Source organism: Pseudomonas sp. GW823-FHT06E10 (assembly GCF_058794995.1).
Window position 1 is genome coordinate 1 of sequence record NZ_JBXAHJ010000008.1, and the last position, 227,858, is coordinate 227,858.

The 227,858-nt window shown below is 59.5% G+C and carries 209 protein-coding genes (1 of these 209 running past the window's edge); 87 read left to right on the forward strand and 122 right to left on the reverse strand.

The window, feature by feature from the left end; translation table 11 throughout:
- The first annotated feature begins 225 nt into the window (after positions 1-225).
- Positions 226-1,113, forward strand: a complete 888-nt coding sequence (gene rhtA / locus AC1Q6Y_RS14595; RefSeq protein ID WP_057713888.1) for a threonine/homoserine exporter RhtA — start codon at positions 226-228, stop codon at positions 1,111-1,113.
- Positions 1,114-1,282: 169 nt separating this feature from the next.
- The gene (locus AC1Q6Y_RS14600; RefSeq protein WP_057713887.1) at positions 1,283-1,564 is read left to right on the forward strand and encodes a hypothetical protein; all 282 of its coding nucleotides are present in this window, start codon (positions 1,283-1,285) and stop codon (positions 1,562-1,564) included.
- A 14-nt stretch (positions 1,565-1,578) separates the two neighbouring features.
- Here AC1Q6Y_RS14600 and AC1Q6Y_RS14605 read toward each other — a convergent pair whose 3' ends face one another.
- Entirely contained in the window at positions 1,579-2,139 is a 561-nt protein-coding gene (locus AC1Q6Y_RS14605; RefSeq protein ID WP_057713886.1) for a TetR/AcrR family transcriptional regulator, read from the reverse strand.
- Positions 2,140-2,232: 93 nt separating this feature from the next.
- On the opposite strand from AC1Q6Y_RS14605, the gene AC1Q6Y_RS14610 reads away from it, so the two are divergent.
- Together AC1Q6Y_RS14610 and AC1Q6Y_RS14615 are read left to right on the forward strand one after the other, a co-directional pair.
- Positions 2,233-2,961 carry an SDR family oxidoreductase gene (locus tag AC1Q6Y_RS14610; protein WP_057713885.1) on the forward strand — a complete coding sequence of 243 codons (729 nt, stop codon included), beginning with the start codon at positions 2,233-2,235 and terminating at the stop codon, positions 2,959-2,961.
- A gap of 38 nt (positions 2,962-2,999) precedes the next feature.
- Positions 3,000-3,590, forward strand: a complete 591-nt coding sequence (locus AC1Q6Y_RS14615) for a 2-hydroxychromene-2-carboxylate isomerase (RefSeq protein ID WP_057713884.1) — start codon at positions 3,000-3,002, stop codon at positions 3,588-3,590.
- A 108-nt stretch (positions 3,591-3,698) separates the two neighbouring features.
- Here the strand turns inward: AC1Q6Y_RS14615 and AC1Q6Y_RS14620 are convergent, their stop codons facing one another.
- From AC1Q6Y_RS14620 to AC1Q6Y_RS14640, 5 genes are all read right to left on the reverse strand, one after another.
- Entirely contained in the window at positions 3,699-5,507 is a 1,809-nt protein-coding gene (locus tag AC1Q6Y_RS14620; RefSeq protein ID WP_223532716.1) for an aminopeptidase P family protein, read from the reverse strand.
- 65 nt (positions 5,508-5,572) lie between these two features.
- Positions 5,573-6,730, reverse strand: a complete 1,158-nt coding sequence (locus AC1Q6Y_RS14625; protein WP_492624727.1) for a cysteine desulfurase family protein — start codon at positions 6,728-6,730, stop codon at positions 5,573-5,575.
- 206 nt (positions 6,731-6,936) lie between these two features.
- Positions 6,937-7,551, reverse strand: coding sequence for a LysE family translocator (locus tag AC1Q6Y_RS14630; RefSeq protein ID WP_090456994.1), 615 nt, complete (start codon positions 7,549-7,551; stop codon positions 6,937-6,939).
- 101 nt (positions 7,552-7,652) lie between these two features.
- On the reverse strand, positions 7,653-7,922 hold the full coding sequence (locus AC1Q6Y_RS14635; protein WP_057713880.1) for a hypothetical protein: 270 nt from the start codon (positions 7,920-7,922) through the stop codon (positions 7,653-7,655).
- A 117-nt stretch (positions 7,923-8,039) separates the two neighbouring features.
- Complete coding sequence (locus AC1Q6Y_RS14640; RefSeq protein WP_223532720.1) at positions 8,040-8,411, reverse strand: antibiotic biosynthesis monooxygenase; 372 nt, start codon at positions 8,409-8,411, stop codon at positions 8,040-8,042.
- Between the two features lie 96 nt (positions 8,412-8,507).
- Here AC1Q6Y_RS14640 and soxR point away from each other — a divergent pair, with 96 nt between their 5' ends.
- The 10 genes from soxR (at position 8,508) to AC1Q6Y_RS14690 (ending at position 16,083) form a co-directional block, all read left to right on the forward strand.
- Positions 8,508-8,963 carry a redox-sensitive transcriptional activator SoxR gene (soxR, locus tag AC1Q6Y_RS14645; RefSeq protein ID WP_090456997.1) on the forward strand — a complete coding sequence of 152 codons (456 nt, stop codon included), beginning with the start codon at positions 8,508-8,510 and terminating at the stop codon, positions 8,961-8,963.
- Between the two features lie 126 nt (positions 8,964-9,089).
- A complete protein-coding gene (locus tag AC1Q6Y_RS14650; RefSeq protein ID WP_057713877.1) occupies positions 9,090-9,548 on the forward strand; it encodes a VOC family protein in 459 nt (152 codons plus the stop codon).
- 289 nt (positions 9,549-9,837) lie between these two features.
- Entirely contained in the window at positions 9,838-11,040 is a 1,203-nt protein-coding gene (locus AC1Q6Y_RS14655; protein ID WP_492624728.1) for a PepSY-associated TM helix domain-containing protein, read from the forward strand.
- Positions 11,037-11,579, forward strand: coding sequence for a PA2404 family protein (locus tag AC1Q6Y_RS14660; protein ID WP_492624729.1), 543 nt, complete (start codon positions 11,037-11,039; stop codon positions 11,577-11,579). Before AC1Q6Y_RS14655 ends, AC1Q6Y_RS14660 begins: the two co-directional genes overlap by 4 nt.
- Positions 11,576-11,905, forward strand: coding sequence for a hypothetical protein (locus tag AC1Q6Y_RS14665; RefSeq protein ID WP_492624730.1), 330 nt, complete (start codon positions 11,576-11,578; stop codon positions 11,903-11,905). Before AC1Q6Y_RS14660 ends, AC1Q6Y_RS14665 begins: the two co-directional genes overlap by 4 nt.
- On the forward strand, positions 11,902-12,477 hold the full coding sequence (locus tag AC1Q6Y_RS14670) for a DUF6162 family protein (RefSeq protein ID WP_090457002.1): 576 nt from the start codon (positions 11,902-11,904) through the stop codon (positions 12,475-12,477). Before AC1Q6Y_RS14665 ends, AC1Q6Y_RS14670 begins: the two co-directional genes overlap by 4 nt.
- A 35-nt stretch (positions 12,478-12,512) precedes the next feature.
- A complete protein-coding gene (locus tag AC1Q6Y_RS14675; protein ID WP_090457004.1) occupies positions 12,513-13,439 on the forward strand; it encodes a metal ABC transporter substrate-binding protein in 927 nt (308 codons plus the stop codon).
- A gap of 83 nt (positions 13,440-13,522) precedes the next feature.
- Entirely contained in the window at positions 13,523-14,281 is a 759-nt protein-coding gene (locus AC1Q6Y_RS14680; RefSeq protein ID WP_492624793.1) for a metal ABC transporter ATP-binding protein, read from the forward strand.
- A complete protein-coding gene (locus tag AC1Q6Y_RS14685) occupies positions 14,281-15,180 on the forward strand; it encodes a metal ABC transporter permease (RefSeq protein WP_003226663.1) in 900 nt (299 codons plus the stop codon). Before AC1Q6Y_RS14680 ends, AC1Q6Y_RS14685 begins: the two co-directional genes overlap by 1 nt.
- Complete coding sequence (locus tag AC1Q6Y_RS14690) at positions 15,181-16,083, forward strand: metal ABC transporter substrate-binding protein (protein WP_492624731.1); 903 nt, start codon at positions 15,181-15,183, stop codon at positions 16,081-16,083. It abuts the gene before it with no gap.
- A 185-nt stretch (positions 16,084-16,268) separates the two neighbouring features.
- Here the strand turns inward: AC1Q6Y_RS14690 and AC1Q6Y_RS14695 are convergent, their stop codons facing one another.
- The 4 genes from AC1Q6Y_RS14695 to AC1Q6Y_RS14710 form a co-directional block, all read right to left on the reverse strand.
- Complete coding sequence (locus AC1Q6Y_RS14695) at positions 16,269-16,496, reverse strand: MbtH family protein (protein ID WP_057713869.1); 228 nt, start codon at positions 16,494-16,496, stop codon at positions 16,269-16,271.
- A gap of 81 nt (positions 16,497-16,577) precedes the next feature.
- A complete protein-coding gene (locus tag AC1Q6Y_RS14700) occupies positions 16,578-17,978 on the reverse strand; it encodes an aspartate aminotransferase family protein (protein WP_492624732.1) in 1,401 nt (466 codons plus the stop codon).
- A 187-nt stretch (positions 17,979-18,165) separates the two neighbouring features.
- Positions 18,166-19,491 carry an ATP-binding protein gene (locus AC1Q6Y_RS14705; RefSeq protein WP_492624733.1) on the reverse strand — a complete coding sequence of 442 codons (1,326 nt, stop codon included), beginning with the start codon at positions 19,489-19,491 and terminating at the stop codon, positions 18,166-18,168.
- Positions 19,488-20,168: a response regulator gene (locus AC1Q6Y_RS14710; RefSeq protein ID WP_057713866.1), complete on the reverse strand. Its 681-nt coding sequence runs from the start codon at positions 20,166-20,168 to the stop codon at positions 19,488-19,490. Before AC1Q6Y_RS14710 ends, AC1Q6Y_RS14705 begins: the two co-directional genes overlap by 4 nt.
- 294 nt (positions 20,169-20,462) lie before the next feature.
- On the opposite strand from AC1Q6Y_RS14710, the gene AC1Q6Y_RS14715 reads away from it, so the two are divergent.
- The 4 genes from AC1Q6Y_RS14715 to dsbG all read left to right on the forward strand — a co-directional run bounded on the left by AC1Q6Y_RS14715 (position 20,463) and on the right by dsbG (position 24,648).
- A complete protein-coding gene (locus AC1Q6Y_RS14715; protein WP_057713865.1) occupies positions 20,463-21,155 on the forward strand; it encodes a hypothetical protein in 693 nt (230 codons plus the stop codon).
- A gap of 159 nt (positions 21,156-21,314) precedes the next feature.
- Entirely contained in the window at positions 21,315-23,051 is a 1,737-nt protein-coding gene (gene dsbD / locus AC1Q6Y_RS14720; RefSeq protein ID WP_492624734.1) for a protein-disulfide reductase DsbD, read from the forward strand.
- The gene (locus AC1Q6Y_RS14725) at positions 23,051-23,905 is read left to right on the forward strand and encodes a TlpA disulfide reductase family protein (RefSeq protein ID WP_223532737.1); all 855 of its coding nucleotides are present in this window, start codon (positions 23,051-23,053) and stop codon (positions 23,903-23,905) included. Before dsbD ends, AC1Q6Y_RS14725 begins: the two co-directional genes overlap by 1 nt.
- Positions 23,881-24,648 carry a thiol:disulfide interchange protein DsbG gene (gene dsbG, locus AC1Q6Y_RS14730; protein ID WP_057713862.1) on the forward strand — a complete coding sequence of 256 codons (768 nt, stop codon included), beginning with the start codon at positions 23,881-23,883 and terminating at the stop codon, positions 24,646-24,648. The genes AC1Q6Y_RS14725 and dsbG overlap by 25 nt, the downstream gene beginning before the upstream one ends.
- Positions 24,649-24,742: 94 nt before the next feature.
- On the opposite strand, the gene AC1Q6Y_RS14735 is transcribed toward dsbG, so the two are convergent.
- Both AC1Q6Y_RS14735 and AC1Q6Y_RS14740 read right to left on the reverse strand, forming a co-directional pair.
- A complete protein-coding gene (locus AC1Q6Y_RS14735) occupies positions 24,743-25,555 on the reverse strand; it encodes an alpha/beta fold hydrolase (RefSeq protein ID WP_492624735.1) in 813 nt (270 codons plus the stop codon).
- 205 nt (positions 25,556-25,760) lie between these two features.
- Positions 25,761-38,759, reverse strand: a complete 12,999-nt coding sequence (locus AC1Q6Y_RS14740) for a non-ribosomal peptide synthetase (RefSeq protein WP_492624736.1) — start codon at positions 38,757-38,759, stop codon at positions 25,761-25,763.
- A gap of 377 nt (positions 38,760-39,136) precedes the next feature.
- Here AC1Q6Y_RS14740 and AC1Q6Y_RS14745 point away from each other — a divergent pair, with 377 nt between their 5' ends.
- The gene (locus AC1Q6Y_RS14745; RefSeq protein WP_057713859.1) at positions 39,137-39,685 is read left to right on the forward strand and encodes an RNA polymerase factor sigma-70; all 549 of its coding nucleotides are present in this window, start codon (positions 39,137-39,139) and stop codon (positions 39,683-39,685) included.
- Between the two features lie 131 nt (positions 39,686-39,816).
- Here the strand turns inward: AC1Q6Y_RS14745 and AC1Q6Y_RS14750 are convergent, their stop codons facing one another.
- From AC1Q6Y_RS14750 to AC1Q6Y_RS14760, 3 genes are all read right to left on the reverse strand, one after another.
- On the reverse strand, positions 39,817-40,830 hold the full coding sequence (locus tag AC1Q6Y_RS14750; RefSeq protein WP_492624737.1) for a GNAT family N-acetyltransferase: 1,014 nt from the start codon (positions 40,828-40,830) through the stop codon (positions 39,817-39,819).
- A gap of 75 nt (positions 40,831-40,905) precedes the next feature.
- Complete coding sequence (locus tag AC1Q6Y_RS14755) at positions 40,906-41,724, reverse strand: substrate-binding periplasmic protein (protein ID WP_349734900.1); 819 nt, start codon at positions 41,722-41,724, stop codon at positions 40,906-40,908.
- A gap of 94 nt (positions 41,725-41,818) precedes the next feature.
- Complete coding sequence (locus AC1Q6Y_RS14760; protein ID WP_218494478.1) at positions 41,819-42,445, reverse strand: TetR/AcrR family transcriptional regulator; 627 nt, start codon at positions 42,443-42,445, stop codon at positions 41,819-41,821.
- A gap of 178 nt (positions 42,446-42,623) precedes the next feature.
- On the opposite strand from AC1Q6Y_RS14760, the gene AC1Q6Y_RS14765 reads away from it, so the two are divergent.
- From AC1Q6Y_RS14765 to ppnP, 8 genes are all read left to right on the forward strand, one after another.
- The gene (locus AC1Q6Y_RS14765) at positions 42,624-44,426 is read left to right on the forward strand and encodes an acyclic terpene utilization AtuA family protein (protein WP_492624738.1); all 1,803 of its coding nucleotides are present in this window, start codon (positions 42,624-42,626) and stop codon (positions 44,424-44,426) included.
- A gap of 12 nt (positions 44,427-44,438) precedes the next feature.
- Positions 44,439-45,308, forward strand: a complete 870-nt coding sequence (locus AC1Q6Y_RS14770) for an SDR family oxidoreductase (RefSeq protein WP_057713854.1) — start codon at positions 44,439-44,441, stop codon at positions 45,306-45,308.
- Positions 45,309-45,311: 3 nt separating this feature from the next.
- Positions 45,312-46,928: a geranyl-CoA carboxylase subunit beta gene (atuC, locus tag AC1Q6Y_RS14775; RefSeq protein ID WP_057713853.1), complete on the forward strand. Its 1,617-nt coding sequence runs from the start codon at positions 45,312-45,314 to the stop codon at positions 46,926-46,928.
- Between the two features lie 25 nt (positions 46,929-46,953).
- Positions 46,954-48,111, forward strand: coding sequence for a citronellyl-CoA dehydrogenase (gene atuD, locus AC1Q6Y_RS14780; RefSeq protein ID WP_057713852.1), 1,158 nt, complete (start codon positions 46,954-46,956; stop codon positions 48,109-48,111).
- Positions 48,108-48,905: an enoyl-CoA hydratase/isomerase family protein gene (locus AC1Q6Y_RS14785; protein WP_090457028.1), complete on the forward strand. Its 798-nt coding sequence runs from the start codon at positions 48,108-48,110 to the stop codon at positions 48,903-48,905. Before atuD ends, AC1Q6Y_RS14785 begins: the two co-directional genes overlap by 4 nt.
- 119 nt (positions 48,906-49,024) lie before the next feature.
- Entirely contained in the window at positions 49,025-50,986 is a 1,962-nt protein-coding gene (locus AC1Q6Y_RS14790; protein ID WP_492624739.1) for an acetyl/propionyl/methylcrotonyl-CoA carboxylase subunit alpha, read from the forward strand.
- A 70-nt stretch (positions 50,987-51,056) separates the two neighbouring features.
- Positions 51,057-51,599 carry a 3'-5' exonuclease gene (locus AC1Q6Y_RS14795; protein WP_057713849.1) on the forward strand — a complete coding sequence of 181 codons (543 nt, stop codon included), beginning with the start codon at positions 51,057-51,059 and terminating at the stop codon, positions 51,597-51,599.
- Positions 51,600-51,668: 69 nt separating this feature from the next.
- Complete coding sequence (ppnP, locus tag AC1Q6Y_RS14800; RefSeq protein WP_007940055.1) at positions 51,669-51,953, forward strand: pyrimidine/purine nucleoside phosphorylase; 285 nt, start codon at positions 51,669-51,671, stop codon at positions 51,951-51,953.
- A 71-nt stretch (positions 51,954-52,024) separates the two neighbouring features.
- Here ppnP and AC1Q6Y_RS14805 read toward each other — a convergent pair whose 3' ends face one another.
- Positions 52,025-52,831, reverse strand: a complete 807-nt coding sequence (locus AC1Q6Y_RS14805) for an MOSC domain-containing protein (protein WP_407514922.1) — start codon at positions 52,829-52,831, stop codon at positions 52,025-52,027.
- A 192-nt stretch (positions 52,832-53,023) separates the two neighbouring features.
- Positions 53,024-53,959 (reverse strand): chemotaxis protein CheV, encoded by a 936-nt coding sequence (locus AC1Q6Y_RS14810; RefSeq protein ID WP_007973464.1) that lies wholly within the window; start codon positions 53,957-53,959, stop codon positions 53,024-53,026.
- Positions 53,960-54,422: 463 nt separating this feature from the next.
- Between AC1Q6Y_RS14810 and AC1Q6Y_RS14815 the strand changes: the two genes are divergently transcribed.
- From AC1Q6Y_RS14815 to AC1Q6Y_RS14825, 3 genes are all read left to right on the forward strand, one after another.
- Positions 54,423-54,893, forward strand: coding sequence for a hypothetical protein (locus tag AC1Q6Y_RS14815; RefSeq protein WP_057713847.1), 471 nt, complete (start codon positions 54,423-54,425; stop codon positions 54,891-54,893).
- A 398-nt stretch (positions 54,894-55,291) separates the two neighbouring features.
- Positions 55,292-56,185: a sensor histidine kinase gene (locus AC1Q6Y_RS14820; protein WP_057713846.1), complete on the forward strand. Its 894-nt coding sequence runs from the start codon at positions 55,292-55,294 to the stop codon at positions 56,183-56,185.
- The gene (locus AC1Q6Y_RS14825; protein WP_057713845.1) at positions 56,182-56,841 is read left to right on the forward strand and encodes a response regulator transcription factor; all 660 of its coding nucleotides are present in this window, start codon (positions 56,182-56,184) and stop codon (positions 56,839-56,841) included. The genes AC1Q6Y_RS14820 and AC1Q6Y_RS14825 overlap by 4 nt, the downstream gene beginning before the upstream one ends.
- Here the strand turns inward: AC1Q6Y_RS14825 and yegS are convergent.
- Positions 56,825-57,742 carry a lipid kinase YegS gene (gene yegS / locus AC1Q6Y_RS14830; RefSeq protein WP_492624740.1) on the reverse strand — a complete coding sequence of 306 codons (918 nt, stop codon included), beginning with the start codon at positions 57,740-57,742 and terminating at the stop codon, positions 56,825-56,827. The two genes, AC1Q6Y_RS14825 and yegS, sit on opposite strands and share 17 nt — an antisense overlap.
- Positions 57,743-57,950: 208 nt before the next feature.
- Here yegS and AC1Q6Y_RS14835 point away from each other — a divergent pair, with 208 nt between their 5' ends.
- Positions 57,951-58,265 (forward strand): hypothetical protein, encoded by a 315-nt coding sequence (locus AC1Q6Y_RS14835; RefSeq protein WP_224795438.1) that lies wholly within the window; start codon positions 57,951-57,953, stop codon positions 58,263-58,265.
- Positions 58,266-58,328: 63 nt separating this feature from the next.
- Here the strand turns inward: AC1Q6Y_RS14835 and AC1Q6Y_RS14840 are convergent, their stop codons facing one another.
- The gene (locus AC1Q6Y_RS14840) at positions 58,329-59,555 is read right to left on the reverse strand and encodes a molybdopterin molybdotransferase MoeA (protein WP_090457036.1); all 1,227 of its coding nucleotides are present in this window, start codon (positions 59,553-59,555) and stop codon (positions 58,329-58,331) included.
- The gene (gene moaB, locus AC1Q6Y_RS14845) at positions 59,539-60,078 is read right to left on the reverse strand and encodes a molybdenum cofactor biosynthesis protein B (RefSeq protein WP_057713842.1); all 540 of its coding nucleotides are present in this window, start codon (positions 60,076-60,078) and stop codon (positions 59,539-59,541) included. The genes AC1Q6Y_RS14840 and moaB overlap by 17 nt, the downstream gene beginning before the upstream one ends.
- Positions 60,079-60,159: 81 nt before the next feature.
- Between moaB and mobA the strand changes: the two genes are divergently transcribed.
- Both mobA and AC1Q6Y_RS14855 read left to right on the forward strand, forming a co-directional pair.
- Positions 60,160-60,762, forward strand: coding sequence for a molybdenum cofactor guanylyltransferase MobA (gene mobA, locus AC1Q6Y_RS14850; protein WP_492624741.1), 603 nt, complete (start codon positions 60,160-60,162; stop codon positions 60,760-60,762).
- Between the two features lie 77 nt (positions 60,763-60,839).
- Entirely contained in the window at positions 60,840-61,061 is a 222-nt protein-coding gene (locus AC1Q6Y_RS14855; protein ID WP_007994800.1) for a YgdI/YgdR family lipoprotein, read from the forward strand.
- Between the two features lie 84 nt (positions 61,062-61,145).
- Here the strand turns inward: AC1Q6Y_RS14855 and AC1Q6Y_RS14860 are convergent, their stop codons facing one another.
- The 4 genes from AC1Q6Y_RS14860 to AC1Q6Y_RS14875 all read right to left on the reverse strand — a co-directional run bounded on the left by AC1Q6Y_RS14860 (position 61,146) and on the right by AC1Q6Y_RS14875 (position 64,204).
- Positions 61,146-62,036: a pseudouridine synthase gene (locus AC1Q6Y_RS14860; RefSeq protein ID WP_407514918.1), complete on the reverse strand. Its 891-nt coding sequence runs from the start codon at positions 62,034-62,036 to the stop codon at positions 61,146-61,148.
- A gap of 127 nt (positions 62,037-62,163) precedes the next feature.
- Complete coding sequence (locus AC1Q6Y_RS14865) at positions 62,164-62,481, reverse strand: transcriptional regulator (protein WP_090457046.1); 318 nt, start codon at positions 62,479-62,481, stop codon at positions 62,164-62,166.
- Positions 62,482-62,653: 172 nt separating this feature from the next.
- Positions 62,654-62,890 carry a glutaredoxin family protein gene (locus AC1Q6Y_RS14870; protein WP_057713838.1) on the reverse strand — a complete coding sequence of 79 codons (237 nt, stop codon included), beginning with the start codon at positions 62,888-62,890 and terminating at the stop codon, positions 62,654-62,656.
- 105 nt (positions 62,891-62,995) lie between these two features.
- Entirely contained in the window at positions 62,996-64,204 is a 1,209-nt protein-coding gene (locus tag AC1Q6Y_RS14875; RefSeq protein ID WP_150812302.1) for an ammonium transporter, read from the reverse strand.
- 329 nt (positions 64,205-64,533) lie between these two features.
- Between AC1Q6Y_RS14875 and AC1Q6Y_RS14880 the strand changes: the two genes are divergently transcribed.
- From AC1Q6Y_RS14880 to AC1Q6Y_RS14915, 8 genes are all read left to right on the forward strand, one after another.
- Positions 64,534-64,848 (forward strand): ElaB/YgaM/YqjD family protein, encoded by a 315-nt coding sequence (locus AC1Q6Y_RS14880; RefSeq protein ID WP_057713836.1) that lies wholly within the window; start codon positions 64,534-64,536, stop codon positions 64,846-64,848.
- 1 nt (position 64,849) lies between these two features.
- Positions 64,850-65,239 (forward strand): phage holin family protein, encoded by a 390-nt coding sequence (locus AC1Q6Y_RS14885; RefSeq protein ID WP_057713835.1) that lies wholly within the window; start codon positions 64,850-64,852, stop codon positions 65,237-65,239.
- Positions 65,236-65,580, forward strand: coding sequence for a hypothetical protein (locus AC1Q6Y_RS14890; RefSeq protein ID WP_492624742.1), 345 nt, complete (start codon positions 65,236-65,238; stop codon positions 65,578-65,580). The genes AC1Q6Y_RS14885 and AC1Q6Y_RS14890 overlap by 4 nt, the downstream gene beginning before the upstream one ends.
- A 216-nt stretch (positions 65,581-65,796) precedes the next feature.
- A complete protein-coding gene (locus AC1Q6Y_RS14895; RefSeq protein WP_492624743.1) occupies positions 65,797-67,125 on the forward strand; it encodes a deoxyguanosinetriphosphate triphosphohydrolase in 1,329 nt (442 codons plus the stop codon).
- 178 nt (positions 67,126-67,303) lie between these two features.
- Positions 67,304-67,696 (forward strand): response regulator, encoded by a 393-nt coding sequence (locus AC1Q6Y_RS14900; RefSeq protein ID WP_057713832.1) that lies wholly within the window; start codon positions 67,304-67,306, stop codon positions 67,694-67,696.
- Between the two features lie 245 nt (positions 67,697-67,941).
- Positions 67,942-68,568 carry a response regulator transcription factor gene (locus AC1Q6Y_RS14905; RefSeq protein ID WP_057713831.1) on the forward strand — a complete coding sequence of 209 codons (627 nt, stop codon included), beginning with the start codon at positions 67,942-67,944 and terminating at the stop codon, positions 68,566-68,568.
- A gap of 8 nt (positions 68,569-68,576) precedes the next feature.
- A complete protein-coding gene (locus AC1Q6Y_RS14910; RefSeq protein WP_492624744.1) occupies positions 68,577-72,218 on the forward strand; it encodes a transporter substrate-binding domain-containing protein in 3,642 nt (1,213 codons plus the stop codon).
- Between the two features lie 49 nt (positions 72,219-72,267).
- Complete coding sequence (locus tag AC1Q6Y_RS14915; RefSeq protein ID WP_492624745.1) at positions 72,268-75,213, forward strand: HD domain-containing phosphohydrolase; 2,946 nt, start codon at positions 72,268-72,270, stop codon at positions 75,211-75,213.
- Here AC1Q6Y_RS14915 and AC1Q6Y_RS14920 read toward each other — a convergent pair whose 3' ends face one another.
- Both AC1Q6Y_RS14920 and AC1Q6Y_RS14925 read right to left on the reverse strand, forming a co-directional pair.
- Positions 75,214-75,696 (reverse strand): GAF domain-containing protein, encoded by a 483-nt coding sequence (locus AC1Q6Y_RS14920; protein WP_057713828.1) that lies wholly within the window; start codon positions 75,694-75,696, stop codon positions 75,214-75,216.
- Positions 75,693-76,583: an ATP-binding protein gene (locus tag AC1Q6Y_RS14925; RefSeq protein WP_057713827.1), complete on the reverse strand. Its 891-nt coding sequence runs from the start codon at positions 76,581-76,583 to the stop codon at positions 75,693-75,695. The genes AC1Q6Y_RS14920 and AC1Q6Y_RS14925 overlap by 4 nt, the downstream gene beginning before the upstream one ends.
- A 123-nt stretch (positions 76,584-76,706) precedes the next feature.
- Between AC1Q6Y_RS14925 and AC1Q6Y_RS14930 the strand changes: the two genes are divergently transcribed.
- Entirely contained in the window at positions 76,707-79,070 is a 2,364-nt protein-coding gene (locus AC1Q6Y_RS14930) for a hybrid sensor histidine kinase/response regulator (protein ID WP_349734923.1), read from the forward strand.
- On the opposite strand, the gene AC1Q6Y_RS14935 is transcribed toward AC1Q6Y_RS14930, so the two are convergent.
- From AC1Q6Y_RS14935 to msrB, 3 genes are all read right to left on the reverse strand, one after another.
- Positions 79,054-79,515 carry a MarR family winged helix-turn-helix transcriptional regulator gene (locus tag AC1Q6Y_RS14935; RefSeq protein ID WP_057713825.1) on the reverse strand — a complete coding sequence of 154 codons (462 nt, stop codon included), beginning with the start codon at positions 79,513-79,515 and terminating at the stop codon, positions 79,054-79,056. The two genes, AC1Q6Y_RS14930 and AC1Q6Y_RS14935, sit on opposite strands and share 17 nt — an antisense overlap.
- Entirely contained in the window at positions 79,512-79,997 is a 486-nt protein-coding gene (locus AC1Q6Y_RS14940) for a glutathione peroxidase (protein ID WP_056727098.1), read from the reverse strand. The genes AC1Q6Y_RS14935 and AC1Q6Y_RS14940 overlap by 4 nt, the downstream gene beginning before the upstream one ends.
- Before the next feature lie 195 nt (positions 79,998-80,192).
- Entirely contained in the window at positions 80,193-80,588 is a 396-nt protein-coding gene (gene msrB / locus AC1Q6Y_RS14945; protein ID WP_057716578.1) for a peptide-methionine (R)-S-oxide reductase MsrB, read from the reverse strand.
- A 226-nt stretch (positions 80,589-80,814) separates the two neighbouring features.
- Here msrB and AC1Q6Y_RS14950 point away from each other — a divergent pair, with 226 nt between their 5' ends.
- A complete protein-coding gene (locus AC1Q6Y_RS14950) occupies positions 80,815-82,026 on the forward strand; it encodes a pyridoxal phosphate-dependent aminotransferase (RefSeq protein ID WP_007973513.1) in 1,212 nt (403 codons plus the stop codon).
- A 316-nt stretch (positions 82,027-82,342) separates the two neighbouring features.
- Positions 82,343-83,233 (forward strand): protease HtpX, encoded by an 891-nt coding sequence (htpX, locus tag AC1Q6Y_RS14955; protein ID WP_007973520.1) that lies wholly within the window; start codon positions 82,343-82,345, stop codon positions 83,231-83,233.
- A 181-nt stretch (positions 83,234-83,414) separates the two neighbouring features.
- Here htpX and AC1Q6Y_RS14960 read toward each other — a convergent pair whose 3' ends face one another.
- Entirely contained in the window at positions 83,415-84,071 is a 657-nt protein-coding gene (locus tag AC1Q6Y_RS14960) for a thiopurine S-methyltransferase (RefSeq protein WP_492624794.1), read from the reverse strand.
- A gap of 102 nt (positions 84,072-84,173) precedes the next feature.
- Between AC1Q6Y_RS14960 and AC1Q6Y_RS14965 the strand changes: the two genes are divergently transcribed.
- Entirely contained in the window at positions 84,174-84,941 is a 768-nt protein-coding gene (locus AC1Q6Y_RS14965) for a DODA-type extradiol aromatic ring-opening family dioxygenase (RefSeq protein ID WP_223502456.1), read from the forward strand.
- A gap of 196 nt (positions 84,942-85,137) precedes the next feature.
- Here the strand turns inward: AC1Q6Y_RS14965 and AC1Q6Y_RS14970 are convergent, their stop codons facing one another.
- Positions 85,138-86,811 (reverse strand): DEAD/DEAH box helicase, encoded by a 1,674-nt coding sequence (locus AC1Q6Y_RS14970; RefSeq protein WP_007973525.1) that lies wholly within the window; start codon positions 86,809-86,811, stop codon positions 85,138-85,140.
- A 423-nt stretch (positions 86,812-87,234) separates the two neighbouring features.
- On the opposite strand from AC1Q6Y_RS14970, the gene AC1Q6Y_RS14975 reads away from it, so the two are divergent.
- The gene (locus AC1Q6Y_RS14975) at positions 87,235-88,026 is read left to right on the forward strand and encodes a crotonase/enoyl-CoA hydratase family protein (RefSeq protein WP_090457063.1); all 792 of its coding nucleotides are present in this window, start codon (positions 87,235-87,237) and stop codon (positions 88,024-88,026) included.
- 106 nt (positions 88,027-88,132) lie between these two features.
- Here the strand turns inward: AC1Q6Y_RS14975 and AC1Q6Y_RS14980 are convergent, their stop codons facing one another.
- A complete protein-coding gene (locus tag AC1Q6Y_RS14980) occupies positions 88,133-88,888 on the reverse strand; it encodes a spermidine synthase (RefSeq protein WP_057713821.1) in 756 nt (251 codons plus the stop codon).
- Between the two features lie 150 nt (positions 88,889-89,038).
- Here AC1Q6Y_RS14980 and AC1Q6Y_RS14985 point away from each other — a divergent pair, with 150 nt between their 5' ends.
- Positions 89,039-90,385, forward strand: coding sequence for a class II 3-deoxy-7-phosphoheptulonate synthase (locus AC1Q6Y_RS14985; RefSeq protein WP_150759484.1), 1,347 nt, complete (start codon positions 89,039-89,041; stop codon positions 90,383-90,385).
- A 97-nt stretch (positions 90,386-90,482) separates the two neighbouring features.
- Here AC1Q6Y_RS14985 and AC1Q6Y_RS14990 read toward each other — a convergent pair whose 3' ends face one another.
- Both AC1Q6Y_RS14990 and AC1Q6Y_RS14995 read right to left on the reverse strand, forming a co-directional pair.
- Positions 90,483-91,712 carry a winged helix-turn-helix domain-containing protein gene (locus tag AC1Q6Y_RS14990; protein ID WP_492624746.1) on the reverse strand — a complete coding sequence of 410 codons (1,230 nt, stop codon included), beginning with the start codon at positions 91,710-91,712 and terminating at the stop codon, positions 90,483-90,485.
- Positions 91,713-91,776: 64 nt separating this feature from the next.
- Positions 91,777-91,992 carry a DUF1127 domain-containing protein gene (locus AC1Q6Y_RS14995; protein ID WP_008049076.1) on the reverse strand — a complete coding sequence of 72 codons (216 nt, stop codon included), beginning with the start codon at positions 91,990-91,992 and terminating at the stop codon, positions 91,777-91,779.
- A 95-nt stretch (positions 91,993-92,087) separates the two neighbouring features.
- Here AC1Q6Y_RS14995 and AC1Q6Y_RS15000 point away from each other — a divergent pair, with 95 nt between their 5' ends.
- Complete coding sequence (locus AC1Q6Y_RS15000) at positions 92,088-92,942, forward strand: LysR substrate-binding domain-containing protein (RefSeq protein WP_057713818.1); 855 nt, start codon at positions 92,088-92,090, stop codon at positions 92,940-92,942.
- On the opposite strand, the gene AC1Q6Y_RS15005 is transcribed toward AC1Q6Y_RS15000, so the two are convergent.
- Positions 92,932-93,681: a sulfite exporter TauE/SafE family protein gene (locus AC1Q6Y_RS15005; RefSeq protein WP_057713817.1), complete on the reverse strand. Its 750-nt coding sequence runs from the start codon at positions 93,679-93,681 to the stop codon at positions 92,932-92,934. The two genes, AC1Q6Y_RS15000 and AC1Q6Y_RS15005, sit on opposite strands and share 11 nt — an antisense overlap.
- Before the next feature lie 111 nt (positions 93,682-93,792).
- On the opposite strand from AC1Q6Y_RS15005, the gene AC1Q6Y_RS15010 reads away from it, so the two are divergent.
- The 4 genes from AC1Q6Y_RS15010 to AC1Q6Y_RS15025 all read left to right on the forward strand — a co-directional run bounded on the left by AC1Q6Y_RS15010 (position 93,793) and on the right by AC1Q6Y_RS15025 (position 97,110).
- Positions 93,793-94,749 carry a LysR family transcriptional regulator gene (locus tag AC1Q6Y_RS15010; RefSeq protein ID WP_057716577.1) on the forward strand — a complete coding sequence of 319 codons (957 nt, stop codon included), beginning with the start codon at positions 93,793-93,795 and terminating at the stop codon, positions 94,747-94,749.
- 67 nt (positions 94,750-94,816) lie between these two features.
- Positions 94,817-95,278, forward strand: a complete 462-nt coding sequence (locus AC1Q6Y_RS15015; RefSeq protein ID WP_492624747.1) for a MarR family winged helix-turn-helix transcriptional regulator — start codon at positions 94,817-94,819, stop codon at positions 95,276-95,278.
- A gap of 361 nt (positions 95,279-95,639) precedes the next feature.
- The gene (locus AC1Q6Y_RS15020; RefSeq protein WP_046031808.1) at positions 95,640-96,059 is read left to right on the forward strand and encodes an organic hydroperoxide resistance protein; all 420 of its coding nucleotides are present in this window, start codon (positions 95,640-95,642) and stop codon (positions 96,057-96,059) included.
- A 34-nt stretch (positions 96,060-96,093) separates the two neighbouring features.
- The gene (locus AC1Q6Y_RS15025) at positions 96,094-97,110 is read left to right on the forward strand and encodes an alpha/beta hydrolase (RefSeq protein ID WP_492624748.1); all 1,017 of its coding nucleotides are present in this window, start codon (positions 96,094-96,096) and stop codon (positions 97,108-97,110) included.
- A gap of 178 nt (positions 97,111-97,288) precedes the next feature.
- Here AC1Q6Y_RS15025 and AC1Q6Y_RS15030 read toward each other — a convergent pair whose 3' ends face one another.
- Both AC1Q6Y_RS15030 and earP read right to left on the reverse strand, forming a co-directional pair.
- The gene (locus AC1Q6Y_RS15030; protein WP_007943632.1) at positions 97,289-97,858 is read right to left on the reverse strand and encodes an elongation factor P; all 570 of its coding nucleotides are present in this window, start codon (positions 97,856-97,858) and stop codon (positions 97,289-97,291) included.
- Positions 97,859-97,906: 48 nt separating this feature from the next.
- Positions 97,907-99,049, reverse strand: a complete 1,143-nt coding sequence (gene earP / locus AC1Q6Y_RS15035; RefSeq protein ID WP_492624749.1) for an elongation factor P maturation arginine rhamnosyltransferase EarP — start codon at positions 99,047-99,049, stop codon at positions 97,907-97,909.
- A 124-nt stretch (positions 99,050-99,173) separates the two neighbouring features.
- Here earP and AC1Q6Y_RS15040 point away from each other — a divergent pair, with 124 nt between their 5' ends.
- Together AC1Q6Y_RS15040 and AC1Q6Y_RS15045 are read left to right on the forward strand one after the other, a co-directional pair.
- Complete coding sequence (locus tag AC1Q6Y_RS15040) at positions 99,174-99,584, forward strand: hypothetical protein (RefSeq protein ID WP_492624750.1); 411 nt, start codon at positions 99,174-99,176, stop codon at positions 99,582-99,584.
- A 2-nt stretch (positions 99,585-99,586) separates the two neighbouring features.
- The gene (locus AC1Q6Y_RS15045; protein WP_218494456.1) at positions 99,587-100,069 is read left to right on the forward strand and encodes a GreA/GreB family elongation factor; all 483 of its coding nucleotides are present in this window, start codon (positions 99,587-99,589) and stop codon (positions 100,067-100,069) included.
- Between the two features lie 16 nt (positions 100,070-100,085).
- On the opposite strand, the gene cysB is transcribed toward AC1Q6Y_RS15045, so the two are convergent.
- From cysB to AC1Q6Y_RS15070, 5 genes are all read right to left on the reverse strand, one after another.
- Positions 100,086-101,060: an HTH-type transcriptional regulator CysB gene (gene cysB / locus AC1Q6Y_RS15050; protein WP_015094029.1), complete on the reverse strand. Its 975-nt coding sequence runs from the start codon at positions 101,058-101,060 to the stop codon at positions 100,086-100,088.
- A gap of 113 nt (positions 101,061-101,173) precedes the next feature.
- A complete protein-coding gene (locus tag AC1Q6Y_RS15055) occupies positions 101,174-101,677 on the reverse strand; it encodes a universal stress protein (protein WP_056727114.1) in 504 nt (167 codons plus the stop codon).
- A 95-nt stretch (positions 101,678-101,772) separates the two neighbouring features.
- Positions 101,773-102,678: a 5'-nucleotidase gene (locus AC1Q6Y_RS15060; protein WP_046043378.1), complete on the reverse strand. Its 906-nt coding sequence runs from the start codon at positions 102,676-102,678 to the stop codon at positions 101,773-101,775.
- Between the two features lie 25 nt (positions 102,679-102,703).
- Entirely contained in the window at positions 102,704-103,657 is a 954-nt protein-coding gene (locus tag AC1Q6Y_RS15065) for a putative 2-dehydropantoate 2-reductase (RefSeq protein WP_492624751.1), read from the reverse strand.
- The gene (locus tag AC1Q6Y_RS15070; RefSeq protein WP_057713808.1) at positions 103,654-104,040 is read right to left on the reverse strand and encodes a thioredoxin family protein; all 387 of its coding nucleotides are present in this window, start codon (positions 104,038-104,040) and stop codon (positions 103,654-103,656) included. Before AC1Q6Y_RS15070 ends, AC1Q6Y_RS15065 begins: the two co-directional genes overlap by 4 nt.
- Between AC1Q6Y_RS15070 and AC1Q6Y_RS15075 the strand changes: the two genes are divergently transcribed.
- Entirely contained in the window at positions 104,039-104,482 is a 444-nt protein-coding gene (locus tag AC1Q6Y_RS15075; protein ID WP_079246728.1) for a PilZ domain-containing protein, read from the forward strand. The genes AC1Q6Y_RS15070 and AC1Q6Y_RS15075 overlap by 2 nt on opposite strands.
- A 187-nt stretch (positions 104,483-104,669) precedes the next feature.
- Positions 104,670-105,746 (forward strand): 3-deoxy-7-phosphoheptulonate synthase, encoded by a 1,077-nt coding sequence (locus AC1Q6Y_RS15080; RefSeq protein ID WP_007973561.1) that lies wholly within the window; start codon positions 104,670-104,672, stop codon positions 105,744-105,746.
- 86 nt (positions 105,747-105,832) lie between these two features.
- Here AC1Q6Y_RS15080 and AC1Q6Y_RS15085 read toward each other — a convergent pair whose 3' ends face one another.
- Complete coding sequence (locus AC1Q6Y_RS15085) at positions 105,833-106,120, reverse strand: GNAT family N-acetyltransferase (protein ID WP_007973562.1); 288 nt, start codon at positions 106,118-106,120, stop codon at positions 105,833-105,835.
- A gap of 640 nt (positions 106,121-106,760) precedes the next feature.
- Here AC1Q6Y_RS15085 and oprI point away from each other — a divergent pair.
- Positions 106,761-107,012, forward strand: coding sequence for an outer membrane lipoprotei OprI (oprI, locus tag AC1Q6Y_RS15090; RefSeq protein WP_003199355.1), 252 nt, complete (start codon positions 106,761-106,763; stop codon positions 107,010-107,012).
- Between the two features lie 123 nt (positions 107,013-107,135).
- Here oprI and AC1Q6Y_RS15095 read toward each other — a convergent pair whose 3' ends face one another.
- The 3 genes from AC1Q6Y_RS15095 to AC1Q6Y_RS15105 form a co-directional block, all read right to left on the reverse strand.
- Positions 107,136-108,110 (reverse strand): L,D-transpeptidase family protein, encoded by a 975-nt coding sequence (locus AC1Q6Y_RS15095; RefSeq protein WP_057713807.1) that lies wholly within the window; start codon positions 108,108-108,110, stop codon positions 107,136-107,138.
- 641 nt (positions 108,111-108,751) lie between these two features.
- A complete protein-coding gene (locus AC1Q6Y_RS15100) occupies positions 108,752-109,045 on the reverse strand; it encodes a hypothetical protein (RefSeq protein ID WP_003226812.1) in 294 nt (97 codons plus the stop codon).
- A gap of 56 nt (positions 109,046-109,101) precedes the next feature.
- Positions 109,102-109,707, reverse strand: coding sequence for an arylesterase (locus tag AC1Q6Y_RS15105; protein ID WP_489339025.1), 606 nt, complete (start codon positions 109,705-109,707; stop codon positions 109,102-109,104).
- A 10-nt stretch (positions 109,708-109,717) separates the two neighbouring features.
- Here AC1Q6Y_RS15105 and AC1Q6Y_RS15110 point away from each other — a divergent pair, with 10 nt between their 5' ends.
- Genes AC1Q6Y_RS15110 through greB form a run of 3 tightly spaced genes read left to right on the forward strand, consistent with a single transcriptional unit; the run spans position 109,718 to position 113,437 of the window.
- Complete coding sequence (locus AC1Q6Y_RS15110) at positions 109,718-110,401, forward strand: ABC transporter ATP-binding protein (protein WP_046043370.1); 684 nt, start codon at positions 109,718-109,720, stop codon at positions 110,399-110,401.
- The gene (locus tag AC1Q6Y_RS15115; RefSeq protein WP_492624752.1) at positions 110,401-112,905 is read left to right on the forward strand and encodes an ABC transporter permease; all 2,505 of its coding nucleotides are present in this window, start codon (positions 110,401-110,403) and stop codon (positions 112,903-112,905) included. The genes AC1Q6Y_RS15110 and AC1Q6Y_RS15115 overlap by 1 nt, the downstream gene beginning before the upstream one ends.
- A gap of 34 nt (positions 112,906-112,939) precedes the next feature.
- Positions 112,940-113,437 carry a transcription elongation factor GreB gene (gene greB, locus AC1Q6Y_RS15120; RefSeq protein ID WP_057713804.1) on the forward strand — a complete coding sequence of 166 codons (498 nt, stop codon included), beginning with the start codon at positions 112,940-112,942 and terminating at the stop codon, positions 113,435-113,437.
- Positions 113,438-113,440: 3 nt separating this feature from the next.
- On the opposite strand, the gene AC1Q6Y_RS15125 is transcribed toward greB, so the two are convergent.
- The 3 genes from AC1Q6Y_RS15125 to AC1Q6Y_RS15135 all read right to left on the reverse strand — a co-directional run bounded on the left by AC1Q6Y_RS15125 (position 113,441) and on the right by AC1Q6Y_RS15135 (position 115,956).
- Positions 113,441-113,749: a hypothetical protein gene (locus AC1Q6Y_RS15125; RefSeq protein WP_057713803.1), complete on the reverse strand. Its 309-nt coding sequence runs from the start codon at positions 113,747-113,749 to the stop codon at positions 113,441-113,443.
- Positions 113,750-113,996: 247 nt separating this feature from the next.
- Entirely contained in the window at positions 113,997-114,431 is a 435-nt protein-coding gene (locus tag AC1Q6Y_RS15130) for a DoxX family protein (protein WP_090457085.1), read from the reverse strand.
- 103 nt (positions 114,432-114,534) lie between these two features.
- A complete protein-coding gene (locus AC1Q6Y_RS15135; protein WP_057713801.1) occupies positions 114,535-115,956 on the reverse strand; it encodes an MltF family protein in 1,422 nt (473 codons plus the stop codon).
- Positions 115,957-116,193: 237 nt separating this feature from the next.
- On the opposite strand from AC1Q6Y_RS15135, the gene AC1Q6Y_RS15140 reads away from it, so the two are divergent.
- From AC1Q6Y_RS15140 to AC1Q6Y_RS15150, 3 genes are all read left to right on the forward strand, one after another.
- Positions 116,194-117,000 (forward strand): TatD family hydrolase, encoded by an 807-nt coding sequence (locus tag AC1Q6Y_RS15140; protein ID WP_057713800.1) that lies wholly within the window; start codon positions 116,194-116,196, stop codon positions 116,998-117,000.
- 113 nt (positions 117,001-117,113) lie between these two features.
- Positions 117,114-118,595: a methyl-accepting chemotaxis protein gene (locus AC1Q6Y_RS15145; RefSeq protein ID WP_492624753.1), complete on the forward strand. Its 1,482-nt coding sequence runs from the start codon at positions 117,114-117,116 to the stop codon at positions 118,593-118,595.
- Positions 118,596-118,816: 221 nt separating this feature from the next.
- Positions 118,817-119,182: a DUF962 domain-containing protein gene (locus tag AC1Q6Y_RS15150; RefSeq protein ID WP_057713798.1), complete on the forward strand. Its 366-nt coding sequence runs from the start codon at positions 118,817-118,819 to the stop codon at positions 119,180-119,182.
- Here AC1Q6Y_RS15150 and AC1Q6Y_RS15155 read toward each other — a convergent pair whose 3' ends face one another.
- The 3 genes from AC1Q6Y_RS15155 to AC1Q6Y_RS15165 all read right to left on the reverse strand — a co-directional run bounded on the left by AC1Q6Y_RS15155 (position 119,183) and on the right by AC1Q6Y_RS15165 (position 121,342).
- Complete coding sequence (locus AC1Q6Y_RS15155; RefSeq protein WP_407514892.1) at positions 119,183-119,980, reverse strand: acyl-CoA thioesterase; 798 nt, start codon at positions 119,978-119,980, stop codon at positions 119,183-119,185.
- A gap of 231 nt (positions 119,981-120,211) precedes the next feature.
- Positions 120,212-120,970 (reverse strand): CHAD domain-containing protein, encoded by a 759-nt coding sequence (locus AC1Q6Y_RS15160; protein WP_223502445.1) that lies wholly within the window; start codon positions 120,968-120,970, stop codon positions 120,212-120,214.
- A 93-nt stretch (positions 120,971-121,063) separates the two neighbouring features.
- Positions 121,064-121,342 carry a hypothetical protein gene (locus AC1Q6Y_RS15165; protein ID WP_034150181.1) on the reverse strand — a complete coding sequence of 93 codons (279 nt, stop codon included), beginning with the start codon at positions 121,340-121,342 and terminating at the stop codon, positions 121,064-121,066.
- Between the two features lie 221 nt (positions 121,343-121,563).
- Here AC1Q6Y_RS15165 and AC1Q6Y_RS15170 point away from each other — a divergent pair, with 221 nt between their 5' ends.
- Positions 121,564-122,601, forward strand: a complete 1,038-nt coding sequence (locus tag AC1Q6Y_RS15170) for a patatin-like phospholipase family protein (protein WP_057713795.1) — start codon at positions 121,564-121,566, stop codon at positions 122,599-122,601.
- 152 nt (positions 122,602-122,753) lie between these two features.
- Here AC1Q6Y_RS15170 and AC1Q6Y_RS15175 read toward each other — a convergent pair whose 3' ends face one another.
- From AC1Q6Y_RS15175 to kdpF, 6 genes are all read right to left on the reverse strand, one after another.
- Complete coding sequence (locus tag AC1Q6Y_RS15175; RefSeq protein WP_159390290.1) at positions 122,754-123,452, reverse strand: response regulator; 699 nt, start codon at positions 123,450-123,452, stop codon at positions 122,754-122,756.
- Between the two features lie 48 nt (positions 123,453-123,500).
- Positions 123,501-126,152 (reverse strand): DUF4118 domain-containing protein, encoded by a 2,652-nt coding sequence (locus AC1Q6Y_RS15180; RefSeq protein WP_492624754.1) that lies wholly within the window; start codon positions 126,150-126,152, stop codon positions 123,501-123,503.
- 129 nt (positions 126,153-126,281) lie between these two features.
- Positions 126,282-126,827 carry a potassium-transporting ATPase subunit KdpC gene (gene kdpC / locus AC1Q6Y_RS15185; RefSeq protein ID WP_492624755.1) on the reverse strand — a complete coding sequence of 182 codons (546 nt, stop codon included), beginning with the start codon at positions 126,825-126,827 and terminating at the stop codon, positions 126,282-126,284.
- 143 nt (positions 126,828-126,970) lie between these two features.
- A complete protein-coding gene (kdpB, locus tag AC1Q6Y_RS15190; RefSeq protein ID WP_492624756.1) occupies positions 126,971-129,028 on the reverse strand; it encodes a potassium-transporting ATPase subunit KdpB in 2,058 nt (685 codons plus the stop codon).
- A gap of 10 nt (positions 129,029-129,038) precedes the next feature.
- Positions 129,039-130,748 (reverse strand): potassium-transporting ATPase subunit KdpA, encoded by a 1,710-nt coding sequence (gene kdpA, locus AC1Q6Y_RS15195; protein WP_349734964.1) that lies wholly within the window; start codon positions 130,746-130,748, stop codon positions 129,039-129,041.
- A gap of 8 nt (positions 130,749-130,756) precedes the next feature.
- Entirely contained in the window at positions 130,757-130,846 is a 90-nt protein-coding gene (kdpF, locus tag AC1Q6Y_RS15200; RefSeq protein WP_079246727.1) for a K(+)-transporting ATPase subunit F, read from the reverse strand.
- A 344-nt stretch (positions 130,847-131,190) separates the two neighbouring features.
- Between kdpF and rfbB the strand changes: the two genes are divergently transcribed.
- The 6 genes from rfbB (at position 131,191) to AC1Q6Y_RS15230 (ending at position 136,717) form a co-directional block, all read left to right on the forward strand.
- Entirely contained in the window at positions 131,191-132,273 is a 1,083-nt protein-coding gene (gene rfbB, locus AC1Q6Y_RS15205) for a dTDP-glucose 4,6-dehydratase (RefSeq protein WP_057716576.1), read from the forward strand.
- Complete coding sequence (gene rfbA / locus AC1Q6Y_RS15210) at positions 132,270-133,145, forward strand: glucose-1-phosphate thymidylyltransferase RfbA (RefSeq protein WP_057713789.1); 876 nt, start codon at positions 132,270-132,272, stop codon at positions 133,143-133,145. Before rfbB ends, rfbA begins: the two co-directional genes overlap by 4 nt.
- A 46-nt stretch (positions 133,146-133,191) precedes the next feature.
- Positions 133,192-134,061, forward strand: coding sequence for a dTDP-4-dehydrorhamnose reductase (gene rfbD / locus AC1Q6Y_RS15215; protein WP_492624757.1), 870 nt, complete (start codon positions 133,192-133,194; stop codon positions 134,059-134,061).
- Between the two features lie 258 nt (positions 134,062-134,319).
- Complete coding sequence (gene eat, locus AC1Q6Y_RS15220; protein ID WP_102671961.1) at positions 134,320-135,684, forward strand: ethanolamine permease; 1,365 nt, start codon at positions 134,320-134,322, stop codon at positions 135,682-135,684.
- Between the two features lie 141 nt (positions 135,685-135,825).
- On the forward strand, positions 135,826-135,993 hold the full coding sequence (locus tag AC1Q6Y_RS15225) for a DUF2897 family protein (RefSeq protein ID WP_079246726.1): 168 nt from the start codon (positions 135,826-135,828) through the stop codon (positions 135,991-135,993).
- 166 nt (positions 135,994-136,159) lie between these two features.
- Complete coding sequence (locus AC1Q6Y_RS15230) at positions 136,160-136,717, forward strand: TetR/AcrR family transcriptional regulator (protein WP_057713786.1); 558 nt, start codon at positions 136,160-136,162, stop codon at positions 136,715-136,717.
- On the opposite strand, the gene fabF is transcribed toward AC1Q6Y_RS15230, so the two are convergent.
- Complete coding sequence (gene fabF, locus AC1Q6Y_RS15235; RefSeq protein ID WP_057713785.1) at positions 136,714-137,988, reverse strand: beta-ketoacyl-ACP synthase II; 1,275 nt, start codon at positions 137,986-137,988, stop codon at positions 136,714-136,716. The genes AC1Q6Y_RS15230 and fabF overlap by 4 nt on opposite strands.
- A gap of 31 nt (positions 137,989-138,019) precedes the next feature.
- Entirely contained in the window at positions 138,020-138,814 is a 795-nt protein-coding gene (locus AC1Q6Y_RS15240; RefSeq protein WP_057713784.1) for an SDR family NAD(P)-dependent oxidoreductase, read from the reverse strand.
- Positions 138,815-139,209: 395 nt separating this feature from the next.
- Here AC1Q6Y_RS15240 and AC1Q6Y_RS15245 point away from each other — a divergent pair, with 395 nt between their 5' ends.
- On the forward strand, positions 139,210-140,490 hold the full coding sequence (locus tag AC1Q6Y_RS15245; protein ID WP_492624758.1) for a Wzz/FepE/Etk N-terminal domain-containing protein: 1,281 nt from the start codon (positions 139,210-139,212) through the stop codon (positions 140,488-140,490).
- A gap of 70 nt (positions 140,491-140,560) precedes the next feature.
- Here AC1Q6Y_RS15245 and AC1Q6Y_RS15250 read toward each other — a convergent pair whose 3' ends face one another.
- The 23 genes from AC1Q6Y_RS15250 to mtnA form a co-directional block, all read right to left on the reverse strand.
- Entirely contained in the window at positions 140,561-140,890 is a 330-nt protein-coding gene (locus tag AC1Q6Y_RS15250; RefSeq protein ID WP_057713782.1) for a ComEA family DNA-binding protein, read from the reverse strand.
- 112 nt (positions 140,891-141,002) lie between these two features.
- Positions 141,003-142,997 carry a polysaccharide biosynthesis protein gene (locus tag AC1Q6Y_RS15255; protein WP_057716575.1) on the reverse strand — a complete coding sequence of 665 codons (1,995 nt, stop codon included), beginning with the start codon at positions 142,995-142,997 and terminating at the stop codon, positions 141,003-141,005.
- Positions 142,998-143,080: 83 nt separating this feature from the next.
- On the reverse strand, positions 143,081-144,112 hold the full coding sequence (locus AC1Q6Y_RS15260) for an MraY family glycosyltransferase (protein ID WP_492624759.1): 1,032 nt from the start codon (positions 144,110-144,112) through the stop codon (positions 143,081-143,083).
- Entirely contained in the window at positions 144,109-145,074 is a 966-nt protein-coding gene (locus AC1Q6Y_RS15265) for a UDP-glucose 4-epimerase family protein (protein WP_057713780.1), read from the reverse strand. The genes AC1Q6Y_RS15260 and AC1Q6Y_RS15265 overlap by 4 nt, the downstream gene beginning before the upstream one ends.
- Before the next feature lie 3 nt (positions 145,075-145,077).
- Entirely contained in the window at positions 145,078-146,331 is a 1,254-nt protein-coding gene (locus tag AC1Q6Y_RS15270; protein WP_057713779.1) for a glycosyltransferase family 4 protein, read from the reverse strand.
- Between the two features lie 14 nt (positions 146,332-146,345).
- Positions 146,346-147,476, reverse strand: a complete 1,131-nt coding sequence (wecB, locus tag AC1Q6Y_RS15275) for a non-hydrolyzing UDP-N-acetylglucosamine 2-epimerase (protein ID WP_057713778.1) — start codon at positions 147,474-147,476, stop codon at positions 146,346-146,348.
- Positions 147,477-147,914: 438 nt separating this feature from the next.
- On the reverse strand, positions 147,915-149,033 hold the full coding sequence (gene wbjC, locus AC1Q6Y_RS15280) for a UDP-2-acetamido-2,6-beta-L-arabino-hexul-4-ose reductase (protein ID WP_413425562.1): 1,119 nt from the start codon (positions 149,031-149,033) through the stop codon (positions 147,915-147,917).
- 3 nt (positions 149,034-149,036) lie between these two features.
- Positions 149,037-150,074, reverse strand: coding sequence for a polysaccharide biosynthesis protein (locus AC1Q6Y_RS15285; RefSeq protein ID WP_057713776.1), 1,038 nt, complete (start codon positions 150,072-150,074; stop codon positions 149,037-149,039).
- Between the two features lie 13 nt (positions 150,075-150,087).
- Positions 150,088-151,290: a glycosyltransferase family 4 protein gene (locus tag AC1Q6Y_RS15290; protein WP_413425560.1), complete on the reverse strand. Its 1,203-nt coding sequence runs from the start codon at positions 151,288-151,290 to the stop codon at positions 150,088-150,090.
- A complete protein-coding gene (locus tag AC1Q6Y_RS15295) occupies positions 151,290-152,462 on the reverse strand; it encodes an EpsG family protein (RefSeq protein WP_492624760.1) in 1,173 nt (390 codons plus the stop codon). Before AC1Q6Y_RS15295 ends, AC1Q6Y_RS15290 begins: the two co-directional genes overlap by 1 nt.
- Positions 152,449-153,708, reverse strand: coding sequence for an oligosaccharide flippase family protein (locus AC1Q6Y_RS15300; RefSeq protein WP_407514865.1), 1,260 nt, complete (start codon positions 153,706-153,708; stop codon positions 152,449-152,451). Before AC1Q6Y_RS15300 ends, AC1Q6Y_RS15295 begins: the two co-directional genes overlap by 14 nt.
- Before the next feature lie 427 nt (positions 153,709-154,135).
- Positions 154,136-155,206, reverse strand: coding sequence for an LPS O-antigen chain length determinant protein WzzB (locus AC1Q6Y_RS15305; protein ID WP_492624761.1), 1,071 nt, complete (start codon positions 155,204-155,206; stop codon positions 154,136-154,138).
- A gap of 121 nt (positions 155,207-155,327) precedes the next feature.
- Positions 155,328-155,516 (reverse strand): LapA family protein, encoded by a 189-nt coding sequence (locus AC1Q6Y_RS15310; RefSeq protein ID WP_057716573.1) that lies wholly within the window; start codon positions 155,514-155,516, stop codon positions 155,328-155,330.
- 50 nt (positions 155,517-155,566) lie between these two features.
- Positions 155,567-155,863, reverse strand: a complete 297-nt coding sequence (ihfB, locus tag AC1Q6Y_RS15315; RefSeq protein WP_046042607.1) for an integration host factor subunit beta — start codon at positions 155,861-155,863, stop codon at positions 155,567-155,569.
- A gap of 149 nt (positions 155,864-156,012) precedes the next feature.
- A complete protein-coding gene (locus tag AC1Q6Y_RS15320; protein WP_492624762.1) occupies positions 156,013-156,297 on the reverse strand; it encodes a hypothetical protein in 285 nt (94 codons plus the stop codon).
- Between the two features lie 210 nt (positions 156,298-156,507).
- Positions 156,508-158,199, reverse strand: a complete 1,692-nt coding sequence (rpsA, locus tag AC1Q6Y_RS15325) for a 30S ribosomal protein S1 (protein ID WP_007973639.1) — start codon at positions 158,197-158,199, stop codon at positions 156,508-156,510.
- A gap of 120 nt (positions 158,200-158,319) precedes the next feature.
- Positions 158,320-159,009, reverse strand: a complete 690-nt coding sequence (gene cmk, locus AC1Q6Y_RS15330) for a (d)CMP kinase (protein ID WP_007973641.1) — start codon at positions 159,007-159,009, stop codon at positions 158,320-158,322.
- On the reverse strand, positions 159,006-161,213 hold the full coding sequence (locus AC1Q6Y_RS15335) for a bifunctional prephenate dehydrogenase/3-phosphoshikimate 1-carboxyvinyltransferase (protein WP_235863965.1): 2,208 nt from the start codon (positions 161,211-161,213) through the stop codon (positions 159,006-159,008). The genes cmk and AC1Q6Y_RS15335 overlap by 4 nt, the downstream gene beginning before the upstream one ends.
- 28 nt (positions 161,214-161,241) lie before the next feature.
- Positions 161,242-162,354, reverse strand: a complete 1,113-nt coding sequence (gene hisC, locus AC1Q6Y_RS15340; protein WP_057713771.1) for a histidinol-phosphate transaminase — start codon at positions 162,352-162,354, stop codon at positions 161,242-161,244.
- Positions 162,355-162,367: 13 nt separating this feature from the next.
- Positions 162,368-163,462, reverse strand: a complete 1,095-nt coding sequence (gene pheA / locus AC1Q6Y_RS15345) for a prephenate dehydratase (RefSeq protein ID WP_007939916.1) — start codon at positions 163,460-163,462, stop codon at positions 162,368-162,370.
- Complete coding sequence (gene serC, locus AC1Q6Y_RS15350) at positions 163,462-164,547, reverse strand: 3-phosphoserine/phosphohydroxythreonine transaminase (protein ID WP_492624763.1); 1,086 nt, start codon at positions 164,545-164,547, stop codon at positions 163,462-163,464. Before serC ends, pheA begins: the two co-directional genes overlap by 1 nt.
- A gap of 201 nt (positions 164,548-164,748) precedes the next feature.
- Complete coding sequence (gene gyrA, locus AC1Q6Y_RS15355; RefSeq protein WP_492624764.1) at positions 164,749-167,403, reverse strand: DNA gyrase subunit A; 2,655 nt, start codon at positions 167,401-167,403, stop codon at positions 164,749-164,751.
- 425 nt (positions 167,404-167,828) lie between these two features.
- Complete coding sequence (gene mtnA, locus AC1Q6Y_RS15360; protein ID WP_057713768.1) at positions 167,829-168,905, reverse strand: S-methyl-5-thioribose-1-phosphate isomerase; 1,077 nt, start codon at positions 168,903-168,905, stop codon at positions 167,829-167,831.
- A gap of 108 nt (positions 168,906-169,013) precedes the next feature.
- Here mtnA and AC1Q6Y_RS15365 point away from each other — a divergent pair, with 108 nt between their 5' ends.
- The 5 genes from AC1Q6Y_RS15365 (at position 169,014) to AC1Q6Y_RS15385 (ending at position 173,997) form a co-directional block, all read left to right on the forward strand.
- Positions 169,014-170,348 carry a TRZ/ATZ family hydrolase gene (locus AC1Q6Y_RS15365; protein ID WP_090457151.1) on the forward strand — a complete coding sequence of 445 codons (1,335 nt, stop codon included), beginning with the start codon at positions 169,014-169,016 and terminating at the stop codon, positions 170,346-170,348.
- A gap of 58 nt (positions 170,349-170,406) precedes the next feature.
- A complete protein-coding gene (gene ubiG / locus AC1Q6Y_RS15370) occupies positions 170,407-171,105 on the forward strand; it encodes a bifunctional 2-polyprenyl-6-hydroxyphenol methylase/3-demethylubiquinol 3-O-methyltransferase UbiG (protein WP_057713766.1) in 699 nt (232 codons plus the stop codon).
- 4 nt (positions 171,106-171,109) lie between these two features.
- Positions 171,110-171,781 (forward strand): N-acetylmuramic acid 6-phosphate phosphatase MupP, encoded by a 672-nt coding sequence (gene mupP / locus AC1Q6Y_RS15375; RefSeq protein ID WP_057713765.1) that lies wholly within the window; start codon positions 171,110-171,112, stop codon positions 171,779-171,781.
- Between the two features lie 171 nt (positions 171,782-171,952).
- On the forward strand, positions 171,953-172,693 hold the full coding sequence (locus AC1Q6Y_RS15380) for a YciK family oxidoreductase (RefSeq protein ID WP_007999919.1): 741 nt from the start codon (positions 171,953-171,955) through the stop codon (positions 172,691-172,693).
- Between the two features lie 377 nt (positions 172,694-173,070).
- Positions 173,071-173,997, forward strand: a complete 927-nt coding sequence (locus tag AC1Q6Y_RS15385; RefSeq protein WP_057713764.1) for a GGDEF domain-containing protein — start codon at positions 173,071-173,073, stop codon at positions 173,995-173,997.
- Between the two features lie 138 nt (positions 173,998-174,135).
- Here AC1Q6Y_RS15385 and AC1Q6Y_RS15390 read toward each other — a convergent pair whose 3' ends face one another.
- The 7 genes from AC1Q6Y_RS15390 to AC1Q6Y_RS15420 all read right to left on the reverse strand — a co-directional run bounded on the left by AC1Q6Y_RS15390 (position 174,136) and on the right by AC1Q6Y_RS15420 (position 181,951).
- Positions 174,136-174,897, reverse strand: a complete 762-nt coding sequence (locus tag AC1Q6Y_RS15390; RefSeq protein WP_219733187.1) for an iron-containing redox enzyme family protein — start codon at positions 174,895-174,897, stop codon at positions 174,136-174,138.
- Between the two features lie 76 nt (positions 174,898-174,973).
- Positions 174,974-177,433: an EAL domain-containing protein gene (locus AC1Q6Y_RS15395; RefSeq protein ID WP_090457153.1), complete on the reverse strand. Its 2,460-nt coding sequence runs from the start codon at positions 177,431-177,433 to the stop codon at positions 174,974-174,976.
- Between the two features lie 188 nt (positions 177,434-177,621).
- On the reverse strand, positions 177,622-179,439 hold the full coding sequence (locus AC1Q6Y_RS15400) for an ABC transporter ATP-binding protein (protein ID WP_492624765.1): 1,818 nt from the start codon (positions 179,437-179,439) through the stop codon (positions 177,622-177,624).
- Positions 179,432-180,067 (reverse strand): DsbA family protein, encoded by a 636-nt coding sequence (locus tag AC1Q6Y_RS15405; RefSeq protein WP_057713760.1) that lies wholly within the window; start codon positions 180,065-180,067, stop codon positions 179,432-179,434. The genes AC1Q6Y_RS15400 and AC1Q6Y_RS15405 overlap by 8 nt, the downstream gene beginning before the upstream one ends.
- A 3-nt stretch (positions 180,068-180,070) precedes the next feature.
- Positions 180,071-181,012: an oxygen-dependent tRNA uridine(34) hydroxylase TrhO gene (gene trhO, locus AC1Q6Y_RS15410; RefSeq protein ID WP_090457157.1), complete on the reverse strand. Its 942-nt coding sequence runs from the start codon at positions 181,010-181,012 to the stop codon at positions 180,071-180,073.
- 102 nt (positions 181,013-181,114) lie between these two features.
- The gene (locus AC1Q6Y_RS15415; protein WP_056727175.1) at positions 181,115-181,414 is read right to left on the reverse strand and encodes a BolA family protein; all 300 of its coding nucleotides are present in this window, start codon (positions 181,412-181,414) and stop codon (positions 181,115-181,117) included.
- A 12-nt stretch (positions 181,415-181,426) separates the two neighbouring features.
- Complete coding sequence (locus AC1Q6Y_RS15420; RefSeq protein WP_007997268.1) at positions 181,427-181,951, reverse strand: DUF2059 domain-containing protein; 525 nt, start codon at positions 181,949-181,951, stop codon at positions 181,427-181,429.
- Between the two features lie 191 nt (positions 181,952-182,142).
- On the opposite strand from AC1Q6Y_RS15420, the gene AC1Q6Y_RS15425 reads away from it, so the two are divergent.
- A complete protein-coding gene (locus AC1Q6Y_RS15425; protein ID WP_492624766.1) occupies positions 182,143-183,537 on the forward strand; it encodes a class II fumarate hydratase in 1,395 nt (464 codons plus the stop codon).
- Positions 183,538-183,667: 130 nt separating this feature from the next.
- Here the strand turns inward: AC1Q6Y_RS15425 and AC1Q6Y_RS15430 are convergent, their stop codons facing one another.
- From AC1Q6Y_RS15430 to pap, 3 genes are all read right to left on the reverse strand, one after another.
- A complete protein-coding gene (locus AC1Q6Y_RS15430; protein ID WP_057713756.1) occupies positions 183,668-184,627 on the reverse strand; it encodes a DMT family transporter in 960 nt (319 codons plus the stop codon).
- A 262-nt stretch (positions 184,628-184,889) separates the two neighbouring features.
- A complete protein-coding gene (locus AC1Q6Y_RS15435; RefSeq protein ID WP_492624767.1) occupies positions 184,890-186,074 on the reverse strand; it encodes a thiolase family protein in 1,185 nt (394 codons plus the stop codon).
- A 102-nt stretch (positions 186,075-186,176) separates the two neighbouring features.
- Entirely contained in the window at positions 186,177-187,697 is a 1,521-nt protein-coding gene (gene pap / locus AC1Q6Y_RS15440) for a polyphosphate:AMP phosphotransferase (protein WP_154863392.1), read from the reverse strand.
- A gap of 207 nt (positions 187,698-187,904) precedes the next feature.
- Here pap and mnmC point away from each other — a divergent pair, with 207 nt between their 5' ends.
- The 5 genes from mnmC (at position 187,905) to AC1Q6Y_RS15465 (ending at position 195,354) form a co-directional block, all read left to right on the forward strand.
- A complete protein-coding gene (gene mnmC, locus AC1Q6Y_RS15445; protein WP_492624768.1) occupies positions 187,905-189,884 on the forward strand; it encodes a bifunctional tRNA (5-methylaminomethyl-2-thiouridine)(34)-methyltransferase MnmC2/FAD-dependent 5-carboxymethylaminomethyl-2-thiouridine(34) oxidoreductase MnmC1 in 1,980 nt (659 codons plus the stop codon).
- Positions 189,885-190,054: 170 nt separating this feature from the next.
- Positions 190,055-191,827 carry an N-acetylglutaminylglutamine amidotransferase gene (locus AC1Q6Y_RS15450; RefSeq protein WP_407514846.1) on the forward strand — a complete coding sequence of 591 codons (1,773 nt, stop codon included), beginning with the start codon at positions 190,055-190,057 and terminating at the stop codon, positions 191,825-191,827.
- Positions 191,828-191,830: 3 nt separating this feature from the next.
- Positions 191,831-193,579, forward strand: coding sequence for an N-acetylglutaminylglutamine synthetase (ngg, locus tag AC1Q6Y_RS15455; protein WP_492624769.1), 1,749 nt, complete (start codon positions 191,831-191,833; stop codon positions 193,577-193,579).
- A 156-nt stretch (positions 193,580-193,735) separates the two neighbouring features.
- A complete protein-coding gene (locus AC1Q6Y_RS15460; protein ID WP_492624770.1) occupies positions 193,736-194,926 on the forward strand; it encodes an osmoprotectant NAGGN system M42 family peptidase in 1,191 nt (396 codons plus the stop codon).
- Positions 194,927-195,126: 200 nt separating this feature from the next.
- Entirely contained in the window at positions 195,127-195,354 is a 228-nt protein-coding gene (locus tag AC1Q6Y_RS15465) for a YheU family protein (RefSeq protein ID WP_056727184.1), read from the forward strand.
- 5 nt (positions 195,355-195,359) lie between these two features.
- Here AC1Q6Y_RS15465 and csrA read toward each other — a convergent pair whose 3' ends face one another.
- From csrA to AC1Q6Y_RS15480, 3 genes are all read right to left on the reverse strand, one after another.
- A complete protein-coding gene (gene csrA / locus AC1Q6Y_RS15470; RefSeq protein ID WP_057713749.1) occupies positions 195,360-195,545 on the reverse strand; it encodes a carbon storage regulator CsrA in 186 nt (61 codons plus the stop codon).
- Between the two features lie 154 nt (positions 195,546-195,699).
- Entirely contained in the window at positions 195,700-196,032 is a 333-nt protein-coding gene (locus AC1Q6Y_RS15475) for a YnfA family protein (RefSeq protein WP_057713748.1), read from the reverse strand.
- A gap of 64 nt (positions 196,033-196,096) precedes the next feature.
- Positions 196,097-196,912: an SDR family oxidoreductase gene (locus tag AC1Q6Y_RS15480; protein ID WP_492624771.1), complete on the reverse strand. Its 816-nt coding sequence runs from the start codon at positions 196,910-196,912 to the stop codon at positions 196,097-196,099.
- 277 nt (positions 196,913-197,189) lie between these two features.
- On the opposite strand from AC1Q6Y_RS15480, the gene AC1Q6Y_RS15485 reads away from it, so the two are divergent.
- Positions 197,190-197,348: a DUF3309 family protein gene (locus AC1Q6Y_RS15485; RefSeq protein ID WP_172435350.1), complete on the forward strand. Its 159-nt coding sequence runs from the start codon at positions 197,190-197,192 to the stop codon at positions 197,346-197,348.
- 57 nt (positions 197,349-197,405) lie between these two features.
- Here the strand turns inward: AC1Q6Y_RS15485 and AC1Q6Y_RS15490 are convergent, their stop codons facing one another.
- The 10 genes from AC1Q6Y_RS15490 to AC1Q6Y_RS15535 all read right to left on the reverse strand — a co-directional run bounded on the left by AC1Q6Y_RS15490 (position 197,406) and on the right by AC1Q6Y_RS15535 (position 207,000).
- Positions 197,406-199,499, reverse strand: a complete 2,094-nt coding sequence (locus AC1Q6Y_RS15490; RefSeq protein ID WP_057713746.1) for an LTA synthase family protein — start codon at positions 199,497-199,499, stop codon at positions 197,406-197,408.
- Between the two features lie 337 nt (positions 199,500-199,836).
- On the reverse strand, positions 199,837-200,442 hold the full coding sequence (locus AC1Q6Y_RS15495; protein ID WP_489339049.1) for an START domain-containing protein: 606 nt from the start codon (positions 200,440-200,442) through the stop codon (positions 199,837-199,839).
- Between the two features lie 41 nt (positions 200,443-200,483).
- Positions 200,484-200,738, reverse strand: a complete 255-nt coding sequence (locus AC1Q6Y_RS15500; protein ID WP_046037440.1) for a YkgJ family cysteine cluster protein — start codon at positions 200,736-200,738, stop codon at positions 200,484-200,486.
- 166 nt (positions 200,739-200,904) lie between these two features.
- Positions 200,905-201,384, reverse strand: coding sequence for a translation initiation factor 2 (locus tag AC1Q6Y_RS15505; RefSeq protein WP_150812227.1), 480 nt, complete (start codon positions 201,382-201,384; stop codon positions 200,905-200,907).
- 80 nt (positions 201,385-201,464) lie between these two features.
- On the reverse strand, positions 201,465-202,904 hold the full coding sequence (locus AC1Q6Y_RS15510; RefSeq protein WP_007973699.1) for an aminotransferase-like domain-containing protein: 1,440 nt from the start codon (positions 202,902-202,904) through the stop codon (positions 201,465-201,467).
- Positions 202,905-203,105: 201 nt separating this feature from the next.
- Positions 203,106-203,918 carry an OmpA family protein gene (locus AC1Q6Y_RS15515; protein ID WP_057713742.1) on the reverse strand — a complete coding sequence of 271 codons (813 nt, stop codon included), beginning with the start codon at positions 203,916-203,918 and terminating at the stop codon, positions 203,106-203,108.
- On the reverse strand, positions 203,915-204,271 hold the full coding sequence (locus AC1Q6Y_RS15520) for a DUF4398 domain-containing protein (RefSeq protein ID WP_056727192.1): 357 nt from the start codon (positions 204,269-204,271) through the stop codon (positions 203,915-203,917). The genes AC1Q6Y_RS15515 and AC1Q6Y_RS15520 overlap by 4 nt, the downstream gene beginning before the upstream one ends.
- A gap of 9 nt (positions 204,272-204,280) precedes the next feature.
- Positions 204,281-205,120: a substrate-binding periplasmic protein gene (locus AC1Q6Y_RS15525; protein ID WP_492624772.1), complete on the reverse strand. Its 840-nt coding sequence runs from the start codon at positions 205,118-205,120 to the stop codon at positions 204,281-204,283.
- 198 nt (positions 205,121-205,318) lie between these two features.
- Positions 205,319-206,248: an electron transfer flavoprotein subunit alpha/FixB family protein gene (locus AC1Q6Y_RS15530; protein ID WP_492624773.1), complete on the reverse strand. Its 930-nt coding sequence runs from the start codon at positions 206,246-206,248 to the stop codon at positions 205,319-205,321.
- 2 nt (positions 206,249-206,250) lie between these two features.
- A complete protein-coding gene (locus AC1Q6Y_RS15535) occupies positions 206,251-207,000 on the reverse strand; it encodes an electron transfer flavoprotein subunit beta/FixA family protein (protein ID WP_015093946.1) in 750 nt (249 codons plus the stop codon).
- 548 nt (positions 207,001-207,548) lie between these two features.
- On the opposite strand from AC1Q6Y_RS15535, the gene AC1Q6Y_RS15540 reads away from it, so the two are divergent.
- Entirely contained in the window at positions 207,549-209,213 is a 1,665-nt protein-coding gene (locus AC1Q6Y_RS15540) for an electron transfer flavoprotein-ubiquinone oxidoreductase (RefSeq protein WP_057713739.1), read from the forward strand.
- 97 nt (positions 209,214-209,310) lie between these two features.
- On the opposite strand, the gene AC1Q6Y_RS15545 is transcribed toward AC1Q6Y_RS15540, so the two are convergent.
- Positions 209,311-210,201 carry an AraC family transcriptional regulator gene (locus AC1Q6Y_RS15545; protein ID WP_057713738.1) on the reverse strand — a complete coding sequence of 297 codons (891 nt, stop codon included), beginning with the start codon at positions 210,199-210,201 and terminating at the stop codon, positions 209,311-209,313.
- Positions 210,202-210,403: 202 nt separating this feature from the next.
- Between AC1Q6Y_RS15545 and AC1Q6Y_RS15550 the strand changes: the two genes are divergently transcribed.
- Positions 210,404-211,456 (forward strand): NAD(P)-dependent alcohol dehydrogenase, encoded by a 1,053-nt coding sequence (locus AC1Q6Y_RS15550; RefSeq protein WP_492624774.1) that lies wholly within the window; start codon positions 210,404-210,406, stop codon positions 211,454-211,456.
- On the opposite strand, the gene AC1Q6Y_RS15555 is transcribed toward AC1Q6Y_RS15550, so the two are convergent.
- From AC1Q6Y_RS15555 to AC1Q6Y_RS15580, 6 genes are all read right to left on the reverse strand, one after another.
- The gene (locus AC1Q6Y_RS15555) at positions 211,453-212,256 is read right to left on the reverse strand and encodes an IclR family transcriptional regulator (protein ID WP_150812222.1); all 804 of its coding nucleotides are present in this window, start codon (positions 212,254-212,256) and stop codon (positions 211,453-211,455) included. The two genes, AC1Q6Y_RS15550 and AC1Q6Y_RS15555, sit on opposite strands and share 4 nt — an antisense overlap.
- A gap of 60 nt (positions 212,257-212,316) precedes the next feature.
- The gene (locus tag AC1Q6Y_RS15560; RefSeq protein ID WP_057713735.1) at positions 212,317-213,627 is read right to left on the reverse strand and encodes an MFS transporter; all 1,311 of its coding nucleotides are present in this window, start codon (positions 213,625-213,627) and stop codon (positions 212,317-212,319) included.
- A gap of 171 nt (positions 213,628-213,798) precedes the next feature.
- Positions 213,799-214,947: a galactonate dehydratase gene (gene dgoD, locus AC1Q6Y_RS15565; protein ID WP_102671668.1), complete on the reverse strand. Its 1,149-nt coding sequence runs from the start codon at positions 214,945-214,947 to the stop codon at positions 213,799-213,801.
- A gap of 48 nt (positions 214,948-214,995) precedes the next feature.
- Positions 214,996-215,616 carry a 2-dehydro-3-deoxy-6-phosphogalactonate aldolase gene (locus tag AC1Q6Y_RS15570; RefSeq protein ID WP_057713734.1) on the reverse strand — a complete coding sequence of 207 codons (621 nt, stop codon included), beginning with the start codon at positions 215,614-215,616 and terminating at the stop codon, positions 214,996-214,998.
- A 19-nt stretch (positions 215,617-215,635) separates the two neighbouring features.
- Complete coding sequence (locus AC1Q6Y_RS15575; RefSeq protein ID WP_492624775.1) at positions 215,636-216,628, reverse strand: 2-dehydro-3-deoxygalactonokinase; 993 nt, start codon at positions 216,626-216,628, stop codon at positions 215,636-215,638.
- Positions 216,629-216,773: 145 nt separating this feature from the next.
- Positions 216,774-217,256 carry a GNAT family N-acetyltransferase gene (locus tag AC1Q6Y_RS15580; protein ID WP_057713732.1) on the reverse strand — a complete coding sequence of 161 codons (483 nt, stop codon included), beginning with the start codon at positions 217,254-217,256 and terminating at the stop codon, positions 216,774-216,776.
- A gap of 293 nt (positions 217,257-217,549) precedes the next feature.
- On the opposite strand from AC1Q6Y_RS15580, the gene AC1Q6Y_RS15585 reads away from it, so the two are divergent.
- Together AC1Q6Y_RS15585 and AC1Q6Y_RS15590 are read left to right on the forward strand one after the other, a co-directional pair.
- Positions 217,550-218,755: an MFS transporter gene (locus AC1Q6Y_RS15585; RefSeq protein ID WP_492624776.1), complete on the forward strand. Its 1,206-nt coding sequence runs from the start codon at positions 217,550-217,552 to the stop codon at positions 218,753-218,755.
- Between the two features lie 81 nt (positions 218,756-218,836).
- Positions 218,837-219,160: a hypothetical protein gene (locus AC1Q6Y_RS15590; protein WP_492624777.1), complete on the forward strand. Its 324-nt coding sequence runs from the start codon at positions 218,837-218,839 to the stop codon at positions 219,158-219,160.
- Positions 219,161-219,211: 51 nt separating this feature from the next.
- Here the strand turns inward: AC1Q6Y_RS15590 and araH are convergent, their stop codons facing one another.
- The 9 genes from araH to AC1Q6Y_RS15635 all read right to left on the reverse strand — a co-directional run.
- Positions 219,212-220,180, reverse strand: a complete 969-nt coding sequence (gene araH, locus AC1Q6Y_RS15595; protein WP_056727447.1) for an L-arabinose ABC transporter permease AraH — start codon at positions 220,178-220,180, stop codon at positions 219,212-219,214.
- Between the two features lie 12 nt (positions 220,181-220,192).
- Positions 220,193-221,737: an L-arabinose ABC transporter ATP-binding protein AraG gene (gene araG / locus AC1Q6Y_RS15600; RefSeq protein ID WP_492624778.1), complete on the reverse strand. Its 1,545-nt coding sequence runs from the start codon at positions 221,735-221,737 to the stop codon at positions 220,193-220,195.
- A gap of 64 nt (positions 221,738-221,801) precedes the next feature.
- Positions 221,802-222,806, reverse strand: a complete 1,005-nt coding sequence (locus tag AC1Q6Y_RS15605) for a substrate-binding domain-containing protein (RefSeq protein ID WP_090457187.1) — start codon at positions 222,804-222,806, stop codon at positions 221,802-221,804.
- Between the two features lie 142 nt (positions 222,807-222,948).
- Positions 222,949-223,767 carry an SDR family oxidoreductase gene (locus AC1Q6Y_RS15610; RefSeq protein ID WP_492624779.1) on the reverse strand — a complete coding sequence of 273 codons (819 nt, stop codon included), beginning with the start codon at positions 223,765-223,767 and terminating at the stop codon, positions 222,949-222,951.
- Between the two features lie 273 nt (positions 223,768-224,040).
- Complete coding sequence (locus AC1Q6Y_RS15615; RefSeq protein ID WP_492624780.1) at positions 224,041-224,916, reverse strand: SMP-30/gluconolactonase/LRE family protein; 876 nt, start codon at positions 224,914-224,916, stop codon at positions 224,041-224,043.
- A gap of 127 nt (positions 224,917-225,043) precedes the next feature.
- Entirely contained in the window at positions 225,044-225,760 is a 717-nt protein-coding gene (locus AC1Q6Y_RS15620) for a FadR/GntR family transcriptional regulator (protein ID WP_057713725.1), read from the reverse strand.
- A 125-nt stretch (positions 225,761-225,885) separates the two neighbouring features.
- Complete coding sequence (locus AC1Q6Y_RS15625; protein ID WP_492624781.1) at positions 225,886-226,446, reverse strand: DUF1285 domain-containing protein; 561 nt, start codon at positions 226,444-226,446, stop codon at positions 225,886-225,888.
- Between the two features lie 16 nt (positions 226,447-226,462).
- Entirely contained in the window at positions 226,463-227,071 is a 609-nt protein-coding gene (locus AC1Q6Y_RS15630) for a DUF4823 domain-containing protein (RefSeq protein ID WP_057713723.1), read from the reverse strand.
- 168 nt (positions 227,072-227,239) lie between these two features.
- A protein-coding gene (locus tag AC1Q6Y_RS15635) for a GTP 3',8-cyclase MoaA (protein WP_407514819.1) crosses the window boundary here: on the reverse strand, positions 227,240-227,858 show its 3' portion. The gene runs 350 nt beyond the window's last position; 619 of the gene's 969 nt are visible here — the last part of the coding sequence; its start codon lies off the right edge, out of view — the gene reads right to left on this strand; its stop codon occupies positions 227,240-227,242.

Consider the following 227,858-nt stretch of genomic DNA (forward strand, 5'->3'; position numbering starts at 1 on the left):
AAACTGCGTAACTCTTTGTTTACCAAGGAGTTTTCCGTTTCGACTGCGCCGGAAGTGGGGCGAATTATAGACACCTGAAATCTGCCGTCAAGCATTGATTTAGGTTTTCTATCGACATGTGCAAAAACACTGCTTATATATAGACGCGCCTGCAAGGAATGCGCAGTATATTGCCCAACACAAATAGAAACGCCCTGATTCCTATATTTCGGACGATGCCACGTAATGAATGACCAGCCTCGCAGCCTAGCCTCTACCCTGTTCTCGGTTGGGCTGCTGCTCATAGCCATGGCATCGATCCAGTCCGGAGCCTCCCTGGCCAAAAGCATGTTCTCCGTTGTCGGTCCTCAGGGGACGACAACATTACGACTGATTTTTGCCAGTGTGATCATGATGCTGATACTGCGTCCATGGCGGGCAAAATTCACTGCAAAGTCCCTGCGCACTGTCATCGTCTACGGAATGGCGCTGGGCGGCATGAACTTCCTCTTCTATATGTCGTTGCAAACCGTCCCGCTGGGCATCGCGGTGGCGCTTGAATTCACCGGCCCACTGGCGGTGGCGATCTACGCCTCGCGTCGCGCGATCGACTTTTTGTGGATTGCCCTGGCTGCCGCAGGCTTACTGTTACTGATACCGACGGGAGAAACGACCACCGGCATCGATCTTGTAGGCGCCGGTTATGCCTTGGGCGCAGGGGTCTGCTGGGCACTGTACATTTTGTTCGGTCAAAAAGCCGGGGCCGACAATGGCGTGCAAACCGCCGCGCTGGGGGTAATGATCGCTGCGCTCTTCGTAGCCCCCATCGGTATTGTCCATGCAGGCTCAGCTCTGCTGAGCCCGTCATTGATCCCTATAGCCCTTGGCGTCGCCATCCTGTCCACAGCCCTCCCCTACACCCTGGAGATGGTCGCGCTGACCCGCATGCCGGCCAGAACCTTCGGCACACTGATGAGTATCGAGCCAGCCTTCGGCGCGCTATCTGGCTTGCTGTTCCTTCATGAATACCTCTCGCTGTCACAATGGATGGCAATCATGTGCATCATTCTGGCATCCGTCGGTGCCACCATGACCATGAGCACTAGCACCAGACCAGCCGTAGCGGCGGATTGAAAGCAGATATGAAACGGCTCTGGTATTTGCCGCTCAATTAGGCCATGTTTAGCCCCGCACCCCAGTGTCATGACATGGACCATTTCAGATAGGGATATCGGTACGCGTCAAGCGAAAGTGAAAGCGGCCAAACCCGGGCACAAGATCCGGGGACGCTATAAGGACAGTAATGAAACGATTTTTGATGCTGATCGCCGTACTTGCAATTGCGGGCTGCGCAGCGACTTCGGAAACACAGATCAAGCACGGTAAGAAAGGGCTGCACATCAACTGTTCCGGACTGTCTTCGTCCTGGGACAAGTGCTACGCCAGCGCCGCCAATTCCTGCGCCCCCAAGGGATACAAGGTCATTGCCAAGTCGGGAGATGCAGTGGAAGAGCCCGGCGATTACCCGTTTGGCCTCAATCCTGCGGGCTATACCAGCCGCAGCATGATTGTCATCTGCAAATAGGCAGGGCCGTCGGGTCAGGTTCTCGGGCTTGCGATCTGACGGCCAATTTCCTCGTAGCTGGAGTTCAGCACTGTGCGCTGGATATCCGGACTAGCCAGCATGCGCGCTACGACCAGCGCGCCAATACATTGCGACAGAATCGCCCACGCCAGGCTGTCGCTTTGCAGAATACCCGCCCAACTTTCCTGAAGCCGACAAATCCAGTGCTCTGCCTGTTGACGGACAGTCAGGTCGGAACGGGCAATTTCTGCCCCCAATGCCGGCAATGCACAACCGGTTTCCGGATTCTCGACGTGAGACATACTCAGGTACTGCTTCAAGCAGCGTTCAAGCTTGTCACGGTCCTTTCCCTCCCCCAGTCGCGCCAGGCTTTGCCCCAACTCACGCTCGACAATGCTGGCGAACAACTCGTCTTTCGACGAGAAATGGCTATAGAAGGCGCCGCCACTCAAGCCAATCGCTTTCATCAGGCCGTCCACGCCCACCGTTGAAAATCCGGACTTCTTGGCCGATACCGCACTGCTTTCCAGCAGCCTTTGCCTGGTTTCCAGCTTGTGACTGGCCGAATAACGCATTGCCTTTCTCCCTAGCTTGCTCGCCTTGACGTCTGTCGAATCATAGCATAACGTTCGTTTAGTTAACGATCGTTTACCAAAAGGGATCTACCCATGAATAACAAGAAGGTCGTTCTTATCGTCGGTGCAGGTGATGCCACGGGTGGCGCCATTGCCAAGCGTTTTGCCCGGGAAGGTTTTGTCACCTGCGTTACCCGCCGCAGTGCGGACAAGCTCCAGCCATTGGTGGATGCCATAAAGGCCGATGGTGGCGAGGCCCACGGTTTCGCCTGCGACGCCCGCAAGGAAGACGACGTGGTCGCACTGGTCGAGCAGATAGAAAGCGAGATCGGCCCTATCGAGGCATTCGTGTTCAACATCGGCGCGAACGTGCCGTGCAGCATTCTCGAAGAAACCGCCCGCAAGTATTTCAAGATCTGGGAAATGGCCTGTTTTTCCGGTTTTCTCAATGCGCGTGAAGTGGCCAAACGCATGGCCAAGCGCCAGCGGGGCACGATCCTGTTCACCGGCGCCACTGCAGGCCTGCGTGGCGCAGCCGGCTTCGCCGCATTTGCCGGTGCCAAGCACGGTATTCGTGCGCTGGCGCAAAGCATGGCCCGAGAGCTCGGCCCCATGAACATTCACGTTGCCCATGTCGTCGTCGACGGCGCCATCGATACCGATTTCATCCGCGACAGCTTCCCCGAGAAATACGCGACCAAGGATCAGGACGGCATCCTTAACCCCGAACACATTGCCGAGAATTACTGGTACCTGCACAGCCAGCCCCGCGACGCCTGGACTTTCGAACTGGACCTGCGTCCCTGGAGCGAACGCTGGTAATTCCCCCCACACACAACAATAAGACGAGCGCCTTGAACATGAGCAAAACCGTGGAGTTCTACTTCGACCTCGGCAGCCCCGCCACCTATCTGGCCTACACCCAGCTACCGAAGATCTGCGCGCAAACCGACACCCGGTTGATCTACATTCCGCTCTTGTTGGGCGGAGTGTTCAAAGCCACCGGTAACGCCTCTCCGGCGACTGTCCCGGCCAAAGGCCGCTACATGTTTGAGGATCTGGACCGCTACGCCAAACGCTACGGCGTGCCTCTGAAATTCAATCCCCACTTCCCGATCAACACCTTGATGCTCATGCGCGCCGTAACAGGCATGCAGTTGCGCCACCCTGAACGCTTTGCAGCTTTCATCGATTGCCTGTTCAAGGCCATATGGGTCGAGGGTCGCAGCCTGGATGAACCGGCAACCGTCGCGGCAGTGCTCAGCGAAAACGCTTTCGATCCGCAAGAGGTGCTGGCCCTGACCGCCGATGAAGAAGTAAAAGCCCTGCTCAAGGACAACACCGAAAAAGCCGTACAGCGAGGCGTATTCGGAGCCCCAAGCATGTTTGTCGACAATCAGTTGTACTTCGGCCAGGATCGACTGGACTTCGTGCTCGAAGCCTTGAGCTGAATCTCGACCACCAACCGCCCCTTCGCCGCCCTATGGCTCAGGCGCTGGATAAAGCGCCTGAGCTGCACATAAACAAACAGCTACGCCGGAACCAATAGCAGCTCCCGATCAGATAGCCGCCGTGCGGGTATTGAGCCACTCCAGCGCGGCACCTTCGACCAACGGACTCAAGCGCTCGCGCACTTCGGCGTGGTAAGCGTTGAACCACTGCTTCTCGTCCTCGGACAACAGCGAAGTTTCCAGGCAGCGCGTGTCGATCGGGCACAGGGTCAGTGTTTCGAACTTGAGGAACTCGCCGAATTCGCTTTTGCCCGCCTCACGGTTCATCGCCAGGTTTTCGATACGCACACCCCAACGACCCGGACGATAGGTGCCCGGTTCAATGGACGTGATCATGCCGGGTTGCATCGCGGTTTGCGGGGCAGGCGCGGCCTGATAAGCAATGACTTGCGGACCTTCGTGGACGTTCAGGAAGTAACCGACGCCATGACCGGTGCCGTGACCGTAGTCGACACTTTCCGCCCAGATGGGCGCACGGGCGATGGCATCGAGCAGCGGCGACAGAATGCCTTTCGGGAACTGGGCGCGGGACAAGGCAATCACCCCCTTGAGCACTCGGGTGCAATCGCGTTTTTGCTCATCGGTCGGTGTGCCCACAGCAACCATGCGCGTGATGTCGGTGGTGCCGCCCAGATACTGGCCGCCGGAGTCGATCAGCAGCAGGCCGTCCCCTTCGATCACCGCGTGTTCTTCTTCGGTGGCATGGTAGTGCGGCATCGCGCCATTGGCGTTGAACGCGGCAATGGTGTTGAAACTCAGAGACACATAATCCGGACGGCGTTCACGGGCCGCGGTGAGTTTTTCGTCGATGGTCAGTTCGGTGATGCGCTCGCGCCCCAGCGCCGAGTCCAGCCAGGCAAAGAATTCGCACAGTGCTGCGCCGTCCTGTTCCATGGCCTGCCGGATGTGTTCGGCATCGGCCAGGCTTTTTTGCGATTTGGCCAGGGTGGTCGGGTTCAGGCCTTCGATCAGTTTCACCCCGCTGTCGAGGTTGTCCAGCAAGCCCGCCGTGACCCGCGCCGGATCGACTTGCAGGCTCGCGCCGCTCGGTACGGCACGCAATGCAGTAGCGACTTCGCTGTAATCGCGCAAGGTCACCCCGTCCCGTTCGAGGATGGCGCGCAGTTCGGCGCTGACTTTGCTCAAGGCGACAAACAGCGTGGCCTGTTGCTGATTGATCAAGGCGAAGGAAACAAACACCGGGTTGAACGACACGTCGCCGCCACGCAGGTTGAACAGCCAGGCGATATCATCCAGGGTGGCGATGAAATGCCAGTCGGCACCCCGCGCCTGCAGGGTTTCACGCAGTTTGGCGAGTTTTTCGCCACGGCTGACGGTCGCCTGTGGTGGCAAGTGCTGATAGATCGGTTCGTTCGGCAGGCCGGGGCGGTCGCTCCAGACGCCGCTCAGCAGGTCGATGTCGGTGCGCAGGCGAGCGCCACGCTCTTCCAGTTTACCGCCCAGGGTCCGTGCCGAAGCCACGGCCATGACCGCGCCATCGACCGCGACAACACCACCCTCGGGGGTTTGCTCGGCCAGCCATTCCAGTGGTCCGGGTTGACCCGGTTGCAGCTTGACCAGGTCAATGCCGCTGCCGTTGAGTTCCTTGGTCGCCTGCTCCCAGTAACGGCTGTCGGCCCAGACACCTGCAAAATCCGGAGTCACGATCAGGGTGCCGACCGAACCATGGAAACCCGACAACCACTGGCGCCCCTGCCAGTAGCCCGGCAGGTATTCGGACAGGTGCGGATCGGCCGACGGCACCAGCAAGGCGTGAATGCCCTCCCGGCTCATCAGTTCGCGGGTTTGCGCCAGGCGCTGGGGCACCGATCCATTGATCGAAAGCTGCGTATTCATCGTGTCTCCTGCTAACCACTTCATCATTATTGTTGAGTGCCGATCAATGTCGGCGCTTCGTCGCCCTATTGCCAGAATGCCGGAGCACTGGCGCAGGCTGCCTTGATCAGTTGAACCGCCTGGTCGATGTCCTGCTCGGTGGTGAAACGCCCGAGGCTCAAGCGGATGGTGCGACCGGCCGAGCGGGCATCGTGCCCCAGGGCCAGCAGTACATGGGATGGGGTATTGCTCGCGGAATTGCAGGCCGAGGTCGCGGAAAACGCGATCGAGGCCAGCAATGCCGCCGGGTTGAACTCGCCTTCGTCGAAGGTCAGGCTCAGGGTATGGGGAATGCGCCGGGTCGGGCTGCCGTTGAGACGCACGCCGGGAACGCTCTGCAATTGCTCGAGCAAGCGCTCACGCAAACGCACGATGGTGGCTTTCTCTTCATCGAACGCAGCCGCCGCCAGTGCAAAGGCCGCGCCCATGGCCGCGATCTGATGGGTCGCCAGCGTGCCGGAACGCAAACCGCCCTCATGCCCGCCGCCATGGATCTGCGCCTGCAAACGCTGTTGTGCACGCGGACCGACGTACAACGCGCCGATGCCCTTGGGGCCGTAGAGCTTGTGCGCGGAAAACGACATCAGGTCCACCGGCCACAGTGCGAGGTCGATCGCCACTTTGCCCGCGCCCTGTGCGGCGTCGACATGGAACAACGCCCCGCGATCACGCACGATCTGACCGATGGCGGGAATGTCGTTGAGGGTGCCCAGTTCGTTGTTGACCAGCATCAGCGACACCAGGTAGGTGTCTTCGCGCATGGCTTCGCTGACCGCCTGCGCGGTGATCAGGCCCTCGGCGTCCGGCACCAGGTAGGTCACCGCGACACCGGCATCCTCCAGTTGCCTGGCGGTATCGAGAATGGCCTTGTGTTCGATCTGACTGGTGATGATATGGCCACCGCCAATGCGGCGGGCTTGGGCCACGCCTTTGAGCGCGAGGTTGTTGGATTCGGTGGCGCCGGAGGTCCAGACGATCTGCCCGGGTGTCGCGCCGACCAGTTCGGCGACCTGGCGTCGCGCCTGTTCGACTGATTGCCGGGCCTGCTGGCCGAAGACGTGGGAACTGGAAGCAGGGTTGCCGAAATTGCCGGTAAAGCCCAGACACTCGATCATCACCTTGATGACCCGCTCATCCACCGGCGTGGTGGCGGCGTAATCGAAATACAACGGACGTTTATTCATAAAAGACTCGCAGAGCGTGTTCCGGGATCAGGAAGCTCGTGACTGCAAACGGCAAAGCGCAGCCTTGTGAGCTGCGCGCGGTTTTCAGAACGTTACCAATACCTGATCGGATGCCGTTAAAGAAGAATTACTTCATTTAAAAGTGCGTAGGAACGCTCCTGAAAAGTCAGCTTAACAGGCATCGGGCAACCGGTTGAAGCAATGCGTCAGCTAAAGCTTTCGAGTATCAGCGGATACAGCGAACCCACAAGCAGCGCGGCCATGCCCCAATTGAACAGGCGCAGCCAGCGGCGATCCTTCAGAACATTGCGCAACAGCGTGCCGCAAGCGGCCCAGACACCCACGCTCGGCAGGTTGATGATCGCAAAGACGGCCGCGATCACGATCACATTCGTGAAGTATCCCTGCATCGGCGTGTAAGTGCTGATAGCGCCAATGGCCATGATCCAGGCCTTGGGATTGACCCACTGGAACGCGGCGGCACCCAGATAGCTGATCGGTTTCGCCTCGCCCTGCTGGCTCTCCGACATTGGCCCGGAATGGGCGATTTTCCACGCCAGATACAGCAAATACGCCGCCCCCACATAACGCAGCACGGTGTAGAGCAAAGGGTAGGTCTGGAACACCGCGCCAAGGCCAAAGCCGACCGCCACCACCAGTATGAAGAAGCCACAAGTGATGCCGAGCATGTGCGGAATCGTGCGGTTGAAGCCGAAGTTCACCCCGGAGGCCAGCAACATGGTGTTGTTCGGGCCGGGCGTGATCGAGGTGACGAGGGCAAACAGGGCGAAGCCCAGCAGCAGGTCGAGTGAGAGCGTCATGGGTGGCAGTCCGTCAGGGTCGGTCAGGTGTTGACCCTATCGCACACCTTCGGCGAAACCCATGGACAGTTACGCGAAACTTGGAGCAGTACAGTTTCGCCTCAGCTCGGACGACCGTGAAGCTGTACAGATCGCCCGACGTTCATTTCACCCTGGTTGTCGAAACCGAACGACTTTTGCGGCTGACCGAGCAGCTCGGCTTTTTTCGCGTGGTACTCGTCGAAGGACAATCCGCGGCGGTTCAGCGCTTCCAGCGCCAGTTCCTTGCTTTCTTCAGCCGTGTAAGGCCGAAGCTCAGGGGAAACATGGCTGGCACATCCGGCGAGTACGGAGACGGCGAGCATCAGCAAAGTGGCGATCATCGGTTTCATTTCTGGCGTCCTGGCAACTGGGTTCGAGGCAATGAACACAGGCTACCCGCGCCTCCCGGGCAGCAGAAATCAACGCTTTCAATAGTGGCTATCAAGAAATGGCGATCATTGCCCTTGTCAGCGCCAGCCCACCAGGCTGCAGTGCAATGCATTGTCGTGGCTGCGCTCCAGGCTGTGCAGGACCTGGAACGAGCCGAAGGTCACGGCCTTCGCCTGATGGGCGCGGATCAACTGCCAGAAATCCTCTTCGCCGTTTTCAAAGGACCGGAACGCAGCCTCCCCGGCTTCGCGGGTTTGCCATTGCAGATAATTGAGTACCCGCCGGCCATCATCGCTGGCCTGGATGCTGGCACTGAGAAAGCCGCGGTGCTGCCGGGCCAGATGTTCGGTCTGTGCCGACAATGCCAATACCAGCGCGGGTTGTTGATGCGGCTCGATCTGGAACTCGATCAGTTGGGTAAAGCTGCGATTCTTCTCTGAGGCTTGCATGAAATGTCCCCCACTCACATGTAAGGCGAATCTTGCGATCCAAAGGTGTGCAGGGTAAAACCTCAAGTTAACTAGAGGTCAAGAGGCAATTTTTAAATGATCACCCCGGAAAACCTGCACAAGGAACTTACCGTCGGCCAAGTCGCGGCGCGCAGCGGTGTGGCGGTCACGGCGCTGCACTTCTATGAGTCCAAGGGGCTGATCAAGAGCAACCGCAATCAGGGCAACCAGCGCCGCTATCCCAGGGAAGTGCTGCGACGGGTGGCCTTGATCAAGGTTGCCCAGCGCCTGGGAATTCCTTTGGCGGAAATCGGCGAAGCCCTCAAGTCACTGCCCGACAACCGGGCGCCGACGGCGGCGGACTGGAAAATGCTGTCGGCGCAATGGAGCCGGGAACTGGATGAGCGCATCAACCAACTGACCCTGCTGCGCGATCGCCTCAACGGCTGCATTGGTTGTGGTTGCCTGTCGATGGAGGCTTGTCCATTGCGCAACGCAGGCGATGTGCTGGGAGAGCGCGGGCCGGGAGCGCACTGGTTGGAGCCAACTTGATGGCACTTAAATGGCGCTGCTGCTCGTCGGGCACTCGGTGAGGCGAAAGAGGCTGGCCTATATTTATTCGGTCGTACAACGGCACAGGTACTTTCCATTCACAAAACAACAACAGGGAGTTCCATCATGAGCGTCAAACCCATTCCAGAGGGGTATCACAGCGTCACCCCCTATCTGGGCATCAACAAAGCCGCCGAAGCCATCGCCTTCTACAAAAAAGCCTTTGGCGCCATTGAAATCATGCGCCTGGACATGCCCGATGGCGGTGTCGGCCACGCGGAACTGCGCATCGGCGATTGCCCGATCATGCTGGGCACACCATGCGATCAAGGACCGTTGAGCAACCCGGACAATTCGCCGTCCGTGGGTCTGCACTTGTACGTGACGGATGTCGACAAGTCCTACAAACAGGCGATCGATGCCGGCGCAACCGTTGTATCGGAGGTCAAGGATCAGTTTTACGGCGACCGTTCAGGGACCTTGAAAGATCCCTACGGGCACCTGTGGTTCCTGGCCACGCACAAGGAAGACCTGACTCAGGAACAGATCGAGCAACGGGCCAAGGAGATGTTTGCCCAGGGTTGAAATCCCTGGTGATGGAGCGGGCCTCTTCGCGAGCAGGCTCGCTCCCACAAGGGTCCCGTCTTCAGCAGTACCGCCGACATGCCAATCACTTGCGCAAGCAAGCCCGCCCGCGACCTGTCGACAATGAGAAACATTTTCTTTCATTTCCCCTTTCGGGATTTCCCCTGCTCATCCGTCCTACTTAGATGCAGTCCTTTCGCGTAGGCAAAAGCCACGACCGGACCTTCTGGGCGCTCATCCCTGCGAAGCCCGCAGCCGAGCTGCCTCTCATCCAGGCAAGACCTCCAACATGTCAAAGAAGTCCCGTTCAAAAATCTGGTTCCTGGTCCATAGCTGGCTGGCATTGCCGATCTGGTTTTTCGTGCTGATCGTCTGTGTAACCGGAACCCTGGCCGTCATCAGTCAGGAGATCGTCTGGCTGGCCAACCCGCCAATGCGCGCCAGTCAGCCCTCGGACGACGCCCCGCTACTCAGTTATCAGCAGGTCATCGAGGCCATCAACAAGGCCGAACCGCAGACCGTGGTGCAGAGCATCAGCCGCCCCGACGAGTCGCATTTTGCCCTGGATGTCGAAGTCAGCTACCCCGACGGGCGCTCGGTGGTGATTTATGTCAATCCGTACAGCGGCGTGATCCAGGGTGTCGCGCCGGAGTTCAACTTCCGCGCCTTCACCCGGGCGCTGCACGGCTGGTGGCTGGTGCCGTTCACCAACGGTTACAGCTGGGGCTGGTACCTGGTGTCGTTTCTCGGCTTGCCGCTACTGGCGTCACTGGTCACGGGGCTGGTGGTCTACAAACGCTTCTGGAAAGGCTTTTTTCGGCCAACCCTGCGTATTCGCCACGGCGCGCGGATTTTCTGGGGCGACTTTCACCGCTTGAGCGGCATCTGGTCGATCTGGTTCATCGCGGTGATTTCCATCACCGGCACCTGGTTCCTGATCCAGGCATTGCTGTTCGATAACCAGGTTTCCATTTCCACGGAAAAGATCATCCCGGCGATGTCCCGCGAAGCGGTGCCGCTGTCAGCCGATGGCTCGCCCCCGCCGCGTATCGACCTCGACCGCGCAATTGAAATCGCCAGGCAGAAAATCTCCGGGCTGGAGGCCAGCTTTGTCAGCTTGCCGGGCAATGCCTACAGCCACCTGGATGTCGGCGGACGCGGTTGGTATCCGTTGATGTTCCAGACCGCCACGATCAACCCGTACAACGGCGAAATCGCCGCCTCGCGCCTGATCTCGGACCGTTCGACCCTGGAGTTCGTCACCGAGTCCATGCGCCCGTTGCACACCGGCGATTTCGGTGGCCTGTGGATCAAGCTGATCTGGGCGTTCTTCGGCCTGTTGCTGAGCATGATGGTGCTCAGCGGTCTGCTGATCTGGACCAAACGCACGGCACTGGCCACGGCCAATGCCTTCAAGCGCAGCAACAAAAAACAGCGTGGCACCGCCGCGCAACCGGTCACGAACAACGAACCGTCGGAGGCCCACCTGTGAGCAAAGTCACTGCGGTCTCGCAACCCTCGCGCCTGCACGTGTTCTGGCACAAATGGCGCTTTCATCTGAACGTCCTGTTACTGCTGATTCCCCTGGGTTTCATGCCCAAGTACTTCGCCGACGAGGCATTGATGCGCGGCGACAGTGGCCTTGGCGAACGGGAGGTCGGCGAAGTCCGGGTCGGTCCCTGGAGCCTGCGCCTGGCGGAATTGCGCAACGCCGCGCCCATGCTCGACGGCCCGGCCGGTTACATGAAGGGTTTCAACGCCGCGTTGTGCGAGGCCTGCATCGGCCAGGTCAAGGCCACTTACCTGCGTATCGGCAAGCCCCGCAGCCTGCGCGCCGCCGGGGTGATTTTCTTCGGCACCCCGTACCGTATGGGTGCTTCGCTGCCCGTCCCGGAAAAGACCACGGCCGACGCCGAACTGTGGATCACCATGGAAGGCTGGGACGGCGTCATGCATCAGGCATCCATTCCTTTGAGCCAGGCCTCCCCCGCCACTATCGCCTGGCTGAACAAACAAGGAGGCAAACCATGATCACCCCTCTTCGCCCGCTCAACGCCGTGTTGCTGGTGCTCTGCGCCGGCTTCAGCGCCACCGCCCTGGCCCACAATCCGATGTGCGAATGCAAGGTCATCGACGCGGAGCAGATCAAGTGCACCGGCGGTTTTTCCGACGGCAGCGGCGCTCCTGGCGTAACCCTCGATGTGATCGGCTACGACGAAACCATCCTGGTGCCGGGCAAGCTCGGGCCTGATTCGACCCTGACCTTCAAGAAGCCCGGCGCCGAGTTCTATGTGCTGTTCGATGCCGGCCCCGGTCACGTCGTGGAAATCGACCAAGCGGACATCGAGGCACCATGAGCACTCCAACGACCCAAGTCGTGCGCCCGGCCGGGGCCGGTCACGAAACCCTCTATGTTCTGCTGCTGTGCCTGACGATCCTGGCGGTGGCCGGCTCGGTGGTGCTCTGGCGCGGTGAATCCCATGAGGTGAGCAGCGTCAGCAGCCATCAACTGGATGCGCGCCGTGACCTCAGTGCATCCGAGCAAGGTATCTACGCCGATTTGCGGGTGACGCTGGACGAGATCCATTTGCTGCGCCAGGAACAGCAAGCGCTGCCGACACCCGAGTTGCTGGCCGAGGAAGGGTTTGCCCCGTTTGCCCGGGACGCCAGCTCCGTCAGCCGGGGTGGCCATGCCTGGCAAATGCTCGACGCCAAGGCCTATTTCGGCCGGAGCCAGATGCCGACGGTCGCCGGTTCGTTTCTGCTGCGCCTGAGCGCAACCGCCGACGCTGCACCGGACATCTGGCTCAACCGCACCAGCACGCTCACGGCACCGGCCGACCTCAGCGATGCCGCGCTCGAAAGCGCCGGCTGGCAGCAGGTCATCGCGCAATTCGATGCCGGTGTGACCCGCCAGCACCGGCACTGAACCCTCGCCTTTTTCCGAGAGAAGACCGCTTTCCCATGCCCAATTCATCTCAATGTTCTTTTTTGCGCCTGCTGCTGGTCGGCTTGCTCGCCTGCCTGCTGCCATCCCTGGCCAGCGCCGACGAAGCCAAGCGCCTGCGCATCGGCATCACCCTGCATCCCTACTACAGCTACGTGGCGAACATCGTCGGTGACAAGGCCGAGGTGGTGCCGCTGATTCCGGCCGGTTTCAACCCACATGCCTACGAGCCCCGCGCCGAAGACATCAAGCGCATCAGCGGGCTGGACGTGATTGTGCTCAACGGTGTCGGCCATGACGACTTCGCCGACCGCATGATCGCCGCCAGCGAAACCCCGAACGTGCCGGTAATCGAAGCCAACGAGAACGTACCGCTACTGGCCGCCACCGGCGTGGCCGCACGCGGTGCCGGCAAGGTGGTGAACCCGCACACCTTCCTGTCGATCAGCGCCTCGATTGCCCAGGTCAACAACATTGCCCGGGAGCTAGGCAAGCTCGATCCCGCCAATGCCAAAACCTACACCGAGAACGCCCGCGCCTACGGCAAGCGCCTGCGCAAGATGCGCGCCGACGCCCTGGCCAAACTGACCCAGGCACCGAACGCGGAACTGCGGGTGGCCACGGTACACGCGGCCTACGACTATCTGCTGCGCGAATTCGGCCTCGAAGTGACGGCCGTGGTCGAGCCCGCCCACGGTATCGAGCCAAGCCCGAGCCAGCTGAAAAAAACCATCGATCAACTGCGTGAACTGGACGTGAAGGTGATCTTCTCGGAGATGGACTTTCCTTCCACTTACGTCGACACCATCCAGCGCGAATCCGGCGTGAAGCTGTATCCGCTGTCGCATATTTCCTACGGCGAATACACCACCGACAAGTACGAAAAGGAAATGACCGGCAACCTCGACACTGTGGTGCGGGCGATTCAGGAGTCGGGCCAATGACATCGAAAGAAACCATCCTGGCCGATGCAGAATCCCCTGTGGGAGCGAGCTTGCTCGCGAAGGCGTCGTGTCAGTCGACCACCATGTTGCCTGATACACCGCCATCGCGAGCAAGCTCGCTCCCACAGGTTTCGGGGCCGACATTGGATTTTGCAGGCGTCAGCCTGACCCTCGGGCGCACAACGATCCTCGACAACGTGACATTTCAAGTCCGACCCGGCAGCGTGCACGCATTGGTCGGCCCCAATGGCGGCGGCAAGAGTTCGCTGATCAAGACCCTGCTCGGGCAAATGCCTCACCAGGGCCGCTTGAGCCTGCATTGGCCAGGCGAGCCGGGGACCATCGGCTATGTGCCACAGGCACTGGAGTTCGACCGGGGCTTGCCAATGACCGTCGACGATTTCATGGCCGCCATGTGCCAGCGTCGCCCGGCCTTTCTCGGCTTGAGCAAACACTACGCGACGGCGATTGGCGAGGCGCTGGAGCGGGTCGGCATGCAGGACAAACGCAAGCGCCGCATGGGCGCGCTGTCCGGCGGCGAACGGCAACGGGTGTTGCTCGCCCAGGGGCTGATTCCGCCTCCGCAATTGCTGGTGCTCGACGAACCGATGTCGGCCCTCGATGAGGCCGGTATCCGGGTGTTCGAACGCTTGCTCGGCGACTGGCGAGCGGCGGGCATCACCGTACTGTGGATCGAGCACGACCTGGAAGCGGTCGGGCGCCTGGCCGATCACGTCACCGGGCTCAATCGCCGGGTGCTGTTCGACGCCACGCCGCAACAGGCGCTGACACCGGAGCGTCTGTTGAACCTGTTCTCGACCCACCCACGGAGCCTTGCCTGATGAGTTACGAAGCTTTTCGCCTGATGGTCCAGGGCTGGGCGTCGTCGGGTTATCTGCCCGAGGCGCTGGCCTATGGATTCGTGGTCAACGCCCTGCTCGCCGGTCTGCTGATCGGCCCGGTACTGGGAGGCCTGGGCACGTTGGTGGTGGTCAAGCGCTTCGCGTTTTTCTCCGAGGCGGTCGGTCACGCCGCCCTGACCGGCGTGGCCATCGGCATCCTGCTCGGCGAACCCTACACCGGCCCCTACGGCAGCCTGTTCGGCTACTGCCTGCTGTTCGGCATCCTGCTCAATTACCTGCGCAACCGCACCGGTCTGGCGCCAGATACCTTGATCGGCGTGTTTCTCTCGGTGTCGCTCGCCTTGGGCGCGAGCCTGCTGCTGATTCTGGCGGGCAAGATCAACGTACACATTCTGGAAAACGTGCTGTTCGGCTCGGTGCTGACGGTCAATGGCAATGACCTGCTGGTGCTGGCCATCGTCGGTTCGCTGGTCATGGCCCTGGCCTTGCCTTTGTACAACCGCATCATGCTCGCCAGTTTCAACCCGCAGTTGGCGGCGGTGCGCGGGGTGGCGGTGAAAACCCTGGATTATCTGTTCGTGATTCTGGTGACGCTGATCACCGTCGCCGCCGTGAAGGTCATCGGCGCGATTCTGGTGGGCGCCCTGCTGGTGATTCCGGCCGCCGCGGCACGCCTGCTCAGCCAATCGCTGAAGGGCTTTTTCTGGTGTTCGGTGCTGATCGCCACGGTCAGCACACTGTGCGGGATTCTTGCACCGATTGTCTTCGACCTGCCGATCCCGTCCGGCGCCGCGATCATCCTCGTGGCCGGTATCGCCTTCGCCCTGGCCGCCATCGCGCGCGGCGTCGTCCCCAGCCTGAAAGGGAACCTTGGATAAATGATTTTTTCACTGCGCCAACTGACCCTCGCCATCACCCTGTGCGGGCTGGCGACAACGACCATGGCCGCCGACAACGGCAAACCGCTGCGTGTGCTGGCCTCCTTGCCGATTACTTATGGCCTGGGTGAGGTCTTGCTCAAGGGCACCGATGTCAGCCTCGAACGCGCGGCCCCGACCAACCTGCCCGGCAGCCGCCAGACCGCCTACTTCACCGGTCGTGGCGCCCCGTCGCTGGCCAAACTGGCAAGCGACGCCGATGCGGTGATCGGCCTGCGCTCACTGTGGCCGGATGACCCGCTGTACCCGATCGCCCGGCGCAGCAATATCCGCATCGTCGAAGTCGATGCCGCTCGTCCCGTGGACGGCGCCCTGCCCGGCATCGCCGTACAGCCCGACAACAAGGTCGACGGGCTGAACAGTCAGCCGTGGTTCTCCAGCAATAACATGGGGCGCATGGCCGATGTGATGGCGGCGGACCTGGTGCGTCTGGCCCCCAAGGCCAAGCCGAAGATCGACGCCAACCTGGCATCGCTCAAGCAGCGTTTGCTCAAGCTCAGTGCCGACAGCGAAGCGCGGTTGGCCAATGTGGACAACCTCAGTGTGATGAGTCTCAGCGATCACTTCGGCTACCTGATCGGCGGTCTCAATCTGGAATTGATCGGCCAGGATGCACGCGCCGATGCCGAGTGGACACCGGAGGCGCTGAAGCAATTGGGCGCAACGCTCAAGGATAATGACGTGACGGTGGTGCTGCATCACCGGCAGCCGTCGGATGCGCTGAAAGCGGTGATTGCCGGGTCGGGTAGCCGATTGGTGGTGTTGAGTACCGATGCCGAGGACCCGGTCGCGGAACTGGAGGGGAATGTGGATTTGCTGATCAAGGGGTTGAGCGGCGTTTAAGGTCTGTACGACCGCGTTATCGTTCATCGCGAGCAAGCTCGCTCCCACAGGATATGTGCCATGCCGCAGATCACTGTGGGAGCGAACTTGCTCGCGATAGCGGCCTGATAGCCGACACAAGACTCCAGACCTGAAAAAACCCGCTGACTGTCACCAGTCCAGCGGGCTTGTTTTTGCATGACGGATCAGTGCGCCACAGCCGCCTGCTCGTCCATCTTCTGCCGCAGGCTCAATGGACGCATGTCGGTCCAGGTTTCTTCGATGTAGGCCAGGCATTCCTTTTTCAGCCCGCTTTTACCCACGGTGCGCCAGCCTTGTGGCACGGCTTTGTAGTCGGGCCAGATCGAGTATTGCTCTTCGTGGTTGACCACGACCTGAAAGAGGATGTCCTCGCGGTCGAATACTGACGTCATGCTGTCTCTCCATCGTTATCGGGCGGGTTGCGTTGTGCACGCAACCGTTATGTAGAAGGAACGATCCGCAGGGCGGAAAATTTAAGGATGGGCCGTGGCGGCGGCCAGGGCTCGCCCGAAAATCTCGGCCACGCGATCGATTTGCGCAGCGGTAATCACCAGTGGCGGCAGGAAGCGCACCACCGCGCCGTGGCGGCCACCGAGTTCCAGGATCAAGCCACGCTTGAGGCATTCGCGCTGCACCAGGGGTGCCAGACGGGCGAAAGCCGGCGGATGGCCTTGGGCATCCAGCGCGCCCGTCGGGTCCACCAGTTCGACGCCGAGCATCAAGCCACGTCCGCGAATGTCCCCCAGTTGCGGGAAGTCCCGCTGCAGGATGCGCAGGTGCTCGGCCAGACGCTCGCCCATCGCGGCGGCATGCTCGCAGACCTTGTGTTTGACCAGATAACGCATCACCGCGCAACCGGCGGCCATGGCCATCTGGTTGCCACGGAACGTCCCGGCATGGGCGCCGGGCAGCCAGGTGTCGAGCCAGTCACGATAGACCACCACCGCCAGCGGCAGGCTGCCACCGATGGCCTTGGACATCACCACGACATCGGGAATGATCCCGGCATGCTCGAAGGCGAACATCTTGCCGGTGCGGGCGAAGCCACTCTGGATTTCATCGACGATCAGCGCGACACCCGCCTGTTCAGTGATCCGCCGCACACCGCGCAACCAGTCCAGATCCGCCGGAATCACCCCGCCCTCGCCCTGCACCACTTCCACGATCACCGCCGCCGGCAATTGCACACCAGCCTCGGGATCATTGAGCAGGTTTTCCAGGTAACTCAAGTTGGCTTTGACCCCTTGCGGGCCGCCGAGCCCGAACGGGCAGCGGTAATCGTAGGGGTACGGCATGAACTGCACGCCGCTGCCAAGCAAGGCGCCCAAGGGCTTTTTCGGCCCCAGACTGCCCATCAGGCTCAACGCGCCCTGACTCATGCCGTGATAGCCACCCTGGAACGAGATCACGGTGCTGCGACCAGTGGCGGTACGCACCAGTTTCAGTGCCGCCTCCACGGCGTCGGTGCCGGTCGGGCCGCAAAACTGGATCTTCGCTTCAGCGGCCAGGGCAGGCGGCAGCAGCCCGAACAGATCCTGGACGAACCGGTCCTTGACCGGTGTGGTCAGGTCCAGGGTGTGCAGCGGCAGCTCATCGGCCAGCACTTGCTGGATGGCTTCGATCACCACCGGGTGGTTGTGCCCCAGGGCCAGGGTTCCGGCTCCGGCCAGGCAATCGATGAAGGTGCGGCCTTCGACATCTTCGACGTAGATGCCCTTGGCGCGCTTGAGTGCCAGGGGAATGCGTCGCGGATAGCTGCGGGCGTTGGATTCCTGCCGGCTCTGACGGGCGAGCAATGGCGATTCGTTGAATTGATAAAGCGTCTCGGCGGACGTCGCCGGCTGCTCTTCGATAAGGTTGGTAGCGACTGACATCTCTCGACCCCTCAATAAGGTTTTCCTGTTTTGGAAACGCATCAGCGCTTGAGGGATTTAGGCGGTAACACGGAATCCTTTGCAGGAGCGAGCTCGCTCGCGATGGACTCAAGAACAGCGCGTGCATTCAGAAAGCACACGTTATCGTTATCGACCATCGCGAGCAGAGCTCGCTCCTACAGGGGGGTCAGACCGGTTGCAGCGGCATCGTCAGCTCAACCCGCAAGCCGTCCGGCCGACTATCGAAATGCAGCGTGCAACCGCAACGCTGAACGATGGCCTGCACAATCGCCAGCCCCAGACCACAACCGGTGCTCTTTCCGTTGCGCCAGAAGCGCTGGGTCAGGTGTTGCAGATCTTCTTCGGCAATCCCTGGCCCATGGTCGCGCACCACAAACTGCACACGATTGCCGGTGGTTTCCAGGCTCAACTCCACCGCTTTGTCGGCGGGGGTATGGCGCAGTGCGTTGTCGAGCAAGTTGCGCAGCGCGGCAATCGACAGCACGGCAGGCATTTGTACCGGCGCTGCGGAAACCTTGCCTGGCGCCTGAAACCTGATGCGCTGGCGATCGCCGCTTGCCGCGTCCTGGATCGCCAGTTTCGCCACTTGTTCGGCGTTGCACTGCACACCGTCGTCGAATGACAGGCTGCCCTCGACGCGCGCCAACAACAGTAATTGTTCGAGGGTCCGGTGCATGCGGTCGGCGCCCTCTTCGGCCCGGGCCAGGGACTGGTCCCGGGCGCTGCCTTGCGTCATCCGCGCCACTTGCAGGTGGGTCTTGATCGCGGTCAACGGGCTGCGCAGTTCGTGGGCCGCGTCTCCGGTCAGGCGACGTTCGCGCTCGATGGTCTTTCCGATGCGCTGGAGCAACTGGTTCTGGGTTTCCAGCAAGGGTTGCAGCTCGCTGGGCAGTGGCTGGATCTGCAAGGGTTCGAGGGAGTCGGCGCTACGGCGCATCAAGGCATCGCGCATGCGGTTGAGCGGCGCCAGCCCCTGGCCGATGCCCAGCCAGAGCAAACACAGGCAACCGAGCAGCGCCACGCCCACCGGCACCGAAGCGGCCAGCAGGATCGACATGTTCAACGCCTCACGCTCGATCTGCCGGTCAGCGGTGGTGATGCGCAGATCGCCCCGGGCCAATGTGAAACTGCGCCACGGCGCGCCGTCGATCATCTGATCGTGAAACCCGAGTTTCTCGGCCTCCAGGGTCTGCTGCGGATCGGAGTGACTGCGGGCAAGGATTTCGCCGCGCAACGAGCTGACCTGGCACGCCATGCCACCCGGAATGTTCAGCTGTTCGGCACTGAAGTGGGTGCCCTCGCCCTTGCTCGGCACGGGCGGCAGTTGCTCCATCAGGCCGGCGACCATGCGTGCCGAGGCCACCAGGCGCTGGTCGAGGGAAAACATCATTTGATTGCGCAGATCGCTGAGCATCCAGGCCGCGGCCAGGGCCCAGATCAAGGCAAATGCGGCGCCGAGCGTCAGACTCAGGCGCAAACGCAAACTCATCACTTCGATTTTTCTCCGCCATCAGCCGGCCCCAGGCGATAGCCCAGGCCGCGCACGGTCTCGACAATGCCGTTGCCGAGCTTGCGCCGCAGGTGATGGATATGGACGTTAAGGGCGTTGCTTTCCAGTTCGTCGTTGAAACCGTAGACGCTGTCCTTGAGTTGCTCGGTGGACAACACACGGCCACGGTTATGCAGCAAGGCTTGCAGCAATGACTGCTCACGGCGCGACAGGTCCACCGGTTGCCCCGCGAGCGTGGTTTCGCGACTGCTCGGGTCGTAGGTCAGGGCACCATGCTCGATCAGGTTGACGCTGCGCCCCGCCACTCGCCGCAACAGCGTGTGCAAGCGTGCAGCGAGTTCGCGCAAGTCGAACGGTTTGAGCAGATAGTCGTCGGCACCGGCTTGCAGGCCATCGACGCGATCAGTGACCGAGTCCCGGGCGGTGAGGATCAAAACCGGCAACTCCAGGCCTTGATGGCGCAACTGCTGCAGCAGCTTGAGGCCATCTTCGTCCGGCAACCCAAGGTCGAGCACCATCACGTCGAACTCCGCCACCTTGAGCATCGCCCGGGCGGCGGACGCCGTGGCGACGTGTTCCACGGTCAGGCCCTGGGCGGTCAGGCCGGCGACGATACCGCTGGCGATCAGCTCATCGTCTTCGCAAACCAGTACGTGCATGGGCGCTCCAAAAGTAAAAACCAGAGTCAAACACCTGTGGATTAAGGCGCAATTATGACAAGGGGACTGACTGACGAACAGCACGGAAAAGCTCCAGCCCATCCGTCGCGCCCGACACGCGCGTTTACAGGAACACGCAAGATTAATCACCTCAACTAGCCTGGAAACATAAAGCCGATAAAAACACCTTAAACTCATTCAAGTAAAAACGATAATCTCGCACCAACTTCGAAAACCGAAAACAGCACATCTCGAAGTACTTCAGCACTTAAACAATCTGAAAGGAATCAGATCATGCCAGAACTTAAAAATTTTGTAGCTGTCGACCACCGTAACGGACCCGATCGCATTTACTTTTTTTTCAAGGACACAAACACCTACTCTCGTTTCAACTTGGGGGACAACAAGGCCGCGGATAACCACCCCCCCTCTGTAGTCTCTCACTGGGACGACTTCGACCAACATGTGAAAGACCTGCGTTTCGGATTTAATACTTCGGGCCGCAATTGGAACCTCGAATTCGAAAGTGATATAACTTGGTTTTTCTATTACAATGGCAATACACCGATGGTATGCAAGTACGATCAACAAAACGACAAAGTAATATTCAAAAAAAACATTTCAGAAACTGACTGGTCGCCACTACAACCTTACTTTGACAGAATTATTGGTGTCATGTGGGATGAAAAAGCGGAAATCAAGCACACTTTCCACATATTGCTGAATGACGGAAACTATCTCACCTACAGTCCGTGGTTGAAAAAAGCACCGAAATTAAAACCCCTCAAAGACTCTATATGGGGCAAATTGGAGCAATATAGAGGTCGCATGATAACGGCAGCACTTAACGACTACCCACTACTCGACACATTTTTTTATATTTTCCTGACCAATAATGAATATCTGAGATTTGACGTGAATAAACGGAGTATATCGGATCCGATCGCGATCGATGAAGAGTCGTGGCCAGGACTAATTGCAAACTAAGCATCAGCACCCACATGATTCGGGCACCCTTCATCGATCAACTGCCCGAAAAGCTGGAATCAAACGACGCATTTTTAATGCCACAACGGACGGGGTTAATCATCGGTTAATCGCCACCCGCCACTGTGCACCTCATTAGCACAGGACAAAGGCTTATCCATGCGTCGTCTGTTTTTACTTTTTACTCTCTTGATCGTGGGCCTGGCCCAGGCGGGAACCAATCCGTTCGACACCAAACCTGAATTCCTCCCGGTTGATAAAGCCTTCGCGCTTACCTCTGAACGCCTGGAATCCGGTGAAACCCAGCTCTATTGGCAGATCACCGACGGCTATTACCTGTATCAGAAACGCTTGAAGTTCGATGGATTACCTGTCGGGCAACATCCCCCGCTACCGGAAGGCGAAGCCCACAGCGACGAGTTTTTCGGTGAACAGCAAGTCTACCGTCAGGGCCTGGAACTGAAAATTCCGGCGGGTGCCAGCGGTCAGGTCAAGGTCAGTTACCAGGGCTGCGCCGATGCCGGCTTGTGTTATCCGCCACAAACCAGAGTCGTGGACCTGGGCAATACCAATGCACTGAATGCGGCCACTGAAGCGCCGGACCAGGCGCTGGCCAGCAGCCTGCAACAACGGGCGCTGGGCTGGAGCCTTGTGCTGTTCTTCGGCCTGGGTCTGTTGCTGGCCTTCACGCCTTGTTCATTGCCGATGCTGCCGATTCTGGCCGGGTTGATCGTCGGCAGTGGCGCCACGCCCAGACGCGGATTCGCCCTGGCCAGCAGTTATGTGGTCAGCATGGCGCTGGTGTATGCGGCGATGGGTGTCCTGGCCGCCACCCTCGGGGCGAACCTGCAAGCCTGGTTGCAGAACCCCTGGCTGCTGGGCAGTTTCGCGGCGATTTTCGTGCTGCTGGCGCTGCCGATGTTCGGTTTCTTCGAACTGCAACTGCCGGTGGCCGTGCGTGATCGCCTGGAAAACGTCTCGCGCAATCAACGCGGCGGCAGTCTGATCGGCGCCGGGGTGCTGGGGGCGCTGTCCGGTCTGCTGGTTGGCCCCTGCATGACCGCACCACTGGCCGGCGCCCTGCTCTACATCGCGCAAAGCGGCAACGCGCTGCATGGCGGATTGATTCTGTTTGCCATGGGCATCGGCATCGGTGTGCCTCTGCTGGTGTTGGTGACTGTCGGCAATCGTTTCATGCCCAAGCCTGGCGCCTGGATGAATCTGGTCAAAGGCATTTTCGGCTTCCTGTTCCTCGCCACCGCATTGTTGATGCTGCGGCCGGTGCTCGACGAATCCCTGTGGGTCGGCTTGTGCGGTGCGCTGCTGTTGATCGCGGCCTACAGCGCCTGGAAACAGTCGGAAGGTTTTGGCCGTATCGCGCACCTGTTTGGCGCCAGTTCGTTACTGCTCGGTTTATGGGGTGGCCTGTTGGTGATCGGTGCAGCCGGTGGCGGCGATGATCCGTTCAAGCCATTGCAGGTCTACCGCGCCTCGAACCAGGCTGTGGCCGCCGCGCCGGTTGGCCACGATGCCTTCATCACCATCAAGGATCCGCAGGCACTGCAACGGGAACTCGACGCCGCACAGGCTCAGGGCCAGTGGGTGCTGCTGGACTACTACGCCGACTGGTGCGTGTCGTGCAAGGTCATGGAAAAACAGGTCTTCGGCAAAACCCGTGTCCTCGAAGCCTTGAGCGATGTGCGCTTGCTGCGACTGGACGTCACCGCCGACAATGCCGCCAGCCGTGAACTGCTCGGCCGTTACCAAGTGCCAGGGCCACCGAGCCTGCTGTGGATTGGCGTAGACGGTGAAGAGCGGCGCAGCCAGCGCATCACCGGCGAGGTCGATGCCGATACATTCCTGCAACGCTGGACCACCACCCGAGACGCCCGTTAATGCTGACTTTCACCCTCGGCACCTTTGCCATCGCGCTCAATCACCTGCTGTTGATCAGTGCGCTGGCGCTGGCCACTTTTGTCGGCTGGCGGGTCGCCAAGCGTGGTGGTGAAAACCCTGAGTCGGTGCTGTTCAGCCTGTTTCTGATGGGCATGCTGGCAGCCCGAATCAGTTTCGTGGCGGCCTATTGGGTGCACTATCGCAACGATCCGTGGCAGGTCATCGACCTGCGCGATGGCGGTTTCCTCGCCTGGCCGGGGGTAGTGGTCGTTTTGCTCGCCACGCTGTATCGCGGCTGGCGTCGCCCAGGTCTGCGCCGTCCATTGGGCTTTGGCGTGGCCAGTGGCCTGGCGTTCTGGCTGTTGGCGACGTTCTCCCTGTCGATTTATGAACAAGGCACACGCCTGCCGGAAATCACCCTGCGCAACGCCGCCGGCGAAACCGTGCAACTGGCCGACTACAAGGGAGGCCCGTTGGTGATCAATCTCTGGGCCACCTGGTGCCCGCCGTGCCGCCGGGAAATGCCGGTGCTGGAAAACGCCCAGCAACAACGGCCGGACCTGACGTTCCTGTTCGTCAATCAGGCAGAAAGCATGCAAAGCGTCGCGATCTTTCTGGAAACCCAGGGCCTGAGCCTGTCCAACGTGCTATTCGACGGCAGTGGGCGTCTGAGCCAGGCCGTCGGTTCCATGGCATTGCCGACTACGCTGTTCTACAACCCCGAGGGTCGCCTGCTGGGCAGCCATCTGGGCGAGTTGTCGGAAGCCAGCCTGGCCCGCGCGCTGGAAAACTTCGACACCGTACCCGCCACCTCTTCAAGGAAACTGCCATGCCCCGCCTCCGCCACCTGCTGACCCTGAGCCTTGGTGCTGCCCTGTTGCACCTGCCATCGGTGCAGGCCGAAGAGTTGCCCGATGCCATCAAGAAAATCGAGGCCAAAGGCGCGAAAATCGTCGGCCAGTTCGACGCCCCCGACGGCTTGCGTGGTTATGCCGCGCAATACCAGAACCGCGGCATGGCGCTGTACCTGACCCCGGATGGCAAACACGTGTTGCTGGGCAACCTGTATGACGCCGAGGGCAATGACCTGAGCAGCGCACCTTTGCAGAAACTGGTGTATGCACCGATGGCCAAGGAAGTCTGGGCCAAGTTCGAAACCAGCAACTGGATCGGCGACGGCAAGAAGGATGCGCCGCGCGTGGTGTACCTGTTCAGTGACCCGAACTGCCCGTACTGCAACATGTTCTGGGAACAGGCCCGGCCGTGGGTCAAGGCCGGCAAAGTGCAGTTGCGCCACATCATGGTGGGCATCATCCGCGAAGACAGCCCCGGAAAATCCGCCGCGCTGCTCGCCGCCAAAGACCCGGAAAAAGCCCTGCAGGATCACGAAGCCGCTGGCAAGGAGAGTTCGCTCAAGGCCTTGAAGGAAGTGCCGCCGGCGATTCAGGCAAAGTTCGCGGCCAACATGCAATTGATGGAAGAGCTGGAGTTGCAGGCGACGCCGGCGATTTTCTACATGGATGACAAGGGCAATCTGCAACAGCAGCAAGGCGCTCCGTCGCCGGATAAGTTGGCGAAGATTCTCGGGCCGAAGTGAGTTCAGCGCCCCCATCGCGAGCAAGCTCGCTTCCACAGGGAAAGGTGATCACCTGTGGGAGCGAGCTTGCTCGCGATGGCGTCGGTAGATTCGACTAATTTCTGTCGGCCAAAAATGCCAACAAGGTTTCAGTCACAAACCCAGGGTTCTCCAGATTGGAAATATGCCCCGCCTCCGGCACCAGCACCCACGGGCAGCCAATCAGCTCAGCCATTTCACGGGCTTCACTCGGTGGCCGAGGCTTGTCCTGATCGCCGCACATCACCAGCGTGGTCGCTGCGTCCAGTTCGCCCAGACGCGATAACTGGTCATCGCGCCCAAATGTAATCCGCCCCATCGGCGCGATGCTTTCACGCAGGCGATCCGCGGGTAGAGCCGCGAGGGAAGCACGAAAATCCCGGTAGAGCGCCGACTGCGGATCAATGCCCGGCCGGAAGAAAATCGGCACCACGATATCCAGCAGCGCTGGCGTGATGACACCCGCCTCTTCGATCTGCTTCAACAGTGAAAAGTAGTACTGGCGAGTCGGCTCCGGTTCGGCGCCGGCGTAGGTGTCCATCAGCACCAGTCCGTTGATCCGCTGCGCTGCCGATAAGGCCAGGCGCGCGCCCCACATGCCGCCGACCGACAGGCCGACCAGCGTGACCCGCTCGATGTCCAGATGATCGAGCAGGACCAGGGCCTGACGCGCCAGGTCATCCAGCGACGTCGTACCGACAGGCAACGGCCCGGATTGGCCGTGCCCCCACAGGTCCAGGGCTATCACACGATACTGTTGCGAGAGCGCGGCAATCTGCGGCGCCCACATGGTCTGGTCCCACAGGTAACTACCGGCCAGCAGCACCGCCGGGCCGGTACCTTGATCGATGTAGTGGAGGGCTTGTCCGTCTATCGTTACGAAGGGCATCGACTGTCTCCGCGAGCAAAAAGGGAGCCCGAAGACTGAGCGGCTGACGGATCGCAGTCAATCGCGAGAGTGTATGCGTTTGTACAACCGCCTCGCCGCACCGCCGCTCCCACAGGGATTCATGCTGATCACAAATGATGTGTTCACCACCACCCACTGGGGGAGCGAGCTTGCTTGCGATGGGGCCAGTACTGACGCCAGGGAATCAAAGCCCCTCCAGCTCCGCCATCAGGTCATTCAAGCGATCCACTTTCTCCTCGGTGAGCTCCCTGGCCGCCAACCCGTCGATGTACCGGGCCAGTTCTTCCACCGTGCTGCATTCGAACATCGCCCGCAGCGGCACATCCCGTTGCAGGGATTTCTGCACCCGCGAGGCGATTTGCGTGGCCAGCAGCGAATGCCCGCCCAACTCGAAGAAGTTGTCGCGAACGCCCACCTTCTCGACCTTCAATACCTCGGCCCAAATGTCTGCCAGGTTCTGCTCCAGCTCATTGCGCGGCGCCTGGTAATCCTGGCTTTGCAATTGACCGATCTCCAGCGTCGGCAGGGCCTTGCGGTCCAGTTTACCGTTGGCGTTGAGCGGCAGCTTGTCCAGCCATAACCAGTGCAGCGGCACCATGTATTCCGGCAGTTCGGCGCGCAGGCGTTGCTTGATGCACTCCAGGCGTTCAGCCGGATCGAGCGCAACATCCGCCGCGACCAGATAGCCCACCAGGTGCTTGCCGTTCGCCCCGTCCTGCACACCCACCGCCGCATCGCGGACTTGCGGTAGTTCGTGCAGGCGAGCTTCGATTTCACCGAGCTCGATGCGGTAACCGCGGATCTTCACCTGATGGTCGACCCGGCCGACATATTCCAGAACGCCGTCACTGCGACGGCGGGCCAGGTCGCCGGTGCGATACAGGCGCTCACCCGGTGCGCCAAACGGGTTCGGCACAAACACCGGTGCCGTGCGCAGCGGATCGCTGACATAGCCGCGACCGACCCCGGTCCCCGCCACGCACAGTTCACCCACCGCGCCCAGCGGCACCAGTTCCAGCGCTCCGTCGAGCAGGTACAATTTGTTGTTGTCAGTCGGCGTACCGATCGGCAGGTAGCTGCCGCGAGTCGACGCCATATCGACGCGGAAGAACGCCACGTCATCCGAGCACTCCGCCGGGCCATAGGCATTCACCAGGCCGATCTGCGGATAGCGCAGCAACCATTGATGCGCCAGTTCCGGCGGCATCGCCTCCCCCGTCGGCAACATCCAGCGCAGGCCATCGAGGCTCATGCGTTCCTGGGCGAGCATGCCCTGGATCAGCGAAGGCACGCTTTCCAGCACGGTGATGCCCTGGCTTTGCACATGGGCCAGCAAACCCTGGGGATCGTGGGCAATGGTGTTCGGCACGATGTCCACCCGGGCGCCGAACAACGGCGCGGCGAGGAACTGCCACACGGAAATGTCGAAGCTTTGCGACGCGGTTTGCGCGATCACGTCGGCGTCGCTCAGGTTCAGGTACGGCACCTTGCTCAACTGGTTGTTGAGCATGCCGCGCTGTTCGACCATCACGCCTTTGGGCAAACCGGTGGAGCCAGAGGTGTAGATCACATAGGCGAGGTTGTCCGGACCACTGTAGACACCAGGATTGTCCGCCGACAGCGCAAGGGCCTGGACTTCTTCCCAGACCAGCAGCCGTGGCCGGCTGGAGCAGCCGAACTCCTCGAGCAAGGCTTGCGCCTGCTCACGACAGGCTTGCGTGCACACCAGCAATGGCGTGCGGCTCAGATCGATGATCCGGCTCAGACGCTGACCCGGCAAACCCGGATCCAGCGGCAGGTAACCCGCCCCTGCCTTGAAGCTGCCGATGATCATGCCCAGCAAATCGAGGCTGCGTTCGGCCAGCAAGGCCACCGGTTGATCGCGCCCGACACCGGCGGCGATCAATGCATGACCGAGGCGGTTGCTGCGCTGGTTCAGCTCCAGATAACTGTATTGCCGGTCCAGACAACTGGCGGCAATTCGCAGTGGATGCCGGGCGACCTGCGTTTCGAACAATGAAACGTAGCTCTGCTCCAGCGGGTAATCGTGTTCGCTCTGGTTGCAGCCATGGATGAGGAAGTCCTGCTCCTCAGTCCCCAGCAACGGCAGGTCGGCCATGTCGCCATGGAAACCTTCCACCAATGCCAGCAGCAGACGCTTGAACTCAGCGAGCATGCGCTCGACCGTGGCCTCATCGAAGTAGCGTTGGTCGTAGGACAGGTGCAAACCCAGGTCATCGCCCGGATAGCACACGGCCGTGAGCGGGAAGTTGGTATGGGTTCGGCCCGAGTCCGAGGTCGCGTTGAGGCTCTGCGCACGGTCGAGCACCGAGACTTCCACCGGGGCGTTTTCGAACACGAACAGGCTGTCGAACAGCGGCTGGCCTTTGGGCAATTCGCTCTGTTCCTGAATGTTCACCAGCGGCAGGTATTCGTATTCACGCAGTTGCATGTTGTGGTCGAGCAGACCGGTGAGCCACTGGCGCACGCTGCATCGCTGGCCGTCCTCAGGCATTTTCACCCGCAGCGCGATGCTGTTGATGAACAGGCCGACGGTGCGCTGCATCTGCGGCATGTCCACCGGACGCCCGGCCACGGTGACGCCGAACAGCACGTCGCGATCACCGCTCAAGCGCCGCAGCACCAGCGCCCACGCCGCCTGGGCAAAGGTGTTGATGGTCAACTGATGGGCCTGGGCCAGTTCGCGCAATTGCGCACCGTCACGGGCATCGAGCCTTGCATAGCGGTCGCCGACGATCATGCCGCCGCTGTCGCCGGCATGTTCGCGCAGCAATGGCCGGTCGCTCGGGATCGGCGTGGTCCGTTCGAAACCCTGCAGGTTGGTTTTCCACCACTGCCGTGCTTCGGCCAGGCTCTGATGCTGCAGCCAACCGATGTAGTCGCGATAACGTGGTGGCACCTCCAGCTGCGCTTCCCGACCTTCGCCGAGGGCGCTGTAGATCTCGAAGAAATCATTCATCAGCAGCGAACGGCACCAGGCATCGATGAGGATGTGGTGGTTGCTCATCATGAACCAGTAGCGCGCCGCGCCCACACGGATCAAACGCAAGTGGAACGGCGCCTGGTTGAGCAGATCGAACCCCGCCTCGCGTTCGGTTTTGAGCAAGGTTTGCAGCTTCGGCTCTTGCTCGGCTTCGGCGAGATTGCTCCAGTCGAGGTATTCGATCGGCGTGCTGCCCGGTTTGTGGATCACTTGCAGCATGTCTTCGCCGACGTTCCAGCAGAACGACGCGCGCAATGCTTCGTGGCGGGCGATCACTGCTTGCCAGGCCTGGGCGAAACGCTGCGGGTCCAGTTCGCTGTTGATGCGGTAGCGGTCCTGCATGTAGTACAGGCCGGTGCCCGGCTCCAGCAAGGTGTGCAACAGCATGCCTTCCTGCATCGGGGTCAACGGGTAGACGTCTTCGATGACGGCGGCCGGGACCGGCAGCGCATCCAGTTGAGCCTGGCTGAGATTCGCCAGCGGGAAGTCCGACGGCGTCAGGCCACCCGCGTCGTCGCGCAGGCAATGCTCAATCAGGCTGTTCAACTCACCGAGGTAGGCATCGGCCAACTCGTCGATGGTTTGCCCATCGAAGCGTTCGGCGCTGAAAGTCCAGCGCAGTACCAGTTCACCGCCATACACCTGACCGTCGACGCTCAGCTCGTTGGGCAACGGGGCATTGGCATCGTGGGCCGCACCAATGGCTTCATCCAGTGGATGGAACAGCGCGTCCGCCCCGAAGCTCTGGTCGAACTGGCCGAGGTAGTTGAAGGTAATCGGCGCCACCGGCAACTGCGCCATGCTGTGGCGGCTCAGGTCATCGGCGAGGTAACGCAGCACGCCATAGCCCAGGCCCTTGTGCGGCACGGCACGCAATTGCTCCTTGATCGCCTTGATCGACACGCCCTGCCCGGCGGCTTCTTCGATGTTCAGCGGCGTCAGGCGCAGTGGGTAGGCGCTGGTGAACCAGCCAACGGTGCGGGTCAGGTCGATCTCGTCGAACAGCGCTTCGCGGCCGTGGCCTTCCAGTTGAATCAGCGCCGATGGCTGACCGCTCCAGCGGCACAGCACGCGGGCCAATGCGGTCAGCAGCAAGTCGTTGACCTGGGTGCGATAGGCACTCGGTGCCTGTTGCAGCAACTGCCGGGTACGCTCGCTGTCGAGGCGCACGCTGACGGTTTGTGCATGTCGGTTCTGCCGCCCGCCAGCGGGGTGATCACAGGGCAAATCGGCAGTGGGCCCGGCCAGGTGCGCCTGCCACCAGCCCAGTTCTTCGCGCAGGGACTCACTGCCGGCGTAGGCTTGCAGCCGTGCGGCCCAGTCCTTGAAGGCGCTGGTTTTCGCCGGCAGTTTCACCGACTGCTGCGCGTCCAGTTGGCGGTACACGGTTTGCAGGTCGTCCAGCAATACGCGCCATGAAACACCATCGACGAGCAAGTGGTGAATCGCGATGAACAGCCGTTGCTGGCCCTCGGGACCATCGACCAGCAACACGCGTATTAGCGGTCCCTCTTCGAGGTCGAGGCTGCGCTGGGCATCGGCGAACAAGGCCACGCATTTGTCCATCGACGAAACGCGCACCTGCCACAGCACCGGCGCCTCGGAAATCGGCTGATGCTGTGCTTGCCACTGACCGGCGACCTTGCTGAAGCGCAGACGCAAGGCGTCGTGCTGTTCGATTACCGCCAGCAGCGCTTGCTCCAGTCGATGGGGCTCCAGAGGTGCGGTCGGTTGCAGCAACAACGCCTGGTTCCAGTGCTGGCGCTGCGGGATATCGGTGTCGAAGAACCAGTGCTGGATCGGCGTCAGACGCGACTCACCCATGATCAAGCCCTGCTCGGCGCTGACCTGCTCGCTGCGGCTGGCCACGGCGGCGAGGGTCTGCACGGTCTGGTGCTGGAACAGGTCGCGAGGGCTGAAGTGAATGCCCTGCTGCCGTGCCCGGCTGACCACCTGGATCGACAGGATCGAGTCACCGCCCAACTCGAAGAAGTTGTCGTTGAGGCCGACCTGTCCGACGTTCAGCACTTCGCACCAGATCTGCGCGAGGCTGACTTCAAGCTCGTTGCTCGGCGCTACGTAGTGATGGCGATTCAGCTCCGGGTCCGGCGCCGGCAGAGCGCGGCGGTCGAGTTTGCCGTTGGCGGTCAGCGGCATGCGGCCCAGCAGGATCAGGTGCGTGGGCACCATGTAGTCTGGCAGTTGCGATTTCAGATGCGCCTTGAGGGCCTCGCGCAAGACCGATTGCTGTGCTTCGTTCTGTTCGGCGACGTCAGTCACCAGATAGCCGACCAGTTGCTTGCCACTCGGTGCATCGAGCGCCAGCACAACGGCTTCACGAATCGATTCGTGCTCCAGCAGACGGGTTTCGATCTCGCCCAGTTCGATGCGAAAACCACGAATTTTCACTTGATGGTCGATGCGTCCGAGGTATTCCACCAGGCCGTCGGCGCGCTGGCGCACCAGGTCGCCGGTGCGGTAGATACGTCCGCCGTTGGCGGCAAACGGATCGGCCACAAAGCGCTCCGCGGTCATGCCCGGACGCTGGTGATAACCCTGGGCCAGACCCGCGCCACCGACGTACAACTCGCCCGTCGCGCCTTGCGGCACCAACGCCAGGTCGGCGTCGAGAATGTAGGCCACGCGGTCGCCGATGATGCTGCCGATCGGCACACTGCCGGCGCCCTCTTCCAGCACTTCGGGGGCGAGACTGGCCAGCGGCATGACCACGGTTTCGGTCGGGCCGTAGGCGTTGAAGAACAGGCTCGGCTTGAAGGCTGCGCGAATGCGCGCCAGGTGTTCACCGGTCAGCGCTTCGCCGCCGGTAATGATCATGCGCACCGCCAGGGTTTCATTTTGCGTTGCCAGCCATTGCGCCAACTGGCTGCCATAGCTCGGCGTGAATCCGAGGACGTTGATCTGATGACGACGGATCAGGTCACAGATTTCTTCCGCGCCCCACTGCCCTTGAGCCCGCAGCACCACTTGCGCACCGCTGAGCAGCGGCACCAGCAAACGCTCGGTGGCGGCGTCGAAGTTGATCGAATAGAAGTGCAGTTCGCAATCGTCAGGGCGCATGGTGAAACGCTCGATCACCGCGCGGCAGTGCATGGCGATTTCGCCGTGGGATACCACCACGCCTTTCGGTTTGCCGGTCGAACCCGAGGTGTAAATCAGGTAGGCCTGATGCTGCGGCAGGCTGATCAACGGCAATTCGGTGGCCGGGTAATTGGCCAGTGCAGCGGCGTCTTCTTCAAGACACCAGCGGCCAACGGTCGCCGGCAACTCGCCCAGGGCCTTGAACATCGCCGCGTCGCTAAGCAGCAAACCGATGCCGCTGTCATTAATCATGTAATGCAAGCGGTCCAGCGGGTATTCCGGATCCAGCGGCACATAGGCGCCGCCAGCCTTGAGGATCGCCAGCAGGCCGACGACCATCTCCAGCGAGCGCTCCAGTGCCAGCCCCACACGAACCTGTGGTCCGACGCCACGCTCGCGCAGCATCCAGGCCAGGCGATTGGCGCGGCCGTCGAGTTCGGCATAGCTCAGGGTTTGCCCGGCGAAGGTCAGGGCCGGAGCGTCCTGGCGCATCAAGGCTTGCTCGGCGAACAGGTGATGGATGCACTGGTCCAGCCGATGCTCGCCCGGCTCGACGCCGAGACTGTCGAGCAGATGTTGTTGTTCGCCACACGCCAGCAGCGGCAGTTCGCTCAAGCGCTGCTGCGGATCGGCAATCAGCGCCTCCAGCAGGTTGCGCCAATGCTCGGCCATGCGCGCAATGCGCGGCTCGTCGAACAGATCGGTGCTGTAGGTCAGGCAGCAACCCAGGCGATGGTCCAGGTCGGTGACTTCCAGGTTGAGGTCGAACTTGGTCGCGCGGGCATCGTTGGCCAGGTACTCGACCGTCATGCCGGCCAGGGTTCGGCTTTGCTGGAACTCCCAGCGCTGCACGTTGCACATCACCTGGAACAATGGGTTGTAGGCCGCGCTGCGGGGTGGTTGCAAGGCTTCTACCAGATGATCGAACGGCAGGTCCTGATGGGACTGGCCTTCGATCACCGTGTGGCGCACCTGCTCGAACAATTCGCCCACGGACATCTGCCCGTCGAGCTGGCAGCGCAGCACCTGTGTGTTGAGGAACGCGCCGATCAGCCCTTCGCTTTCCGGGCGAATGCGGTTGGCCACCGGCGCGCCGATGCGCAGATCGGTCTGGCCGCTGTAGCGGTACAGCAGCGTAGCCAGGGCGGCGGTCATGGTCATGAACAGGGTCAGGCCGTGTCGCGCATTGAACGCGCGGACCCGTGCCGCGAGGTCGTCGCTCAGGTCAAAGCGATACAACTCACCCTGATGGCTTTGCACCGGCGGACGCGGACGGTCGGCCGGCAACTCCAGCAGCGGGTGTTCGCGGCCCAGTTGCGTGGTCCAGTAATCGAGCTGGCGCTGACGCTCGCCGGACTCCAGCCACTGACGCTGCCACACGCTGTAATCCAGGTACTGCACCGGCAACGGCGCCAGCGGTGATTCACGGTCATCGACGAACGCTTCGTACAGCGCGCTGAGCTCCCGGGCAAAAATGTCCATCGCCCAGCCTTCGGTGACGATGTGGTGCAGGGTCAGAACGAAGTAGTGTTCCTGTTCGGCGGTCTTGACCAGGCAGGCGCGCAGCAAGGGTCCGGTCTCCAGATCGAACGGCTGGTGCGCTTCGTCGTCGGCCAGTTGCTGGACCTGCCACTCGCGGACCTCGGCATCCAGCGCGGTGAAATCCTTCCACGCCATGCGCACGCCGGTCTGCGCGTGTACTTGCTGGCGGGCGACGCCGTCGATGCTCGGGAACGTGGTGCGCAGGGTTTCGTGACGCAGGATCAGGGCTTGCAGCGCGGCCTCGAAGCGCGCCACGTCGAGCACGCCACGCAGCCGCGCCATGCCGCCGACGTTGTAGGCCGGGCTGTCGGGCTCCATCTGCCAGAGGAACCACATGCGCTGCTGGGAATAGGACAGCGGCACCGCCTGCCCGCGGTCGATTTTTTCAATCGGCGGCTGTTTGTTGGTGCTGCCACTGGCCTGGATCAGGCGAACCTGTTCGGCAAACGCACCGAGTTCGCTGTGCTCGAACAGCACCCGCAGCGGCAACTCGACGTCGCAGGCCTGGCGGGTGCGGGAGATGATTTGTGTGGCCAGCAGCGAGTGACCGCCGAGGGCAAAAAAATCATCGCGCAAACCGACTTGCGTCAAACCCAGCACTTCGCGCCAGATGCCGGCGATGCGTTGTTCCAGTTCTGTCACAGGCTCGACGTGCTCGCGAACCTGCCACTGCGGTTCCGGCAACGCGCGGCGGTCGAGCTTGCCGCTCGGGCCGAGGGGCATTTGGTCCAGGCGCATCAGTTGCGCCGGCACCATGTATTCCGGCAGTTCGGCGGCCAATGCGCTTTTCAGGCGCGCGGTTTGCTCGACCTCGTCCCCGGCATTGTCCGCAGCGGTGTAGTAACCGATCAACTGCGCCCCGGCCATGGTGTCGCGCACCAGCACCACGGCTTGCGCAACGCCGTCCTGGGCCAGCAGCCGTGCCTGGATTTCCTCCGGCTCGACCCGGAACCCGCGCAACTTGACCTGTTGATCGAGACGGCCGAGGTATTCGATCACGCCATCCGCCGTCCAGCGCGCCCGGTCGCCGGTGCGATACAGGCGTGCGCCCGGCTCGCCCAACGGATCGACCACGAATCGTTCGGCGGTCAACGCCGGGCGACCGAGGTAACCACGGGCCAAGCCAACGCCGCTGATGCACAACTCACCCGGCACACCGACCGGAACGGGATGCAGGTCGCTGTCGAGCACGCGGCAGATCACATTGCCCAGCGGTCGGCCAATCGGCGAGCGTTCGCCATCGGCGCTGGAGCATTGCCAGTGGGTGACGTTGATCGCGGTTTCGGTCGGTCCGTAGCGATTGTGCAGTTGCACCGCCGGCAGTTGCACCAGCACCCGGTTGCGCAGCTCCGCGGGCAAGGCCTCGCCCCCGGAGAACAGCCGGCGCAGGCTGGTGCATTCAGCACTGAGCGGTTCGTCGATGAACAGCGAAAGCAGCGGCGGCACGAAGTGCAACGTGGTCACGCCGTACGCTTGCACCAGCTGCGCGATGCGATGTGGATCGCGGTGTTCGCCGGGACCGGCGATCAACAGACGTGCGCCTGTGATCAGCGGCCAGAAGCACTCCCACACCGACACGTCGAAACTGATCGGCGCCTTTTGCATCAGCACGTCGGTTTCGTTCAGGCGATAAGTGTCCTGCATCCATTGCAGGCGCTCGGCCAGCGCCGCATGGGTGTTACCGACGCCTTTGGGCTGGCCGGTGGAACCGGAGGTATAAATCACATAGGCAAGATTGTCGCCGTGCAGATGCAGCCCCGGCGCATGGCTTGGCCAACTGTCCAGGTGCAGGGTGTCCATGGCGATCACACTGACACCCTCGCTGGCCGGCAAGCGCTCGAGCAGTCGGGTATGCGTCAGCAGCAATTGAACACCGCTGTCGCTGAGCATGTAGGCCAGGCGTTCGGCGGGGTAATCCGGGTCCAGCGGCACGTAGGCGCCACCGGCCTTGATGATCGCCAGCAGGCCGATCAGCAGTTGCGGCGAACGCTCGCAGGCGATGGCCACGCAGACGTCCGGGCCGACGCCTTTGTCGCGCAGGTAATGGGCCAGACGGTTGGCCTGGGTGTGGAGTTCGGCGAAGTCCATCTGGCCGCCCTCCCAGATCAACGCCGGGCGCCCAGGTGTCAGCCGGGCTTGTTGGTTGAGCGATTCGGGCAGCCATTGACTGGCCGCTGCGCAGGGTGCGCTGGCCCAGTCCGATTGCTGATGCTGCTCGGCGGCCGTCAACAGCGGCAGGTCACCGATGGCGATGTCCGTTTGCTCGCAGACAGCCCGCAGCAGGTTGCTGAAATGGTCGGCCAGGCGCTCGATGGTCGCGGCGTCGAACAGTTCGTTGGCGTAGTCGAAGGACAAGGTCAGGCGACCGTTGCGGTCTTCTTCGCTGTGCAGCTGCACATCGAACTTGGCTTCGCGGCTATGCCAAGGCAACTCTTCGGCCAACAGCCCCGGCAGGCGCTTCAAGGCGCCAAGGTCGCGTTGCTGATGGTTGAACATGACCTGGAACAGGCCCTGTTCACGGGCCTGCGGGAAGGCTTCGAGCAGTTGCTCGAACGGCAGGTCCTGATGCGCTTGCGCACCCAACGCCGCCTGACGGGTCTGCGCCAGCAGCTCAACGAATGGCAGACTTGAGTCCACTTCGGCACGCAGCACCTGGGTATTGATGAAGAAGCCGATCAGACCCTGGGTTTCCAGGCGTGGACGGTTGGCATTGGGCACGCCGATGCGGATATCTCGTTGGCCGCTGTAGCGGTGCAACAAGGTCTGGAACGCAGCCAGCAACAACATGAAGACGGTCGATTCATGGGCCTGGGCGGTCTGACGAATCGCATCGCTCAGGGGAGCGCCCAGACGCACGGTGTGGCGAGCGGCGCTGTGCAGTTGTTGTGCTGAGCGTGGATGGTCGGTGGCCAGGCTCAGGGTTGGATGTTCATCACCCAAGCGGTCTTTCCAATAAGCCAGTTGCCGCTCGCCTTCCCCTTGCGCCAACCATTGCCGTTGCCAACTGCCGTAGTCGGCGTACTGCGTCGGCAATGGCGCCAGCACCGCTTGCAAGCCCTGGGAGGCGGACGCATACAGGCGCGAGAACTCGTCGATCAACACATTCAGCGACCAGCCGTCAGCGATGATGTGGTGCAGGGTCACCAACAACTGATGGTCTTCGTCGTCGAGGCGCACCAGCGTCACCCACAGCAGCGGGCCTTTCTCCAGATCGAACCGGGTCCGTGCTTCGTCCTCGCGGATCTGCTGCGCCCGGGCCTCACGCTCGGCGGCCGGCAGGTCGCTGATGTCGATCAGTTGCAGGTTGAACTCACCCGCCGGATCGACCTGTTGCAGCGCCACGCCATCACGCTCGAAGAATCGTGTGCGCAGGGATTCGTGGCGCTCGATCAACTGCTGGAAACTGGCGCGCAAGACGTCCTCATCCAGCTCGCCACGCAAGCGCAAGCCGCCAGGAATGTTGTAGGCGCTGCTGTGTGGGTCGAGTTGCCAAGTGATCCACAGGCGGTTTTGTGCCAGGGATTGCGGCATCGGTTGCTGGCGCGACAGTGCCGTGATCGCGCCCTGGGCCAGACCACCGTCCTGTTGCAGACGGGTCACGACATCGGCGAATGCGCCGAGGGTCGGCGCTTCGAACAGCAGGCGCAGGCTCAACTCCAGACCCAACTCTTCCCGCAGACGCGCCACCACTTGCGTCGCTGCAATGGAGTTGCCGCCAAGCAGGAAGAAATGATCGTCGGCGCCCACCTGCGCCACTTGCAACTGCTCACACCAGATACGTGCGATCAAGCTTTGCAGCGTCGATCCCGACTCGCTATTGCCCGTGCTTTCGTTGCTGGCCGACGGGAACACCGCGTAGCTGTCGAGGCTGCCGTCCGCCAGGCGATTGCGACACGCCGAGCGCTGCAATTTACCGCTGGACGTTTTGGGCAGCGCGCCCGGATGGAGCAGCACCACCACGCTCGGTGCCTCCTGATACGCCTCGGCGACGGTCTGGCGTATGGCTTTGATCAAGGATTCAGGCGGCAGGATTTTCTGCACGCTGCGGCTGATTTCAGCGGCGATGCCGATGCCTTCCTGACCGTCAACCGTGACGGCGAAGGCGGCGACGCGTCCTTTGCGCACCACTTCCACTTCGCGCTCGACAGTCTGCTCGATGTCCTGCGGGTACAGGTTGTGCCCGCGCACGATCAGCATGTCCTTCAGGCGCCCGGTGATAAACAGTTCGCCGTTGCGCAGAAAACCCAGGTCACCGGTGCGCAGCCAGGTCTGCCCGGCGTGCTGGACGAAGGTCTTGGCGGACGCCTCGGGGTTGCGCCAGTAGCCTGAGGCGATGCTCGGCCCGCTGGCCCAGACTTCGCCGACGACGTTGTCGGCCTGTTCGCTGAGCGAGACAGGATCGAAGATCAACACCGCGTGCGCCGGCTGGCTGATACCGCAACTCATGATCGGGCTACCCTCGCCCGCTTCGACGCGGTTCTGCGCCAGGGCCTGATCGTCAACCCGCAGGTTGCCGATGCCCTGGCCCCGCGCTGTGCCGGCCACGAACAAGGTGGCTTCGGCCAGACCGTAGGAGGCCATGAAACTGTCCGCGGTGAAGCCGCAGGTCGCGAACTTCCCGGCGAAGCGCTCCAGGGTGTCGAGGCGAATCGGTTCGGAACCGGAATACGCCACGCGCCAGCCACTCAGGTCGAGCCGTTCCAGGGCCGACTCGCTGACCCGCTCACTGCACAAGCGATAGGCAAAATCCGGCCCGCCGCTGATGGTGCCGCCGTATTCGCTGATCGCCTCCAGCCAGCGCAATGGCCGACCGAGAAAATACGCCGGGGACATCAACACGCAAGGCACGCCGCTGAAAATCGGCTGCAGCAAGCCGCCGATCAGGCCCATATCGTGATACAGCGGCAGCCAGCTGACGATGACGTCGTCGGGGTTCAGGTCAATGCCGAAACCGTGGCGAATCAGCAATTCGTTGGCCACCAGATTGCCGTGGCTGACTTGCACGCCTTTGGGCAGCGCGGTGGAGCCAGAGGTGTATTGCAGGAAGGCGATGTGATCGTCCTGCAAGTCCACCGCGACCCAGCGCTCGGCCAGTGCACCGTCGAGGGTATCGACACACAACAGCGGCGGCGCGCCGTCGATCTGCTGCAACCCATCGCGCAGTCCGGCGCTGGTCAACAGCAAGCGCGGCTGGGCATCGCTGATGATCGACAACAGGCGCTCCTGGTGATGACGGCGTGTCGACTCCGGCGGGTAGGCCGGCACCGCGATCACCCCGGCGTACAGGCAACCGAAGAACGCCGCGACGTAATCCGGGCCACTGGGGAACAGCAACACCGCGCGGTCGCCAACATCCGTCCGGGCTTGCAACGCGCCGGCAATCGTCCGTGCCCGCAGATCCAGTTCGCGATAGCTGAGCACCACAGCCTGGTCCGGGGTCTCGGCGAGAAAGCGCAGGGCCACCCGATCCGGCGTCAGCGCCGCGCGGCGCTGAAGGGCTTGGACCATTGTGCTGGGGAGTTCGAACGCGTCGGTCATGAGGTTTCCTGCCTGAATTCGGCTTGGTAGGAGCGAGCCTGCTCGCGAAAATCCGAAGAACGCCGCGGGGTGTCAGGCGCCCATCGTTGACGACCATCGCGAGCGAGCTCGCTCCTACAGGGTGATGAGGGTTGCGCTGTGCAATTCACCAATGAGAACGGATGACGTCTGGAAATAATTAGTCGCCAGGCTGGAACGCAAAGCGGACTGAAGTGAGTCAGCGTGTCGCAGTTCTCACTCTTTACCTTTGTAACGCATTAGTTCTTTTTCTCATTTGACAATCATTATCATTAAGCCTAATTTGTCGCTCGATGTGTAGGACGGCCCCCCCGGCTCATTCGCCGTCCCACTAACCTTTTGGCAGCAAGGTGATTTCCATGATGGAACCAGTATCCACAAGCAGGTGCGATACACCGCTACTTCAGGCATTCGTCGACAATCGATTGATTCTGGTGAAGATCGCAGCCCGAATTACCGGTTGCCGCTCACGTGCCGAAGATGTTGTGCAGGATGCATTCTTCCGGCTGCAATCGGCCCCGCCCATCACCAGTTCGATCAAGGCTCAGCTCAGCTACCTGTTCCAGATCGTGCGCAACCTGGCGATCGACCACTACCGCAAACAGGCGCTGGAGCAGAAGTATTCCGGCCCTGAAGAGGAAGGGCTGAATGTAGTGATCCAGGGTGCGTCACCGGAAACGTCGCACATCAATTTCTCGACGCTGGAGCACATCGCCGATGCGTTGACCGAGTTGCCGAGCCGCACCCGCTACGCCTTCGAGATGTACCGCCTGCACGGCGTACCGCAAAAAGATATTGCCAAGGAACTTGGCGTCTCGCCGACCCTGGTGAACTTCATGATCCGTGATGCGTTGGTGCACTGCCGCAAGGTGTCGGGCCAGCGTGGCGATATGGCTGCTCGCCACTAAGTTCTGAAATCTGCATCGCGCCCATCGCGAGCAAGCTCGCTCCCACAGGTTCAGCACACACAGGAAAATGTAGGAGCGAGCCTGCTCGCGATGGGGCACTCAAGAGCGCCGAAGATATTTAGCCTCAAGCCTCAGGCCAGTGCGCACCGATCAAAAAACCGCTCCCGCCCCAACACCATCAGGGCCGCGCGCTTGTGCGGAAAGTCGAACTCTTTCTCGCAGTGAAAGCGCTGCTCTTGCATGTATCCGATCATCTTCGCGTTATCGGCACGAGGCTCGGCAACCACGCGCTGCGTGCGCGGGTCATCGAGAAACAGATAATGCACCAGCGCCGATAACCAACTCGCCACCTTGTGCGGACCACGGTGATTTTCTTCGCCCACCAGCATGTGAATGCCACGGTCGTAATCGCCGGCCTCGTAGAACGGCGCGATGCGATCTTCCCTGGCCCAGTAGGCCTCGAAATAAGCGAAGGGCTGATCGTCGAAACAACCGATCAGCGTCAGCGCGTGCGGGTCGGCTTCGAGTTTGCTCAGGTATTGGCGATGCTGTTCGAGGCTGCCCTCCTCCTGCCAGAAACTCGCGACACGCGGGCTGTTCTGCCAGCGGTTGAAGCGTGCCAGGTCTTGCTCGATGTCCAGCGTGCGCAGGGAAACCCGAGCACCCAGCCGTGCATCGAAGCGTTGATACACTTCACCACGGGGTTTGACCGGCCGCCGTGGATGACGCTTGCCGTCGGTGATGAGCATTTGCTGCGGGTAGCTGCCGGTCAGGGAATGCCCCAGCCAAGGCTGCGGCAACTGCCAGAACAAGGTGCGCTCGCAGTGATACTGGCCGTTGACGGGAGTCGGAATCAGCAGACCGCTGAACACGGCTTCGTCCGGCACCTCCTGCAGTTGCCAGACCAGGCGCTGACAGTCGGGGTTGCGAGCGAACAGCCAGTAACAGGCCGCCCACAATGCCTGTCCTTCAGGGCGACTGAAACGCTCCTCCAGTTGCACGTGCAACTCGGGGCCACGATTCAGCCGCAGGGCAAGCAACGGTTGCCCTTCCAGGCTGAGGCTCAGGCGGCAATCGGTTTCATCAGCGGCAAGACGACTGCCTGTCGGCAGACACAGGGCAGTCAGGTCATTGAGATTGGGCATGGGTCGGGCTCACGATAGTCGTCGACAGTTCAACGAAGTGACGTGAGCCAGGGCGGGAAATTTAGCCAAAGACCGTCAATTGGCAACTTGTGGCGCCGCTGCGTTGCGCTGGACCGGCACCAGGGCAATCTTGTACGGATCGAAAATCCTCAGCATCTGGCCATTGTCCCGCAAACCTTGCAGCACCTTGGCGAATGCCTCGCCGCTGATGGGAGCCGTCGGACGCAGGATGGCGTAATGGTGATAGACCTGATCGATGCGTTGGGACGCCAGCAACTCGCCGGCGACTTTTTCATTGCGCAGGAAGTAGTCGCTCAGGTACGAACGCGTGACCAGGGCGATGTCGGCCCGGCCGCGCAATACCATCAGCAGATTGCTGTCATGGGAATAGGTCAGCGTGGCGTTGTAGTTTTTCGCGAGGTACAGGGGGTCGGCATTGAAATTGGCGAACTCGTAGTGATAGCCGCTGAACAGCGCCAGGCGCTTGCCGTTCAGGTCGGCGAAATAGCTTTGCTGTCGATCGGGCAGGCGTTGCGCGACAAAAATTTCGGCGTCCTCCAGCCCCATGTCGACGGCTGTGTGGGGGATCTCTTCCCAACCCCAGGCGGGATTTTCGAAGATGGCCATGTCGACCCGGCCCTGCTTGAAATCACCGAAGCGCCGGGGAATGGAAGTGGGCACCAGGACAAACTGGTAGTCAGTTTGCGATGCGTTCAGGGCCTCGACCAGTTGCGGCAGCAACCCGGTATCGGCCCCGGATTCCGGGCGCACGGTGTAGGGCGGAAAGTGCGCGGCACCGATACGCACCAGTTGCGCAGCCTGGGACGGCATCATCGTTGACGCCGCAAGCATCGTCAGCAAAAGCCGCGAGGCTGACCGAATTGGCGAACCCATCAAAACGTCCCCACTCCCCTAATAAAACGGTACCAATGCATTCAAGCTAGGCGGTTTTGTCCAGTTAGCCAGTTTAATGCTGGTCAACACAAGCTTATTGCCGGTCTTCCAGCACCAGAATCAACGCCTCATCGGCCAACTGATCGAGACTCATGCTGCCATCGGCGCGAAACCAGGTGGTGGTCCAGGACAATGCGCCAGTCAGGAAGCGTCGGGTGATGAACACATCGCCGCGGATAAACCCGGCGGTCTTGGCTTCGCCCAGTACTTGCAGCCAGATGTCTTCGTAGATGTCCCGCAGCGCCAGGACCTTGGCCTGGCCCTCTTCGGACAGCGAGCGCCATTCGTAGACCAGCACGGCCATGGCCTCGCCGCTACCGCCCATGATCGACTGCAATTCACACCGGATCAGCGCCAGAACCTGCTCACGCACATTGCCGGCCTCGGCGATGGCCGCACGCATCAACGCAGTGTTGTAGCGTATGGTTTCTTCCATCACGGCGCGCAGGATTTCGTCCTTGCTCTTGAAGTGATGGAAAATGCTCCCGGACTGAATGCCCACGGCGCCGGCCAGGTCGCGCACGGTCGTGCGCTCATAGCCTTTATTGCGGAACAGGTGGGCCGCCACTTGCAGCAATTTGCCACGGGCGCTGTCCGGGTCGGTCAATTGGCCGTCGTCCACCAATTGGCGCATCACCCTCAGGGCTTTTTGCTCGTCCACCCGTTCTCTCCTACAGTCGTTCAATCAATAACGCCGATCCCCCCGAAAACAACGGGGTTGCGCGGGCAATTTAAGCGCATGGATGCAACCAAGCAAGCGCTTGGGCAGAAGATAATCAAGTCATTTACAAACCAAGCGCTTGCTTGGTAATGTCGACGCACTTCGGTTGGAGGTGGCTATGGAATGGACTGCGCCTGAAACAATTCGCATCGGTTGTGCCAGCGCCTTCTGGGGCGATACCTCGACCGCTGCCGCGCAACTGGTGGAACACGGGCATCTGGACTATCTGGTCTTCGATTACCTGGCCGAAATCACCCTGTCGATCATGGCCGGCGCGCGGATGAAAGATCCCCAGGCCGGCTATGCGGGCGACTTCATCGAAGTGCTCGCGCCCTTGCTGGGGCAACTCGCGCAGCAAAACATCCGGGTCATCAGTAATGCCGGCGGGGTCAACCCCCAAGCCTGCGCCGCCGCCCTGCAAGCGGCCTGCGACAAGGCTGGGGTAGCGCTGAAGATCGCCGTACTGCTGGGTGATGACCTGCAGCCGCAATTCAAAAAGCCGGGAAACCTGGGCATTCATGAAATGTTCAGCGGCGCGCCCCTGCCATCGATGTGCGTCTCGATCAACGCCTACCTCGGCGCACCCGGCATTGTCGAAGCCCTGCGCCTGGGGGCGGACATCGTGATCACCGGGCGCGTGGTCGACAGTGCGGTGGTCAGCGCCGCGCTGGTGCATGAGTTCGGCTGGTCGTGGCACGACTATGACAAGCTCGCCCAGGCGGCATTGGCCGGGCACATCATCGAATGCGGCGCCCAGTGCACGGGCGGCAACTTCACCGACTGGCGCGACGTGCCCGACTACGAACACATCGGTTTTCCCATCGTCGAAGTCAGCGCCGACAGCCAGTTCATCGTCAGCAAACCCGAAGGTACGGGCGGGCTGGTCACGCCGCTGACAGTGGGCGAACAGATGCTGTACGAAATCGGTGACCCGCGCGCGTATCTGCTGCCCGACGTGGTGTGCGATTTCACTCAGGTCAAACTGCTGCAACAAGGCAAGAACGCGGTGCAGGTGCACGGCGCCAAAGGCCTGCCGCCGACCGCTCAATACAAAGTCAGCGCCACGTACCCCGATGGTTTTCGCTGCACCGCCAGTTGCCTGATCGCCGGCATCGATGCCGTCGCCAAGGCGCGGCGTGTCGGCGATGCGATCATCAACAAGACCTCGGAAATGTTCCGCCAGCGCGGCTGGGCACCGTACAGCGACGTGAGTATCGAGTTGCTGGGCAGCGAGGCCACCTACGGCCCCCACGGCCAGCGTCAGGACAGCCGCGAAGTGGTGATCAAACTCGCGGTGCGCCATCCGGACAAGCAGGCATTGGTCGTGTTCTCCCGGGAAATCGCCCAGGCCGCCACCGGCATGGCGCCGGGGCTGACCGGCATTGTCGGTGGCCGGCCGACGGTGTACCCGCTGATCCGGCTGTTCTCGTTCCTGATCGACAAAACCGCCTGCACGCTGGACATTGATTTCATGGGCCAGCGCCACCCGTGTGCCCTGCCCGCCCTCGATGTACTCGACCCGCTGGACCTGCCAGCCCTGCTCGCGCCACCGAAACCGCTTGGCCTGGCCGACGCCAGCGTGGCCCTGGTCAAACTGGCGGTCGCCCGCTCTGGCGACAAGGGCAACCACAGCAATATCGGCGTCATGGCCCGCGAGCCGGAGTTCCTGCCATGGATTGCAGAAGCCTTGACCCCGGAAGTGATCGTCGACTGGATGGGCCACGTCCTCGATCCAATCCACGGGCGGGTCGAGCGCTGGTACTTGCCCGCCAGCCACAGCCTGAATTTCCTGCTGGAAAACGCCCTCGGCGGCGGCGGTGTCGCCAGCCTGCGAATCGATCCGCAAGGCAAGGCCTTCGCCCAGCAGCTGCTGGAAATCCAGATCCCGGTGCCGCAGCGCATCGCCGACCAGTTCAACTAGAGGATTGCCGCCATGGCCTACGATTCGATTTTCAAAGCCGATTTGTTTGCTGGCCAAAACATCATCGTCACCGGTGGCGGCAGTGGCATCGGCCGCTGTACTGCCCACGAACTGGCGGCCCTCGGCGCCCATGTGCTGCTGGTCGGGCGCAATGCCGACAAGCTGAAAACCGTTGCGGCGGAGATCGCCGACGACGGCGGCAAGGCCGACTGGAGCACCTGTGATATCCGCGAGGAAGAAGCGGTGACGCATCTGGTCAGCGAGCTTATCCGCAAGCACGGTCCGATCCACGGCCTGGTCAACAATGCTGGCGGGCAATACCCCTCGCCCCTGGCCTCGATCAATCAGAAGGGTTTCGAAACCGTGATGCGTACCAATCTGGTGGGCGGCTTCCTGATGGCCCGGGAAGTGTTCAACCAGTCCATGAGCAAGCACGGCGGGGCCATCGTCAACATGCTCGCCGACATGTGGGGCGGCATGCCCGGCATGGGCCACTCCGGCGCGGCACGTTCGGGCATGGACAACCTGACCAAGACCGCCGCGTACGAATGGGGTCATGCCGGGGTGCGGGTCAATGCCGTGGCGCCGGGCTGGATTGCCTCCAGCGGCATGGACACCTACGAAGGCGCCTTCAAGGCCGTGATCCCGACCCTGCGCGAACACGTGCCGCTCAAGCGCATCGGCACCGAATCGGAAGTCAGCGCGGCGATAGTTTTCCTGCTCAGCCCGGCAGCGGCGTTTGTCAGCGGCAGCACCTTGCGCATCGACGGCGCCGCCAGCCTCGGCGGCCGCGCCTGGCCGATCCACAAGGCGACCAACAGCGAGTCGTACAACGGTTTCCACCGCGCCTACATACCAGACGTATTGAAGGACAAGGAATAACCCATGCCGGTGATTCAGTCGCAACTCGACCCCCACAGCGAGTCGTTCGCCCAGAACCGTGCGGCGATGCTGAGCGCCATCGAACAAGTTCGCGTGCTCGAACAGAACCTGCTGAACAAGGCTGCCGAAGCCAGGCCGAAGTTCGAAAAACGCGGCCAGTTGCTGCCTCGCGAGCGCCTCAACCTGCTGCTGGACCCCGGCGCTCCGTTTCTCGAACTGGCCAGCCTGGCCGGCTACAAGCTGCACGACGACAAGGATGGCAGCTCCGCCGGTGGCGGCTTGATCGCCGGTATCGGCTACGTGTCCGGCGTGCGCGTACTGGTGGTGGCGAACAACAGCGCGATCAGGGGCGGGACCATCTCCCCCAGCGGCTTGAAGAAATCCCTGCGCCTGCAACAGATCGCCATGGAAAACAAACTGCCAGTGATCACCCTCGCCGAAAGCGGCGGCGCCAACCTCAATTACGCGGCGGAAATTTTCGTCGAAGGCGCGCGCAGCTTTGCCAATCAGGCGCGGATGTCGGCCATGGGGTTGCCACAGGTCACCGTGGTGCATGGCTCCGCCACGGCGGGTGGCGCCTATCAGCCTGGGCTGTCGGATTACGTGGTGGTGGTGCGTGGCAAGGCCAAGCTGTTTCTCGCAGGTCCCCCACTGCTCAAAGCCGCCACCGGCGAAGTCGCCACCGATGAAGAATTGGGCGGTGCCGAGATGCACGCACAAACCGCCGGCACCGCCGAATACCTGGCTGAAAACGACGCCGATGGCGTGCGACAGGTACGCGAGATTATCAGCCTGTTGCCGTGGAACGAACAGTTGCCTCCACTCCCCGAACGTCGCTGGGAGGAGCCGCTCTACCCCATCGACGAACTGCTGGGCCTGATCCCGGATGATCCGAAAAAACCCTACGACGCGCGCGAAATCATCGCCCGCCTCGCCGACGCTTCGAACTTTCTTGAATTCAAGGGCGAGTTCGATCAGCAGACTCTGTGCGGTCATCTGAAAATTCAGGGCCGCGCCTGTGGCTTCATCGGCAACAACGGCCCGATCACGCCAAAAGGCGCGAGCAAGGCCGCCCAGTTCATCCAGCTGTGCGACCAGAGCCAGACGCCGCTACTGTTTTTCCACAACACCACCGGGTTCATGGTCGGCACCGAATCGGAACAGCAAGGCGTGATCAAGCACGGCGCGAAGATGATTCAGGCGGTGGCCAACGCCCGGGTGCCGAAGCTGACCATCGTGGTTGGCGGCTCCTACGGCGCGGGCAACTATGCGATGTGCGGTCGCGGTCTCGACCCGCGTTTCATCTTCGCCTGGCCCAACAGCCGTACCGCCGTGATGGGCGGCGCGCAAGCGGGCAAGGTGCTGCGCATCGTCACCGAGGCCAAACAGGCCAAGGACGGCCTGGTGCCCGATCCGAAAATGCTCGACATGCTCGAACAGGTCACCGCGCAGAAACTCGACAGCCAGTCCACGGCGCTCTATGGCAGCGCCAACCTCTGGGACGATGGTTTGATCGACCCACGCGATACCCGGACCTTGCTGGGTTACTTGCTGGATATCTGTCACGAGGCCGAGGTGCGGCCATTGCAAGCCAACAGTTTCGGTGTGGCGCGGTTCTAAGCCGACTATCAGGAGAACAATAAAAATGATCTTCACCCAGGAACACGAAGCACTGCGCCGCACCGTTCGCCAGTTCGTCGAGCACGAGATCAACCCGCATGTCGAGGAATGGGAAAAGGCCGGGCGCTTCCCCATCCACGATATCTTCCGCAAGGCCGGCGACCTCGGATTGCTGGGTATTTCGAAACCGGAAAAATTCGGCGGCATGGGGCTCGACTACAGCTATTCGATCGTCGCCGCCGAAGAGTTCGGCACCATCCATTGCGGCGGCATTCCAATGTCCATCGGCGTGCAGACCGACATGTGCACGCCTGCGCTGGCCCGGTTCGGTTCCGATGAACTGCGCGAGGAATTCCTGCGCCCGGCCATCAGCGGTGAGCAGGTCGGCTGCATCGGCGTCTCCGAAGTCGGCGCCGGCTCTGACGTTGCCGGGCTTAAAACCACGGCGCGCAAGGACGGCGACGACTACGTGATCAACGGCAGCAAGATGTGGATCACCAACTCGCCGAGCGCCGACTTCATCTGTCTGCTAGCCAACACCTCGGACGACAAACCGCACATCAACAAGTCGCTGATCATGGTGCCGATGAACACACCGGGCATCAGCTTGAGCTCGCACCTGGACAAGCTCGGCATGCGCAGCTCGGAAACCGCCCAGGTGTTTTTCGACAACGTGCGCGTACCGCAGCGCAACCGCATCGGCCATGAAGGCGCGGGGTTCATGATGCAGATGCTGCAGTTCCAGGAGGAACGCCTGTTCGGCGCGGCCAACATGATCAAAGGCCTGGAGTACTGCGTCGACAGCACCATCGAATACTGCAAGGAGCGCAAAACCTTCGGCAACGCGCTGATCGACAATCAGGTGATCCACTTCCGTCTGGCGGAACTGCAAACCGAGATCGAATGCCTGCGGGCGCTGGTCTATCAGGCCACCGAGCAATACATCAAAGGCCAGGACGTCACGCGCCTGGCCTCCATGGCCAAGCTCAAGGCCGGGCGGCTGGGCCGCGAAGTCAGTGACAGTTGCCTGCAATACTGGGGCGGCATGGGCTTCATGTGGGACAACCCGGTGGCCCGGGCTTACCGCGATGTACGGCTGGTGTCGATCGGCGGCGGCGCCGACGAAATCATGCTGGGAATCATCTGCAAACTCATGGGCATTCTGCCGGGGAAAAAGAAATGAACAGCCTGCCGGTTTGCCAGACTTTGCTGCTGGAGCTGCACAATGGCGTGTTGCACATCACCCTCAACCGCCCCGAAAGCCGCAATGCGATGAGCTTGCAAATGGTCGCCGAGTTGCGCTCGGTGCTGGCCGCGGTACGCGATAAACCAGGGGTTCGCGCACTGGTGATCGGCGGCGTCGGCGGGCACTTCTGTGCCGGCGGTGACATCAAGGACATGGCCAACGCCCGCGCTCAAGGCCCAACTGCGCACCGGGATCTGAACCGGGTGTTCGGCACGCTATTGCAAGAAGTGCAACACGCTCCGCAAGTGGTGATTACCGTGCTGCAGGGCGCGGTGCTCGGCGGCGGTCTCGGCCTGGCCTGTGTCAGCGATATCGCCCTGGCCGATCACCAGGCGCAATTCGGCCTGCCGGAAACCAGTCTCGGCCTGTTGCCGGCCCAGATCGTACCGTTCGTGGTGCAACGCATTGGCTTGACCCAGACCCGGCGCCTGGCCCTGACGGCGGCGCGTTTTGATGGCCACCAGGCACGGCGCATGGGCCTGGTGCATTTTGTCGAACATGATCCGCAGGCCCTGGCCGAGCGTCTCGATGAGGTGTTGGCCCATGTGTTGTGTTGCGCGCCGGGGGCGAATGCGGCGACCAAGAAACTCTTGCTCGCAAGTGCGGGTCAGCCCTCCGATGCCCTACTGGATCAGGCTGCCGAATGGTTCAGCGAAGCGGTGACCGGAGCCGAAGGCATCGAGGGAACGATGGCCTTCGTGCAAAAACGCAAACCGGGGTGGGCCTCCTGAAAAGCATCGCGAGCAAGCTCGCTCCCACCTTGGATTTATGCCGTTCATAAACCCTGTGGGAGCGAGCTTGCTCGCGATGAGTCCCGACCAGACACCGCTAAAAATCAGAGAGCCTACCCATGCCCGGACTCAAAAAAATCCTCATCGCCAACCGCGGTGAAATCGCCTGCCGCATCCAGCGCACGGCCCAGGCGCTGGGCTATCGCACGGTCGCCGTGTTCAGCGACGCTGACGCCGATGCACTGCACGTGCGGATAGCCGACGAGGCGGTCAACATCGGTCCGGCCCCGGTGCAACAGTCTTACCTGAACATCCAGGCGATCCTCGACGCAGCCCGGCGCACGGGCGCGGATGCGATCCATCCGGGCTACGGTTTCCTCTCGGAAAACGCCGGGTTTGCCCTCGCGTGCAGGGACGCTGGCATCACCTTCATCGGCCCCAGCCCCGAGGCCATTGAACTGATGGGCAGCAAGCGCCTGTCGAAAATCGCCATGATCGAAGCCGGTGTACCGTGCATCAACGGCTATCAAGGCGCCGGGCAGGACGATGCCGCCCTGGGCCGTGAAGCCGAGCGCATCGGCTATCCGTTGATGATCAAGGCCAGCGCCGGCGGCGGGGGACGCGGTATGCGCCTGGTGCACGACGCCAGCGACTTGCTGGAGCAGATTCGCACCGCGCGCTCCGAAGCCCTGAACGGTTTTGGCAGCGGTGAACTGATCCTCGAACAGGCACTGGTCGAACCCCGTCACGTCGAGGTCCAGCTGTTCGGTGACCGGCATGGCAACCTGATTTACCTCGGCGAGCGCGATTGTTCAGTGCAGCGCCGGCATCAGAAAGTCATCGAGGAAGCGCCCTGCCCGGTGATGACCGCCGAGCTGCGCCAGGCCATGGGCGAAGCGGCGCTCAAGGCCGGGCGAGCGGTAAAGTACGTCGGCGCGGGCACCGTGGAGTTTCTGCTGGATGCGCGCGGGCAGTTCTACTTCCTGGAGATGAACACCCGGCTGCAAGTGGAGCACCCGGTGACCGAACTGATCACCGGGCTGGATCTGGTGGCCTGGCAGTTGAGCATCGCCGAAGGGCAACCGCTGCCTTTGCGTCAGGAACAGGTGCAACTCACGGGCCACGCCATGGAAGTGCGCCTGTATGCCGAAGACCCGGCCCAGGGTTTCCTGCCGCAAACCGGGCGCGTCGTGGCCTGGGAACCGGCATTGCAGGACGGCGTGCGGATCGACCACGGCCTGATCGAAGGCCAGGTCATCAGCCCTTTCTACGACCCGATGCTCGGCAAGCTCATCGCTCACGGTGCCACCCGCGAAGAAGCCCGTCGCAAATTGTTGCGGGCGGTCCAAGACAGCGTGCTGCTGGGGCTGAAAAGCAATCAACGCCTGCTTGCCAGCCTGCTGGAACATCCGCAGTTCGCCAGCGGTGATTTCAGTACCGGGTTCATCGCGCAGCACTTCACCGATCACGTCTGCCTGCATCCCGAAACCCCTGGCGCGCACCACTTGGCCATCGCCGCCGCCCTGTTCTATCAGGCTGCCACGCAGGCTCACCTGGCCCCGCTTGGCGGTTGGCGCAACAACGCCAGCGTGCCGCTGCACTATCGCATAGGCCTTGAGGATCAGGACTGGCCGGTAGCGTTGCAGGCGATCCCGGGCGAGCCGTTGCGCATTCAGGTTGCCGAGCGCAGCCTCGAACTGAAGATCATCCACAGCGACGGACGCTGGGCCACCCTGGAAATCGAAGGCGTTCGCCAACGCCACGCTTATCGCCTGGAGGCCGGGCGTCTCTGGCTGTTCACCCGACCGGGCAGTCTGCAGTTCGTGGATCGCACCCAGGCGCAGGTTACCGGCCAGGCCAGTGTCAGCTCCGGCACCCTCAAGGCACCGATGGACGGGGCGATTGTCGACGTCCTGGTCAACGAAGGCAGCCACGTGACCAAGGGCCAACTGCTGGTGGTACTGGAGGCGATGAAAATGGAGCACCCATTGAAATCGGGCATCGACGGTGTTCTCAAACGCTTGCAAGTCAAAGTCGGGGATCAGGTGAAAAACCGGCAGATTCTATTGGAGGTCGAATAAGCCGCTAGGCGGAACCACCGGGTTTGGCTACGCTCAAAGCTATCAGGACGCGGATACCAGGAACCCTGCAATGCCTCATTGGCTGGTCATTGATCTGGAGGCCACCACCGATGAGGGTGGATGGCCCGTAACAGATATGGAAATCATTGAAATCGGCGCCACTCTGGTGGACCGCAAGGGGCGTGAACTGGACCAGTTCCAGCGCTTCGTCCGCCCTGTTCGGCGGCCGTTGCTGACGCCGTTTTGCCGCGAGCTGACGCACATCACCCAAGCCAACATCGATGCCGCGCAACCGCTGGGCGAAGTCTGGCCGGCGTTCGAACGTTGGCTCGGCCAACACCACACGCGACTTGAGGGCTGGGCCAGTTGGGGCGATTACGATCGCAAACAACTGCTTCAGGATTGGCAGCAACTGGGACTCGCCAGCATGCTGGCCAACGTACCGCACATGAACCTCAAACAGCGTTTTGCCAAGGCCAGGCGCCTGGAACGTCCGTTGGGATTAAACGGCGCGTTGCAACTGGCCGGCTTGCAGTTCAACGGCCAACAACACCGGGCGCTGGAAGATGCGCGCAATACCGCACGCCTGCTGCCGCTGGTTCTGCCGCTTTAGACAGGTGACGACGCCAAGGGCCTTGTGCATACTGGCCGGCCCTTTTTAGCCCTTTTCGAGGAATCGCCCATGTTTAAAGTCAACGAGTACTTCGACGGCACCGTCAAGTCGATCGCCTTTGGCACCGCAGAAGGTCCAGCGACCATCGGCGTCATGGCTCCGGGCGAGTACGAATTCGGCACCAGCCAGCGTGAAATCATGCACGTGGTCAGCGGCGCATTGACCGTCAAACTGCCCGACAGCAGCGACTGGGAAACTTTCGCCGCCGGCAGCCAGTTCAACGTGCCGGCCAACAGCAAGTTCCAGCTGAAAGTCGCCGTCGACACCGCTTACCTGTGCGAATACCGCGGCTAAAACCCGCAGGATTCACTGCAATAAAAAATGCCCGTGTTTTTCGACACGGGCATTTTTTATTCTGCGCAAAATTACTCAAGAATCTCCACCGGCATGCCGACTTCGAGTCGTCCGTTGCCGTCGTTGACCAGGTTCTGGCCGAACATTGCACCGTCTGCCTGCGAGCGATACTTCTGCAAGGTGGCCAAGGGTTCGCGATCGTCGCTGCGCTCCCCGGTTTGCGGGTCAATGGTGGTCAGGATGCAGCGTGAACAGGACTTGACCACGCGGAACTCGACCTCGCCGATACGGATACGCTTCCAGCCGTCCTCGGCGAAGGCTGCACTGCCTTCGATCACCAGGTTCGGCCGGAAACGCAGCATCTCCAACGGACGCCCGACCCGTTGCGACAAGTCCTCGAGGGAGGCCTGGCCAATCAGCAACAGCGGATAGCCATCGGCGAACGCCACCTGGTCGTCATCCTTGCCGTAACCCGCCTCGGTTGTACGCGCACGCTCCAGTGGCACTTGCACCAGCCGCGTCGGTTTACCGATGAACTCACTGACCCAGGCACCTGCTTCATCGCCTGCATCGGGGACTCGCAAGGTATCGCGCCAGATCGTCACGCCACGCAGTTCTGCATCGCTACCGGGCAAGGCAATATCGATCGGCGAATGGCCGGGCGCGCGGAGGGTCAAGCCACCTTCGGCATTCCACAGCGCCGACAACTGGCTCATCTGCGCCACCGCCCGCTGGGTCAGGAAACGCCCGCTGGCCTCATCCACCAGCATCCAGCGTCGATCGCCGTCCAGCCCCAGCTTGTCGAGGCCGACTTGCTGCAAGACCTCGCCTTTGCCGGATTTCAACGGATAACGATACAGCGCGCTCAGACGCAACATGGCCAGCTCCCTGGTAGGTAAAAACGCCACCCTATACGAGCTTGGTCAGCGAATCAAAGTGCAAAAACCCTGCAGGAGCGAGCTCGCTCGCGAAAAACCCAAGGACGCCGCCGGGCTCCGGTTTACGCGTTATCGTTCAAGACCATCGCGAGCGAGCTCGCTCCTACATCCTACAAGTTGACCATGGCCTGATCAGGCCGGTACTTCGTCGAGCATCAAACGCTGGCGCACCACGTCGACGAGTTTGTCCGGCTGGAATTTGGAGAGGAAATTGTCGCAGCCGACCTTTTTCACCATCGAGTCGTTGAAGCTGCCGGACAGCGAGGTGTGCAGCACCACGTACAAGCCGCGCAGACGCGGGTCGTTACGGATCTCGGTGGTCAGGCGATAGCCATCCATTTCCGGCATTTCCGCATCGGTGAAGACCATCAGCAGTTTTTCGGTCATGTCCACGCCGGTATCAGCCCAGGCCTTGAGCATGTTCAAGGCCTTCAACCCGTCGCTGGCAATATGCATCTTCACGCCCAGCTGTCCCAGGGTATCGCGCAATTGCGCCAGGGCCACGTTCGAGTCATCCACCAGCAGCACCTCACGGCCACGGGCACGTTCCAGCACCGGATCTTCGAGCTTGTCGCGGGAGACTTTGGCGTTGTACGGGACGATTTCGGCCAGAACCTTTTCGACGTCGATGATTTCCACCAGTTGATCATCGACCTTGCTGATGGCCGTCAGGTAGTGCTGGCGGCCGGCGCTGCTCGGGGGCGGCAGGATGGCTTCCCAGTTCATGTTGACGATCCGGTCCACGCCACCGACCAGGAAGGCCTGAACAGAACGGTTGTATTCGGTGACGATAATCGTGCTGCCAGGCCCCGGCACCAACGGGCGCATGCCAATGGCCTGGGAAAGGTCGATCACCGGCAGGGTCTGGCCACGCAGGTTGACCACGCCGCACACAAAAGGATGCCGCTGCGGCATCAGCGTCAACTTTGGCAGCTGCAGGACTTCCTGTACTTTAAAGACGTTGATCGCGAACAATTGCCGTCCGGCGAGCCGGAACATGAGAATTTCCAGGCGATTCTCACCCACCAGTTGCGTGCGTTGGTCTACCGTGTCGAGAATGCCGGCCATCAATGACTCCAGGTCTTGTTCGGATGAATTCACTCAAGGAAGGTTATCGGCTGTTTTTGCCGAAGCTTGACCCTCTCTAAAATGCCACGCCCGGCCATTGATGTCACATTAACATCATGCTTTACTGGCGCGGTGATTACATCTGCTGCACTTCTGCGCCCCGCGACCATTGTTCGAGCGAAAAGTTCCACTGCGTAAGGGATTCCCCTATCAATAATCAGGCGCAACCTGATATTCGCAATATCCGATAGCCATTAATGTGACGCCATTCTCATTGCATGAACGGAGTCAGGCTTTTGTGTGCGATCGCAAGTCAGTGGCCAACCACCCTCTCGTGTTCCCCAGCCTGCTTCCGGGCCAGCCGCTACTTGTTCATCCGACGACTCGGTAATGCCGGAGTTCCGACCGCCCTCGTCGACACACACGATATCCCCTCATTTGACATGACGTTGTGGAGATAAGTATGCCGAACGACCGTAAAGAGTGGGCCCAGCGTCTCACGGGGTTTCTTGTCGAGGCTGAAACACTCCTGGCTAAAACCGAGGAATGCCTGAGTCATCTGCAGTTGATCAGCAATGACAAGGACGCCATCGACTGTTTGCTCAGCACACTGCTCAAGCTGGCCAACAAGGCTGATGCCCTGGCGTTGGCGGCCGTGTCTGAATTTTCTCTGCATATTCATGGCCTGCTGAACCACGCACAGAACACCATGTGTCTGCACGACGAGGCGCTGAGTGCCCTGAAAGACTGCCTGACCCTGGTTGCCTGGCAACTCGAACTCATCGACCAGACCACCGGACAGCTCAGTCTCGACGACAGCGAGCAGGTCACCCTGATCGAAGCCTTTGCCTTTCAGGTCGGGCAAAGCCGGTTTCAACCACCTGTCAACTCCAGGCCCTTCACCCTCGTATCCTATTCAGAGCGACAGGCCTGAACTTTCCACACCATGCCGCATGGCGTGTTTTGGTTATCAATACCGCGCTGTAACTTGAGTGCGCACACGTCGCAAATGAATACTTCGTAGCTATAAGCGACACTTTTAAACAACTGGCATTTTGCGACGGCAACAACCCACTTGTTCCATTATGGAAGCATCGTCAAAACGACTGGATTCCTGACTTTTCGGACATACATACGGACGCGACCAACGGTATCTTAGGTGCTACTATGCCGCCTGTTAGTTGACGCCAATTAATGGCAGTGTGATCGCAGCCGAATACAGGTCGCTGCAGTTCGCAGCTGAACTCGTCGGCGCTCCACATAAAAAAACAGGGGCCTGTCAGCCAGCATGACCGGTCAGCCCGCAGCGAACATCCATTGGCTCCATCCGCTATGCACGCCAGCCTCAAGTCAATCGCCACGTGGCCACCCTCCCGAGCAAATGCACGCCTATTCACGCTGTTGCTATGTGCCTGCTCGACCCTCGGCAGCTTGCTGGTCCATGGCTTGTCCATTCCGTTGCCCCTGTCATTGCTGGTGCTCAACGTTGCGGCGCTGACCAGTGTTGCCGTGCAGTACTGCCTCTCGCGCAAATCGATCAAATTCCAGCCTCAGGAACTGGCGGACCGGCTGTTGCAGGTCCAGGAAAACGAGCGTCACCGGCTGAGCCGCGAACTGCATGACGACATCGGTCAATTGCTGACCGCTGCCAAACTGCAAAGCGACTGGCTCAAACGCCGGATGCCCGAAGAGCTCCAGGGACAATGCGCGGTCCTCTGCGACACGCTGGAAGAAACCCTGGCCAAAGTTCGTGACGTATCCGCCATTCTTAATCCCCGGCAGTTGACCAGCCTTGGGCTGGAAGCCAGTCTGCGGGCACACCTGCTCAAGACCCTGGCCAACACCCCGGTGCACTGGAGCCTGGAATGCCAGCAGCGCCTGACCGGCATACCGGAGGAAATGGCCGTGGCGGCTTTCCGTATTACCCAGGAAGCGGTCACCAACATCCTGCGACATGCCCAGGCCAAGAACCTGCTGGTATGCCTGCAGCGCCTGCCCCAAGGCCTGAAGTTGCAGATCAGCGATGATGGTCAGGGTTTCGCGCCCGCAACAGACCCTGGTCGTGAAGGGCAGCGCGGTATGGCCGGGATGTCGGAACGGATCGATCAACTGGGCGGCACACTGACCGTTACCAGCGAGCCGGGCAAAGGCACTCAAATCGAAGCTCTTTTTCCCTGGGCGCCCCGTGCGCTCGAACGGGCCAGTTCGAATAAGGTTATGCATTGACTTGTAACTTACTACTGGTGGATGACCACTCGCTGATCAGGGCTGGCGTGCGCGCCCTGGTAATGGATCTGCCCGGCTATGCCGTCATCGGTGAGGCCAGTGACGGCTCGCAGCTGCTCGAAATGGTTGGGCGTCTGTCCCCGGATATTATCCTGCTGGATATTTCGATGCGCCAGACCGGCGGCCTCGAAGCCTTGCAGCAACTCAAGCGGGTGCGCCCGCAGAGCAAGGTCCTGATCCTCTCGATGCACACCGACCCTGCCCTGATCATGCAGGCGCTGGAGTCCGGAGCCCATGGCTACCTGCTCAAGGACACCACGGCTACCGAACTCGAGCACGCGCTGGAAGCCTTGCGCAACAACGAGCGCTATCTGAGCCCGGCCATTGCCCACACGGTGATCACTCAGGCACTGACCCGAAACCAGAAGCACCGACCCGAACCTGCCGACTCGCACAACCTGACGGCACGTCAGCTGGAAATCCTGCGGTTGATCGTTCGCGGAAAATCCACCCGAGAGATCGCCAACGGCCTGGGGTTGAGCGTCAAGACCGTCGAAACCCACCGCTCGCAGATCATGAAGCGCTTGCAGATCTACGATGTGGCCGGCCTGGTGCTGTTTGCCGTACGTGAACAAATCATCAGCCTCGATGACTAGGCACTTCACTGTCGCGTAACAACGGCGAATTCTCAGGTAGATGCACGAGTAAAGCCGCCGGGCGAACCGAGAAACGCAGGCTGTCCCCTTCCAGCGGTTCACCATCAAGGTTGATGTACAGCCCTTCCGAAACCTTGATCTCGACCCAGGGCAGGCGCGCCCGAACAAACATGCTGTCGATGCCAAAGCCTTCGGTCAGCAGGTTTTTCAAAGTACTGACCACTTCCTGCGGTGCCGGCAGGATGCTGATATCCAGCAAACCGTCATCAACCAGTGCCTGCGGGCACAATTCCCGCCCGCCTCCGGCCTGCCGACCATTGCCGATGCCCAGTGCCAGCAGATCGCCGCGCCAGTGAAAGTCCGGCCCCTGCAACTCACCGTACGCGGTATGCAGCTCATTGAAGCGTGACAAGCCGGTGAACAGATACGCCGCACCGCCGAGGATTTTCTTCAGATCCTCTGGGGTGTTCGCTGTGACATGACTGCCGAACCCACCGGTGGCCATGTTCAGGAATATCTGCCCATCAACCTCCCCCAGATCAATGGCAGTCGGCACGCTATCAAGCAACTCCAGCGCCTGATCGGGTTCCAGGGACACACCCGCCGCACGCGCAAAATCATTGGCGGTACCTAGCGGCATCAATACCAGGCTGGCTTTTATCGAATGCTGCGCCATAGCCTCGGCAATATCGCGCAAGGTGCCATCGCCACCGCCGGCAATGATGTATCGATACCCGGCCGCCAACGCTTCGCCCACCAGCCTTTGCGCATCGCCGGCTTCCCAGGTCAATCGAACAGCCAGCTCCCGACCTCGCTCACGCTGGCTTTCGACGGCGGTGCGAACCGCCTCGTTGAGCACTTGCTTGCCATGCAGAATCAATAGCGCCTTGCGATCGCTCATTACTCACTCCCGGTTTGAATGGCATCTGGGAGATGTTGACCGCGAAGGCTCCGGTAAAAGTCGCCAGAAATCGAATTATTTCCAGTCGGAAAGCCTTGGCCCCCACACGGCAGGACTTTTCTTACAAAACGTTAGGAATCGGCTCAATTGACCGAAAATCTGAATTGGTAGACTTTGAGGATCCAGCTGGACATCACAAGGACGTGCCATGCAACACCAAAACCTCGCATCACCGGCCATCCTGGTCTTGCCGCTCGCAGATAACAAAAATACAGGCCATCGAGCTGAATGCCGTAACAGCACAAAAGCCACGGGAGAAATTGATATGGAACCTCGCGTCACCGAGCTGGAAACACACCTCAAGTGCATACGCCGGGACATTGAAGAAGCCCGGGATGACGTCAAATCCATCAGGCACCGGCTTGTCTATTCCGCCTGCGGAACAGCCGTGATCCTCTGTCTCCTTGGCTGGATCGCCAATAGCCGTTTCGAGCAGGTCATTTCATTGCTTCTGGCCCATTGAGTGGCTCCCACACAAGACCCGACTCAATCAACCGGGTCTTGTGTGACAACGCCGCTGAAGCTATCAGCTCAGGACTTCACTCAGCGGAATGAAGAAAACGCTATCGCCCTGAACCAGCGTGCGACCTTCCAGGACCTCTACCAGTCCATCAGCCCAGGCAGCGCTGCGCAGAACACCGGAACTCTGGTTTTTGTAGATCGTCGCCCTGCCGCTTTCCAGCCGTCCGCGCAAATACTCACGCCGATTGCCTGGCTGGAGCCAGTCAAACCCTGCCGGCACCTGCACCTTCAGCGGCTCAACGTCCATTACCCCCTGACGGCGCAAGAGATAGGGCCTGGTCAACAAGGCAAAGGTCACGAGGGTCGATGCGGGATTGCCCGGCAAGCCAATCACCGGCACACCGCGAAAATGCCCGAACGTCAGCGGTTTACCGGGCTTGATGGCGAGTTTCCAAAGCGTCAGTTCGCCCTCCTCGCGCAAGGCGATGCCCAGAAAATCGGCTTCCCCCACCGATACGCCACCGGTCGAGAGGATCAGGTCGACATCTTTCAACTCACCTAATCGGGTGCGAGTGGTTTCCAGATTGTCCGGCAGAATTCCCGCGTCGACGACCTCACACCCCAAACGCTGCAACCAGCTGCACAACAACACCCGGTTGCTGTTGTAGATCTGTCCTGGTCCCAGCGTCTGCCCCGGCTCAATCAACTCGTCGCCGGTAGACAGCACCGCCACGCGCACCTTTCGAACCACCTCCAGCTCAGCGCATCCCAGGGAGGCAGCCAATCCTTGCTCGATCGGCCCCATCTGCGTACCTGCTGGCAGAATCAGCTCGCCGACAGTGGTTTCCTGGCCTTGCGGACGGATGTTCTGGCCTTGGGTCAAGGCTTGAGTGAAACGTACTCGCTCATCGGCCTGAACCTCGGCGTTCTCCTGCATCTCGACGCAATCGGCACCGGCGGGAACTGGTGCCCCGGTGAAAATGCGCGCACAGGTTCCTGGCTGCAACGGATCGGGGGCCTGGCCGGCAAACACCTTCTGACTGACCGGCAACGGCTCTCCCGTCCAGTCGACCATGCGCAAGGCATAACCATCCATGGCACTGTTGGGCCAGGGCGGCAGATCAAGCGTCGATACCAGATCTTGCGCCAGTACACGCCCCTGTACCTGCGCCAACGGCAAGCGTTCACGCTCGACAATCCTTGAGGCCTCGGCCATTTCCAGCAAGCGCGCCAACGCCTGCTCGACAGGCATCAGGCTGCCAGACTTGCCAGGCTTACCCACGGGATTCACAAGGCGCGGCCTGTTTCAAATGAGGCACGAAATTGCACGGCCGATGCCGCGCATCCAGCTGCTCGGCCAAAATGCCGTCCCAAGCGGTGCGCACGGCATTGGTCGAGCCCGGCAAGCAGCAAACCAGCGTGCCGTTGGCCAGACCGGCCAACGCCCGGGACTGAACGGTCGAGGTACCGATATCGGCAACCGAAATCTGGCGGAACAGCTCACCAAATCCATCGACCTGTTTGTCCAGCAGGCACGCAACGGCTTCCGGCGTGCTATCACGCCCGGTAAAACCGGTGCCGCCGGTGATCAGCACCACCTGCACGACATCGTCGGCAATCCAGTTGGCGACTTGCGCGCGAATTTTGTACAGGTCATCTTTGAGCAACACCCGGGCCGCCAGGTAATGACCGGCAGCGGTCAAGCCGTCGACAAAGGCCTGGCCTGAGGTGTCGGTTTCCAGTGTGCGGGTATCGCTGACAGTCAGCACTGCAATATTCAGCGGTGCGAAAGGTACATCAGCCTTGGCTTTCATAGGCTCGTCCAGTTGTAGGAGAAACAGCCCGGTGTTATATCACAGCGCTCCGTTTTTTCGCCGCCCCCATGGAGGCTTGCCATGACCACGGATTCACAATTGCCACCCTGCTCCATTCTGCTCCTGGCGGGCGGCCGCGGCCAACGTATGGGTGGGCGGGATAAAGGGTTGCTGGACTGGCACGGCGAACCGCTGATTGTGCATCTGCATCGCAAGACCCGCCCGCTGACCGATGACCTGATCATCTCCTGCAATCGTAACCCTGAGAAGTACGCCCCCTACGCCGACCAGTTGGTCCACGATGATGAAGGTGACTTCCCCGGGCCGCTGGCCGGTATTCGCGCAGGCCTGAAAGCTGCTCGCCATACCCATCTGCTGGTCATGCCCTGTGACGTTCCGGGCATTGATGCGGCGCTGATCGGCAATATGCGCGAGGCCGCCAACCTGCATCCGGACAAGCCGCTGATGGTGCGGCATGATCACCACTGGGAGCCGTTGTTGTGTGTGATTCCCGTGCTACACAGGGCAGCATTCGAAAATGCCTGGAACGAGGGTGAGCGCAGCCCTGGCCGGTTGATGCGCAATCTCGGCGCGACCGCGCTGCAATGCCCCGACAACGACCCTCGGCTGGCAAATCTCAACACGCCGGAACTTTTAAGCGGTCATGACACTGTGTCAGACTGATATCGATCAGGAACTTGCGCGGACGCTGCACGTCTCAAGTTCAGCAACCACAGAATTCTTATTCGGAGACACAACTCATGACTCAACGGACCCTCGCCACTTTCATGCTCGCACTGGGCCTTGCCACCCTCGCCGGTTGTGCATCGCCTACAGTGATCACCTTGAATGACGGTCGCGAAATCCAGGCCGTCGACACGCCGCAATTCGACAAGGATTCCGGTTTCTACGAATTCGAACAGCTCGACGGCAAGCAGACCCGCATCAACAAAGATCAGGTTCGGACCGTCAAGGAGCTGTAATCCCGACGCCGCCGGATACAGAAAAGCCCGCTTGATGCGGGCTTTTTCATGCCTGGAGAACAGCGCTTCAGGATTGTGTCCCGATCACCATTGCAGGGTGATTTCACTCTCGAACTCACGCGCCTGGCCCGTGACCGGATCGATAAACTTCAGCCCCTGAGCCAGCAACTTCAAAGGATTGGCGTAGTCATCCTGCGCATCCTTGAGCACCTCGGGGTAAAACGGGTCGTTGCAGATAGCGGCTCCCAACGCCGCCATATGTACCCGTAGCTGATGTTTCTTGCCCGTCACCGGGTAAAGACCATAACGCCAGAGCTCCCCCAGTTTCTCCCTGACTTCGACCGCCGTCTCGGTATTGCTGGCCCCCGGGCCTTCCTGCATGCGGAAGAACGGTTCGCCATCGACCAGTCGGCTTTTATGCACCAATGGAAAAGCCAGGCCGGGCAGCGCCTTTGCAATGGCCTCGTAGCGCTTTTCGATCTGCCGGGTTGGAAACAACGACTGATAAGCCGAACGGGTCTGCGGATTGGCGGAAAACAGCACCAGCCCCGCGGTGTGCCGGTCGATGCGATGCAATGGCACCAGGTGCGGATTGTCCAGGCGACGGATCAAGCGCCGGAGCAGCGTTTGTTCGACGTATTCGCCAGCCGGGGTCACCGGTAGGAAATGCGGCTTGTCGGCGACCACCAGATGCTCATCCGCGTACAGAATCGACTCAATCACCGGGATCGGTTTTTCATCCGGCACTTCGCGAAAATAATGAATCCGCAAACCTTCCCTGTAGGCCAGGTCGAGGGCAATCGGCATGCCCTGCCCATCGAGGACCCGGCCACGGGCAATTCTGTCCAGCCATTGTTCACGACCGATGGCGCTGAAATGCTCGCACAGGCAATCGACAACGGTCTGCCACGGGCCAGGTGGCAAGTAGAGCGTACTGGCCTGACTGTGTGCCGCGGAAAAAGAAGAAGTGGACATACGAAAGCTCTAACCTCAGTGCAGAGCGGCATTATCCAACAGCAAGGGGAATGAACCTAGGGGGCCGTTCTCAATTAGTTTTCCCGGCGCGGCGTGAAAACTAATTGAGAACGCCCCCGAAGATTCCTCAAGCCGGGATCCGCGCGCGCGCCGCCGCTTCGGTGTACTCCTTGAGCCAGCGCAGTACATCGACCGCCTCCCAGCGGGCGGGATCATACAGGGCGTACAACAATCCCTGATAACCCACGACATCGAGTTGCCGGTGATAACCCGCGCGTTGAAACAAGGCTTCGATTTCTGCGAAACAGGTATTGAAATGCGTTTTGTTGAATGGCGTTTTCCCCTCGGTCACCAGACCATCCAGGCGCAACTCAAGGACAGCCTCGCGCACGACGTCCGCGGACATCCGGTTCACGCTATTCTTCAACTGTTCGACATTGACCACGATTCATCCCTCTCACGCCCGGGCTTGCCTGCTCACTCCCGAAAATCAGGAACGGCAAGACAGGCACTTCGAATAACTGTATACGCATACAGTATCCGATCAACACCGAATAAGCCAAGGGGATCAATCGTAAAGTTCGACAGGCGGGACACGCCACCAACGCAAAAACCGCTCAACCCAGGAACGCCACCACCTGATCGGCACTGAAAGGCCAGCCCAGTTCAGCACCGGTATCGACTCGCCGCAACACCGGAATTCGCAGGCTGTAGGCTGCGAACCATGTTTCATCGTCAGCGATATCCACCAGCTCCACCAGCAGGCCGCGCTCGACGAATTCCATCAACATGGCTTCGGCTACTTCACAGAGATGGCATCCAAGGGTGCCGAACAGCTGACATTCGGGAAGCATGAGCGCTCAACCAGAAAATGAAGTGATCATTCTAGGCCTGCCCCGAAAAACCGTCGAGCCATTGCGGCCCCTGCCATGATGCCGCCGACCATGAAAAGACCTGAGTCAGTCCTGGCTCACGGCGCCGATCTTGTGGATCGACAGGTCCGCGCCGTAATACTCTTCTTCCTGACTCAGGCGCAATCCATGCAGCGCCTTGATCACGCCATACACTGCAAACCCGCCGGCCAGTGCCACAGTGATGCCCAGCGCAGTGCCGATCAACTGGCTGATCAGGCTGACCCCGCCCAACCCGCCCAAAGCGGTCTGGCCGAAAATGCCGCAGGCGATGCCGCCCCACACGCCGCACAAACCATGCAACGGCCACACACCCAACACATCGTCGATGTGCCATTTGCCTTGGGCCGCGGTAAAGCACCAGACAAACAGCGCCCCCGCGACGGCACCGGTGACCAGCGCCCCCACAGGATGCATCAGGTCGGAACCGGCACAGATTGCCACGAGCCCCGCCAACGGGCCGTTGTGCAGAAAGCCGGGGTCATTGCGCCCGACAATCAGCGCCGCCACCGTACCGCCAACCATGGCCATCAACGAATTCACCGCCACCAGTCCGCTGGCACCTTGCAGGGTTTGCGCGCTCATGACGTTGAAGCCGAACCAGCCAACAATCAGGATCCACGAGCCCAGGGCCAGAAACGGGATGCTCGATGGCGCGAACGCGACCAGCCGACCGTCGCGATAGCGGCCATTACGCGGTCCGAGCAACAACACCGCCGCCAGTGCCAGCCAACCGCCCATGGCATGCACCACCACCGATCCTGCGAAGTCATGGAAACCGGCGCCAAAGCGCTCCAGCAACCAGGCTTGCAGACCCAGGTTGCCGTTCCAGACAATGCCTTCGAAGAACGGATAGATGAACGCGACGATCAATGCGGTTGCACACAACTGGGGAACAAACCGGGCGCGCTCGGCGATGCCTCCGGAAATGATCGCCGGGATCGCCGCGGCAAAGGTCAGCAGGAAGAAAAACTTCACCAGGCCATAACCATGGTCGGCATTGAGCACCGCCGCTGGTTGCATGAACGTCACGCCATAGGAAATCCAATAGCCTATAAAGAAGTAAGCCAGTGTCGAAACGGCGAAGTCGCTGAGGATTTTCGACAACGCATTGACCTGGTTTTTCTGTCGCACGGTTCCTACTTCGAGAAAGGCGAAACCGGCGTGCATGGCCAGAACCATGACCGCACCGATCAGAATGAACAGCGTGTTGGAGCTATGGACCAGGGTGTCCACAGCGCTTTGCAGGTTTTCCATGGGATGGGCAGACCTTATGGCAGAAAAAAGCACCAAAGCAGTTCGCGATGACTGGCCATGCACCAAGTTGCAGCTTCAAGACATCAGCGCACTGATCTCGTTGAACCACTTTGGCGCACGGACGCCGTCCAGGAAAAACGCGCCCCCGGACGTTTACGCGAGTTTTTGATTGTTGGTCCTACGGTTTTACTGAAATCATGCCCGGCAATAGCGCAATGGTGCGGACCGGCGCACCACGACTCAGCAAAAGTTGTACCAGTCATTTGTACTGAACCTTCGCCGAAGGCTCATACTCGAACGCATCAGAAAGCCACTTAAGGAGATCCACCATGGCCCGCCCCCAGGCAAAGACTGCTCAAGAAATCCTGATGAACGACTTTCAGACACTGGTCAGTGACACCGAACGCTTGCTGGAGCACACCGCGACCCTGGCCGGCGATCAGGCCGACGAGTTGCGCGAGCAGATCCACGAAAGTCTCTTGCGTGCCCGTGAAACCCTGAAGCTGACCGAAGACTCCCTGCGCGAACGCGGCAAGGCTGCTGTCACCGCCACGGAAGACTATGTCCAGGCCAACCCTTGGCAATCTGTCGGGATCGCGGCCGGCGTGGGTTTCCTGATCGGCCTGCTGGCCAGCCGGCGCTGATATGTCGATCGGCGAATCCGGCCCGTCCGTGACGGGAACCAGCTCCTCATCGCGGCGCCTGGGTGCTGCCTTCCTTGGGTTGCTGCACAGCCATGTCGAGCTGTTCGGCATCGAACTGCAGGAACAAAAAGCCCGCACCGTCAGCCTCTTGCTGTTTGCGGGCCTGGCGCTGGTGTTTGCGTTGCTGCTGTTGGTGGGGCTGTCGACGCTGGTGCTTATCGTGTTCTGGGACACGTATCGCCTGACCGCCATCATCGGGCTCTGTGTGTTCTACTCCCTCGCCGCCATATTCTGTGGAATGCGCTTGAGAGCGGCGATTTTCGATGAGTCCTCGCCCTTCCATGGCACCCTGGAAGAGCTGGCCAACGATCGGGAGCGCCTGCTGCCATGAACCTGCCTGAATTGCCACAAAACAGCTCACGCACGGAAATGCGCAAGGCCCTGATCCGCCTGCGCATGGAAATGCACCGCCAGGAAATCCGCCACGAATCCTCGCAACTGCTGCAGCCCTTGCAACGGGTGCGCGGGATGACGCAACACCTGCAGGACGGCTTCGGCATCAAGCACGCTCCACTCTGGGGCGTGGCCGCCGTCACCTTGCTGGGCTTTCTGACCGGCAAGGGTGCGAAAAACGGGGGTGGCCTCAGCAGTCTGACCCGGCTGATCCGCCTCGGCACCACACTGGGGCCGCTGATCAAACTGATCATGCAAGGCTCTTCGCGCAAAGACTGATCAGTTTCTTTCTGGCTGCATGCTTGCAAAGTCGACGGGATGCGCTCCTCTATCGAGGGGTGCAATCCTGTGCGCCTACCCGGTCAACAGGCACCCTCCAGAAAATGATCTTGCAAGGAGGCCTCGATATCAACGCCGCCGGGTTGTAGTTCCGCTTGCAGGTCATGGCGCGAAACGGGAAGCTAGGCCATCAGACACCTGACGGAGTGACCCGCCTTGGATTGGCATACCCTGCTTACCCGCGAACGCCTCGGAAAACCTTTGCACAGCCCGGAAGAACTCGGCCGCAGCCCTTTTCACAAAGACCACGACCGCATCATTTTCTCGGGAGCTTTCCGCCGTCTCGGGCGCAAGACCCAGGTCCATCCGGTGTCCAGCAACGATCACATTCATACGCGCCTGACCCACTCGCTGGAAGTCAGTTGTGTGGGGCGCTCACTGGGCATGCGCGTCGGCGAAACCATCCGCAGGACCCTGCCCGAATGGTGCGAACCCAGCGACCTGGGGATGGTGGTGCAATCGGCCTGCCTGGCACACGACATCGGCAACCCGCCGTTCGGCCATTCCGGTGAAGACGCGATCCGCCATTGGTTCCAGCAAGCCGCCGGCCGTGGCTGGCTGGATGCAATGAGTGAAGCCGAGCGCAATGACTTCCTGAATTTCGAAGGCAATGCCCAAGGCTTTCGGGTACTCACCCAACTTGAGTATCACCAGTTCGACGGCGGCACCCGCCTGACCTATGCAACGCTGGGCACGTACTTGAAGTATCCATGGACGGCCAGGCACGCCGACTCGCTGGGCTACAAGAAACACAAGTTCGGCTGTTATCAGAGCGAGCTGCCACTGCTGGAGCAGATCGCCCAAAAACTCGGCCTGCCACAACTGGAGGAGCAACGCTGGGCGCGGCACCCGCTGGTGTACCTGATGGAGGCCGCCGACGACATCTGCTATGCGCTGATCGACCTGGAAGACGGCCTGGAAATGGAGTTGCTGGAATACGCCGAAGTCGAATCCCTGCTGTTGGGCCTGGTGGGCGATGACTTGCCGGAGACCTATCGCCAGCTCGGTCCGGACGATTCGCGCCGACGCAAACTGGCTATCCTGCGCGGTAAAGCCATCGAGCACTTGACCAATGCTGCGGCCCGCGCCTTCGTCGAGCAACAGGATGCGCTGCTGGCCGGTACACTGTCCGGCGATCTGGTGGAACACATGCACGGTCCCGCCAAGCGTTGCGTGCTCAATGCCAAGGACATGGCCCGCAAGAAAATCTTCCAGGACAAGCGCAAGACCCTGCATGAGATCGGCGCCTACACCACGCTGGAAATCCTGCTCAACGCCTTTTGCGGTGCCGCGCTGGAACAGCACAATGGGCGTACACCGTCGTTCAAGAGCCGCCGCATCCTTGACCTGCTGGGCAACAATGCACCCGATCCTCACGGCCCGTTGCACACTTCGTTTTTGCGCATGATTGATTTCATCGCCGGCATGACCGACAGCTATGCCAGTGACATGGCCTTGGAAATGACCGGCCGCGCCAGGCACTGAGGTGTATCGATTGATCAGCCATTACGGCATTCGTTATGGCTGATACCCCCTTCAGCATCCAACTGCACTCAAGTTTCGTCGAATTGCCCTACAGCACATGTCGAGCAAACTGATCGCTTGCCCGGTACTCTCGCGAAACAATCGCCCTCCCTTCCGTTCGACAGATGAAGTGCGCGCCATGGCCGAAGACGATCTACGCATCCTCGTGGTGGAAGACCATCCCTTCCAACTGATAGCCACTCAATGCCTGCTGGAAAGTTATGGCTTCACCCGGCTGACGACAACCGACAGCGCCAAAGGCGCCCTGCTGCAACTGCTCGGGGCCGACCAACCGTTCGACATCCTTTTATGCGATCAATGCCTGCCCGACCTGACGGGACTCGATCTGGTCCGGTTCGCCAGCCAGCGAGGGTTGATCAGGCAGGCGATCATTCTCAGTAGCCTGACGACATCTGAACTGGATGAGCTTGAAAAAACGGCCTCTGAACAGGGGCTGCCATTATTGGGTTATTTGATAAAACCACTGAAACAATCTGAATTTAGAGACTTGTTGACCTCAGCACCACTATAGAAAAAAACATATAAAAACTGACAAACATACATTGAAAAGCTTACAAACAACTTCCATTTAAAGCACACCCGCATGTTGGACTTCTTTCAGCCTTCCTAATAAGAAACCTAGTTAATACGTAGTCCCATTCTTTTTCATCTGTAGGATTTTTCCTATATTGCTGCTACAGACTGGTCAGTTCATGCGTCCCTCCAAGTATCTGAGCTATGGTGCGCGCTTTATTTGAGCTCGCATGGGACTTGATTATGAACTCCGTTTTTATTGTCGACGATCACCCGGTTATCCGCCTTGCCGTTCGAATGTTACTGGAACATGAAGGTTACAAAGTCGTCGGCGAAACTGACAATGGGGTCGATGCCATGCAGATGGTTCGCGAATGCATGCCCGACCTGGTCATTCTCGACATCAGCATTCCAAAACTGGATGGCCTGGAAGTGCTATCCCGATTCAATGCAATGAGCACCCCTCTTAAAACCCTTGTACTGACAGCACAGTGTCCGACACTTTTCGGTATTCGCTGCATGCAATCGGGTGCATCGGGCTATGTCTGCAAACAAGAGGACATCAGTGAACTGGTCAGCGCCATAAAAGCGGTATTTGCAGGTTACAACTATTTTCCGAGCGAGGCTTTGAACCCCATCCGCGGAGATGAAACACGCTGCATGGAACTGGAACTGTTCAAATCCGTAAACGACCGGGAACTGATGGTCTTGCAACTTTTTGCCCAAGGCCGCACAAACAAGGAAATAGCCAAGGGCATGTTTCTGAGCAACAAGACCGTGAGCACCTACAAAAAGCGCCTCATGCAGAAACTCAAAGCCAAATCCCTGGTTGAACTGATCGAGATGGCAAAACGTAACGCACTCGTGTGAGAACCTGGATGCCCAGACGTTTGAAGGTCTATCTGATTCAATTGACCGCAGGTCTATGCGTGAGCACCTCGTTGTTCGGGGCACCGGGCAATGAAAACTACACGCTGCTCAGCCGCTCGAAGGTCGGAGCGCTGGAGGTTCGGCTGGATGAATCCCAGCGACAATGGATAAAACAAAAAAACCAACTGACGCTCGGTACGTCGGCCCCGGACTATCCTCCATTCGACCTGACCACCAGTGGTCAGGACTATGAAGGTTTTACCGCCGATTACGCCGGCCTCCTGGAAAAAGTAACCGGTCTGCCTGTCACGGTTCAGCGTTTCGATTCCCGAGGGGCCGCGATCACTGCGCTGGAAAATGGCGAAGTCGATCTGCTCGGCACCGCCAATGGATTCGAAGCTGGCAACGCCGACATTGCACTGTCCATACCCTATGCCGTCGACCAACCCGTATTGGTCACCCGCGAAGGGGAAACACGATCCCTCACCGATGGCCTGGCCGGATTGCGCCTGAGCATGGTGTATCACTACTTGCCGCTGGCGGAAGTCAAGGCGTTGTATCCGAAGGCGATCATCACGTCTTATCCGTCCTACCAGAATGCGATCAATGCCGTTGCTTTCGATCAGGCGGACGTGTTTCTCGGTGACACCATTTCAACTCACTACATGATCAACAAGGGGTATCTGAACAACATCCGCATGGCCAACTTCGGCAAACATGAAGCCTTTGGCTTCAGCTTCGCCGTCAACCGGAACAACCCTGAGCTGCTCGGCATCATCAACGCCATGATCACGGCCATCCCCTCCAGTGAACGAGAAAACATCGCCAAACGCTGGAGCGCCGGTAGCGACATTCTGCTGACCGATCAAAAACTGCAACTCACTGACCGCGAAGAACGCTGGCTGAGCCACCACCCGGTTGTGCGCGTTGTCGTCAACGAAGCCTTTGCGCCACTGACATTTTTCGATAGCAATGGCAATTTTCGCGGGGTCACCGCAGATTTGCTTGAGCTTATCAGGCTGCGTACCGGCTTGCGCTTCGATATCCGGAGCAGTCGAAGCGATGACGAGATGATCAAACAGATCAAGGACAACAAGGTAGATGTGATCGCCGCGTTGCTCCCCAGTGCCGAACGTCAAACCCTGCTGAACTTTACCCGCCCCTTTCTGGAAAATTCCTACGTCCTGCTGACCCGCAAGGCCGCCGACAGCTCGACCAACCTCGCGCAGCTACAGGATAAGCGCCTGGCCATTGCCCGCGGCAATCCAATCATCGATTACCTGCGCAGAGAGTTTCCCCGAATCAATTTGATCGAAACCCCGGACACCTTCAGCGCCGTGGAGTTGCTCGCCGAAGGCCAGGCAGAGGGCGCGGTGAACTCACTGGTCATTGCCAATTACTTTATTTCCTCGCGGCTGTTCGAGCACACATTGCAAATCAGCACCACCATCGGCACCGAGCAGGCAGCGTTTTCCCTTGCCACCGCTCGGGGCGCCAAAGAGCTGAACGCCATTCTCGACAAGGCATTGCTGAGCATCTCGCCGGAAGAACTGGGCATCATCAACAGTCGCTGGCGCGGCTATTCGGCGTCCTCGCAAAGCACCTGGCGCAACTATCAAAGACTGTTCTATCAAATCGTCATCGGTGCCGGTGTGCTATTGCTGATTTCCATTGCGTGGAACGACTACATGCGACGCCAGATCAAGCAGCGCAAGGCCGCCGAGCGTGCACTGAACGACCAGTTCGAGTTCATGCGATCGCTGGTCAATGGCACGCCCCATCCGATCTACGTACGTGATCGCCAGGGGCTGCTGCAAAGTTGCAACGACAGTTACCTGCAAGCGTTCTGCGCCCGGCGTGAAGATGTCATTGGCAAAAGCGTCATGCAGGGATCGATGAGCAATGTGTTCGAAGCCCGGGAGTACCAGGCCGACTACCAGCGCGTAGTGGCCGAGGGCAGACCGTTGATCGTCGATCGCGAGCTGCACATTGGTGGCCGGCGGCTGACGATCTATCACTGGATTCTTCCCTATCGGGATTCCAGCGCAAAAGTGCAAGGCATTATCGGTGGCTGGATCGACATCAGCGAACGGCGGCAACTGCTCGACGATCTGCGTTGCGCGAAAGAACGCGCCGATAACGCCAACCGGGCCAAAAGCACGTTTCTGGCCACGATGAGCCATGAGATCCGCACGCCGATGAATGCAATCATCGGCATGCTTGAACTGACACTCAAGCGTCTTGATCATCAGCACCCGGAGCGTCCGGCCATCGATGTCGCGTACAACTCGGCGAATGGGTTGCTGGAATTGATCGGCGACATTCTCGACATCGCCAGAATCGAATCAGGACGCTTGAGCCTGACTCCGGAGCGGGTTGATCCGGGTGAACTTGTGACCTCGGTCGTGCGGATTTTCGAAGGTCTGGCCCGACAGAAGGAACTCGAGCTGATGCTGGAGTTTTCATCGGCGAACCCGACCTTCGATGTGTTGCTGGACCCATTGCGCTTCAAACAGGTGCTGTCCAACCTGATCAGCAATGCCATCAAGTTTACCGAGCAAGGCCAGGTCCGGGTCATTGTCGACCTGCACCCGGCAACGCAACCTGAGCATGTGCAGATGCGGGTGCAGGTTCACGACAGTGGTATCGGGATCAGCGAACAGGATCAACAACGCCTGTTCGAACCCTTCGCTCAGGCCGACCACGCCATGCAATCGGCCAGGGGAGGCGCAGGGTTGGGGCTGGTGATCAGCCGCAATCTCTGTGAGATGATGGGCGGCAGTCTGCAATTGCGCAGCGAGCCGGGCATCGGTACCCAAGTGGAGGTGTTGCTGCAGCTGGAAACGTTGCCGCTGCAACAGTCGGCCCGTGCGGTCGAAACCCAAGTCGTCGTTGCTACAACCCCATTGAATGTTCTGGTAGTCGACGATCACTCGGCCAATCGATTGCTCACGTGCCAGCAACTGGAGTTTCTTGGGCATCGATTTACCGTCGCAGCCGATGGACAGGAGGGATTGGAGGCATGGAAGGACCAGCCTTTTGATCTGGTGATCGCCGATTGCAACATGCCGGTCATGAACGGTTATGAGCTTGCCCGTGCCATTCGCCAACATGAGCGACAACTCCATCGTCCTCCCTGCACCGTTCTCGGCTTTACCGCCAACGCCCAACCGGAAGAAATACAACGCTGCAAACAGGCTGGAATGGACGACTGCCTGTTCAAACCCCTCAGCCTCGGAGCCTTGAGTCAATGGGTGCAAGGCATTGAACCAACCCATGTAGCCCCGGCGTTCAGCCTTCACGGGTTGAAACTGCTGACCGGGGGCAACCCGAAATTGAACCGACGATTGCTGAACGAGTTGGTGAACAGCAACCGCCAGGATCTGCCAACGCTGCTGTCGCTATCCAGCTCTGGGGATACGCAAGCGCTGCAGGACATTGCCCACAAAATCAAAGGCGCAGCCCGGATAGTACAAGCCTCCCGACTGATCGACCGCTGCGAGGCACTCGAAGCCGCCTGTCATGAGGATTCCGATCGCGAAAAAGTGGCCGGATGCTGCAAATCCATGGAGTGCACCATGCTCGAACTGGAGGACGCGTTGCTACGTCAGATCGAGCATTACGACGAAGGCAAACTGCCAGAGCCTTAACTATGCTTGGTCCCTCAGCGGTGTGTTGACCATCATGGAGAAACCCGCAATGCCTGACCCACTGCGCACGGATCCACGCCGGTTTCCGCTGCATGTCCATATCAGCGTGATGTTCACCTTTTTGCTGTTGCTGACCGGGGCGGTGCTGGGGCTTTTCAACTACCGGCAAACCACACAGATCATCTTGTCCAGCAGCGAAAAACTCTTCAACCGCATTGAGCAGGATGTCCGCCTGGACCTGCACGCGACCTATGACCCCATTCGTCATCTGTTGAGCCTGCTGGCACTCAATCCGGCGGGCCAGTCCCCTGATCTGGAACAGCGCCTGGCACTGCTCGAACCGTTCAGCCAGTCACTCGAGGACAACCCCAACCTGGCTTCACTGTACCTGGGCTACGACAATGGTGACTTTTTCATGGTCCGCCCGCTGCGCACCCCGGAGGTCAAAGCCCTGGTCAAGGCTCCGGACACGGCGGTTTTCCAAGTCTGGAGCATCGAGCACGACAGCAACGGCCAGCCCCACTCCCAGTCGTTGTTTTTCGACCGGAGCCTGGCACTTGTCAGCCGTCAGGACAACCTGAACGACACGTACGACCCACGCAACCGCGCCTGGTTTACCAGCGCCCGCGGCGACAACGACCAGATCACGACCGAACCCTATATCTTCTTTTCCACCCACAACATCGGCACGACGCTGGCCCGACGCAGCGGCGACAAGGCAATCCTGGCCGCCGACCTGACTCTGGCCGAACTCAGCGCGACCCTGGCCAAGCACGTCGTGACCCCCAGTACCGAAATCGTGCTGTTCGATGCCGAAGGCAATGCCATTGCCTACCCCGACAGCCGCAAGCTGATCATCGATGATCAGACGTCCCGCCTGGTCAAGGCGGCGGACCTGAGCCCCGGCCTGGACGCGTTGCTCAATAGTCCCCCTCAGGGCAGTCGCCTGAACGCCAACGGCCGGCAGTGGATCGTGGCCCGCAGCCGCATGCAGGAAGGCGGCCCCCAAGGCCTGCAAATGGCGCTGCTGGTACCGGAAGACGAGTTGCTCGTCGACGCTTACCGGATGCGCTGGCAGGGTGCGCTGATTACCCTGGCAACCTTGCTGTTATGCGTGCCGTTGGGTTGGCTGACATCAAGAATCCTGGTCAAACCCTTGCGCGCCCTGGTGCAGGAGGCCGATGCGATTCGCAGTTTCGATTTCAATTTTCCGCTTTCCCGTCGCTCGCCGGTGCTCGAAGTCGACCAGTTGAGTGTGTCGATGGCACGAATGAAAGACACCCTGGCGAGCTTCTTCCAGATCACTGACAGCCTCAGCGCCGAAACCCGTTTCGCCCCGCTGCTGGAACGGGTGTTGTTTGAAACCGTGAAAATCGGCCAGGCCCAGGCCGGCCTGATCTATCTGCGCGAAGGTGATGGCGAGCACATGAAACCCCACGGGCTGGTCATCAATAACACCGCCGAAAACCTGCAAGACTTCGACATCCGCGGACACTCGCTCGAGAACCCGCAAAGCCCCCCATGGCTGCACCAGTTGGCCAACGTCGACAATGTCGTCAGCAACCTGGGGTTCGAGCAGGCGGGTGATCTGCAGAAAATCCTGCTCGCGCTGGAAAGCCCTCGGGTCCATCTGATCGGGATCCGCCTGCACAATCGCCACAACGAAACCGTGGGTCTGCTGGTGTTGCTCTTGGCCGACAGCGGCGAGCAGAGCGATCTGGACAAGCTGCGGCCGGACCGCATTGCGTTTCTCCAGGCGGTGTCCGGCGCGGCTGCCGTGTGCATCGAAAGCCAGCGCCTGCAAGCCCGGCAAAAACAGCTGCTGGACGCCTTCATTCAACTGCTGGCCGGCGCCATCGACGCCAAAAGCCCCTACACCGGCGGCCATTGCCAGCGCGTGCCGGAACTGACCCTGATGCTCGCCCAAGCGGCGGCAGCGAGCCAGGAACCCGCCTTCAGCGCCTATCAGCCGACCGAAGATGAATGGGAGGCACTGCACATCGCCGCCTGGCTGCACGATTGCGGCAAGGTCACCACCCCGGAATATGTCGTCGACAAAGCCACGAAGCTGGAAACCCTGACCGATCGTATCCACGAAATCCGTACCCGCTTCGAGGTACTCAAGTGCGATGCCTGGATCAGCTACTGGCGGGGCATTGCCCTGGGCGGTGACGAGCAACCGTTGGCGGAACTGCGCAATGCCAGCCTGGCCGGGCTCGATGACGATTTCGCCTTCGTTGCCCGCTGCAACCTCGGCGGCGAAGCCATGGCCGACGCTGACCTGCAACGCCTGCGCCGCCTGGCTGAACGAACCTGGACCCGGACCCTGGATGACCGGCTGGGCGTGTCCTGGGAAGAAAACCGGCGTCAGGCCCGAACGCCCGCCCCCAACCTGCCCGCCAGCGAACCGTTACTGGCGGACAAACCCGAGCACCTGTTCGAACGCAGCGAAAACGAAGTGATACCGCAAGACAATCCCCTGGGCTTCAAGCTCGACGTTCCGCCCCACAAATACAACCGGGGCGAGTTGTACAACCTGAGCATTGTCCGGGGCACCCTGACGAGCGAGGAGCGGTATGTCATCAATAACCACATCGTTCAGACGATACTGATGCTCAACCATCTGCCGTTCCCCGAGCACTTGCGCAGCGTCGCGGAAATAGCCGGCGGGCACCACGAAAAAATGGACGGCACCGGGTATCCGAAACGCTTGAAGCGAAAAGAAATGAGCCTGCCGGCGCGGATGATGGCGATTGCCGATATTTTCGAAGCGTTGACGGCCGCCGACCGCCCCTACAAAAAAGCCAAGACCTTGAGCGAGGCGCTGGGCATCATGGCGTTCATGTGCCGTGATGCCCACATCGACCCGGAGCTGTTCGGGCTGTTCATCAAGGCACAGATCTATTTGCAGTACGCCAGGCGCTTCCTCGACCCCGAGCAGATCGATGCGGTGGACGCGTCGGGTCTGCTGACCAAGGCCGGCCTGGCGTCTTGATCAGCAGTCGGTCAGGCGCAGGAAAATCGCCGCCAGCTGTTCGATTCCAGCCTGGTCCTGCGCGGTGAAGCGCGCGAGTTTCGGACTGTCGAGGTCGAGCACACCGATCAATCGGCCGTCCTTGACCAACGGCACCACCAGTTCGCTGTTCGAGGCACTGTCGCAAGCAATGTGACCGGGAAACGCGTGCACATCTTCGACTCGTTGGGTCTGCAGGGTGGCTGCCGCCGCCCCGCAAACGCCACGACCGAACGGAATCCGCACGCAAGCGATCTGCCCCTGAAACGGGCCCAGCACCAGTTCTTCATTACGGTTGAGGTAGAAACCGGCCCAGTTCAAATCATCGAGTTGATTGAACAGAAACGCCGAGAACTGTGCGGCATTGGCGATGAAATCCCGCTCGTCCGCCAGCAATGATTCCAGCTGCGCGTGTAGCATGCCGTAGCCTTCGAGGCCCTGGCCGCTCTTTTGTAAATCGATCATGCCTTGTGCTCCAACAGTTTCAGCCCGACCCAGTAACGGGCAAATTGATAGGCGCAACGCCCATTGCGGTTGCCTCGGCCGGTGGCCCAGCGTACCGCCAGAATGTCCAGCTCTTCGGTGCGCTGCCACGCCAGTCCGGCCTTGCCCGCCAACTGGCCGATCCAGTGCTCGACGACGTCGAGGAAGTGTTCCTGGGTAAACGGATAGAACGACAGCCACAGGCCGAAGCGGTCCGACAGTGCGATCTTGTCTTCCACCGCCTCACTCGGATGCAGTTCGCCGTCGACCCGTTTCCAGTTTTCGTTGTCACTTTCCTTTTCCGGCACCAGGTGGCGACGGTTGGACGTGGCGTACAACAAAACGTTGTCCGGCGCCTGTTCCAGGGAGCCATCAAGGACGCTCTTGAGCACTCGGTAATCCCCCTCGCCCGACTCGAACGAGAGATCATCGCAAAACAGCACGAAACGCTGGGGCAGTTTGCCGATCTGTTCGACCACCCGCGGCAGGTCTGCCAGGTGATCACGCTCAATCTCGATCAAGCGCAAACCGGCGTGAGCGTGTTCGGCCAACAAGGCGCGCACCAGCGACGACTTGCCGGTGCCGCGCGAGCCCCAGAGCAAGGCATGGTTGGCCGGCATGCCGTCAAGGAATTGCCGGGTATTGCGCCCAAGCTGCTCGACTTGCCGATCGACGCCGATCAGGTCCGACAAACGCATGTCGAGGCTGACCTCCAGCGGCATCAGATAACCGCCGCGCGACTCACGCTGCCAGCGCGCGGCCAGGCATTGCGTCCAGTCGATGGCTGGCCGTGGCGCCGGCAGCAACGGCTCGATACGGGCCAGAACGGCATCGGCGCGTTCAAGAAAAGCATTCAATCGGGAATCCACGACTTCTCCTCGGGCACGTTCACGGTAATGATGGTGATACAGCGACGAAACACAGCGTCACACAAGCGGCTACCCCCGCGGTACAGCCCTCGCGAGAACATCAGCAGGCAGGCATGATCGACTATGCTTGAGCAGCGAAAGGAAACGGAAGTGGTTCACCCCCCCATGGACATCAAATTCACCAACCGGCTGTCATTCAAGCAAGCCCGGCTTACCGTGCTGGTCGGTTTCATTCTGGGCACGCTGCTCAGCCTGCTGCAAATAGGCATCGATTATGCCAGTGAAGACGCCTCCATCAATCGTGAAATCCTTTCATTGCTGGAAATCAGCCACAACCCGGCCTCGCGAATCGCCTACAACATCGACGCCGAACTCGCCAAGGAACTGACCCTGGGCCTGCTGCGCTCGCCAGCGATCATTAGCGCAAAACTGATCGACAACAACGGCACCGTGCTGGCCAACGTCAAGCGACCCGGTGTGGAAAACGGTTACAGGATGCTCAGTGACTTCCTGTTCGGCGCCAGCCGACAGTTCGAAGACCGGCTTTACCTGGATAATTTACCCAACGAATCCCTGGGTACGCTGCGGCTGAAAGTCGATACTTACGCCTTCGGCAACCGGTTCCTGCGCCGGGCCGAAGTGACCCTGCTCAATGGTTTCGCCCGCAGCCTGCTGCTGTCCGGCATCCTGCTGGCGCTGTTCTATGTGATGCTGACCAAACCCCTGGTGCGGGTCATCCGTGAACTCAGCGGTCGCGACCCGAGCAGCACCGAGCCGACCTCGCTGGAGTGTCCCGCCGGGCACGCCAACGATGAGATCGGCGTGTTGGTCAAGGTTGCCAACCAGCAATTCAGGAACATCGCCACCGAAATCCAGCAGCGGCGCAACGCGGAAAACCGCCTGACCGAGTACCTGGGCCAACTGGAAAACATCGTCTCGGCCCGCACTGCCGAACTCAAGGCGATCAACGACCGGCTGAGCCAATCCAACGAGGAACTGGAAGCCGCCCGCAGCACAGCACTGGACATGGCCGAAGCCCGCTCGGTGTTCCTGGCCAACATGAGCCATGAAATCCGCACGCCCCTCAATGGCTTGCTCGGGATGATCGCGCTATCCCTCGACGGACCGCTCAATGCCGAACAACAGCAGCAACTGTCGATCGCCCATGACTCGGGTAAAGTGCTGGTGGAATTGCTCAACGATATTCTCGATTTGTCGAAGTTCGATGCCGGCCAACTCGAACTCGAACACATCCCCTTCGACCTGGGCTCGCTGATCGAAGACACCGCCAACCTGTTGTCGCAGAACGCCGCCCCTAGCGTCGAACTGACCTGCCTGATCGATCCGCATTTCCCGGCACTGGTGCTCGGCGATCCGACCCGGGTGCGGCAGATCGTCAGTAACCTGCTGTCCAACGCCCTCAAGTTCACCCGTTTCGGGCGGGTCGACGTGCGCCTGTCGACGTTCGGCGACGGCGTCAGGATCGAAGTCTGCGACACCGGCATCGGCATCCCTCAGGAGGCCCAGGTCAAGATCCTCCAGCCTTTCACCCAGGCCGGTGCCGGTATTACCCGTCAATTTGGCGGCACCGGGCTGGGCCTGGCCCTGACCTATAACCTTTGCGAAGCCATGCAGGGGCGCCTGACCATCAGCTCCGAGGCGGGTTTTGGCAGCCAGTTCTGCGCGGAGTTGCCATTGCCCAGCCATACCCGTGCAATGCCAGCTGTTTCACTCAGGGGCAAAGTCATTGCCATCACAGCCGCCAGCAGCGGACTGGGGGAACTGTTGAACAGCCTGTTGCCTGTCTGGGGGCTGGACTATGAACGGCGTTCCATGGATGACCCATTGCTTGGCCTGGCAGCCGACGTGCTCATCACCGACTGCCCCGAATGCCTGTTCAGTTTGCGCCCCACTCTCAGCGCGCCAATCCTGCTGATCACCGCGTATGGCAACTTCATGCCCAGCGAAGAGGTCAACGCACTCGCCCCCTTGCAACAGCAGGCCCGCCCTTTGGCCCGCAGTATGCTACTTCAAACGTTGCGCAGGATCCTGCAACCGCAAACCCAACCGGTCAACGAGGCTCGACTCGACACACAATGCCCGCAACGCCGCGGGCGCGTACTGTTAGTGGAAGACAACCCGGTCAACCAGTTGGTGGCCAAGGGCATGCTCGGCAAACTCGGCTGCGAGGTCACCACCGCCGCTCATGGTGGCGAGGCACTGGATCAACTCGAGCAACGGGATTTCGACCTGGTGCTGATGGACTGCAACATGCCGGTAATGGACGGCTATGAAGCCAGCCGGCAAATCCGCCGCAGCGGACGCTGGCCCCAACTACCCATCGTTGCCCTGACGGCCAACGCCATGTCGGAGGAGCGTGAACGCTGTCGTGCCGCGGGCATGAGCGACTACCTGGCCAAACCCTTCCGGCGCGAAGAACTGGCCGCCCTGCTGGACCTGTGGATCCCCGCTATGACAGCGCCTTGATCTGCCCCAACAGGTGATCGAGGCCATCGCGCAATTCGTTGAGACGATTCAGATCGACCCCGCTGTCGCACAACAGGCGCGCCTTGAGTGGCCCAACCTGTTCGCGCAAGGCCGTGCCGGCTGGCGACAGGCTCAGGTGCACTTCACGTTCATCGCGCGCCGAACGCTGACGCTGCACCAGTTGCAGTTGTTCCAGGCGCTTGAGCAAGGGTGTCAGCGTGCCGGAATCCAGAGCCAAACGCTCGCCCAATGCCTTGACGGTCGGTTGCTCCGGGGTCGCTTCCTGCCACTCCCATAAAACCAGCATCGCCAGGTACTGAGGGTAAGTCAGGCCCAACTGATCGAGCATTGGCTTGTAGCCGCGAATCACCGCCCGGGATGCCGCGTACAGCTTGAAGCACAACTGGCTGTCGAGCTTCAGGGAATCGACTGACAAGGTGTTCATTTGAGCAGGGCTTCGATCTCGCGGGTCAGGTCCTGCGGCTTGGTCGCCGGAGCGAAGCGCTTGACCAGTTGCCCGTCCTTGCCGATCAGGAACTTGGTGAAGTTCCACTTGATGCCCTGGGAACCCAGCACCCCCGGTGCGCGCTTTTTCAATTGCACGAACAGCGGATGGGCATCGGCACCATTGACGTCGATCTTTTTGAACAGCGGGAAGCTGACACCGAAGTTCAGCTCGCAGAACTCGGAGATCGCCCCTTCATTGCCCGGCTCTTGCTTGCCGAACTGGTTGCAGGGAAAGCCGAGCACCACCAGGCCCTGGTCCTTGTAGGTCTGCCACAGCTCTTCCAGGCCTTTGTACTGCGGAGTGAAACCGCACTTGCTGGCCGTGTTGACCACCAACACGGCTTTGCCGGCGAAATCCGCCAGAGTCTTTTGCTCACCCTTGATCGTGGTGCAAGGAATGCTCAGCAGGTTGTCGCTCATGTTTGAGGTTCCGATTGAATGGAAGAGATAACAAAATAGCGAGCAATTGAATTGTGTGCAATTTAAATTATCGAACGCCAATCCACTGTAGGAGCGAGCTTGCTCGCGATGGACCAGAGAACAACTCGGGGCACCAGGCTTCCCGCGTTATCGTTGACGACCATTGCGAGCAAGCTCGCTCCTACAGGGCTCCCATTACACGCGCGGCACCAGGTCCAGGCACACCGAATTGATGCAGTAACGCAGGCCCGTTGGCGGCGGGCCGTCAGGAAAAACGTGCCCCAGGTGCGCGTCGCATTTGGCGCAGACCACTTCGGTGCGGATCATGCCGTGGCTGACATCACGGATTTCGGTCATGGCGCTGTCGCCGATCGGCGCGTAGAAGCTCGGCCAGCCGCAACCCGAGTCGAACTTGGTTTTGGAGTCGAACAGCGGCTCGTTACAGCAGATGCAGTGGTAGATACCGTCGGTCTTGGTGGCGTTGTACTTGCCGGAAAACGGTCGTTCGGTGCCTTTGAGGCGGCACACGTTGTACTGCTCCGGGTCGAGCATCGCCTTCCATTCTTCCAGGGTTTTTTCCAACTTTTCCATCATCACACCTCAGCGGCTGAAAAAGCCCGATCTGTACCTTTTCCACGGATCGGGCGGCACGTATGATTGCGCCTCGTCAAACGCCAGTCTGGCAGCCAGACCACGCGCATTCAAACGGAAATATGGGTGCTGCATCTCAAGGCGTCAGGCCTGTGTGAATACGCAGGATTCCCAGCACGGTTGCCCAAACGCCGTCTGGATCGTTCATTTTCGGGAACACATCGCCATGCAGGTCAGCAAATCGAACAAGCTCGCCAACGTCTGCTACGACATTCGCGGCCCGGTGCTCAAGCACGCCAAGCGCCTGGAAGAGGAAGGCCATCGCATCCTCAAGCTGAACATCGGCAACCCGGCGCCCTTTGGTTTCGAAGCACCGGATGAAATCCTCCAGGACGTAATCCGCAACCTGCCGACCGCCCAGGGCTACAGCGATTCCAAGGGCCTGTTCAGTGCGCGCAAGGCCGTCATGCAGTACTACCAGCAAAAGCAGGTGGAAGGCGTCGGCATTGAAGACATCTACCTGGGCAACGGCGTTTCCGAACTGATCGTGATGTCGATGCAGGCCCTGCTCAACAACGGCGACGAAGTGCTGGTGCCAGCGCCGGACTATCCGTTGTGGACCGCAGCGGTGAGCCTATCGGGCGGTAACCCGGTGCATTACCTGTGCGACGAGCAAGCCAACTGGTGGCCAGACCTGGCCGACATCAAGGCCAAGATCACCCCGAACACGAAAGCCCTGGTGATCATCAACCCGAACAACCCGACCGGCGCGGTGTACTCCAAAGAAGTCCTGCTGGGCATGCTGGAACTGGCTCGCCAGCACAATCTGGTGGTGTTCTCCGACGAGATCTACGACAAGATCCTCTACGATGACGCCGTGCACATCTGCACCGCCTCCCTGGCGCCGGACCTGCTCTGCCTGACCTTCAACGGCCTGTCCAAGTCCTATCGCGTGGCCGGTTTCCGTTCCGGCTGGATCGCCATCTCCGGCCCGAAACACCACGCCCAGAGCTACATCGAAGGCATCGACATGCTGGCCAACATGCGCCTGTGTGCCAACGTGCCGAGCCAGCATGCGATCCAGACCGCCCTGGGTGGCTATCAGAGCATCAATGACCTGGTGCTGCCCCAGGGCCGCCTGCTGGAGCAACGCAACCGCACCTGGGAGTTGCTCAACGACATTCCGGGCGTGAGCTGCGTCAAGCCGATGGGGGCGCTGTATGCATTCCCGCGGATCGACCCCAAGGTCTGCCCGATCCATAACGACGAAAAGTTCGTCCTCGACCTGCTGCTCTCCGAGAAGCTGCTGGTGGTTCAAGGCACCGCTTTCAACTGGCCATGGCCAGACCACTTCCGCGTCGTGACCCTGCCCCGTGTCGATGACCTGGAGATGGCCATCGGACGCATCGGCGGCTTCCTCAAGTCCTACCGCCAGTAAGTGATCTGTCACCGTGCGACGTTCCCGAACGTCGCACGGTGATTCATCCGGCAACATTTGTTTGCATTGCGCCACTGACAGTCGCCTTGACCGCTGCCGGATCGCGCCTTGCCTGCTCGCGCCTAACAAAGGCGGGGCCTTCGACATGAATCGACTGACAAACACTTCCCGCATACTTGTCGGAAATACCCTGCAAGCAGCTAGACTGTTGCCGTAGGACACAGTTTGAAATAGTCACCCGGTTGAATACCCCGGTGCAGCACCTTATATACCCCGCAGTACGCCACATCTTTAGCATGAGGAGATTTCTACAACCATGATGCGCATCCTGCTGTTCTTGGCCACTAACCTGGCGGTCGTGCTGATTGCCAGCATCACCCTGAGCCTTTTCGGCTTCAACGGGTTCATGGCGGCCAATGGGGTTGACCTCAACCTCAATCAGCTGCTGATCTTCTGTGCGGTCTTTGGTTTCGCAGGTTCGCTGTTCTCGCTGTTCATCTCCAAGTGGATGGCGAAGATGAGCACCAGCACCCAGATCATCACCCAGCCACGCACCCGTCACGAGCAATGGCTGCTGCAAACCGTCGAGCAACTGTCTCGCGAAGCCGGGATCAAGATGCCCGAAGTCGGTATCTTCCCGGCCTACGAGGCGAACGCCTTCGCCACCGGCTGGAACAAGAACGACGCATTGGTCGCGGTCAGCCAGGGATTGCTCGAGCGCTTCTCGCCGGATGAAGTGAAAGCCGTCCTGGCCCACGAAATCGGTCACGTGGCCAATGGTGACATGGTCACCCTGGCGTTGATCCAGGGCGTGGTGAACACCTTCGTGATGTTCTTCGCACGGATCATCGGCAATTTCGTCGACAAGGTGATCTTCAAGAACGAAGAAGGCCAGGGTATTGCCTACTACGTGGCGACCATCTTCGCCGAACTGGTTCTGGGCATCCTGGCCAGCGCCATCGTCATGTGGTTCTCGCGCAAGCGTGAATTCCGTGCCGACGAAGCCGGTGCAAACCTGGCTGGCACCGCCGCGATGATTGGCGCCCTGCAACGCCTGCGGGCGGAACAAGGACTGCCGGTGCATATGCCCGACACCCTGAACGCCTTCGGCATCAACGGTGGCATCAAGCAAGGCTTCGCTCGCATGTTCATGAGCCACCCGCCGCTGGAAGAGCGCATCGACGCTCTGGCTCGTCGTCGGGGCTGATACACCCCACAGCAAAGCAAAAGGCCCGCAGCGATGCGGGCCTTTTTTTGTCTGCAGATTGCCGCGGTGCTCATTCTGGCCTCATCGCGAGCAGGCTCGCTCCCACACAGGTTCTGAGTCGCACACAAATTCCCTGTGGGAGCGAGCTTGCTCGCGATGAGGCCAGTACAGCCAGCCACTATTACCGACTGGAAACCCGATAAACCCGCTCCTCAAGCCGCGTGACACCCGCCTCCAGGAATTTCCCGCTCTCGCTCAACACATCCTGATCTTCCAGGATCTTCAGCGCCCATGAGTCCCCGAACAACCGCCGCACCTCATCATCGAGCACAGCAAACGGCGGGCCGGGCATTTGCGCCTGGTCATAGTCCAGGGTAATCACCAGGCCGTGGGACTCCTTCGGCAATATCCGCTTCAAATGGGCGGCGTAGCGCTCTCGCATTTCCGCCGGCAGCGCGATCAACGCCGCGCGATCATAAAGCGCGGAGCAGTCGGCCACATCGCCTGCCGTCAGCTCGAAGAAATCGCCGCACCACAGCTCAATGGAACCTGCCCGATAAACCTTGAACGGCCCCTGCTCACTGATGGCCGGATCAAAGCCATGTTCGCTGAAAAACTCCTCGATGGCTTTTTCCGACAGTTCGACCCCCAAGACCTCATGGCCTTGATGGGCGAGCCATAGCAAATCCAGGCTTTTTCCACATAACGGCACCAACACGCGTGCGCCTTCTTCAAGGCTTAACGCTGGCCAGAACCGCTTCAGATGAGGGTTCACCTGCGGCAGATGAAAGCCGATCTGGTTCGCCGCCCATTTCTTGTGCCAAAACTCCGGCTGCATAAATAACCCCGAAAATTCGATCAAAACACTCTAAAACTTATATTAGATTTAGATTAATGATCTGACTGAAGATGTTGCATCTTAACTCTCAGGAGCTCATTCATGTTCCCCAGCCTGTACATATCCCACGGCTCCCCCATGCTCGCCCTGGAACCCGGCGCCAGCGGGCCGGCACTTGCCCGCCTGGCCACCGAGATACCGAAGCCCAAGGCCATCGTGATTGTTTCCGCGCACTGGGAAAGCAATGAGCTGCTGGTCAGCGGCAATCCACAACCGGAAACCTGGCATGACTTCGGCGGCTTCCCCAAAGCCCTGTTCGAAGTCCAGTACCCGGCTCCCGGTGACCCACGACTCGCCGCCGAGGTTGCCGAATTATTGAAAACCGCTGGCTTTGCTGCACGTATCGACAGCAATCGGCCTTTCGACCATGGCGTCTGGGTGCCTTTATCGCTGATGTATCCGCAGGCTGACATCCCGATTGTCCAGGTTTCATTGCCCACCCGTGGCGGTCCTGCCCTGCAGACCCGTGTTGGCCACGCGCTGGCCAGCCTGCGCGAGCATGGCGTCCTGCTGATCGGCTCCGGCAGCATCACTCACAACCTGCGGGAACTGGACTGGCATGCCGGCCCCGAGAGCGTTGAGCCCTGGGCCCTGGCGTTTCGCGACTGGATGATCGACAAACTCGCAGCGAACGACGAAGCCGCGCTGCACGACTATCGCGCGCAGGCGCCAAACGCTGTACGCAATCATCCGAGTGATGAGCACTTGTTGCCGTTGTACTTTGCCCGCGCCGCTGGCGGGCAGTTCAGCGTTGCTCACCAAGGGTTCACCATGGGAGCGCTGGGCATGGATATTTACCGCTTCGGCTGACAGACAGACCGCTTCGCGAGCAAGCCCGCTCCCACATTTGATCGCATTCTTTCTGAAGTAACGCGGTCGTCTGTGGGAGCGGGCTTGCTCGCGAAGGGGGCACCGCCACTCTTCAGCCGGGCTTGAACTGCAGGCAAAAAAAATCCCCGAACCAGTCGGGGATTTTTCATGTTCGATCAATCAGCCCGAGAGCGGATCAATCTTCGCGGTAGCGACGCAGCTTCAACTGCTTACCGGCAACGCGAGTGTCCTTCAGCTTGGTCAGCAACTTCTCCAGACCATCTTCCGGCAGCTCGACGAGGCTGAAGCTGTCACGCACCTGGATGCGACCGATCGCTTCACGCGCCAGGCCACCTTCGTTGAGGATGGCGCCCAGCAGGTTCTTGGCGGCGATACCGTCACGCGCGCCCAGCGCGGTACGGCAACGTGCACGACCTTCGCCCAGTGGCATCGGAGCGCGACGCTCGCGGTCACCACGCTCAGGACGATCACCGGAACGCTCTGGACGATCGCCACGTGGTGCATTGTTCGGCACCAGTGGACGCTCTTTCTCGATAGCGGCCAGGTTCAGCGCTTGACCGTTGGTAGCCTTGCGCAGCAGGGCTGCGGCCAGGGCACGCGGACTGCAACCGATGTCGGCGGTCAGGCGATCGAGCAGATCACCGTGGGTCGATTCGGCTTCAGCCACCAGCGGCGACAGGCTGTTGGTGAGCTTCTTGATGCGCGCATCCAGAACGGCTTGAGCGTCCGGCAGGCGAACTTCAGCAACCTTTTGACCGGTTACACGCTCGATCACTTGCAGCATGCGGCGCTCACGCGGAGTCACCAGCAGCAGTGCACGACCTTCGCGACCGGCACGGCCGGTACGGCCGATACGGTGAACGTAGGACTCTGGATCGTACGGCATGTCAACGTTGAACACGTGAGTGATGCGCGGAACGTCCAGGCCACGAGCGGCAACGTCGGTCGCCACAACGATGTCCAGACGGCCATCCTTGAGGGAGTCGATCACGCGCTCACGCTGGTTCTGGGCGATGTCACCGTTCAGCGCAGCGGCTTTGTAGCCTTTGGCTTCCAGGGCACTGGCCAGGTCCAGGGTCGCTTGCTTGGTGCGCACGAACATGATCAGGGCGTCGAAATCTTCCACTTCCAGCAAGCTGAGAACGGCCGAAGTCTTCTGGTCAGCGTGAACCAGCAGGTGAGCCTGCTCGATCGCGGTAACGGTCTGGGTCTTGCTCTGAATCTTGACGTGCTTCGGATCGCGCAGGTGGCGTTCGGCGATGGCACGGATCGATTGAGGCAAGGTGGCCGAGAACAGTACGGTCTGACGGGTTTCCGGCATGGCCTTGAAGATGACTTCCAGGTCGTCCATGAAGCCCAGCTTGAGCATTTCGTCGGCTTCGTCGAGAACCAGGTGGTTCACGGTCGCCAGTACTTTTTCGTCGCGACGCAGGTGGTCGCACAGACGGCCCGGAGTGGCGACAACGATTTGTGCGCCATTACGGATTGCTTTCAGTTGTGGGCCCATCGGCGCGCCGCCGTAGACAGCCACAACAGTCACGCCCGGCATTTGCTTGGCGTAGGTTTCGAAAGCGGTTGCAACTTGTAGCGCCAACTCACGAGTTGGGGCCAGGATCAGAGCTTGCGGCTCGCGCTTGGACGGATCAATGCGGTGCAGAATTGGCAGGGCAAAGGCAGCGGTTTTACCGGTACCGGTTTGCGCCTGACCAATCATATCGTGACCGGCGAGAATGATCGGGATCGACTGCTGCTGAATGGCCGAAGGCTCTTCATAGCCGGTAGCGACTACTGCAGCGACAATATTTGGATGAAGTTCAAGAGCGGCGAAGCCGCCGATTTCCTGGGTCATGGGTCTGCCTCTAAGTGCATCCGCAAAGACCCATGCTCCAAAGCTGCACATGCCGTGTTGAGACTCAAGAGTCGCCCTGGCAGCTTTGTCGGCGGGGATTTGCGAAAACGAATGAATGAAAAGAATCGTCAAGGAAGAGTCCGCTGGGCGGACGTGCAGCCGAAGCTGGCTTCGGGGAATTGCGCTACCTAAACGCGGCCCGGTTAAAGGCCGGCGCGCACTATACCGGAATTCGCCCAAAAAGGGAGCTTTTTTTATCGGAAATCCACCGGATACACCGTTGTGTAACAGGCTTTGCGAATAATCGGTCAGCCGTCTATTTTTCAAAGGCCCGGCCTTGCGGGTGATGGCGCTAAAACGGTTCACCCTTTACCGTGCAGACCGCCGGTCTGGCACGCCTTTCCCACCCCCGAGGAACGCTCCATGAATCAGCCCAGCTCCAGTCGAGTCAGCCGCGAACGGCATGGTCATGTGTTCCTGATAGGTCTGGATCGGGTGGCCAAGCGCAATGCCTTCGATCTCGACCTGCTCAACGCGTTGAGCCTGGCCTATGGCGAGTTCGAAGCCGACAGCGAGGCGCGGGTGGCGGTGGTGTTCGCTCATGGCGAACACTTCACCGCCGGGCTCGACCTGGTCAATGCCAGCGTCACACTGACAGATGGCTGGCAGGTTCCACCCGGCGGCTGTGATCCGTGGGCGGTGTTCGCAGGTCCCAGGGTCAGCAAACCGGTAATCGTCGCCGCCCAGGGCTATTGCCTGACCATCGGCATCGAGTTGATGCTGGCCGCCGACATCAACCTGTGCGCCAGCAACACCCGGTTCGCGCAGATGGAAGTGCAACGCGGAATCTTCCCGTTCGGCGGTGCGACCCTGCGCCTGCATCAAGTGGCCGGCTGGGGCAATGCCATGCGCTGGTTGTTGACCGGTGATGAATTCGACGCCCGTGATGCCTTGCACCTGGGTCTGGTGCAGGAGGTCATGGCCAGTGAGGACTTGCTGCCCCGGGCGATTGAACTGGCCGAACGGATCGCCCGTCAGGCACCGCTTGGGGTGCAGGCGACGCTGATGTCTGCGCGACAGGCCCGGTATGAAGGGGAAACCGCGGCGGCACAGGCGTTGCCGCAGCTAGTCAAGAAGTTGATGGCTACCGAGGACGTCAAGGAAGGTGTGCGGTCGATGGTGGAGCGGCGGCCGGGCGTGTTCAAAGGGGTTTAGCCTTGTATTGCCAGTAAGAAAGCTATCGCGAGCAAGCTCGCTCCCACAGGGGATCGCGGTCAAATGTGGGAGCGAGCCTGCTCGCGATAGGGCCATCACTGACAACTCAGGTAGCCGGACGAATGCACTTGATCAACGAATCCAGCGAGTACCCCAACCGCGGCGCCAGCGCTTCGGCGCGGGCGATCAGGCCGTCCATGTCCAGTTCCTGGTCCAGCTCCGACGGCACGATCAGAATCACGTTGCCCTCCTTCACCGGCAGCTCCCAGTAATGTCGGTGATACAAACCGCGCAATAAGGCGGCGCCCAGAGGTTTGCCATCGTCGGTCGCCCACTGATTGATGACCAGCCAGCCACCCGGATTCAATCGCTTCTGGCAGTTTTCCAGAAAGCTCCAGGCCAGATGACCGACGCCCGGACCGACATCGGTATAAAGGTCGACGAAAATCAGGTCGGCCGACTCAGCGGTGTCCAGCAGTTCCAGCGCATCGCCAACGCGGATGTACAGGCGCGGATCGTCATCCAGCCCCAGATATTCAATAGCCAGGCGCGGTACGTCCGGGCGTAGTTCGATGGCTTCGACATCTTCCAGCGGCAGGAACTTGAGGCAGGCCTGGGTCAGCGTCCCGGCGCCGAGGCCGAGAAACAGCGCACTTTCCGGTTGCTGGTGGCACAGCGCACCAATCAGCATCGCCCGGGTGTAGTCGTACTCGAGCCAGCTCGGATCGGCCGTGAACACGCAGCTTTGCTCGATGGCATCACCGAATTCGAGAAAACGGTAATCGGCCACTTCCAGCACACGAATCACGCCGAACTCGTCCTGTACCTCGGCGAGCAGATGCTCGACGCGCTCCTCAGTCATTTCATCTCCTGATCGTCACCGGGGCCGGCAACGCAATAACACCGCGTGTAGAGAGCGGCAAAGGCGAGATTGTCGGCGAAGCGACAGGAACAGGTCACGCACTAATTTGCTGATAACATGGACGTCCGAGCGAAAACACTAGAGACCGTGATGAGCCAACCCTGGAGCCCTGACAGCTGGCGCGCCCTGCCGATCCAGCAACAACCCCGATACCCCGACGCCGCGCATCTGCAGCAGGTCGAGCAGACCCTGGCCAGCTATCCGCCACTGGTGTTTGCCGGTGAAGCCCGGGAGTTGCGCCGTCAGTTTGCCGAGGTGACCCAGGGCCGCGCGTTTCTATTGCAGGGTGGCGACTGCGCCGAAAGCTTCGCCGAATTCTCCGCGGCGAAAATCCGCGACACCTTCAAGGTGTTGTTGCAGATGGCGATCGTGATGACCTTTGCCGCCGGCTGCCCAGTGGTCAAGGTCGGGCGCATGGCCGGGCAGTTCGCCAAGCCCCGTTCGGCCAATGACGAAACCATCGATGGCGTGACCTTGCCCGCCTACCGTGGCGACATCGTCAACGGCATCGGTTTCGACGAAAAAAGCCGCGTGCCGGACCCGGAACGCCTGCTGCAGTCCTATCACCAGTCCACCGCCACCCTGAACCTGTTGCGTGCATTTGCCCAGGGCGGCTTTGCCGATCTGCACCAGGTGCACAAGTGGAACCTGGACTTCATTGCCAACTCGGCGCTGGCGGAAAAATACAGCCACCTGGCCGACCGTATCGATGAAACCCTGGCATTCATGCGCGCCTGCGGCATGGACAGCTCGCCGCAGTTGCGCGAAACCAGTTTCTTCACCGCCCACGAAGCGCTGCTGCTGAACTACGAAGAAGCCTTCGTGCGTCGCGACAGCCTGACCAACGACTACTACGACTGCTCGGCCCACATGCTGTGGATCGGCGACCGCACCCGTCAGCTGGACGGCGCCCACGTCGAATTCCTGCGCGGGGTGAACAACCCGATCGGGGTCAAGGTCGGCCCGAGCATGAACCCGGACGACCTGATTCGCTTGATCGACGTGCTCAACCCGCAGAACGATCCGGGTCGCCTGAACCTGATCGCGCGGATGGGCGCGAACAAGGTCGGCGATCACTTGCCTCAGCTGATCCGCGCCGTCCAGCGTGAAGGCAAGCAGGTGCTGTGGAGTTCCGACCCGATGCACGGCAACACGATCAAGGCCAGCAGCGGCTACAAGACCCGCGACTTTGCGCAGATCCTTGGCGAGGTGAAGCAGTTCTTCCAGGTACACGAAGCCGAAGGCAGTTATGCCGGGGGTATCCACATTGAAATGACCGGGCAGAACGTGACCGAGTGCATCGGTGGTGCGCGCCCGATCACCGAAGATGGCTTGTCGGATCGCTACCACACCCACTGCGACCCGCGGATGAATGCCGATCAGTCGCTGGAGCTGGCGTTTTTGATTGCTGAAACCTTGAAGCAGGTTCGGCGCTAGATTTTGCTTCTCTGATAGACCGCCATCGCGAGCAAGCTCGCTCCCACATTGGACCGTGCTCCCCTGTGGGAGCGAGCTTGCTCGCGAAGAGGCCAGCTCAGCCACCCTCAATCTGTGCCAGTGCCACCCGCAACCTCGCCGCACTCGCCCGCGGGCAATTCAGCTGAACCTGTGCCAGCCCCAGCCAATCCGCCATCTGCCGCAGATTGACCGCCAACGCCAACATCCCCTCGTCATCCAGCCCCGCCTCCTCTTCATGCACCGCATGCACCGCCAAACGGCCCGTCCCCCGTTCGGCGCGCAGATCGACCCGTGCAGCAATACGCTCGTTGTGCAAAAACGGCAGGACGTAATAGCCGTACACCCGTTTGTCCGGCGGCGTGTAGATCTCCAGCCGATAGCGAAAATCAAACAGCCGCTCGGTCCGGCTGCGTTCCCAGATCAGCGAATCGAACGGCGAAAGCAAGGCACTGGCCACGACTTTACGCGGCACTTTTGGCTCGGGCAGACAATAGGCCGGTTGTCGCCAGCCCTGCACTTCGCAGGTCAGCAATTCCCCGGCCTCGACCAACTCGGCCAAACGTGGACGACTGTCCGCAGGATTCAAGCGGAAATAGTCACGCAAATCCTTCTCCGTACCGACCCCCAAGGCCGTTGCCGCATGCCGCAACAGGCCGCGCTGGGCCTCGTCTTCACTCAGGACGGGGTGCGCAAGCACCGCCGAGGGAATCACTCGCTCCGGCAGATCGTAGAGCCTTTCGAATCCGCGCCGTCCGGCAACGGTCACTTCACCGGCAGCGAACAACCATTCCAGCGCATGCTTTTCCGCGCTCCAGTCCCACCAGGGGCCGGCCCGTTCCTGACGGGTCGACAGGCTGCCGGCCCCCAGCGCGCCCTGCTCCTCGACCGAGGCCAGCACCCGGCGAATGGTGTCTTGCTGCTCACGGCCAAAGCGCGCCAATTGCTGATAAATGTCTTCGCCACGGCTCGCACGCTGCATGCGCCAACGCATCAACGGGAACATGGAAAGTGGCAACAACGAGGCTTCATGGCCCCAATACTCGAACAACGTACGGCGCCGGCCCTGACTCCAGGCAGCCTGGTCGAGCAAATCGGAGGAGTAGTTACCGAGGCGGGAAAATAGCGGAAGGTAGTGCGAACGCACCAATGCATTGACCGAATCGATCTGCAAAATGCCCAGCCGTTCGATCAGGCGATTGAGCGCAACAGCCTTGATCGCCGCTGGCGGCGACCGCCCGTTGAACCCTTGGGCGGCCAGCGCCAGACGCCGAGCCTGTTTGAGGGTAAAGGACAACGTTGCGGGCATGGGTGCCTCCTTGTCTGCTCGCAACCTACCTCACCGGTAAGGGGTTTGTGTAGCGTGGCATTCATCATTTATGCATCGGGTCATTCCAGAACGGCTTGATCGACTCGTTCTCCACATCCGCACGGCTCATGCCGATGTCCTTGAGTGCTTCGTCGCTCAAGCTCGCCAGCAATTCGCGCTCGCGATGCAATTCGTACCAGCGGCCGACCTTGTGCAGCAGATCGGATATCACGTGAATCGAGTGTTTTTCTGATCCTTGGAACTCATGTTGACCTTTCATCTTGTTGCCCTCCGTTTGGATGGCTCCAGTCTCGCGCCGGGTCTAAGATCAATCCAACGAATGTTTCTGATGTCACATATCTCGGAGATTGATGGATGTCCGCCTACCCGAGTATCGATACCGAAGTCTTGCGCACCTTCGTCGCCATCGCCGACCAGGGCGGCTTTACCCGCGCCGGGGAATTGGTCAACCGCACCCAGTCCGCCGTCAGCATGCAGATGAAACGACTGGAAGAAGATGTGCTGCAGCGTCAGTTGTTCCAGCGCGACGGGCGGCAGGTGCGACTGACGGCTGAAGGCCAGGTGCTGCTCGGCTATGCGCGACGCATCCTCAAGCTGCACAGCGAGGTCTTCAATACGTTGCGTGAGCCCGACATGGTCGGCACGGTGCGTATCGGCACGCCGGACGATTATGTGATGCGGTTCCTCCCGGGGATTCTGCGCCGGTTTGCCCAGTCTTACCCGCTGATTCAGATAGAAGTGCACTGCGAATCATCAAAACAACTGCTGATGCGCCAGGACCTCGACCTGTCCATCGTGACCCGTGAACCGGGCAGCGAAATCGGCCAGTTGTTGCGCAAGGAACGCTTTGTCTGGGCCGAGGCACAATGCTACAGCGCCCACGAGCAGACGCCGCTGCCACTGGCGATGTTCAACAGTGATTGCTTCTGCCGCCAGTGGGCCTGCAATGCCCTGGATGCCCGGGGGCGCGATTACCGGGTGGCATACAACAGCGACAGCCTGTCGGCGATCATGGCCGTGGTCAGCGCCGGCCTGGCCGTCACGGCGCAACTTGAAAGCCTGATCACCGCGGACATGCGCATCCTCGGTGAGGCCCAGGACCTGCCGCTGCTGCCCGAGGCCAGCATCATGCTCGTGCGCAACCTGCATAACCCGTCACCCATCACCGAGTGCCTGGCCGAGCACATCATCGAAGGCTTCAAACTTTGAAGGCGAGCATCACCGCGCAGAACACCAGGAACCCGCAAAACAGCCCGCGCAGCAGTCGCTCCGGCAATGCGTGGGCAACCTTCACGCCCCAACTGATGCTCATCAGCCCACCGACCGCCAAGGGCAAGCCGATCACCCAGCTGACCTGATGGTGTGCGGCGTAAGTCACCAGCGTCACCCCCGTACTCGGCAAGGCCAGCGCCAACGACAGCCCCTGCGCAACCACTTGGCTCGTGCCGAACAGACTGGTCAGCACCGGTGTCGCCACCACCGCGCCACCCACGCCGAACAGCCCGCCCATCGTGCCGGATGCAGCGCCAAGCAGGCCCAGCCAGGGCCATGAGTAGTTCATCTGCGAAGCCGGCGGAGCACTGGCGGCGAACATGCGAACGAGGTTGTACGCCGACAGTGCGATCAGAAACGCAACAAAGCCTATGCGCATGGTTTGCGCATCAATGCCCACCGCCCAGATCGACCCGAGCCAGGCGAAGCAAAACCCCATGATGGCCAGCGGTAACGCGTGACGCAGTTCGATACGGATGCGCTGATGATAGCGCCACAGCGCCAGCATCACGTTCGGCACCACCATCACCAGCGCGGTGCCTTGGGCAATCTGCTGATCGAGCCCGAACAGCACGCCCAGCAGCGGAATGGCGATCAGGCCGCCGCCGATGCCAAACAAACCGCCGAGCGTGCCCAACGCAGCGCCGAATACCAGATACATCAAGAACTCAATCACAGCATTTTCCCCGTTGCCGTCAGGCCTTTGATCCTACGCAGTTGCTTCTGGCACGGAAACGCATAGCAACGCACAATGGCTGTGCCAAATTCGCACAAGCACAAACCTGCCATGAACCCCAATCAACTGACCGACCAACTGGCCTTGTTCCTCGACGTGCTGGAAACCGGCAGTTTTTCCGCCGCCTCGCGCCGTCATCCGCTAACCCCTTCGGCCGTGGCACGGCGTATCGACAGCCTGGAAAGCGCGGTCGGCAGTCAGCTGTTCCTGCGCAGCACGCATGCGGTACGCGCCACGCCGGCGGGATTGGCCTTTGCCGAGCGCGCACGGCGGATCGTCGCCGAATTGCGCCTGGCCCGGGCCGAGGCGGTGTCCCTGAGCAGCGCGCCGGAAGGCCTGATTCGTATCGATGCGCCGGCAGCCTTTGGTCGCCGGCACCTGGCACCGGTGATTGCCGATTTCCTGATGCTCTACCCCGGGCTCGATGTGCAGCTGCACTTGATCGACAGCTTCGTCGACATGCAGGGCCTGAACCTCGGCAAGGTCGATCTGGTGCTGCGCGCCGGGCAACTGGCCGATACCCGGCTGGTGGCCACACCACTGGCGAGCATGGTGCGTATCGCCTGCGCCAGCCCTGATTATTTGCGGCGTCGCGGCGTGCCGACCGAGCCGACACAGCTGATTGAACACGACGGACTCGACTGGGATGGCCTGGCTCCGCCCTTCGCCTGGCGTTTCGAGCGCGACGGGCAAATGCACTTGCACCGGCCGGCGCGGATCCGCATGAGCGCCAACAATGCCGAGGCGCTGGTGTGCGGCGCATTGGCCGGACTCGGTATCGCGCACCTGCCGACCTGGCTGGCCAGCGAATACCTGTTGCGGGGTGAGTTGCTGCCGCTGTTCTGCGACAGCGGTCTGCCGAAACCGGAAAGCGCCGGCATCTATGCCTTGCGCCTGGAACAGCAGCCAAACTCCCGCAGTCGCTTGTTGCTGGAGTACCTGAAAACCCGCTTCAGCCCGATTCCGCCCTGGGACCTGGAGCTGCAAACCCATTTGCAACGGCACTGATCAAAATTATCTGGCGCATTAAAGATTCGCCCGCTAGATTCTTCAGATCACAGATCAAGGCTTCGACATGACCACCGAGCGCAACACCCCGGACAACTGCGACAACCTGATGCTGGACAATCAGGCGTGCTTCGCCCTGCATTCCACTTCGCTGATGATGACCAAGGTCTACAAACCCTTGCTGCAAGCGCTGGGCCTGACCTACCCGCAATACCTGGCGATGATGGTGTTGTGGGAAAAGGGCGGTTTGACCGTAGGTGAAATCAGCACGCGGTTGCTGACCGATCCTGGCTCGTTGACGCCGCTGCTCAAGCGCCTGGAAGCCGAAGGCCTGCTCAGCCGAACCCGCAGCCGCGAAGATGAGCGGGTGGTGATCGTCGAACTCACCGAACAGGGCCGGGCGTTGCGCGACAAGGCCCGGGACATTCCCCAATGCATCCTCGGCGCCAGCGGGATGACCCTGGAGCGCCTGAAAAACCTGCAGGCGGAACTGCAGGAGTTGCGTCGCCACCTGCAAGACAGCCTCTAGTCTCCAAACCACCACAAATCCCTTGTGAGAGCGAGCTTGCTCGCGATGGCGGTGTATCAGTCAGCATCATTGCTGAATGTGAGACTGCAATCGCGAGCAAGCTCGCTCCCACAGCGGCTCTGCGGCCCACCAGAAAACCGGGTTCGCCACCCTCCCCAGAAAAAAACCCGCTGAAAATCCCCCTCGATAGCTCTAGCTCAATACTTTCAACCTAAACCACCTCACAGCCTTGCGTCTTTTTTCAAATTTCCTTGAAAATTTATCTTGCGCACTAAACATTAGCGCGATACATTTATTTCGCACTTACTTAGCGCGCAAACATTTAGCGCAAAACAAACAAACCCTGAACGAGGCTTTCACCATGCAAACTCTCTACACCGCAATCGCAACCTCCACCGGTGGCCGTGACGGTCGTGCGGTTTCCAGCGACAACATCCTCGACGTCAAGCTCGCCACGCCCAAAGAACTCGGCGGTGCCGGCGGCGCAGCCACCAACCCAGAGCAACTGTTCGCTGCCGGCTACTCCGCCTGCTTCATCGGTGCCCTGAAATTCGTGGCCAGCCAGACCAAGCGCAGCATTCCTAACGACGCTTCGATCACCGCTCATGTCGGCATCGGCCAGATCCCTGGCGGCTTCGGCCTGGACATCGACCTGCACATCAGCCTGCCGGGTCTTGAACAAGCCGATGCTCAAGCACTGGTCGATGCGGCCCACCAGGTCTGCCCGTACTCCAACGCCACCCGTGGCAACGTCGATGTGCGTCTGCACGTAACCGTCTAAGCGCTGACTACCCAGGCCCGAACAGGAAACGAACATGAACACTTTCAGCAAAGTCTTGACCGGTACCCTTCTCACCTTGTCCATCAGCAACGCGTTCGCAGGTACCGGGGTTGAACACAACACCCAGGCGTTCCTCGACGTTCTGAACGCCGGAACCGGCAAGCCGATGGAGCAAATGACGCCCGCCGAGGCCCGCGCCGTGCTGGTGGGCGCGCAAGCCGGGGTGAAGCTGACGCTGCCAAAAGCCGATGTCAGCCAGAAGACCATTCAAGTCGACGGCCAACCGATCAGCCTGACCATCGTCCGGCCGGCCGGGGTCAAGGGCGAGCTGCCGGTGTTCATGTTCTTCCACGGCGGTGGCTGGGTGCTGGGGGACTTCCCGACCCACGAGCGGCTGGTGCGTGACCTGGTGACGGGTTCGGGTGCCGCGGCCGTATTCGTGAACTACACGCCGTCGCCGGAAGCGCATTACCCGGTGGCGATCAACCAGGCTTACGCCGCAACCCGATGGGTGGCCGAGCATGGCAAAGAGATCAACGTCGATGGCCAGCGCCTGGCGGTAGCCGGCAACAGTGTCGGCGGCAACATGGCGGCTGTGGTTGCGCTGATGGCCAAGGACAAGGGCACACCGGCGATCAGGTTCCAGGTGCTGTTGTGGCCGGTGACTGATGCCAACTTCGAAACCGCGTCCTACAACCAGTTTGCCGAAGGGCACTTCCTCACCAAAAACATGATGAAGTGGTTCTGGGACAACTACACCACCGACGCCAAGCAACGGAACGAGATCTACGCCTCGCCACTGCGCGCAACCACCGCCCAGTTGAAAGGATTGCCTCCAGCGTTGGTGCAGACCGCCGGAGCCGACGTGTTGCGCGACGAAGGCGAAGCCTACGCCCGCAAGCTGGACGAGGCCGGTGTGCCGGTGACCTCGGTTCGCTACAACGGCCTGATCCACGACTACGGTTTGCTCAACGTGGTGAGCCAGGTGCCAGCGGTGCGTTCGGCGATGCTGCAGGCGTCTGAAGAACTCAAGCAACACCTGAAGAAATAACACTGCCTCTGTAGGAGCGAGCTTGCTCGCGATGGACGGCCAGACAACGCGGTCATTTAGATAGCCCGCGTTATCGTTAACGACCATCGCGAGCAAGCTCGCTCCTACAGAGGGTGGAGTGTTTCAGGCAAAAAAAGCCCGACTCAATGGTCGGGCTTTTTCATTCCTGAAGCTGTGCTTATTTGGCACGGCCTTTGTAGGAACCGCCTTCGCGGGTATCGATCTCGATCATGTCGCCGATTTCGATGAAGTCAGCAACCGACAGCTCGGTACCGTTCTTCAGTTTGGCAGGCTTCATCACCTTGCCGGAAGTGTCGCCGCGAGCGGAACCTTCGGTGTAGTCAACCTGACGCACGATAGTGGTCGGCAGCTCTACGGAAACCAGACGCTCTTCGAAGAAGATCGCTTCGCAAACATCGGTCATGCCTTCTTCAACGAAAGGCAGAACGGCTTCGATGTCTTCAGCGTTCAGCTCGTACATGGTGTAGTCGGTGGTGTCCATGAACGTGTAGGTGTCGCCGCTGATGAAGGACAGGGTCGCTTCTTTGCGGTCGAGGATTACGTCGTCCAGTTTGTCGTCGGCGCTGTAAACGATCTCGGTCTTGTAACCGGTCAGCAGGTTTTTCAGCTTGGTCTTCATGATCGCGCTGTTACGACCAGACTTGGTGAATTCAGCTTTCTGAACCAGCCAAGGATCGTTTTCGAGACGAATCACGGTCCCGGGTTTCAGTTCTTTACCAGTTTTCATTGCGAATATCCGAATTTGGATGGGATTTACAAAAATCTAGGCCGCGTATCATATCCAATTTCCATAAAACTGTACCAGCGCCGTGGCAAGATCGGCCTGCAAGGCCTGCTCCAGACACCACGCCTCAGCGTGTTTTTCCAGCTCTGGCCAGTGTTTACGAGTGAATTGCCAGTGGTCGGCCATTTTTTCACCGGCGTTCCACGCCCGCCAGAGACCGCTGATCGCCTCCCGCGCAGACGCAGATAACCCCTTTACATAGAGTTCGAGGAAGGCTTCGAGCTTGTCCAGGTGGATATCTTCTTCCTGCCGGTAGATGTGCCAGAGAAATGGCCGGCCAGCCCATTGGGCGCGCACAAAGGAATCTTCGCCGCGCACGGCATTGAAATCGCAGCACCACAGCAACCGGTCGTACTGGTCCTGGCGGACGAATGGCAGCACTTGCACGGTCAAGGCATCACGCACATGCACGGCACCGGCCGCCAAACCCTGTACACCGAGCCAACGCTCGACGTCGCCGAGAATCCGCCCTTCCGGCACCAGCAGATGAGTGGCAGTAGAATCGCCGGCCATTGCATCAAGCCAACTGGCCAGACCGGTGTTTTCGTAGGCAAACAATGAGATCAGCTGCGCGCCGGGCGCAGGATCAATTCCCAAGCCTTGCAGGAATTTTCTTTGAGCCTGCGGGTTTTGCTGAAATTGCCGACGCCGTTCCAGCAACCCTCGCTCACGCAGCAGTCCGCCGGTGCCCTTCTGGAATCCTGGGAAGAAGAAGAACTTCTGCACGTTTTTGTACTTCACCGAGGGCAAACCGTGGCAGCCGATGACCCAGTCCTCGGCGCTCAGGTAATCCAGGTTCATCCACAGCGGCGTCTTCTCCCGTTCGGCCATGGCCTCCATATAGGCGCTCGGCAATTGGCAGGCAAATGCAGCGATCACCACATCGGCGGCTTCGGTCGGTTGCCACTCGGCTGGCCATTGGCGCACTTCGACGCCTTGCTGCAACTGCCTGGGAGCATGGATGTCGATTTCCGGGCACAGGCGCTCGAACGCTCGCAGGTCATCGACCCATAGACGCACCGCCAGCCCATGTTCGGCCACCAGTTGCCGGGCCAGTCGCCAGGTCACGCCGATGTCGCCGAAGTTGTCGACCACGGTGCAAAAAATATCCCAGCGGGTTTTCATTTCAGGCATTCCAGGCTCCCGTTGGCAAAGGCGCCGATTGTCCGCATAAATTACCCCGTGCAGAAGAGCCGACGGCGATTATTCTTCATGCGACAATCGCCACTCGCCAGTGACCTTTCGCCAGGAAGCAACCATGCCCCACCGCCCCACTCCGCGCCGATCCTTCCCGATCAGCCTCAGCGCCCTGCAACTGACCGGCAGTATCGCCCTCGGCATGTGGCTCGGGTTCATTGCCATTGTGTTGACCTGCTGGCTCGCGTCGCGCCTGCTTTTCAGCGAGCAACTCGCCCCGGTCGCGGCGGCGTTTGAGCAGCTGGCCCAACCACCCGCAGCGGCTCAACCGCTGCCGAACATTCCGCCACAGAGCCCGCTGTTCGAGCAATATGAAGAAAACCTGCGCAAGAACGAACAGCAGCAACGGCTTGATCAAGCACGTAGCAGCAGTCGCAACCTGGCCAACCCGAACTGTCAGTTCTGGCTGCAACAGGACCGGACTGCACCCAGCGAAAAAAGCCGCGCCAACGTCCTGCAATTCTGCGATTGATCATGAATAAGCAAACCGTCCACCAACTGATTCTCGACAGGCTGCGGGTCGATCTCGACATCGCCGAACGGGCCGCGCAAACCGCCTACGAAACGGCGACCCACGAAGAAAACATCGCCGAGAACAAGTACGACACCCTGGGGCTGGAAGCGTCCTATCTCGCGGCCGGGCAAGCCAGGCGGGTCGAGGAAATTCGCCAGTCGCTGAGCCTCTGCCAGAACCTCGCCCTGCGTCCGTATGACGATCAGCGGGGCATCGAAGTGGGCGCGCTGCTGGGGCTGGAGGACGAAAAGGGGCGCGAACAATGGCTGTTTCTGGCCCCCGATGCCGCCGGGCTGAAGGTCGACCTGGTGGGGCAACTGATCACCGTCATCACCCCGCGCTCACCGCTGGGCAAAAGCCTGCTGGGCAAGTTCGAGGGCGATGAGGTGGAGATCATGGTGGCGGGCGCTCGGCAACAGTTCGCTGTCACCGAGGTGGTTTGACCGGCAGGAAACGCTATCAGTGAACGGGTAGTTCGACGCCTTCGAACAGCTCTTCCAGTTCCTGCTTGTTGTGGCACTGAATGGCCTTGGCCATGACTTCGCGGGTCAGGTGCGGCGCGAACTTCTCGATGAAGTCGCACATGAAACCCCGCAGGAAGGTGCCGCGGCGGAAGCCGATCTTGGTTACGCTGGACTCGAACAGTTCGCTGGCATCGAGTACCACCAGGTCGCTATCGAGCTTGGTGTCGACAGCCATTTTTGCCACGATGCCTACGCCCAGACCCAGGCGAACATAGGTCTTGATCACGTCGGCGTCGGCGGCGGTGAACACCACTTTCGGCGTCAGGCCGCGATGGCTGAAGGCTTCGTCGAGTTTCGAACGGCCGGTAAAACCGAACACATACGTCACGATCGGGTATTCGGCCAGTGCTTCGAGGGTCAGTTTCGACAGTTTGGTCAGCGGGTGGCCCTGAGGCACGACCACGCAACGGTTCCAGCGGTAGCACGGCATCATCACCAGATCACCGAACAGCTCGAGCGCTTCGGTGGCAATAGCGAAATCCACGGTGCCGTCAGCGGCCATTTCGGCGATTTGCATCGGCGATCCCTGATGCATGTGCAGGGCCACGTCCGGGTATTGCTTGATGAAATTGCTGATCACCGGCGGCAACGCATAACGCGCCTGGGTATGAGTGGTGGCAATCGACAGGGTGCCTTTCTTCTCGTTGGAGAACTCCTGGGCGATCTGCTTGATGCTTTCAACCTTGCGCAGAATCTCGCCAGCGGTGGTGATGATGCGCTCGCCGGCCGGGGTGACACGGGTCAGGTGCTTGCCGCTACGGGCAAAAACCTCGACGCCCAGTTCGTCTTCCAGCAGACGGATCTGCTTGCTGATGCCCGGTTGAGAGGTGTAAAGGCTTTGGGCTGTAGCGGAAACGTTGAGGTCGTGGTGCGCCACTTCCCAGATGTAGCGCAATTGTTGAAGCTTCATATGAATCCCTCAAAGCAGGTAGACGCCACGGGCATCAGCGACGGTATATAACTATATTAATGGCTCGAAGAATAAATCTAGAACTTTTTTATCAAATTGCCATTATTCGTGTTCTAGCGATCCCCTTGACGACGACGTTGCACCAGCGGCACCAGATAGACCGGCACCTTGGACAGTTGCAACACTCGGGCGGCGGTTCGCCCCAGAGGCGTTTCCGCACCAGCACCATGGCTGTGACTACCTACGATCAACAAATCCACGGAGAGTTTCTGCGCCTGGTCCAGAATCACCTGCGACGGATCGCCCTGCAGCACCCGTACTGCCTGAATCCGCTCCAGGTCGTGCTCCCCTTCATCCCCCAACTCCTCACGAAAACTGTCGAGCACCCGCTGCTCGATACTGGCAATCACCGTATTGAGGCCCTGGCTGTGAAACTCGTTCAGCGCCTGTTCATCGAGATAACTTTGCAGCACCGATTCGGCAAACAACCCCATGGGTTCAACCGCATGCACGACATACAAACTGGCATTGAAGGTCCTGGCCAGTTCCAGGGCATGCTGCATCACCACGGGCGCGTACAGACCAAGGTCAGTGGCATACAGCATTGAACGAATCATATGACCTCCTCGACTGCCAACATGGCGGAGATTTGATTCAGCTTAGCAGTGCCTAGGCGACTACGACGTCCCGCGCAACGCATTGAACAGTGGGCTTAAACCTTTTGCTCGTTGCTTATGCCATGGGGCACATGACCGGTGGCGACGACTTCTCGGGCCAACTCGCAGTGACCGGCCTGATCGTCGAAAAACACGTCGGCCGCGAAGGCTTCGAGAAAGGCCGACTTGGTCAGGCCGCCGAGGAACAGCGACTCGTCGAGACGGATGTCCCATTCACGCAACGTGCGAATGACCCGCTCATGGGCCGGCGCCGATCGCGCCGTGACCAGCGCGGTACGGATCGGACAGGTGTCCTCCGGGAACTCACGCTGCAACAGGTTGAGGGCCGCGAGAAACCCTTTGAACGGCCCACCGCGCAACGGTTCGCGGGCGGCCTCACGCTCGCTGGCCTGGAACGCCTCCAGACCACCGGCCTGATAAATGCGTTCCGACTCATCGGAAAACAGTACCGCGTCTCCATCGAAGGCAATGCGTAACTCGTCGCTGGCCGCACGGCTGGCACCGCCCGACAGAATGGTCGCTGCCGCGAACCCGGCGTCCAGTGCATTGCGCACGTCTTCAGCGTGGGTCGAGAGAAACAGGTCGCAGCCAAAGGCCTTGAGGTAGGGATACGGACTGCGCCCGCCGACAAAGGCCGCACGGGAAATGGCCAGTCCGTAGTGGTCAATCGAGTTGAATACCCGCAGCCCGGTGTCGGCGCTGTTGCGCGACACCAGAATCACCTCGACCCGGGCGCGGCCGAGGCTGTTGTTGAGGTTCAGGAGTTTCTGCACCAACGGGAAGGCATCGCCGGGCTCGAGGATTTCGTCTTCGTGTTCGATCTGATATTGCCGGTAGGCCTCGACACCACTCGACAGGTAGACCTTGTGGCTTTCGCTCAGGTCGAACAGCGCCCGCGAAGAAATCGCCAGCACCAGCTTGTCGTCAATTGCCTTTGGCATGCCCTTCCCCCTCAGGTCGGTCGACTCAGGTATTGCGTCGATCAATGAAACTCAAACTGCGATACAAGGCCTCGATGCGTGGCATCTCACACCCGGCTGCCTTCGCCGCCGCCAAAGGCCGGGCGTAGATCGCGGTCAGTTCCAGCGGTCGCTTGTGCAAATAATCGTGGTACATGCTCGGCCAGTAGTCGGGCATCTTTTCGGTCACCATGAACAAATGCTCGGCATAGCCTGCCGGTACGTCGTGCCCGCAGGCAACAGCGCCTTGCACCACTTCAGCCATCAGCGCCTTGACCAGCTCGCGGCTGTCGGCATCGGCCATCAACGGTGTGGTGCTCGCCCCCAGCAAAACCGAGAGACCGTTGTAAGGGATATTCCAGACCAGTTTTTGCCAACGCGCCTGATGTAAATTCGCCATGGCCTGGGAATCGAGGCCGGCACTGCGAAACAGCCCGACGCCCTCCTCGACAATTGCGCTGCGTGCCGGCCCATCGGCAGGACCGCTGTGATAACCCACATGCACCGCGCCCAGCGCCTGATGGGTAATGACACCCGGCGCCTCGCGATGGACGCAGATGTAGCAGAGCCCTCCAAGCACATGCAGCGAATCGGGGAGCAACGCGCGCAGGCTGTCTTCGACGTCCAGGCCGTTTTGCAACAGCAGTACCTTGGCGTTCGGTGCCGCCGCCTGCAGGATGGCAGGTGCCAGGTCGGCGTTGCTGGTGGTTTTCGCGCCCACCAGCAGCCAATCGCAAGGTGGCATGTCTTGCGCGTCCGAATAGGCCTGCACCGGGTTCAACGTCAGTACACCGTGGGGCGCGCTATCGACTCGCAAGCCATGCTCGGCCACCGCGGAGAACTCGCTGCGCAGCAGAAAATGCACATCAAAACCGGCACGTGCCAGCATCACCCCGTAGAAACCGCCGATTGCGCCGGTCCCGATAATGCCGATCGTCGGCTTGGCAACTGTCCCCATCATGGCAACTCCTCTGCTGTTCGACTCAGCGCCTGGTGCACGGCCCGATTGAGCTCGGTGCCGGTCAGGCGCGATTTCAGTGCTCCAAAGAATTCACCGTCGCGAACGACAAACAGCGCCGGCAAGTGAAAAACCTGATAACGCTCGACCACCCCGCCGTTGTTGCCGGCATCGATCCAGCACAGTCGATCGACTGCCAGGTCGAGTGTCGGCAATTGCTCGCGGGCAAAACGGCAACTGGCGCAGCCGACACTGGTGAAAATGACCAGCGATACACCGCTCATCGCCAGCAGCCGTTGGTCGGCGTCAAAATCGGTCAGTTCCAATTCGACCACTATACTGGGAGGAACAATGTCAGATGGCCGACACATGGAGTCTGTGTTCATGGGACGATTCATTCCTCACCCTGACGATGTGCCCGTCGAATTAACGTTGCTGAAACCTGAGTGTCTTTCGCGACGACAGCTGCACACTATCAGTCTCGGGGGCATGGCTTGCAATTATCACCGCGCGTGGCGTCACGGCACGGCGCTGGAGGTACGCATGCCGACCGTGAACCCGGACATGCGCTACCTGGGCTATGTCGCATGGTGCCTGCGACGCAAGCGCGGTTATCTGGTAGGCATCGCTTTCGTCGATGAACAAACGCTGTTCAGCGCCCGGATGGGCGAACAGGTGTGCCAGATCGAACGCTACTGCCGCCTGCATGAGGCCCACGAAGACTTGCAGGACATCCAGGCCCTGGCCCTCGAATGGGTCCAGGAGCATGCCGACGAGTTCTCTCACGATTCGGTGCGCAAGGCTTTTGCGCAACCGGTGCTGGAATAGAGGCATTCTTGATCGGTTTGCCCCTCGCGGCAGGGAAACTGACTGCGAAACCCCACCAAACCGGCGTCTGCCCATTGTCGAGCCACGGTGTAACGCGCTAAGGTTCAGCTCCCCGACGCGCTTAATTTGCTGTGCTCCGCCGCGCGGGTTCGCTGGCGGCCGGCACCCGTGACCTGACGAGTAAACGATGGCTGATTTACCGATCAACGACCTAAACGTCGCCTCCAACGAGACACTGATCACTCCCGATCAGCTCAAGCGCGATATTCCCCTGAGCGACGCCGCACTGCGCACCGTCACCAAGGGCCGCGAAGTCATTCGCAACATTCTGGATGGCACCGACCATCGCCTGTTCGTCGTCATCGGGCCTTGCTCGATCCACGACATCAAGGCCGCCCACGAATATGCCGAGCGCCTGAAAGTTCTCGCCGCCGAAGTGTCCGATACCCTGTATCTGGTCATGCGCGTGTATTTCGAGAAGCCACGTACCACCGTCGGCTGGAAAGGCTTGATCAACGACCCGTACCTGGACGACTCGTTCAAGATCCAGGACGGCTTGCACATCGGTCGCCAGTTGCTGCTGGACCTGGCCGAAAAAGGCCTGCCGACCGCCACCGAAGCCCTCGACCCGATCTCCCCGCAATACTTGCAGGACCTGATCAGCTGGTCGGCCATCGGCGCGCGCACCACCGAATCCCAGACTCACCGTGAAATGGCCTCCGGGCTGTCCTCGGCCGTCGGCTTCAAGAACGGCACAGATGGCGGCCTGACCGTGGCGATCAACGCCCTGCAATCGGTTTCCAGCCCGCACCGCTTCCTGGGTATCAACCAGGAAGGTGGCGTGTCGATCGTGACCACCAAGGGCAATGCCTACGGTCACGTGGTGCTGCGCGGCGGCAACGGCAAACCGAACTACGATTCGGTCAGCGTTGCGCTCTGCGAGCAGGCGCTGAACAAGGCGAAGATCAAGCCGAACATCATGGTCGATTGCAGCCACGCCAACTCCAACAAGGATCCGGCCCTGCAACCGCTGGTGATGGAGAACGTCGCCAACCAGATCCTCGAAGGCAACAAGTCGATCATCGGCCTGATGGTTGAAAGCCACTTGAACTGGGGCGCCCAGGCGATCCCGAAAGACCTCGCCGACCTGCAATACGGCGTGTCGATCACCGACGCCTGCATCGACTGGACCGCGACCGAAAACACCTTGCGCAGCATGCATGCCAAGCTCAAGGATGTGCTGCCTAAACGCGATCGCAGCTGATCGCCTGTTTGGCGGCGCAAAAAGCACACACAAAAAAAACGCCGGGCTGGACCCGGCGTTTTTTTATGTGTTCGTTTTGTTGAAGGTCACTGACTCAGCTTGGCCGCATGCCGCTGGTGACGCTCCATGTAGCGCTCGACGTAGGAGCACGATGGAATGACGGTGTAGCCCATTTCGTCAGCGTACTCCAGCGCCTTCTCGGTCAAGGCTGCCGCAATACCGCGACCACGCAATGCGTTGGGCACGAAGGTGCGATAGATATCCAGGGTCTGTTTCCCCAGATCCATATAGGTCAGATAGGCACGATGACCGTCCACATTGGTCTCGAACTGATGACCAGCCTGGTCATGGTGGATGGACAACGCCTCGCTCATCACTACTCCTCGCGGGTCTGGAATTCCGACCCCTACCTTACCGATGTTTTTCCGGCGAAGGAACATCTACGCCACCCCGTGCCTGAGTGGGCACCGAGAAGAGCTGCACCGATCTCGCGCTACCGAGCACGTACAAATAGTAGGCACCATTGGCAGAAATGCTCAAGGTGCGCTCGTCATCGTGCGGGTTGGCGGGTGCTGCTCCGGATCACGCAGGATTGCGCTCGACCGAAGATCACTCCGGGTCGATAGCCTGAACATTGCCGGATGTTGAGACTTAAGACGAGCGCCCGCTGTTAAAGTCACCTGAACATCGAGAAAGATATTGGGAGGCGCTACGCAAAAGCCGAACAAAAGTGTAGACGAATCCATGTAGGCGGACTTTAGCCAGGCGGGAAAAAGAGCGGTGTGCCGAAGGAACTTTTTCTCTCCAGTTCGCTCAGCCACGGGCCTTGCAGCTGGATATTTTTTAAACAGTTCAGTTAAAAGTTGCTCGAAAAAGAATCAACGCCTACAATTTTTTTTGCTTCTTGCGTCACGTCAGTTTTACTTACTACAAGTAATGGGTAGTATGTACGCCGGCTCTTTCCTCAATCGGAGGAGATAGCTACTTAATAGAAAGTCCTTGAAGGGGAACACGATGAACAACGTTCTGAAATTCTCTGCTCTGGCTCTGGCCGCAGTTCTGGCTACCGGTTGCAGCAGCGCATCGAAAGAAACCGAAGCACGTCTGACCGCTACTGAAGACGCAGCTGCTCGCTCCCAGGCTCGTGCAGACGAAGCTTACCGTAAAGCTGATGAAGCTCTGGCTGCTGCTCAAAAAGCACAACAGACTGCTGACGAAGCTAACGAGCGTGCTCTGCGCATGCTGGACAAAGCTAGCCGCAAGTAATAATCCTTCGGGATTGTTATCAAGCCGACCCATTTTTTGGGTCGGCTTTTTTATTGCCTGGCGTTTCTCCAGGCAATAAAAAACCCGTCGACGCTGTCCGCGCCGACGGGCTCTTTGCCAGCGTTACTGCAGCGGGTCGATCGGCATGCTCGATACCATCGGTGCAACGCCGTTGCCCGGCACAGCGATCTCAACCGGCAGGCCGTCTTCAGCGGCGACCACATCACGCACCACATCCCAGTTCATACGCAGGTTGTTGGTGATGTCTTCACGCTTGAGCATCGCATTGATGACTGCGGTGTGCTTGTCGACCACCGACGGGTTGCCCTTGTCGTCCAGCGGCGTATGCGCCTCCAGATAGACCTTGCCGCCACTGAGACCAAACTTGTACGGGTCGTTGATGATCCGCACGGACGTTCCGACCGGCACCATGCCCGCCATTTCCAGCACGTTGTTGTTGAACATGCGGAAGCAACCGTGGCTGGTGCGCATGCCGATACCGAACTTCTTGTTCGAACCGTGGATCAGGTAGCCCGGTGTGCCCAGGGTGAACTTGAACGGCCCCAGCGGGTTGTCAGGGCCGGCCGGCACAACGTTGGGCAGCGGGTCACCGTCTGCTGCGTGCTCGGCCTTGATCGAAGCCGGAGGCGTCCAGGTAGGGTTCGGTGTCTTGGCGGTGATGCTGGTGTGGGCAATCGGCGAGCCCCAGCCTTCACGACCGATACCCAGCGGGAACGTGTACACCACGTTCTTGCCTTTCGGGTAGTAATAGAGGCGGTACTCGGCCAGGTTGATCACGATGCCTTCACGCGGACCTGGTGGCAGGATGAAGCGAGTCGGCAGAATGATTTCCGTACCGGCGCCAGGCAACCAGGCATCGACACCCGGGTTGGCCGCGACCATTTCCGTGTAGCCCAGATCGTAGGCGGTACCAAGGTCGGCGAAGGTATCTTCGTACTTGGCCTTGATCACCTGCACCTGGCCGATGATGTCCTCACCGGGCGGTGGCAGGGGAAGCTCCAATGCTGCGACTGGACCGGCCACTAAGAGGGCGGCAAGAGTCAGGCAGCGGGTGACGGCAGGAAAGCGCGACAACATCCGGAAAATCCTATGCATGATCAACTGAGAGTATAAGAACGCGATTGTACACTGCAGTCCGTTATTTCGGGGAGATCGCCCGATTACAGGCAGTGCGGGCCGATTTTGCGATTATCTTCGATCCCGTGTAGGAGCGAGCTTGCTCGCGAAAAACGCCAGGACAACGCGGGCATTCAGGCAGCACGCGTTATCGTTGACGTCCATCGCGAGCAAGCTCGCTCCTACAGAAGAGCAGAGCAACGGCAGGTCGGCGTACACCCGTGCTCTTTACCACTCATCAGGCCGAGCGTTAGCTCGCCTGCAGCTTTTGATCTTGATCCACCCGCCCCCTCGGCAGGCTGAGTGGAGGTGTTCATCAGGGGGCAGGCGCGCAGCGCCGTTCGACGAAGTCGAACACATCGAGAGGAGGTCGTCGCGAAGCAGACCGGAGGCGATGCGCCCTGATGAATACCGGAGCGAAGGAACCCCGAGCTTTAGCGAGGGGCCGTACGTAAGGGGCGAGACCTTTGGTTCCTTTGGGGCGTTTGCCAAAGGGACTCGCCGTAAGGGCGAAACCATAAGCCGCCGTTACCGCAGCAACGGATATGTACACGGTCAACAAAAGACAGGTCGGCTCGAAGGCCGCCCCGACTCCTGACGGATCAAAGCTCAAACCGCAATTCCGGCCAGATCGGCGACGTCCCCCGCTTCTGCGACTCAAGAATGGCCCGGCACAACGAACACAGCCGCTGGTCCTGAAACACCCGGCGATCAACACTCGACCAGCGCGGTTGCGCCGGCAACAGACTGCCGCACAGGGTCCGGTCCGCCGAACCGCCCAACTCCAGTTGACGGGTCACCAGATGCACTCGCACTTCCTGGCAGGCGAACAGATCCAGCTGTTCGTCAGGCTCGATCAGTTGATAGGCAAATAGTGACCAGGCGGGACGCGGCATCGGGGGCTCCAAATCGGGGGCGCCACCTTAGCCGAAAGCCTGCTTCTAGAAAAGTGTCATAACAGCGGTTTTAGAGTAGGCCAGACATTTTCCAGCAACTTGTCCTGGGCCCCGGCCGCCGGGTGTATGCCGTCAGCCTGCATCAAGTCCGGATGGCCGCCTACGCCATCGAGGAAAAACGGCACCAGCGGGATCTTTTTCTCATCGGCCAGGTTGCTGTAGACCTCGGCGAACGCCTTGGTGTAACGCGCACCATAATTGGGTGGCAATTGCATGCCGAGCAGCAACACCTTGGCACCGCTGGCCCGGGAGCTGTCGATCATCGAAGCAAGATTTTGTTGCAATTGAGTTGGCAGCATCCCGCGCAGACCATCATTGCCGCCCAGCTCGAGGATCACCAGTTCCGGTTTATGCTCTGCAAGCAGCGCGGGCAGGCGCGCCTGGCCTCCGGCACTGGTGTCGCCACTGATGGACGCATTGACCACTTTGTCGTCGAAACCTTCGTGCCTGAGCCGTTGCTCAAGCAGCGACACCCACCCCAGCCGGGTATCCAGCCCGAAACCGGCGCTGATACTATCGCCAACGATCAGGACTGTACCCGCCGCTGCGTTTTGGGCCATGCACATCAAGGCCAGGCCAGCACTCAAAAACCAGACACGCATCGGACTCTCCATGGGCGCAAGCATTCTCATCGCGAAGGACCTTAGCAAAGTGGTTCCCAGCGCGGAAGGTGAACTGACCATCCTGCACCAACTCAGCCTGGAACTGAACAAGGGCGACAGCCTGGCCATCGTCGGCGCTTCCGGCTCCGGCAAGTCCACCCTGCTGGGTCTGCTTGCCGGCCTCGACCTGCCGAGCAGCGGCGAAGTCACACTCGCCGGGCAAGGCCTGAGCAACCTCGATGAAGACCAGCGTGCGCGCATCCGCGCCGAGCACGTGGGTTTTGTCTTTCAATCGTTTCAGCTGCTCGACAGTCTCAATGCCCTGGAAAACGTCATGTTGCCACTGGAGCTCGATGGCCGCAAAGACGCCCGCGAACGCGCCACCCAATTGCTCCAACGCGTGGGACTGGGCCAACGCCTGACTCACTCGCCGCGCCAGCTCTCCGGAGGCGAGCAACAACGCGTGGCGATTGCCCGCGCATTCGCCGCCGAGCCCGATGTGCTGTTCGCCGACGAACCGACCGGCAACCTCGACAGCCACACCGGCGAGCGCATCAGCGACTTGCTGTTCGAGCTCAACCAGGAGCGCGGCACGACCCTGGTGCTGGTGACTCACGATGAACGCCTGGCCCATCGCTGCCGGCGCCTGATCCGTCTTGAAGCCGGCCTGCTGGTCGCCCCTCTGGAGCCTTGATGGCACGCCTGCCGCTGTTGCGCCTGTTCAGTCTCGCCATCCGCCAATTGCTGCGCGATGCCCGCGCCGGTGAATTGCGCGTGTTGTTTTTCGCCTTGCTGGTGGCCGTGGCCGCCAGCACCGCCATCGGTTACTTTGGCGCGCGCCTGAACGGCGCCATGATGCTGCGCGCTACCGAATTTCTCGGTGCCGACCTGCTGCTCGAAGGCAGTTCGCCTGCGCGCCCCGAACAGATAAGAAGCGGCACCGAACTGGGTCTGGAACACGCTCAAGTGGTGGAATTCTCCAGCGTCATCGCCACCGACAACAGCATTCAGCTGTCCAGCATCAAGGCGGCCGATGACACCTATCCGCTACGCGGCGAATTGAAAAGCGCGCCCGCCCCCTTTGCCACGCAAATAGTCGGTGGCGGACCGCACCCCGGTGAAGCCTGGGTCGAGGCACGCCTGCTGACCGCCCTGGACCTGAAGATCGGCGACAGCATCGATGTCGGCATGAAAACCCTGAAACTGGCGCGGGTGCTGACTTACGAACCCGATCGTGCCGGCAATTTCTACAGCCTGACACCGCGGGTGCTGATCAACCTCGACGACCTTGCAGCCACCGGCGTGGTGCAGCCCGGCAGCAGGGTCAGCTATCGCGACTTATGGCGAGGCAGCGCTCAGGCACTCGAGACGTATCGGCAACTGATCAAACCGGGGCTTGCCGCCAACCAGCGCTTGCAGGACGCCCGCGACGGTAATCGACAGATCGGTGGCGCCCTGGGCAAAGCCGAACGCTACCTGAACATGGCCAGCCTGGTGGCGGTGTTGCTGTCCGGCGTGGCGGTGGCGCTGTCGGCAACCCGCTTCGCCACCCGACGGTTCGATGCCAGTGCCTTGCTGCGCTGCCTCGGGCTGTCGCGCCGGGAAACCATGGTGCTGTTCAGCCTGCAACTGACTGTGCTCGGGCTGCTGGCCAGCATCAGCGGCGCCCTCCTCGGCTGGCTCGCACAGCTGGGGTTGTTTGCCCTGCTGCATGACTTGTTGCCGACCGACGTGCCTCCGGGCGGGCTGTTTCCGGCCATTGCCGGGATCGGCACCGGACTGGTGGCGTTGGCCGGATTCGCCTTGCCGCCACTGGCGGCTCTGGGCCGGGTTCCGCCATTGCGCGTGCTGCGCCGGGACATACTGCCGATCCCTTCCAGCACCTGGATGGTCTACGGCGCAGCGCTGGGCGCCCTCGCCCTGATCATGTGGCGCCTGAGCCTGGACCTGGTGCTGACCTTTGCCCTGCTCGGCGGCGGCGTGATTGCAGCGTTGGTGCTGGGCGGCTTGTTGTTGCTGCTGTTGAAGAGCCTGCGGCGCATGCTTGCTCGTGCGTCCTTGCCCTGGCGCCTGGGACTGGGCCAACTGCTGCGTCACCCGCTCGCTGCCGCGGGCCAGTCCCTGGCGTTCGGCCTGATTCTGCTGTCAATGGCGCTGATTGCGCTGCTGCGCGGCGAGTTGCTGGACACCTGGCAGAACCAGCTGCCGAAAAACGCTCCAAACTACTTCGCGCTGAACATCCTGCCGGCGGACAAACAGGCCTTCACCGATCACCTGATCACCGTATCGGCGCAATCGGCACCGTTGTACCCGGTAGTGCCTGGACGCTTGATCAGCATCAACGGCGAGCCTGTACAGCAAATCGTCACCAAGGAATCGGCCGGGGACCGGGCGATCCAGCGCGACCTGAGCCTGACCTGGGCCGCGGACCTGCCGTCGGGCAACAAACTCACGGCCGGCAATTGGTGGAACCAACAGATGCCGGACGATGTTCCCGGCGTGTCGGTAGAAGGCAAGGTCGCCGAGAGTTTGAAAATAAAGCTCGGCGACCACCTGGTATTCAGCGTTGGCGGAGTCAATCGCGAGGCGAAGGTCACCAGCCTGCGGGAGATCAACTGGGACAACTTCCAGCCGAACTTCTTCATGATCTTCCAGCCCGGCACCCTCAAGGATCTGCCAGCGACCTACCTGACCAGTTTTTATCTGGCAGCGGGTCACGACCAACAGATTGTCGACCTGTCCCGCGCCTTCCCGGCGGTGACCATCCTGCAGGTCGAAGCCTTGCTGGAGCAACTGCGCAGCATCCTCGCCCAGGTGACGCTGGCGGTGGAGTACGTGTTGTTGTTCGTGTTGGCGGCGGGGATGGCGGTGCTGTTCTCCGGCCTGCAAGCGACGCTGGATGAACGCATTCGCCAGGGCGCGCTGTTGCGTGCGCTGGGGGCGGAGCGGCAATTGCTGGTCAAGGCCCGGCGTATCGAGTTCGGTTTGCTGGGCGCAGTCAGTGGCTTACTGGCGGCACTGGGCTCGGAAGTGGTGAGCTGGGTGCTCTATCGCTACGCCTTTGACCTGCCGTGGCATCCACATCCATGGCTGTTGTTGCTCCCACTGGTGGGCGCCGTGCTCATTGGTGGTGCAGGGGTGTTCGGCACCCGTCGGGCATTGAACGCCAGCCCGCTGACAGTTCTGCGCGAGGGTTGATAGACTCCTGCCATCCTCACCACAAGAAGCTGTCATGAGCCGTTACCGCCCTCCCCGCACCGCTGGCACCGCGCTGATCACCCCCGAGGGTGAAGCGCGGATGCGCGCCGAGTTCCATGAGTTGTGGCATGTACGTCGGCCCCAGGTTACCCAGGCTGTCAGCGAAGCCGCGGCCCAGGGTGATCGCTCGGAGAACGCCGAATACACCTATGGCAAAAAGATGCTGCGAGAGATCGACAGCCGCGTGCGTTTTCTCACCAAACGCCTGGAAGCGCTCAAGGTGGTCAGCGAAAAACCCAGCGATCCGAACAAGGTCTATTTCGGCGCCTGGGTCACGATCGAGGACGAGGATGGCAAAGAGTCGCGCTACCGCATTGTCGGGCCGGATGAACTGGACCTCAAACAGGGCCTGATCAGCATCGACTCGCCCCTGGCCCGCGCATTGATCGGCAAGGCACTGGACGCCGAAGTCCGGGTCCAGACACCGACGGGTGAGCAGTGCGTGTACATCGTGGCAATCGAGTACCCGTGAGCGTTAAAGCCGGGTAATCAGCCCCTGCCGGGCAACGCGGGTCAGTTGCCGGATCACTTCAGGCGCATCTTCGAGGCTGGGGGACTGAATCACTGCCAGATCGAAACTGTCGTTGGCGAAACGAGCGAGCGATTCACCGTCTTCGACAAACTGGATCAGGAAGGCAGCGGGACCGCCGGTACGACGTGGCCAGCCATCGAGATAACGCAAGAGCGTTGGCTGATGTTTGCCGCCAAGCAGGATTTTTGGATTGCGCTGGGTGAGATGTGCCGTGATCGGCGCGGGACGTACAACGGGGTTTAGTGCATTCATTGTGTCGTGTCTCTGCCTCAAAAGTCTGCATGGCAGGTGAGAGGCAACACCGAACCAGCGCTTTAGCGGTATTTCGAAGCCTGTTCCGGCTTCTATCGGCAACTGGATGAGTCACCTGGCGCCCCGCAAGTAGCTGTTTAAATCGGCGCATGAGCAACATCCTAGAGAAGCTGACTGGACAGTGTCAAGAATGACGCTCAACAAAAAAGGCCCGCACAATGCGGGCCTTTTCGTTGAACCAGAGCGGTCAACCGGCGATGGCACGGTCCGCCGAGAGCTTGCCCGCACCTTCGATCAATACCGCGAGACTGCCACCGAGCAACGCCAGGGCGAACTCATAACCGTTGTTGGCCATGAACAGACCGTTGCTGATATGCACCGAGAAAATCGCGACCAGCGACAGGAAGATCAGGCCCAGTGCGGCCGGGCGAACCAGCAAGCCGATGATCAGGGCCAGGCCGGCGAAGAATTCGGTGCCGCCCGCCAGTGCCGCCATCAGGTAACCCGGCGTCAGTCCGAGGCTTTCCATGTACTGCGCGGTTCCAGCCAGACCATAGCCACCGAATGCCCCGAAGAGTTTTTGCGAACCGTGAGCGGCGAAAACAATACCGACCACGATGCGCAGAACGGTCAGGCCGTAGCCAGCGCGGGTAGACAGTACCTTATTGATCAGAGTGCTCATGCTGTTTCATTCCTTGTCAGTGTGTGTGGGTTGGCCGCCATATTAATCAGTAATTCACATTCTAAAAGCGCAAAAAACCCGTAATAACAATCAAATTTGTTGATCATTTGCGTGATACAACCTTTTGCCCCTGGGGCTCCAACGACTCCCGCTCCCGGTCGAACGCCAAGTAATACTTGTTCACGCTATTAACATAACTGACAGGCCCCATACCCACTTGCTCCATGGCAATGCGTTCGACCTGGAAAAACCACTGGTTGGGATTCAAGCCTCGCCGGCGGGCTTCGGCGCGCATGCCTTGCACCCGCTCCGGCCCGATGTTGTAGGCCGCCAGCACGAAGGCCATGCGTTCGCGCTCGTTGAGTTTCGGACTGGCAAAGAATTTGCGCCGGATCATCGCCAGGTACTTGGCCCCGGCCTGCACATTGCCATCAAGGTCCTGAATATTGTTGACCCCCACCCGCTGCGCCGCAGAAGGCGTGATCTGCATCAGACCGGTGGGGCCACCGCCACTGCGGGCGGCGGGTTGCAGGGATGACTCCTTGAAGGCCAGCGCCGCCAGGTTCAGCCAGTCCATGCCCTGGGCGTCGGCGTGTTTTTGCAACACTGGGCGAAGTTTTTCCAGGCGCTGTCGGTCCGCCTTGGCCAGTGGATAGTGCACTTGATAGAGACGACGATAGATCCGCAGGAACGCGGCGTCCTGATCCGATGGTTTTTTGTAGACGGTGAGGAAGCGATCAATGCTGGCCCGCAGCATCGAGGCATCACGGCGCACGAACCAGAATTCCTCTCCCGGATCACTGACGAGTACCTGTTTGTCGAAACGCAGCCTGGGCAGAATCTTGCCCCAGCGTTCGGCGATCGGTTGCTCGACGATGGTCAGGTGGAAGATCCCGCCCTGCACCATCTCCAGTACATCCTCGACGGCAAGGCTCGGATCGACCCATTCGATCGTGACCGGTGGCAGTTTGTGCAAGGCGAGCTTTTGATTGATCTGGCTGACGGCATCCCCGGCGGCGCTGCCTGCGGGTAATGCCAGGGTCTTGCCGGAAAGCTGTTCAAGCCTGGTGTAGCGGCGTTCGCCCTTGATGCCCACCAGGACCAACGGGATGTTGCTGGCAATCGGCTCACTGGTGCTGACGGCGAAGCCGGGTTGCAGTTCGAGCAACTCGCCTGGCGCCACCAGATCGCCCTCCCCCCGCTGCAATGCGCCAAGCAGTTGATCCTTGGCCTTGGGAATGATCTTGAGGGTGATTTCCTGACCGTCACGGGCGTGGCCGTTGAGGTATTGCTCGAACGCTCTCAGGCGATGGTACTCGACCCCGATCGCCTGCCCCTGGACTTCACCGGAACTGTTGCGGCTCTGGTTGACCAACACCCGCAGCACACGACTGCTGCGTATTTCCGCAAGGTCGCGCACCTTGCTCGCCGGTACCGCTTGCAACGGCCCGGGCAGACGCGCGACCGCCGTCATCGGCAGTAGCAGCGAACAACACAGCAGTAGCAAAACCGAGGGACGAATCATCCACTCTCCGGAAAGAATATGAGGCCCGCTTCAATGACGAAAACCATCAAGCGCGGCGACAAAAACAGAGCGCCCAAGGCGCTGGCAACGTGCGAAAGACTGGCACAATGATGGCAAAACTACCAACCAGGCCTGGTCCGCGGCTCAAGAGACAGCGTTAACCCGTTGTAGTTCTTGGTTTTTCTTATAAATCCACGGCTCTGATATGCTTTCCGGCCTTTGGGCCGAGGTAGCACCATGCAACTCATCGATATCGGCGTCAACCTGACCAACGCCAGTTTTGCCGACAAACACCAAGCCGTACTTGACCGCGCCTACGCGGCCGGCGTGTGCCAACTGGTGCTGACCGGCACCAGTGTCGAGGGCAGTGAACAGGCCCTTGAGCTGTGCCAGCAACTGGACGAAAGCGCCCAGCGCCTGTTCGCCACCGCCGGTATTCACCCTCACTGCGCCAGCGACTGGAACGCCGACAGCGCCCGACGTTTGCGCAGCTTGCTCCTGGAGCCGAATGTAGTGGCCGTGGGCGAATGCGGGCTGGATTTCAACCGTGATTTCTCGCCGCGCCCGCAACAGGAGAAGGTCCTCGAAGAACACCTGGCCATGGCCGTCGAATTGCAGCTGCCGGTTTTTCTGCACGAACGCGACGCCAGCCAGCGCCTGCTGGAAATCCTGCGCGACTTCCGCGACCGACTGCCGGCCGCCGTAGTGCACTGCTTCACTGGAGAGCAGAAGGCACTGTTCAGCTATCTCGACCTGGACTTGCACATCGGCATTACCGGCTGGATCTGCGACGAACGCCGGGGCACGCATTTGCACCCACTGGTCAAGGAGATCAAGCGCGGACGCCTGATGCTCGAAAGCGACGCACCGTATCTGCTGCCGCGCAGCCTGCGCCCCAAGCCGAAAAACGGGCGAAACGAGCCGGCGTACCTGACCGAAGTACTGCGCGAAGTGGCACTGCATCGCGGGGAAAGCCAGGAAGATCTGGCAGCGCATACCACCGCGTGCGCGCGGGCGTTTTATGGTCTGCCATTGATCTCCTGATTGCCATAAATCCCACAGGTTTGAAGTTGATCTGCATCAAGAGTCAGTCACCTGTATAGCGGCACAATGATGGCGTCTTGCCAAAACTGTTTCCGCTATCAGAGAAGACCTCCATGGGTGCCTGGCTTAGCAATATCTCGCTGAAATACAAATTCTGGGCGGTCAACGCCGTCGCTTTCGTCACCACTCTGTTGCTGGTGCTGTACGCGGTGCAACTCGAACAGCAGGCCCGCAGTCGCGCCGCCCAGGCTTCGGCCCAGGCTCAGGCGCGATTGCTCGAAGCCTGGCCCGCCGGGCAAACGTTGCCCCACGCCGACAACTTCCTTGCGTTCAGCCGAGGACAGGCACCCACGCTCAATGAGCAACCCGTGCAAGAACTGGCCGACGCCAATGGTTGGGTCGAGATCAACGTGATGCCGCTGTTCGGTGACAATCCGCTGATGGGTGCCGAAGTGTTTACCCGTGCCGACGGCCAGCGGGTCGCCGTGATTGCCCATGGTCCGAGCCTGAGCCAGGTGTTCAACGAGCGTTTTGCCAACTACGCGGTGGCGGTGTTCGTCCTGATGCTGGCAATGCTCGGTGCATCGCAGTTATTGATCCGCTTCCTGCTCAGCCAGCTCAACACCTTGAAAGACGTCATGTTGCACGTGGAGAAAACCGGCGACCTGTCGGCCCGCGTGCCATTGGCCTGCAGCGACGAAGTCGGACAAATGGCCAACGCCTTCAACGCCATGCAGGCCGGTTATCAACGGGTGGTCAACACCGTCGCCAGCACCGCCCGGCAACTGGACGTCGGCGCCGCACGGCTGGCGGCCAGCATGAATGAAGTGCGCCACGGCATGCTGGGCCAGCAAAGCGAAACCGATCAGGCCGCCACAGCGATCAACGAAATGACCGCCACGGTCTATCACATCGCTCAACACGCCGGTGCCACCCGTGACCTTTCGCAATCGGCCGATACCCTGGCCGGCAGCGGGCAGGCGGTTGTGACACGGGTGCAGCGGTCGATTGCCGGACTGTCCACCGGCGTCCAGCAGACTGCCGAGATGATTCAACGCCTGGCCGAGGACAGCCAGAAAATCAACGGCGTGGTCAACGTGATTCACAGCATCGCCGAGCAAACCAACCTGTTGGCGCTCAACGCCGCCATCGAAGCGGCCCGGGCCGGCGAAATGGGTCGCGGTTTCGCGGTAGTCGCCGATGAAGTACGCAACCTCGCCAAACGCGTGCAGGCCTCCACGGATGAGATCACCCTCATGGTCTCGGCGTTGCAGGCCGGCACACGGGACGCCGTGGATTTCATGCAAGAGAGCTCGTTCAAGGCCGACGACTGCGTACAACAGGCGCAAGAGGCCGGCGCGGCATTGGCCGAGATCACCGGAGCGGTGGCGCAGATGCGTGAAAGCAACACGCAGATCGCGGTGGCGGCCGAGCAGCAGAGCCAGGTGGCGGAGGAGATGAACCGGGCGGTGGTGAGCATCCGTGACGTGACCGAGAACACGGTGCAGCAGACGGTGACTTCGGCGATCACCAGCAATGAGCTGGCGGCGTTGGCCGGGGAATTAAGCAAGGCGATAGGTCAGCTCAAACTTTGAGGGCCTCTTCGCGGGCAAGCCCGCTCCCACAGGTGACCGCGTTCTTTCATTGGAATACGGTCAAAATGTAGGAACGGGCTTGCTCGCGAAGGCTTCAGAACTGGCACCATCTATTCCAGTCATGGCACCTATCAAGCCAATAGCCAGCCTTGATTCGCCGCCAGCATAGACCGGGCCTATTCTTAATCACATGTGTTCAACATGGATCGAGGATCGGCATCATGGGCAAACGTCACCCCAACCTACCCGCCTGGCAATGGCGAGCCTACCCGAACAATCATCAGCACCCGACCAATCTGGTGCTGCACCTGATCGCGGTGCCGCTGTTCATCGTGGCATTTCTGCTGATTGTGACCGGGGTGTTCAGCCTGAGCCTGGCAAATATCGCCATCGGCGTAATCGGTGTGATTGCGGCGCTGGCCTTGCAACGCCACGGCCACAACCTGGAGACCCAAGCCTCCGAACCCTTCAGTGATCGCAAGGATGCGGTATCACGCCTGTTGGTCGAGCAGTTCCTGACGTTTCCACGGTTCTTCCTCAGCGGCGGCTGGTGGCGCGCCTGGCGTGAGCGCCACCGCCGGCACTGATCAGGCGAACACAGTCACGGTCTGCCGGCTCATGGCGATCAACCGGCCATCCGCGCTCCACATTTTTGCGGCGGCATGCCCGTAGCCGTCGGCGGCGTATTCGGTTTCGACGAGGTATTTGCACCAGTCCAGGGTGTTCAGTTCCAGCAGCGGCTGCACGAATTCGATGGTCCAGGTCAGCGTGCTGCCCATCGCCGGCTTCTTCAAAAACGGCATCAGGGCCGGCGGCCAGGCGTCCACCAGCGCCAGGATATGCGCCTCGCCGATAGCCTCTTCCTTTACGTCGCCGCGCAAACGTACCCAGCCACCCATTTGCCGGGATGTGCTACCGCTGAACGGCAGCCCGCCGACACTCCAGCGCATCGCCAGATGCCGCATGAACTCCGGGATGACGCCTTCGACGAAAGGCAATTCCTGGCATTCGTCCCAGTGCTTCATTTCAGGTGCCGGTTCAGCGGCCACCGCCACTTCCGAAGGTCGCGAGGCGCCGAAGCTGCCCTGGATCAACGTCACCACCTGGCCCTTCTGCATTACCCGGCCCAGCACTTGGCTGACGGCCTTGCCTTCGCGCAGCACCTCGACGTCAAAACTGACCGGCACCTCGGGCTCAACCGGGCCGACAAAGGTGATTGCCAACGAACGCACCGGCCGATCCGCCGGAACCCGGGCGCGCATGACTTCGTACTGCAAAGCGGCCACCAGGCCACCGAAACTGGCTCGCCCCTGGGCCCAGGATGCCGGGATAGACAGCTCCATCGGCTGGCTGCGGACAGCGTTGAGCAGTTCGGAAAAACGCATGAAAACCTCTGGGAATGAAAAAAGATGAAGGGATCTTAACCATCTGGCGACGTGGATACATCGCCTATTCCGGCCAAATTGACTGACAGATAAGTCGCACAAGGCTCGTGCCGGACATATAACCTGCAGGAACGAGCCTGCTCGCGATAGCGCCCGGACAGCCAACATCAATGTTGAATGTCATGACCTCATCGCGAGCAGGCTCGCTCCCACAAAGGATCTCGAGTGGTCTCAGGATTTGAAACAGGCCTTGCTGAATTTTTCCAGAACGCGGTCCGCTCGGGTTTCGGCCTCGGCCATAGTGGCTTCCCATACGGCAACACAGGGTTGCAAATCCGCTTCCCGTTCAGCCATCGCCAGCCATTGCACGCAATCGTGCCAGTCGCCCAGCGCACCCTGGGCCGATTTCAGCCGGGGCATGGCCGCTTTCGGCAAACGGTCCAGTTCGGGGTAAGCGTCGATGCCATAGCGCACGCGCTTGATCAGCAGGCGCAGCCGATGACGGTCGTGGGTCGGATCGTGCAGTGCCTCGTCGAGTTTTTTCCATTGCTTGCCCAGGCGTTTTTCGATGCGCTTGCGCAGGCCCTTGAGCAATCCCTGGCGCTGGGCGGCACGCAGAAAACGCGGAAACGCATCGAGGACGATCAACATTTGCGCGAGTTCTGGACTGGTCGCCACGGCCGGGTAAGCCTCGGCCATTTGCGCCATGCGCCACTGTGCGGCTTGGGGTTGATGGTGCTGGAGCAGGTACGCCGCCAGCACTTCGCGATCACGCAATGGCGTGGTCAGATCGCCCACCCGGGAGGCCGCCGCTTCCAGTTGTTCGACGCCGGGCAACCCGCGCAAGGGTCGCAACAGACTGCGTAACCGTCGCATGGTTGTACGCAGATCATGTAACGCTTCAGGGTCTGTACGCTCTTTCAAGCGGGCCTGACAGGCCAGCAGACGAACTTCCAGGCCCAGAACCCGAGCCACCAACCGATCGATCATGGGGGTTTACTCCGTAAACAGCGCCAGGCTGCAAGCTCCAGGCTGCAAGCTCGAAGGCTCTTGCAGTTTAGAGCTTGTCACCGCTTTTTGCTTTTAACGCCCTGCGCGCGATTCACGAATATAGAAACGAGCCTTCTCGGCTTTCTTGGTGCAGCCTTCGAACCCCTCGAATTGCTGCTGGGTCTTGGCCGCGGTCAACAACGAAAGGGCCTTGGAGTAGCTGACGGTCCCGGCGAAACCTTCGGCTTTGGCCAGGTCCAGTTCATGCCATGCCGCATCCAGGTTACTACCGCAGCTGTCGCGATAAGCGGTTTTGCCGGCACAACCAGCCAACGCCAGGGCAATCAAAGGCACGCAGATCCAGGCTTTCATCACTCACTCCTCAAGAATAGGTCAACAGTCATGCAGGTAAGACGTTGTGGCACCTGAAAAGTGCCGTTGGTCCGCTGTGCAAACTATAGCGCCGACGAGAATAACCATGTGCCGCCATGGAGTGTCGAAAATACGACGCTCTTGTCCCCTCGAACGACCATGGCGATTGAAGCATGGCCCTCGATGGGTGCATTGTTGAACCATTGAAACGAGGGCGATTCATGAAAAAGCGTGTCGCACTGGTATTGGGCTCGGGTGGAGCCCGGGGTTATGCACATATCGGGGTCATTGAAGAGATCGAACGGCGCGGCTATGACATTGCCTGTATCGCCGGATGCTCCATGGGCGCGGTGGTGGGAGGGATCTACGCCGCCGGCAAACTCAATGACTACCGTGACTGGATCGAGAGCCTGGATTATCTCGACGTGTTGCGTCTGGTGGACGTCAGTTTTCGTCTGGGGGCGATCCGTGGCGAGAAAGTCTTCGGACAGATCCGCAAGATCGTCGGCGAGATCAACATCGAAGATTTGCGCATCCCCTACACCGCGGTTGCCACCGACCTGACCAACCAGCAGGAAATCTGGTTCCAGGAAGGTTGCCTGCATCAGGCCATGCGCGCCTCGGCAGCGATTCCCAGCCTGTTTACCCCGGTGATGCAAGGCAACCGCATGCTGGTCGATGGCGGCATTCTCAACCCGCTGCCGATCGTGCCGGTGGTGTCGAGCCATTGCGACTTGATCATCGCGGTCAACCTCAACGCCACCAACCAGCGCCACTATCAATTGCCGGTCATCCAGCGTCCCGCCGCCTTCAAGACCCGCTTCGACAGCTTGATCAACTCCGTCGGCTCGAAGTTGCCGTTCCGGCGCAAACAAGCCGAGCAATTGTTGATTCTGGAACAGGAAGCCTTGAAGGCCGAAGGTGCGGAGCTCAACCCGTGGATCGAATCCGCCGAGCCCCAGGCGCAGCAACCCGCGGCCGCTCCGGAAACCAGTGGCGCCCCCCGCTCCGCCACCGGTTCGTTCATCATCGACAACGTCGGGCCGGCGTCCTTGCTGGATTTGATCAACCAGAGTTTCGAGGTGATGCAGACGTCACTGGCGCAGTACAAGATTGCCGGGTATCCGCCGGACATCCTGATCAACGTGCCCAAGCGCGTGTGTCGGTTTTTCGAGTTCTACAAGGCGCCGGAGTTGATCGCGCTGGGACGGGAGATTGCGCGGGATACGCTGGACCGGTATGAGAATGAGCAGAACTGAACGTCTGAAAATTCTCGATTGAATGCAAGGGCCTCATCGCGAGCAAGCTCGCTCCCACAGTGAATCTTTGGTGTTCACAAAATGTGTGTCTGACCAGGATCCTATGTGGGAGCGAGCTTGCTCGCGATGACGTCAGACCAGGCAACGAAGTTCTAAAGGCTGCCTTCACTCAACAACCGATACCCCACCCCAGCCTCGGTCACGATGAACCGTGGCCGGGTCGGGTCATCCGCCAGTTTCTGGCGCAAATGCCCGACCACGATGCGCAGGTAGTGAGTGTCTTCGGTATGGGTCGGCCCCCAGATGTCCTTGAGCAATTGCTGCTGGGTGATCACCCGCCCGGGATGCCGCGCCAGTTGCGCCAGCACGGCGTACTCCTTGCGAGTCAGCGCGACTTCAACATCGTCGAGCAGCACCCGGCGATACGCCAGGTCGACCGTCAACGGACCGAAGTTCAGCTCCGCTTGTTGCACCTCGCCTGCGGGCGCCTGGCGCAATAACGCACGGATCCGCGCCAGGAACTCCTGAATGCCGAATGGCTTGGTCACATAGTCATTGGCGCCGCCATCCAGGGCCTCGACTTTCTGCCCTTCACTGGCGCGCACAGAGAGCACCAGTACCGGCACCGTCGACCATTCGCGAAAATCGCGCAATACCTGTTGGCCGTCCATGTCCGGCAAGCCGAGATCGAGTACCAGCAAGTCCGGTTTGTTCAACGCAGCTTGCGCCAATCCTTCACTTCCGGTGCCCGCCTCCAGCACTTTGTAGCCCTGGGAAGCGAGGCTGATGCGCAGGAATTTGCGGATCTGCGGTTCGTCGTCAATGACCAAAATGGTCGCGGTCTGGCTCATGAATTCACATCAATACAAAGAAGTGGCAAGAGAGTAGCGCAAGCGCGATCAGGCTTCACTTTCGTATCCCGGCTGAGCCTGTAGCGGCAGGTGCAACGCGATGCAGGTGCCGCGCCCCTCGATGCCGTCGGCGACGCTGATACGCCCGCCATGGGCACCGACCATGCCCTGACAAATCGCCAGCCCCAGCCCGGTACCCTGCCCGCCGCGATCACCCCGCGCCGCGGTATAGAACATGTCGAAAATCTTCGCCCGATCCTCCTCCGGAATCCCCGGGCCCTCGTCGCTGACCGAGAAAAACAGCTCACTGTCATCAGCCCCTGCGCACAATTGCAAACGCCCGCGGGGTGGCGAAAACCGCGCGGCGTTTTCCATCACGTTGATCAGTGCCTGTTCGATCAGTGCGGCATGCACGAACAGCAACGGTAACTCCGCCGGCACGTCGGTGCTGACCTGCAACGGCGCAAGGACTGTCCGCAGACGGTTGAGCGCACTGCCGACGATGTCTGCCGGCGATACCCAGTCCCGTGCCAGCTTCAGGGCACCGTGGCCGAGCCGGGTCATGTCGAGCAGATTTTGAATGTAGCGGTCCAGGCGCTCGGCTTCATCACGGGTGCCTTCGAGCAGTTCACGTCGATCCTCCAGCGGGATCGCTTCACCCAGGGCCAGCAGGCTATCGATACTGCCGCGCATGGATGTCAACGGTGTGCGTAAATCGTGGGACACCGAAGCCAGCAAGGCGCTGCGCAGTTGCTCGGTTTCGCCGTGCAGCCGCGCCGCTTCCAGATCATCGGCCAGTTGCGCCCGGGCCAGCGCCTGGGCCAGCGGTTGGGTCAGCGCGGTCAACAAGCGTCGGCGTTGGCCGCTCAGGGCCTGGCCTTCCCTGGCGCACACGCCGAGCAACGCCAGCGGGCCGTCTTCCACCGATAACGGCCACCACCACCAGCGACCGAACGGCAAGGTGCCGGTGCCCGCACCCGCGGGTTGATCGTGCTGCCAGGCCCAATCGGCGGCGGCGCGCTCAGCTTCGGTGAACTCCAGGGGGCCACCGGTTTCGACTTTCCAGCCGTTTTGCCCGTCGCGATTGAGCAGGCACAGTTGCACGTCGCTCCAACCGTTGAGGTGCTGGGCAGCCGCGCTGACCACGGCCTGGCGGTCGGTGGCGGCGGTCAGTTTGCGGGACAGGTCGAGCAGTTCGGTGGTCTCTTCCTGGGTATCGCGCAGTGCCTGCAATTGCCTGCGCTGGCGCGCCGCGAGGTTGCCGGTGAGGGCCGCCATCAGCAGGAAAAACAGTAAGGTCAGCACGTCTTCTTCGCGCTGGATGCTGAAAGAGAAATTCGGCGGAATGAACAGGAAGTCATAGGTCAGGAACGACAGCGCCGCACAGGCCAGCGCCGGCCCAAGACTGCTGCGCACCGCCACCAGCAATACCGCCGCAAGGAACACCAGGGAGATGTTCGGCAGTGGCAGTACGCTCGCCACGGCCCAGGCCAGAGCGCTGGCCAAAATCGTCGCCACCACGGCCAATGCGTAGTCGAACCAGACCAGTGAATGCATCGACCGCCGATGGGGTTGATGCGGTTGGTGATCGCTGTCGAGAACGTTGATTTCCAGCCCGCGCGCATTACGCAGCAGACGCGCCGCCAACCCGCCACCGAACAGACGTCGGCGCAAACGCGGCCGGGACTGACCCACCAGCACTAGGCTGGCACGGCGTTCGGCGGCATGCTGGATCAGGGTTTTCGCCACTTCACCGGCGCGCAGCAACACCACTTCGCCGCCCAGGCGCTCGGCCAGTTGCTGGGCGCTTTGCAGGCGCAGGCGGGACTGCTCGTCACGCACGCTGCCGTTGTCCACGTGCACCAGGCTCCAGGGCAAGTGCCGCCGCTGAGCCACGCGACTGGCATGACGCACCAGGCGCTCGGCCTGGGCATCGCCGTCGACCCCTACCAGCAAACGCCCGCGCACGGCCGGCGCCGCTTGCCCCAACTGACGATACCCTTGGGCCAGATCGTTATCGACTTGAGCCGCCGCGGTTTGCATCGCCAGTTCGCGCAGGGCCGTCAGGTTGGTCTGGGAAAAGAACGCATCGATGGCCGCCCGCGCCTGCTCCGGCACATAGACCTTGCCATCGCGCAATCGCTCGAGCAGCTCCCGTGGTGGCAAGTCGATCAGCAGCAGTTCATAAGCTTCCTGCAATACCCAGTCCGGCAGGGTTTCGCGGACCTGCACACCGGTGATGCCGCGCACCTGATCGTTGAGGCTTTCCAGGTGCTGGACGTTGACCGTGGTGTACACATCGATGCCGGCGGCGAGCAGTTCCTGAATGTCCTGCCAGCGTTTTTCGTGACGACTGCCGGGTGCGTTGGTGTGCGCCAGTTCGTCGACCAGCACCAGCTTGGGTTTGGCGAGGAGCAGACCGTCAAGGTCCATTTCTTCGAGCAACACGCCACGGTATTCGGATCGTACCAACGGCTGCTGCGACAAGCCGCCGAGCAGTGCTTCGGTTTCGGCCCGGCCGTGGGTTTCGACGACGCCGGCAATGACTTTCACCCCTTGGCGTAACTGGGTATGGGCCGCTTGCAGCATGGCGTAGGTCTTGCCGACACCCGGCGCGGCACCTAGAAACACTTTGAGCCGGCCACGGCCATCGCGGGGCAGGTCTGCTAACAGCGCGTCGGCGCGGCCGGAGTTGCTCATGCTTGGGGTCTCTTTTTACCTGGATTGATGTAGTGACTGTTCTGCAGTCTTCGCGAGCAAGCCCGCTCCCACAGGTGTACGCACTCCAATGTGAGAGCGGGCTTGCCCGCGATTGGCAGCGCCGCTGATTTACAGTTTTTCCAGCGCCCGATTCAACTCAAGCACATTCACCACCGGCGGGCCTACCAATGGCTGCTCGGTGTGGGCGTCCAGCAGTTGTTGCAGGGTCGCTACCGGCAGATTGCGCGCCGTCGCGACACGCGCCAGTTGATAGGCAATCGCCGCCGGAGGCAAGTGCGGATCGAGACCGCTGCCGGACGTAGTGACCAGCGCCAATGGCACCGGTCCCTGGTCTGGCACCAGCAGTTTGCTGGCATCGTCGATCACCCGCATCGCCAGCGCCGGGTTGCTCGGCGACAGGTTGCTGGCACTGCTCGACACGGTGGCAAAGGCACCGGCCGAAGGACGTGGGTGGAACCAGGCGTCGCCAACGAAATCCTGAGCGATCAGAGAGGACCCGCGGACCTTGCCCTCGGCATCCCGCACCAGGCTGCCGTTGGCCTGATCCGGGAACGCGACCTGGGCCACGCCGGTGACCACCAGTGGATAAGCGACGCCGGTGATCAGCGTCATCAGGACCAGCAGGCTCAGGGCCGGGCGTATCAATGTGGACATTTGAAAATCCTCGAATTCACAGGAAAAACCTGTAGGAGCGAGCTTGCTCGCGATGGATCTGAAGGCGCCGCGCTTTGTCAGAAAGGGCGCGTTATCGTTAACCACCATCGCGAGCGAGCTCGCTCCTACAGGGGGGTGTTCAGTCAAACCAGATGCAACGCCGTCAACAGCATGTCGATCGCCTTGATCCCCACGAACGGCACCAGAATCCCGCCCAGGCCGTAGATCAACAGATTGCGCCGCAACAACGCTGCCGCACTCGCCGCGTGAACCCGCACACCGCGCAGCGCCAGCGGAATCAGCACCACAATGATCAGGGCGTTAAACACGATCGCCGAGAGAATCGCGCTCTGCGGGCTGCTCAGGTGCATCACATTGAGCACGCCCAGTTGCGGGTAGATCGCGGCGAACAGCGCCGGCAGGATTGCGAAATACTTGGCCACGTCGTTGGCGATGGAAAAGGTCGTCAGCGCACCGCGGGTGACCAGCAACTCCTTGCCAATCTGCACCACGTCCAGCAGCTTGGTCGGGTCGCTGTCGAGGTCGACCATGTTGGCCGCTTCACGGGCCGCCTGCGTGCCGTCGTTCATCGCCATGCCGACGTCCGCCTGGGCCAGGGCCGGTGCGTCGTTGGCGCCGTCGCCGCACATGGCGACCAGACGACCGTCGTTTTGCTCGTGACGAATGCGCGCCAGTTTTTTCTCCGGCGTGGCTTCGGCCAACACATCGTCCACACCCGCCTCAGCGGCGATGGCAGCGGCGGTCAATGGGTTGTCGCCGGTGACCATGACGGTGCGGATCCCCAGTTTGCGCAACTCGGCGAAACGCTCGCGGATACCGGGCTTGACCACGTCCTTGAGGTGGATCGCCCCGAGCAACTTGCCGTCGGCACACACCAGCAACGGGGTGCCGCCGCTTTGGGCGATCTTGTCGATTTCACGGGACAGGGCCGGTGCCAGGTCAGCACGCTTGAGACCAACGAACGCCAGCAACGAATCCACCGCGCCCTTGCGGTACACGCGTCCCTGATAGTCGACACCGGACAAGCGGGTTTCGGCACTGAATGGCACGGCTGTCAGCACCTCAGCGGACGGTTCCGGTTGCGGATGGGTGCCGCGCAGGTACTCGACGATCGACTTGCCTTCCGCAGTGTCGTCGGCCAGCGAGGCCAGCAACGCGCCTTCGGCCAACTCCCCGGCTGTCACGCCAGGCGCGGCATACACCGCCGAGCAACGACGGTTACCGAAGGTGATGGTGCCGGTCTTGTCCAGCAGCAGGACGTGCACGTCCCCCGCCGCTTCCACCGCACGACCGGACTTGGCGATCACGTTCAGGCGCACCAGGCGATCCATACCGGCGATACCGATGGCCGACAGCAAGCCGCCGATGGTGGTCGGAATCAACGTGACCAACAGCGCCACCAGGAACACCAGCGGCAGGCTGCCGTTGGCGAAGTGGGCGAACGGTTGCAGGGTGACGACCACCAGCAGGAAGATCAGGGTCAGGCCGATCAGCAGGATATCGAGCGCCACTTCGTTCGGGGTTTTCTGGCGCTTGGCGCCTTCGACCAGGGCGATCATGCGGTCCAGGGTCGACTCACCGGGGTTGGCGGTAATCTTCACCAGCAGCCAGTCGGACACCAGCCGCGTGTTGCCGGTGACGGCAGAACGGTCGCCACCGGACTCGCGAATCACGGGGGCCGATTCACCGGTAATCGCCGCTTCGTTGACTGCCGCGATGCCTTCGATCACCTCGCCGTCACCGGGGATCATCTCCCCGGCTTCGACGCGCACCACATCGCCCTTGCGCAGGTTGGCGGCGGGCACCACCTGAAAGCTGCCGTTGCCGGTCTTGCGCCGGGCGCTCAAGCCTTCACTGCCGGCCTTGAGGCTGTCGGCGCGGGCCTTGCCGCGACCTTCGGCCAGGGCCTCGGCGAAGTTGGCGAACAGGACGGTGAACCACAGCCACACAGCGATTTGCGCGGCGACGAAAGTCGGCACTGCGGTGTCGGGAATGAAGCACAGCACGGTGTTCAGGATCGCCGTCAGTTCGACCACCAGCATCACCGGCGCACGCTGCAACTGCCGTGGGTCGAGCTTGACGAAAGCTTGCAGCAGCGCCGGGCGCCACAGGGCCGAGATCGCGGTTTTAGTTTGTTCCGGTGCCTTGGCGGCGACGGTTTTGGTTACGGGCATATTCATCATCAGCTCCTTAGCTCTTTAACCCAAAAGCAGCCATACCCAGATGTTCAGCGATTGGGCCCAGTGCCAAAGTCGGCAAGAATGTCAGGCCGCCCACCAGCAAAATGGTCACGGTCAGCAGGGTCACGAATAGCGGGCCGTGGGTCGGGAAGCTGTTCTGCCCGATCGGGGCGGTTTTCTTCAGCGCCAGGCTGCCGGCCAGGGCCAGGACCGGGAGGATGTAGCCGAAGCGACCGATCAACATGCCCAGGCCCAGCATCAGGTTGTGGAAGGGGGTATTGGCGCCAAAGCCAGCGAAAGCGGAACCGTTGTTGGCACTGGCCGAGGTGTAGGCGTAGAGCATCTGACTGAATCCGTGAGGCCCAGGGTTGCTCACCGCAGCCACCGGGCCTGGCAGGCTGGCGGCGATCGCGCCGAGCACCAGTACGCCAATCGGCATGACCATCAGGGTCACCACCAGCAATTGCACTTCCCTGGCTTGCAGTTTCTTGCCGAGGTATTCCGGAGTACGACCGATCATCAGGCCGGCGAGGAACACCGCGATCAGCACGTTGAGCAACATGCCGTAGAGCCCGGCGCCAACGCCGCCGAAGATCACTTCGCCGACCATCATGTTGACCAGGGCCACCATGCCGCTCAGTGGGTTGAGGCTGTCGTGCATGCCGTTTACCGAACCGTTCGACGCGGACGTAGTGGTCACCGACCAGAGCACGGTGGCGGTGGTGCCGAAACGCGCTTCCTTGCCTTCCAGCGGCGCGGTCTGCTCGACAGCGACGTTGTTCAAGGCAGGGTTAGGTTGGTATTCAGCCCACAGCGAGGTCGCGCCGCCGATCAGGAACAGCGCCAGCATGCAGGCGATGATCGCCCGACTCTGACGCAGGTCCTTTACGTAGTGACCGAAGGTGAACACCAGCGCCACCGGGATCAGGATGATCGAGGCCACTTCGAACAGATTGCTCCACGCCGTCGGGTTCTCGAACGGATGCGCCGAGTTCACGCCGAAGAAGCCACCACCATTGGTGCCCAATTGCTTGATGGCAATCTGACTGGCAGCCGGTCCCAGCGGAATCACTTGGTCAACACCCTGCATGGTCACTGCATTCACGTACTGCGCGAAAGTTTGCGGCACGCCCTGCCAGACCAGGTACAGCGCCAGCAGCAGGCACAGCGGCAGCAAGCCGTAGAGGGTGGCACGGGTCATGTCGACCCAGAAGTTGCCCAGAGTCCGGGTGGATTTGCGGCCGATGCCGCGACACAGCGCGACCAGTACCGCCAGACCGGTGGCGGCGCTGACGAAGTTCTGCACGGTGAGGCCAGCCATCTGGCTCAAGTAGCTCAGGGACGCTTCGCCGCTGTATGCCTGCCAGTTGGTGTTGGTCATGAAGCTGACGGCGGTGTTGAACGCCAGCGTCCACTCCTGACCCGGCAGGTTCTGCGGGTTGAGCGGCAGGTGGTCCTGGAACAACAGGATCGTGAACAGCAGCAGGAAACCCGCGAGGTTGAAGGCAATCAAGGCCAGGGCGTATTTCTGCCAGCTCTGTTCGGCTTGCGGATCGACGCCGGCCAGACGATAACAACCACGTTCGACCGGACCGAGAATCGGCGTCAGCCAGGTGCGCTGCCCTTCCATCACCTTGTAGTAGAAGCGCCCGAGAAACGGCGCCGGGACCAAAACCAGGGCAAAAAAACCGAGGATCAGCCAATAGTCATAACTGTGCATAGCCGCTCCTAGTTCCGGTCCGCGCGCAGCAGCGCAACAAACAGATAAATGAACAGCCCCACTGCCAGCAGCAGCGACACCCCGTCCAGAACGCTCATGGAAGTTCTCCGTGTTACGGCGTATTGCCGCGTGTGGAGTCATTGTCGGAAAGGAGGCTGTAAAGGAACGAGATCGAGGGTGCCCGCAGGGCATAAAGAAAGCGTAAAGAGTGGGTTTACGCGGGGGTTACAGGGTGCGGGAAGGCGTTCCAGCACGGAAAAAACCGGGAGTGTCGTACGTAGAGCGTTAAATTGTGCGCGAGAGTAGTGAGTGCTGGTTGCAAGTCATGGATAATCCGGCCCAAATGACGCGACGCAACCGATTGGGGTCAGGATCTCTTGCACCTCCCCGCTTGCGCCTGCAAGCTACCTCTATTCGCATTACTGAAAAAGGCTGGCCCAACGTGCGTATCCTAATTACCGGCGGAGCCGGTTTCATAGGCTCGGCCCTTGTCCGCGAGCTGATTCAACACACTGAGCATGAAGTGCTCAACCTGGACAAACTGACGTATGCCGGCAATCTCGAGTCGCTGACCAGCATTGCCAACGACACTCGCTACGAGTTCGTTCAGGCCGATATTGTCGATCAGGCGACCGTCAGTGCAGTGCTGGCGCGCTTTCAGCCTCACGCGATCATGCACCTGGCAGCGGAGTCCCACGTCGATCGTTCCATCGACGGGCCATCGGAATTCATCCAGACCAACATTGTCGGCACCTACAGCCTGCTCGAAGCCGCCCGAGCCTATTGGCAAGCCCTCCCGGAACCTGAGAAAAGCGCCTTCCGCTTTCATCACATTTCCACTGACGAGGTTTACGGCGACCTGCACGGTGTCGATGATCTGTTCACGGAAACGACGCCCTACGCGCCGAGCTCGCCCTACTCCGCCAGCAAGGCAGCGTCCGACCATCTGGTCCGCGCCTGGCAGCGGACCTATGGCTTGCCGGTGCTGCTGACCAATTGCTCGAACAATTACGGGCCGTTCCACTTCCCCGAGAAACTGATTCCGCTGGTCATCCTCAATGCGTTGGCCGGCAAGCCGCTGCCGGTGTATGGCAATGGCCTGCAGGTTCGCGACTGGCTGTTCGTCGAGGATCACGCCCGTGCGCTGCTCAAAGTGGTGACCACCGGCACCGTCGGCGAGACTTACAACATCGGCGGGCATAACGAACAAAAGAACATCGACGTGGTGCGTGGCATCTGCGCCCTGCTCGAAGAATTGGCACCGCACAAGCCCGAGGGCGTTGCGCATTACGCCGACCTCATCACGTTCGTCCAGGATCGCCCTGGTCATGACCTGCGTTACGCAATCGACGCCAGCAAGATTGAACGCGAACTGGGCTGGGTGCCCGAAGAGACCTTCGAAACCGGCCTGCGCAAAACCGTTCAATGGTACCTGGACAATCTGGAATGGTGCCGCCGCGTTCAAGACGGCAGCTATCAGGGCGAACGCCTTGGCGCCATCAATCCCAAGGAGCTGCTCGCATGATGAAAGGCATCGTTTTGGCGGGTGGCTCGGGCACGCGCCTGCACCCGATTACGCTTGGAGTGTCGAAACAGCTGTTGCCGGTCTACGACAAGCCAATGATCTACTATCCGATTTCGGTGCTGATGCTGGCCGGTATCAAGGATATTCTGCTGATCTCCACCCCGCAGGATCTGCCCCAATATCGCAATCTGCTGGGTGACGGCAGCCAGTTCGGGGTGAATTTCAGCTTTGCCGAGCAGCCATCACCGGACGGTCTGGCCCAGGCCTTTCTGATTGGCGAAGAGTTCATTGGCGATGACCCTGTGTGCCTGATCCTGGGCGACAACATCTTCCATGGTCAACACTTTGGCGAACAATTGCAGAACGCGGCAAAACGCACCTCCGGCGCCACCGTGTTCGGCTACTGGGTCAAGGACCCCGAGCGCTTCGGTGTGATTGATTTCGACAGCGATGGCCGTGCCCTTTCGATCGAAGAAAAACCGAAAGCGCCGAAATCCAGTTATGCCGTTACCGGCCTGTACTTCTACGACAACGATGTGATCGAGATCGCCAAGGCGGTGAAACCTTCGCCACGCGGCGAGCTGGAAATCACAGACGTCAACAATGCCTATCTGCAACGTGGCGATCTTCAGGTCGAGCGTTTTGGTCGAGGATTCGCCTGGCTCGACACCGGCACCCACGATAGCTTGCTCGAAGCCTCTCAGTACGTGCAGACCATCGAACACCGCCAGGGTCTCAAAGTCGCCTGTCTCGAAGAGATCGCCTATGAAAACGCCTGGATCAACCGCGAACAGTTGATGGAGCGCGCCCGGTACTTTGGCAAAACCGGGTATGGCCAGTACCTGGCCAAGCTGGCAGGGGAAGAGCAATGAACCTGTGCGAGCCCGATTCGCCCGGTAACGAGACTGGACTGTTCCCGTGAAAATACTCATCAATGGTCGACACGGTCAGGTTTCACATGAATTGCAACAGCGGCTGGGGGCTGTCGGTGAACTGGTCGTATTGGGTCGCGATCAGCTCGATCTCGCGCAGCCCGATCAGATTCGCCATCAAGTGCAAAACATTCGACCCGATCTGATCATCAACGCGGCGGCCCATACAGCGGTTGATCTGGCAGAAAGTGAACCGCAATCAGCCTTTGCCATTAACGCCGTAGCTCCCGGCATCCTGGCCGAAGAAGCGCTGGCCCTCGACATCCCGTTGATACATTACTCCACGGACTATGTATTCGACGGGATGAAAGCCGGACCTTACAACGAGGACGACACGCCCAATCCGCTCGGGGTGTACGGCAAGAGCAAGCTGGCCGGTGAACAGGCCATCAGAGACGTGCAAGGTAAACATCTGATTCTGCGTACCAGCTGGGTCTACTCGACTCATGGCCGCAACTTTCTACTGACGATGCAACGTCTGCTGCAAGAGAAACCTGAGTTACGTGTAGTCGCCGATCAAATCGGCGCACCTACATGGGCCGGTACAATCGCCAATAGCACCCTTGCCCTGATTGAACGCTGGCAGACGAGTCAGGTTGCCAACTGGGGTACTTATCACCTGAGCGCTCAAGGTGAGACCTCCTGGTTCGGCTTCGCCCAGGCGATCGGTGAAGCGCTGCGACAACAGGGCAAGCCCTGCGCCGACCTGTTACCGATCCCGTCCAGCGACTACCCGACACCCGCAGCCCGACCGCTCAACTCGCGCCTGGATTGCAGTCGCTTGCAACGCGACTGGGGGGTCAGCCAACCAGACTGGCAAACGGCGTTGCGCGAGTGCCTCAATCTGCAAGCCTGAATATCAACCGCTGCCCGCGCCGGCATTGAAATACCAAACCTGCGCGTTGCAGGGGTGTGGGGAGCGGGTATGCGGGCTTGCTCGCGAAAGCCGCATTTGAAACCGGCGCGCCCCTGACTGACGCACAATATTCGCGCATCCAGTGGCGAACATCCCCGATACGACAGCTTTCAGCCCATTACGACGTGCAATCACGAAATGGCACGCCCACTGCACTGGCCTCCCCTGAGCTTTCCAAACCACTCAGGGAGCAAACCCATGAACACACAACTCAAACCCACGCTGGGCACCTTACACCTGTGGGGCATTGCGGTCGGGCTGGTGATTTCCGGAGAGTATTTCGGCTGGAGCTATGGCTGGGGCGTGGCCGGAACCTTGGGCTTTCTGGTGACTTCGTTCATGGTCGCCACCATGTACACCTGCTTCATTTTCAGCTTCACCGAACTGACCACCGCCATTCCTCACGCTGGCGGTCCCTTTGCCTACAGTCGTCGCGCCTTTGGCGAGAAAGGCGGCTTGATCGCCGGGCTGGCGACACTGATCGAATTCGTCTTCGCCCCACCGGCGATTGCCCTAGCCATCGGCGCCTACCTCAATGTCCAGTTTCCTGCCCTGGACCCGAAACACGCGGCAGTCGGTGCCTACCTCGTATTCATGGGCCTCAACATTCTGGGCGTGAAACTGGCGGCGACCTTCGAACTGGTGGTCTGCGTGTTGGCGGTCGCTGAATTGCTGGTGTTCATGGGCGTGGTCGCACCGGCATTCAGCTTCAGCAACTTCGCGCTCAATGGCTGGGCCGGCTCCGACGTGTTCGGTGCCCCGGCGATTGCCGGGATGTTCGCGGCCATCCCCTTTGCCATCTGGTTCTTCCTCGCCATCGAAGGCGCAGCCATGGCCGCCGAAGAAGCCAAGGACCCGAAACGCACGATTCCCAAGGCTTACATCAGCGGTATTCTGACCCTTGTGCTGCTGGCGATGGGTGTGATGTTCTTCGCCGGTGGTGTCGGTGACTGGCGCACCCTGTCGAACATCAACGACCCGCTGCCGCAGGCAATGAAAACCGTGGTCGGCGAAAGCTCGGGCTGGTTGCATATGCTGGTGTGGATCGGCCTGTTCGGCCTGGTGGCGAGTTTCCACGGGATCATCCTCGGCTACTCGCGGCAGTTCTTCGCCCTCGCCCGGGCCGGTTACCTGCCGGCGTCCCTGGCTAGATTGTCGCGTTTTCAAACCCCGCACCGGGCAATCATCGCCGGCGGTGTGATCGGCATTGCAGCCATCTACAGCGACGGCCTGATCAACCTCGGCGGCATGACACTGACTGCCGCGATGATCACCATGGCCGTGTTCGGCGCCATCGTGATGTACATCATGAGCATGCTCAGCCTGTTCAAACTGCGTAAAACCGAGCCGAACCTGGAACGCACCTTCCGCGCCCCGTGCTACCCGCTGGTGCCGTTCATTGCACTGATGCTGGCGGTGGTGTGCCTGGTGGCGATGGCCTGGTTCAACACGTTGATCGGCCTGATCTTCCTGGGCTTCATGGCGGCTGGTTTCCTGTACTTCATGCTCACCGCGCAATTGCGCGCTGACGCACCGGCGGATGCGATGTTGACCGGACATTGAAAGCGTTCGAGTGAACCTTAAACAACAGGCATAGAATGGGGGTGATTGCGATGGAACTGCGACAAAACCCCATCACTCAAAGTGGTATGCACGATCGGTTGGCGAACCCTCGCCAACCCGCCTGCTTTCAAGGAGAGTCCTATGCCCTGGTATGCCTGGTTGATTCTGGTCGTTGCCATCGGCTCGATCGTTGGTGGTCTGATGATGCTGCGCGACACCGCCAACAAGGTCGAATTGACCGAAGAGCAACGTAAGCGCGTCGCCGAACGCAATGCGGAAATGGACGCCAAGGAAGCGCAGGACCGCTGACTGAAAACCCCGCCTGAAACGGCGGGGTTTGTTTTTGCGTGAAAGCACCTGAAATCATGCCGCTTTTGACCCATATCGAAGCAGCTGCATGTTTTTTAGAAGTAGAAGTACAGTCACCATGCAATTTTCATTGGTTAATATGTCCGCATTGATGCGGAGATATCAGATGCGTTACTCGCAGGACCATAAAGCCCAGACCCACCAACGCATAATCAAAGAAGCTTCAGCGCGATTTCGACGCGATGGTATCGGCGCGACCGGGCTGCAACCCCTGATGAAAGCACTGGGCTTGACCCACGGTGGCTTTTACTCGCACTTCAAGTCCAAAGACGAACTGGTAGAGAAAGCCTTGCAAGAGGCTGGCGCACAAGTCGACGAGTTGTGCGCGCAAATCTTCGCCGAAGAGCATCCACTCGAATCCTTCATCGACGCTTATCTGTCCGAATGGCATCAAACCTCACCTCAGGAAGGCTGCCCGCTGTTGACCATTTCTTCGGAACTGGGACTGCGTGGTCAACCGAGTCCAACCAGCGATGTCGTGCTCCAGGCGCGACTCGATCAGATCCAGCACACCCTTGACGGAGAGCGGAGCGCCGAGCGCAGCATTGTGATCATGTCTACGCTGGTCGGCGCCTTGCTGTTATCGCGTAGCGTTGCCGACGCCGAATTTGCCCAACGGATTCTCGACGTCGCACGCGAACACCTCAAACACTCGCAGGATTAACCCTGCCAACGCTTGAACAGCACACTGGCATTGACCCCGCCAAATCCGAAGCCGTTGGACAATGCGTATTCGATGGCCATCGGCCGAGCATTGCCATGAACGATGTCCACGCCTTCAGCGGCAGGGTCCGGGTTTTCGAAGTTGAGGGTCGCCGGCACGATCTGGTCGCGGATCGCCAGCAGCGTAAAGATCGCTTCGAGTCCACCCGCTGCACCGAGCAAATGCCCGGTCGCCGACTTGGTCGACGTCACGGCGATGCCGTTTTGCGCGCCGAACAATGCCTTGATCGCCGCCAGCTCTCCCAGATCCCCCACCGGAGTCGAGGTTGCATGCGCATTCAGATGCTGAACCTGAGCCGGTGAAACACCTGCTTGTGCCAACGCCAACGACATCGCTCGCCGCGCACCGCTGCCGTCCTCGGGGCCGGCGGTCAGGTGAAAGGCATCGGCGCTGGTGCCGTAGCCGACCAGCTCCGCCAGCGGGTGTGCCCCCCGGGCCAGTGCATGGTCCAGAGACTCGATGACCAGCAGCCCGGCCCCTTCTCCCATGACAAATCCATCTCGACCACTGTCGAACGGTCGCGAAGCGCGCTCAGGCGTTTCGTTGTAAGCGCTGGACAAGGCGCGAGCAGCCGCAAACCCGGCAAGGCTGACCCGATCGATCGCCGCTTCGGCGCCACCGCATACCGCAATGTCCGCTTCCCCCGCACGAATCAAACGCGCCGCATCGCCGATTGCCTGCACACCGGCCGCGCAAGCCGTAACTGGCGCACCCAATGGACCTTTGAAGCCATGCGCTATCGAGACATGGCCGGCCGCGAGATTGACCAAAAACGAAGGAATTGTGAACGGAGACAAGCGTCGCGGCCCACGGCTGTCGGTCGTACGTACCGCATCCGCAATCGCGCCAAAACCGCCCACACCTGAACCGATGATGGTGGCCGTGCGCTCCTGGGCGTTGGCGTCCAGCGCCTGCCAGCCTGCTTGCTCCAGTGCCTGACGCGCCGCTTCCATGGCGAACAGAATAAAGCGGTCCATCTTCTTCTGTTCCTTGGGTGGGGTTGCCCGGTCCGGATCGAACCCCGCCTCCGGATCGTCAGCCAGCGTGGGCACGGCACCACCGACCGTGGCCGGCAGATCGGCAACCACCTCCTGCGGCAGATTGCGCAGCCCGGAACGCCCGGCCAGCAGACGCTCCCAGACCATTTCGACACCGCTCCCCAGCGGCGACACCAGGCCCATACCTGTTACAACCACACGACAATTACTCATACCACACATACCTCAAGCCGGTTGATGGCGCTTACCGATAACGGGCAGCGGCCTTGCTTTTGGAAAGGTTCGGCGCCATCACAAGACGCGCCGCCACAAAGGCATCCCAATCGCCCGTATCCGGTAACGAAGGAATGGTGATCAATTCACCCTGGTCCAGACCCGACAACGCCGCATCGACCATCTCGCCCGCCTCCATCACCATGTCCGCAGGAATCTCTGACGCATCGATACCAGAACGCTCCCAGATCTCGGTGCGTGTCACACCGGGCAGGACCGCCTGGATCTTCACACCGGTGCCATCCAGCTCGGCGTTCAACGATTGAGTCAAGCTCAACACATAGGCCTTGCTGGCGCTGTACGTCGCATTGAAACGCTCGGGGAACAACGCCACCACCGATGCAATATTGATGATCGTGCCGCGCCCGGCCTTGGTAAAACTGGCTGCAGCCGCCGCGGCCAATCGCGTGACCGCCGTGATGTTCAACTGAATCATTCGCTCCAGTTGATCGGTATCGGCATTGGCCAATAGCCCGTCCGCCGCCACGCCGGCGTTATTGAGCAACAAACTGATACTTGAATCGCTGCGTAACCGCTGTTCGAGCTGCAGCACGTCTTGTTTTTGGGTCAGATCCGCCTTCAGCACTTCGACCTTGATCCCATGCGCCGTGCGCAGTGTGCTCGCGGCCGCCTCCAGTCGCTGCTCGTCGCGAGCCACCAGCAACAAATCAAAACCACGAGCTGCCAACCGCTCAGCGTAAACCGCCCCGATGCCGGAAGAAGCACCGGTGACGAGGGCCGTACCTTGGGACTGGGTAGAGTTCATGACTATGCTCCTGGGAACACTAGGATGAGAACAGAGATTTCATTATAAGCATAATTTAACTGTTTTATTACACACATAATTTTTCTGACGGGCAAGCGGCCACGCGGACAAGCCCAAAAATATGGCCCCTTCCTGTCCCCTCCTTCAGCACGACGGTAACTCGAACCCTTACAGCAACGCACCAAAGACCTGCCTGCTGCATACTGCGGAGTCTGCCGGCTCCGCTGAGTAGGAATAGATTGCATAAACAGCGGTTTAACTTGTCAACAGCTTGCCGTCAGAATGTAGATACGGGAGAATGCAAAACGTTACTAATTATTTTTCACCACCACTGTCAGCGAAGACCGATAGAGCATTTCTCAACGCCAGCTGACTTTTTGTAATTTGAGGGTTTCATGAACTTCCCTACAAAAATACGTCCTGACATTGAACATCATGAAATCGATATTACAGAGTTTCTTCGCGACTTATGGAAGCAAAGATCTATTATTCTGCTCTTCACCGGGCTTTCCACAGCGATCGCAGTAACTTATGCATTAACGGCGCAACCTCAATATAAAGTACAGAACGAAATCAGGCCTGTGGCAGCTACAGACCTGGACATGTTAAACGAGTCCGGCCTTTATAAGATTCAACCAGAGCAAGCCTTAAGACGCATTGGTTCGTCCATGGATTCTTATACCGAACGTTTAAGTTTCTTCCAGGCCAATCCGGGTTTACTCGCTCCCCTACAAGCCAACGGCAAGTCAATCGAGGAGACCCTCGAACGTTTCAATACCAGTGCGTTTACAGTCGAACAAATCGACCCTAAAAAAACTGCTAATCTTTCGGAAGCAATTCAACTTGGCGTAGAGTATCCATCTGGCGTGGATGGGGTGGCTATTGTTAACAACTTTACCGCGTTTGTAGTCAAACGCGAAAAAGAAAAAGTCGAAGCGGATTTTAAAACACTTATTGAGAACCGGATCGCGCAAACAGAAAAAAAGCTGTTATCCAAGAAAGCTGCCTATGAAGCCGAAAAAGACTCAGAAATCGCAGAGCTCCTTGAAAAGGATCAGTTAAAAAAAGAAACTCTACAGGACGAACTCAAAGCCCTGCGACAACAACTGCAAACCCGTCGACAAAATCGTGTGAAACAGTTGGATGAGGCAATATCGATTGCCAAAAATCTGGGAATTGTTACCCCTACCACGCCATCTGCCCTTGGAGAGGCTGGGCAAACAAGGCAAGGCAACATGATTCGCACAGAAGTAAGCAACCAACAAATACCTCTGTATTTTATGGGGCAGTCGGCACTTGAAGCAGAGCGCGCAACACTCGTCGCCCGAAACTCCGATGATTTTACTGAACCTCGCGTTGATGAAATCCAGAAAGAGCTCAGTCTTCTCGCTAACAACCGAAAAGTTGCTCTGCTTAAACAGCGTAGTAACGAAGAGCTGTTCTTAAAAGGCCTGGGTGAGATCAGGGAAGAGCTGGCACACTTGAAAAATCTGCATGTCAATTTTGAACAGATTAATCTGGTTAATATCGACAGGCCGGCGTCTCCCCCGCAAGGCCCTATCAAGCCGAGGAAGGCGTTAATCGTTGGTTTAGGTTTGATATTCGGACTGATGCTCGGAACAATGCTCGCTGCTGTCCGGACAATCATGCTGCCTAAAAAAGCGATTGAAGACTAAAAGCTGCAAACTTATTTCCCGCTCCAATAAAAAGGCCGATCAATGATCGGCCTTTTTCTGACTCTCGCGATTAATTCACTTCAATCCTGTCTCGGTTACTTTCCAGAATTGCCTTACCAATCCCCTTGACCTCAAGGAGTTCATCCACTGACGCAAACGGCCCATTATTGTCACGATACGCAACAATTGCCTTGGCCTTCGCCTCCCCGACACCGATTAGTTCACGTTGAAGTGTTTGTGCATCTGCACCATTGAGATCAACTTTATAGGTGTTCGCTCTAGTAGCAGCTTCCGTGACCATGGAAGACTCAACAGCTTTAGCTTCCGGAGCAGCAATAGCTGCAACAGAAGCGCCGCTCAAAAGGGCAAAAAACAAAGAGTAGAAGTAACCTTTACGCATGATGATGCTCCATGACATGAGTTGAAAGAAGCAGCTTTTCCTAAGCTGCTCCCCCAATTTAGGCCATGTTATGGAACTGTCAAAAACGTGTACGTTTCCGAATGTGAAGCAATCAAGGTTCCAAACGGCGCTGCTGGTAGATCCAGTCGACGATATCGCCGTCAGGAGCGTAACCACTGACGGTTTCGCGTAGAAGTTGGCGGACACGCACGTAATCGTCCTGTTCAATCGAGCAAAGTAATTCTGCCAGCTTGATTTTGAGTACATCCCAGGGAAGATGGTCCTCATTTGCAGTCATGATCATCGGATGCTGGGTGGCCGCCACGTTGTCACCAATCAGCAGCTCTTCGTAAAGCTTTTCGCCGGGTCGCAAACCAGTGAACTCGATAGAAATATCCCCATGCGGGTTCTTTTCCGAACGCACACTCAAGCCCGAAAGATGGATCATCTTTTCAGCAAGCTCTACGATTTTTACTGGCTCTCCCATATCTAATACAAAGACGTCGCCACCCTGCCCCATCGAACCTGCCTGGATTACAAGCTGGGCCGCCTCGGGAATAGTCATGAAATAACGAGTGATCTTGGGATGGGTAACCGTCAGTGGCCCGCCGGATTTAATCTGCTTGTGAAATAACGGGATGACCGAACCAGAGGACCCAAGAACATTGCCAAAACGTACCATAGTGAAGCGCGTCTTGTTTACCCGCGAAACGTTGGTGTCATCACCGAATAGTGCCGGGGCAAGTTCTCGACTGAGCGCCTGTAGCGTCAACTCAGCGAGACGTTTTGTGCTGCCCATTACGTTTGTCGGGCGCACCGCTTTATCTGTCGATATCAAAACAAAGTTGGCGACACCCGCCATTAACGCCGCCTGAGCGGTATTGAGTGTACCGATTACATTATTTAGTACACCCTCGGCAATATTGTGCTCAACCATCGGTACGTGCTTGTAAGCTGCCGCGTGATAAACCGTATCTACGCGCCAGACCCTCATCACATCTAGTAATTTTTCCTTATTTCGTACCGATCCCAGGATGGGCAAAAGACGAACAGAGAGCGATTCTCTGCTTACGCGCTGCTCAAGTTCGGACAAGATGCTGTAGAGATTAAACTCGCTATGTTCAAACAACAGAAGCGTCGTCGGTCCCAAAGAAAGAATCTGACGACATAGTTCTGAGCCAATTGATCCGCCAGCGCCGGTGACCAGAACAGATTGTCCCGTTATGCAATGCTCCAGCAAATCACCTTGGGCCGGAACAGCGTCACGCCCCAACAGGTCGGCAATGTCTACTTCCTGAATGTCATCGACTTTGACCCGGCCACTAGCCAGGTCCATGAATCCGGGAACGCTTCGAACATGGAGCGGAAAACCTTCGAGGAAACCAAGAATTTCGCGACGCCGGCCACGACTAGCAGAAGGAATTGCTAACAGAATTTCCTGAGCCCCTGTCTCGTCGATCATCTGTTGAATATGCTTTGGCTTATAAACCTGAAGCCCGGAAATAACACGATCAGCGATGCTCTTATCATCGTCTATAAAGGCCACCGGACGCATCATGCGCCCCATACGCAGTGCGGCTACCAGCTGATTTCCTGCCGCGCCAGCGCCAAAAATGGCGACTCTGGGTAAACCGTCGTCCCTATTGGTAAAAGGTACATGCTGCGCAGCAGCAAACCAATCACCCAGGAAGTATTGCCGCATCGCCAGACGCAATCCGCCAACCATAATCAGACTCAGCCACCAATAGTTGAAAATGATCGACCGCGGAACAAGATTTTGATGATTGCTGTACCAATAAACAAATACACCAAGAATTAGAGACGACAAACTGACCGCTTTGATAATCGCTATAAGAGCATCGTTGCCAAAATATCGCATCACAGCACGATACATGCCAAAGCGGATGAACAAAGGGATTGCGACCACCGGGGCACTCAAAAAAAGCCAAGTGTGGGCAATCAGCGGATTGACCATGTCGTCAATGCCGAGCCGTACCAAAAATGCCAGCCAAAGCGCTACCCATACCAGAATGACATCCGTCGAAACCTGAATGAGGCGCTTTTGCCGACGCGGCAACCCCAGCAACAGCGTGCGTAACTTATCCATAACGCCCTCGTACACCTCGAAACGCTTCCCAGTTGAACGCGTGTACGTCTCCTGACGCACTCGTCACTTCAAAAACCCATGAATCAGTTGCCGAACATCTGGCTTCTTTCGAGTTCGCCCGCATGGAACTTCACCGCCAAAATCACTAAAGGAATGTAGGCAAGAACCAGACCTAGCGCGCCATCCAGCCCGAAGTAGCTCACGCACAATGCGATGGGCAGCAACCAGCCGATGTTAATTGCCCCTACCGCTAGCGTCACTGGCAGGTGTTTGCCATATCTGCGCGATGCGAACTGATACGCATGGCTGCGATGAGCTTCGTAAACTTTATCACCACGAACAAGGCGTCGAATTAAAGTGAAGGTCGCATCAACAATGAAAACCCCCAATAAAATCAGCCAGGCCCAGAGTAATTGCGGCGCCGTCCAGGCAGCCTGAATAGAGATGATAGCAAGCACTACACCCAGGAACCCGCTGCCGGCGTCTCCCATAAAAATGCGTGCTGGAGGGAAGTTCCAGAACAAGAATCCCACTACGGCCATGGCCAACATTCCCGCGACCCACATCAGGTTTTCAAATCCGCTCAACCAATAGAGCAGACAGGCTCCCAAGCAGGAACAAATCGCCTCAACACTGGCGATACCGTCGATTCCGTCCATGAAATTATACAGATTCAGCATCCATACCAAATAGAAAGCAGCCAAAATATAACCAAACCAGCCAAGATCGACGCCCATTCCGAACAAGGTGAGGGGAGGTAAGCCCCCCAGCCAGATCAAAGCCCAAGCGGCAGCACAAAAATGTCCAAGCAAGCGCCAACGAGCAGCGATATGACCGTGGTCGTCCATAAAGCCGACCACAGCTACTAATGCCCCTGCTCCCCCGATAGCCACCAATACGGGCAACGAGACCAGTTGAGCCCAACCCAGAAAAGGCAGTACCAGCAAGAACGCGAGAACAATCGCAACTCCGCCACCGCGAGGAGTTGGTATCGAGTGAGAACTTCGAGCGTTGGGAATATCAACAATGCTGCGAGCCAAAGCATAACGACGCAGTAGCGCAGTTAATATCAATGAAACACCAGCCACCGCGGGAATCAACCACCAATAAATCATTTTATTTTACTTTCTCGAAAATATTGTGCGGTAGCTTTCAGAGCGTCATCCACCGAGACCGGTGGGGACCAACCAAGCAGGGCGCGCGTTTTACTGATGTCTACCCGCAGAGACCCACACAGTCGATTTGACAGGTCTTTTCTGCCCAACACTGTCGCACCGCCACCTAATACCCAGGACGGCACTGGTAATAGACGCGCCGACCGCCCAAGAGCAAATGCCATTTTTCGCAGCAACTGCGTTGTAGAAAGATCTTCGCCATCACTGACCAGGAATGTCTGGTTGGCCGCCGCGGGATGACTGATGCAGGTGAGAATCAAGTCCACCAGATTATCCAAGGCGACCAGACTGCGGCTGTTATGAATGGCGCCGAAAGGCAAGGGAACACCTTTATCAAGCCACTGCATCATATTCCGGAAATTAGCTTTTACCCCGGGGCCATAAACCAGCACTGGGCGGATAATGACAACCTCCATACCCGTTTTCGCCGCGAGCTCACGAAGCCCCTGCTCTGCCTCCATCTTGGAAATGCCATACGGGTCTGCCGGGGCAGGTGTATCCTCAGGCGAATAGGTGGTGTTTGACAATGTGCCTTCTCCGTTTACCTTGATCGAACTGATAAAGATAAACCGTCGAACACCGGCCGCAGCCGCATGACGTGCCAAGTTGAGCGTGCCATCCACATTGACCTGCCTAAAGGCAGCCAAGGGGTTGGCTTCAGTGTCATTCATTACATGAACACGAGCTGCTGAATGTATGATGACGTCCACGCCGGCAAGACTACCCTGCCAGTCAGTGGTTCCGTCAATGTTGTCTACGTGAATCTTCGCAACATGATCTTCACGTAAGTCCGTCCCTTTACGTAAAGCGGCAATAACAGTGTAATTATCCGTGAGCAAACGGCTAAAAACTGCTCCGCCTACGAACCCGGTTGCACCGGTTAAAAATATTGACTTCGTCATTATTTATTTGACATCCCTTCGTAAAGTCCCTGCACGGAACAGTGCTTCCAAACGTCGTAAAAGAGTAACTTTCGAAAAGTGGCTCCAATAATACGAACGGCCGGCCTGCCCCATGAATTCACGCTGAACAGAATCCGTGGTTGCCATTTTCAGGGTGATTCGCGCAAGCCCCTGAGCATCTCCTGAAGGGCAGGTGTAACCGCAACCGGAGTCCTCAATAATTCTCGCAGCCTCACCATTGATCATCCCCAGGATTGGTTTGCTCGATGCCAAATAGGCTTGGACTTTCCCGGGAACTGTTTTTTCAAACACATCGTTGGTTTTCAGCGAAACCAGTAACGCATCCGCGCAGGCAAAGATTTCTGGCATGGCGCTCAGCGGGTGCCGGCCCAGCAGCAATACGTTCTGCAAGCCTCTTGATTCAACTTGCTCGCCCAGCCACTTACTCATGCGGCCGTCCCCGACGATTACCCAGCGTACTGAGGCGCTATGCTTCAAGGACTCAGCGGCATCCAGCACTGCTGGCAAATCCTGAGCGTCACCCAAATTACCGGCAAAAACGACCGTAAAGGTAGAGTCATCCCGCTCTAGCAAACTTGATGACTTTTCTGGACAGCCCGAAAATTCATCTTCCGCCCAACTTGGAAAATAAACCAGGCGCTCTGGAGAAATCTCTTTAGTGCAATATTGCTTTACACTGCTTGAGAAGCCTTCTGATTGTAAAAGCAAATAATCGGCGCGGTTATAGATCCACGAAACCACGCGCCCAACCATTGCCAGCAGGGTAGGATTGCGCAATACGCCAACAGCTCGAAGGGTTTCCGGCCATAGGTCAAGAACCCAAACATAAACCGGAGCTTTCTTCATACGTCCAATTACAACCGCCGGAATCGCAGCCATAATCGGAGAAACCGCATATACGAAAACCGCATCGAATTTTTCGTTACGGAGTTTCGCAGCACCTATTGTGGAAGCGCTGAAAAAAAAAGAAAGGTAATTTAGCATCAAGCGGATACTTCTCTTGCCGCGCGAGACCAATGGAACTCGGACTATACGTGCACCAAAGTAACTCTTGAAGCCCTCAGGATTGGTCTTATATTCAGAGAATACCGCGCCTTCAGGATAGTTGGGCCATCCTGTCAAAACAGTCACCTCATGACCATTATCCGAAAAATCGCGTACCAAATCATTGATACGCATATTCTCAGGCCAAAAATACTGAGTAACTACTAAAATCCTTAATTTATTCTCAGACATTCCCACAGCTCAACTCAATACTTTTTCCAAACCACGCGATTTACATAATCAAGGTAGCTGTGAACGATTCGAACCACCTTATCGGCCACATTCGGCATGCTGTAGTCTGCCACCAGGCGCAGACTGCGAACCTCGCCTCGGCTTTGACCGTCCAGCACCTGCAAGGCCTGCATCACTCGCTCGGACTCAAGGCCAACCATCATCACAGCGGCTTCTTCCATACCCTCTGGACGCTCGTGCGCCTCACGGATATTCAACGCCGGGAAATTGAGAATGGAGGATTCTTCATTGATCGTACCGCTATCGGAAAGTACTGCTTTGGACTCAAGCTGCAACTTGTTGTAGTCCTTGAAGCCGAGCGGCTTTAACAGACGAACATTCTCGTGAAACTTCACCCCCATGGCATCGACACGCTTCTGTGTCCGCGGGTGAGTGGAAACAATTACCGGATAGTCATAGTGCGCCGCGACTGCGTTGAGCACGTCAACAAGCTTGCCGAAGTTAGTATCGGAATCAATATTTTCTTCACGGTGTGCGCTCACTACAAAAAACTTGCCCTGCTCAAGCCCAAGCCGCTCCAGCACGTCCGAAGAATCGATACCTTCACGATAATAATTAAGTACCTCAAACATCGGGCTGCCAGTTTTGATGACCCTGTCTGGTGGCAAACCTTCACTTAGCAGATAGTCACGCGCAATGGTACTGTAAGTTAAATTGATATCTGCGGTGTGATCCACAATACGTCGGTTGATCTCTTCAGGTACACGCATGTCGAAGCAGCGGTTACCAGCTTCCATATGGAAGGTCGGAATTTTGCGACGTTTGGCGGGAATGACCGCCATGCAGCTGTTGGTGTCGCCGAGGACGAGAAGAGCCTCAGGCTGAACCTCGGCCAGCACGCGATCAACGGTAATAATGACGTTACCGATGGTTTCCGCACCTGTTGCACCAGCAGCATTCAGAAAGTGGTCGGGTTTACGGATACCGAGATCCTGAAAGAAAATCTCGTTCAATTCATAGTCATAATTCTGCCCGGTGTGCACTAGAACATGGTCGCAGTCCCTGTCCAGAGCGGCCATGACGCGCGACAGGCGAATGATTTCCGGGCGAGTACCCACTACGGTAACGATTTTCAATTTTTTCATTTTTAAACGTCACATTTTAATAAGTGATAAAAACGATCAACAATTCTAATCTTCAACTGCCACTAACGCTATCCATTAGCATGGATGAAGCCCAATGGGGGCCATTAATGGACGAGTGGACGCTACACCACTTGGCTTCTGCATCCTGGGTGATTGAGTGCGAACGGGCGATAAAGGGCGGTTCACCATCGATCGCGCCTCATCTCCACCACGCTCGGTGGCCACATCCGATCACCCCGTGGTGATCCCTTCGAGGAATAACTCCAACGAAAAAGTCAATACCAACAGACTTTCCGGCCTGTTTTTGACCCAGCGAGTGGGTGACGAACTGTCAAAAACCGGATTTACAAGACTACCACTTCAAGCGATCGCAAGCCCCCATAAAAGCACAGCGCCGCCCCATTCCTTATTTAAGGAATAAAGCGGCGCATACGGTTATTACGCTTCAGTACCAACAGGAAAGGTAAACGTATCAGGTGCTTCGCGATCAAAAATCTCGTTAGCCCAAAGCATAACGATCATTTCCTCACTGCCAATATTGGTAATGTCGTGGCTCCAGCCTGGAACTGTTTCGACAATTTCCGGATTTTCTCCGGAAGTGAACAATTCGTAAAACTCGCCCGAAACAATATGACGAAAACGGAAACATGCCGTGCCTTTGATGACAAGAAACTTTTCCGTCTTTGTGTGATGGTAATGCCCGCCGCGTGTTATTCCTGGGTGCGCAGTAAAGTAAGAAAACTGTCCGGCCTCTTTGGTTTTAAGCATCTCCACAAAAACCCCGCGCGGATCACCGTGCTTGGGAACTTCGTAAGTAAAACGCTCGGGCGGCAGATAACTCAAGTAAGTGGAATAAAGAGCCCTTACAAGCCCAGTCCCTACCGACTCGGTAATCATCGACTTTCGACTATCACGGAAGGCCGCCAATTGCTCAGAAAGCTCACCCACCGTAATATTATATTGAGGCTCAACACTAACAAACGGCGAGCCCGACTTCTTCCCTTCCATTACAGCAATGAAGCATGCAATTACATCATCTATGTAAACCAGATTAATGCGCGCATGTGGATCATTGATTTGAATTGGCAGACCGCGAGCGATATTATTGCAAAAAGTTGCAACCGCTGAATTATAGTTAGGACGAGCCCACTTACCAAATACATTAGGCAAACGAAACAAGTGTACTTCCGAACCATTTTTCGAGTTCAGATCAAGCAGTACTTGCTCGGCACCAAGCTTACTGCTGCCGTATGGGTTATCCAACTCCGCTTGACTCGACGACGTATACAATACTGGAACTTTCCGGCCACCGAGACGAATAGCATCACAGAGCGCACGAGTCAAATCGGTATTGCCGGTATGAAACTCCTGCGGGTCCAACGGACGATTGACACCGGCCAGATGGAAAATAAAGTCAACCTGGGCAACCAGACTCGGTAGGTTTTCCAGCGAATCTTCGCGGGTAAAGCGCACCACTTCGACATCTGACTTCTCGCTCAGATGCGAAATAAGATTCTGGCCGACAAAACCATTGGCACCTGTAATCAGAACCTTCATTACTTATTCCTCAGGTGTGGCGTGCTCACCACGCTGGATAGCGCGCATAAAGTTTAACTTGAGGAGCAGTTTCTGCATACCTTCTACATCAAGACGCTCGGTATTATGCGAGTTGTAGTCTTCTGTGCGAGAAATTTTAGTCTCACCCTGCTCCACAAACTTGGAGTAATTCAGATCCCGCAGATCCGGCGGTACGCGGAAGTAGTCACCGCGGTCTTCTGCGCAGGCCATTTCTTCGCGACTAAGCAACGCTTCGAAAAGCTTTTCACCATGACGGGTGCCAATAACCTGAACGGGATGATCTGGCACATTAAGCATATTGATCAATGCTTTCGCCAATACTTCCACAGTCGCTGCAGGAGCTTTCTGGACGAACATGTCACCATTTGTGCCATGCTCAAAAGCATACAAAACCAGATCGACCGCATCTGCCAAAGTCATCATGAATCGCGTCATGTTTGGATCAGTCAGGCTCAGAGGTATGCCCGAGCGGATCTGATCAACAAACAAAGGAATAACGGAACCGCGGGACGCCATCACGTTACCGTAGCGAGTACCGCAGATAACCGTATTATTATCGTTACGCGATTTGGCAACCATTACTTTTTCCATCATTGCTTTGGATATACCCATTGCATTGATTGGATAAACAGCTTTATCGGTACTCAGGCAAACTACGCGCTTGACGTTATTCTGTATTGCCGCTTCCAGTACGTTATCCGTACCAAGCACATTTGTTTTCACAGCCTCCATTGGATGGAATTCGCATGAAGGGACCTGCTTCAAGGCAGCGGCGTGAAAAATATAATCTACTCCACGAGTAGCGTTGAGCACACTTTGGAAATCTCTGACGTCGCCAATATAAAACTTCAGCTTGGTGTTTGCGTATTTTTTACGCATGTCATCTTGCTTTTTCTCGTCTCGGCTGAACACGCGGATTTCTTTGATATCGGTATCGAGAAACCGTTTCAGCACAGCATTACCAAACGACCCGGTGCCACCGGTGATCAAAAGCGTTGAGTTACTGAAAGAAATAGCCATGAGAAGACCCCACTTATTGTGATGAAATGATAATACTTCTTGCGTTCTCGACGCTCAAGTATTTTTCGTAATAGCGCCGACCATTGGCCCCTAGCGCCTTACAGAGCTCAGCATCCTTAATCAACAAGTCCAACTTGCCTTTTAGATTAGTTACATCTCCCGCCACTACGGCAAAACCAGCACATATTTTGTTTTCAAGGATATCTCCAAAATCCGTAACTGAATCCAAAGACGCAAGCACCGGAAGAGAAACTTTAAAATAATCTAATGACTTAGAGGGAAAGCTCGGCACAGTTAACTTCTTAGACAGCGAAATCAGACCCACATCACAGGCCTGAACTACATGCTGATACTCATCACGAGGCACGTAGTCGATAAACTTTACGTTCTTTAACCCTCGAGCAATTACCGACTTCTCCAACCTTTCCTTCTCAGTCCCCTTGCCAATAAAAAGGAAGGTCACATCACCACCAGAGTAAAGCTCGGCCAAATCGAGAATATTGTCCAACTCCTGAACAATAGACATTGCACCACCATAAACAGCGATAAACCCCGCCGATGGCAAATCGTACTTCAACCTTATTTCAGACTTATCTATCGGATCAACCTGCTTGATCTTCGCCCAAAGAGGCAAAATTTCAACACGCTGCTTATCCACTGCCGGAAAATTATCAAACAGGAATTTCGCATTCCCTTCAGTCATGCATCCGATACGATCAAAACTTTTATACATTATCTGCTCAAGATAACGGAAAAAGCCAAAAAACAGCTTATTTCTAATAGCACCAAGGTCTTTCAAGTAATATGGGAAGAAATCCCAGAGCACCAGAAAAGACCGGGAGTCATATTTCTTCCTAAAATAACGCGACATCCCCAAAATAGTCACACAAGGCGTATTGGCAATTAACAAGTCGCATTTATCCACTTGCTTTCGCACTTCATGGCGAGCCAGGAAGGGAAACAGGAAAATCTTCAGGGCAGTACCGATGACCCCTGTATTGTAAAATATAGCCGGAAGCTTGACCCTGATAACCTTGATACCATCAATCACCTTAGTGAATGACACAGGTTCATTCTTGAGCCACGAGAAAACAACCACCGAGACATTATGCCCTTCCTCATTCAATGAGTAGGCCAACTCATTAGTCAACCAGGCATCTTTTTTGTCATCTGCGTATTTGGTAGTAAGCAGAACGATATGTTTACTTGTTTTCATTATTTGGACCACAGCACGTCTAATTGGTTGAGCAAATCATTGGTACGATCTTGCCCAGTCGAATTTTTATGATCATAAAAGAGCTGACTTTGATAGGGTATATAAACAATAGAAAGCGGACTTGAGAGAAATCTATAGAATGGCAAGTATGCAATTATCGCAACCACAAATATGACAATAATGCGACTTGCGTATGTCACATACTGCAAAGCCCCGAGTGCACACCCTACAAGAAATATGGCGAAGAAAAACTGATACCGGGTGGATAGAGTTGGAAATCCAAATATAATCAAAGGAATGAGCAGCCCCAACAAGGCTAGCCGACAGGTTTGTACCCCGCCCCCATCACCAAGGTTCTCAACACTAGAGGACTCATGTTTTACCCATGCCCCATATATACATACAAAAAACACTAGTGAAACGACAGCAAATGCAGCCCGATATGCAAAGGACGCATTAAAAACATCACGATCCAAATAAATCATATATTTTGGATTGACGTAAACAATCAGAACCTCAACAACACCGCGAATGATATCAAAAGAGGATACATACAGCACCACCGAAGCAGCAAAAACCAATGAAAACGCCCTTCGACTTAAGGGAAACATATAGAGCAATGCAAGTAGCAACAACCCACCTACAACCGAATAGTGCAACGAGCAAGCAATCGCAAAGAAGACGAAGCCTGAGATTTTTTTATCTGAAAAAAACTTATACACACCTATCAAAAATATACTAACTGCAAGACCTTGCCTAAGCAGAGAAAATGCAGGTATCAAATAAAAATCTGGAACCGAGTACATTATCGCCATAACGACCAGGCAATACCTGGGAAAAAATCGTCTTGCTGCGAAAGCTATAAAAGAAACCTCCAATATACTTATTACCGCAGAAAACTGCTCGAACGCCAACCCTATACTTGTTGAAAACTGGACAAGCCACTCGTACCCAAACTCAAAATCAAGATAAAAAGCCTCCCCACTTTGGACCGCAGCGTAATGCGCCTCATAGATTGGCCAATCATATCCGGTTTGAAACTTCAACCCCACAAACAAGGCAAGCAACGTCACCTGTAAAAAAAACAACCATGCCGAAGGAAGATTATCTTTTCTCAATGAGAGAATAGCCAGCAACCAAACCACAACATATACAATATTATACTGCGTCATACTTATTATTCTGTTCTAAAGGCGTTGAGTTGTATCGCGTTACCAAGAACCATATTAATACCACAGTCAGAGAAACAGCCCCCTGCAGTGGATATCCATAAGCCATATTATTGAAACCATAAAACCGATAACACAAAACACAGAAAAGGAGATACAACAACGCACTAAGCATTTCGTAGGCGAGATAGAATCGAACATGCTGTTTAGCTATCATCACATAAAGAAACACCCAACTCAGACACTTTAAAGCATCGCCAATTACATAAACCTTCATGATTCCGGTTGCAGCTGCAAAAGCATCACCATAAATCAACCAAATAGCGAAGCTCGCCAATACGTTTACAGAGACAGCCATCACAACAACAAAACCGAGTGCCATTACCCCTATACGAAACACTAAACTCGTCAGCCCCCTACCCTCTTGTGAACTGTACTTAGGTAACAACAACGTAGAAAAGAGAACACTACATATACCCATGTATATGTCGGACAGACGAGTCACTGCATACCACGTGCCTGCCTCAGCCATTGAGCCGTTAGTAGATATATAGTCTCGCAGGACAATCTGAACGCCGTAGACTATGACTACCGACCCCAAGGCCATAAGGGAGTAAGACAACAATATTTTTATGACTTCAACATCCAAACTAACCAGATTGAGGCGTGGAAGTCGAAATCTCGCAGGCAGAAGCAGCACGCACACACCCGCAATAGCAGGTGCCAGCGCTATTGAATAAACAGCTCCTGGCTTGCCAAAAACAATGGAACAAGCACACGTCAACAGCGCTGTAAAAAATGCTGTTATCACGGAATACCAAAAATACTCACTGTATTTTTGACCACCATTAAAATAAGAAATGAATAAATTATTCAAACCTATAAAAAATGCACCTAGAGGCAGAAGCATCAACACCTCTGCCCACCCACCTTGTAAGAAAAAATTTGAAATAAGTGTGCTTGAGAAAAGCAAAACCAAAGCGAAAGAAAAACTAAAAGCCAATAGCAGCATCAATGACGACTGCAGGACTCGCTCTTTTGGATATTTATCTTCAGCTATTAGCTTTACCACACCGGTGGTCGTTACCGAAGATACACCAGCACTTAAAATCTGAAGAAAGGCCTGTATCTGTCCAACTACAGCCATGCCGCTCGGCCCAACATAAAACGCCACTACTTTCAGAGATGCGATAGCGAACATTAGTTTAAAAACTGCCTGACAACCAATGTTGATGATTGGCCTAATCATTCTGTTCCGCATCCCTGTCCCGCAACCATAACCAACTCGCCTACCATAGACCAACGCCCAGCGCAATAATATTTAAGGCAATTCTAAAATCTATACACTTTTCCCGGCATCAGGCGAAGGCCTTCTAATTGCCCCGCTCGCTATTATCTCCTAGATGACACAATTGCGTTACCAGATTTTGATAGGTAGCCGCATTTCTACGTATCGGCATGCGCTTTATGGCTTGATATTGCCATCGAACCGCGAACGCTTGGCGCGCCATCCCCCTCCCCCCTCCGCGACCAAGCAAAAAAAAGGGGGGGGGTAAGGAAGGGCACGTATTTGAAAACGACTGCTCAGAGTGGCGAGCGCTGCGTTTCCGAACGCAACACAAGCATCCAAAAGAAAGCCCCGGACGCCCTTGCAGCCAATAGGCAATTTACCCACCTCAGGTATGCGAGGAGGGAACCAAAATTTTTGCGCGCAACAAAGGTTTGAAATACCTGAACAGAGCCAACGCCAGCCCCAGGAAGAGCCCAAAGCACGCCCCCTGTATCAGAATTGATAATTTATTCGGCTTGATCGGACTATCGGGATCGTCAACTGCTCCGTCCTGTCGATATACCGAAACACTGGAGGAATCGATTGTCAGATTTTTAAGAAATAAGTACTTAACTTGCAAAACTCGCAGACTCTGAATGAACGGATCATCAGACTCACGCCTTTCCAAGCCATCAATTTCGGCTTGGAGCGCATCACTTCCACGCATATACAAAGCCTGACTATCCACACCTAGAGACAACTCCGCAGACGTTCTCCCACTGATAATGACCGGTTTGTTCAAACCAACGGCCCTAGCAATCACCAGAGCCTCACTTAGGACCTTTATTTTGTCCTCTCGCTCTCGGCGAGCACTTTCACGGAGACCATTAATCTGTTGTTCCAAGTTGCGCGCTCTAACCTGAGCCTCTCTAACCACGTTTTTGATCATTTCGTTTTTTGCTGCAACACCGGCATTTTGAACATAAGTGCGCACCCATTCACCAGCTTCCGAAGGGTTGTAGCCCTGCACAGTAACAGAATAACGGTCTGGGCCTTCCTTACCACCCACAGATATAACCAACTGCTTTGAGAAATTTTGATACAGACGGTCGCGCGAACCCTTGCGTGCATTTTCAGTCAACGACGGTAAATAAACCTCATCGAAAAAAGAACGCCGCAAGGATTCACTAAAGAGATTACGAACAAATACGTCATAAACATCTTTAACAGTGAAAGGCGGCAGGTCGGAATTCAATGTTCGACCATAGTTAAAATCCGCAATATCGTTTTGAGTGGGAGGCAATACGTAAATTCTGGCCTCATACAATGGCTTAGCTGTAAAGGCATATACCGCCGAGGCTATAGTCACCAGAATGATTACACTGATAACTACCCACTTCTGCACCCAAAGCGCTTTGATCAAGACAAAAATATCTATCTCATCACAGCTTGTTGAGGCGGTCGAGAGTTGGAGCATAATGATCAGTACCCTTAAACGCTAGAAAAGACTTATCTACGAAACAAAACAGCCCGCCACTTCTTGCGAACTGACTAAAATGCAACGGCCTTTCCTATCTTGACCTAAAGTTAACAGACTTCTAACCCCGATACTTTCTGAGGCTAGCACACCAACTGAACAGAGGCCCCACCGCCAAACCGATTAACAACGACAGCAACATATACAGTGACACTGGAAGTTTAGGCATCAACCAACCTAGAAATTGCACACCAACTAATTCTTGGTTTTCCAGCACAAACGCCACTATCAATACAACTATTAAGATCATCAGGATGAACCCGACATAACGAATTGGGGCGGCGCTACGAGCCTTTCCACTCACTGCTGCTCCTCCTCGTCCTCATTCACCCGATCCCTGAGTTCCTTGCCTGGCTTGAAGTGTGGAACGAATTTGCCATCCAGGCTAACGGACTGACCGGTCTTTGGATTACGACCGACCCGCGGTGCGCGGTAGTGCAGAGAGAAACTGCCAAACCCCCGGATCTCGATGCGATCTCCGGTAGCCAGACATTGGGACATTTGCTCAAGCATGGTCTTGATGGCCAACTCCACATCCTTCGATGAGAGCAGCCCTTGATGGGTGACAATTCGTTCGATCAACTCCGACTTCGTCATATTTTTCCCTTCTTTTTCAAGCAGCTAGATCAGCGCTTCAAAGGTTTTAGCACGCCTGCACGATTTTGAACAGCCTGAGTTTTACCATCTATCCCAGCCCCCCAAAATGCTTGATCCCCGGAACGGGAAGACTCTGGGCGATCACCCTGTCATCGGCAAATCACCAGCATAGTGCGCGTCAGGAAACCTGCCGGGTTGAACCCAAAAAGCCCACCCTCCTCCTCGTCTTCCTTGAGATCATCAGACCTTGCCACGACCTGATAGCCCGCTCCCTTGCATTCCTTGGCCGCACGCTTGTAACACTTGTCCCATTTCGAACCGAGCCCCGAACAATCGACCTCAATACCGCTAACCCCACGCACTACGTGAGTCTTGGCGCTGGTGGTACAACCCGCCAATGCCAGCACTGCCACTGCGACAATGAGCTTGTTCATTCACGTCCTTTTGCCAGAAAGCCTGCCAGGCGATCATTAGTCTCAGGCTAAAGACTAGCTGCAAATAAGCGCTTGATCCGACTAAACATTCAGACCTTCTTTCGGCGTTTTTGGTTCACGCCCCAGGCAACTGCATCCGAACGCAATTCACCAAACGCCAGGCACAAAAAAGGGCGACCGAAGTCGCCCTTTTTTACAGAAAGTCAGAACTTAGTTCTGTTTTTCCATTTGTGCACGCAGCAGGTCACCCAGAGTGGTGGCCACAGGAGCATCAGTAGCTACTGGCTTGTCGCGCAGGCTCTGGATTGCTTCTTTCTCGTCTTCAACGTCTTTCGACTTGATCGAGAGCTGAATTACACGGCTCTTGCGGTCAACGCTGATGATCTTGGCTTCTACTTCTTCGCCTTCTTTCAGAACGTTGCGCGCGTCTTCAACGCGGTCACGGCTGATTTCGGAGGCTTTCAGAGTCGCTTCGATATCGTCGGCCAGAGTGATGATGGCGCCTTTAGCGTCAACTTCCTTCACGATGCCTTTAACGATGGCGCCTTTGTCGTTCTCTTGAACGTACTCGGAGAACGGATCGCTTTCCAGCTGCTTGATACCCAGGGAAATGCGCTCGCGCTCTGGGTCAACCGACAGGATAACGGTGTCCAGCTCGTCGCCCTTCTTGAAGCGGCGAACGGCTTCTTCGCCCACTTCGTTCCAGGAGATGTCGGACAGGTGAACCAGACCGTCGATGCCGCCATCCAGACCAATGAAGATACCGAAATCGGTGATCGACTTGATGGTGCCGGAGATTTTATCGCCCTTGTTGAACTGGCCAGAGAAATCTTCCCATGGGTTAGATTTGCACTGCTTGATGCCCAGGGAGATACGACGACGCTCTTCGTCGATGTCCAGAACCATGACTTCCACTTCGTCGCCGACTTGTACGACTTTCGAAGGGTGGATGTTCTTGTTGGTCCAGTCCATTTCGGAAACGTGTACCAGACCTTCAACGCCTTCTTCCAGCTCAGCGAAGCAGCCGTAGTCGGTCAGGTTGGTTACACGCGCGGTAACGCGAGTGCTTTCTGGGTAACGGGCTTTGATAGCAACCCATGGATCTTCGCCCAGTTGCTTCAGGCCCAGGGAAACACGATTGCGCTCGCGATCGTATTTCAGAACCTTGACATCGATCTCGTCGCCAACGTTGACGATTTCGGAAGGATGCTTGATACGCTTCCAAGCCATGTCGGTAATGTGCAGCAGGCCATCGACGCCACCCAGATCGACGAATGCGCCGTAATCGGTGAGGTTCTTGACGATACCTTTGACTTGTTGGCCTTCCTGCAGGGATTCCAGCAGAGCTTCGCGCTCGGCGGAGTTCTCGGCTTCCAGGACGCTGCGACGGGAAACGACAACGTTGTTGCGCTTCTGGTCCAGCTTGATGACCTTGAATTCCAGCTCTTTGCCTTCCAGGTGCGTGGTGTCGCGCACTGGACGGACGTCAACCAGAGAACCTGGCAGGAACGCACGGATGCCGTTAACGTCGACAGTGAAGCCGCCTTTAACCTTACCGTTGATAACGCCCTTGACCACTTCTTCGGCTGCGAAGGCTGCTTCCAGAACAATCCAGCATTCAGCGCGCTTGGCTTTTTCACGGGACAGCTTGGTTTCACCAAAGCCGTCTTCAACCGAGTCCAGAGCAACGTGAACTTCGTCACCGACGTTGATGTTCAGTTCGCCAGCGTCGTTGTAGAACTGCTCAAGCGGGATGAGTGCTTCAGACTTCAGGCCAGCGTGAACGGTTACCCAGCGAGCTTGGTAATCGATATCAACGATAACACCGGTGATGATGGAGCCTGCCTGAAGGTTCAGGGTTTTTAGGCTTTCTTCAAAGAGTTCCGCAAAGCTTTCGCTCATTTTAATTCCTGTTGATGAGGGCGAAGAATACGCCCATCTCCACACCCCAGACGGTGTGGGTTAGTTTCATTTAAAAGAAGCCACCGCAGGACTATGACTGGTCCCCTGCGGCCTTCTTGGTCACCCGGCGATATCGCGAATGGCGATCTCGCTCATGATGCGTTCCAGCACCTGGTCGATGGATAATTCCGTGGAATCCAGCTGTATGGCGTCAGCCGCCGGTTTAAGCGGGGCTACCGCTCGCTGGGTGTCACGCTCATCGCGCGCACGTATCTCATCTAGCAGACTCGACAGACTAACACCCTCGACCTTGCCCTTCAACTGCAAATATCGACGGCGCGCCCGTTCCTCGGCGCTGGCGGTCAGAAAAATTTTCAGCGGTGCGTCCGGAAAAACCACTGTGCCCATGTCGCGACCATCCGCCACAAGGCCCGGCGCTTCCTGAAAAGCCCGCTGGCGCTGCAGCAGCGCCTCGCGCACAGCCGGCAACGCAGCTACCTGGGAAGCACCGGAACCGACGCTTTCGGTGCGAATGACATCGCTGACTTCATCACCTTCCAGAATGATGCGTTGCAACTGACCGTCCGTCGCCGCGATGAACTGCACATCCAGATGAGCGGCGAGTTTCTTCAGCAGCTCTTCATTGGTCAGGTCGACACCATGGTTATGCGCGGCGAAGGCCAGCAATCGGTACAACGCACCGGAATCCAGCAGGTTCCAGCCCAGGCGCTTGGCCAGAATCCCGGCTACCGTACCCTTGCCCGAACCGCTTGGCCCATCGATGGTGATGACCGGTGCAATGTTGTTCACGACTGTGCCTCTTGCGCCACGCGAATACCGACCTGTGCGCACAGCGCCAGGAAATTCGGGAACGACGTCGCGACGTTGGCGCAATCATGAATGCGGATTGGCGCACTGGCGCGCAGCGAAGCAACGCTGAACGCCATGGCAATACGGTGATCACCATGACCGTGCACTTCACCGCCGCCGATCTGGCCGCCGTCGATGATGATGCCATCCGGGGTTGGTTCGCACTTGACGCCCAGCGCCAGCAAACCATCCGCCATGACCTGGATGCGATCCGACTCCTTGACCCGCAGCTCTTCGGCACCACGCAACACGGTGCGCCCTTCGGCACAGGCGGCGGCGACGAACAGCACCGGGAACTCGTCGATCGCCAGCGGAACCAGCGCCTCGGGAATCTCGATACCTTTGAGTTTAGCTGCACGTACGCGCAAGTCCGCCACCGGCTCGCCACCCACTTCACGCTGGTTTTCCAGGGTGATGTCGGCGCCCATCAGGCGCAGGATGTCAATCACGCCGGTACGAGTCGGGTTGATGCCGACGTGTTCCAGCACCAGTTCCGAACCCTCAGCGATCGATGCTGCTACCAGGAAGAACGCCGAGGACGAAATATCACCCGGGACTTCGATATGGGTCGCGGTCAGCTTGCTGCCGGACTCGACCGATGCGGTCGCACCGTTGACCGTTACCGGGTAGCCGAAGCCACGCAGCATGCGCTCGGTATGGTCGCGGGTCGGAGCAGGCTCGGTCACCGTGGTCTTGCCTTCGGCATACAGACCGGCCAGCAGCAGGCAGGACTTAACCTGGGCACTGGCCATCGGCATGGTATAGGTCAGGCCCTTGAGCTTGTTGCCACCACGAATGGTCATCGGCGGACGACCTTCGGCGGCGGTTTCGATCACCGCGCCCATTTCACGCAGCGGATTGGCGACGCGATTCATCGGGCGCTTGGACAGCGAAGCGTCGCCGGTCAGGGTGCTGTCGAAGTTCTGCGCGGCCAACAGGCCGGACAGCAGACGCATCGAAGTACCGGAGTTGCCCAGATAGATCGGGCCCGGTGCCGGCTTCAGGCCATGCAGGCCAACGCCGTGAATGGTCACGCGACCGTGGTGCGGACCTTCGATGACCACGCCCATGTCACGGAACGCCTGCAAGGTCGCCAGGGCATCTTCGCCCTCGAGGAAACCTTCGACTTCGGTGACGCCTTCGGCCAGGGAGCCAAGCATGATCGAACGGTGGGAAATCGATTTGTCACCCGGTACGCGAATCCGACCGGACAGGCGGCCACCAGGTTGAGCCAGGAAAATCAGATCGTTGGAATTCATAGCGTCCACATAGGCCCTGCGGGCCAGGATTTTACTGAAATGCTCGCGGGCAACCCGGGCGCGAGTGAAAACGCCCAACAATTGGTGCCCATCCCCTGCATCGACCGCGTCGCGCAAGGCGTCGAGATCGCTGCGAAATGTATCGAGTGTGCGCAGGACAGCTTCGCGGTTGGCGAGGAAGATGTCGTGCCACATGACCGGGTCGCTTCCGGCGATTCTTGTGAAATCGCGGAAACCGCCCGCAGCGTAACGGAAGATCTCAAGATTTTCATTGCGCTTGGCCAACGAATCGACCAGGCCGAACGCCAACAAGTGCGGCAGATGGCTGGTCGCGGCCAGTACTTCGTCGTGACGCTCGACCTGCATGTGCTCGACATCGGCGCCCAACTCGCGCCACAAACGGTCGACTACCGCCAGGGCTGCCGGATCGGTTTGCTCCAGCGGCGTCAGGATCACCTTGTGGCGACGGAATAGTTCAGCGTTGGAGGCTTCCACCCCACTCTGCTCTGAACCGGCAATCGGGTGCCCCGGCACAAAGCATGACGGCATCTTGCCAAATGCTTCGGTGGCCGCGCGCACCACATTGCCCTTGGCACTGCCGACATCGGTCAGGATCGCCTGCCCCAGATCCATGCCCGCCAGACGCGCAAGCACTTTCTCCATGGCCAGGATCGGCACCGCCAGCTGGATGACGTCGGCGCCCTGACAAGCAACGCCCAGGTCTTCCTCGCAGCGATCCACCACACCCAACTCGACCGCGAGCTTGCGCGATTGCGGATCGAGATCGACTCCGACCACTTCGCGGCACAGACCGCTTTCACGCAAGCCCTTGGCAAACGAACCGCCGATCAACCCGAGACCGACCACCACCAGGCGACCGATCATAGGCTCAGCAGATTGCAGCGCAGTGACATCAACCACGAGCCAGAACCTTGGTCAGCGCCTCAAGGAAGCGGCTGTTCTCTGCCGGCAGGCCAATGGTGATGCGCAGGTGGTTTGGCATGCCGTAGTTGGCCACCGGACGCACGATCACGCCTTCACGAAGCAAGCCCTGGAACACCGGGGCCGCAACCTGACCGAGATCGACGCAAATGAAATTGCCTTTGGATGGTATCCAGCTCAGCCCCAGCTCACGGAAACCGGCCTCCAGCTGCTGCATGCCGGACTCGTTCAACTGACGGCTTTGCGCCAGATACTCTTCGTCCTTCAACGCTGCACAGGCCGCGGCCAGGGCCAGGCTGTTGACGTTGAACGGCTGGCGTACACGGTTCAGCACGTCTGCGACCACCGCCGTGGACAAGCCATAACCCACGCGCAGCGCCGCCAGGCCATAGGCCTTGGAGAAGGTGCGGGAAACCAGCAGGTTCGGATAAGCCGCCAGGAAGTCCAGGCCATCCGGCAGATCGCTGCCTTCGGCGTATTCGATGTAAGCCTCGTCCAGTACGACCAGCACATGCTCCGGCACATCCTGCAGGAATTCGTCCAGCGCCTCGGCGTCGAACCAGGTCCCGGTCGGGTTGTTCGGGTTGGCGATGAACACCACGCGGGTGTTGGCATCGATCGCCGCCAGCATGGCAGGCAGGTCATGCCCCCAATCCTTGGCCGGAACCACTTTGGCCTGTGCGCCGACCGCCTGGGTGGCAATCGGGTAGACAGCGAATGCATGCTCGCTGAACACGGCGTTCAGGCCCGGTGCCAGATAAGCACGCGCAACCAGTTCCAGGATGTCGTTGGAACCGTTGCCCAACGTGACCTGATCGAGTTCGACGCGGCACTGCTCGGCCAGCAGACTCTTGAGGGCAAAACCGTTGCCGTCCGGATAACGGGTCAGCTCTGCCAGCGCATCGCGGATCGCCGCCAGCGCCTTGGGGCCAGCGCCCAGCGGGTTTTCGTTGCTCGCCAGCTTGATGATACTGGCTGGATCGAGGTCCAGCTCACGCGCCAGTTCGTCCACGGGTTTGCCCGGAACGTAAGGCGAAAGTTGTTGCACGCCCGGCTGTGCCAGAGCGAGGAAATTGCCACTCATTTGCTACCGCCCCTTAGAGAACTGCTTTCGGGTAGGAACCCAGCACCTTGAGTGCCACTGCTTCCTGACTGATCTTTTCCAACACACCTTTGACCAAGGGGTCGCGGTGGTGGCCGACGAAGTCGATGAAGAACACATAGGTCCATTTACCGCTGCGCGACGGACGGGTCTCGATTCGCGTCAGGTCGATGCCATTGTCGTGGAACGGCACCAGCAACTCGTGAAGCGCACCCGGCTTGTTGCTCATCGAAACGATGATCGATGTCTTGTCGTCGCCGGTCGGTGGCACTTCCTGGTTGCCGATCATGAGGAAGCGCGTGGAGTTATCCGGACGGTCCTCGATTTTTTCGGCCAGTCGGGTCAAGCCGTACAGGCCGGCCGCCATATCGCCGGCAATCGCCGCCGAGTTCCACTCACCCTTGACCCGCTTGGCCGCTTCGGCGTTGCTGGACACCGCCACGCGCTCGACATTCGGGTAATGGGCGTCCAGCCACTTGCGGCACTGGGCCAGTGACTGGGCGTGGGAGTAGATGCGGCTGATGCTGTCGGTCTTGGTGTTTTCACCGACCAACAGGTGATGGTGGATACGCAGCTCGACTTCACCGCAGATCACCATGTCATGTTCGAGGAAGCTGTCGAGGGTGTGGTTGACCGCGCCTTCGGTGGAGTTCTCCACCGGCACCACACCAAAATTCACCGCCCCCGCCGCCACTTCACGGAACACTTCGTCGATCGCCGCCATCGGCTTGCTGATCACGGCGTGGCCGAAGTGCTTCATGGCCGCCGCCTGAGTGAAGGTGCCTTCAGGGCCGAGATAAGCCACTTTCAGCGGCTGTTCGAGCGCCAGGCACGAAGACATGATTTCACGGAACAACCGCGCCATCTCTTCGTTGCCCAGCGGCCCCTGGTTGCGCTCCATGACACGCTTGAGCACCTGAGCTTCGCGCTCAGGACGATAGAACACCGGCACTTCGCCTTCGGCCAGCGAGGCCATCTTTACTCGCGCGACTTCCTGGGCGCAGCGCGCGCGCTCACTTATCAGCTCCAGGACCTTTTCGTCCAGGGCGTCAATGCGCAGGCGCAGTGCCTTGAGTTCTTGCTCAGACATTAGCCGTGTTCCTTCTCGAACTCTGCCATGTACGAAATCAGCGCATTGACGGCGTTGATGTCGACGGCGTTATAGATGGAGGCGCGCATGCCACCCACGGAACGGTGGCCCTTGAGGTTCAACAGGCCACGCTCGTCGGCACCGGCCAGGAACGGCTTGTCCAGGCGATCATCAGCCAGGCGGAACGGCACGTTCATCCACGAGCGGTCCGACTTGTTGATCGGGTTGCTATACAGGCCGCTGGCATCGATGAAGCTGTACAGCGTGCGCTGCTTGACTTCGTTGAGCTTGCCGATGGCCTCGACGCCGCCCTGTTCCTTGAGCCACTCGAACACCAGGCCGGACAGGTACCAGGCCAGCGTCGGCGGGGTGTTGTACATCGAGCCGTTATCGGCCGCGACCTTGTAGTCGAGCATGGTCGGGCACAGGGAACGGGCCTTGCCCAGCAGGTCTTCGCGTACGATGTTGACGACGATACCGCTCGGGCCGATGTTTTTCTGGGCACCGGCGTAGATCATGCCGAAGCGCGACACATCCACCGGGCGCGACAGGATGTCCGAGGACATGTCGGCCACCAGCGGAACATCGCCGGTTTCCGGGATCCACTGAAACTCCAGGCCGCCGATGGTTTCGTTCGGCGCGTAGTGAACGTAGGCCGCGTCTTTCGACAGCTTCCACTCGTTCTGGCCGGGAATGGCGAAATAATCGTAAGGCTTGGCGGTGGCGGCAACGTTGACGCGGCCGAAGCGCGAAGCTTCTTCGATGGCCTTCTGCGACCAGATACCGGTGTCGATATAGTCGGCCGAGCCGTTTTCCGGCAACAGGTTCAGAGGAATCTGAGCAAATTGCTGGCTGGCGCCGCCTTGCAGAAACAGCACTTTATAGTTCGAGGGGATATTCAGCAGATCACGCAGATCCTGCTCGGCCTTGGTGGCGATGGACACGAACTCATCACTGCGATGGCTCATTTCCATGACCGACAGACCCTTGCCGTGCCAGTCGAGGAGTTCACCCTGGGCGCGCTGCAGGACAGCTTCGGGAAGCGCCGCAGGACCGGCACAGAAGTTATAGGCTCTCTTGCTCACATCCAATCTCGCTCTGATTTGGTGGTATCACTGTAGGAGCGAGCTTGCTCGCGAAAAACCTGAGAGCGCAAGGGTGCACCAGACGCCCTGCGTTATCGTTGACGACCATCGCGAGCAAGCTCGCTCCTACAGGGGATTTCATTATTTCAAAAGGGACAAACAACAAGGGGGCGAATTTTCATCCGCCCCCTGCTTGCCCACTTATTCCTGTGGTTCTTCGTCAGCGGCGGCGTCGAGTTGCTGGTCTTCGGCAACGTCGTCGATCACGACTTCACCGACAAACCGTTCACCCTCTTCACCTTCCAGCTCTTCACCCTCGACTTCCGACGGCTCTTGAACCCGCTCCAGCCCGACCAGTGTTTCGTCGTTGGCCAGCTTGATCAGGGTCACGCCCTGGGTGTTACGACCCAGGCTGGACACTTCGTCGACACGGGTACGCACCAGGGTGCCTTGGTCGGAAATCAGCATGATTTCCTCGCCGTCGAGTACCTGGACCGCACCGACCAGACGGCCGTTACGTTCGTTGCTGACCATGGCGATAACGCCCTGACCGCCACGCTTGTATTCAGGGAACTCGGTGATCGCCGTGCGCTTGCCGTAGCCACGCGCCGAAGCGGTGAGGATCTGGCTGCCTTCTTCCGGAATCAGCATGGAAATCAGCTTCTGACCTTCCGGTAGACGCATGCCGCGCACACCGCGGGCGGTACGGCCCATGGCGCGAACGTCGGATTCCTTGAAGCGGGTGACCTTGCCACCGTCCGAGAACAGCATGACTTCACGCTCGCCATCGGTGATGGCCGCGGAAATCAGCACGTCGCCTTCGTCCAGTTCCAGTGCGATCAGGCCGACGCTGCGTTGACGGCTGAAGGATTCCAGCGGGGTCTTCTTCACGGTGCCGTTGGCGGTGGCCATGAAGATGTAGTGACCTTCAGTGTATTCCTCGACCGGCAGCATGGTGGTGATGTACTCACCGTCATCCAGCGGCAGCAGGTTGACCAGCGGACGACCACGGGCAGCGCGGGACGCTTCAGGGATTTCGTAGGTTTTCAGCCAGTACACCTTGCCCTTGCTGGAGAACAGCAGCAGCGTGGTGTGGCTGTTGGCAACCAGCAGGTGAGCGATGTAGTCCTCATCCTTGACGCCGGTCGCCGACTTGCCTTTACCGCCACGACGCTGGGCCTGGTACGCAGCCAGCGGCTGGGTCTTGGCGTAGCCACCGTGGGAAATGGTCACGACGCGCTCTTCTTCCGGGATCATGTCACCCAGGGTCAGGTCGAGACGGGCATCGAGGATCTCGGTGCGACGCACGTCGCCGTATTCGGCGCGGATCACTTCCAGCTCTTCGCGGATCACTTCCATCAGGCGCGTGGCGCTGTTGAGGATGCGGATCAGCTCGCCGATCTGGTTGAGGATCTCTTGATACTCGGCCAGCAGTTTTTCGTGTTCCAGACCGGTCAGGCGGTGCAGACGCAGTTCCAGAATGGCTTGCGCCTGCTCTGGCGACAGGAAGTACTTGCCGTCGCGCAGACCGTATTGCGGATCGAGGTTTTCCGGACGGCACGAATCGGCGCCGGCACGTTCAACCATTGCCACCACGGCCGAAGACTCCCAAGGGGTGCTGACCAGCGCTTCCTTGGCTTCCGACGGCGTTGGCGATGCCTTGATCAGGGCGATGACCGGGTCGATGTTCGACAGGGCAACCGCTTGACCTTCAAGGATGTGACCACGCTCGCGCGCCTTGCGCAGTTCGAACACGGTACGACGGGTCACCACTTCGCGACGGTGGCGGACGAAGGCTTCCAGCAGATCCTTGAGGTTCAGGATCCGCGGACGGCCGTCGATCAGCGCGACGATGTTGATACCGAACACCGCTTGCAGCTGGGTCTGGGCGTAGAGGTTGTTGAGGATGACCTCAGGCACTTCGCCGCGACGCAACTCGATCACGACGCGCATACCGTCCTTGTCGGACTCGTCGCGCAGTTCGGTGATGCCTTCAAGCTTCTTCTCTTTTACCAGCTCGGCGATCTTCTCGATCAGACGCGCCTTGTTCAGCTGGTAAGGGAGTTCGGTGATGACGATCTGCTGGCGGCCACCGACCTTGTCGATGTCTTCGATCATCGAGCGGGCGCGCATGTAAATGCGCCCGCGACCGGTGCGGTAGGCTTCGATGATGCCGGCACGACCGTTGATGATCGCGGCGGTCGGGAAGTCCGGACCGGGGATGTATTGCATCAGCTCGTCGACAGTCAGCTCTGGATTGTCGATGAGCGCCAGGCAACCGTCGATGACTTCACCGAGGTTGTGCGGCGGAATGTTGGTCGCCATGCCCACGGCGATACCGCTGGAGCCGTTGACCAGCAGGTTGGGAATACGGGTCGGCATGACCGCCGGGATCATTTCGGTGCCGTCGTAGTTCGGCACCCAGTCCACGGTTTCTTTATGCAGGTCAGCCAGCAGTTCGTGCGCCAGCTTGGTCATGCGCACTTCGGTGTATCGCATGGCCGCGGCGTTGTCGCCGTCCACCGAGCCGAAGTTGCCCTGGCCGTCTACCAGCAGGTAGCGCAGGGAGAATGGCTGCGCCATCCGAACGATGGTGTCGTACACCGCGGTATCACCGTGCGGGTGATACTTACCGATCACGTCACCGACAACACGGGCAGATTTCTTGTACGGCTTGTTGAAGTCGTTGCCCAGCTCGCTCATCGCGAACAGCACGCGCCGGTGCACGGGCTTCAAGCCATCGCGCGCATCCGGCAGTGCCCGCCCGACAATTACGCTCATCGCGTAGTCGAGGTAGGACTGCTTCAGCTCGTCTTCGATATTGACCGGGAGGATTTCTTTGGCCAGTTCGCCCATGAGAAGCCTGATTCCTTTTTCTGGTGAAACTTCGTCACATCCATATGGGACCAACGAAGCTCGCCGATACCGGCTGAGTGCCATGCACCGACTTACGACAAATCAACGAGTTATGCCATGGATCTGCGCAGTACGGGTCGCCACTTCGGGCAACCCTGGAAACCGCCGGATGTTATCACAAGAGCCGCCACGCACCTATCCCCCAGATGCGCATGGAGAGTAGTTAGTTGACCGGTGACAGGCTTGAAGGGGACGAGAGGGGCTTAGAGCCGTGTTGAATGGAGAATTTGTGGCTGATTCGGGTTGGTTCATTGGGTTTGACAACCCCATCGCGAGCAAGCTCGCTCCCACAGGTTTTGTGTACACCGAAAACACTGTGGGAGCGAGCTTGCTCGCGATGGCTATCTTTCAGACGCCAGAAGCTATTAATGCAGGCGCTTACGGCACATCAACTGCGCCATTTTCGCCGTATCCGGGCGCTCGACGATGCCTTTTTCGGTGACGATCGCATCGATCAGGTCCGCCGGAGTCACATCGAACACCGGATTGAACGCTTCGACATCCGCGCCCACCCGCTTGCCACCGACCTCCAGCAACTCGCGGCCATCACGTTCCTCAATCGGAATGTCATCGCCGCTGGCCAGGTGCATGTCGATGGTCGAACTCGGCGCCACCACCATGAAGCGCACGCCGTGGTGCATGGCGTTGACGGCCAGTTGATAGGTGCCGATCTTGTTGGCCACGTCGCCATTGGCGGTGATCCGGTCAGCACCGACGATGACCCAGGTAGGGCCTTTGGTCTTCATGATATGCGCGGCGGCGGAATCGACATTGAGGGTCACGGGAATGCCTTCATTGGCCAGTTCCCACGCGGTCAGCCGCGAGCCCTGCAGCCATGGGCGGGTTTCGTCGACATACACCCGCTCGACCATGCCCTCGATGAAAGCCCCACGAATCACCCCCAGCGCCGTGCCAAAGCCGCCCGTGGCCAGTGCGCCGGTGTTGCAGTGGGTCAGGATCGCCTGGGCATTGCCCTGATGCTTGCGGATCAGGTCCACACCCAGTTGCGCCATGGTCAGGTTGGCTTCGCGATCACTTTCGTGAATGGCGATGGCCTCCGCCTCCAGCACCTCCAGCGGATCGGCATTGTCTTTCAGGCGATCAAGCCGGTCGTGCATGCGGCCCAGCGCCCAGAACAGGTTGACCGCAGTGGGACGGGAATCGGCCAGCAGCGCGAAATCCTCTTCCAGCGCCGCGTACCAGTCGCCACCTTCGGCAATCCGGGCACGGGCCGCGAGCACGATGCCATAAGCGGCACTGATACCAATCGCCGGCGCACCGCGCACCACCATAGAGCGAATGGCCTCGGCCACACCGGCTGCACTGGTGTAGGCGATCCAGGTTTCCTCGAACGGCAAAATGCGCTGATCCAGCAGATGGAGAGCGCCATCACGCCAATCGATGGCCTTTACCTTTTCCGCAGCCAACAGTCGATCGCGCATCCCTCACCCCGCACTCATGAACAAAAGCCGCCGATTATAGCGATCCCCCCGCGAAGACGCTCGGGTATACTTCGCCATCCTTTACAAAAGCACTGGAACCGACCCTCGATGCCGAACACTGCCGCTGCGCTCGACCTGTTATTGCTGCCGACCTGGCTGGTACCCGTCGAACCCGCTGGTGTTGTCCTCAAGGAACATGGCGTGGGCATCCGGGATGGGCGCATCGTGTTTATCGGCCCACGTTCCGCCGCACTGAAGCTTAACGCAACCGAAACCCGCGAGTTGCCCGACATGTTGCTCAGCCCCGGCCTGATCAATGCCCACGGGCACGCGGCGATGACGCTGTTCCGTGGCCTGGCCGATGACCTGCCATTGATGACCTGGCTGGAAAACCACATCTGGCCCGCCGAAGCCAAGTGGGTCGACGAGGACTTCGTGCGCGACGGCACGGATCTGGCCATCGCCGAGCAAATCAAAGGTGGCATCACCTGTTTCTCTGACATGTACTTCTTCCCGAAGGTTGCCAGCGAGCGCGTGCACAACAGCGGCATTCGCGCGCAGATCGCGATTCCGATCCTCGACTTCCCCATTCCGGGCGCCGCTACAGCGGACGAAGCCATTCGTCAGGGCGTCGAGTTGTTTGGCGATCTCAAGCACCACGAGCGCATCAAAATCACCTTCGGCCCCCATGCACCCTACACCGTGGGCGATGAAAACCTGGAAAAAATCCGGGTGATCGCCGAAGAACTGGACGCCTCGATCCACATGCACGTGCATGAAACGGCATTTGAAGTGCAGCAATCGGTCGAGCAGCGCGGTGAACGACCGCTGGCCCGACTGGCGCGCCTGGGCTTGCTGGGGCCACGCTTCCAGGCGGTTCACATGACCCAGATCAGCGAAGAAGACATGACGCTGCTGGTAGAAAGCAACAGCAATGTGATTCATTGCCCGGAATCGAACCTGAAGCTGGCCAGCGGGTTCTGCCCGGTAGAGCGCTTGTGGCAGGCCGGGGTCAATGTCGCGGTCGGCACCGATGGCGCGGCCAGCAACAACGACCTGGACCTGCTCGGCGAAACCCGCACCGCGGCCCTGCTGGCCAAGGCTGTCGCCGGCTCGGCCACCGCGCTGGATGCCCATCGAGCCTTGCGCATGGCCACCCTCAACGGTGCCCGGGCACTGGGTATCGAGGCCGAAGTCGGCTCGCTGGAAATCGGCAAGGCCGCGGACATGGTGGCTTTCGATCTCTCGGGGCTGGCCCAGCAGCCGGTCTACGACCCGGTTTCGCAGCTTATATACGCCACCGGCCGGGACTGCGTGAAACACCTTTGGGTTGCCGGCAAGCAGTTGCTCGACGACCGTCGCCTGACACGCCTGGATGAACAACAGCTAAGTACTGTCGCGAAGGCCTGGGGCCGGCGCATCAGTGGCCGCACCGAATCGTAAGCACCCTGGAGCACAATCCGGGGCAACAGGATTTTTCAAGTTTTAGAGGACTTAAACCATGAGCAACGTCGACTACGCCGAAATCGCCAAATTCGAGGCCCTGGCCCATCGCTGGTGGGACCGCGAAAGCGAATTCAAACCGCTGCACGACATCAACCCGCTGCGGGTCAACTGGATTGATGAACGCGTCCACCTGGCCGGCAAGAAGGTCCTCGACGTCGGTTGCGGCGGCGGCATCCTCAGCGAGGCCATGGCTCAGCGCGGCGCGACCGTGATGGGTATCGACATGGGCGAAGCGCCGTTGGCGGTTGCCCAGCTTCATCAGCTGGAGTCGGGCGTGAGCGTCGAATACCGGCAGATCACCGCCGAAGCCCTGGCCGAGGAAATGCCCGAGCAGTTCGACGTGGTCACCTGCCTGGAAATGCTTGAGCACGTGCCAGACCCGTCGTCGGTCATCCGTGCCTGCTTCCGCATGGTCAAGCCCGGCGGCCAGGTGTTCTTCTCGACCATCAACCGCAATCCGAAGGCGTACCTGTTCGCCATCGTCGGCGCCGAATACATCATGAAGTTGCTGCCGCGCGGCACCCACGATTTCAAGAAATTCATTCGCCCTTCCGAACTTGGCGCCTGGAGCCGCATGGCCGGCCTGTCCGTCAAGGACATCATCGGCCTGACCTACAACCCGCTGACCAAGCACTACAAACTGGCCTCCGACGTGGACGTCAACTACATGATCCAGACCCTGCGCGAGGAATAAGCCGATGCCAATCAGAGCAGTTCTTTTCGACATGGACGGCACCCTGCTCGACACCGCGCCGGACTTCATTGCGATCTGCCAGGCGATGCGTGCCGACCGTGGCTTGCCACCGATGAACGACAAGCACATTCGCGACGAGATTTCCGGCGGCGCCAAGGCGATGGTCGCAGTGACCTTCTCCATGGACCCGGAATCGCCGGGATTCGAGGAGTTGCGCCTGGAGTTCCTGGAGCGCTACCTCGTCGGTTGTGCCGTCCATAGCAAGCTGTTCGACGGCATGGGCGAACTGCTGGCGGACATCGAGAAGGCCAACCTGATCTGGGGCGTGGTCACCAACAAGCCGCTGCGCTTCGCCGAGCCGATCATGCAACAGCTGGGACTGGCCGAGCGTTCGGCGCTGCTGATCTGCCCGGATCATGTGAAAAACAGCAAACCGGATCCCGAGCCGCTGATCCTCGCCTGCAAGATGCTCGACCTGGACCCGGCCAGCGTGCTGTTCGTCGGCGATGACCTGCGCGACATCGAATCAGGCCGCGATGCCGGCACCAAGACTGCTGCGGTGACCTTCGGCTACATCCACCCGGATGACAACCCGCGGCATTGGGGGGCGGATGTGGTGGTTGATCATCCGTTGGAGCTGCGCAAGGTTTTGGATAGCGCCCTCTGTAGCTGCTGAGACTGTCGTTGACCTCTGTAGGAGCGAGCTTGCTCGCGAAGAACCTGAGAGCGCCACGGGGTGCCAGACTTGTCGCGTCATCGTTTACGCCCATCGTCGGAACGCCGCCCGGAGCAAGCTCGCTCCTACAGGGATAGCGCTTGACCTGAAGAATTTTCGTAGAGGTTTTTTATGTTTGATTATTCCGCCCGCCCCGAACTGCTCAAGGATCGGGTCATTCTGGTCACCGGCGCAGGACGCGGTATCGGTGCCGCAGCGGCAAAAACCTACGCGGCACACGGCGCAACCGTGCTGCTGCTGGGCAAGACCGAAGCCAACCTGACCCAGGTCTACGACGAAATCGAAGCCGCCGGCCATCCACAACCGGCAGTCATCCCCTTCAACCTCGAAACCGCCCTGCCCCATCAATACGATGAGCTGGCAGCGATGATCGAAAGCGAATTCGGGCATCTCGACGGTCTCCTGCACAATGCCTCGATCATCGGCCCGCGCACGCCGATCGAGCAGCTTTCCGGCGAAAACTTCATGCGGGTCATGCAAGTCAACGTCAATGCCATGTTCATGCTCACCAGCACCCTGCTGCCGCTGCTCAAGTTGTCGCAGGATGCCTCGGTGGTGTTCACTTCCAGCAGCGTCGGCCGCAAGGGGCGTGCGTATTGGGGCGCTTACGGCGTCTCCAAATTCGCCACTGAAGGCTTGATGCAAACCCTGGCTGACGAAGTCGATACCGTGGCCCCGGTGCGCTCCAACAGCATCAACCCGGGCGCCACCCGCACCAGCATGCGCGCCCAGGCTTACCCGGGTGAAAACCCACTGAACAACCCGACGCCCGAGGAGATCATGCCGGTCTACCTTTACCTGATGGGCCCGGACAGCACCGGTATCAATGGCCAGGCGTTCAACGCCCAGTAACGACCGTACGTCGCTTTTTAGTGCCGCGCCAGCTTCCTGTCGCGGCACTTGAAGGCTCTCGGGTTCGAGCCAGGCACCTGTCAAACAAACGTCACACGCCGCGCTACACAGGCAGCAGACAACCAACAACCCATTGATTTAATAGAGTTTTTATTCGGATGAACCGAATGGCACGACTTTCGCTCTAAGTTTGCTCAGACACGTAAAGTGAAAGCAGACGGGGGTGAAGCTTGAGCGCAGAGATTACTCATCTTCTACAAAGCGGATTAAACTTGTACGAAATGTCCTACGGGACTGACGGACCAGTACGACGCGCAGCCCTAAGCCGCTCTCACCCTGCTTGTAAGACAGCCTTACTGCTTAGGGGCGCATGCCTTATGAAACCACCTTCCCAGACCAACGCAATTGACTTCGATAGCGCCAAATTGCAGCGCCTGGGCTTTGGTCAGCAGCCGCCTCTCCTGGAAAGACCTGTCAGTCTTGCGCAATTGCGCCAGCAACTGAGCCTGCAGTTGCAAACCAGTCTGGAGCCGCAACGCATTCTTGGGACGTTCTATCGCGAGATTCAGCGGTTGGTACCGTTGGACGCCTTGTGCTACCAGCACAAGAGCAGTGACCTGCGCCTGGAGTTCGGCCAACGCGGCCACCACTCCATCAGTTACAGCCTCAGCCACGAAGGCGAACACCTGGGTGAGCTGATCTTCCGTCGCAATCAGCGCTTCAGCGAACAGGATCAGGGCAATCTCGAATCACTGCTGGCCGCACTGCTTTTCCCGATGCGCAATGCGCTGCTGTACCGTACCGCCACCCAAAGCGCACTGCGCGACCCCCTGACGGGTGCCGGTAACCGCATCGCCATGGACCAGACGCTGCAAAGGGAAATCGAACTGTCCCGGCGCCATCTGCAACCGTTGTCAGTACTGATGCTGGACATCGATCATTTCAAGCTAGTCAATGATACCCATGGCCACAGCACAGGTGATGACGTGCTCAAGGCGGTCGCCGCCACGATCAAAAACCAGCTGCGCAACGTGGACATGGTGTTCCGCTATGGCGGCGAGGAGTTCCTGATCCTGCTGTCGAATACCTGTCGCGAGGCCGCGGCCATGGTCGGTGAGCGGCTGCGGTTTGCAGCCCAGTCTGAAGAGTACCTGGCCGATGGTCACAGGATCCTGCTGACGGTCAGCCTCGGCTGTTCGACCCTGTTGCCCGGCGAGTCTGCCGAAAGTCTGTTGCGACGGGCAGACAGCGCGTTGTATGTGGCCAAGCGCGAAGGTCGTAACCGGCTGGAGATGGCGGGCTGACTTTTCAACCACGACACAAACCAATGTGGGAGCGGGCTTGCTCGCGAATGGGATCTGACTTTCAACGATGATGTTGACTGACAGTCCGTATTCGCGAACAGGCTCGCTCCCACAGTTGTTTTTCAAGCAGCGATTGAATCAGCCTTCGGCCAATGCCATCCGCTCACGCACGACCGGTACCCACTCTGCGTGCTCCATTTGCATGCAACGTTCGAGAAACAGGTACATATAGTCGTAGCTCTTGCAAACGGCCTGACGCAACTCCACCTGCAGAGATTTGCCGGGGTTCGTGCCCGCCAATGTGCAGATGATCTCAAGGGCTTCCCATGGATGGGCATCGTCGTACTGGGCATGCATCTTCAGCCACTTCATCGCCCGCTTGCGATCTTCCTCGGGAAACGAGGCGGCGTAGATACCGTTGGAACACACTACCGCCGACCATTCCCCGGTCGCCCCTTCGATGGCGTAGTTGGTAGCGGCAATCGCAACGATCAGCGAGTCGGCTGAACTGGTGTGCCAGCACCAATGGCTCAGGGCGTGAAGCTCGGGGGGAACCTGCTGAGCCTGCAGCTCTTCCAGGCTGACACCGTGCGCGCGACTCCAGTTCACCCAGTAATCGGCGTGGTTCAGTTCGACGCGGATGTTACGCATCAGCCAGCGACGGGCCATGTCTTCGCCGGGATGACGGGCAAAGCGGGTCTTGGTCAGGTTTTGTGCCATATACAACGCGAACTGTTCGACCACCGGCCAGCCACCGATCAGGTACTGGCGCATGGTCTTCGCACTGAGTTTGTTGTCTCGCATGCGTTGGTACAGTTCGTGTTCGACAACCCGGCGCTTGCTCTCGCTGCAATCCTGGATCAGGCGCTGGGCCCAGGCAGGGTAACTTGCAGCTTCCATGAGCGGTCCGGTTCGGTTGAATGTATCGATCACTGTCGAGCTCCTTTTGATTGTGATTGTAAGACCGGCAGGAGTCTCAACGGAACGTGCCAGGCGCCTTGAACAACAGCGGTTGCGGCCTGGCGGGACGACTTAACAGACTATCACTGGTAAACAACTGCGGGCGTTCAATCACATACCCTTGAGCGTAATCCACCCCGATCTCCAGCAATGCCTGCTCGATCTGGGGCGTTTCGACAAACTCGGCAATCGTGCGCTTACCCATCACATGGCCAATGTGATTGATCACTTCGACCATGGCGCGGTTAATCGGGTCGTCCAGCATATCCTTTACGAAACTCCCGTCGATCTTCAGGAAGTCTACAGGCAAATGTTTCAGGTACGCGAATGAGGACATTCCGGCGCAAAAGTCATCCAGCGAAAAATGGCAGCCTAAGCCTTTGAGTTCATTAATGAATCGAATGGCGCTGCCAAGATTTGAAATGGCACTGGTTTCAGTAATTTCAAAACAAATCATTTCAGGCGGAATCGAATACGTCACAAACTGTTCGCGCAAGAAGTCCAGAAACGCCTCATCCCCAATCGTCGTGCCTGACAGATTGATCGCACACATGGCCAGCGGTCCGTGGCCTTGCTCGGCCCGGCATTGGGCGATGATCTTGAACACGTTCTGCACCACCCAACGATCAAGCGAGCTCATCAGGCCATAGCGTTCAGCTGCCGGAATGAAGCTGTCGGGCAAGATCATCCGCCCGGCTTCATCATGTAGTCGCAGCAGGATTTCAATGTGCCCGCCGTCCTGATCGACATGACCCAAGGGGGCAATTTCCTGGGCGTACAGGCAGAAGCGGTCTTCCTCCAGCGCCATGTGCAAACGCTGCACCCAGGCCATCTCGCCGAAGCGCAGGGACAATTCCGAGTCATCCGGATGATAGACCTGGACCCGGTTCCGACCCTTTTCCTTGGCCATGTAGCACGCCATGTCGGCAGCACGCAGCGAGGCTTCGAGCGTCGTCGGGTTCTGCGCGACATGGACCAGCCCGATACTGACAGTGGTCACGAAAGGCCGGCCTTTCCAGACAAAATGCAGATTCTGCACCGTCTGGCGCAGGCTTTCGGCAATTTTCTCCGCCGCTTCCGGTGCGCAGTTTTCCAGCAGGATGCCGAACTCGTCGCCGCCAAGGCGCGCCAGGGTGTCGCCTTCGCGCAGCCCCGATTGCAACAGCGCGCAGATGTGCCGCAGCAGTTCGTCCCCCGCCGCGTGGCCGCAGGTGTCGTTGACCAGCTTGAACTGGTCCAGATCGAGGAACATCAGGGCATGGCGACCCGAATGGCGGGTCAGGTTGTGCAGCGCCTGTTCCAGGCGATATTCGAACTCGCGACGGTTGGCAAGGCCGGTCAAGGCATCGTGGGTCGCCTGCCACGACAGATTGGCGATGTACTGCCGCTCCTGGGTCATGTCATGCAGCACCAGCACCGTCCCGCTGACTTTTCCGGCATTGCGGATGGGCGCGCCCACCAGCGTGACCGACACCGTGCTGCCGTCCAGGCGTTGAATCAACTTGGAGTGTTCACTGCCGCCACTGAGCTGGCCGCTCAGAATATGCTCGATCAGGGTGAAACCATCGGTCTGGGCATTTTCGTCCAACAGGTTGAACAGCGCCGCCAGCGGCAATCCCGTCGCCTGCTCGGCCTTCCAGTGGGTCATCGCCTCGGCCGCCGGATTCATGTAGGCGATTGCACCGGAAACATCCGTGGTGATCACCCCATCACCAATTGATTGCAGGGTGATCTGCGCCCGTTCTTTTTCCAGTTGCAGCGCATCGGCGAACGCATGGCGCTGCTTGAGCAGTTTATGGGTGCGCATCAGCGCCAGCGCAATCAATCCAAGAGCAGTGGCGAGGTTAGTCAGCAGCAGCAAACGAAGAATGACCCGCGAACCTTCACCCAAGGCATCGCTGAACGCCTTTGCCGCCGGCGTCACGCCGTCGTTGATGGCGAAAATCTGCTCCTTCCAGCGCTGTACGTCCGCGCCGGAGGCCGGGCCGGCAGTGATGTGCTGATGCATGTCCCGCGCAACGTCATCGAGCTGGACCAGATAGGCATCCCCCACGGTCCAAAGGTTGATGGCTTTTTCGAGATAACTGAAGTGACGAAAGTTGAGGTACAGCCAGATCAGGCTGGAAACGTCTTCCGGGTGGTTGCCACCCTTGAGAATCGCCACACGTGCCGCCTCTATATTCGGCGGTTGATGATCCAGCGCCACGCGCAACTCATGCCCGCCCTGAGGCACGGAAATGGCGTGCTGGTATTTACGAAAAATCGCTTCGTCGCCGCTGTCGGCATAGAGGTTGAGGTAATAGATTGCGTCCTTCTGGCCCTTGGACCAGAGGCTTTCGCCGGCAACATAGCCGCGAACCGCCGACAGTACGTAAAGGCTAACGCCGCCCAACAAGGCTTGAAACACCACAACGGCGATAAATGGCCAGACGATGCCCAACAGCCGTGGCGTTCCGAGAGTCCGCGTTTGATTCATGAGGTCCCTTGCATTAGCACCGCTTGCTCGTCTTCCGGACGAAATCGCTATAGCTAGACTAGGTTGCGATTCCGATCCCGGCAAGCGACAAGCTATGCCCGGAGGGAATATCGCGGCCACTGAATTCGGCCGCGATGATGTTTTTTTATCGTATTGAAGTGGCGCCCTGCAACCTTGATATCATTTCACTACAACCGCTGCAAATGCCCATACAGCTTGGCGTACAGACCACCGTCGGCAATCAGTTGCTGATGATCGCCATCCTCGGCAATTTGCCCGCCGTCGAACACCAGCACACGGTCGGCCTGTTTTACCGCCGAAAGGCGGTGGGCAATGATCAACGTGGTGCGGTTGCTCAGAAACCGTGCCAAGGCCTGGTGCAGGTTGTATTCGGTGGCGGCATCCAGCGCAGAGGTGGCTTCGTCGAGGATCACCACCTTGGGCTCGGCCAGTACCATCCGGGCGATGGCCAGGCGTTGACGTTGCCCGCCGGACAACCGCACCCCGGAGCGCCCGACGATGCTGTCCAGGCCATTGGGCAAATCCCGGACCGTACCGTGCAATTGGGCGATTTCCAGCGCCTGCCAGCAGGCCTCGTCACTGCGCTCGCGACCCATGGTCAGGTTGGCCCGGATGGTATCGTTGAACAGCGCCGGATGTTGCAGGACCACGGCAACATTTTCCCGCACGGTTTCCAGGCCGATCTCCTGCTGGGTCGAACCGCCGAAACGAATGGTGCCGGCCAAGGGCGTGTACAGACCCAGCAGGAGTTGCACCAGTGTGCTCTTGCCGCCGCCGCTGGCACCGACGATCGCGACTTTTTCGCCGGGAGCGATGGAGAGATTCATCTGGCTCAGCACCAGTTCGTCACCGTAGCCGAAGCTCAATCCCTGAACCTCGATCCCGACGGTTTCGCGACCGATGAACGGGTCGACTCCACCCGGGTATTCGGGCTCATCGGCTCGGGACAGCAACTCGTTGATCCGCGACAGCGCACCGCCGGCAGCGTAGTAGGCATATTGCAGGTTCAGCAACTGTTCGACCGGGCCGATCATGAACCACAGGTAGCTGAACACCGCGAGCATCTGGCCGATTGATAGGTCGGAAAACAGCACGGTGAGCATCGCCGCGGCCCGGAAAATATCGATGCCGAACTGGAACAGCAAACCGCTGGCCCGGTTCGATGCGTCGGTTTTCCATTGCGAATTCACCGCATAGTCACGCACGTCCCGGGCGCGCTGGCCCAAGCGACCGAGGAAAAACCCCTGGCGGTTGCCGGCGCGAACTTCCTGGATGGCATCCAGCGTTTCGGTCAGCGCCTGGGTAAAGCGTGAAGTGCTGTCGTTCTCGAGTTTCTTCAGATGTTTGACCCGCTTGCCCAACTGCACCGTGGCATAGATCACCAGCGGGTTGAACAGCAGAATCAGCAAAGCCAGTTGCCAGTGCATCCACATCAGAATGCCCGCCGTGCCGACCAGGGTCAGCATGGCCACGAGGAAACGGCTGAGGGTTTCACCGACGAATTTGTCCAGCGTGTCCAGATCGGTGACCAGGTGCGTAGTCACCGTTCCGCTGCCCAGGCTTTCGTATTCGCCCAGGGAAATACCCTTGAGACGCTCGATCAAGCGTATGCGAATGCGGTAGACGATGTCCTTGGCCAAGCCGGCGAACAATTTCGCCTGCACCACGTTGAACAGCAGAGCTGTGCAACGCAGGGTTAAGGTCACCACCAGCATCAGGCCGATGTAGCCAGCGGCCTTCTGCCAGCCTTCGGGCAGCACGTGGTTCATGATCTTCAGCGCGGCATCACCATGCCCCAGCAACACCTCGTCCACCAGCAACGGCAGGAGCAAGGGAATCGGCACGCTGCACAAGGTCGCCAGCACGGCTACGCCGTTGGCGATCCACAGGGATTTCTTGTGATGCAGGGCCAGGCGGCGGATTTCCGCCCAGCTCAGACGGTCGACACGTTTAGCGGGTGCGACATCATCAGGCAGGTCATGCACAGGCAGCACGCTCCAGCCAGCGGCCGAGCAGCGGGGACAACTCGCTCAACGGCTGATAGCCATTGGTCAACAACGCCAGTTGGCCGTTACGCTCGGCCAGCAGGGTGGGGAAACCGGCAATGCCCAGGTCCTGGACCCAGGTGAAATCGGCTTCAGTCGCAGTGTGCATGTCGGCACGGTCGAAAGCGGCGGCGAACTCGATGCGCGGCACGCCGGCCTGCTCGGCCAGTTCCACCAGCACGCTGGCGCGGGTGACGTCCCGACCTTCGACATAAAACGCATGCTGAATCAGCCCGAGCAGCTTCCAGGCACAATCCGGCGCCAGTCCGCGCGCCGTCACCAGTGCCCGGCAGGCAGGCTCGGTGTCGTAGACAAAGCCATCGGGTAACGCGCCCTCAAACTTGAAGGGCTGGCCGGTGGCCTCGGTGACCGCCTGCCAGTGCTCAAGAATGTAGCGTCGGGTGGTCGGCTCCAGCGCCGCACCGCTACCGGTGCGCAAACCACCTACGATCAAGTGCACATCCACACCCGCGGCTTGCGCCTGCTCGACCAGTGACTTGGCCACGGGGGCAAACCCCCAGCACCAGGAACACATCGGGTCCATCACATAGAGCAGGCGCGCAGACATGGTTCAGGCCTCGGAAGATGCTTGCTTGTAGTTGAAGCCGATCGGGTGAGGCTGGTTACGAGCCTTGGCCAGTTCGATCTGCTTCTGCCGGTCGATCGCACTGCGACGGGTCTTCTCGCTCAGCTTATCCCAGCAATGCGGGCAACTGATGCCGGCCACGTAATGCTCGGACGCGCGGTCTTCCACACTCACCGGTGTGCGGCAGGCATGACATTGATCGTAGTCGCCCTCGCTCAGGTCGTGACGAACGGTCACGCGGTTGTCGAACACGAAGCAATCACCCTGCCACTTGGTTTCTTCCTGCGGCACCTCCTCGAGGTACTTCAGGATGCCACCCTTGAGGTGAAAAACCTCACCGTAGCCCTCGCTGAGCATGTAGCTAGAGGCCTTCTCGCAGCGGATGCCACCGGTGCAGAACATCGCGACCTTCTTGTGCACGGCCGGGTCGAAGTTGGCTTTGATGTAATCGGGAAATTCGCGAAAACTGGTGGTTTTCGGGTCGATGGCGCCTTCGAAGGTACCGATCGAGACTTCGTAGTCGTTACGGGTGTCGATCAACAACACTTCCGGGTCGCTGATCAGCGCGTTCCAGTCCTGCGGATCGACGTAGGTGCCGACCTTTTTGTTCGGGTCCACGCCTTCCACGCCGAGGGTGACGATTTCTTTCTTGAGTTTGACCTTGGTGCGGTAGAACGGCTGCTCGTCGCAGTACGACTCTTTGTGGTCGATGTCGTCCATGCGCGGGTCGTTCTTGAGCCAGGCCATCAGCCCGTCGATGCCTTCGCGGCTGCCGGACACGGTGCCGTTGATGCCTTCTTCGGCAATCAGCAGCGTGCCTTTGATGCCGTTGTCGACCATCGCTTGCAGCAGGGGCTCGCGCAGGGCGACGTAATCTTCCAGGGTGACGAACTTATACAGTGCCGCCACGACAATCTGTTGTGTCATGGGTAAATCTCCAGGTGGCTACCCTCGTAAGGGGTGAACCGGATGCGAAAAAAAACGCGCCGGGTTAGCGGCGCGTTGGGCATTCTAACAAAAAACCGGTGTTTAGTGCTTGCTGCCGCCGGCGCAGGTCGGCGAGGCCGGAGCCGCGTCGATCCGGGCCCATTCCTCTGGCGTGTAGGTATGCAGCGCCAACGCATGGAACTCGCCCATCAACTCGCCAAGCGTGCCGTAGACCTTCTGGTGGCGCTTGACCCGGTTCAGGCCTTCGAACTGCGTACTGACGACCACAGCCTTGAAATGGGTTTGCAGCCCACGGCTGTGCATGTGGCTTTCATCCAGCACTTGCAGATGCTCGGGCTGAAGCAGGCCCAGCGTCGATTCGATGCGTTGTTGCATGGTCATACCGAACTCCGCTTAAGGCTTTTTCTTGGCTGGCGCGGCTGCGTCTTTCGGCGTCAGCTCGGCGGTCATGTCAGCCAGCAGCTTGTTGACCACAGGCACCGCGCTTTCCAGCTTGGCCTGGGTCATCTGGGCCGATTGCTGGGTCAGCTGAGGCATTTTTTCCAGGACTTTCTTGCCCAGTGGCGACTGGTAGAACGCAACCAGGTCCTTGAGCTCGGATTCGGTGAAGTTGGTGGTGTAGAGCTTGACCATGTCCGGTTTCAGCTTGTTCCAGCCAATGGCCTGGTCCAGAGCGGCGTTGGCCTTGGCCTGGTAGGTTTCCAACACGGCCTTTTTCGACTCAGGGGCTTTGGTCTGTTCGAAACGCTGGGCAAACATCTGCTGTACTTGCATGTACACCGGGGTGCCCAGTTTGTCAGCGTGCGCCATGGTCAGGAAAGCCTCGGCACTGGCGTTATGGCTGGCGGTGTCGGCAAGAACCTGGCCGCTGGCGCAGACCAAAGCAACGGCGGTACAGATGGCACGAAGACGAGTCATCGAGTTTCCTTTTCTAGCTGGCGAGGTAAGACCCCAAGGGCGTCCATTCTGCGCCTAAAAAAGTGTGTCGCTCAACCCCAAGCCTTGTCGCACCTGATTTAGAGGGGTTGAATGGTCAAATTCAGACTGATGGAACCACGGCCGTCGATCACGGCCTAAACTGCGCAATCGGACCTACAGGAGTGAGCAAGATGAGCCGTATCGAAACCGACAGCCTCGGCCAGGTTGAAGTCCCGGATGAAGCCTATTGGGGCGCTCAGACGCAACGCTCGCTGATCAACTTCGCCATCGGCAACGAACGCATGCCGCTGGCCGTGTTGCATGCCCTGGCGCTGATCAAGAAAGCCGCGGCACGGGTCAATGATCGCAATGGCGATGTGCCCGCCGATATCGCCCGCCTGATCGAGCAGGCGGCCGACGAAGTGCTCGCCGGCGACCACGACGACCAGTTTCCGCTGGTGGTCTGGCAAACCGGCAGCGGTACCCAGAGCAACATGAACGTCAATGAAGTGATCGCCGGTCGCGCCAACGAGCTGGCCGGCAACCCCCGTGGCGGCAAGTCCCCGGTGCACCCCAACGATCACGTCAATCGCTCCCAGAGCTCCAACGACTGCTTCCCCACCGCCATGCATATCGCAGCCGTCCAGGCGGTGCAACAGCACTTGCTGCCGGCGATCAGCGAACTGTCTGGCGGGCTGGCCGAACTGGCCGCACGCCACATGAAACTGGTCAAGACCGGCCGCACCCACATGATGGATGCGACACCGATCAGCTTCGGCCAGGAAATCTCGGCCTTCATCGCGCAACTCGATTACGCCGAGCGGGCAATCCGCAGCGCACTGCCCGCGGTCTGCGAGCTGGCCCAGGGCGGAACGGCCGTCGGCACCGGGCTCAATTCACCCCACGGCTTCGGTGAGGCCATCGCCGCAGAATTGGCCGCCCTCTCGGGTTTGCCGTTTATCACCGCGCCGAACAAGTTTGCCGCGCTGGCCGGTCATGAGCCGCTGACCACGCTGTCCGGCGCGCTGAAAACCCTCGCCGTGACGCTGATGAAAATCGCCAACGATCTGCGCCTGCTGGGTTCCGGCCCACGCGCCGGCTTCGCCGAAGTCAGGCTGCCGGCCAATGAACCGGGCAGTTCGATCATGCCGGGCAAGGTCAACCCGACTCAATGCGAAGCGCTGTCGATGCTGGTCTGCCAGGTATTGGGCAACGATGTCGCCATTGGCTTTGCCGCCAGCCAGGGCCACTTGCAGCTCAACGTGTTCAAACCGGTGATCATCCACAACCTGCTGCAATCGATCCGTTTACTGGCGGATGGCTGCAGCAACTTCCAGCAGCACTGCGTGGCCGGTCTGGAGCCGGATGCGGAAAAAATGGCTGAGCACCTGGAGCGTGGCTTGATGCTGGTGACGGCACTCAACCCGCACATCGGCTATGACAAATCGGCGGAGATCGCCAAGAAAGCCTATAGCGAAGGCCTGACCTTGCGCGAGGCGGCGTTGCAGCTCGGGTATCTGACAGACGAAGAGTTCGATGCGTGGGTGAGGCCGGAGAACATGCTGGAGGCTGGGGCCAAGGGCTGAATCGGCAGCGCCTGATCGTCCGTCATCGCGGGCAAGCCGCGCTCCCGCAGGTTTTGCGTCGTTCATTGATACTGTGGACGACGCAAACCCTGTGGGAGCGTGGCTTGCCCGCGATGAACGATAACGCGGTCTAACTGGCTGCCATCCGCACCTTCCGCGCCTTCAGCCCGGCAATCAACGAAGGCCCCAACGCCACCAGCGCCGACCCCAGCACCACCAGCACCGCACCGCCATATCCCAGGCCATTGATCGTCTCGGCATGCACATAGTCGGGCCACAGCCACGCAGCCATGGCAACCGCGGCAAAGGTCACCAACGGCGTGATGGCCAGCGTCGCGCTGACCCGGGAGGCTTCCCAATGGGCCAGGGCCTCGGCAAACGCGCCATAGGCAATCAGGGTGTTGAGGCAACACGCCAGCAGCAACCAACCCTGCAAGGGGCTTAATTGCAACGCTTCGAGCGGATGCACCCACGGCGTCAACAGCGCTGCGCAGAACAGGTAGATCACCATCATCACCTGCAGCGAATTCCACACCGTCAGCAATTGCTTCTGCCCCAGGGCATAGAAGGTCCAGACCGTGGACGCCAGCAACACAAGCAGCACACCGGCGGTGTAGTCGGTCAGAGACGTGAGCAACTCACTCAAGCGCTGGTTGAAAAACAGCGCAAAGCCGATCAGCAGTACCAGCAGGCCAATCCCCTGCCCCAGGCTGAAACGCTCCTTGAACACAAACAGACTGGCGATCAGCAGCATGATCGGTCCCATCTGCACTACCAGTTGCGCCGTACCGGGGCTGAGCAGGTTCAGGCCCATCAGATACAACACATAGTTACCGACCAGGCCGAGCACCGCCATCAGCACCAACCAGCCACCACGAGGACCGAGCACCTTGCGGCTGGGCAGACGCCTGGTGGCCGCCAGGTAAATGAACAGGCAGCCGCCGGATACCATCAGGCGAAACCAGGTCACCGTCACCGGGTCCATTACCAGCAACACTTGTTTGAGCTTGATCGGCAGGATTCCCCACAACAACGCGGTCAACAAGGCCAGGAACAGACCGTAACCCCAGCGACCCGATGAAATGTGCATGTGAACCCCAACGCCAACTGACAGGAGTCGTCATTCTAGGCCCGCAGCGGTGGCGTACACAGGCACAGTTTCGGTCTGGCCGCGAATGAAACTGTGCGGGTCGTAATCTTCAGGTGATTTTTTTGACCGTGGCGCACCCATCGCGAGCAAGCTCGCTCCCACAGGTTTTGCGACGTACACAACATTTGTGATCGCCGCTGAACACTGTGGGAGCGAGCTTGCTCGCGATGACTATCGAACTGACAACGAGAAATATCGAGGCTTACCGCACCGCTTCAAACAGCCCGGTTGCCCCCATCCCGCCACCCACGCACATGGTGACGATGCCGTACCGCAGATTGCGTCGCTGCAATTCACGAACCAGATGCCCAACCTGGCGCGAACCGGTCATGCCGAACGGGTGACCGATGGAAATCGAGCCGCCGTTGACGTTGTACCGGGCGTTGTCGATTTCCAGGCGATTGCGGCTGTACAGGCACTGCGAGGCGAACGCTTCGTTGAGTTCCCACAGGTCGATGTCGTCAATCCGCAAGCCTTTGGCCTTGAGCAGTTTAGGTACCGAAAACACCGGGCCGATACCCATCTCGTCCGGCGCGCAACCGGCCACGGTAAAGCCGCGGAAGAACGCTTTCGGCTTGAGCCCCAGCTCCAGCGCTTTCTCCAGGCTCATCACCAGGGTCATGGACGCGCCGTCAGACAGCTGCGAAGAGTTGCCCGCCGTGACCGAGCCATCTTCGGCGAACACCGGCTTCAACCCGGCCAGGCTTTCCAGGGTGGTGTCCGGGCGGTTGCAGTCATCGCGGTCGACGATGCCGTCGAGGATCTGTGCCTGACCTGTGGCCTTGTCTTCGACGCGATACTTCACCGACATCGGCACGATTTCATCAGTGAACAGCCCGGCGGCCTGAGCCTCTGCGGTACGCTGCTGGCTTTGCAACGCATACAGGTCCTGCTCTTGGCGACTGACGTTGTACCGACGCGCGACGATTTCAGCAGTCTGGCCCATCGGGAAGTAGATGCCCGGCACCTGTTCCTTGAGCAGCGGGTTGATCAGGTTGTCGGTGTTGACGCTCTTCACGGTCAGGCTGATGGACTCGACGCCGCCGGCGACGATGATGTCGCTGCAACCCGAAGCGATCTGGTTGGCGGCAATGGCGATCGCCTGCAGGCCCGAGGAACAGAACCGGTTGAGGGTCATGCCGGCCGTGCCGATGCCCAGGCGCGAGAGCACCGCGACATTGCGACCGATATTGAAACCCTGGGCGCCTTCGTTGGAGCCGGCGCCAACGATGCAGTCCTCGACGCTCGCCGGATCGATACCGGTGCGCGCCAACAGTGCATCGACACAGTGTGCCGCCATGTCGTCCGGGCGGGTCATGTTGAATTTACCGCGAAAGGATTTGGCCAGGCCGGTCCGCACGCTGTCGACGATCACCACTTCACGCATGACATACCTCATTGTTGTTATCGGTTGAGAGTGGACCGAGCATAAGTCCAGCTCTTCACCGACCGCGACGATCATTCACCCCGCGTATGCGTAACCATGGCCTCAATCCTTGTCCTTACGCTTGCGTTCATGCTTGGCGGATTTTTCGAAAGCCTCCTCCAGTGCCCGGTTGATGGTGCGCAAGACTTTGACCCGCGCCCAGCGTTTGTCGTTGGCTTCCACCAGGGTCCAGGGCGCAATCTCGGTGCTGGTCCGGTCAACCATGTCGCCGACCGCCGCGCGATAGTCGTCCCATTTATCACGGTTGCGCCAGTCGTCCTCAGTGATCTTGAAGCGTTTGAAGGGGATCTTTTCGCGCTCTTCGAAGCGCTCCAGTTGCGTCTGTTTGTCGATGGACAGCCAGAACTTGACCACGATCACACCGGCGTCGGTGAGCTGTTCTTCGAAATCGTTGATTTCACCGTAGGCACGCAGCCAGTCTGCCGGGCTGCAAAAACCTTCGATGCGCTCCACCAACACCCGGCCATACCAGGAGCGGTCGAACACGGTGAACTTGCCCCGGGCCGGCAGGTGCCGCCAGAAGCGCCACAGATACGGTTGCGCCCGTTCTTCCTCGGTGGGCGCGGCAATCGGCACGATGCTGTACTGGCGCGGATCAAGCGCTGCCGCTACCCGGCGGATCGCCCCGCCCTTGCCGGCCGCGTCGTTGCCTTCGAACACCGCCACCAGCGCGTGGCGGCGCATGCGTTTGTCACGCATCAACCCGGAAAACCGCGCCTGCTCGGTGATCAGTTGTTCTTCGTAATCTTCTTTGTCCAACTGCAGGGTCAGGTCCAGGCTGTCGATCAGGTTCACTTGATCGACACTGGGGAACACTGGCGCGGCGCTGACCTTTTCCGGATGGATCTTCGGTCGCTTCAATGCGCCCTGCAGGCCCGCCAGCAGAATCCGCCCCACGGCCAGGCTGCGATAATGGGCATCCGCCCCGGCGATCACATGCCAGGGTGCATAAACGCGGCTGGTGCGGCGCAGCGCCCGTTCACCATACTTCACGAACCTGTCGTAGGTTTGCGACTGCTGCCAGTCCAGCGGGCTGATGCGCCAGCTGTGCAGCGGGTCGTCGGCCAGTGCCTTGAGGCGAGCCTTCATTTGCTTCTTGGAGAGGTGGAACCAGAACTTGAAGATCAGCGCACCTTCATCGCAGAGCATCTTTTCCAGGCGCTCGGCGGCATTGATCGCCTGATCCAGGCGCGGATCCTTGAACTCGCCATGGACCCGCCCCTGCAGCATCTGGCTGTACCAATTGCCGAAGAAAATCCCCATGCGCCCCTTGGCCGGGAGCATCCGCCAGTACCGCCAGGCCGGTGGCCGCGCCAGCTCTTCATCGGTTTGCTGATCGAACGTGCGGACTTCGATCAGGCGCGGGTCCATCCACTCGTTGAGCACCTTGATCGTCTCACCCTTGCCGGCACCTTCGATGCCATTGATCAAAATGATCACCGGAAAGCGGCGTTGCTGCTGCAATTCGAATTGCGCTTCGAGCAACGCTTCGCGCAGGGCCGGGATTTCGGCGTCGTAGGTTTCTTTGTCGATGGCGTGATCGATTTCGGCGGATTCAAACATGGGCGGCTCCCTTCCAGATGTGAGCAAGACTAGCGGATGGACCTGAAGGTCAGTGGAGATTTTCCGGATGGTTGCGGATTCCTGTGGCGAGGGGGCTTTGTGCAGGTTGATGATTTTCCCGGTTTCAGCCCGTTCATACCTTGCCACGGATCAAGCACCACACCTTCAATCGGCTAGAATGGCCGCCTTGCCGCTGCAGAGCCTGCCATGAAACCTGTATTGCCCCACGCCCAGCTCGACTGGGACGACCAAGGTCGCCCGTATTCGCGAGTGTTCGACGATGTGTACTTCTCCGACAAGTCAGGGCTGGATGAAACCCGCTATGTATTCATCGAGCAGAATCGACTGGCCGAACGCTTTGCCGCCTTGCCCGAGGGTGGGCGGCTGGTCATCGGTGAGACCGGGTTCGGCACCGGGCTGAATTTTTTGTGCGCCTGGCAGGTGTTCGAGCAACACGCAGCGGCCGGAGCGCGGCTGCATTTTGTCAGCGTAGAGAAATACCCGTTGAGCCCGGCCGACCTGCAACGGGCCCTGGCGCTATGGCCGGAACTCAAGGTATTTGCCGATCAATTGCTTGAGCAATACGTGGCCATCCATCAGGGTTTTCAGCGCCTGACGCTGGACCACGGCCGCGTCACCCTGACGCTGCTGATCGGCGATGCACTGGAGCAACTGCCGCAACTCGATGCCCGAATCGACGCCTGGTTCCTCGACGGTTTCGCCCCGGCGAAAAACCCCGACATGTGGACCGCCGAACTGTTTGCCGAGCTGGCTCGCCTGGCCGCTCCCGGTGCATCCATCAGCACCTTCACCAGCACCGGCTGGGTGCGGCGCCTGCTCAACGCCGCCGGCTTCAAGATGAAACGCACCCCCGGCATCGGCCACAAATGGGAGATCCTGCGCGGTGAGTTCCTCGGCTGGCCCCTGGAAACGCCGGCCCCGGCCCTGGATAAACCCTGGTTCGCACGCCCGGCCCCGCTGACCGGCGAGCGCCAGGCACTGGTGATCGGTGCCGGCCTGGCCGGATGTGCCAGCGCCGCCAGCCTCGCCGCGCGGGGCTGGCAAGTGACATTGCTGGAGCGCCACGACGCCATCGCCCGGGAAGCCTCGGGCAACCCGCAGGGTGTGCTCTACCTGAAGTTATCCGCCCATGGCACGGCGCTGTCGCAAATGATCGTCAGTGGATTCGGCTACACCCGACGTCTGCTCGAACACTTGCAACGGGGCCGCGACTGGGACGATTGCGGCGTGCTGCAACTGGCCTTCAATGCCAAGGAAGCCGAACGCCAGGCGCAATTGGCCGCAGCGTTTCCAGCGGACTTGCTGCACCTGCTGGATCAACCCGAAGCACAGGCCGTGGCCGGTATCGGACTGGCACACGGCGGCCTGTTCTATCCCGAAGGCGGCTGGGTCCACCCACCGGCGCTGTGCCAGTGGCAGGCTGCGCATCCACAGATTCAATTGCTCACCCATCACGATGCGCTGGAACTGCGCAAGGTTGAAGGCCGTTGGCAAGCCTGGGACGGCGAGCGGTTGCTTGCCGATGCTCCCGTGGTGGTACTCGCCGGGGCCGCCGAAATCCAGCGTTTCCCCGAGAGCGCCGAGCTGCCGCTCAAGCGCATTCGCGGGCAAATCACCCGCTTGGCGCAAACTCCGCAAAGCCAGGCCCTGAGCACCGTGGTGTGTGCCGAAGGCTATGTCGCCCCCGCCCGTTTGGGCGAACACACCCTGGGGGCCAGTTTCGACTTCAAGAGCGATGACCTGACACCGACCACGGCAGAACACCTGGGCAACCTGGCCATGCTCGAAGAGATTTCCCACGATCTGGTCGAGCGTTTACAGGCCGATAAACTTGCGCCTGAAAGTCTCCAGGGGCGCGCCGCTTTTCGCTGCACCAGCCCCGACTACTTGCCAATCGTCGGCCCCTTGGCCGACACCCAGGCGTTCACTCAGGCGTATGCGGCGCTGGGCAAGGATGCCCGGCAGGTGCCGGACGTCGCATGCCCATGGCTTGACGGTTTTTACGTCAACAGCGGTCACGGCTCGCGCGGCCTGATCACCGCGCCGCTGTCCGCAGAACTGCTGGCAGCCTGGCTGGACAACGAACCCCTGCCGTTGCCCAGAAGCGTGGCCGAAGCCTGTCACCCCAACCGATTTGCCCTGCGACGCCTGATCCGGGGCAAGTAGTCGATACAGCAGCCGAAGTCGCCCTCACGGGGCGATTCGGCCGTGGTCAGTCGCGCATATAACTCATCGATCTAAAACTCCCCTTACCGAGGAGGGTCACTTTCTGAGTACCCGCCGTTTCGGCGCGGTATCGATCGACCCTCCCCAACGGAAAAACCGGTAAGGAATTTATGTGCGGATTAGCTGGCGAGTTACGTTTTGATCATCAACCTGCAGACCTTGCAGCCATTGAACGAATCACCCATCACCTGGCCCCCCGCGGCCCCGACGCCTGGGGATTTCATAGCCAGGGGCCGGTTGCCCTGGGCCATCGGCGCCTGAAGATCATGGACCTGTCGGACGGCTCGGCGCAGCCGATGATCGACCCGCAACTGGGCTTGTCCCTGGCCTTCAACGGGGCGATCTACAACTTTCCGGAACTGCGCGCAGAACTTGAAAGCCTGGGTTACGCCTTCTATTCCGGTGGCGACACCGAAGTGTTGCTCAAGGGTTATCACGCCTGGGGCGAAGCCTTGCTGCCAAAACTCAACGGCATGTTTGCCTTTGCCGTTTGGGAGCGCGATGCCCAACGCCTGTTCATCGCCCGCGACCGTCTCGGCGTGAAACCGCTGTACCTGTCGCGCACCGGCCAGCGCCTGCGCTTCGCCTCGGCGCTGCCGGCATTGCTCAAGGGCGGCGACATCAACCCGATCCTCGATCCCGTGGCGCTCAATCACTATCTGAATTTCCACTCCGTGGTCCCGGCACCGCGCACTTTGCTGGCGGGCATTGAAAAACTGCCGCCGGCCACCTGGATGCGCATCGAAGCCGATGGCCGCACCGAGCAGAAAACCTGGTGGACCCTGCCCTACGGCCCTCACGCCGATGAGACGAATCTGACCCTCGAGGACTGGCGCGACCGTGTGCTCGACAGCACCCGCGAAGCGGTAGCGATTCGTCAGCGTGCGGCGGTGGATGTCGGCGTGCTGCTGTCCGGCGGTGTCGATTCAAGCCTGCTGGTGGGTCTGTTGCGGGAAGTCGGCGTGGACAATCTGTCGACCTTCTCCATCGGCTTCCAGGATGCCGGCGGCGAACGTGGAGACGAGTTCCAGTATTCGGATCTGATCGCCCGACACTACGGCACGCAGCACCATCAACTGCGCATCGACGAAAAGGAAATCATCGAACAACTGCCCGCCGCGTTCCGTGCCATGAGCGAGCCGATGGTCAGCCATGACTGCATCGCCTTCTACCTGTTGTCACGGGAGGTGGCCAAACACTGCAAAGTCGTCCAGAGCGGCCAGGGCGCCGATGAACTGTTCGCCGGTTACCACTGGTATCCGCAAGTGGACGGCGCGAGTGATCCGTATGCCGCATACCGCGAAGCGTTTTTCGACCGCAGTTACGACGACTACGCCGCCACCGTGCAACCGAAATGGCTGACCGCGAATGACGCCGCCGGTGACTTCGTCAAAGCCCATTTCGCCCAGCCCGGTGCCGATGCGGCGGTGGACAAGGCCTTGCGTCTGGACAGCACGGTGATGCTGGTGGACGACCCGGTCAAACGGGTCGACAACATGACCATGGCCTGGGGCCTGGAAGCGCGCACGCCGTTTCTCGATTACCGCCTGGTGGAGCTGTCGGCACGGATTCCGGGGCGTTTCAAACTGCCGGACGGCGGCAAGCAAGTCTTGAAAGAAGCCGCGCGACAAGTGATTCCCAGTGAAGTGATCGACCGCAAGAAAGGTTACTTCCCGGTGCCGGGCCTCAAGCATTTGCAGGGCGATACGCTGGAATGGGTGCGCGAGCTGCTGCTCGATCCCAGCCAGGATCGCGGCCTGTTCAACCCCGCGATGCTCGACCGTCTGCTGACTGATCCACAGGGGCAATTGACACCGTTGCGCGGCTCGAAGCTGTGGCAACTGGCGGCCCTCAACCTGTGGCTCAGCGAACAAGGAATCTGACCGATGAAACCTCACGCCACGGCTTTCAGCCAACGCCTGTTGCGCGGCCAGTCGCCCTCCTACGAACGCTTGCAGGCACGTCTGGCCGAGGATGGCAGTGAACTCGGCGGGGCGCCGATTGCCGTGCATTGCGGCTGGGGGCGCTTGCTGATCGGCCACACCTTTGCCGATGCCGCGAGCCTGGCCGGGGAGTTGCTCAACGAGCAGCCCGGCGAACGGGACATTGCCCTGTACGTTGCCGCGCCCCAGCAAGTGCTGGGGCTGGAGCCGACGCAGCTGTTCCTCGACCCGTCCGATACCTTGCGCCTGTGGTTCAGCGACTACCGTCAGGCGACCCGGGTGTTTCGCGGTTTCCGCATTCGACGCGCGCAAAGCGATGCCGACTGGCAGGCGATCAATCAGCTGTATCAGGCCCGCGGCATGTTGCCGATCGATGCCACCCTGCTGACGCCGCGCCATCTGGGCGGCCCGGTGTACTGGCTGGCCGAAGACGAGGACAGCGGCGCGGTCATCGGCAGCGTCATGGGCCTCAACCACCACAAGGCCTTCAACGACCCGGAAAACGGCAGCAGCCTGTGGTGCCTGGCGGTCGACCCGCATTGTGCGCGGCCGGGTGTCGGTGAAGTGTTGGTGCGGCATTTGATCGAACACTTCATGAGTCGCGGGCTCGCCTGCCTCGACCTGTCGGTGCTGCACGACAACCGCCAGGCGAAAAACCTTTACGCCAAGCTCGGGTTTCGCAACCTGACGACCTTCGCCATCAAGCGCAAGAACGGCATCAATCAGCCGCTGTTTCTCGGGCCCGGCCCGGAAGCCGCGTTCAACCCCTACGCGCGGATCATTGTCGAAGAAGCACACCGTCGTGGCATCGATGTGCACGTCGATGACGCCGACGCCGGGATGTTCACCCTCAGCCATGGCGGGCGCCGGGTACGCTGCCGTGAATCCCTGAGCGACCTGACCAGCGCCGTCAGCATGACCCTGTGCCAGGACAAAAGCCTGACCCACAAAGTGCTCAAGGCAACGGGGTTGAACCTGCCGGCGCAGCAACTGGCGGGTAACGCCGATGACAATCTGGCCTTCCTCGATGAACACCAGCGCGTGGTGGTCAAGCCACTGGATGGTGAACAGGGCCAAGGGGTGGCGGTGGATTTGCGCACCATAGAGGAAGTGCAGCAAGCCATAGAAACCGCTCGCCACTTCGACAGCCGCGTGCTGCTGGAAAGTTTCCACGAGGGCCTGGACCTGCGCATTGTGGTGATCGGTTTTGAAGTGGTCGCCGCCGCCATTCGCCGGCCAGCCGAAGTGGTCGGCGACGGCCAACACTCCATCGGTGCATTGATCGAAGCCCAGAGCCGACGGCGACAGGCGGCCACGGGCGGCGAAAGCAAGATCCCGCAGGACCAGGAAACCCTGCGCACCTTGCGCGCCGCCGGATACGACTACAACAGCATTCTGCCGGCCGGTGAGCACCTGTTCGTACGGCGCACGGCGAATCTTCATACCGGCGGTGTGCTTGAGGATGTCACGGCGACCCTGCACCCGACGCTGGTGGACGCCGCCATCCGCGCGGCTCGGGCCCTGGATATTCCCATGGTCGGCCTCGACTTGATGGTGTCCGCCGCTGACCAGCCGGACTATGTGTTTATCGAAGCCAACGAACGGGCCGGGCTGGCCAACCACGAACCGCAGCCGACGGCGGAGCGGTTTGTGGATCTGTTGTTTCCGTACAGTCAGCCGGTGGTCTCTTAGTGATGCGTTGTCTGGGCTGATGCCATCGCGAGCAAGCTCGCTCCCACCTTTGATCGCATTTCCCTGTGGGAGCGAGCTTGCTCGCGATGGCGGCCTGACAGGCAAAACAAATCCCTCATCGAAACCATCGATGCGCTCAACTCATCAGGAGTTTCCATGACCAGCAAAATCCCCGAACCGGACCTCGGCTATCTGCAAAAAGTGCTGCTGGAAATGCTCGCCATTCCCAGCCCCACCGGGTTCACCGACACCATCGTGCGCTACGTCGCCGAACGTCTTGAAGAACTGGGCATTCCCTTCGAGCTGACCCGTCGCGGCACCATCCGCGCCACGCTCAAGGGCAAGAAGAACAGCCCCGACCGCGCCGTTTCCGCCCATCTGGACACCATTGGCGCGGCGGTGCGTACAGTAAAGGACAACGGCCGTCTGACCCTCGCGCCCGTCGGCTGCTGGTCCAGCCGCTTTGCCGAGGGCAGCCGGGTCAGCCTGTTTACCGACAATGGCGTGATCCGCGGCAGCGTCTTGCCGCTGATGGCTTCCGGGCACGCATTCAATACCGCCGTGGATGAGATGCCGATCAGTTGGGATCACATCGAATTGCGTCTGGACGCCTACTGCGCCACCCGTGCCGACTGCGAGTCGCAGGGCATCAGCGTCGGCGATTTCGTCGCCTTCGACCCGCTGCCGGAGTTCACCGAAAGCGGCCACATCAGCGCCCGTCACCTCGACGACAAGGCCGGGGTGGCCGCACTGCTGGCGGCGCTCAAGGCCATTGTCGACAGTGGTGAAGAACTGATGATCGACTGCCATCCGCTGTTCACCATCACCGAAGAAACCGGCAGCGGCGCGGCGGCGGCGCTGCCCTGGGACGTCAGTGAATTCGTCGGCATCGACATCGCGCCGGTCGCGCCTGGCCAACATTCCAGCGAGCATGCAGTGAGCATCGCGATGCAGGATTCCGGCGGGCCGTATGACTATCACCTGTCACGCCACCTCCTGCGCCTGGCCAGCGACAACGACTTGCCGGCACGCCGCGACCTGTTCCGCTACTACTTCAGCGACGCCCATTCAGCGGTGACCGCCGGCCACGACATTCGCACCGCCCTGCTCGCCTTCGGCTGCGATGCCACCCACGGTTACGAGCGCACCCACATCGACAGCCTCGCCGCCCTGAGCCGCCTGCTCGGTGCGTACATCCTCAGCCCGCCCGTGTTTGCCAGCGATGCACAACCGGCCAAAGGCTCACTGGACCGCTTCAGCCATCAGCTCGAACATGACACACAGATGGAAAGCGATACACGGGTGCCGTCGGTGGACAGCCTGGTGGGGCAGCGGTCGGAGAACTGATCCAGGATCTTCATTGCCTGGTGAACCGCTATCGCGAGCAAGCTCGTTCCCACACTCGACCGCATTCCCATGAAAGAACCCGGTCGCCTGTGGGAACGAGCTTGCTCGCGATGGCGTCAGAGCAGACGACATCAAACCCCAGGCTAGCCGATACCGGTCATTCGCCGTAGCATCGCACCATTGATCCAACCGAGGTGCCTATGCTGATCCCCCACGACCAACTTCAAGTCGACACCCTCACCCGCCTGATCGAGGATTTCGTGACCCGCGACGGCACGGACAATGGTGACGACACCCCCCTGGAAACCCGCGTACTGCGCGTGCGCCAGGCCTTGACCAAGGGTCAGGCATTGATTGTCTTCGACCCGGAAAGCGAGCAGTGCCAACTGATGCTCAAGCACGATGTGCCCAAGCACCTGTTCGACTGAAGTCTTCAGCGTCCCTTGGTTTTCGCCAGTTTGTTCTGGATGCGTTCGTAGATTTCACAGCGGTGCACATTGACGTCCTGAGGCGCTTCAACGCCAAAGCGGATGTTGCTTCCGTTGATCGCGAGAACGCGCACGGAAATGTTTTCACCGATGGAAATGGTTTCGCCCACAACGCGAGTGAGTACGAGCATGAGGAGTGTCCTTCAGGGGTTTCTGGCCCTTGAAGATGCCCGGCCCGCGGTACGCCTACAATGCTCCGACAGCAAACCAGACCGGACTGACAGCCCTTGACGCACACCACTTACGGAAAGGTCTGACAGACCGGTTGATTGTAGGACCGATCTGTCAGGACGCGGAGAATCGCGGCCCGAACAGAATGATGCTCGCGCCGATCACACACAGCGCCACGCCGAGCCAGTCCGAACCCAGCGGACGAATCCGCTCGACCACGGCCAGCCAGCCGATTGAGGCAATGATGTAGATGCCGCCGTAAGCGGCGTAGGCGCGGCCGGCGTAGGTGGCTTCGATCCGGGTCAGCAGCAGGGCGAACAGGGTCAGGCTCAGGAGCGCCGGCACCACCCACCACATGCTTTTACCCTGGCGCAGCCACATCCAGAAGGCAAAGCAACCGGCAATTTCGAACAGCGCGGCGACGAAAAACCACAGGTAATTAAGCATGCAAGCGTCTCGCGAGGATGGCCGATGGCGGCCACCCTAACCACAGCGTTGCCTGCGGGCAAGATCAGCTTGCGGATTGCCTGGCCTTGGTGCGCATTTTGTCGGCCATGGCGGTCATTTCGTTGTAGAGCAATTGCGGGTTCTTCTGCTTGATCGCCCAGGCCATGCGGCCCTGTTCGTGGGGCAGGATCATGAACTCGCCGGCGGCGACCTGCTGATAGATGTAGTCGGCGATGTCGGCGGCGCTGATGGGCGAGCTTTCCAGCAACTTGCCGACCTGGGCTTTCATGGCCGGGGTCGGGCCACGGAAGGAGTCCAGCAGGTTGGTCTGGAAGAACGACGGACACACCACATGCACGCCGACTTCCTGATGCGCCAGCTCGATCAGCAGGCTTTCGGACAACGCCACCACGCCCGCCTTGGCCACGTTGTAGTTGCTCATCGCCGGGCCTTGCATCAGCGCGGCCATGGACGCGATGTTAATGATCTTGCCTTTGCTTTTTTCCAGCAGTGGCAGGAAAGCCTTGCAGCCCTTGACCACGCCCATCAGGTTGATCGCGATCTGCCAGTCCCAGTCCTCCAGGGACAACTCACTGAAGAACCCGCCAGACGCTACACCCGCGTTATTGACGATGACATCGATGCCGCCGAGTTTGACCTCGCAGGCCTGGGCGAACGCTGTCAACTGGCTGTAATCGCGTACGTCGCAGCGCTGAATGAAACCGTCGCCGCCCGCTTCGCGGACCAGCTTGAGGGTTTCCTGCAAGCCGGGCTCGCTGACGTCCGACAAAGCCAGTTGCCAGCCTTCACGCGCCCAGCGCAGCGCGATTTCGCGACCCAGGCCAGAGCCTGCACCAGTGATCATCATGCGATTTTGCATAGCAGACAGCCTTGTTGTTCTTGGAAGATGCACCGAGTGTAGCGAAGGAAATTGCCCGACCCACGCTCCATCAGATTGCTGAATGGCCCGAGCAAACTGCGGGAGCGTCTGACGCAATCAAGGCAACTACAAAAAATAATAACCCGTGCGAAATACTTCAAAAAAACTTGGAATTTTCCTGCAAGCGCAACAGTCCGAATTTTTAAGCAGCTCGAATTTACTTCATTCCCGCTGACCTTGATTGGCATGGTCAATCCACTGCATTTTCGACAAGGAAATAGACATGGGCACAATACTGATCATCATTCTGATCCTGTTACTGATCGGTGGTTTACCGGTCTTCCCGCACTCCAGAAGTTGGGGTTACGGCCCGTCCGGTATCATCGGCGTCGTATTGGTGGTGCTGTTGATCCTGCTCTTGCTTGGCCGAATATAAGTATCCGCCAGGCAAAAAAAAGAGGCCCTTGAAGGGCCTCTTTTCTTGCGTCACAACTTAGTCCGGCTTGCCATCAACAACACCGGCGGTGTTGTCCAGCAGGCTCTTGGTCGCTGTTTGCAGGAACGCTTCGAGCTTGAGTTTCAACTCGGCGGTACGCGGCGCATCAGCAATGACTTCGGCGCGAGGGTTGGCACCCAATTCATACTGATACAACTTCGGCGCCATGTCCTTGTCCTTCGGCAGGACCAGAATCTGGTCCGCGGTGAGGACGGCCGTGGTCTGCTCACTGCCCGACGGCTTGATCACACCAATACCGGCGTCGCCTTGCGGCAGGTTGAGCAGGTCGCGTCCCCAGCACTGATGACGTACTTCGCCACCGATGCGGCCCATGATGGTCGGCACGATGTCGATCTGAGTGCCCACGGTGTGGTCACGCTGGCCGAACTTTTCCTGGATGCCCGGCGCGATCATCAGCATCGGCACGTTGAAGCGGCCCAGGTCCATTTCGGTGATCTGCCGTTCGTTACCAAAACCGTGGTCACCGACGACGACAAACAGGGTTTCCTTGAAGTACGGCTCCTTGCGGGCCTTTTCAAAGAACTGGCCCAGTGCCCAGTCCGAGTAACGCATGGCGGTCAGGTGTTCGTTCAGGTTGCCACGATCGGTCACGCGCTCGACCGGCAATGGCGTCGGCAAGGCGTAAGGCGTGTGGTTGGACAGGGTTTGCAGCAAGGCATAGAACGGCTTGCCGTTTTCCCGCGCCTTGAGCTCGACCAGGCCACGGTCGAACATGTCCTGGTCGGACACGCCCCAGGTCGGATCAGAGAACACCGGATTCACGAAATCGTTACGGCCGATGAAGTTGGTCATGCCCTGGTTGCTGAAGAAACCCGACTGGTTGTCCCAGGCGAAATCGCCGTTGTAGACATACACGTCGTCGAAGTCACGGGCGCTGAGCAACTGCGGCAGACCGGACAGCTTGTGGCTGCCTTCCGGGGTCTGCATCAGGTATTCGAAGCCCGGCAGGTTCGGGAAACAGGCCATGGTGGCGAACATGCCCTGGTGGGTATGGGTACCGTTGGAGAAGAAGCGGTCGAACAGCAAGCCTTCCTTCGACAGTTGGTCGAGGTACGGCGTGATGTTGCCTGGCCCACCCAGCGCACCCACCGAGTGACCGGCCATGCTTTCCATCAGGATCACGACGACGTTCTTGATCGGCAAGGTCTTGTCGGCTGGCGGGGTGTAATCGCGACGTACCGCCGCGGTCTCGCCATCCACCAGTTTGTCATCCGCCATCACCAGCATGTCACGCACCACTTGCTGGGCTTGTGGCTGTGGCAGCGTGGCTTTCCAGATATTGTCGCGATCCTCGGACATCCGGCTCTTGGCGGCGGCGACCAGAGAAAGCGTACCGTTGAGACCCAACTGGTTGGCGAAGTTGGAATCTGTGGTGTAGACATCACCCCAGCGCATCGGCGGGCCTTGGCGCAAGGTGCCACGGGCCGCGACGACGCAGATCAGCAGGCAAACCACGAACACGCCAATGCGTGCGTACCACGGCGCGACCTTGCGTGTGCCGATGCTGCCGCCACTGAACGGGCCACGAGGGCGGGTCGCACGGTCGGCGCCCTTGAATGCCATGCTCAGGATCACGGTACCCAGAGCCCACGCCAGCAGATAGCGGACCACCGGGAAACCATACCAAAGCATGCTGGCCACGGTTTTCGGGTCTTCCTTGACGTACTGGAAGACCAGGCCGTTGAGACGCTGGTGGAATTCACGATAGAAGTCCATCTCCATCAGGCCCAGGAACAGCGCGATGCTGGAGACCACTGTCAGCCAGAGTCGGAACAGCCCGCGTGCCGCCATGGCCCGGGCGCTGAACAAGGCCAGCAGCAACGGAATACTGAGATAGACCACCAGGCGCAGGTCGAAACGCAGACCGTTGGCGAATGCCTCGAGGAAGGTCGAAGCCGGTGTGTCGAGGATCATTGAGCTGTTGTAAGCCAGCAGCGCGACGCGCAGCAGACTGAACATGACCATCATGACCAGGGCACACAACAGCGTGTAGGCCAGATGCGATTTGACGGTCGGTTGCAGCAGGCGACTAGAAGCTCGCTGCTGACTCAGGGCGTCCGGGATTGCCATGTCGTTTTAGGACCCATTGGAAGTTGAAGTTTCAAAAATACAGCTGCGCCTTGCCCTCTTTTCGGCCCGTACCAGGCCTGGGGGTTTGCGCGGTGCGCAAATGTTGCACGATCAACGGCAGCATTGCCATTGATAACTACCCTCATCCCGAGTCTTTCATCCTGCATTCAGCCATACGCTGCGCGTTACGGGAGAGCCGGCGAATTGTCTTGGAGAGTGGGTGAAAATTTCGTGCAACGCATATCCGGAAACAAATTAAAACCTGAGCATCGTTCAAAAAAGCAAACGCCCCGATCGAGTCGGGGCGTCACGAAGTCACCTCAAAAGAGTGACACAATTACTTCTCGGCGCGTTCCTTGAGGGCTTTCAAGGTATTGAACGGGGCATCCACCACGAACTTGTTGGCCACCATCGACGGCACGCTGCCGCCCGGCTCTGTGTGCACCTGATAGGTCACTTCGATCTGGTCGCCCTTGGGTACGAACTTCCAGAAACCGTCGACCTTGGTGACCCGGACGAAGCCTTTTTCTTCAGGAATGTATTTCGGCACGCCTTCGAGCTTGCGGGTCAGGCTGCCATCGGCCCCTTCGATGGTGGTGATGTGCAACACCGAATCACGGGGAGTAACCGGCCACGGGGTGTTGAACTGAGTGTAGGTCCAGCTCTGCTCACCTTCGTGCTTGAGCAGCTTCTGGGTTTTGCATTCGTGAATCCAGGCGCAGGCTCCGGACACGTCGTCCTGCAACGCACGCAGCTTGGCCATGGTGGTCTTCATCAGCGTGACGCCCTGGTAGGCCTTGTAGTCGGAGCCGGCCACTTCACTCAGGGAGATCTTGATGCCGTCTTCGTCTTTCTTGACTTTCCAGTCTTCGGCCTGAGCCGCCGAGGTAGCTAGCACAACCGCCAAACCACACAACACAGCCATACGATGCAGCGAACCCATAGTCTTATTCCTTATTGTTGAAGTTCCGTTCGTAGAACACATCACGCCGCCGTCATTTGCTCCCACCAGCCAATCAACCGGATGGCTTCTTCGCTGCTGCTTCCGCACACCTCGGGGTCGGCCTCGAAGGCAGAACACACCGCCGGCCGTTCCGGCTGGCCGAAAATACTGCACAGGTTATCGGAGGAAAGTTGCAGGCAACGCTGCCCCGCGGCCTTGCCATTGGGCATACCGGGAATCGGTGAACTGATGGAAGGGGCAATGCAACAAGCGCCACAGCCCTCACGGCATTTCATGACGACAAGCTCCTCGCGACGAGCAATGTGTTAATGGACGGGGCACAGAGTACCCGTTAAAACAGTTGTTTTAAATTACCTGCGGGCGGGTTTTTCAACGCAAACGAACATGACCGGCCAGTCTCCGACAAAGCGTCTGGCCTGCGGCTCGCGGATCCTGACGGGGTTACTGCTTGAACTCGAAATCCAGTGCCGCGCCTTCGACCTCGTGGCGTTCTTCATTTCGCAGTTGCAGCTGCATTTCGTTGCTGAGCAGGCGGCCGTTGAGCTGGAACTCGCTGTTGCCGCTTTTGTCACCGAACATCTGGGGTAACAACGGTTCGCGCCTGACCAACGGCACCGTTCCGACCGGCTTGAGCTCTTGAACCATATCCTTGGGCAAGCTCAGATCCAGTTTGGTAGATGGAAGCTCAGTCTTTGCCACCTCGCTGGCCGGTTTCGATTTGGAGGCAATGGGCGGACGCTTTTTCACGGGCGTCGCCTGCTTACCGGCCACCGAGGCTTTTTTGACAGGTGCGGCTTCTATCGGTGCGACGTGGAAACTGCCGGTAGTCTGATCCTGCTCGGTAGCAGCCACGACGGATGCCGGCTGAATACTCGCAATCAGGCAGAGCAAAAGCCAGGCGGCAGGAAAAGTCGGTTTCATGTATCCAACGGTGGGTGCAAACGGCAGAGATGCATATGCTCGCCTGTTGCAGCCCACAAGACAAGCGCAGTCGCAGCCTGTTACAAACCGCCAGCCATCTCCTGGCAGAGTTGGGTGGCCAGCATGCCCAGGGTCATCAATGCACGCTCGGCCTCGCGGTTCCACGGGGTGCCGCAATTGAGCCGGATGCAGTGATTGAATTGCTCGGTATTACTGAAGATCAGTCCCGGCGCGATACTGATGCCCTGCTGCAATGCCCGCACGTGCAACTCTTGCGTGTTGACCCGCCCCGGCAGACTGACCCACAGAATGAAGCCGCCGGTAGGTCGGGTCATCTGCGTGCCTTCAGGAAAATACTGCTGCACGGCCAATTGGAAGGCACTGAGGTTTTTCCGGTACTCCTGACGGATGAAGCGCAAATGCCGGTCGTACCCGCCATTTTCCAGGTACGCGGCAATTCCCATCTGGGTCACGCTGCACGCGGAATGCGTACTGAAGGTCTGCAAGCGCTGGATTTCCTGCTGATACTTGCCGGCGATCATCCAGCCGATCCGCACGCCAGGCGACAGGGTCTTGGAGAAGCTCGAGCAATAGATCACCCGGTCCAGCCGATCGTAGGCCTTGAGAGACTTGGTGCGCCCCTGCTCGAACATCAGCTCACCGTAGATATCGTCTTCGACAATCTGGATATCGAAGTCCGACGCCAGGCGCAGCAATTGTTTCTGCCGCTCCTCCGGCATGGTGCCGCCCAACGGATTGCTCAGGCGGGTGGTCAGCACCAACGCCTTGATCGACCATTGGTTGGCCGCCAGTTGCAGGGCTTCCAGGCTCATGCCCGTGGCTGGGTCACTGGGGATCTCGATGACCTTGAGCCCCAACAGGTCGGCCAGTTGCAGCAACCCGTAATAGGTCGGCGACTCGGCCGCGATCAGATCGCCCGGACGGGTCAGCACACGCAAGGACATCTGCAGCGCATCGACGCAACCGTGGGTGATCACCACCTCCGACGGATCGACCACCACGCCGGCATCGCGCATGCGGATCGCCACCTGTCGGCGCAACGGCTCGAAACCAGGGCTGAACATGTAGCTGAAGGCCCGCGGGCTATGGAAACGGGTGACTTTGGCCAATTGCTGATGCAGTGCCCGCACCGGCAAATAGTCGACACTCGGCACCGCAGCGCCCAGCGGGAAGACACCTTCACGACGGGACTCGACCAGGACTTGCTGAATGATGCTGCTGCGGGTGACCAGGCCAGGGCGCTCGACCCGGGCGATGTCCGGCGTCGGCGCGGTGAGTGCCGGCGTCTGGTGCACGTAGTAACCCGACTGCGGCCGGGCGCGGATCAGCCCCTGATCCTCGAGATTGGCATACGCCTGCAACACCGTCGCATGGCTGACATTGAGCTGCGAGCTCATCTTGCGCACCGAAGGCACGCGCTCCCCCGGCTGATAGACCCCACGGCGGATGTCTTCGGCCAGTTGTTGAGCAATACGTTGATAGAGCAAAAGATTGGTCATGACGCAGCACTCGATTTCACGGGCATTTTATTCTTGTGTGAAACAATACCGGAACAGTTTAGAAGTGTACGGGGACAGTTGCCACAATAGTCGACCGTACAGTGCAGTGTCAGCAAAATCTGTACTGTTTTGTGCGGTAATCGGCAGGCATAAAAAAACCCGGCACTGCATGGCAGGCCGGGCTTTCCAGCGACGCAACCCTTAGCGGGCAGCGCCGAGCTGGCCCTTTTCGTCGGAAAACACAATTTCCACCCGACGATTCTGCGCCCGGCCCCGTTCCGACGCGTTCGCGTCCACCGGATACTCGTCGCCATAACCCTCGACCTGGATGCGCTTGTCGTCGATACCCAGGTCCATCAGCACGTCAGCCACCGATTGCGCGCGGTCGCGGGACAGCTTGAGGTTTTCCTGCTTGCCCCCGGTACTGTCCGTATAACCTTCGATCCGCACCACTCGCTTGGGGTTGAGTTGCAGGAACTGCACGATCTTCAACACCACACGGTTGGCCGACGGTTTCAATTCCGCTTCGCCGGTGTCGAACAGCATGTCGCCCAGGGTCATCACCAGACCGCGGTCGGTCTGGCTGGTCGTCAATGCCAGGATCTGCTCCTCGAGCCATTTGCCTTGCTGCTGCACGCTGAACAGTTTGGACTCGCGCAATGCCAGTTGCAGACGCTGCCGCTCCAGTTCGAGTTTTGCCGCTTGCTCTTCGTTGAGCACCTGATTGGTGTGCTCCCGGGCAATGGCGCTGTAGCGCTGGCTCAGGTAGGCGTAATGCACCACATCCGAACCGCTGCCCCAATAGCTGGACAGGCGATCGGCACGGGCCAGGGACTCACCGGCGCGAATCACGTCCTTGGGGGCGATTCGCAGCACATTGGAGTCTTCCTTGACCTTCTGAAAGTCGGCACCGGCCTGCTGCAACGCGGACTCGCTGTGCTGGCTGGCGCAGCCAAAGAGGCTCGCGCAGCCTGCCAGGATCAAACCGCCGAGGGCTTTGCTCTTGAGGCTCATTGGGCATCTCCCAGTTGCTTGCGCAGGCGGGCGATGCGGGTGTTGAGCACGTTCAACTGTTCCTCGCTCTTGGCCGTCAACACCTTGGCTTCAGCCAGGCGCGCATCGAGTTCGGCCTGTTCGGCCCGCATGCGTGCGTTTTTGAAGGATTGATCGGTCATGTTGCCCTTGGCGCGGTTGAACTTGTCTTCGGCCAGTTTCATTTCCGGCACATCGTCGGCGGTGGCGCCTACGGCTTTGGCCTGTTCGAGTGCCTGTTCGGTCAGGCGAATCTGTTCATTCGGCGCAGGATCGGTTGCACAACCCGCCAGGGCGGCAAAGGCCACGGCAGCGAAAAGAGGTCGAATACTCACTGAAAATCCTTACTGTTTTGGGGTACTGACGGGTTGTTGCGGTGGGCTTGGCTGTGGTTGTGAGCGTTGCGCTTTCCATCGCTCGATATTGCGCATCAGCACGGCCTCCGTCAGTCCGGACGCGGGCAATTCTGTCATCTTTTTGGCCAACTGTCCGCGCAACCACGGATCGTTGCACGCCGAGTCATGGGAAATCGCCAGGTACAGGCCAGGTTTGTCGACCGGTTGCGCGCGCGCGACCAGGTCAGCGGCCATGCCCAGTGTCTGTGCGGTCGCCATGCCCGAGTAACGCCCTGCCAGTACAAACTCGACCTCGCCCAACAGCAGTTTCTGAAAGGCCTGGGTCAGGTTGGACGTGCGCGTGAGGGTCAGTTGCTGTCCGGCAAAGGTGCTGAATTGCGGGGTCATTCGGGCCTTTTCCGACACGGCACCGGGATGGCCGTGCAGGTCCTGTGCTTCGTTGTAGACCAGTGTCGAGTCCTTGCGAGTCCAGACCAGGTAGTCGTTTTCCAGCAAGGCTGGATGGATGTAGTCCAGGGTCTCCAGTTCGCTGACGGTCAACGTCGCGTCCGCCAGCATGTCCATGCGCCCGCTGCGCACTTCGTCCAGGGCCTGGGCGCGTTTGCCGGCATAAAGCAGTTCGACCTTGAGCCCCAACTCCCCCGCCACTTGCTGCAGCAAATCGGCGCTGGCACCGATCAGGTATTTGGGATTGTGCGGGTCTTGCCACAGGTACGGCGGTGCGTCCGGGCTGCCGGTGACCACCAGCCGCTCGCATTTACCTGCGGCGACAGACAGCGTCGGCAATAGCGTCAATCCCAGCAAGCTCCAGACAAGGCGCAGATCCATGGCGACACACTCCACTCAAACTCGGTGATGCCCCCCTGTAGGAGCGAGCTTGCTCGCGATGGATTCAAAGGCACCGCGTTTATCCAGGATCAACGCGTCATCGTTAACGTCCATCGCGAGCAAGCTCGCTCCTACAGAATGAAGAGCAAAAAAAAGCCCGACCAAAAGGCCGGGCTCTTTATAAGTGAAGCAGCCGGATTAGACCAGCTTCTCCAGCTCAGGGATGGCTTCGAACAGGTCCGCCACCAGGCCGTAATCGGCCACCTGGAAGATCGGCGCTTCTTCGTCCTTGTTGATCGCAACGATCACTTTGGAGTCTTTCATGCCGGCCAGGTGCTGGATCGCGCCGGAGATACCGACGGCGATGTACAGCTGTGGAGCAACGATCTTGCCGGTCTGACCGACCTGCATGTCGTTGGGTACAAAACCTGCGTCGACCGCGGCGCGCGATGCACCGACGGCAGCGCCCAGCTTGTCGGCCAGGGCGTACAGGTGTTTGAAGTTGTCGCCGTTCTGCATGCCGCGACCGCCGGAAACGACGATCTTGGCAGCGGTCAGTTCCGGACGATCGGACTTGGCCAGTTCTTCGCCAACGAAGCTGGAGATGCCAGCGTCGTGGGCAGCGCCAACAGCTTCAACGGCAGCAGAGCCACCTTCAGCTGCAACCGGGTCGAAACCGGTGGCACGCACGGTGATCACCTTGACCGCAGCGTTCGACTGAACGGTAGCGATGGCGTTACCGGCATAGATCGGACGCTTGAAGGTGTCGGCGCTTTCTACCGAGATGATCTCGGAGATCTGGTCAACGTCCAGGGCAGCGGCAACGCGCGGCAGGATGTTTTTGCCGTTGGAAGTGGCGGCAGCCAGGATGTGGCTGTAGCCCTTGCCCAACTCTGCAACCAGAGGAGCGACGTTTTCCGGCAGCTGGTGCGCGTAGGCAGAGTTGTCAGCTACCAATACTTTGCTCACGCCAGCGATTTTCGCAGCGGCTTCAGCCACGGCACCAACACCCTGGCCAGCGACCAGAACGTGGATGTCGCCACCGATTTTGGCGGCAGCAGCAACGGTGTTCAGGGTGGCAGGAGCCACAACCTTGTTGTCGTGCTCAGCGATTACCAAGATAGTCATGATTAGATTACCTTCGCTTCGTTTTTCAGTTTCTCGACCAGTTCAGCCACCGACTTGACCTTGATACCCGCGCTGCGTGCAGCCGGCGCTTCGACTTTCAAAGTCTTGTTGGTGGAGGCGGTGGAAACGCCCAAAGCATCCGGAGTCAGCACTTCGAGAGGCTTCTTCTTGGCTTTCATGATGTTTGGCAGAGACGCATAGCGCGGCTCGTTCAAACGCAGGTCGGTGGTGACGATCGCCGGCAGTTTCAGGGAAACTGTCTGCGCGCCGCCGTCGATTTCACGGGTCACAGCTACGCTGTCGCCGCTGATTTCGACTTTCGAAGCGAACGTGCCCTGACCGTAGCCACTCAATGCAGCGAGCATCTGGCCAGTCTGGTTGTTGTCGCTGTCGATGGCCTGTTTGCCAAGGATCACCAGCTGAGGCTGTTCCTTGTCGACAACAGCTTTCAACAGTTTGGCAACAGCCAGGGAAGTCAGGTCTTCGGCGGACTCGACGAGGATGGCGCGGTCGGCACCCAGAGCCAGCGCGGTGCGCAGTTGCTCTTGAGCGGTGGACGGGCCTACGGAGACGACGACGATTTCAGTCGCAACACCCTTCTCTTTCAGGCGTACGGCTTCTTCCACGGCGATTTCGCAGAACGGGTTCATCGACATCTTGACGTTGGCAAGATCGACGCCGGAATTGTCCGCCTTGACGCGAACCTTGACGTTGTAATCCACAACGCGTTTGACAGCTACAAGAACCTTCATGGATTCCTCGTTACTCTCCGGTGAAAAGAAAGTCGCCTAGGCGAACCTGGCGGTTGATGCTCATCGGGCGCAAGGGCACCTCCAAAAACGCCGGCAAAGCTGTCAAGTGACCATCGCTCATGATCTGGATGACCGTTGGTCAGTGGTGACTGACGAGTCATTCAACATCGCGGCGTGTAAACTGCACATCAAACCCGCGCAGCGCATCACTCTCTACTGCCATCGCCCTGTCTTTAGAGGTGCTCTTGAAACCAACAGCCAGCCTACGGCGAGCGCAAAACCGCCCGTATCTTGACCGGAACGCCTATTCCGGTCAATACGCCAAAATGGCCGTTCATAAGGCGCGTGACTTTGATTTCTCTGGCTTTGAGCCAATTCAAACAAACGTTTGTATTGGACGCTGAGAGTGGTGTAGATATAATGCGCCACCAAAAGAGAAAGGTGGTCAATCGATTGTCCTCTTCCGGCGTTGCGCCGGAATTCATGGATGCGACACCCGACTTCCAAATTAGAAAAAAAACTGTTGAGCCTTGAGTAGGAGATAACCTGTGGAACGCGAATACATGGAATTCGACGTGGTCATCGTCGGTGCCGGCCCCGCTGGTCTTTCCGCCGCCTGCCGCTTGAAGCAGAAGGCCGCCGAAGCCGGTAAGGAAATCAGCGTCTGCGTGGTCGAAAAAGGCTCCGAAGTCGGTGCTCACATTCTGTCCGGCGCCGTGTTCGAACCACGGGCCCTGAACGAACTGTTCCCGAACTGGAAAGAACTCGGCGCGCCGCTGAACACGCCCGTCACCCGCGACGACATCTTCGTGCTCAAGAACGCTGAAAGCGCGCAGAAAATTCCAGACTTCTTTGTGCCCAAGACCATGCACAACGAAGGCAACTACATCATCTCCCTGGGCAACCTGTGCCGCTGGCTGGCCCAGCAGGCCGAGAACCTGGGCGTGGAAATCTACCCTGGCTTCGCCGCTCAGGAAGCGCTGATCGACGAAAACGGCGTGGTTCGCGGGATCATCACCGGCGACCTGGGCGTTGACCGCGAAGGCAACCCGAAGGAAGGCCTGTACACCCCGGGCATGGAACTGCGTGGCAAGTACACGCTGTTCGCCGAAGGTTGCCGTGGCCACATCGGCAAGCAACTGATCAAGCGCTTCAACCTGGACACTGACGCTGATGCCCAGCACTACGGCATCGGCCTGAAGGAAATCTGGGAAGTCGACCCGGCCAAGCATCAGCCAGGCCTGGTAGTGCACACCGCCGGTTGGCCGATGGACATCATGGGCACCGAGAACACCGGTGGCTCGTTCCTCTATCACCTGGAAAACAACCAGGTCGTGGTTGGCCTGATCGTCGACCTGTCCTACAGCAACACCTACCTGTCGCCGTTCGACGAGTTCCAGCGTCTCAAGCATCACCCGGTGCTTGCTCAGTACCTGGAAGGCGGCAAGCGCATCAGCTATGGCGCACGTGCCATCTGCAAGGGCGGCCTGAACTCGCTGCCGAAAATGGTGTTCAAGGGCGGCGCGCTGATCGGTTGCGACCTCGGCACCCTGAACTTCGCCAAGATCAAAGGCAGCCACACTGCGATGAAGTCCGGCATGCTCGCCGCTGAATCCGTGGCCGAGGCGCTGTTCGCCGAGAAGGACGGCACCGAAGAGCTGACCACTTACGTCGACGCGTTCAAGAAGAGCTGGCTCTACGAAGAACTGTTCGCCAGCCGCAACTTCGGCCCGGCAATCCACAAGTTCGGCGCCATCGTCGGCGGCGGTTTCAACTGGCTCGACCAGAACATCTTCGGCGGCAAACTGCCGTTCACCCTGCACGACACCAAGCCGGATTACGCTTGCCTCAAGCTCGCGGCCGACTGCAAGAAGATCGACTACCCGAAACCGGACGGCAAGCTCAGCTTCGACAAACTCAGCTCGGTGTTCATCTCCGGTACCAACCACGAAGAAGAGCAGCCATGCCACTTGAAGCTGGCCGACGCGAGCATCCCGATCAGCAAGAACCTGCCGCTGTACGACGAACCTGCCCAGCGTTACTGCCCGGCCGGCGTGTATGAAGTGATCACCAAGGAAGACGGCGAGAAGCGCTTCCAGATCAACGCCCAGAACTGCGTTCACTGCAAGACCTGCGACATCAAGGATCCTGCTCAGAACATCACCTGGGTGGCGCCGGAAGGTGCCGGCGGCCCGACTTACCCGAACATGTAAGCCGAACCGCTGAACATCAAGGCTCCCGAAACGGGGGCCTTTTTGTTGCGTGCGATTCAGGACATAACACCGCCCCCACAGGGGATCTATTACCAACTCAGGCAGCGCGTTCATCCCCGGGATTACGCTCGAAGTACCGCTTGTACTCGCGACTGAACTGCGACGTGCTCTGATACCCCACCCGATGCGCCACCTGCGCCACACCCAGCCCCTCCCCCACCAACAACTGCTGCGCCCGCAGCAGACGCAATCGCTTCAGGTACTGCACCGGTGACAACAAGGTGCTGCGCTTGAAATGCTCGTGAAAGGTCGACGCACTCATGTTGGCGCAACTGGCCAGGGTCTCGACATTCAACGGTTCGGTGTAATGCGCATGCAGATGACTGAGGGATGCCGCGATCCGGGCGAACTGCCCCTGCTGCTCAACCAGTGCCCGCAATACATCGGCTTGCGGACCGCGCAAAGCGACGAACAGCAACTCACGCAAACGCGCTTGCCCCATGATCTGGCATTCCAGCGGATCGTGCAGGCAACGCAGCAGCCGCTCGACACAACCGCGCATGGCGTCATCAAGCACTGCCGAGGTCATGGACTCCGGTGTTTGCGCCGGAATATGCCGCCCCGGCGCCAGGCCCATCGCCAACACCAACTCGCCCAGCATCACCCGGTCGATCGCGACGGAAACACCCAGCATCGGCCCGCTGGGCGCGGCAAAGGTTTCACACTCGAACGGCACCGGCAGCGCCTGAATCAGGTAATGCCCAGCACCATATTCCAGGGTGCGCGGCCCCAGGTACGCCAGTTTGCTGCCCTGGGCGATGATCACCAGGCTCGGCTCATAGATCTGCGGCCCACGGGCCACGTCGCAACTGGCCCGCAGAACCTGTACGCCCGGCAACGCAGTCGGGACGAAACCGTCGCGAGTGGACAGCGGCTCGATCAGCGAAACCAGGGTGGCATTGGCATCAAGGTAACGGGTCAACAGCATGGGGCTCTTCACAAAAAAGGTCACAAAAAAGGTCACGGAATAAGGGACGAAAGCATCATCGCAGGTCTGATTGCCAATGGGTTCGAACAGAGGCGGATGCCGGAGGAATAGGCATGACACCCGGAGGAATCGCCATGGCCGGTACAGGGGACGACGCCCAGAATGCGCCACCTCACCCGTCAGCGCTTTTGCGAGGTTCACCATGTACACCGCCATCGGATACGCCGCCCAGTCGGCCACCACTCCCCTCGCCCCCGTGAAATTCGAACGTCGCAGCCCAAGGCCTGACGACGTTGCCATCGAGATTCTCTACTGCGGCGTCTGCCATTCCGACATCCATCAGGCCCGCAACGAGTGGGGCATTGCCGTTTACCCGCTGATGCCTGGCCACGAAATCGTAGGCAAGGTGACCGCCGTAGGTGCGAGTGTCACCCAGCATAAAGTCGGCGATCTGGTCGGTGTCGGCTGCATGGTCGATTCCTGCCGCAGCTGCGAAGCCTGCCAGGCCAACCTCGAGCAATACTGCCTCGAAGGTCCGACCATGACCTACGCCACCCCGGACCGCGTGGATGGCAGCAACACCATGGGCGGCTACTCCAACAGCATCGTGGTCAGCGAGCACTTTGTGGTGCGTATCCCGGAAAAACTGCCCCTGGCCAGCGCCGCGCCGATCCTGTGCGCCGGCATCACCACCTACTCACCGCTCAAGCACTACGGCGTGAAGGCCGGTGACAAGGTCGGGATTCTCGGCATGGGCGGCCTGGGCCACATGGGCATCAAGTTCGCCAAGGCCATGGGCGCCGAGGTGACCTTGTTCACCCGTTCGGCGAGCAAGGCCGAAGAGGCTCGTCGCCAGGGCGCGGACCATGTGATCGTGTCCACCGATGACGCCCAGATGCAGGCTGCGGCCGGGCACTTCGATTTCCTGCTCGACACCATTCCGGTGCAGCACGACCTCAACCCTTACCTCGATACGCTGCGATTCGACGGCGTACATATCCTGGTGGGGTTGATCGAACCGGTGGAGCCACCGGTTCATGCCGCCAAACTGGTGTTGGGGCGTCGCGTGCTCGCCGGCTCGCTGATCGGCGGCATCGCAGAAACCCAGGAAGTGCTGGATTTCTGCGCCGAACACAACATCACCTGCGACATAGAGATGCTCGACATCCGCCAGATCAACGAGGCTTACGCCCGCATGATCGCCGGTGACGTGAAGTACCGCTTCGTCATCGACATGGCGACCTTGAAAATCTAAACCTTCAAGCCAAGCTCCGCCGACAGCCGGGCCGTGACCCCTTTGATCAGGGGAATCAGCTCGGCCATTTTTTCCAGCGGCATGTAAGGCACGGTACTGGCAATGCTGATGCCGGCGACGATACGCTTGCTGGCATCACGGATCGGAGCGGCCACACAGCGGATCGACGGTTCGTTGTCTTCCAGGTCGAACGCATAACCGCCGGCCACATACTCGACCATGCGCTGCTGAAACTGCTCCCAGGATTGCTCCGGGTGCTGCGGCCAGAACTGGTTTTTCCCACCCACCGGCAGGCTGACTTCGTACAGACGCTGCCACTCTTGCGGTGAATCATCGAGCATCAGCGCTTTGCCGATCCCGGTGCGCGCCAACGGCATGCGATGGCCGACCCGCGAACGCATTTCCGGGCCATTGCGCCCCGGATTCTTGTGCAGGTACAGCACTTCGTCGCCTTCACGGATCGCCAGGTGAATGGTGTCGCCGGTCAACGCCGACAACTCATCCAGGTACGGCCCGGCCAGGGTTACCAACGGCAGCTCTTCACGGGCCTGAAAGCCCAGTTCGATCAGTTTCGGCCCCAGCAAATAACCGACTTGCGGCACCACCCGCAGATAACGCTCGTCCACCAGGCAACTGGCCAGGCGATGGGTGGTGCTGCGCGTGGTGCCGATCAGCCGGGCGATTTCCTTGAGATCGCGGGCGCCGCTGGCCACGGCCTGGACCACACCCAACCCGCGAAGCAGGGTCTGGGTGCCGGTCGGCGCGGCGTCCTTGGCGATTTTTGGGGCGTCTTCCTGCATATCCAGCCTTTACCGTTGAGCGAGTGAACGGGCGGCATTATGGTCGCCCGCGTGCCACGACTACAACTTGATACGCTCGACCTTGCCCACCAGCAAGATGTAGGACAGTGCGCCAATCAGTGCCAGCACCGAGATGTAGGTGATCGCCGGGGCAAAAGAATCACCCGTCGCAAGGAAGCCGATCACGATAGGCGTGGCAATCGCCGACAGGTTGCCGATGAAGTTGAACACACCGCCGGTCAGCCCGAGCAAACGCGCCGGAGCCAAGGTCGATACCAGCGACCAGGTAATCGAAGCCAGGCCATTGCCGAAGAATGCCAGCGCGAGGAAGGCAATCACCAACGGCGTCGACTCGACAAAGTTGGCGCCGATGATCGAGGTGGAAATCAGCAGGCCGCTGATGATCGGCAACTTGCGGGCGAAACCTACCGTGTAACCGCGACGGATCAAAAAGTCCGAGAAGAAACCGGAACACAGCACACCGATAAACGCGGCGAGAAACGGCAGCGATGCCAACAGGCCGGACTTGATGAAGTCCATGCCGCGATACTTCACCAGGTAGGTCGGGAACCAGGTGAGGAAGAACCACAGTGTCGAGTTGAGGCAGAACTGCCCGAGGTAAATGCCCCAGAGCTTGCGCTTGGTCAGGACAATCCCCAGGTCGGTCCAGCTGAATTTGGCTTTGACCCTGGCCTGTTCGGCCTGGATATCCACCAGCCCGCCGCCCTCGCGGATCAAATCGATTTCCGCGTCATTGGCACCTTTGAAATCCCGTGGCTCGCGATACACCGCGTACCAGATCACCGCCCACACAATGCCCACCGCGCCAGTGGTGACGAACACCATGTGCCAGCCGAATTCGTGCTGCAGCCAGGCCAGCACCGGCGTCAGGAAGGCCAGACCGACAAATTGCCCAGAGGTATAGAAACCGATGGCCGTGGCACGCTCGCGCTCGGGGAACCAGGTGGTGACCACACGGCTGTTGATCGGGTACGCCGGCGCTTCCAGGGCGCCGACTGCCATGCGCAACACGAACAGCGCGATGAAGCTGCCGGCGAAGCCGAGCATCACCGTGGCCACCGACCACAACAGCAAGGCAACACTGTAAAGGATGCGCGGTGGCACGCGATCCACCAGCCAGCCGCCGGGGATTTGCATGGCCGCGTAGGTCCAGCCGAACGCAGAGAAGATCAGGCCGACGTGGATCGGGTCGATGCCCAGGTCACTGGTCAATGCCGGGGCAGCGATGGACAGGTTGCTGCGGTCCAGGTAGTTGATCACCACGGTGATGAACAACAGCACCATGATGAAAAAACGCTTGCGGCTGGGCGTCACCAACGACGCCTGCCCGGTGAGGGTTTGCGGTTGCATGGGGGGTGCCTCTTCTTATGGTTATTGAGGTCAATTTGAAACTTCGCGCAGACCCCTTGTAGGAGCGAGCCTGCTCGCGATAGCGGTGTGTCATTCAGCATTGATGTCGACTGACACACCATCGCGAGCAGGCTCGCTCCTACAGGGGATAGGTGGTGGATCAGAGATCACTCACCACTCGGCAAAACTGCCATCGGCATGGCGCCAGATCGGGTTGCGCCAGCGGTGGCCGATGGCGGCGCGTTCGATCACGTATTCCTCGTTGATCTCGATGCCCAGGCCCGGGCCGTTCGGGATTTTCACGAAGCCTTTGTCGTAGTCGAACACCCTTGGGTCTTTGACGTAGTCGAGCAGGTCGTTGCTCTCGTTGTAATGGATGCCCAGGCTCTGTTCCTGGATGAACGCGTTGTAGCAAACCGCGTCCAGTTGCAGGCACGCCGCCAGGGCAATCGGGCCCAACGGGCAATGCAGCGCCAGCGCCACGTCGTAGGCTTCGGCCATGTTGGCGATCTTGCGGGTCTCGGTGATGCCACCGGCGTGGGAGGCATCCGGCTGGATGATGTCGACATAACCTTCGCTGAGCACGCGCTTGAAATCCCAGCGCGAGAACAGCCGTTCGCCCAGGGCAATCGGCGTACTGGTCAGCGGCGCCAACTCTTTGAGCGCTTCGTAGTTTTCGCTCAGCACCGGCTCTTCGATGAACATCAGCTTGTACGGATCAAGCTCCTTCATCAGTACCTTGGCCATGGGCTTGTGCACCCTGCCATGGAAGTCCACGCCTATGCCGACGTTCGGGCCGACGGCATCGCGCACGGCAGCGACGTTGGCCAGGGCCTGGTCGACCTTGTCGAAGGTATCGAGGAATTGCAGCTCTTCGGTGCCGTTCATTTTCACCGCGGTAAAACCACGCTCGACCGCTTCTTTCGCCGCACGCGCGGTGTCCGCTGGACGGTCACCGCCGATCCACGAGTACACACGAATCTTGTCCCGCACCTGGCCACCCAGCAGATCGCTGACCGACACGCCCAGCGCCTTGCCCTTGATGTCCCACAAGGCCTGATCGATACCGGCCAGAGCGCTCATGTGGATCGCGCCGCCACGGTAGAAGCCGCCGCGATAGAGCACGGTCCAGATGTCTTCGATGTTGCGTGGGTCTTTACCGATCAGGTAGTCGGACAATTCTTCAACGGCAGCGGCAACGGTGTGGGCGCGGCCTTCGACCACGGGCTCACCCCAACCGGTGACGCCCTCGTCGGTTTCGACTTTGAGGAAGCACCAGCGCGGCGGAACGATGAAGGTGGTCAGTTTGGTGATTTTCATCTTTTGGCTCTCTTATTAGATGCAGCGCGCTCGGCGCTCAATGAAGTCTTAGCGAAGGGCTTTCCAGGCAGCGACGTAGGCCTCGGCATTGGCCGCCACTTGCGTAGGCGTCATGCCCGGTTTGAACAGGCCGGAACCGAGGCCGAAACCTTTGACGCCGGCGTCGATGAACGACTGCATGTTGTCTGGCGTGATCCCGCCAACCGGCGCCAGCAGGGTTCCGGCAGGCAATACGGCGAGCCAGGCTTTGACGACTGCCGGCCCCATCTGCTCGGCCGGAAACAGCTTCAGCACATCCGCGCCTTCAGCCAGTGCCGTGAAGGCTTCGGTCGGCGTGGCGACACCCGGCGACAGGTACAGCCCTGCCGCTTTCGCCGCGCGCAAGACCTTCGGATCGCTATGGGGCATGACGATCACCTGGCCGCCCGCGGCTTTCACTTGCTCGACCTGCTCCGGCGTCAACACCGTACCGGCACCGATCAGGCAATCGGCGGGCAAGGTACTGCGCAGGATGCGAATACTTTCGTACGGTTCAGGGGAATTGAGCGGCACTTCGATGACGCGAAATCCGGCGGCGTACAGGACTTCGCCGATGGCCGCCGCTTCCTGCGGACGCAGGCCACGCAGGATCGCGATCAGGCCGTTTTGCGCCAGGGCTTGTTTGAGCATGTCAGGACTCCAGTCAGGTTTAACGGGATGCGGTGCACGTGACCAGGCCGGCAGCCAGCGCCAGTTGCCACAACCCGCGTTCGGTGGCCTGATCGGCCAGAGTCACCCGGGCAAAACCGCAGGCGTCGAGCGCACGGCTGTAGCGGGCACAGAGTTGGGTGTTGCCGATGAGAATGATCGAAGGCAGATGCACACTGTTGCGTCGGCGCCGCTGGACATTGGCCACGGCCGTCAACTCGTGGCCGATCAGCAGGCCGGACAGATAGTCCGCCTGGGCGATTGCGCTCAACTCGCCGGTCAGCCCGAGACTGCGGGCGCTGAACATCGTCGACAGCAGGCCGATTTCACCGTGCGCCGACAACGCGACCTTCACGCCGCGATCAAACGCATCGCCATCGAAAGACGCGCCACATTGTTGGGTGCGTCCGAGAATGCTGTGTTGACTGAGCACGGCGAAGACTTCGCCGGTCATGAAAGTGTCGAAGTGCACGATGCAGCCGCCGGCCACTTCCACCCATTTCGAATGGCTGCCCGGCAGGCCGATCAGCAGATCAGCGCCCGCCTCGCTCGTCAGGTTTTGCAGCACGCCGAGTACCTGGGTTTCCTCGCCGCGCATCACGTTCGGCAAAGGCGAACGCTCGATGACGCCGGGCACGATGTGCACATCGACGCCGCGCCGGCTGCGAACGGTTTGCAAGGAAGTACCGAGCGTGGCGACGTTCGCCGGCGTGTCCCGGTAGGCCGCTTCGCTCCAACCCTGGGCGCTGCCGACCATGCCGCAGGCAATCACCGGCAAATCCGGCTGGGCGTCGAGCCAGTCGCCACAAGCCTCATCGAAGGCCAGTTCGAAACCATCGGCGCATTCCCGGCCGCCAATGATTCGCGGCGCTTTCGGCAGCTGCATGATCCCCGACGACAGCGAACGCTGTTCGAGCACTTGCCCGCCTTCGGCCAGTTTGTAAGCACGTAATGAGGTTGTCCCCCAGTCGAGCGCGATCAATTGCGCCTGCATCGCTTCACCTGTTTTGGTTTTTGGCAGTGAGTGAGCGGGACTATAAACCTGTGACGGGACAAATCTCAATATATAAATATCAATCCCACATTATGAGACAAGACAAAAAAATCGCAGCCCGAAGGCTGCGATCTTTTGGAAGCGATCAGTTACCCGCTGCAAAATCCCGCAACACCGCCCCATCCATCCGATAGCGCACCCACTCCTCCTGCGGCTGCGCGCCCAGGGATTTGTAGAAATCGATGGCCGGCGTATTCCACTCCAGCACGCTCCACTCGAAACGGCCGCAGTCGTTGGCGCAGGCGATTTTCGCCAGATGCCGCAACAGGGTCTTGCCCGCGCCACCGCCGCGTTGTTCCGGGGTGATGTAGAGGTCTTCGAGGTACAGGCAGTTGCTGCCAAGCCAGGTGGAATAGCTGAAGAAGAACACCGCGAAACCGATGGGTGCACCCTCGCGCAGGCAGATCAGGCCATGGGCTGTGGCGCCTTCGCTGAACAGGCTGCGCTCGATATCGGCAACGCTGGCGATGACTTCATGGCGGGCACGTTCGTAGTCGGCCAGTTCAGTGATGAACGCGAGGATTTGCGGTGCGTCACTGGGGGTCGCCGGGCGGATTTCGATCGTCATGGACGTGCCTTGTCAAAAGTGGAAAACGCCATACTAAGTCGGCGCGGTATTTGTGGCGAGGGAACTGTCCCAACACCTGTAGGAGCGAGCTCGCTCGCGATGGTCGTTAACGATAACGCGTGCTTTCTGGATACATGTGGTGTTCTCGGGGTCATCGCGAGCAAGCTCGCTCCTACAAAGGGGGTTTACTCCGGCCGGCACTAACCCTGGAATCGATAACCTCGGACCTAATATTCGGGGTCTGCGTGGTTAGATAGACGCGCTGCTCATTTATCCGGTCAAGGAACCGCGTCATGCCCACCGCAACACCCCCAGTTTCAAACAAGCTGTTCGGCCTTTTTTGCCTCGCCAGTTACCTGTTGTCATTGTCCTACGGCTCGACGTTTCTGCTGTCGTTGCTGATTGGTTCTCGCGGCGGTAACGAACACGACGCCGGAAGTGTGATTTCGGCGGCAATGCTGAGCACCTTTGCAGCGGTGATTGTTTCCGGTCATTTGTCCGACCTGCTCGGTGCCGCCCGCTCGGTGGCGCTGTTCGGTGTATTGCTGGTAGCGGCCAGCCTGGGCTTCGCCCTGACCCCGGGCTTCGGTCATCTGCTGTTGTTTTTCGGCCTGCTGCTGGGCTTGGGCTGGGGCGTGTTCTACACCCTGGGGCCGATCATCGTGGCGAGCCTGGTGACACCCGCGCAGCGCGCCAGATACTTCGCCCTGTTGTCCGGCAGCATGATGACCGGGATCGGCAGCGGCCCTTTGCTCGGCCGCGCGGCGAGTGCGCTTGGCTATCCGGTGACCGCGGCGTTTTACCTGGCGGCGCTGGCCAGCCTGATCGGCGTATTGCTGTTCTGGCGCCTGGATCGACAACTGAAACCGGCGCCCGCGCAATCTGGCAGCGTGTCGCGAATTTCCTGGCGTGCAGCGGGTCAGGTGCTGTCGTCCAGGGCCGTTTTCCCGATCATCATGGTTGGTCTCGGCGGCTGCGTGTTCGGTGGTCTGTCGAGCTTTCAAACCAGTTATGCCGCAGCGCGCTCGCTCGACTATTCGCTGTTCTTCCTCGGCTTCATGAGCGCGGCGATCAGCGGCCGCATGCTGGTTGCCGGTTTCGTGGTCAAGCGCGATCCATTGCGTGCATCGTGCCTGCTTTCGGGGCTGATGCTGGCATCGATCGTGATGTTCGGTGCTGTCGTCGACAGCAGCGTCAGCTACGTGCTCGCGGCGGTGATGCTCGGGATCGGTTACGGCCTGACCTACTCGGTGATCAACGGCCTGGCCGCCAATGAAGCGCCGAACGGCACCACCGCACAATCCTTGCTGCTGTTCAGCCTGTCGTACTTCATCGGCGTGTTCGGATTTCCATTGCTGGCAGGGAAAATCATCGTCGAGCAAGGCATGCCCACGCTGTTGCTCACGGTGTTGGCGGTTGCCTCGCTCAACTGGCTGATCACCGTGGGCCGCTTGATCTGGCGTAGAGCCACAGCGGTCAGGGCACTGCAGGAGGCCTGAGCCGTTCGTCGCTGACTATGCACCCATCCGGATCGAGGGCGGACTAATCAGGTAAGGACTCTACTCGCTGGAGACACCACCATGACCCTGTCCAGGTTGACCGCCCTCGTTCTCACTGCCCTTTTATCCGCCGCCTCCTTCGCCGGAACCATCGGCTCGAGCACCGGCCCGACCAATCCGGTGGAAAAACCCAGGGCTCCCGCCATCCAGAGTGCCCCCGGCATGAACACCGATGGCACGACGATCGACCATAACCTGCCGCCCGCCACCGGCACCGACCCGCGGATTCAAGGCAACGACGCGGGACGTCAGGGCGGGACGAACCTGCCGGACAAAAAAACACCCGGCAGTGGTGGCCTCGGTTCAAGCACCACCGAGGACGAGGAAAGCCATTTGAGCCAGTAATGAAGCCAGTCCGTCATCGCGAGCAAGCCCGCACACAGGTGTAATGGGGTGTCAGCGCTGTTTCAGGCGGTCAATCACGACGGCCAGAAGCAAAATCGAACCCCGGATCACATACTGATAAAACGTATCGATGTTCTTCAGGTTCATCGCATTTTCGATGATCGCCAGAATCAACACCCCGGCGATCACGTGCCGGATCATGCCGATCCCGCCACTCAACGACACCCCGCCCAGCACGCAGGCCGAGATCACCGTCAGCTCGAAACCCTGTCCGATCATTGGCTGGCCGGAGGTCATGCGCGAGGCCAGGATCACCCCGGCCAATGCACCGATCACACCGTGCACGGCGAAGATGATGATCTTGGTCCGGTCGACATTCACACCGGCCAGCAGCGCCGCTTCCTGGTTGCCGCCGATGGCCATGGTGTTGCGCCCGTAGGTGGTGTAGTTCAGCAGCCAGCCGAAGAACAGGAAGCAGACGATGGTGATCAGGATCGGTACCGGCACGCCAAACATCTGGCCGTTACCGAACACAAAGAACGATTCCTGGGACACCCCCACCGCTTTGCCGTTGGCGAAGATGTAGGCCAGACCGCGCACGATCTGCATGGTCGCCAGCGTGGTGATCAGCGCATTGACCCGCAGCTTGGCGATCACTATCCCGTTGATCAACCCGACGATCAGGCCCATCACCAGCGCCGCACAGACACCGAGAAACACGCTGTTGGTGTCGCGCATCACCACCGCCGCGACCACCCCGGCACAGGCAATCACCGAGCCCACCGACAAGTCGAAATGCCCGGACGCCAGGCAATACAACATGGTGCAGGCAGCAATGCCGGTGGTGGAAATCGCCAGGCCCAGGCCACGCATGTTCAGCGGTGAAAGGAAGTTGTCGATCAGCAAGGTACAGGCGACAAAGATGCCGACCGCCGCCAGCAGCATCACCCAGTCATCAAGGAAGCGCCGCAGGTCCAGCGGTTTGCGCGTGGTCGGCAGGGTGTTGTTTTGGGTTGTCATCATAGTCACCTCTCAGTTCGCCACGCCGTCGGCGCGTTGGCGCGGCAAAGCCAGTTGCAGCAGGTTGGATTCGTTGGCCTGTTCGCGGCTCAGCTCGCCACGCAGGGCGCCTTCGCACAGCACCAGGATGCGGTCGGAAATGCCCATGACTTCCATCAAGTCGCTGGACACCACAATCACCGCGATCCCCTCGGCTGCCAGGTTATGGATGATCTGGTAGATCTCGGCCTTGGCACCGATGTCGATGCCGCGTGTGGGTTCGTCGAGCAGCAGCACTTTCATCGGCATCGACAGCCAGCGGCCGAGAATGGCCTTCTGCTGATTGCCACCGGACAGGTACATGATTTTCTGCGCCGCGTTGGGCGTCTTCACTTTCAACGCCTTGATCTGCTGCTCGGCGTTGTCCTTCTCCCACAGGCCACGCAACAGGCAACCGAAGGTGGAGTGGGCGCCTCGGGCGCTGATGTTGATGTTCTCCGCGACGCTGGCCAGCGGCAGGATGCCTTCCTTCTTGCGGTCCTCGGGGCACAACAGGATCCCGGCGGCAATCGCGTCCCGGGGTGAACGCAGCTTCAGTTCATGGCCTCGAAGTTTCAGCTGTCCGGCGCTGTGGCGCGCCAGGCCACTGAGCAGGCGCAACAGCTCGGTGCGACCGGCCCCGACCAGCCCGAACAGCCCGAGGATTTCGCCTTTGTGCACCTCGAAACTCACTGGCTCACGCAACCCCGGCCCGAGCAGTCCGTCGACCTTGAGTGCCACCGCGCCGCGCTGGCGCGGGCGGTAATTGTAGATGTCCTGGATGTCGCGTCCGACCATGCAGGTGACCAGTTGATCGTGGGTCAGTTGGCTCATGTCATCGAACGTGCGCACGTAGCGCCCGTCCTTGAACACCGTCACCGCGTTGCAGATGCGGAACACTTCTTCCATGCGATGGGAGACATAGAGCACCACTTTGCCTTCGTCCCGCAGCCGGCCGATGATTGCCATCAAGCGGTCGATCTCCCTTGCCGAAAGGCTGCTGGTGGGTTCGTCGAAGGCAATCACGTGGGCGCCACGGGACAAAGCCTTGGCGATTTCCACCAGTTGCCGCTGGCCGAGGGACAGGCGCCCGACTTTTTCCTGCGGGTCGATTTCATCGGCCAGGCCTTTGAGGCAGGCCAGTGCCTGCTGGCGCAGAGTGCTGCGATTGATCAGGCCGAAACTGGCTGGCAGATGCCCGAGAAACAGGTTCTCGGCCACGGTCATTTCCGGCACCAGATGCAGCTCCTGGTGGATCACCGCGACGCCACTGCCGATGCTGTCGGCGGTGGACTTGAAGTCCATCGTCCGCTCGCCGATCTGTAAGGCACCGCTGCAAGGCGTGTAGGCCCCGCCGAGAATTTTCAGCAGCGTCGACTTGCCAGCGCCGTTCTCGCCCATCAAGGCGTGAACCTGTCCCGGATGGGCGACGAAGCTGATGTTGTCCAGCGCCTTCACCCCGGGAAAGGTCTTGCCGATCCCGTTGAAGCGCAAGCTGCCGGTAAGGCTGTGTTCGTGTTGGATTGTTTGCGCGTGCATAACCACCTCTTCACACCGATCAGGCAACCCCGCCGCCGAGGCCGCCGCTGAAGTCAAACGGCCGTCAGTTCCACAGGCCGATCTTTTCCAGTTCCTGCTTGAAGTTGTCGCGAGTGATCAGCGTCACGTCATCCATGGCGGTGTACTTCGCCGGTTCTTTGCCGGTGGTAACCCACTCGTACATCATGCTGGCGGTGTTGTAGCCCTCGATGTGCGGGCTCGGCAGCATCGAGCCGTAGAAGCCGCTGTCGGGTTTCTTCAGCTCGCCGATGGCGTCGGTACCGTTGATGCCGATGCCGATCACGTTGGCTGCGGCGAAACCGGCGCTCTCGGTGGCGCGCACACCGCCGAGGACGGTGTTGTCGTTCATGCCGCCGATGATCAGGTTTTTCGCCGCCCCTGGCAGTTTCACCAGGGCCGAGTTGGTGGCGTCCATGCTGCCCGGCACGTCGAGGGTCTTGAGGGCCGCGAACAGGATGTGGTCTTTCGGCATGCCGGCATCCTGCAGCGCTTTCACCGAACCGTCGGTGCGCTTCTTGCCGGTGTCGAGTTCGTTGTAGGTGTTGATCACCGCATAGGTGTCTTTCCAGTCCCAGCCGCGTTTCTTCGCTTCGGTCGCCATGGCATTGCCTTGTTTCTGGCCGACTTCGAAAGCGGCCATGCCGAGGTACGGCACGTCTTCCATGAACTTGCCGCTGGCATCGACGAAACGGTCATCGACGGCGATCACTTTCAACCCGTTGAGTTTGGCCTTGGCCATGATCGCCGGGCCAAGGGACACGTCCGGCGGGCAGATCACGAACCCCTTGGCGCCATTGGCCGCGAGGCTGTCGATGGCTGAAAGGGTTTTCTCACCGTCGGGCACAGCGATCTTGATCAGGGTGAAGCCTTTCTCTTTCGCGGCCTTTTCGGCAAAGGCCCACTCGGTCTGGAACCAGGGTTCTTCGGCCTGCTTGACCAGGAAACCGATCTTCACTTCCTCGACTGCCAGCAGCGTGTTGCTCAGGCTGAACGCCGAGACCGCCAACGCGGCACAGCACAGGGAACGGATAGCATGACGACGATTCATAAGCTGACTCCTTGTTATTTTTCTTGAGCACTCGTTGAAAGCGTTCTTTGTTAACCAACGGGCGGTAAAAACATACTGCCAATAGTCATATCGTATGATGATTGGATTTCAGGCGAAGCAAGGCGCCGGAAAGCCCGATCACTCAGTCGTGGTACATCACCGAGCGACCACCATCGATGGTGATGCACGAGGCATTGATGAACGGCGCTTCATCACTGGCCAGGAACACGGCGGTCATTGCCACTTCGATCGGCTGCCCGATACGGCGCGGCGGGTGCAGGTCAAACGCGCGCTGGCGTTCGGCGTGGGGGTCGGCAAAACCGTTCCAGTAATCGACGTTCAACTGGGTTTCGATGTAGCCCGGCGCAATCGCGTTGACGCGCACACCCTTGGGCGCATATTCGATGCCCAGCGCGCGGGTCAGGCCGAGCAGGCCATGCTTGGCCACCGGGTACGGGAAGCAGCCAGGAATGATGTGGGTGGAATGGGTGGACGCGATATTGATGATGCTGCCGATGCCCTGCTCGATCATCTGCGGCAGCACCGCCTTGCAACCGTACCAGGCACCATCGAGGTCGATGGCAAAGCAGCGACGCCAGTCTTCCTCGGTCATTTCCAGCGGATCGCGGAATACGTTGACCCCGGCGCAGTTGACCAGCACATCGATCCGGCCGTGCAGGTCGATCGCCAGCCGGGCCATGGCGTGCAGGTCCTGCTGACGCGACACGTCGGCCTTGATCGCCACCACATCGGCGCCCTGGTCTCGCCAATGCGCCGCGACTTTCTCGACTTTCTCGCCCTGAATGTCGCTGATGATCAGCCTGGCCTGCTGGGACGCGAAGGTCGCCACAATCGCTTCGCCAATACCCTGGGCGGCACCGGTCAGCAAGACGACCTTGTTTTTCAGGCGTTCGCCCTTGGGCGGTTCGGGCACCGGTGGCAATGACAGTGGTTCAGCCATGGATCAAGACTCCTGTTTGAAAACACGACGAAAACCGGGCATCTGTCGATGTCCGGTCAAAAGGCGCTGGGTAGGAAACAGGTGTGTGCGAAAACGTTTCAGCCTGGAAACGTTCTGAGGCACAGGCTCCGCAAGGGAGCACGGGGGAACTTCGCTGCATCACTTCACCTGTTTTGTTTTTTTAAGTGTGAGTGCATGTAACTGGTGAGGCCGACTATAAACCTGGCCTGCAATAAATCTCAATATATATATTTACATCCCATATTTTGGGATTTAACCAGCAAAGCGCGTGCAATGTTTTCCTGGCACATCCACTGCGATCGACAACACAGCCCCATCCAACGGATGGCCCAGCGGACTGGCCGCGCTGGTGATGTACAGGGTTTTGAGGTCTGAACCGCCGAACACGCAACTGGTGGGACGACTGACCGGCAGTTCAATGATCCGATCGACTTTGCCGTCCGGACTCAACCTGAGTAGGCACTTGCCGTCCCAACGGGCATTCCAGATAAAACCTTCGGCATCCATCGCTGAACCATCCGGGCCGCCACGCCCGTGCGGACCAAACCAGACCTGCGGCGCATCGAGGGCTCCGTCGGTACGGATGAAATGTCGATACAAGGTGCCGTCGAAGCTGTCGCCGAAATACACGCTGGTGGCGTCATCGCTCCACAGCAGCGTGTTGGGAATGCCCAGATTGCGCAGCAACGGCGCAACTCGCCCGGCGCGATCGATGCGGAACAGTCCACCGGAACGGTGGACGATGGGCAGGTCTTCGCCGTTTGCGCCGATGTTGTTTTGCATGGTGCCGAGCCAGAGCCGGCCTTGGGCGTCGCAACGGGCTTCATTGGGGCGGTTGCCCGGTTGCGGATCGGCAACGCAAAACAGTGTCAGGCGCGGCGCCAGACCCGGTGAGTCGAGATCGAGCCGATACACGCCGCTGCTCAATGCCACCAGGGCATCGCCGCTTTCGCAGGGAATGAACGCCGACACGTGCTCCGGCATCTGCCAGATTTGCACGTTGGCGCCGATCAACCGCAACGCCTGCTTACCGGCGATATCCACCCAATACAGGGCTTGGGTGGGCGCATCCCAGAACGGGCCTTCGCCCAGTTGTGCCCGATGCTCGGTCACCGCAGTCCACGCCATGAAACCTCCTGCGTTGTTCTTGTTTTTATTGTGTAGGAGCCAGCTTGCTCGCGAAGGTGTGCCAGTCGACCTGGTGGTAGCTGATACACCATCGCGAGCAAGCTCGCTCCTACAGTGGTTCGAGCTGTCAGCTGGCTTTTTTATCGGCCATGACTTGCGGGTAGTAACGCTTGATCGCAAGGTCCGCGTTATCGATCAGGGTCATGCAGGCCCAGACACCCCGGGCGGTATCCCGGGCCGCGATAGCCTCGGCCAGGTCCCGGTGAATCGGCAGGGTGCGACGCAGTTCATCCGGGTCGGCGGCGGACACTTCAAAGGCCACCGCCAGCAACGCGCCGAGGGCGGGAACCATTTGTTCAATGAATTGATTGTGGCTGGCGGCGAGGATGCACTCGTGAAAGAACTGGTCGGCACGGTTGTAATCGATGCCGCTGTCCACCGCCCGTTCCAGCGCGTTGCAGGCCAACAGGATCTCGTTCACCTGTTCGCCGGTTGCGCGCTCGCAGGCCCAGCGCACGGCCATCGGTTCGATGGTGCGGCGCAGGTCGAGCAGATCGTCGACGAAGTTTTCCGGTAAGCCGCTACGCGACAACCAGCCAACGACTTGTGGATCGAAGAGGTTCCAGCGCCGCACTGGCAATACCCGCGTGCCGACTTTCGGCCCGACCTCAAGCATGCCTTTGGCAACCAGGGTCTTGATGGCTTCACGGATGACCGTGCGGCTCACGCCGAGTTGTTCGCCGAGGTCGGCTTCGACCTTGAGTGACTCACCTGGCTTGACCTGCCCCGTGGCGAGCCAGCAACCCAGCCAGTCAACCGTCGATGCATGAAAGCTGCTGGACATGGACACCTCAATGCCGTTCGCAATGGAGGCCCACGCTAATCATCATATGATTGGATGTCAATTTGATTTTTTGAGTGTTCGCAGAAACCCCTGTGGGAGCGAGCTTGCTCCCACAGGGTTATGGGTCAGGGTTCGAGACCGATGGGGAAGAACTCGCCGCCACTCCATACACCGAGCCAGCGCTGGCCGTCGATCTCGCGACTCACCGCCAGCTCCACCAATTGATAGAACACGTTGCGATGGATCAACGCTTCGAGATTGCTGCGCACATGCACGTAAGGGGCAGGCTCTTGCGTTAGCGGGTCGATGACCACACGCAGGAGGTGCTCGGCGCCGGCCTCGGTGGTTTCATCGACGTTGGTGGTAAAGCGCAACACCTGCGCCTCGCCCTCGCCTTCCACGTCCACCGCAATCGCCACGAACGGCGCATCGTCGACCTTGATCCCGACCTTTTCCACCGGTGTGATCAGGAAATAATCATCGCCGTCGCGGCGAATGATAGTGGAGAACAGTTTGACCATCGGCTTGCGCCCGATCGGCGTGCCCAGGTAATACCAGGCGCCGTCCCGGGCGATGCGCATGTCGATGTCGCCGCAGAAATCGGGATTCCACAGGTGCACCGGCGGCAAGCCTTTGGTCTTGGGGATTTGCCCCAGCAAGTCGTTGGCTTTTTGCGGGCCACTCATGGCGTTCTCCTTGAAATTACTGGTCGCTGAGCCCCAGCAGGCTGCGCGCGTATTGTTCCAGCGGCGGGCCCATCAGGTCTTCGGGTTTTTTATCGTGGAACGTCAGTAAACCGCCACGACTCTTGATGGTTGCAGTATCAATCAAATACTGGGTGCTGGTCTCGATCAACATGATCTGAATCATACCGCTGTCGATGCCGAGACGATCCAGGGCTTCCTGGTCCAGCCACTCGTCCGAGTTGCCGATACGGTCGTCAGACTTGGCAAACCGGGTGTAGAGCAGATAGTGCGCACCGGCCGCACGGGCTTCACCCATGGCCTGGTCGAGGCCTTCCGGCGTGCGAGCACGGCGGACCATCGGGAAATATTCGACGAAGCCGTCGAACGCGACTTCGGCAATCACGTTGGGCCGCGGATAAACGGCGCTGCCCGGCGGCATGAAAGCGCCCTGGGCGATGTAGACGAACGAGTCCGGCTGAATGCGCAGGTTGTTTACGCGACGGCTGTCACTGTGATCGAGCAGCCCCGCATCGCTCATATGGTAACGAGTCCCTTCGGCCATATCGCTGACGTTCATGCAGCCACCAAGTGCCAAAACGGCCAGCAGCAAAACCAGGCTACGCATCCTATCCTCCAGAGGCCGGTGTCGGAAAACCGGCGAATGGCCGTAGGATGCAGCTTCCGCGCCAGCTCATTAGCATCAGCATCTGACAGACCGAATCGCGAGCAAGCTCGCTCCCACAGGGGATTGCATATCACCCGTGGGAGCGAGCTTGCTCGCGATTGCGGAAGATCAGCCGCCGATAATCTTCATGACAGTCGCGCCGCCAGAGAACGCCACTTCCTGCTTGTCACCCAAGGCTTTCACCAGCAGCCGCTGCAAGGCCGGCAGGGCCTGATGGCGTGGCTTGTCCAGCAGATCACCGATGTAATGGCGATTGCTCGACGACAGGCAGCCATGCAGCCACCCGGTGGAAGACAAACGAAGTCGCGAACAGGTACGGCAGAAAGGCACGCTCTCGTTGGCGATCACGCCGAAATAACCCTGGCCGGGAATTTCATATCGAACGGCCGTCGCATCGACCGGGGCATCGGCTTGCAGGTATTCGAAGCGCTCACCGATCAGACTCAGCAATTGCTGGAGACTGACGAACTGCTGCAGAAAGGCATTGGAATCGTTGGCCAGGTGGCCCATGCGCATCAGTTCGATGAAGCGCAGCTCATAACCGCGCTCCAGGCAGTAGTCGAGCAGCGGCATCACTTGATCGAGGTTCTGTCCGCGCAGCGGCACCATGTTGACCTTGATCTTCATGCCGGCCGCACTGGCCTCGCTCATGCCGTCGAGCACGGTGGCCAGGTCGCCGCCCCGGGCAATACTGCGGAACGCACTGGCGTCGAGAGTATCGAGGGAG

Excerpts from the sequence above, each read along its gene's own strand:
- rhtA (WP_057713888.1), top strand. The coding sequence starts at position 226 with ATGAATGACCAGCCTCGCAGCCTAGCCTCTACCCTGTTCTCGGTTGGG.
- AC1Q6Y_RS14600 (WP_057713887.1), top strand. The coding sequence starts at position 1,283 with ATGAAACGATTTTTGATGCTGATCGCCGTACTTGCAATTGCGGGCTGC.
- AC1Q6Y_RS14605 (WP_057713886.1), bottom strand. The coding sequence starts at position 2,139 with ATGCGTTATTCGGCCAGTCACAAGCTGGAAACCAGGCAAAGGCTGCTG.
- AC1Q6Y_RS14610 (WP_057713885.1), top strand. The coding sequence starts at position 2,233 with ATGAATAACAAGAAGGTCGTTCTTATCGTCGGTGCAGGTGATGCCACG.
- AC1Q6Y_RS14615 (WP_057713884.1), top strand. The coding sequence starts at position 3,000 with ATGAGCAAAACCGTGGAGTTCTACTTCGACCTCGGCAGCCCCGCCACC.
- AC1Q6Y_RS14620 (WP_223532716.1), bottom strand. The coding sequence starts at position 5,507 with ATGAATACGCAGCTTTCGATCAATGGATCGGTGCCCCAGCGCCTGGCG.
- AC1Q6Y_RS14625 (WP_492624727.1), bottom strand. The coding sequence starts at position 6,730 with ATGAATAAACGTCCGTTGTATTTCGATTACGCCGCCACCACGCCGGTG.
- AC1Q6Y_RS14630 (WP_090456994.1), bottom strand. The coding sequence starts at position 7,551 with ATGACGCTCTCACTCGACCTGCTGCTGGGCTTCGCCCTGTTTGCCCTC.
- AC1Q6Y_RS14635 (WP_057713880.1), bottom strand. The coding sequence starts at position 7,922 with ATGAAACCGATGATCGCCACTTTGCTGATGCTCGCCGTCTCCGTACTC.
- AC1Q6Y_RS14640 (WP_223532720.1), bottom strand. The coding sequence starts at position 8,411 with ATGCAAGCCTCAGAGAAGAATCGCAGCTTTACCCAACTGATCGAGTTC.
- soxR (WP_090456997.1), top strand. The coding sequence starts at position 8,508 with ATGATCACCCCGGAAAACCTGCACAAGGAACTTACCGTCGGCCAAGTC.
- AC1Q6Y_RS14650 (WP_057713877.1), top strand. The coding sequence starts at position 9,090 with ATGAGCGTCAAACCCATTCCAGAGGGGTATCACAGCGTCACCCCCTAT.
- AC1Q6Y_RS14655 (WP_492624728.1), top strand. The coding sequence starts at position 9,838 with ATGTCAAAGAAGTCCCGTTCAAAAATCTGGTTCCTGGTCCATAGCTGG.
- AC1Q6Y_RS14665 (WP_492624730.1), top strand. The coding sequence starts at position 11,576 with ATGATCACCCCTCTTCGCCCGCTCAACGCCGTGTTGCTGGTGCTCTGC.
- AC1Q6Y_RS14670 (WP_090457002.1), top strand. The coding sequence starts at position 11,902 with ATGAGCACTCCAACGACCCAAGTCGTGCGCCCGGCCGGGGCCGGTCAC.
- AC1Q6Y_RS14675 (WP_090457004.1), top strand. The coding sequence starts at position 12,513 with ATGCCCAATTCATCTCAATGTTCTTTTTTGCGCCTGCTGCTGGTCGGC.
- AC1Q6Y_RS14680 (WP_492624793.1), top strand. The coding sequence starts at position 13,523 with ATGTTGCCTGATACACCGCCATCGCGAGCAAGCTCGCTCCCACAGGTT.
- AC1Q6Y_RS14685 (WP_003226663.1), top strand. The coding sequence starts at position 14,281 with ATGAGTTACGAAGCTTTTCGCCTGATGGTCCAGGGCTGGGCGTCGTCG.
- AC1Q6Y_RS14690 (WP_492624731.1), top strand. The coding sequence starts at position 15,181 with ATGATTTTTTCACTGCGCCAACTGACCCTCGCCATCACCCTGTGCGGG.
- AC1Q6Y_RS14695 (WP_057713869.1), bottom strand. The coding sequence starts at position 16,496 with ATGACGTCAGTATTCGACCGCGAGGACATCCTCTTTCAGGTCGTGGTC.
- AC1Q6Y_RS14700 (WP_492624732.1), bottom strand. The coding sequence starts at position 17,978 with ATGTCAGTCGCTACCAACCTTATCGAAGAGCAGCCGGCGACGTCCGCC.
- AC1Q6Y_RS14710 (WP_057713866.1), bottom strand. The coding sequence starts at position 20,168 with ATGCACGTACTGGTTTGCGAAGACGATGAGCTGATCGCCAGCGGTATC.
- AC1Q6Y_RS14715 (WP_057713865.1), top strand. The coding sequence starts at position 20,463 with ATGCCAGAACTTAAAAATTTTGTAGCTGTCGACCACCGTAACGGACCC.
- dsbD (WP_492624734.1), top strand. The coding sequence starts at position 21,315 with ATGCGTCGTCTGTTTTTACTTTTTACTCTCTTGATCGTGGGCCTGGCC.
- AC1Q6Y_RS14725 (WP_223532737.1), top strand. The coding sequence starts at position 23,051 with ATGCTGACTTTCACCCTCGGCACCTTTGCCATCGCGCTCAATCACCTG.
- dsbG (WP_057713862.1), top strand. The coding sequence starts at position 23,881 with ATGCCCCGCCTCCGCCACCTGCTGACCCTGAGCCTTGGTGCTGCCCTG.
- AC1Q6Y_RS14735 (WP_492624735.1), bottom strand. The coding sequence starts at position 25,555 with ATGCCCTTCGTAACGATAGACGGACAAGCCCTCCACTACATCGATCAA.
- AC1Q6Y_RS14740 (WP_492624736.1), bottom strand. The coding sequence starts at position 38,759 with ATGACCGACGCGTTCGAACTCCCCAGCACAATGGTCCAAGCCCTTCAG.
- AC1Q6Y_RS14745 (WP_057713859.1), top strand. The coding sequence starts at position 39,137 with ATGATGGAACCAGTATCCACAAGCAGGTGCGATACACCGCTACTTCAG.
- AC1Q6Y_RS14750 (WP_492624737.1), bottom strand. The coding sequence starts at position 40,830 with ATGCCCAATCTCAATGACCTGACTGCCCTGTGTCTGCCGACAGGCAGT.
- AC1Q6Y_RS14755 (WP_349734900.1), bottom strand. The coding sequence starts at position 41,724 with ATGGGTTCGCCAATTCGGTCAGCCTCGCGGCTTTTGCTGACGATGCTT.
- AC1Q6Y_RS14765 (WP_492624738.1), top strand. The coding sequence starts at position 42,624 with ATGGAATGGACTGCGCCTGAAACAATTCGCATCGGTTGTGCCAGCGCC.
- AC1Q6Y_RS14770 (WP_057713854.1), top strand. The coding sequence starts at position 44,439 with ATGGCCTACGATTCGATTTTCAAAGCCGATTTGTTTGCTGGCCAAAAC.
- atuC (WP_057713853.1), top strand. The coding sequence starts at position 45,312 with ATGCCGGTGATTCAGTCGCAACTCGACCCCCACAGCGAGTCGTTCGCC.
- atuD (WP_057713852.1), top strand. The coding sequence starts at position 46,954 with ATGATCTTCACCCAGGAACACGAAGCACTGCGCCGCACCGTTCGCCAG.
- AC1Q6Y_RS14785 (WP_090457028.1), top strand. The coding sequence starts at position 48,108 with ATGAACAGCCTGCCGGTTTGCCAGACTTTGCTGCTGGAGCTGCACAAT.
- AC1Q6Y_RS14790 (WP_492624739.1), top strand. The coding sequence starts at position 49,025 with ATGCCCGGACTCAAAAAAATCCTCATCGCCAACCGCGGTGAAATCGCC.
- AC1Q6Y_RS14795 (WP_057713849.1), top strand. The coding sequence starts at position 51,057 with ATGCCTCATTGGCTGGTCATTGATCTGGAGGCCACCACCGATGAGGGT.
- ppnP (WP_007940055.1), top strand. The coding sequence starts at position 51,669 with ATGTTTAAAGTCAACGAGTACTTCGACGGCACCGTCAAGTCGATCGCC.
- AC1Q6Y_RS14805 (WP_407514922.1), bottom strand. The coding sequence starts at position 52,831 with ATGTTGCGTCTGAGCGCGCTGTATCGTTATCCGTTGAAATCCGGCAAA.
- AC1Q6Y_RS14810 (WP_007973464.1), bottom strand. The coding sequence starts at position 53,959 with ATGGCCGGCATTCTCGACACGGTAGACCAACGCACGCAACTGGTGGGT.
- AC1Q6Y_RS14815 (WP_057713847.1), top strand. The coding sequence starts at position 54,423 with ATGCCGAACGACCGTAAAGAGTGGGCCCAGCGTCTCACGGGGTTTCTT.
- AC1Q6Y_RS14820 (WP_057713846.1), top strand. The coding sequence starts at position 55,292 with ATGCACGCCAGCCTCAAGTCAATCGCCACGTGGCCACCCTCCCGAGCA.
- yegS (WP_492624740.1), bottom strand. The coding sequence starts at position 57,742 with ATGAGCGATCGCAAGGCGCTATTGATTCTGCATGGCAAGCAAGTGCTC.
- AC1Q6Y_RS14835 (WP_224795438.1), top strand. The coding sequence starts at position 57,951 with ATGCAACACCAAAACCTCGCATCACCGGCCATCCTGGTCTTGCCGCTC.
- moaB (WP_057713842.1), bottom strand. The coding sequence starts at position 60,078 with ATGAAAGCCAAGGCTGATGTACCTTTCGCACCGCTGAATATTGCAGTG.
- mobA (WP_492624741.1), top strand. The coding sequence starts at position 60,160 with ATGACCACGGATTCACAATTGCCACCCTGCTCCATTCTGCTCCTGGCG.
- AC1Q6Y_RS14855 (WP_007994800.1), top strand. The coding sequence starts at position 60,840 with ATGACTCAACGGACCCTCGCCACTTTCATGCTCGCACTGGGCCTTGCC.
- AC1Q6Y_RS14860 (WP_407514918.1), bottom strand. The coding sequence starts at position 62,036 with ATGTCCACTTCTTCTTTTTCCGCGGCACACAGTCAGGCCAGTACGCTC.
- AC1Q6Y_RS14870 (WP_057713838.1), bottom strand. The coding sequence starts at position 62,890 with ATGCTTCCCGAATGTCAGCTGTTCGGCACCCTTGGATGCCATCTCTGT.
- AC1Q6Y_RS14875 (WP_150812302.1), bottom strand. The coding sequence starts at position 64,204 with ATGGAAAACCTGCAAAGCGCTGTGGACACCCTGGTCCATAGCTCCAAC.
- AC1Q6Y_RS14880 (WP_057713836.1), top strand. The coding sequence starts at position 64,534 with ATGGCCCGCCCCCAGGCAAAGACTGCTCAAGAAATCCTGATGAACGAC.
- AC1Q6Y_RS14885 (WP_057713835.1), top strand. The coding sequence starts at position 64,850 with ATGTCGATCGGCGAATCCGGCCCGTCCGTGACGGGAACCAGCTCCTCA.
- AC1Q6Y_RS14890 (WP_492624742.1), top strand. The coding sequence starts at position 65,236 with ATGAACCTGCCTGAATTGCCACAAAACAGCTCACGCACGGAAATGCGC.
- AC1Q6Y_RS14900 (WP_057713832.1), top strand. The coding sequence starts at position 67,304 with ATGGCCGAAGACGATCTACGCATCCTCGTGGTGGAAGACCATCCCTTC.
- AC1Q6Y_RS14905 (WP_057713831.1), top strand. The coding sequence starts at position 67,942 with ATGAACTCCGTTTTTATTGTCGACGATCACCCGGTTATCCGCCTTGCC.
- AC1Q6Y_RS14910 (WP_492624744.1), top strand. The coding sequence starts at position 68,577 with ATGCCCAGACGTTTGAAGGTCTATCTGATTCAATTGACCGCAGGTCTA.
- AC1Q6Y_RS14915 (WP_492624745.1), top strand. The coding sequence starts at position 72,268 with ATGCCTGACCCACTGCGCACGGATCCACGCCGGTTTCCGCTGCATGTC.
- AC1Q6Y_RS14920 (WP_057713828.1), bottom strand. The coding sequence starts at position 75,696 with ATGATCGATTTACAAAAGAGCGGCCAGGGCCTCGAAGGCTACGGCATG.
- AC1Q6Y_RS14930 (WP_349734923.1), top strand. The coding sequence starts at position 76,707 with ATGCTTGAGCAGCGAAAGGAAACGGAAGTGGTTCACCCCCCCATGGAC.
- AC1Q6Y_RS14935 (WP_057713825.1), bottom strand. The coding sequence starts at position 79,515 with ATGAACACCTTGTCAGTCGATTCCCTGAAGCTCGACAGCCAGTTGTGC.
- AC1Q6Y_RS14940 (WP_056727098.1), bottom strand. The coding sequence starts at position 79,997 with ATGAGCGACAACCTGCTGAGCATTCCTTGCACCACGATCAAGGGTGAG.
- msrB (WP_057716578.1), bottom strand. The coding sequence starts at position 80,588 with ATGGAAAAGTTGGAAAAAACCCTGGAAGAATGGAAGGCGATGCTCGAC.
- AC1Q6Y_RS14950 (WP_007973513.1), top strand. The coding sequence starts at position 80,815 with ATGCAGGTCAGCAAATCGAACAAGCTCGCCAACGTCTGCTACGACATT.
- htpX (WP_007973520.1), top strand. The coding sequence starts at position 82,343 with ATGATGCGCATCCTGCTGTTCTTGGCCACTAACCTGGCGGTCGTGCTG.
- AC1Q6Y_RS14960 (WP_492624794.1), bottom strand. The coding sequence starts at position 84,071 with ATGCAGCCGGAGTTTTGGCACAAGAAATGGGCGGCGAACCAGATCGGC.
- AC1Q6Y_RS14965 (WP_223502456.1), top strand. The coding sequence starts at position 84,174 with ATGTTCCCCAGCCTGTACATATCCCACGGCTCCCCCATGCTCGCCCTG.
- AC1Q6Y_RS14970 (WP_007973525.1), bottom strand. The coding sequence starts at position 86,811 with ATGACCCAGGAAATCGGCGGCTTCGCCGCTCTTGAACTTCATCCAAAT.
- AC1Q6Y_RS14975 (WP_090457063.1), top strand. The coding sequence starts at position 87,235 with ATGAATCAGCCCAGCTCCAGTCGAGTCAGCCGCGAACGGCATGGTCAT.
- AC1Q6Y_RS14980 (WP_057713821.1), bottom strand. The coding sequence starts at position 88,888 with ATGACTGAGGAGCGCGTCGAGCATCTGCTCGCCGAGGTACAGGACGAG.
- AC1Q6Y_RS14985 (WP_150759484.1), top strand. The coding sequence starts at position 89,039 with ATGAGCCAACCCTGGAGCCCTGACAGCTGGCGCGCCCTGCCGATCCAG.
- AC1Q6Y_RS14990 (WP_492624746.1), bottom strand. The coding sequence starts at position 91,712 with ATGCCCGCAACGTTGTCCTTTACCCTCAAACAGGCTCGGCGTCTGGCG.
- AC1Q6Y_RS14995 (WP_008049076.1), bottom strand. The coding sequence starts at position 91,992 with ATGAAAGGTCAACATGAGTTCCAAGGATCAGAAAAACACTCGATTCAC.
- AC1Q6Y_RS15000 (WP_057713818.1), top strand. The coding sequence starts at position 92,088 with ATGTCCGCCTACCCGAGTATCGATACCGAAGTCTTGCGCACCTTCGTC.
- AC1Q6Y_RS15010 (WP_057716577.1), top strand. The coding sequence starts at position 93,793 with ATGAACCCCAATCAACTGACCGACCAACTGGCCTTGTTCCTCGACGTG.
- AC1Q6Y_RS15015 (WP_492624747.1), top strand. The coding sequence starts at position 94,817 with ATGACCACCGAGCGCAACACCCCGGACAACTGCGACAACCTGATGCTG.
- AC1Q6Y_RS15020 (WP_046031808.1), top strand. The coding sequence starts at position 95,640 with ATGCAAACTCTCTACACCGCAATCGCAACCTCCACCGGTGGCCGTGAC.
- AC1Q6Y_RS15025 (WP_492624748.1), top strand. The coding sequence starts at position 96,094 with ATGAACACTTTCAGCAAAGTCTTGACCGGTACCCTTCTCACCTTGTCC.
- AC1Q6Y_RS15030 (WP_007943632.1), bottom strand. The coding sequence starts at position 97,858 with ATGAAAACTGGTAAAGAACTGAAACCCGGGACCGTGATTCGTCTCGAA.
- earP (WP_492624749.1), bottom strand. The coding sequence starts at position 99,049 with ATGCCTGAAATGAAAACCCGCTGGGATATTTTTTGCACCGTGGTCGAC.
- AC1Q6Y_RS15040 (WP_492624750.1), top strand. The coding sequence starts at position 99,174 with ATGCCCCACCGCCCCACTCCGCGCCGATCCTTCCCGATCAGCCTCAGC.
- AC1Q6Y_RS15045 (WP_218494456.1), top strand. The coding sequence starts at position 99,587 with ATGAATAAGCAAACCGTCCACCAACTGATTCTCGACAGGCTGCGGGTC.
- cysB (WP_015094029.1), bottom strand. The coding sequence starts at position 101,060 with ATGAAGCTTCAACAATTGCGCTACATCTGGGAAGTGGCGCACCACGAC.
- AC1Q6Y_RS15055 (WP_056727114.1), bottom strand. The coding sequence starts at position 101,677 with ATGATTCGTTCAATGCTGTATGCCACTGACCTTGGTCTGTACGCGCCC.
- AC1Q6Y_RS15060 (WP_046043378.1), bottom strand. The coding sequence starts at position 102,678 with ATGCCAAAGGCAATTGACGACAAGCTGGTGCTGGCGATTTCTTCGCGG.
- AC1Q6Y_RS15065 (WP_492624751.1), bottom strand. The coding sequence starts at position 103,657 with ATGATGGGGACAGTTGCCAAGCCGACGATCGGCATTATCGGGACCGGC.
- AC1Q6Y_RS15075 (WP_079246728.1), top strand. The coding sequence starts at position 104,039 with ATGGGACGATTCATTCCTCACCCTGACGATGTGCCCGTCGAATTAACG.
- AC1Q6Y_RS15070 (WP_057713808.1), bottom strand. The coding sequence starts at position 104,040 with ATGAACACAGACTCCATGTGTCGGCCATCTGACATTGTTCCTCCCAGT.
- AC1Q6Y_RS15080 (WP_007973561.1), top strand. The coding sequence starts at position 104,670 with ATGGCTGATTTACCGATCAACGACCTAAACGTCGCCTCCAACGAGACA.
- AC1Q6Y_RS15085 (WP_007973562.1), bottom strand. The coding sequence starts at position 106,120 with ATGAGCGAGGCGTTGTCCATCCACCATGACCAGGCTGGTCATCAGTTC.
- oprI (WP_003199355.1), top strand. The coding sequence starts at position 106,761 with ATGAACAACGTTCTGAAATTCTCTGCTCTGGCTCTGGCCGCAGTTCTG.
- AC1Q6Y_RS15095 (WP_057713807.1), bottom strand. The coding sequence starts at position 108,110 with ATGTTGTCGCGCTTTCCTGCCGTCACCCGCTGCCTGACTCTTGCCGCC.
- AC1Q6Y_RS15100 (WP_003226812.1), bottom strand. The coding sequence starts at position 109,045 with ATGCCGCGTCCCGCCTGGTCACTATTTGCCTATCAACTGATCGAGCCT.
- AC1Q6Y_RS15105 (WP_489339025.1), bottom strand. The coding sequence starts at position 109,707 with ATGCGTGTCTGGTTTTTGAGTGCTGGCCTGGCCTTGATGTGCATGGCC.
- AC1Q6Y_RS15110 (WP_046043370.1), top strand. The coding sequence starts at position 109,718 with ATGGGCGCAAGCATTCTCATCGCGAAGGACCTTAGCAAAGTGGTTCCC.
- AC1Q6Y_RS15115 (WP_492624752.1), top strand. The coding sequence starts at position 110,401 with ATGGCACGCCTGCCGCTGTTGCGCCTGTTCAGTCTCGCCATCCGCCAA.
- greB (WP_057713804.1), top strand. The coding sequence starts at position 112,940 with ATGAGCCGTTACCGCCCTCCCCGCACCGCTGGCACCGCGCTGATCACC.
- AC1Q6Y_RS15125 (WP_057713803.1), bottom strand. The coding sequence starts at position 113,749 with ATGAATGCACTAAACCCCGTTGTACGTCCCGCGCCGATCACGGCACAT.
- AC1Q6Y_RS15130 (WP_090457085.1), bottom strand. The coding sequence starts at position 114,431 with ATGAGCACTCTGATCAATAAGGTACTGTCTACCCGCGCTGGCTACGGC.
- AC1Q6Y_RS15135 (WP_057713801.1), bottom strand. The coding sequence starts at position 115,956 with ATGATTCGTCCCTCGGTTTTGCTACTGCTGTGTTGTTCGCTGCTACTG.
- AC1Q6Y_RS15140 (WP_057713800.1), top strand. The coding sequence starts at position 116,194 with ATGCAACTCATCGATATCGGCGTCAACCTGACCAACGCCAGTTTTGCC.
- AC1Q6Y_RS15145 (WP_492624753.1), top strand. The coding sequence starts at position 117,114 with ATGGGTGCCTGGCTTAGCAATATCTCGCTGAAATACAAATTCTGGGCG.
- AC1Q6Y_RS15150 (WP_057713798.1), top strand. The coding sequence starts at position 118,817 with ATGGGCAAACGTCACCCCAACCTACCCGCCTGGCAATGGCGAGCCTAC.
- AC1Q6Y_RS15155 (WP_407514892.1), bottom strand. The coding sequence starts at position 119,980 with ATGCGTTTTTCCGAACTGCTCAACGCTGTCCGCAGCCAGCCGATGGAG.
- AC1Q6Y_RS15160 (WP_223502445.1), bottom strand. The coding sequence starts at position 120,970 with ATGATCGATCGGTTGGTGGCTCGGGTTCTGGGCCTGGAAGTTCGTCTG.
- AC1Q6Y_RS15165 (WP_034150181.1), bottom strand. The coding sequence starts at position 121,342 with ATGAAAGCCTGGATCTGCGTGCCTTTGATTGCCCTGGCGTTGGCTGGT.
- AC1Q6Y_RS15170 (WP_057713795.1), top strand. The coding sequence starts at position 121,564 with ATGAAAAAGCGTGTCGCACTGGTATTGGGCTCGGGTGGAGCCCGGGGT.
- AC1Q6Y_RS15175 (WP_159390290.1), bottom strand. The coding sequence starts at position 123,452 with ATGAGCCAGACCGCGACCATTTTGGTCATTGACGACGAACCGCAGATC.
- AC1Q6Y_RS15180 (WP_492624754.1), bottom strand. The coding sequence starts at position 126,152 with ATGAGCAACTCCGGCCGCGCCGACGCGCTGTTAGCAGACCTGCCCCGC.
- kdpC (WP_492624755.1), bottom strand. The coding sequence starts at position 126,827 with ATGTCCACATTGATACGCCCGGCCCTGAGCCTGCTGGTCCTGATGACG.
- kdpB (WP_492624756.1), bottom strand. The coding sequence starts at position 129,028 with ATGAATATGCCCGTAACCAAAACCGTCGCCGCCAAGGCACCGGAACAA.
- kdpA (WP_349734964.1), bottom strand. The coding sequence starts at position 130,748 with ATGCACAGTTATGACTATTGGCTGATCCTCGGTTTTTTTGCCCTGGTT.
- kdpF (WP_079246727.1), bottom strand. The coding sequence starts at position 130,846 with ATGAGCGTTCTGGACGGGGTGTCGCTGCTGCTGGCAGTGGGGCTGTTC.
- rfbA (WP_057713789.1), top strand. The coding sequence starts at position 132,270 with ATGATGAAAGGCATCGTTTTGGCGGGTGGCTCGGGCACGCGCCTGCAC.
- eat (WP_102671961.1), top strand. The coding sequence starts at position 134,320 with ATGAACACACAACTCAAACCCACGCTGGGCACCTTACACCTGTGGGGC.
- AC1Q6Y_RS15225 (WP_079246726.1), top strand. The coding sequence starts at position 135,826 with ATGCCCTGGTATGCCTGGTTGATTCTGGTCGTTGCCATCGGCTCGATC.
- AC1Q6Y_RS15230 (WP_057713786.1), top strand. The coding sequence starts at position 136,160 with ATGCGTTACTCGCAGGACCATAAAGCCCAGACCCACCAACGCATAATC.
- fabF (WP_057713785.1), bottom strand. The coding sequence starts at position 137,988 with ATGAGTAATTGTCGTGTGGTTGTAACAGGTATGGGCCTGGTGTCGCCG.
- AC1Q6Y_RS15240 (WP_057713784.1), bottom strand. The coding sequence starts at position 138,814 with ATGAACTCTACCCAGTCCCAAGGTACGGCCCTCGTCACCGGTGCTTCT.
- AC1Q6Y_RS15245 (WP_492624758.1), top strand. The coding sequence starts at position 139,210 with ATGAACTTCCCTACAAAAATACGTCCTGACATTGAACATCATGAAATC.
- AC1Q6Y_RS15250 (WP_057713782.1), bottom strand. The coding sequence starts at position 140,890 with ATGCGTAAAGGTTACTTCTACTCTTTGTTTTTTGCCCTTTTGAGCGGC.
- AC1Q6Y_RS15255 (WP_057716575.1), bottom strand. The coding sequence starts at position 142,997 with ATGGATAAGTTACGCACGCTGTTGCTGGGGTTGCCGCGTCGGCAAAAG.
- AC1Q6Y_RS15260 (WP_492624759.1), bottom strand. The coding sequence starts at position 144,112 with ATGATTTATTGGTGGTTGATTCCCGCGGTGGCTGGTGTTTCATTGATA.
- AC1Q6Y_RS15265 (WP_057713780.1), bottom strand. The coding sequence starts at position 145,074 with ATGACGAAGTCAATATTTTTAACCGGTGCAACCGGGTTCGTAGGCGGA.
- AC1Q6Y_RS15270 (WP_057713779.1), bottom strand. The coding sequence starts at position 146,331 with ATGTCTGAGAATAAATTAAGGATTTTAGTAGTTACTCAGTATTTTTGG.
- wecB (WP_057713778.1), bottom strand. The coding sequence starts at position 147,476 with ATGAAAAAATTGAAAATCGTTACCGTAGTGGGTACTCGCCCGGAAATC.
- wbjC (WP_413425562.1), bottom strand. The coding sequence starts at position 149,033 with ATGAAGGTTCTGATTACAGGTGCCAATGGTTTTGTCGGCCAGAATCTT.
- AC1Q6Y_RS15285 (WP_057713776.1), bottom strand. The coding sequence starts at position 150,074 with ATGGCTATTTCTTTCAGTAACTCAACGCTTTTGATCACCGGTGGCACC.
- AC1Q6Y_RS15290 (WP_413425560.1), bottom strand. The coding sequence starts at position 151,290 with ATGAAAACAAGTAAACATATCGTTCTGCTTACTACCAAATACGCAGAT.
- AC1Q6Y_RS15295 (WP_492624760.1), bottom strand. The coding sequence starts at position 152,462 with ATGACGCAGTATAATATTGTATATGTTGTGGTTTGGTTGCTGGCTATT.
- AC1Q6Y_RS15300 (WP_407514865.1), bottom strand. The coding sequence starts at position 153,708 with ATGATTAGGCCAATCATCAACATTGGTTGTCAGGCAGTTTTTAAACTA.
- AC1Q6Y_RS15305 (WP_492624761.1), bottom strand. The coding sequence starts at position 155,206 with ATGCTCCAACTCTCGACCGCCTCAACAAGCTGTGATGAGATAGATATT.
- AC1Q6Y_RS15310 (WP_057716573.1), bottom strand. The coding sequence starts at position 155,516 with ATGATCTTAATAGTTGTATTGATAGTGGCGTTTGTGCTGGAAAACCAA.
- ihfB (WP_046042607.1), bottom strand. The coding sequence starts at position 155,863 with ATGACGAAGTCGGAGTTGATCGAACGAATTGTCACCCATCAAGGGCTG.
- AC1Q6Y_RS15320 (WP_492624762.1), bottom strand. The coding sequence starts at position 156,297 with ATGAACAAGCTCATTGTCGCAGTGGCAGTGCTGGCATTGGCGGGTTGT.
- rpsA (WP_007973639.1), bottom strand. The coding sequence starts at position 158,199 with ATGAGCGAAAGCTTTGCGGAACTCTTTGAAGAAAGCCTAAAAACCCTG.
- AC1Q6Y_RS15335 (WP_235863965.1), bottom strand. The coding sequence starts at position 161,213 with ATGATCGGTCGCCTGGTGGTGGTCGGTCTCGGGTTGATCGGCGGTTCG.
- hisC (WP_057713771.1), bottom strand. The coding sequence starts at position 162,354 with ATGAGTGGCAATTTCCTCGCTCTGGCACAGCCGGGCGTGCAACAACTT.
- pheA (WP_007939916.1), bottom strand. The coding sequence starts at position 163,462 with ATGTCTGAGCAAGAACTCAAGGCACTGCGCCTGCGCATTGACGCCCTG.
- gyrA (WP_492624764.1), bottom strand. The coding sequence starts at position 167,403 with ATGGGCGAACTGGCCAAAGAAATCCTCCCGGTCAATATCGAAGACGAG.
- mtnA (WP_057713768.1), bottom strand. The coding sequence starts at position 168,905 with ATGCGCGATCGACTGTTGGCTGCGGAAAAGGTAAAGGCCATCGATTGG.
- AC1Q6Y_RS15365 (WP_090457151.1), top strand. The coding sequence starts at position 169,014 with ATGCCGAACACTGCCGCTGCGCTCGACCTGTTATTGCTGCCGACCTGG.
- ubiG (WP_057713766.1), top strand. The coding sequence starts at position 170,407 with ATGAGCAACGTCGACTACGCCGAAATCGCCAAATTCGAGGCCCTGGCC.
- mupP (WP_057713765.1), top strand. The coding sequence starts at position 171,110 with ATGCCAATCAGAGCAGTTCTTTTCGACATGGACGGCACCCTGCTCGAC.
- AC1Q6Y_RS15380 (WP_007999919.1), top strand. The coding sequence starts at position 171,953 with ATGTTTGATTATTCCGCCCGCCCCGAACTGCTCAAGGATCGGGTCATT.
- AC1Q6Y_RS15385 (WP_057713764.1), top strand. The coding sequence starts at position 173,071 with ATGAAACCACCTTCCCAGACCAACGCAATTGACTTCGATAGCGCCAAA.
- AC1Q6Y_RS15390 (WP_219733187.1), bottom strand. The coding sequence starts at position 174,897 with ATGGAAGCTGCAAGTTACCCTGCCTGGGCCCAGCGCCTGATCCAGGAT.
- AC1Q6Y_RS15395 (WP_090457153.1), bottom strand. The coding sequence starts at position 177,433 with ATGAATCAAACGCGGACTCTCGGAACGCCACGGCTGTTGGGCATCGTC.
- AC1Q6Y_RS15405 (WP_057713760.1), bottom strand. The coding sequence starts at position 180,067 with ATGTCTGCGCGCCTGCTCTATGTGATGGACCCGATGTGTTCCTGGTGC.
- trhO (WP_090457157.1), bottom strand. The coding sequence starts at position 181,012 with ATGACACAACAGATTGTCGTGGCGGCACTGTATAAGTTCGTCACCCTG.
- AC1Q6Y_RS15415 (WP_056727175.1), bottom strand. The coding sequence starts at position 181,414 with ATGACCATGCAACAACGCATCGAATCGACGCTGGGCCTGCTTCAGCCC.
- AC1Q6Y_RS15420 (WP_007997268.1), bottom strand. The coding sequence starts at position 181,951 with ATGACTCGTCTTCGTGCCATCTGTACCGCCGTTGCTTTGGTCTGCGCC.
- AC1Q6Y_RS15425 (WP_492624766.1), top strand. The coding sequence starts at position 182,143 with ATGAGCCGTATCGAAACCGACAGCCTCGGCCAGGTTGAAGTCCCGGAT.
- AC1Q6Y_RS15430 (WP_057713756.1), bottom strand. The coding sequence starts at position 184,627 with ATGCACATTTCATCGGGTCGCTGGGGTTACGGTCTGTTCCTGGCCTTG.
- AC1Q6Y_RS15435 (WP_492624767.1), bottom strand. The coding sequence starts at position 186,074 with ATGCGTGAAGTGGTGATCGTCGACAGCGTGCGGACCGGCCTGGCCAAA.
- pap (WP_154863392.1), bottom strand. The coding sequence starts at position 187,697 with ATGTTTGAATCCGCCGAAATCGATCACGCCATCGACAAAGAAACCTAC.
- mnmC (WP_492624768.1), top strand. The coding sequence starts at position 187,905 with ATGAAACCTGTATTGCCCCACGCCCAGCTCGACTGGGACGACCAAGGT.
- AC1Q6Y_RS15450 (WP_407514846.1), top strand. The coding sequence starts at position 190,055 with ATGTGCGGATTAGCTGGCGAGTTACGTTTTGATCATCAACCTGCAGAC.
- ngg (WP_492624769.1), top strand. The coding sequence starts at position 191,831 with ATGAAACCTCACGCCACGGCTTTCAGCCAACGCCTGTTGCGCGGCCAG.
- AC1Q6Y_RS15460 (WP_492624770.1), top strand. The coding sequence starts at position 193,736 with ATGACCAGCAAAATCCCCGAACCGGACCTCGGCTATCTGCAAAAAGTG.
- AC1Q6Y_RS15465 (WP_056727184.1), top strand. The coding sequence starts at position 195,127 with ATGCTGATCCCCCACGACCAACTTCAAGTCGACACCCTCACCCGCCTG.
- csrA (WP_057713749.1), bottom strand. The coding sequence starts at position 195,545 with ATGCTCGTACTCACTCGCGTTGTGGGCGAAACCATTTCCATCGGTGAA.
- AC1Q6Y_RS15475 (WP_057713748.1), bottom strand. The coding sequence starts at position 196,032 with ATGCTTAATTACCTGTGGTTTTTCGTCGCCGCGCTGTTCGAAATTGCC.
- AC1Q6Y_RS15480 (WP_492624771.1), bottom strand. The coding sequence starts at position 196,912 with ATGCAAAATCGCATGATGATCACTGGTGCAGGCTCTGGCCTGGGTCGC.
- AC1Q6Y_RS15490 (WP_057713746.1), bottom strand. The coding sequence starts at position 199,499 with ATGGCAATCCCGGACGCCCTGAGTCAGCAGCGAGCTTCTAGTCGCCTG.
- AC1Q6Y_RS15495 (WP_489339049.1), bottom strand. The coding sequence starts at position 200,442 with ATGGGTTCGCTGCATCGTATGGCTGTGTTGTGTGGTTTGGCGGTTGTG.
- AC1Q6Y_RS15500 (WP_046037440.1), bottom strand. The coding sequence starts at position 200,738 with ATGAAATGCCGTGAGGGCTGTGGCGCTTGTTGCATTGCCCCTTCCATC.
- AC1Q6Y_RS15505 (WP_150812227.1), bottom strand. The coding sequence starts at position 201,384 with ATGAAACCGACTTTTCCTGCCGCCTGGCTTTTGCTCTGCCTGATTGCG.
- AC1Q6Y_RS15510 (WP_007973699.1), bottom strand. The coding sequence starts at position 202,904 with ATGACCAATCTTTTGCTCTATCAACGTATTGCTCAACAACTGGCCGAA.
- AC1Q6Y_RS15515 (WP_057713742.1), bottom strand. The coding sequence starts at position 203,918 with ATGAGCCTCAAGAGCAAAGCCCTCGGCGGTTTGATCCTGGCAGGCTGC.
- AC1Q6Y_RS15525 (WP_492624772.1), bottom strand. The coding sequence starts at position 205,120 with ATGGATCTGCGCCTTGTCTGGAGCTTGCTGGGATTGACGCTATTGCCG.
- AC1Q6Y_RS15530 (WP_492624773.1), bottom strand. The coding sequence starts at position 206,248 with ATGACTATCTTGGTAATCGCTGAGCACGACAACAAGGTTGTGGCTCCT.
- AC1Q6Y_RS15535 (WP_015093946.1), bottom strand. The coding sequence starts at position 207,000 with ATGAAGGTTCTTGTAGCTGTCAAACGCGTTGTGGATTACAACGTCAAG.
- AC1Q6Y_RS15545 (WP_057713738.1), bottom strand. The coding sequence starts at position 210,201 with ATGCTGTTGACCCGTTACCTTGATGCCAATGCCACCCTGGTTTCGCTG.
- AC1Q6Y_RS15550 (WP_492624774.1), top strand. The coding sequence starts at position 210,404 with ATGTACACCGCCATCGGATACGCCGCCCAGTCGGCCACCACTCCCCTC.
- AC1Q6Y_RS15555 (WP_150812222.1), bottom strand. The coding sequence starts at position 212,256 with ATGCAGGAAGACGCCCCAAAAATCGCCAAGGACGCCGCGCCGACCGGC.
- AC1Q6Y_RS15560 (WP_057713735.1), bottom strand. The coding sequence starts at position 213,627 with ATGCAACCGCAAACCCTCACCGGGCAGGCGTCGTTGGTGACGCCCAGC.
- dgoD (WP_102671668.1), bottom strand. The coding sequence starts at position 214,947 with ATGAAAATCACCAAACTGACCACCTTCATCGTTCCGCCGCGCTGGTGC.
- AC1Q6Y_RS15570 (WP_057713734.1), bottom strand. The coding sequence starts at position 215,616 with ATGCTCAAACAAGCCCTGGCGCAAAACGGCCTGATCGCGATCCTGCGT.
- AC1Q6Y_RS15575 (WP_492624775.1), bottom strand. The coding sequence starts at position 216,628 with ATGCAGGCGCAATTGATCGCGCTCGACTGGGGGACAACCTCATTACGT.
- AC1Q6Y_RS15580 (WP_057713732.1), bottom strand. The coding sequence starts at position 217,256 with ATGACGATCGAAATCCGCCCGGCGACCCCCAGTGACGCACCGCAAATC.
- AC1Q6Y_RS15585 (WP_492624776.1), top strand. The coding sequence starts at position 217,550 with ATGCCCACCGCAACACCCCCAGTTTCAAACAAGCTGTTCGGCCTTTTT.
- AC1Q6Y_RS15590 (WP_492624777.1), top strand. The coding sequence starts at position 218,837 with ATGACCCTGTCCAGGTTGACCGCCCTCGTTCTCACTGCCCTTTTATCC.
- araH (WP_056727447.1), bottom strand. The coding sequence starts at position 220,180 with ATGACAACCCAAAACAACACCCTGCCGACCACGCGCAAACCGCTGGAC.
- araG (WP_492624778.1), bottom strand. The coding sequence starts at position 221,737 with ATGCACGCGCAAACAATCCAACACGAACACAGCCTTACCGGCAGCTTG.
- AC1Q6Y_RS15605 (WP_090457187.1), bottom strand. The coding sequence starts at position 222,806 with ATGAATCGTCGTCATGCTATCCGTTCCCTGTGCTGTGCCGCGTTGGCG.
- AC1Q6Y_RS15610 (WP_492624779.1), bottom strand. The coding sequence starts at position 223,767 with ATGGCTGAACCACTGTCATTGCCACCGGTGCCCGAACCGCCCAAGGGC.
- AC1Q6Y_RS15615 (WP_492624780.1), bottom strand. The coding sequence starts at position 224,916 with ATGGCGTGGACTGCGGTGACCGAGCATCGGGCACAACTGGGCGAAGGC.
- AC1Q6Y_RS15620 (WP_057713725.1), bottom strand. The coding sequence starts at position 225,760 with ATGTCCAGCAGCTTTCATGCATCGACGGTTGACTGGCTGGGTTGCTGG.
- AC1Q6Y_RS15625 (WP_492624781.1), bottom strand. The coding sequence starts at position 226,446 with ATGAGTGGCCCGCAAAAAGCCAACGACTTGCTGGGGCAAATCCCCAAG.
- AC1Q6Y_RS15630 (WP_057713723.1), bottom strand. The coding sequence starts at position 227,071 with ATGCGTAGCCTGGTTTTGCTGCTGGCCGTTTTGGCACTTGGTGGCTGC.